The sequence below is a fragment of the Aeromonas sp. 602200 genome, assembly GCF_049173895.1.
GTDB lineage: Bacteria > Pseudomonadota > Gammaproteobacteria > Enterobacterales > Aeromonadaceae > Aeromonas > Aeromonas veronii_A.
In genome coordinates this window covers 1-230,686 of record NZ_JAAKSL010000004.1, presented here as the reverse complement: position 1 = coordinate 230,686, position 230,686 = coordinate 1, and the positions used below count along the sequence as shown (strand labels likewise).

Here is a 230,686-nt window from a genome sequence, read left to right as displayed (position 1 = left end):
CCGCGCCCTTTGACATGGGGCCATGAAAAAAACGGGCGAGCGCCCGTTTTTATATTTGATACAGCGCCTTATAGTTAACTTGTCAGTGGGAGCATCCTTGTCAGAACACTATAAGGCGCCAGCATATGGCCAGACCCAATACAGCGTTGTTGCTCACCGGTGGCGGTGCTCGCGCCGCCTATCAGGTCGGCGCCCTCAAGGCGATTGCGGAGCTCTACCCGCGCAATCTCGGCATCCCTTTTCCCATCCTGTGCGGCACCTCGGCGGGGGCCATCAATGTCACTGCACTGGCCTGCTACGCCTCCTGCTTCCATCTGGGGGTGCGCAAGCTGGAGTGGGTCTGGCGCCGCTTCGAGACTCACCACATCTTCGATTTTCACCCCGGGCACCTGCTGTGGCGGTTGATGTACGAGGGGTCGGCGGGGCTGATCAATCCCCACACCAACCACGCCTTTCACCTCTTTGACAACGCGCCGCTGCACCGCCTGCTGGATCAGCTCATCGACTATCACCGCATCGATGACAACATCCTCTACGGCAGTCTGGAGGCGCTGGCCATCACGGCATCGGATTACGATGACGGTCTCTCCACCACCTTCTTTCAGGGGCGGGCCGACCACCATCCGTGGGAGCGGGCCAGACGGCGCGGGGTACGCACCGTGCTTACATCTGAGCATCTGCTCGCCTCCTCGGCGCTCCCCTTTGTCTTTCCAGCCACTCGGATCGGCGAGAAGTTCTACGGCGACGGTTCCATCCACCAGCTGAGCCCGCTCAGCCCCGCCATCCATCTGGGTGCAGAGCGGATCCTGCTGATCACCCTGGATCCGCCAGCCCACTCGGCACCGACCCATCATCACGGCCATCTCACCAGCTCCAATATTGCCAGCCATCTGCTCGATACGGTCTTTACCGACACCCTCAACTCCGATCTGGAGCGGCTGTGGCGCATCAACCAGACTCTGGATCTTATCCCGGAGCGGGAACGCAATCGCCTCAAGCTGAAACGGGTGGAGACCTGCGTGCTAAAACCGAGTCAGGATCTCGACACCATCGCACTGGCCTACCTGCGCAAACTGCCGCTAAAGTTGCGCCGGCTGTTGCGGGTGCTGGGTGTGAAGGGGGATGAGACCAGCAGTCTGGCGAGCTTTTTGATGTTCTATCCGGGTTATTGTCAGCAGCTGATCAAGCTGGGCTATCAGGACACCCTGAGGGAGCGGGAGCGGGTCGTCGCCTTCCTCGATATCGAAGGGCTACCAAAAGAGCAGGAGTAAAGGGGGCAGCCGATGAGTGCGAGGGGGCTCAGCGCCCCTCCAGCAAACGCTGCTCCGCCTGCTCCATCGCCACCACGGTACCAAACAGGATCAGCCGATCCCCAGCCGCCAGCACCAGCTCGGGTCTGGGCTCCAGACTCTGATCGCCGCGCTGCACCTCCTTGATCCGCACCTCATCAAGCGGCAGCTCGCGCACTTCATGGCCCACCGCCCACGCCTGATCGTGCAGCAACAGCGGATGGAGGCGTTCAAGCAGCTGATCTGCCTCCAGATTACTGGCACTCTGATCCCCCCAGTAGAAGCCGTGCAGGAAGCGATACTGACTGCTGCGCTCCAGCTCCATCCGGCGGATCACCCGACCGATGGGGATATCGCAATTGAGCAGCAGGTGGGAGACCAGCATCAGGGCCCCCTCCTGGGATTCGGGGATCACCTCAAACGCCCCCGCCTGCTTGTACTGCTCCAGAAAACTGTCATCCCGGGTACGCACCAGCACTTTGAGATCCCCCGCCAATTCGCGGATCAGTGCCAGCATCGCCTCCACCCGCTTGCGATCATCGAAGGTGATGATCACCAGCCGCGCCCGCAACAACCCAGCGGCCAGCAGAATATCGCGGCGGCTGGCATCGCCGAAGGCCACCTGCTCCCCCGCCAGCTTGGCCTCGCTCACCCGCTCCGGGTCAAGATCGAGGGCCAGAAAGGGGATCTCCTCGATCTTGAGAAAGCGGGCACAGGTCTGCCCGGCCCGGCCAAACCCGGCGATGATGACATGCTGGTTTTTGCTCAGGCCCGACTGGGCGACTTCGGAGCGGGTCAGCAGCGCCGGATCGGTCAGGCTGCGGGCCAGCGAATGGGCCTGGGTCACCAGCCAGGGGGTCATGGCGATGGAGATGATGCCGATGCCAATAAGCAGGGAGACCAGCTGCTGATCCAGCAGGCCGTGGTGGAGCGCCAGTGCCAGCAGCACGAAGCCGAACTCCCCCACCTGACTGAGCATGATGCCAGCGGCCATGCTGTCGCGCTTGCGCTCCCCCATCAGCCGCCCGGCCAGCAGCACCAGCAGGGATTTGCACAGCACCAGCAGCACCACGCAGATCAGTACCTGCCACCATGCCCGCGCTACCAGCTCCCACTCCATGGCCATGCCGATGGTGATAAAGAAGAGCCCCATCAGCACGTCGCGAAAGGGCTTGATGTCCACCTCCAGCTGATGACGGTAGTGAGACTCCCCCAGCATCATCCCAGCCAGAAATGCCCCCAGCGCCATCGACAACCCGAGTGAATGGGTCATGTAGGCAGCCAGCAGTGCCACCATCAGGGCACTCAGCACGAACAACTCGTCGGAGCGGGCTCGCGCCACCTCGTGAAACAGCAGCGGCAGCAACCACTTGCCCACCGCCAGCAGAGTGAAGAGAGCAAACAGCCCCTTGAGGGTGGCCCAGGCGATCTCGGCGGCCAGGGCGCTCCCCTGCACTTCCGGCTGGGCGAGAATCGGGATCATCACCAGTAGGGGCACCACCGCCAGATCCTGAAACAGCAGCACGCTCACCCCCAGCTGGGCACGGCGGGTATGGAGCTGCTTCTGCTCGCCAAGCTGCTTGATCACCACCGCCGTCGACGACAGAGCAAGCGTCCCCGCCACCACCAGCGACTGGGCCAGACCCAACCCCCACCACCAGCCGATGGCGAAAAAGAGCAGTGACGTGAGCAGCACCTGCAACATCCCGACCCCCAGCACCAACCGGCGCATCGCCAGCAGTTTCGGCAGGGAGAACTCCAGCCCCAGCGAGAACATCAAAAAGACGATCCCCAGCTCGGCAATGGTCTGCATGATCGACTGGCCGGTGATCACCGCCAGCCCGTGGGGGCCGAGCAAGACGCCGGCAATCAGGTAGGCAAGGATCACCGGCAAGCCGAGGCGCCGGAAAGTTGCCACCAGCAGGACGGCGGCGAACAGCAGGATCAACAGGTCGGTGTACAAATTTTCCTCTCCTTTTATCGACTTAAGCTTAGTCAGCCGATCTGGCGGGCAGGAAAGATATATTGGGCATGCCAATTGCAGGGAGGAGACAGTAGTCAGGTGTTACAGGTGGAAGACCATGGAAAATACGTCGTCACTTAATGGCTTTAGCCATGGCATCGAGCAGTGGGTTCGCCAGATGGAGCGGCTCACGCCGTTGCCCAGCGTTGAACGCAACCAGTTGCTCGAGCAGTTGTTGGGGCAGAGCGATCTCGGCGGTCTGCTGACAACTTTTGCCGATCGTGCGGCAAGAATTGTCAGGATCCACAGTCTCTACCTCGATTGTGGCCAGCCCCATGTGCTGATCCAGCACCCGCCGCTGGCCACCCTCAACCTGCACAACTATCCGTTCGAGCTACGCGGTCAGCATGGCCAGCTGCTCGGCCAGCTCCACTACGAGCTGGAACATCCGCTGAGCGGCAGCCAGCAACGGGTACTGATGCAATACCATCAGCTGCTCTGCCTGCTGCTGCCCCTCTATCTGCGGCTGGAAAAACTGGATCAGCTGGTCCGGCTCGATCACCTGACCGGCCTTGGCAACCGCTCATACTTTGACGAAGCCATCGGTCGCGCCATCGAGCAGCATAGCCGCGAGCCTCACGGTCTGGTGCTGGTGCTGCTGGATCTCGATCGCTTCAAGCAGATCAATGACACCTGGGGCCATCCGGTGGGGGATCTGGTGCTGAGCCGCTTCGCCCAGCTGCTCAAGGGGTGCATCCGCAGCACGGATCAAGCCTTCCGGCTCGGGGGGGATGAATTTGCCCTGCTGCTGCAACCGGCCGAACCCGAGGCGTGGCGCCCGGTCTGGCTGCGACTGCAGCATATGTTGATGACCAACAAGGAGCTCAGCACCTTCTCGGTCGGATGCAGTCTTGGCGCCGCCAGCTGGCAATCCGGGGTCGATGTGCCGAGCCTCTACGAGGCGGCCGACAGCCACCTCTACGCCCGCAAAAAAGCAGGCAAGGCCAGCCCTAACGAATAATCCCGAACTCTTCTTTGCTCCGGCACATGCGCGCCATGTGACCGGAGCTTCTTTTTTGGGGTTACGCCGAGATCACCTCAGGCAAGATCCTGCTCGGGCATGATGGGGGCGGCACCGCTCCCCTGCCAGTGGCAGACCAGACCTGTTCCCTCAGCCATAAAGCCGTCGCAGACAAAGAGCCCCACCACCGCCGCCACCTGCTCGCCATAGTAGAGGATGGGGATGCGCCCCCGCTGCCACGAAGGCACTCCATACTCCTGCAAAAGCTTCTTCATCCGCCGACTTCCACTTCGCCCCACCGGTTTGAGGGGGCTCCCGGGCGCCACCTGAAAGCGCACCGAGAGGGGCTCGTCCGCTCGGGGGGAACGCAGCAGCCCCTCGCCTTGCTCCGCCATGCGTACCACCAGCTCGCCCAACCCGTCCGGCAGGGTCAGCGGCTCACCCACAATCATCGGCAACACCTGATGACAAGGTTGCAAGTCAGGGCTCACCAGATAGAGTCGCTCCTGAAAACGGCGGCAGCTCTGGCGCCCCCAGTTGAGCTGAGGATTGGCATCGCCGCGCGCCAACGCCACCTCCTGCCAGAGCCGGGCAAGCTGCTCGCGGGATGGCATCTCCCCCCCCTGACGGCGGATCCAGTAGCGCAGCAGGTTGTTGCGCCGGGTGGGTGAAAGGGCGTGCAGCGGGCCGATATGGAGCGCCTCCCCCTCGCCCGCCAGCTGCCAGTCGCTCTCGGCCAGCTCATCCAGCAGCGCTTCCTGCTCGGCGCACAGGGCCATGCTGCGCGCCGCGGTCTGGGCCATGGCGGGCCAGCGCGCCTTGAGCTGGGGGATAAGCGTCTGGCGCAAAAAGTTGCGGTCATAGCTCACGTCCAGATTGCTCTCATCCTCCACCCAGCCAAAGGGGAGGCTCGCTGCCGCCTCGGCCAGCTCGGCGCGACTCATATCGAGCAGCGGCCGCAGCAACAGGCCGCCGGCAAAGGGCTGGCTTGGCAGGATCCCCGCCAGCCCGCGCAGACCGGCGCCGCGCTTGAGGGCCAGCAGCAGGGTCTCCAGCTGATCGTCCTGATGGTGGGCGGTGAGCAGCCACTCCCCCTCCCGCATCCGGGCGGTCAGCCGCTGGTAACGGGCGGTGCGCGCCTGCGCCTCCAGACTCTCGCCATTGCCACGGGCCAGAGTCACCCGCTCGACCAGCAGTTCCACCGCCAATTGCTGACACACGGCTTCACAATGAGCGACCCACTCATCGGCATGGGGACTGAGGCCGTGGTGCACGTGCAGGGCGCGAAGCGGCAGGCTGTGCTCGCGGGCATACTGCGCCGCCAGCACCAGCAGCAGGGTGGAGTCGAGGCCGCCACTGAAGGCCACCAGCAGACCGGTGGAACCTTCCGGCGCTGGCATAGTCAGACAAAAGCGAGAATAAAGATGAGAAATCATAGGCTTCCCCAAAACGGACCGGCCGATCTTAGCAGAGTCGGGCTTATCAAGCTGCAACCCTGCTGCTAGAGTGAGGCTCGCCCGCCCTCTCCACCAGGCTGGCCGCAAGGCGGTCGCACAACCGGTTGGAACAAGGAAGATGGGCAGGGAAGCAAACAACCCGAATTGGAATCAAACAAGATGAACAATAAGAAAAGCTTACTGGCCGGCCTGATTGGACTTGCCCTGCTGGCTGGCTGCAGTCAGGCACCGCAAGAATCCCCCAAACACTCCGGGCTGGCGCTGGCCAATATGGACACTCAGGTCAAACCCGGCGATGACTTCTTCCGCTACGTCAATGGCAAGTGGCTCGCCACCGCCAAGATCCCCGACGATCGCCCCGCCGATGGCGCCTTCTACATGCTGCGGGACAAATCCCTCGCCGATGTGCGGGTGCTGGTCGAGGGGCTGGCCAAGCAGGAGGCCGCCACCGGCACGCCGACCCAGCAGATCCGCGATCTCTACGCCAGCTATCTGGATCAGGCTAGCCGTGACGCCAAGGGGCTCACCCCGCTGGCACCGGCGCTGGCCGATATCGACCGGATCGGTGATCAGGCCGCGCTGGCCCGCGCCTTTGCCCAAAGTGGCCGCATGGGCGGCGGCGCGCCGTTTGGCATCTGGATCGACGCCGATGCCAAGTCTCCCGACCGCTATGCGGTCTACCTCTATCAGGGGGGATTGGGGCTGCCGGATCGGGACTACTACCTCAAGCAGGATCCCGACAGTCAGGCCCTGCGCCAGAAGTACCAGCAGCATATCGCCGCCATGCTGAGCCGCCTCGGGGAATCTGACCCGAGCGGCAAGGCCAAACGGATTCTGGCCCTCGAAACCCGGCTCGCCACCATCCAGTGGGACAACGTCGCCCTGCGGGATCGGGAGAAGAACTACAACAAGCGCCCCGCCAGCGAACTGGCACGGCTCGCCCCCCACCTCGACTGGCAGGCCTATCTGAACGCCGCGGGCATTGCTTCCCAGCCGGAGCTCATCATCGGTCAGCCGACCTATCTTAGCGCGCTGGATCAGGTGATGGCCCAGACCCCCATCGCCGACTGGCAGGCCTACCTCAAGTGGCAACTGTTGACCGACTACGCCCCCTATCTCGACAGCGAGACCGACCGCGCCAACTTTGCCTTCTACGGCACCACATTGAGCGGCACGCCCAAGCAGCGCGCCAGCTGGGAGCGGGCGCTCGGGGTGCTGAACGATCATCTGGGTGAAGCGGTCGGCCAGCTCTATGTGGCCCGCTACTTCCCGCCTGCGGCCAAGGAGCGAATGGAGCAGCTGGTGGAGAACCTGCGCACCGCCTACGGCCAGAGCATCAAGGAGCTCGACTGGATGTCGCCCGAGACCAAGGCGCAGGCCCTCGAGAAGCTGGCCAAGTTCCGCCCCAAGATCGGCTACCCCGACAAGTGGAAGGATTACAGCGCCATCGCCATCAAACCGGATGATCTGGTGGGCAACCTGCAACGCTCGCAAGCCTTTGAATACGCAGACAGTCTGGCGCGCCTCGGCAAACCGGTCGACCGGGACGAGTGGCACATGTCGCCGCAAACGGTGAACGCCTACTACAACCCGAGCAACAACGAGATCGTCTTCCCGGCGGCCATTTTGCAGCCCCCCTTCTTCGACATGACGGCGGATGATGCGGTCAACTACGGCGCCATCGGCGGGGTGATCGGCCACGAGATGGGCCACGGTTTTGATGATCAGGGGGCCAAATCCGACGGCGACGGCATGATGCGCGACTGGTGGACACCGCAGGATCTCAAGGAGTTCCGCTTCCGCACCAGCCGTCTGGTGGCCCAGTACAACCGCTTCGAGCCGATCAACGGTCAGTTCGTCAACGGCCAGTTCACCCTGGGGGAGAACATCGGCGATCTGGGCGGCCTCACCATCGCCCACAAGGCCTACGAGCTGTCACTGGATGGCAAGGAGGCGCCAGTGCTGGATGGCTTCACCGGCGAGCAGCGCTTCTTCCTCGGCTGGGCGCAGGTGTGGAAGGGGATGTATCGCCCCGAGCTGATGCAGATGCTGCTGCGCTCCGACCCCCACTCGCCCCCCGAGTACCGGGTCAACGGCGTGGTGCCGAACATTCCCGCCTTCTACGAGGCATTCAACATCCAGCCGGGGGACAAACTCTATCTGCCGCCCCAGAAGCGGGTGAAGATCTGGTAACAGCATCACGGCGGGCTCCCCGAGAGCCCGCACTCAAGAGACAGCAAGAGGTTGCAAGATGAACAGAGCATTGATCATGGCAGGGCTGCTGGCCCTGCCGCTGGCGGCGCAAGCACAAGCCGAAGAGGGATTTAGCAAGCAACTGACCCTCCCCTCCGGGCAGGTGATCCGGGTGGCGCAGGGGGCCGGTGAGCCCGCCTCCATCGGCAGCTATGACGTGCGGCTCTATTCGGGCCAGAACGCCCAATTTCCACTGGATGAGTTTCAGGATGGCAAGGTGATGGCTCGCAACGGCTTTATCCGGGAGCTGAAACTGGTCGACTTGAATGGCGACAAGCAGCCCGAGCTGGTGGTCATCATCGAGAGCGCCGGTAGCGGCAGCTATCAGGATGCCGATGCCTACACCGTCAGCCCGCAGGGGGAGCTGGAGATCTTCAACCAGGTCAAGGAGCTGGAGCCCAAAGAGGATGTGGTCAAGGCGCTCAAAAGCCCGCAAGACTAAGCCCTCTCCCCGAATCTGAAATATAAAAAGCCCTGATGATCAGGGCTTTGTTGTTTCTGCTGTTGGTACAAACAGCTCAGAGGCGGGTCGCCCGGATGGAGACCTGCGGCAGCGCCATCTCATGCTGGGCCGCCACCAGTTGCAGCTCGTAAGCTCCCGCCAGCCAGGTGCGGGCCAGCACCGCATCCACGCTGGCGTTGGTAAGTTCGAACGCCGCTACCGGGGTACAACCGGCCAGCAGATTGGCCAGCATGGTGGCGCTCAGCAGATCCCCCACCCCGATGGGGTGGCGAGCAAAAGGGTAGAGCGGGCGGGAGAGGTGAAAGGTCCCCTCATCGCACACCAGCAGCATCTCGAAGCGGTCCATGGCAAAGCCGGCCTTGCCCAGATGCTTGACCATCACCAGCTTGACCCCTTGCGCGCGCAGCTGCTGGCACGCCTCGATGGCCTCCGGCACATTGCGGATATCGCGGCCGGTGAGCTGTTCCAGCTCCAGCAGATTGGGGGCCAGCATATCGGCGCAGGCCAGTGCCCTGGTTTTCAGAAAATCGGCGACGCCGGGTGCCACTATGCACCCCTTGTCGGGGTGACCCATCACGGGATCACAAAAATAGAGGGCGGCCGGATTGAGCGCCTTGAGCCGGGCCACCGCCGCCAGGATCTCCTCCCCCTGTTCGGCCGAGCCGAGGTAGCCGCTCAGCAGCGCATCGCACTCGGCCAGCACACCGATCTCTGCCAGGCCGTTTACCAGCTGACGGATATGGCCGCCGGGCATCACCATCCCCTGCCAGCCTTCGCGGTATTGGGTGTGGTTGGAGAACTGCACAGTGTTCATCGGCCACACCTCGATCCCGAGGCGACGCATGGGAAAAACGGCGGCGCTGTTGCCGGCACAGCCAAAGACTACGTGGGATTGAATGGAGAGCACTCGCTTCATGGTTGGCGACTCACGCAATAAGAACAGGAATTCCGGAGGGAAAAACGGGCCTTGCGGCCCGTTGTTGTCACTTTCGACTGTTGTCACTGTCGATTAACGCAGCACCTTGACGGTGTAGCTGCCATCGGCCTGACGATAGAGGCCGTGGATGTCGGTCTCGAAACCCGGGTAGTGGGCACCGATCTCGCACAGCATCTCGAGGAACTCGAGCACCGGCAGAGAATCCTGGGTCACCATCTCGCCCGGCAGAACCAGCGGTACTCCCGGCGGGTACGGCAGGATCATGTTGGCGCTGATGCGGTCAACCATGTCACGCAACGGCACCTCTTCCAGATTGCCCGCCAGCTCTTGCTGCCATGCAGCATGCGGGGTCATCTTCATCTCCGGCAGTACGTCGAACGCCTTGAACATCAGCTCCGGCAAACGGTACTTGCAGGTCAGATCATGGATGCTCTGGGCCAGCTCCTGAATGCGCATCCCTTCGTAGAAGCTCGGGTCTTCACGATAGAGGCTCGGCAGTATGTTCTTGATGGTCAGGTTCAGGTCATAACCACGCTTGAACTCGGTCAGGGCGCGCAGCAGCTGCATCGCCTTGGACTGATCGATACCGATGGAGAAGAGGAACAGCATGTTGTAAGGGCCGGTCTTCTCGACCACGATGCCGCGCTCGTCCAGGAACTTGGAGACCAGAGAGGCAGGGATGCCCTTCTCCAGCAGCTGGCCGTCACGACCCATACCCGGGGTCAGCAGGGTGACCTTGATCGGATCCAGGTACATGTGGTTGTCATCGATGTCCTTGAAGCCGTGCCAGTCATCTTTCGGATCCAGCTTCCAGCACTCGACGGTGTCGATGTTGTCCGGCTGCCATACGTCGAAGAACCAGCCTTCGCTCTGATCACGCAGACGCTTGATCTCTTTGCGGAAGGAGATGGCGCGATCGATGGAGTCCTTGATCAGACGCTTGCCGGTGTTGCCACGCATCATGGCAGCGGAGATCTCGGTCGATGCCACGATGCCGTACTGCGGCGAGGTGGAGGTGTGCATCATGAAGGCTTCGTTGAAGGTCTCTTCCTCCACGTCCCCCTTGATGTGGATCATCGAGGCCTGAGAGAAGGCCGCCAGCAGCTTGTGGGTGGACTGGGTTTCGTAGAACACCTTGCCCGGCATGGCTTCGCCGCTCATGCCGCACTTGCCTTCATAGATCGGGCTGAAGTTGGTGTAAGGCACCCAGGCACTGTCGAAGTGGATGTAAGGAGTATCCAGCGCTTCCTTGATGAAGCCGGTGTTGTAGAGCAGGCCATCATAGGTGGAGTTGGTGACGACGGCGTAACGGGGAGCCTGGGCACCCGGTGTCGCGGCAACCTTGGCAGCGATGGTGTCGCGGCTGAATTCGCTCTGCGGGATACCACCCAGAATGCCGTAGGCGTTGCGGGTCGGACGGAAGTAGATCGGCGTCACGTCGTTCATCATCATCAGGTGAGTGAGCGACTTGTGGCAGTTACGGTCAACCAGCACTGTGCTGCCGGCCGGCGCGGAGTACATGCCGACGATCTTGTTGGCAGTGGAGGTACCGTTGGTAACGATGTAGGAGCGATCGGCGTTGAAGGTACGGGCGATGTACTCTTCGGCTTCCTTGTGCGGACCTGAGTGATCCAGCAGGGAGCCCAGCTCCGGCATGGAGATGGAGACGTCGGCCTTGAACGCGTTCGGGCCATAGAAGTCATAGAAGATGCTGCCGGCCGGGCTCATCTGGAAGGCGGTACCGCCCATGTGACCCGGAGTACAGAAGGTGTATTTACCCTCTTCCACGTACTTGAACAACGCCTTGGTGAACGGCGGCAGGATAGCGTCCTGATACTCCTGAGTGGCCTGACCCATCTTGAGGGCGATGTCGTCAGCCATGCCGAGACGGTACTCGAAGAAGTGCACGTTCAGACGCAGGTCGGTCAGGTGAATATCGAGGGTGGACTGGTCGTTGGCGAAGGCGAAGATCGGCAGCTTCTCGTTGCGATCATGGATCTCCTTGCACAGGCCCAGAGAGTATTTGTCCCAGTCGAAGATGGCGCCGCAAACGCGGGGGTTCTTCTCGATCAGTTTCAGCAGGTCGGCCACATCGACCGGATAAACAACCTCGAAACCCTTGCGCTCGAGGGAGGCTTGCAGCTGGCGAATGGGTTCTTCTTTAAAGAAAACGCCCAGGTGGTTGAGGATGGCAATGATATTCATCGTAATGCTCCACACGTAATGGGGCGCTCTCCATCAGGGATGGTGAGTGAAGAGCGCTCGGAAGATAAAAGGGGGAATCAGTTGCTGGGTTGTTCGTTCAGCAGGGCGTCGTGCTGACGCAGACCCTGTTTTTTGGCGTAGAACATCAGGATGATGAGCGACACCACGAAGGTAGCTGTGAGGTTGGAACCCTTGGCACCCATCAGGGCTACCAGACAGAAGACGCAGGCCACACCGGAGAAGATCATGGCGCCGATGCTGCGGGAGGTCATGCCCTCGAAGCGAATGAGGTTAATGCTGGAGTAGAAGTAGGGCAGCATGGTCAGCAGCACCGCATCTGTGGTCAGCACGTTGAAGAGATCGGCAGCGTGAGCGGATTGGGATGTGAAGGCGGTCAGGCCAACCATCAGGGCAGTCATCTTGAGGGAGCCCAGGATCAGACCCTTCTTGGCTACGCCGTTCTTGTCCACTTCGCCATAGATTTTCGGGAAGTTGCCGTCGTTGGCGGCACGCTTGCCCGCCTCGCCTACCAGCATCATCCAGGAACCGAGCGAGGTGAAGCAGGCCAAAGCGGTGAAGGCAGAGACAAACGGCGCAGACCAGCTACCGAAGATGGCGGAAGAGGCCATGGCAAACGGGGCGCCGGAAGCTGCCACTTCACCAGCCGGGAACATGCCGCTGATAACCTGGGTAGAGAGGATGTAGATAACACCCGCGATACCGGTACCCAGCATGGTAGCGAGCGGTACGGTGCGCTTGGGGTTCTTCACCATGCCGGAAGAGACGGCGGCAGATTCAACACCGACGAAGGACCAGAGGCAGATCAGCACGGCGCTGATGACCGCATGCAGGTCGCTGCCGCTGGTGGTATTCCAGTTCTGGCTGTAGACAGTGGCATCAAAATGACCCCAACCCATCACCGCTGTACCGACCACCGGCAGCAGGATCAGCACCAGACCCAGGGTACAGAGTCGGCTCACCCAGCTACCGCCAAGCAGGTTGACGAAAGTGAAGATCCAGACGGCAGCGATGGTGGCTGCGGCGGCCGGGATCGGGCTGTTGAGAATGGGGAAGAAGACCGAGAGGTAGGAGACGCCGGTAATGGCGATGGCCAGGTTACCGATCCAGTTGGCGTGGTAATAAAGCACACCAGTCTGGAAACCGAACACCGGAGAGATCTCGCCAGCGTAAGCAATGGGGCCACCCTCTTGCGGGTTCTTGGTAGCCAGGCGGGCGAAGACAAAGGCGAGGCCCATGGCGCCTACCAGACAGATTGCCCAGCTAAAGACAGAGATGGAGCCGATGGTGGCCAGTGCCGAAGGCAGCAGCGCGATGCCACTCCCCATCATGTTGCCGGCCACTACACCTGTACAGGCGATAAGGCCAATCTTCTTGCTCGTATCTAGGGACATAAGATCTCCGGTTCTATAAAAGGTCGGGTCGTCACATACACATTTGGCGGAACGCCCCGCCAAAGAATGGGCACAGACTAGGCCTCTCATCCCCGGAAAACATAAAGACCAGCTAACGGATAAAAATATGAGGCAACTTTTTTCGCCGCCTCATTGTTTTTGATAAAAATCATTCAAAAACAGTAGATTGGCATCAGGGTGCACCGCCATCTTGATAAAACCTTGATATCCTTCCGCCCCATTTTTGCCCCTTGATAACCCCCTTATCTCGCCGTCTTGATATTTTTGGTCAGATAAACCCGGGATAAAGCAGCGCCCATTGCGCCCCTCCCCTTGTAACCATCCGAACGCCCAGCTGACCATCACCCTGAGTGGCCACTCACCTCCTGCTTTCCCCTTCGCTCGGCTCATCACAATCCAAACTCAGAGCTAAAGCGCAACGGCGATAACCGATCAGCAATGAGAAATGGGTCGAGACAGACAGCTTATCCCGCCGCCAACAATGAGCAGATGTCACAAGCTGCGTGCGCGGCGTGAAGCCGAACAAACGCGAGTGCCGCGAATGCCGCGGGCAAGACAAAGGCAGATGTAGATAGTGGGGAACTGCGGGGGGATAAATCGGGCCGCACCAGAGCGCGACTATCCCCGGTGGCAAAGAAGCAGGATTGAAACAAGCAGGATTGAAACAAGCAGAAACCGCACAGGCCGCCCGAAGGCAGCCTGTGGATGGGGTCGACAACCGCGCCGACTGGGGGAAAACCAAAACTGCGGCGCTAGAAGAGCTTCACCTTGCTCTGACCCAACGCATTGAACAGAGCCGGGGTGAGGCTCTCCATATTGCTGTAGAAACCGAGCTGCTGGCAGAGCAGATAGGTCTGCTCGGTCGCCTCCATCAGGAAGGCCTGACTGTAGGCATCCCCCGCCGCCTCGGGGCGACCGTCCAGCTCCGCCAGCTTGCCCTGCAGTATGTAGTAGAGCACCGAGCGGCCGCGACTCGCCGCCTTCTCCAGCAGATAGTTGGCCTGCTGTTGCTGGCCGTTGAGGATCGCCTGCAGGGTCAACGCCTCCCACACCCGAGCAGGGAGAGCGCCGCTGTTTTGCACCACGCTGGCGAGATGGGTGCCAATCCCCTGCAGCCGCTCGCTCTCGGATTTGCCCGCCAGGGTGGCCAGCGCCTCGCCCGCCAGATAGCGCTCCGCCAGCAGCAGCGGCTGATCCGGATGGGCAATCAGCGCCTGCTCCAGCAGATCGATACCCCGCTTGAGGGCGACCGGATCCCGGCTGTTGATGTAGTACTGCGCCTCCATCATCGCCATCAGGGAGGCATCATCGGTGGGCCAGCCCATCCCCGGCTCGGCATCGGGTTGGTCGAGGGCGCGCAGCAGATCCTGGCTGCTCGCCTGCAACACGCCGTGCACACTGTGGCGACTGAGCTGGTATTGATGGCTGAACAGCACCCGGTTGGTATTGATATTGCGATACTCCAGATCGAGATAGGTGCCACGGGGCTGGCGGGTGACCCGCACACTCAGCTCCTTGCCGGGCATGATGCCCCCCATCAGAGTGGTGGCACCGTACTGCACCCGCAGCGGCGTGGCCACCGCCACCTCCCCCATCAGGGCGCGGGTAATGCCATCGGCGAGGCGCACGTTCTCGTTGTTGTCATCCATGCCGGAGTGGAAGCGGAACACCAGCAGATTGGGATCCAGCATGGCGTGCACCTGGGGGCTGGTGTGCTGGTAGCTGAGCATGCTGACAATGGCGATCAGCACGATGGCCACGAAGATATCGAAACTCACCATCTTCCAGCGGCTGCGGGCATCCTTGGCATGGGTGGAGATGGCGCGGGTCAGTGGCCCGGCGGGAAAAGGGGCGACATTGGGCTGTGCATCATCATCCTGCTCAGCCACGGGCGGGCTCAGATCGGAGAGCGTCGGGTTATCGGAGAGAGAGGTATTGACCGCGGGCGCGGGCTGCTCGTCCGCCATCACCACGGAAACCACCTGCAGCGGCCGCACCGGTGCCACCAGCTTGTAGCCGCGCTTGGGTACGGTGACGATATAGTCGGTCGCATCGGTGCGACCATCTTTGAGGATCTTGCGCAGTTCGAAGATGGACTGGGTCACTACCTGATCGGTCACCTCGGCGCCATCCCACACCTCGTTGATCAGGGCATCGCGGCCAAACACGGTGCCGGCATTATGGGCCAGAAACCGCAACAGGTTGACCAGCCTGGGTTCGAGGTAGACCTCGCGGTCGGGGCGGCACAACATGTTGTCGTCAACGCTCAGGGTCCAGTCGTGGATCTCAAAAACCGATTCGCTCATGATTCACTCGCTGCAGATGGTGACAATGCACGATGAGAGAGACGCAAAACCCGGGCTGACTGAACGGAACAAGGCGCTATCACCACAGGTGACAGATAAAAAGAGAACCGAAGCAATCACATCTCTGAGAGTCAGTCTGGCCAGGCCATCCTGTTTACGTCTGAAGGGCATCCTTGCGGGCATTCCGACCACTGGGATCGGAAGGGATCACTTTAAGCAAAACGGGAGCTGGATCCCACTTTTTTTGGCTATAAATCGCCGTTGAGTTGATCCGACACCGCACTTTTCGGCAAATAGCGTGCCAACTAGTATTCATATGAACATCCCATATGCCGGAATCAAAAAGCCCTGAACATCAGGGCTTTCTCATTTCTTCGACCATCGGGGAGACGTTACTTCGCCAGCGGGAGCGCATCCTGCTGACGACTGCGGCGCAGATGACGCCGCCACAACGAGAAGCTGCCGTAGCCAAGACTCAGCACCACCGCATAGAGCACCTGAGTGGCGAGTGCCACCAGCACCAGGGCGCAGAGTAGCACGCTTATCCCCGCCAGCCCCTTGCCCACCCCGCCGAGCAGACGCCAGCCCGCCGCCATGCAGAGCAGGTAGACCAGCACGAAATTGCCGTTGGCGTAGCGGATCAGCTCATCGAGCGGCAGTCGCAGCCAGATGATGAGGGTGATGCAGAGCAGACAGATGGCGAGCACCAGAGTGAGAGCCCGCAGCGGCGCACCGCGCGCGGTGAGCACGGCCAGCGAGGGGGGCAACTTGCCTTCCCGCGCCATGCTCCAGATCAGCCGGGCAAAGCCCTGAATGTAGATATTGATGCTGGCAAAGCAGGAGAGGTAGCCGAGCACCGCCACCAGCCACTTGGCGGTGGGGCCGAACAGCAGCGCCAGCAGGGAGGGGATGGCGGTGGCGTTTTTCGCCTCATCGCCGTAGAGGCCATATTTGAGCACCACCAGCGAGTGTACCCAGTAGATAAGCCCCGCCAGCAGTACCCCGCCGAGCAGGGCAATGGGGTAGTCCCGCTCCGGCCGCTTGAACTCCTCCCCCATATGGGCGAAGGCTTCCAGCCCGACGAAACACCAGAACATCACCGCCAGCGCGGTGGCCATAGGGGGCCACTCATCCGCGCTCGGCAGCGGCCGGGCCGCATCGCGCCAGCTCACCTCCCCCTTGAACCAGATAAGCAGGGTCAGCCCCAAAATGGCGAGCGCAATCAGCAGTTGCAGGTTGCCGGAGGAGCGCGCCCCGCGTAGCCCCAGCAGGAATACCCCGAGCAGGGTCAGCAGCTGGATGGCCCAGAGGGTCCACTCCCCCATCTCGAACAGGGCGTGCCAGAAACCGGCGGCAATCATCAGGGCGGCTGGCAGCCCCACCGGCAGCACAGCCAGAAACAGGAAGGCGGAGAAGCGCTCGGCGCCGTTGCCAAAGGCGAGGCCAATCAGGTGCGGCGCGCCGCCCGCATGGGGATAGCGACGGCCGAGGCGAGCGAAGGTAAAGGCGATGGGCAGCACCAGCGCAATCAGCAGCAACCAGGCCCAGAGCGAGGCCCCGCCCGCCAGCGAGGCGGCAGTCGCCGGTACCACGAAGATCCCGGTGCCGAGCAGCGAGGTGGCGAGCAGCCCCATCCCCTGCCAGAGCCCGAGATCCTTTTTCAACCCAGACATATCCTTTTGTCCCGACTAAAAAAAACATCCCGCCATGTTAGGCCTGCCCCGCCCCTTTGTTAAGTACGATGGTTAAGCCGGTGGCGAAAATATGCAGCCTTTTATTCGGGCTCGGGCCCAGCTTGCAGGGATTCGGCCAGAAAATCCCCCAGCAGGGTGATCTTGAGCACCTGCCGCCGCGCCGCCGGATAGATGAAGTAGAGGGTCTTGGCCGGGCTCTGATAGCGACCAAGCAGCGGCAGCAGACGCCCCGCAGCGATATGGTCACGCACCTGTTCGGCGGGCTGCAAGGTGATGCCAGCCCCCGAGAGCGCAGCCGTCAACAAGGCTGGCCAGTGATTGATGCGCAGGCGCGAGGCAACCCGCACCTCCTCGCTCTGGCCATCCTCACCGACAAATTGCCAGCGCTCGTGCTCGCCCCAGTTGCCGTGCAGGCACTGGTGGCGAACTAGATCGGCCGGATGACGGGGTACGCCGTGGCGATTGAGGTAGTCGGGGGCCGCGCAGAGGCGGTAGTGCTGGGTCAGCAGCGGACGGGCGATCAGCGCCTCATCCTGCGGGCGCAGGGTGCGGATGGCGGCGTCGAACCCCTCCTCCACCAGATCGACCCAGCGCGGGGTGAGCTGCAGATCCAGATCCAGCTTGGGGTAGCGGTCGAGAAAAGCGGGCAGCAGCGGCACCAGCCGATGGTGGCCAAAACTGAGGGGGGCGGCGATGCGCAGCCGGCCGGCCGGCTCGGCCAACAGATTCTGGGTGAGCGATTCGGTCAATGCCAGCTCCTCCAGTACCCGCTGGCAGCGAGCCAAAAACAGCTGGCCCAGTTCGGTGAGAGTCTGCTGGCGGGTGGTCTTGTGAAACAGCTTGCCCCCCAGCCACTGCTCCAGTCCCAGCACATGCTTGCCCACCATCTGGGCGCTGATCCCCTCTTCGCTCGCCACCGCGCTGTAGGAGCCGAGATCCACCACCCGGGTGAAGATACGCATGCTGGTCAATCGGTCCACAACCCCTCCTTTTTGCCCATTTCAAGGCCGTTTGGCCCGCGACAAGGGCCCTAATTCACAACCAAAAGTTTAGTAAGAAATAGATCTTAGCCAATTTATTCAACTTTTAGTTACCAATACAGTGATGCCACCCCTCCCCCACAGGATAAATTCCCATGAAAAGCACCTATCTGGCCGCATTACTGGTCGGTCTGCTGGCTACCGGTGTCAGTCAGGCCGCCGAGAGCAGCTTTATCAGCAACCACGACCATGCCCCAGCCTCAGCAACTCAAGCCCGGCCCGATATCTTTCGGGTCAGCCTGCTCGGCACCGGCACTCCGGTGCCCCAGATCAGCAGGGGCGGCTACAGCACTCTGGTCGAAGCGGGCAACCAGAAGCTGGTGTTCGATTTTGGCCGCAACTCCGCCACTCGCCTGTGGCAGCTGCATATCCCCATCGGCCGGGTCAACGCCTTCTTCCTCACCCACTTTCACTCAGACCACACCAACGGGCTGGCGGATCTCTGGTTGACCGGCTGGCTGCAACCGGCCTATGGCCAGCGCCACGCGCCGATGGAACTCTACGGCCCCAAAGGCACCACAGCTCTCGCCCGTGGCTTGCAGCAGGCCTACGCCACCGACATCGCCACCCGGGTCAAGGATGAGGGAACGCCGCTGGACGGGGTGGAGATCAACAGCCACGAGGTCACCGCCGGGGTGGTCTACAACCATGACGGGGTCAAGGTAACCGCCTTTGACAACGACCACGGGGTCAACATCAAGCCGTCATTCGGCTATCGCATCGACTATCACGGCCACAGCGTGGTGCTCTCCGGCGATACCCGCTACAGCCCCGAAGTGGTGAAGCAGGCCAAAGGGGCCGATCTGCTGGTGCACTGCGTCTCCATGACCTCTGCCGAGCAGATGAAGGCCAACCCCGGCTACAAGGCGATCGCCGGTCACCTCGCCTCCCCCGAGCAGGCGGCCCGGGTAATGAACGAAGCCAAACCGGCGCTGACCGTGTTCAGCCATATCGGCCTCAACGGCAAGATCAGGGTCAAAGATCTGGCGCAGGATCTTCGTGCCCGCTACACGGGCCCCTTCGTCATCGGCAACGACCTGATGCAGATTGATCTGCCCACCACTGCCTCTGGCAAGGGCTATGCCCTCTGGCAGTCGGAGAATATCGACAACAAATAGCTGGCACGGATGCCAGTCAGCCATGGCCGGCATCCGCAATCGACACCGGGGGCTATCTTTAAGGGGGGTTTGACCACAAGGAGTTATCTCTATGAGCCTGAAATGGAAGCACCTCGCCCTGGCCACTCTTCCCTTGTTCGGCATGTCGGCCGCTCAGGCGGCAGTGTTGACCAGCCTTGAATGGCCCCCTTACACCAGCGCCAGCCTCCCTGAACAGGGCAAGAGCAGTCAGGTGGTGACCGCAGCCTTTGCCCTGGCTGGCGACCCGCTGACCATCAAGTTCTATCCCTGGCAACGGGCCGTGGACGAGGCAACCAACAACCCCGAGGTACTGGGTTATTTCCCCGAGTATCTCGACCCCAAGAGCAGCTGCCTCTTCTCCGACCCCATAGGTAACGGCCCCCTCGGCTTTGCCCAGCGATCCGATCAGCCGGTCACCTGGCAGAGCCTTGATGACCTCAAGGGCAAGAAAATTGGTGTCGTCACCGGCTATGTGAATACCACCGAGTTCGACGAAAAAGTGGCCAGCAAGGCACTCTCGGCCGACGCCACCAGCTCGGACAGCCAGAACCTGCTCAAGCTCGGCAACGGTCGACTCGATCTGGCGGTCATCGACCAGAATGTGATGACCTATCTGCTGGAGAGCGATCCCCAACTCAAGGACGTTGCCGCCAACCTCGGCTTCAACGGCAAGATCCTCGAGGACAAGTCCCTCCACGTCTGCTTTACCAACTCTGCCAAGGGGAAAGAGGCGCGGGACAAATTCAACAAGGCGCTGGCCAGCGACGAGGTGAAGAAGCTGATGAAGTAGCGATACCGCATCCGCTCGCCGCCCCAAATAGCCATAAAAAAAGCCGCCTCTTGCGAGGCGGCTTCTTCATTCAACTTGGTAACCGGAGTTATCAGGCAATCAGCTTGTAGATGATACCGGACATGGCGATCAGGCCGATGATGGTCACGAAGCCGTTGCTGATGTTGCCAGCGTATTTGCGCATGGCCGGAACCTTGGTGATGGCGTACATCGGCATCAGGAACAGCAACATTGCGATGATCGGGCCGCCCAGGTCTTCAATCATGCCGAGGATGCTCGGGTTGATGGTGGCGATGGCCCAGGTGGTCAGGATCATGAACACGGCAGTGACTTTGTTCAGTTGCTTGGTGTCAACGTTCTTGCCCTTCTCGCGCAGCGCCTTGGCCATCAGGCCGTTCATGCCTTCTTGCGCCCCCAGGTAGTGACCCAGGAAGGATTTGCTGATGGCAACCATGGCGATCAGCGGAGCCACAGTACCGATAACCGGGTTATCGAAGTGGTTGGCCAGGTAGGACAGGATGGAGATGTTCTGTTCTTTGGCAGCAGCCAGGTCAGCCGGGGAGAGGCTCAGTACGCAGCTGAATACGAAGAACATAACGGTCATCACCATCATGACGTGGGCGCCCAGCAGGATGTTGCTGCACTTCTTCTCGGCTCCTTCACCGTAACGACCTTTGTTGTCCACCGCGAAGGAGGAGATGATCGGGGAGTGGTTGAAGGAGAACACCATTACCGGGATAGCCAGCCACAGGGTCTTGATGAAGTCACCGTTGAAGGCGTCGGACAGGGCCGGAGCTTCAGTGATGATGGCACCGTTCCAGTGCGGGATCAGGTAGAACGCCAGACCCATCAGGGTGAGCACGAACGGGAATACCAGCACGCTCATCGCTTTGACGATAACCTGGCCGCCCAGACGAACAACCGCCATCAGACCGAGGATCAGAGCCAGTGACAGAACGGCACGGGGAGGTGCAGACATGCCCAGCTGGTGAACAATCACGCTCTCGACGGTGTTGGTGATAGCGACTGAATACATCAGCACGATCGGGTAGATGGCAAAGAAGTAGAGCAGGGTGATGAATTTGCCTGCGGTCTTGCCGAAGTGCTCTTCTACTACTTCAGTGATGTCGCCATCACGGGTAGAGCCGGACAGCACGAAGCGGGTCAGACCACGGTGAGCAAAGAAAGTCAGCGGCAGCGCCAGGATCAACATGGCAACCAGCGGCCACAGGCCACCTACACCGGCGTTGATTGGCAGGAAGAGCACACCGGCACCGATCGCGGTACCGTACAGACCCAGCATCCAGACCACATCGGCCTTGTTGACGCCGCGGGAGGTGTTGCTGGCTAAACGACCATCAGCTGCAATATTCATGTCAGACATACGTTGTTCCTGTCATCTAGGAAAATGGGATTCTTGTTTGGTCGGGCCTTGGCCCGGTTCCATCTCCCTGGAACGCCTGCTGTCCGTCCTTGATATTAACCTCTCGCCCCCCGGCAACCTGGCCATCACTCCTTGTGACTACAGGATTGCAACAAACAACAGTGCGAGATTTTGACCCTGAGGGTCGGCGCCCGTCTCACTTAACAACCTATTAACGTGCGCCACTCTTGATGGGCTGACTTTAATTAAATGCCCTTATTAATCACAGCGTTTTTTTGAATTAATCAACCAAAGTTTGATTTTGGTCGCCTTTCGGACGACCAAGATCACACTCAAAGCGCCTTATTGTGAGTTTTTTTTAACAATTCAACTTAGTTTCACTGGAATCAATGACCTGCGAGCAGCTACATATTTGCAACAAGCCACCCGTTTAGCGCGGATTGTGTGCAGCACGGCCTTGACGTACCCTTGTGACTCACGCCTTTTTGTTGATTGATGATGACCATTACCCGTACCGATCTCGCCGAACTGGCGGTATTTGCCGCCGTCGCCCGTCACCGTAGTTTCAGCAAGGCCGCCCTCGAACTCGGGGTCTCCGCCTCCGCCCTCAGCCACAGCCTGAAGGGGTTGGAAGCAAGGCTGGGGGTGCGGCTGCTCAACCGCAGCACCCGCGCCGTGGTACCGACCGAAGCGGGCCAGCGGCTGCTCAAGCAGCTGCTCCCCACCCTCAATACTCTTGAAGAGGCGCTTTGCGAGCTGGCCCGCAACAGCGATGAACCGGTGGGGCGACTCAAACTCTGCGCCCCCCGCGGCGCCATCGACAGCCTGCTGGCACCTGTGCTGATCGACTATCTGGCCCGTTATCCGCGGATGCAGGTGGAGGTAGTGGAGCAGGAGCTGATGCCCCGGCTGATTGAAGATGGTTACGATGCCGCGCTCTTTTATGGCGATCTGCTGCCCAAGGAGATGATCGGCATCCCCCTCGGCCCGCCCCAGCGTTATCTGGTGGTGGGCTCCCCGGCCTATCTGGCGGAGCACGGCACGCCGGAACACCCGAGCGAGCTGAGCCGCCACGCCTGCATCGGATATCGCCTCACCCCGCACCACCACTATCGCTGGGCCTTTGCCGCCGACGGCACCATGCTGGAGATCGAAGTGACCGGGCCGCTGACCACCAGCACCCCTGCCCTCTATCTGGGCGCCGCCGAGGCGGGGCTGGGGCTCGCCTACTGTTTGGAAGAGGAGGTAAGCCAGAAGGTCGCGGAGGGGAAACTGCTCACCGTGCTGGAGCCCTGGTGCCCCACCTTTGCCGGCTTCTACCTCTTCTATCCCAGTCGGCATCAACTGGGCAGCGGCCTGCGCATCCTGATCGACATGCTCAAGGCCCACTACCAAAACCCCGGATTAGTGAGTAATACTCAGCAATTCATCAAGTGAAACCCTGATTATCACCAAATAAGTATTAATCTAGACTAGCTGTTCGATAATCGAACTCCCCGAGAGAACAGATATGTCTGCCTATTTAACACTGCGGCAACGGGCCATGACCCGTCGCTTCTGGGCTTACGCCCTCCCCTCCATTCTTGCCATGCTGGTCTCGGGGGCCTACTACCTCATCGACGGCATCTTCGTCGGCCACTATGTCGGCGCCGCTGGCCTCGCCGGGATAAACCTGGTCTATCCGGTCATCATGGTGCTGATCGGTCTGGCCGCCATGATCAGCATGGGGGCGGCCACCGCCATCTCCTTCCAGCAAGGGGCGAAAAACGACACGCTGGCCCGTCAGGCGCTGGTCAACGCCCTCTGGCTGCTGGCCGGACTCGGGGGCGTTGCGCCGGTGCTGCTCTATTACACCCACACCGATATCCTGCTGGGGCTGGGGATTGAACAGGGCACCGAGACCTGGAAACAGGCGAGCGACTACCTCACCTGGATTGGCGGCGGTACCCTGCTGCTGGCCAGCAATCTGGCGGTGCCCTATCTGCTGCGCAACGATGGTCGCCCGAAACTGGCCATGGTGCTGGTGAGCAGCGGCGCAGTGCTCAATATCATCCTCAACTACATCATGGTGGGTCGGCTGGGGCTGGGATTGATCGGTACCGCGCAAGCCACCCTGATGGCAGAGGGTGCGGTGAGCCTGATCGGCCTTGGCTACTTCTTTACCCCCTGGGCGCGGCTGCGCCTCAGCTGGCGGGATCTGGTGCCCAACCTCCCCGCCATGCCGCACCTGCTATTTACCGGCCTGCCAAGCCTGATTGCCCAGTTCAACCTCGGCCTGCTGCTGATGCTGCACAACAGCCAGCTGATGGTGTATGGCAATGTGAAGGATCTGGCGGGTTTTACCGTGGCCGGTTACACCGAAGCGGTCTTTATCGTCATCCTGCAGGGGCTGGCGTTCGGCATTCAGCCGCTCATCAGCAAGGCGGCAGGGGCCAAGCGCCACCGCAACCTCAAGTACCTGATGGAGATGGGGCTCAAGTTCACCTTTATCTACGGCATGCTGGTGTGGCTCACCATCCAGCTGCTGCCGGGACAGGTCGCCATGCTCTATACCGGCGACAAGGATCCCGAACTGCTGGCCGCCGCCATCAGCAGCCTGACCCTCAACCTCGGCGCCATTCCGCTGGAGGGGATCATCATGTTCGGCATAGTGCTGCTGCAATCCATGGCGCGTACCCGTCAGGCGCTGGTCATCTCCATCGCCAAAACCGTGTTGCTGCTGCCGCTCATCTTCCTGCTGCCGCAACTGTGGGGTCGTGATGGCGTGCTGATGGCCCAGCCCGCGACCGTGCTGCTGCTCACCCTGCCGCTCTGCTGGCTGCTGTGGCGCGAGTGGCTGCGCCTGAAGATGGCCTGCGCGCCAAAAAACAAGCATCGCCCACAACCGGCCCGCGCACGCCCCGCCGTCCAGCTGGCCCGTTAAGGCCACCCATCCCGCGTAGCAATAAAAAACCGGCATCACCTGATGCCGGTTTTTGCTATATGGATGGGTCTGCCTGCTCTTACACAGGGATTCAGGCCAGACTGCTGCCCACACTTATGCCAATACTTCTGGCCTGAGCTGGGCCATCAGCCCCGGGTTGTCGGAGTAATCCACCGGGATCGCCACCACCGCAGGCCCCTCCACCGCCAGTGCGGCCCGCAGGGTGGCGCGCAGCTCGTCGGCCGAGCGCACCGCGAAACCGGCCGCCCCGAACGATTCGGCATAGCGTTTGAAGTCGATGGGGCCAAAAGAGACGCCGGAGGTGCGGCAATATTTCTGCTGCTCCTGCATCGCGACCATGTTGTAGCCGTTATCGACCCAGATGATGTGGACGATATTGCTCTTGAGCCGCACCGCCGTCTCCAGCTCCATGCTCGACTGCATAAAGCTGCCATCCCCCGATACCGAGATCACCTTCTCACCCGGCCGCACCAGCGCCGCACCGATGGCCCACGGCAGTGCCACCCCCATGGTCTGCTGACCGTTGGAGATAAGCACCTGACGAGCGCGGAAGCTGTAGAGGTAGCGGGCAATCCAGATATGGAAGCTGCCCATGTCGACGCAAAGGGTCATGTCGTCGCGCACCAGATCCTGCAGCTCGCGCACGATACGCAAGGGGTGAACCGGATTGCCGTGCAGATCGTCGGCCCGCATCGCCAGTCGCAGTCGCTGCTGGCGAACCCCTTGCAGCAACCGATCCACCTCGGGGGGACGGATTTTCGGATTGCCCATGATGCGGGTCAGCTGCAACAGGTTGGCACGGATCGACCCCACCAGCTCGGCGGTCGGGCAGTAGCTGCTGTCGATATCGGCAGGCAGCACGTCGATATGGAGGATGCGCCGCTCCCGATCGCCATTCCACAGCACGGGGTCGTACTCGATGGGGCTGTAGCCGATGCAGATCACCAGATCGGCCCCCGCCAGCAGCTGATCCCCCGGCTGGTTGTTAAAGAGCCCGACCCGTCCGGCAAAGTCATCGAAGTGGCAGCTGTCCACCACCCCGGCAGCCTGATAGGTACCGGTCACCGGCAGCCGCGCCTTGTCGAGGAAAGCGCGCACTGCCTCCGCATTCTCCGGCCGACTGGCCATCAGGCCGAGCAGCACCACCGGATTCTCGGCGTTGCGCAGCAGGGTCAATGCCTGCTCCATATTCTGCTCATCGGCGCAGCCCGGCTCCGGCACCTCGCGGGGCACCAGCACATTGCCCTGCACCGGCTTGTTGATGATGTCCATCGGCAGGCTGACAAACGCCGCCCCCGGCCGCCCCAGCTCGGCGGCGCGAAAGGCGTTGGCCATCACTTCCGAGATTGCCGCCCCGCTGTTGACCTGGGCACTGAACTTGGTGACCGGACGACAGAGGTTGACCGTATCCATGCTCTGATGAGTGAGTTTGAGGCCATCGGCACGGCGCACCGCACCGCCCAGCGCCACCATGGGGTCCCCTTCCGAGGTGGCGGTCGCCAACCCGGTAATAAGGTTGGAGCAACCGGGGCCCGAGGTGACCAGCGCCACCCCCGCCTTGCCGGTGAGACGCCCCACGGCGGCCGCCATAAAGGCGGCGTTCGCCTCGTGGCGCACCACTATGGTCTCGATGGGGGAGTCCTCCAGCGCATCGAACACCCGATCAATCTTGGCACCCGGGATCCCGAACACCTGCTTGACCCCTTGCGCCTCCAGATGACGAACCACCAACTCGGCACCGCACTTCCACTGTCTGTTTTCCATGATATTGCTCCTTGTCTATCAGCCTTCGGCGGCCTGAATGGCGCGATCGAGATCGGCAGGGTTGAGGTCGGCCTGCCGGAAAGCGGGATCCGATGGCAGGGCCAGATTGAGGTGACGCACCACAGAAAGTCGCAGGGTGCCGTGGGCCATGGTGTAGTCGAGCAGATGACCGCCCCCCTTGCGATCGGCGGTGATCATGTGCTCGTGAAAGCCCGCTACATTAACTCCCTGCACGAACGGCGGGCAGCGAAAGCCCACCAGAGTTCCCGCCACCGCGGCAAAGCGGAACAGCGGCTGCTGTTCGATGGCTTCCAGCATGGGACGATAAGGGGGCTCCTGACGCGGCACGGTTCGTACCTTGGCCGTCTCAAACTGGCCGTCGAGGCGCAGGGCGACGAAGACGTTGTCGGATCCCACCAGCCGATCCACCCACTGGTGGATCTCGTCACGGCTGAGGGGGTGATCGAAGCGACGCTCCAGACAGGGGCGAAAATGGGTCATCACCGCAAAGGGGGTCTTCTGATCGGCGCGGGCGGGCCGGGCCGAGCCATCGGAGCGCAACTGGTGGATCTGCCGCTCGAAGGCGATCAGCTCACCATCGAGGTGGTTGAAGGTGCCGAGACCAAAGTCGCCGTGGCGCAGCAGCTCGCTCATGGTGGTCTCCCCTTCGTAGACCCCCGCCAGCAGGGCGCTCATCAGGGAACTCTGGTAGATCTCGCCACCGTCATGCTGCCTGCGCCAGCGGGAAAACTGCTGGCTCACTTCGAGGGCACAGCTGCACCCGGCACTGTCAGATGTTGCAATATGTTCCATTCGGGTTTCACCTCCACCGTGAATCCTGTTAGCGTTCGGATCCAATGGTGACTTGGTTCACATTTCAACACCAATACGCTGATCCCATGACTTTGAGACTCAATCGATATGGAACTTCGTACGCTCCGCTACTTCATGGCCGTTGTTGAAAAGCAGAATTTCACCCGCGCAGCCGAATCACTCAACATGGCCCAGCCGCCCCTGAGCCAGCAGATCCGCAAGCTGGAGGAGACCCTGGGCACCCCGCTGCTGCGCCGTTTGACCCGCAGTGTCGAACTGACCGAGGCGGGCGAGAGCCTCTATCGGGATGCGGCGCAGATCCTGGCGCTGGCCGATGCGGCAAAACTGAAGGTAAAGCGGATTGCCCGGGGCGAGCAGGGAGCGCTGAGGATCGGCTTTGCCGGTTCCACCGTGCTCCACCCCGCGGTGCTGACCCTGCTGCACGACTATCGGGAGCGCTACCCCGAGGTAGCCCTCAGCCCGCAGGAGGGCACCATGCCGGCACTGGTGGAGGCGCTGCGCAACGATCGGCTGGACGCCGCCATCTTGCGGCTCCCCTGCCGGGGTAGCGAGGGCTTTGCCCATCACCTTATCGAGCAGGAGCCGCTGCTGATCGCCCTGCCCACCAGCCACCCCAAAGCCAAGCCGGGCCCCTTGCCACTGGCCAGCCTGAAGGACGAGAGTTTTATTCTGTTTCCCCACGCCATCGGGCCCGGGCTCTATGATGGCATCGTGGGTCTCTGTCGGGAGGCGGGGTTCGAGCCTATATTGGGGCCCGAATGCCCGCAGGTGATCTCCACCGTCGGCATGGTGCAGGCGGGCTTTGGCGTGACCCTGGTGCCAAGCTCGGTGGCGGCGCTGCGCCCGCTCGGGGTCAGTTATCACCCCATTGAGGGCAACGGCATGATGACCAGTATCAGTCTGGCGACACGGCCACACCCAAGCAGTGCCGTGCTGCGGCACTTTATCGCCCAGATCCGTGCCGCCCAGATACGACAAGGCCTCCCGAAGGAGGCCCTGTTGAACAAGCTTGAACCGGCCTGATGGCCAGCTTGCCTGATGCGACTGCTTATTTGACGGTACTGCTTATTTGACAGTCACCCGGGCAAACTTGCGCTTGCCGACCTGATAGACGGCGGTACCGGCACCGATGAGTGCCTTGCCATCTTCCAGCTTCTCGCCATCCACCTTGACCGCGCCCTGCTTGATCATCCGCAGCGCTTCGGAGGTGGTGGCCACCAGATCGGCCTCTTTCAGCAGGTTGGCAATGGCCAGACCTTCACCTTCCAGTGCCAGCTCGATTTCCGGCATCTCGTCCGGAATGGCGTTCTTGGAGAAACGCTGGGTGAAATCTTCGTGGGCCGCTTCGGCCGCCGCTTCGTCGTGATAACGGGCGATGATCTCTTTGGCCAGCCAGATCTTCACATCGCGCGGGTTGAGGGTACCGGCAGCGATGCCTGCCTTGAACTCTTCGATTTCGGCCAGCGGACGGAAGGAGAGCAGCTCGTAGTAGTTCCACATCAGATCGTCGGTGATGGACATGATCTTGCCGAACATCTCGCCCGGAGCGTCGTGGACGCCGATGTAGTTGCCTGCGGACTTGGACATCTTCTTGACGCCATCCAGACCCACCAGCAGCGGCATCATCAGCACGCACTGGGTCGCCATGCCGGCATCTTTTTGCAGCTCGCGGCCCATCAGCAGGTTGAACTTCTGGTCGGTACCACCCAGCTCGACGTCCGCCTTCAGCGCGACCGAGTCATAGCCTTGCAGCAGCGGATAGAGGAATTCGTGAATCGCGATGGATTGGCCGCCGGTGTAGCGCTTTTTGAAGTCGTCACGCTCCATCATGCGGGCCACGGTCTGCTTGGCCGCCAGCTTGATCATGCCGGTCGCACCCAGCTCGCTCAGCCAGGTCGAGTTGTACTCGATGCGGGTCTTGGCGGGGTCGAGGATCTTGAACGCCTGCTCGGCATAGGTGAGGGCGTTGTGCTTGATAGCCTCTTCGGAGAGCGGCGGACGGGTAGCGTTCTTGCCGGAGGGGTCACCCACCATGGCAGTGAAGTCACCGATCAGCAGGATCACTTCATGGCCCAGATCCTGGAAGGTCTTCAGCTTGTTGAGGATCACGGTATGACCCAGGTGAATGTCGGGGGCCGTCGGGTCCATGCCCAACTTGATGCGCAGCGGGCGCCCTTCCTTCAACTTGGCGACAAGTTCTTCTTCAACCAGAATTTCTTCCGCTCCGCGCTTGATCTCGGCTAGCGCCACCTCGAGCTGGGACATTTTTTGACTCTCCATCACGATTCCACAGGGCCAAACATATTACTGGAATGGCGGGCCAATTGGAAAGGCTGTAAAATCCGTCCATTCTGCCCGACTTCATCTGCTTCTCATGGTTATTTGGCACGCCTTCAACGCACTCCCCCACTGGCACCGCAAGATGGTGCTGATCTTGAGCATCATGATCATGATGCTGGCTGCCTGGCCAAGCGAACAGGCAGTAGCAACACGGGTCGATGAAAACGGCAACGAAATTGCCCTGCGGGAACCGGCCAACGACAACACTCTGAACGACGAGCTGACCGCCGAGGCCGCCCCGTCTGTCACCCCGCCCAAACCGCGCTACATCACCAAGCAGGTGAAGGTACGCCGTGGCGACAACATGGGAGTCATCTTCCAGCGCATTGGCCTGAGCACCACGGATCTGCACCTGATCGATCAGCTCGAGGGCAGCGATCCCTTGCGGATGCTGCAACCGGGGCAGGAGCTCACCTTCAAGCTCACCGAGAACGGCGAGCTACACAGCCTCTATTACCCCCACAGTCTGGAGCAGGCGCTCAAGGTGAGCCGCAAGGAGGAGACCTTTGTCGCCCGCAACGTCAAAATCGCCCTCGACACCCGCGAACAGGTGAGCAAGGGCGAGATCCGCTCCAGCTTCTGGGGCGCCGCAGTGGATGCGGGGATGACCGAAGATCAGATCATGGACTTGGCCGCCATCTTCGGCTGGGACATCGACTTTGCCCAGGACTTGCAGCCGGGGGACAGCTTCCGGGTGGTCTATGAAGACAAGTTCCGCGACGACGAGCGGGTCGCCTCCGGCGATATTCTGGCGGCGGAGTTCGTCAACCAGGGCACCGCCTACCGCGCCGTGCTCAATGAAGATGGCAACTACTACACCCCGGAAGGGAAGGCGATGCGCAAGAGCTTCCTGCGTGCACCGGTCAACTTCAAATACATCAGCTCCAACTTCAACCCGCGCCGCCTCCATCCGGTGACCGGCAAGATCCGCCCCCATAACGGCATCGACTATGTAGCGCCGGTGGGTACCCCCATCATGGCGGCGGGCTCCGGCAGCGTGGTGGCCGCCGGTTACAACCAGTTCAACGGCAACTACGTCTTTATCAAGCATGCTGGCAACTATGTAACCAAGTACCTGCACCTCTCCAAGCGCACCGTCAACAAGGGACAGCGGGTGAAGCAGGGCCAGACCATCGGCACTCTGGGTGGCACCGGCCGCGTCACCGGCCCGCACCTGCACTACGAGTTCGTGGTGGGCGGCATTCACAAGAACCCGCGCACCCTCACCCTGCCGCAGGCAGAGACCCTGAGCGGACGCGAGCTGGCCAACTTCAAAAAGCTGGCGATGCCGCAACTGGCCAAGCTCGACAGCCCCGAGCTGCAGCTGGCCCAGAACAAGCGGGATAGCCGCGGCAACTAAGCCATCAGGGCTGGCGGGGTAGCAGCCCCGCCAGCCCTTTTTATTTTGCCTGCGCATGGCTCGGCGCCATGCTGCATCGGTGTCGGGAAGCGGACTATCCCGACCAGCGAGTGAGGAGAGCCAATGGCTGAACGCTATATCGGATTGATGTCAGGCACCAGCATGGACGGTATTGACGCCGTGCTGGTGGTGATCGACGGGGATCAACTGCGGGTCGAGGCGGCCCTCAGCCACCCCTGGCCCACCGCCCACGAGCTGCATGAGCTCTGTACCCCTAGCGACAACGAGATCGATCGCATGGGGGTGGCCGACAATCTGGTGGCGCGCGAATTTGCCGCCGCCACCCACGCCCTGCTGGCCAAGACGGGCCTCACGCCCGCCGATATTCGCGCCATCGGCAGCCACGGCCAGACCATCCGCCACCGCCCCCAGCTTGGCTTCACCCTGCAGATCGGCAACGCGGCCCTGCTGGCGGCGCTGACCGGCATCGATGTCATCGCCGACTTTCGCACCATGGACATGGCCCTCGGCGGTCAGGGGGCCCCGCTGGTGCCCGCCTTCCATCAGGCCTTCTTTGCCCGCCCCGGTGCATTGCGGGTGGTGCTGAACCTCGGCGGCATCGCCAATATCTCGGTGCTGCCGGGCCATGCCAACGGGGTCTATGGCTTCGATACCGGCCCGGCCAACACCCTGCTCGACGGCTGGTATCGCCGCCATCACCCCAAGGGGACCGGTTACGATGCCGGCGGCCAGTGGGCGGCCAGCGGCAAGCCAATCCCGGCCCTGCTGGAGAAGCTGCTGGCTCACCCCTATTTCGCCGCCCCCGCCCCCAAGAGCACCGGGCGGGAGATGTTCACCCTGGCGTGGCTCGATGGCGAGCTGGCTGGCCACCCCTATGCCCCGGCGGATGTGCAGCGCACTCTGCAGGCGCTCACCTGCCACAGCATCGCCCGCCAGCTGCCTGCCCCGAATGAGGCGCAAACCCGTCCCGAGCTGTTTGTCTGCGGCGGCGGCGCCCATAACGCCCCGCTGCTGAGCGAATTGGCCGGCCTGCTGCCCGGCTGGCGCATCGCCAGCACTGCCGAACTGGGGATTGCGCCCGACTGGATGGAAGGCGCAGCCTTTGCCTGGCTGGCGGAGCGCTTTATCAAGCACAAACCCGGCAACCTGCCCGCCGTCACCGGCGCCAGCCGTCCGGCTGTGCTGGGTGCTCTCTACCCCGCACCCTAGATATCCCCCAGATATGCAAATGACGACAGCCCCGATATGGGGCTGTCGTCATGTCACATCATGAACAGTGGCACTTTGGCCAACACCCGTTGTTACATGGCATTGGTGGACTCAAAAATTTTGTCGGCGGACGCTTCGACAAAGCCCGGATAGAGTACGCCGTCGGCCTGCGGATAGCGCAGAGCAAACTCGTAGAAGCAGCTCGGGATGGTACGCACCCCATCGCTGAACGGCACCTCTGCTTTGTCGGCCATGGTGGAGGATTGCTCCAGCATCACCTGCGGGTCCCCTTTCACCTCGCCACCCACGCTGTTGAGCACAAAACCCGCCGCCTTCAGTGCCGCATTGACCTGATGGATGGTGTCGAAATCCTTCAACTTGTTGATATTGACCGTGAAGTGGTTGGCACGATAGCCCCATGCTGCCATCCATGCCGCGTACTCGCTCTCCGCCAGCAGGGTCTGATAATCGGCATAGGAGACCTGCCAGGGGGCACCGGTGTAGAGAAATGCCGGTGTATCGGTCAGATGATCGGGCACCTGATCGGCCAGCTTGTGGATGATGGCCTGCGCCGCTGGGGAGAGTTCTTCCACCTTCAGCTCGCTGATAAACACCTTGGGAGCGTCCGGATCCTGATGCTCGAAGTGCTTGGCGTAGAGCTTCTTGGCCTTGAAAACGTACTCGCCCTTCTGCTCGTAACCGAGCGCCAGGAAGTGGGCGGCCAGCTTCTCCAGCCCCAGCTTGGGCAGGTTGTAGGTACGAAACGCCACGTGATCGTTGACGATGGGCTCGCCGCCACCCAGCAGGGTGTGCACCTTGAGGGCGCTCGGGGTCACCTTGATGTAGTTGTCCCACAGATGGCTGAACAGGGTGTCGATATCCTTTTGCATCTCTCTTTCCTTTGATTGCGGGTACAGATGGGGGCACCGCTTGATGCCCCGTGTCATTATCAGAAGCGCAGGCCGGGCGACAGTTGATCCGGCATCGCGGCTTTGCTGTCTTCGACAGAGGCAACCGGATACGCACAGTAGTCAGCAGCGTAGTAGGCGCTTGCCCTGTGGTTGCCGGAGGCGCCGATGCCACCAAACGGCGCGGCACTGGAGGCGCCGGTGATGGGCTTGTTCCAGTTGACGATACCGGCGCGGATCCGCTTGAAGAAGTGGTGCCAGTCCGCCTCCTTGTCCCCCAGCAGACCGGCCGAGAGACCGTAGCGGGTGGCGTTGCCCTGATCGATGGCGGCATCGAAATCATCATAACGAATGAGTTGCAGCAGCGGGCCGAAGTACTCTTCGTCAGGCAGCTCGCTGACTGAGGTCACGTCGATAATACCCGGGGAGACAAAGCCTGTGCCCGCTTCCAGGTGCTTGAGGGTAAGCAGGCTCTCGCCACCGAGGCGCTGCAGGTTGGCTTGCGCCTCGACCATGCCCTGTGCTGCCTTCTCGCTTATCATCGAGCCCATGAACGGCTGCTCGGCGGCGTCATAGAGGCCGACCTTGATCTGGCTGACCACCTCGATCAGTCGATTGACCAGGGCATCGCCCCGCTCACCGCGCTCGACAAACAGACGGCGGGAACAGGTGCAACGTTGACCCGAGGTGATAAATGCCGACTGGACGATGGCATGGACGGCGCCGTCGATGTCGCTCACATCTTTCACGATCAGCGGGTTGTTACCGCCCATCTCCAGCGCCAGAATTTTGCCCGGCTGGCCGGCAAACTGTTGATGGAGGAAATGGCCGGTGCGGGAGGAGCCGGTAAAGAAGAGGCCGTCGATATCGGGATTGCCCGCCAGCGCCTTGCCGGTCTCGACCTCCCCTTGCACCAGATTGAGCACCCCCTTGGGCAATCCGGCCTGCTGCCACACCTTGACCATGGCCTCGGCCACCATGGGGGTCAGCTCGGAGGGTTTGAACACCACGGCGTTACCCGCGATCAGGGCCGGGACTATATGGCCGTTGGGCAGATGGCCCGGGAAGTTGTAGGGGCCGAACACCGCCACCACGCCGTGGGGCTTGTGACGGACAAACGCTTTGGCGCCCGGCATGGCATTTTCAACGGTGCCGGTGCGCTCGTCGTGGGCACGAATGGAGATGGCAATCTTGCCCTGCATGGCGGCCACTTCGGTGCGGGTCTCCCACAGCGGTTTGCCGGTTTCGCGGGCGATGGTCAGGGCCAGCGCCTCTTTCTGCTCGCCGAGCAGGTCGGCATAACGACGCATTATGGCCAGGCGATCCTCAAGGCTCATGTCCGCCCAGTGGTAGAAGGCGGCACGGGCGGCCTTGACGGCGGCATCCACTTGCGCCGTGCTGGCGGCAGCCCCCTGCCAGATCACCTCGTTCTTGGCCGGATCGGTTGACTCGAACGGCTTGCCTTCACCGGCAAGCCACTGACCGTCGATAAATTGCACTAACTGGCTCATCCATTCACTCCCTGTCGCTGGCAGGCAGCCTCGGCTGCCTGTCTGATAATCGGTTTGCTTGTCCTGTTTGTCTCAGTCGAGGTCGACCACCCGCACCATGTCGCCATCCTGCACCTTGAGTGCCGCCGCCATCTTGGGCGGAATGATGGCTTCATGCTTGTCGAGATCGACCCGGATATTGCCGTAGCAGGCGCGGTAATGTTCGAAGCGGCTGTTGCAGATAAGGTGGGTCTTGCCACCGATAGGCTCGCCCACCAGCACCCGCAGCTTCTTGCTGCGGCGCACGCTGCGAATATTCTTCACGTCGCACTCGACGGTGGGGCCCGCATCGAAAATATCGACGTAACCACGGTTCACGAAGCCCTCGTCCTGCAGCATCTTGATGGCCGGGCGGGTCTTCTCGTGGGTCTGGCCGATAACGGCGCGCGCCTCTTTGCTCAGCAAATTGACGTAGATGGGGTACTTGGGCATCAACTCGGCGATAAAGCGCTTCTTGCCGATGCCGGTCAGATAGTCGACGGTGGGAAAATCCATCGAGAAGAAGTGGGTTTGCAGCCACTCGTAAAAGGGACTGTGGCCGTTGGCATCGGAGACGCCACGCATCTCGGCGAAGACGGTCTCGTCAAACAGCTCGGGGTGCTCGGCCATAAACAGGAAGCGGTGCTTGGAGAGCAGGCGGCCGTTGAGCCCCTCGCGGGCACATTCGCGCAAGAACAGGGTACAGAGCTCGGAGTTGCCGGTGTAGTCGTTGGAGAGAGTCAGGGTTTCAACGACGTTGTAGATGCCGAGCTTGGGTGATGAGTGCACCACCTTGCCGATGTGGTAGTTGTAAAACGGCTGGGAGAGGCCAACCGCGGCATCGATGGCACAGGTGCCGACCATCTCGCCGGTCTCGAGATCCTCAGCCACGAAGAAGTAGAGGCAGTCCCCCTTGCCGGCGGGCTTGTCGGAAAAAGTCTGGGTAGAAGCATCGATCTTGCGCTGCAGCAACTCATCGTTGACGGGCAACGAGGTCATGCCGGTGCCGGACTCGATGGCGCAGGTCTTGAGCCCGGCAAAATCTTTTTGCTCGATGGGACGGATAACCAACATAAATGACAACTCCCTTTCATTGACGACAGGTGGGGGCCCGGCTCCTGCCGGGAGAGCTCCCCACCTCAATTTGGAATCAGGCGTTGACCACCTGGGCAACCGCCTTCTCGAAGCGGGCCAACCCTTCCTTGATGTCAGCTTCCGGGATCACCAGTGAAGGGGCAAAACGAACCACGTTGGTACCGGCAACCAGTGCCATCAGCCCCTGATCGATAGAGGCCAGCAGGAAGTCGCGGGAACGCCCCTTGAAGTCCTCGCTCAGAGCGGCGCCCAGCAGCAGCCCCTTGCCGCGGATTTCGCTAAAGCAGTGGTATTTGGCGTTGATCGCCTCGAGCCCCTCGCGGAACAGCTGTTCGCGCCGCTTGACCCCGTCCAGTACCTCGGGAGTATTAATCACGTCGATCACCGCCTCGGCGACCGCACAGGCCAGCGGGTTACCGCCGTAGGTAGAGCCGTGAGTGCCCACTTTCAGGTAAGAGGCGATTCCGTTGGTTGTCAGCATGGCGCCGATGGGGAAACCGCCCCCCAGAGCCTTGGCGCTGGTGAGGATGTCCGGCGTGACGCCCAGACCCATATAGGCATAGAGATCACCGGTCCGGCCAACGCCGGACTGCACTTCGTCATACACCAGCAGGGCATTGTGTTTGTCGCACAGCTCGCGCACCCCTTTGGCAAACTCGTCGGTAGGACGAATGATGCCCCCCTCCCCCTGCAGCGGCTCCATCACCACGGCGCAGGTGTTGTCGGAGATCACCTCGGCCAGCGCCGCCAGATCGTTGTAGGGAACATGGGTAATGTCACCGGGCTTGGGGCCGAAGCCATCGGAGTAGGCTGCCTGGCCACCGACGCTGACGGTAAAGAAGGTACGGCCGTGGAAGCCCTGATTGAAGGCGATGATCTGGGTCTTCTGCTCGCCAAACTTCTCGATGGCGTAGCGGCGAGCCAGCTTGAGAGCGGCTTCGTTCGCTTCGGCGCCGGAGTTGCAAAAGTAGACCTTGTCGGCAAAGGTGGCCGCGACCAGCTTCTTGGCCAGACGCAGGGCCGGTTCGTTGGTCATTACGTTGGAGAGGTGCCACAGCTTCTCGCCCTGGGTTTTCAGAGCCTCGACCAGCTTGGGATGACAGTGACCCAGGCCATTGACGGCGATACCACCGGCGAAGTCGACATACTCGCGCCCCTCCTGATCCCAGACACGTGACCCTTCACCACGCACCGGGATGATCTTGGCTGGCGCATAGTTGGGAACCATCACTTCATCAAACACTTCACGTGTCACTGCCAACAACTCTGACATATAGCTCTCCTTCAGATTCGGCGACAGAATAATCCACCGCCTAAAAGTTAAATCCGTGTAAACGTGACGGGATTATCACAGAAATAAAGTAAAAAGTCTGTAACAAGACGACCTATGAGGAACAATGTTCGATTGACCTTGAGATTTTAGGCAACCGCATTGCATAACGACTCAGGGGGGCTTGGCAAGAGATAATTTGGGCTGGAAGGGGGCTGAATAAAGTGTCAGAGAAATATTTTTTACCTTCTTTCAAACTTGAGAAGATGATCACAAATTTTTATGAACAGGACAGAAAATTGGCCAGCAGCAAATGGCCCTGTTCGCTCAAAATACTCTCCGGATGGAACTGAACACCCTCGACAGGAAGTGTCTTATGGCGTAATCCCATGATTTCGTCAAACGAGCCATCGGCATGCTCGCTCCAGGCGGTGACCTCGAAGCAGTCGGGCAGCGTGTCGCGCTCCACCACCAGTGAGTGATAACGGGTCACCCGCAAGGGATCCTTTAGACCGCAGAATACCCCTTCGCCGCGATGGCGAATCAGGGAGGTCTTGCCATGCATCACCTGACGCGCGCGAACCACGCGGGCACCAAACGCCTGCGCCAGCGACTGGTGGCCAAGGCAGACGCCAAGAATGGGTAGCTTGCCGGCGAAGTGGCTGATGGCATCGAGAGAGATCCCCGCCTCATTGGGTGTACAAGGACCGGGAGAGATCACCAGAAAACGGGGGGAGAGCTGCGCTATGGCATCAAGCGTCAGTTCATCATTGCGCTTGACCACAACCTCTTGTCCCAGGGCGCCGAAATATTGCACCAGATTCCAGGTAAAAGAGTCGTAGTTATCGATCAACAACAGCATGAGATAACCAACAGTGGAGAATTAACGATCGAGATAACGACCCTGTTCCATTTCCCGTTCACGCTGACACTCGGCCAGATAGATGGCGGCAGCAACGGCAGGGGTTTTATGGTGCTTGTCGATGGCATTGGAGACCATCAACTGCAGGGTATTGAGGTTTTTCGCCTTGCGAAATTTACGTAGCCAGTGACCTTTGTCACTCAGCTCTTCAGCAGAAATAGTTGGTTGAACAGGCATGCTTTCTCTTGGGGATATTACCCAGGTTGAAATAAAGAAATTAAACAAAATAGCCGGGCAGAAAATAAAGAAAGCCAGGCAAATACCCAGCTCTCTTCTACTACACCTTCCCAGTATGTCAGGCTCGAGGAACGAAGCCGACTACATCATATACGCTGGTCAGGGTTTTTTCAGCTCTTTCGCGCGCCTTTTGTGCGCCTTCTGCCAGAATCGCGATCAGATGGGCCTCATCCTGACGCAACTCGTGGAAACGGGCCTGGATTGGTTCCAGCAGCGCAACCACGGCTTCGGCGGTTTCGGTCTTGAGGTGACCGTACATCTTGCCTTCGAAGTGCTGCTCCAGCTCGGGGATGGAGCGGCCTGTCACGCCGGACATCAGGGTCAGCAGGTTGGAGACACCCGGTTTGTTTTCCGGGTCGAAACGCACCACCGCCGGCTCGTCGGAGTCGGTCACCGCACGCTTGATCTTCTTGACGATCTGCTTGGGATCTTCCAGCAGGCCGATGAAGTTGGCTTCGTTGTCATCCGACTTGGACATCTTCTTGGTCGGATCCTGCAGGCTCATCACCCGTGCCCCTTCAGTCGGAATGAAGGGCTCCGGCATGGTGAACACCTCACCATAGAGGTTGTTGAAACGGGTGCAGATGTCGCGGGTCAGCTCCAGATGCTGCTTCTGGTCGTTGCCGACCGGCACCTGATTGGCCTGATAGAGCAGAATATCAGCGGCCATCAGCACCGGATAACCGAACAGGCCGACGTTGACGTTGTTCTCGAAACGGGCGGACTTGTCCTTGAACTGGGTCATGCGCGACAGCTCACCCATCTGGGTGTAGCAGTTGAGGATCCAGCCCAGCTCGGCGTGCTGCGGCACGTGAGACTGGATGAAGACGGTGCTCTTCTTGGGATCGATACCGACCGCCAGATAGAGGGCGGCCGCGTCCAGACAAGCCTTGCGCAGGGCAGCCGGGTCTTGGCGAGTGGTGATGGCGTGCAGATCGACGATGCAGTAGAGGCAGTCGAACTCATCCTGCATGTTGACCCACTGACGCAGGGCCCCCATGTAGTTGCCGATGGTCAGTTGACCGGAGGGTTGCGCTCCGCTCAATACGATTGGTTTAGTCATGAGAGTGTTAATCCTTGTTATTCAGCCAGCCCAGCTGCGCTATTAGACCAAAAGTGCATCGAGCTGGGCAAACTGCTCGAATACCCAGTCTGGATGGGAGTCGGCGATGGGGCGGCCATAGTTGTAGCCGTATGTAAGACCCACCACCTTCATGCCAGCCGCCTTGGCCGCCAGCACGTCATTTTCGGAGTCGCCCACCATCAGGGTGCGAGCCGGGCTCACCCCCAACTCCTGGCAGGCGTGCAGCAAGGGCTCCGGGCTCGGCTTCTTGACCGGCACGCAGTTGCCGCCAAGCCAGAGTTCGAAGCAATCGCTGATGCCAAGGGCATCGAGGATGGGTGCCACGAAATCGCTCGGCTTGTTGGTGACGATCGCCTGCTTGTAGCCCAGGCTTTGCAAGCGACGCAGACTCTGAGCCACCCCGTCATACATCTCCAACCCTTGCAGCAGGCAGGCGTTGTAGTGCTGGAAAAAGATCGGTCTGGCCTTGGCAAACAGCTCGGGATCGGCCTCGCGATAGGCGAGCGCACGCTGGATCAGCTTGTCGGCACCGTTGCCGACCCAGGTACGGATAACCGCTTCATCAGCTTGTTCCAGACCCAGATCAGCCAGAGTCAGATTGACCGCCAGCGCCAGCTGGGCGGCGCTGTCAATCAGGGTGCCGTCCAGATCGAACAGCACCAAATCAAATGCGCGCTCAGCGTGTGACATGAGCCAGCTCCGCACGCATCTTGTCGATCACCGCCTTGTAGTCAGGCTGGCTGAAAATGGCCGAGCCGGCGACAAACATGTCGGCGCCCGCTTCGGCGATCTCGCGAATGTTGTCGACCTTCACCCCGCCATCGATCTCGAGGCGGATATCGCGGCCGCTCTCGTCGATCAGACGACGCACCTGACGCAGCTTGTCGAGGGTACCGGGGATAAAGCTCTGACCACCGAAGCCCGGGTTGACCGACATCAGCAGGATCACATCCAGCTTGTCCATCACATACTCGAGGCAGGAGAGCGAGGTAGCAGGATTCAGCACCAGACCGGCCTGGCAGCCCATCTCCTTGATGAGGCCCAGAGAACGGTCTACGTGGTCGGACGCTTCCGGGTGGAAGGTGATGAGGGAAGCACCGGCCTTGGCAAAATCAGGAATGATGCGATCCACCGGCTTGACCATCAGGTGCACGTCGATGGGGGCCTCGATACCGTAGTCACGCAGCGCCTGACAGACCATGGGGCCAATGGTCAGGTTGGGGACATAGTGGTTGTCCATCACGTCGAAGTGAACCACGTCGGCACCAGCAGCCAGTACCTTGGCTACATCGTCACCCAGACGGGCAAAATCGGCAGAGAGGATCGAGGGGGCAATCAGAAAGTCTTTCATCAGCATCATCCATTGGCAGCCAGGGAGAAAAAGCGGCGCAATTTTAACGTAAAAGGCGGGCGAAAACGACTCGAATGCGGGGTAAATGGGGCAATCGCCTCCCCTCCCACAACCACCCGGGTTTTGGGGCATCGGCACAGGCCCAGGCGCGCCCATAAAAAACGGCCCCCTTGGGCGCCGCATGGTCTGTTACGTCAGTGGCAGCAGTTCGCTGTCGCTGGGATAGTAGCCCTGCTCGGGTTCGATTCCGGGCGGATAGAGCGCCAACAACTCGGCCACCTTGTTGCGGGTGCCGCCGTTGCGGCTGATGGTGCGCTTGACCAGGATCTCGTCGAGGCGGGCACCGCGATAAAGCTCACGAGTCAGCTCGATATCGTGGTTGCTGATCAGCACTGGCACCCCTTTGTGAGCGGCTGTGTGACGGGCCAGTCGCGCCAGGATCGCCTGATCATCCAGGGTAAACCCACCGGAGGCATAGGTGGTGAAGCTCGCCGTAGTGGAGAGCGGCGCATAGGGTGGATCACAATAGATAACCCAATCCTCTTCGGCACGCTTGATGGCATCGGCGTAGCTCTCGCAGATAAAGGTCGCCTTCTGCGCCTTTTCGGCAAAGGCCCACAGCTCTTTTTCCGGGAAATAGGGTTTCTTGTAGGAGCCGAACGGCACGTTGAAGCCGCCCTTCTTGTTGTAGCGGCACAGTCCGTTGAAACCGTGACGGTTGAGAAACAGGAACAAGAGCGCCCGCTCGAAGGTGGTCTCGGTCTGATTGAACTGGGTACGCAGCCGGTAATAGGCCGCCTTGTGGTTGTGCTCTGCCACAAACAGCTTGCGCGCCTCGGCAATGAAACTGTCCGGCGTCAGCTTGAGGTGGTTGTACAGGCAGATCAGATCCGGATTGATGTCGTTGAGCACATACGCGTCGTAGTCGGTGTTGAGAAACACAGACCCGGCCCCGACGAAGGGCTCCAGCAACACACGCCCGGCCGGCAGGCGCTCGGCAATCTCTTCAACCAGGGAGTATTTTCCCCCGGCCCATTTTAAAAAAGCGCGTGTTTTTTTCATGGAAATCCGGTGTGTAAGAAGGCAAGACCCAAAAAGGGGGACGATTCTACCCCCTTATCCGGTATCAAGGCTATTGCTTCAGCTCTTTTTGTACCTGTGCAAACGACTTGGGCCAGGGCTGGCCTTTCAGCAAGGCTGGCGGAAGCTTGCGAATGGCACTCTTGGCCTGGGTCAGACCGGCATAATCCCCTTGCAGCACCACATACCAAGGGCTGCCACGGAATTTGGTCTGATAGACCCATACCTTGCCCGCCAGACCATGCTCGGCGACAAATTGATCCACCGCCTTGGTGTTGCTCGCCCCCATCAGCTGAACGCTGTAGTGGTTGCGCGGCTTCTTGTTCAAGGTGGCGACCGGTGTCAGGGCCACCTTGGGTGCTGGCGCGGCAACCGGCTCGTTGCTGGCGGTTTTGGTGGTGGCCGCAGGCGTTGCGGTTGTCGCCGGATTCATTACTTTGGAGGTACTGGCTGGCACCGTGGTTGCGATTGCACCACTGGGGGCTGTGCCACTCGGGTTCTTGCCGGTCAGCTCGTCCACCACGTCAGTAGGCAGAGCGCCGCTCACCTTGGGTTCGGTCATCAGCTTTTGCACGACCTCGTCAGAGATCACCACCCGACGCCCTTCGTAATTGGTTGATTCGGTGGTCACAGTTTCGCTCTCCACCGATTTGGGCAGCACTTTCGCCTCCGGCTGCCAATCCTTCACTACCCCGTTGGGATTGCTGGCTGCATCGCTGTTTTGCGCGCCTTGTGCAGCGGCATCGGTATTCGAACCGCCAGCGGTGAGGGGATCGCCTCCCGCTACCGGGATCGGCAATGCCGTGTTCTGCACCGGATCCTGCAGCGCCGGTTTGCTTTCATTGTCAAACAGCGCAGGCAGCAGGTAGCTCAACGCCAGCAGGCCGCCAGCAACCAGCGCGATAGCGGTGGCAATCTTCTTGACAGGCAACTCCGCCTGACGCTTCTTGGGCCTTCTGTCGGTCATGATATCCTCCAGTAACTGCATGATGGTGGACGGATGTCCGTTCGCCGTTTTCAGGATCTCCTCCACTTGCGGCTTGGGCAAGAGGGTCGCCGGGATCTTGAGCTCTTTGGCTTTTTCATACAAGAAGATGCGCTGCTCGGGCGGGCTCAGTGGCGGCACTTCCAGCTCAAGGGCTGGCATGGCACGCCCCTTGAGCTGCGGTCGTTGGGTACGACACCAGACGTCACTGCCCGAGACAATAATGGCCAGCTGATGGGGCGCCGCCAGGGTATCGTTATGACGTATGATCGCCCACAACTCTCCCAGCAATTCAGCTGGCAACTGGTCGGCCCGCTCTATCAGCAGCAACAGGGTGGCTGGCTTGCTCCCCTCCAGCATGCGAAAGAAGCTCTCCGCCAGCGCATCCTGTGGATTGAACAGCGGGCGCGCCACCACCTGTGGCAGCAACAGCTGGCGCACATCCACCATCTTCATGGCAGGCGTACCAATCAGGCTTACCACCCGCACTTTTTCCGGCAACACGCCGAGCAGGGATTCGCACAGGGTACCGCGACCACAACCGGGTTTACCGGAGAGAAAAATGAAAGGGTGATTGAATTCAATCAGATGCAGCAGCCGGTCAACCAGCTGCCGCTGGGAAGGAAGTTTTAGCAGTTTATTCGTCACGACCAGACTCGATCACCGCCAGCAACTCGGCATCGGACACATCCCCCACCACCTGCGCATGGCCGATGCCAACCGGCAACACCAGACGCAGCTTGCCTTCCAGCACCTTCTTGTCACGGCGCATATGGCGAATAAAGGCGGCGAAATCCATCTCGGCAGGCGCATGAATGGGCAAATTGGCGGCCAGCAGCAGAGCGCGCACTCGCGCAACGTCCGCTTCGCTCATATCGCCACGGGCCTGCGCAGTCCAGGCTGCCAGCATGGTGCCAGCGGATACCGCTTCACCATGCAGCCAGTTGCCATACCCCTGCTCAGCCTCGATGGCATGACCAAAGGTGTGGCCCAGATTGAGCAGTGCACGGACGCCGTGCTCGGTCTCATCCTGACCGACCACATCGGCTTTGATCTCGCAGCAACGTTTGATGGCGTAGGCCAGCGCGGCAGGTTCCAGCTGTTGCAGACGCACCATGTTCTGCTCCAGCCAACTGAAGAAATCAGCATCCCAAATGATGCCGTACTTGATCACCTCGGCCATCCCTGCGGCAAATTCGCGGGCTGGCAAGGTACTCAGACATTCGGTATCGATAACAACTTGTTTGGGCTGATAAAAAGCCCCAATCATGTTCTTGCCGAGGGGGTGGTTGACCGCGGTTTTACCGCCAACAGAGGAGTCAACCTGGGAGAGCAGAGTGGTCGGGATCTGGATAAAAGGAATGCCACGTTGATAGCTTGCTGCCGCAAAGCCCACCACATCCCCGATCACGCCGCCCCCCAGAGCGATCAGCGTCGTATCGCGCCCATGGTTGGTTTCAAGCAGAGCAGACATGATCTGCTCAAAAGTCGCTAGGTTCTTGTACGCCTCGCCGTCAGGCAGGATCAGGTGTTCAACCTGAAAACCCGACAGCAGAGCGGTTACCCGTTCAAGATAAAGCGGAGCAACGACCGTGTTGGTCACTATCATCACCCGCTTGCCCTTGATGGTCGATACCAGCGCCTCGGGGCGCTGCAACAACCCTGCAGCTATCTCGATGGGATAGCTGCGTTCACCCAGTTCGACCTTCAACCGTTCCATGGACGTCCTCTAGATTACATACCGATCAGCTTTACAATTTGATTGGCAACGATTTTTGCGCTCTGGTCATCGGTGTGCACAACAAAGTCGGCAACCTCTTCATACAGGGCATTGCGCTCTTGTGCCAGACGTTCCAGCACTTCGCGTGCCGGTTCTTCGGTCTGTAGCAGAGGGCGGCGTTTGTCTCGCTGTGTGCGCGCCAGCTGCTTTTCGATAGTGGTTTCGAGGTAGACCACGATGCCACGAGCAGACAACTTGTTGCGGGTTTCCCGGCTCTTGATGGCTCCACCACCAGTTGCCAGCACGATACCCTGCTGCTCAGACAATTCGCTGATCACCTTCTCTTCGCGAATACGGAAACCCTCTTCGCCTTCAACATCAAACACCCAGCCGATATCAGCACCACTGCGGCGCTCAATCTCATGATCTGAGTCGAAAAACTCCATATGCAGTTGTTCTGCCAGATGTCTACCTATGGTGCTCTTGCCCGCACCCATGGGACCTATCAGGAAAATATTGCGTTTCTCAGCCATGTTTTTTCGTTAGTAATTACAAACTGTACGACCCCGATAAATACTGGATCGGGGTACCTATGAACCTTATCTTGCGATGGATCAGGAGGGGGATTATCTCAATAGATATCGGGACTGGCAACCGCAGCCCTTACGCCCCAGCCTCATTGGGGCGTAAGGTTATATGTGTTTTACCCTCACATGTAAAGCATTCAGAAGGCGTCGGTGACTATCTTGGGGGTCACGAAAATAAGCAGTTCACGCTTTTTGTTCTCGCTGGTGGTCTTGCGGAACAGGGCGCCCAATCCGGGGATATCACCCAGCAAGGGCACCTTGGTCACATCGCTTTTGATAGTCTGCTGATAGATGCCGCCCAGCACCAGTGTCTCGCCATTGTTAACCAGTACCTGCGTCGTGATGGACTGGGCGTTGATGGAGACTGCATCACCGGTACCGGTCGGTACGGTTTCGCCCTTGGTATCCTGGGTCACGGTCAGGTCGAGGATCACCCGGTTGTCAGGGGTGATCTGCGGCGTGACTTTCAAGCTCAGTACCGCCTTCTTGAAGGTGACCGAGGTTGCACCACTGGAAGAGGACTCCACATAGGGGATCTCGGTACCCTGTTCGATCAACGCCGGTTTCTGGTTCGCAGTGGTCACCCGCGGACTGGCGATAATCTCGGCCTTGCTCTCTTTTTCCAGCGCAGACAATTCAAGGTCAAGCAGGGTTCCATCGGCCAGACGGGCAACCTGGAATGCCAAGGTACCGGCAGCATTGGTCACCGGCAGATTGACGTTCATCCGATTATCGACCGAGGGTCTGGTAATCGTTGAACTACCGTCGTTATTACCGGACGAATCATTCCCTTCAATAGAGCCTGAAGTGCTGTTGCCGTGACCATCGTTCTTGGTCACTCCCCAACGAACCCCGAGCGCTTCATCGAAACCGTCATCGATGGTCACCATACGCGCTTCGATCACCACCTGCTTGACCGGGATATCCAGAATATCCAGCATCCGCTTGATACTGCTGATAACCTCAGCCGTATCCTTCACAACCAGCACGTTGGTCCGTTCATCCACACTCACCGCGCCACGTGGCGATAGCAACTTGGTACTCTCGGATGAGAGCAGAGCAGCCACTTCGGATGCTTTTGCATAGTTGATCTGCATATATTCGGTATATAACTGGGCCAAATCAGCCACCTGATTCCGGCTCTCCAGCTGCTGTTTCTCCCGTGCCGCAATCTCTTCAGCCGGAGCAACCAGCAGGATGTTGTTATCAAGCCGCTTATCCAGACCGCGCACTTTTAAAATGATGTCGAGCGCCTGCTCCCAGGGCACGCCATCCAGACGTAGTGTCAGATTGCCTGCCACAGAATCGGTAGTAACCAGATTGAGGTTGTTGAAGTCAGCGATAAGCTGCAACACGGTTCTAACCGGGATATCCTGGAAGTTCAATGAGATGGGCTTGCCCTGATACTGCTTTGAAAACGCAGATGCCGCCGTGCGTTTTTTCACTTCGATAATGAACAGTTTATCAGCCTGATCGTAACGGTAATCAAACTGGCCATTAACCGACAGCTCAAACAGGGTATCGTTGCCCTGCCGGGACACCTCAACCTGAGAGACCGGTGTCGCAAAATCCTGCACATTGATCAGATTAAGCAAACCATCAGGCACGCGAGTACCATGAAACTTGGCCAGCACAGTTTGACCGCGGCTGCTCACATCGACGGCAGCCGAGCTGTTGTCAAGTGTGACCAGAAACTCCCCCTGACCATCCTTGCCACGACGAAAATCCACCCCGGTCACCGAGTTGAAATAGGCTCCACTGCCACTGTTTTGATAGCTGCCGAGCAGTGGTTTGCTGGCAGCAGGCGTCGCAACAGGAGGGGTTACCGGTGCAACAGGCATTGACTTGGCAACAACCTGAGAATTGAGCAGTGCCGAAGGAGCTGGAGTGGCCACCATGGCTGAGGAAGCCGTTGCGGCTGGTGCAATCAGGGCGCTTTCGCCATTAATCAGAGCTGATGAGGTCCCTTCACCAAGGGAAACCAGCAATTTGTTACCCTGTTGCTGCACCTGATAGGGAGCCAGCTGATCGAGAGCAATCTTGATATCAAGGCCAGCTCCCTTCCCTTCCACCTTGATGTTGTCTACTCCCTGACGCTGAATAGGCAGCGGGTTCACCTTGAGTACGCCCACAGCACCGGGGACATGCAACAGGAGCTGGTTAGGTTGATAGGAGAGACGATCGGTAAAGCCACTCACAGGCTCGCTGAAGCTGAGCTCCAGTTGCAACTGGTCTGCCAGCAATGGATTAACTTTTATCTCTTGCAAGGTTGCCACTGCCCACGCCTGACCAAAGGCACTGGCGCAAAACAGCAAAGCCACTTTTGTTACACTGTCTATGGTTGTTCTCATTGCTGTTCGTCCCTGATTATTGTTTTTCTTGCATATTGGCCATCGCCAACTGGGTTTCTCTTGTTACCCAGCACCCCTTCCCGTCCGGAATGGTTTCCAGTAAATCCACTGCCGTAGGAGTAATCTTGATGACTCTACCCTGATCGAGCCCCATATACTGGTTGAGCCCGACCCGTATTGATTTTCCATCAGGTGTGCTGATCAGGGCCCACAACTGCCCGGCCTTTCCCAAGGAGCCGTGCATTGACAAGCTGGCGAGAGAGTAGTTTTCCAATACCTCTTTTTCTCTGTCCATCATAACCTGTGCGCAATCAGGCTTCACCTGGGCACTATTCGCGCGCCCGACACTTGCTTCTGGTTGCGGCATCATGAAGGGGCTACGCAGATCGCGTTGTTGATAGTGCATGGGGGAAAACGGCTTCAACTGGGGTAAGGGTTCAATAGGTACAGGGGGTCTTGCCTTGGTTTCGGCAATATAGGAATCCATCTCCTCCTGACCACCACAGGCCGTCAGCAAGAGGGCAGGTAACAACCAGCAGATGCGTCTCATTGTTTCTGCTCCACTGTTTTACCGTTGTACTTGTAGGTTTTGGCCAGCATCGACATAGCAATCAGGTCTCCCTCATCCTTGCTCTGACTCAAGGTAAAGGAGTCGAGTATGACGATACGAGGCAGGGCTGCCATATCTGCCGTAAACTTGCCGATCTGATGATAATTACCTACCACCTCGATCCGCATGGGCAATTCGGTAGAAAACTCGTGCTTGACCTCCGGTTCCCAGTTGATGCGATTGAGCTTCAAGCCATTATCGGTGGCAATAAAACTGATATCGTCCAGCAAACCGGCGACCTCATGGGTATTGGGCAGCTGCTTGAGCTGGGTATCGACCAGTTGCTCGAGCTGGATCATTTGTGCCTTGTAGGCGCCCAAATTGGCTGCCAGCATCGCCTTGCTTTCAAACTGGCCTTTCAGCTCCGTCTCTCTGGCGCTCTCTTTGGCCAGATTGCCTAAGGAATTGGCAATCACGTAGTAATAAATAGCGCCACCAGTCAACACACAGCACAGCAGGATAAAGACAGCTTTCGCCCATTTTGGCCAGCTCGCGATGTCATTCAGATCAAGCTCGTTGAGTTGCTGAAGGTTCATTTGCTCTCCTTGGCCATATCCCCGGCAGCAGCGGTATTATTGGCAATCAGGAACATCATCGAGAATTGACTCAACGATACCGGCGCGACCTCCGCTGCAAAAATGGTGCTTATTTTCGACTGTCCCAGCCAGCCGGAACCATCAATTCGACGCATCATGCTGGCAACTCGACCATAAGCTTCTGTCTTGCCGTTGACATCGATAATATTGTTCTGCAACGAGAGGGTATTGAGGTAAACCCCATTGGGTACCAGAGAGGGCAACTGGTTGAAAAGACGAACGGGCACATTTCGACGCATTTGGAGATGTTCGATGAGTTGCATCCGATCGATCAGCTCCTTGCGACGTTCTTTAAGCAGGCGTATTTCTCCCAGTTGTGCATCCAGGATGGTCATCTCCTGAACCAGACGCTGATTACGCTGCTGCTGGGCGGCAATCTGACGCTCGACCAGCCAGTTGGCAAAGAGGCTCAGTGCGACAGTGACCAACACGAAAAGCCCTAGCAGGGCACCAAACTGTTTCTTTTGCCGCTGAGCACGAGCCTCGCGCCAGGGGAGAAGGTTTATATTTGACATGGTGTAAAACTCCTCAGAGCCAACCCGAATGCCGTCATATATTTAGCGCCATGTACCAGCTCGGCCTCTCCTTTCGGTTTACCAAACAGGGCGAACAGATCCGGGTGCAACACCTCGCAATTGACCTCTTCTTTTACCTGTACCAACAAACCGGGTAGCAGACTGCCTCCCCCCGTCAGCACCAGTTTTGCGATGTCGCGATAACCGGATGAACTGCAAAACAGCTGGATATTGCGCCGCACTTGCTGCAGCAGCGAGTTGATGTGGGGCATCAGCACATCCAGCTCATGGTCAACAGGCAAGGTACCTTTGGTTTTAGCCTGCTCAGCCTCATCCAGCGTCATGCCATAAAAGGAGGAGAGCGCCTGGCTGTACTGATCGCCGCCGAAGTTTTGCAAGCGGGAGTAGATCACCTCTCCCTTGACCAGCGCCGCGAAGGTCATGGCACTGGCACCGATGTCGATCACCCCGATCGGTCGCTCACTCTCCTGCAACTCGGGCAAACAGGCCACAACGGCCCGCCCCAAGGCATGGGCTCCCACATCCACTACCTTGACGGCAATGCCAGCCTCAGCGAGAGCGCTGACCCGGCCATTGACGCTCTCAGTACGGGCTGCGCTCAACAGGACATCCTGACGATCTTCACTGGCGCTGGTGTCCAGCACCTCAAAATCGAGGCTGACTTCATCGAGGGGAAAGGGAATTATCTGTTCGGCCTCCAGCTGCACCTGACTCTCCAGCTCCTTGTCACCAAGGCGAGCATCAATCTGGATGACCTTGGTGATCACATTGGAACCAGTCACCGCTGTCGCGGCATAATCGCTGTGGCCAGAGATAAGGCGCTTGAGGGTTTTCAAAGATGGGCTGACCCGCTCGATATCCTGTAGCTGGTAATCAACCAGCGTACCTTTCGGGGTGGCGACCTCGGCAACAGATTCAATATGCAGCTTGCCGGGACGACCAGTGAGGGTAACGGCCTTGATGGTCTGGCTACCGAAATCAATGCCCACCAGGGGGAGGAGGGATCCCTTATTAAATAGCCCAAACATATACACATCCATGCGTTATTGGGTTTTATACCTGAATTGAGTGTAGGACACTCTAATCAGATGAGAGCTTGATCCATCCTAAATGCTCTAACTATCAATGTCATAAAGTTTATACCGAAAAGTGACCCACCTCGCTTTCTTGAGATAAAGGGAGGCACCTTGGTTATTGCTCACTGTAGTGCTAACCTCTCGCATCCTGTCGATGGGTGACTTGCCACAGGAAAACCTCGAATTCCAGATGGCAAAAGGGCTATACTCTGCGCCCGTTGGCTAAATTTAAGACGATTGGTAGTTCTTCCATGCTGAAATGGCTCGTTCGCCTGTTTATTGTCATGATGCTGGGTGCTGTGCTGGGTGTTGCCAGCCTCATCGGTATCTACTTCTATATCAAACCCCAACTGCCCGATGTCACCGCACTGCGTGATGTCAAACTGGCAACCCCGATGAGGGTCTACAGCCGAGATGGGGAATTGATCGCCCAATATGGTGAAATCCGTCGCATTCCGTTGCGCTTGGATGAAATCCCCCAACCAATGATCGATGCCGTACTGGCAACCGAAGATGCCCGCTTCTACGAGCACCCCGGCATTGACCCCATCGGCATCATTCGCGCCGCCTCCGTCTGGGCCGTATCAGGTCATGCCCGTCAGGGTGCCAGCACCATTACCCAGCAGGTTGCACGCAACTTCTTCCTGAGCAATGAGAAAACCATCATCCGCAAGATAAAGGAGGTCTTCCTGGCCTGGCGGATCGAGCAGAATCTCTCAAAAGACGAGATCCTCGAACTGTACCTCAACAAGATCCCTCTCGGTTATCGCTCCTTCGGGATCGGTGCTGCGGCTCAGGTTTATTTTGGTAAAGAGGTCAAGGATCTGGGGCTGGACGAGATCGCCATCATTGCAGGTCTGCCCAAAGCCCCCTCCATGCTCAACCCCATCCGATCCCCCGAGCGCGCCTTTGCGCGCCGCAACGTTGTGCTTGGTCGGATGCTGGAGACCGGCAAGATCACCCAGGCCCAGTTTGACGAAGCGTCCAAAATGCCGATCAAGGCCCGTTTTCACGGCGCCGAAGTGACCCTGCACGCTCCCTATCTGGGTGAAATGGTACGCCAGAAGATGGTAGAGCAGTTTGGTGAAGATGCCTACACCATGGGCCTGCACGTCTACACTACCGTCTCTGCCGAACGCCAAAGGGCCGCCAGACAGGCTCTGCTGGATGGCGTCTTTGCCTACGATATGCGTCACGGCTATCGTGGCCCGACGGCCCAGTTGTGGAAGGCAGGCGAAACAGCTTGGGATTACGAGCAGATCGTGGCCCACCTTGGCAAGCAACCCACTTATGATCCGCTGATGGCGGCCGTAGTTACCAAGCTCGGTGACCGTAGCGCCACACTGGTACTTAAAAATGGCAAGGAAGCAGAGCTGGGCTGGAACGGCATTAAATGGGCTCGCTCCTTTATTACCGACGACCGCCAAAGCTATGCCCCGAAATCGGCACGCGATGTACTGAAAGTCGGCGCCCAGATCTGGGTGCGGGAAGAGGGCGAAGAGTTGCTGCTGGCCCAAATCCCGGACGTCAACGCCGCGCTGGTTGCCATGAACCCGAAAAATGGCGCGCTGGAAGCAGTAGTTGGCGGCTTCAGCTTCGAACTATCCAAATTCAACCGGGTCGATCAGGCGCGTCGCCAGATCGGTTCAAATATCAAGCCTTTCCTCTATGCGACCGCGCTGGAGCACGGCTATACCCTGGCGTCGCTCATCAACGATGCGCCAATCAACCAGTGGGATCCGTCAAAAGGGCCCATGTGGCAGCCCAAGAACTCCCCGGCCGTTTATGATGGCCCCACCCCGCTGCGTCTGGGTTTGGCCAAGTCCAAGAACGTGATGTCGGTTCGACTGATGCGCGCCATCGGTCTGGATACCTATATCGACGGTCTGACACGCTTTGGCTTCCCCCGCGACTTCATCTCGCCCCATGAGTCACTGGCGCTGGGCGCAGCCGAATTTACCCCCCTCGAGGTGGTGCGTGGTTACTCGGTACTGGCCAACGGTGGCTTCCTGGTGACCCCATACTTCATCGACAAAGTCACCGACAGCCTGGAGAACACCCTCTATCAGGCCAATCCCGCCATCGCCTGCAGCAATTGCGAACAGCAGACGGCGTCCGAACAGAGCACACAGTCACAGCCAACTGTTGATGGCACAGCACAAGATGGCTCTCAGACTCCTCTCGCACCGCTCATAGCCCCGCATACCATAAGTGCCCAGAGCGCATTCCTGATCACCGACACCCTGAGCACAGCCATCTGGGGTGGCAACGGCTGGCGTGGTACCGGCTGGCGTGCAGCCCGCGACCTGAAGCGTCACGACATCTCCGGTAAAACCGGTACCACCAACGAATCGCGGGATGCCTGGTTCTCCGGCTACACCCCGGACATAGTCGCTACTTCCTGGATCGGTTTTGACAACCACCAACGTGGCCTTGGTCGTGCCGAATTTGGTGGTGGCGCCGCACAGCCTATCTGGATCGACTTCATGAAAGTCGCTCTCAAAAAGCTACCGGAGCACAAGATGCCGGTTCCCGAGGGGATCATGACGGTGAAGATTGACAGCGAAACAGGCCTGCTGGCGACCAGTGGTGGCACCGACGAATACTTCAAGGAAGGTACTGAGCCGACCCGTTACGCTGCGCCCAGCTCGGACGGCAATCAGGTCTACGGCGGCGACAACCCCGATGTGGAAGGGCCTGTCTCTACCGACGATATCTTCTAAGCTGCTCTCGCGGCAGCAACAAAACCGGCAGCCTTGGCTGCCGGTTTTTTTATTGGGCCAACTGCTTGCGCATCAATGTAGCGATCGTGGCCGCCAACTCGTTGAAACAAGGGCGACGCACCGAGTAGTGGCGATAGAGCAGCGAGATAGTCCGCCCTGGCACCGGGTCGACCACGGGTCGATAACTGACTCCTCCCTCATCATGATCGGCAGGTACGGCCAGCTTTGGTACCAGAGTCATGCCGCTACCGGCAGCTACCATGTTGCGCAGGGTCTCGAGACTGGTACCCTTGAAGCGCTGATCTTCACCTATCCCACCAGCAAAACAGAATCCCATCGCCTGATCCCGCAAACAGTGGCCATCGGCCAGCATCAGCAATTTCTTGCCCTTGAGATTGCCGAGCGGCACCTGTCTGGCCTGTGCTTCGGGGTGATGGCAAGGCACCGCCAACCACATCGGCTCGTGGTAGAGCTGGATTGAACCAAACCCCTCCATCCCCGGCATCTCGGCCAGAATGATGCAATCCAGCTCCCCCTCTTCCAGCCGCTTGAGCAGGGTCTGGGTTTGCTCCTCATAGAGGTAGAACTCCAGCTGGGGGAAACGCTCACGCAGGGCCTGGATAATGCGGGGCAACAGATAAGGGCCCACAGTCGGAATAAAGCCGATATGGATCTCCCCGGACATCGGCTCGGAAAAATGCTGGCCGATGCTCTTGAGCTCACGCACCTCCTTGAGCACCCGACGCGCCTGATGAGCCATGGCATCGCCAGCCGGGGTAAACAGCACCTTGCGCGAGGTACGTTCGATCAGAATGACACCGAGTTCATCCTCCAGCTTGCGCAGCTGACCGCTCAGGGTAGGTTGACTGACAAAGCAGCGTTCGGCGGCTTTGCGAAAATGTTTTTCCTCATCCAGCACCACCAGATATTCGAGATCGCGAAGATTCATACAGCAAGAGTCCTGCCTGGAAAATGGGCCATCAGCATGCACAATATCACCCGGCGGAACAAGTCATCGGCTCGCTCTGGCCCTCGGAAATAACAAAGCCCGATCACCTCGCGGCAATCGGGCTGTTTGACTCGACAAGGGATTACACCCTAAAACGGCGCACCATATCCTGCAACTGGCTGGCCAAATGGTTCAACTCGTTGCAAGCTTGAGCCATCTGGGTGGCACCGGCCGCCACCTCTTCGGAGGCGTGGCTGATATTGACCACGTTGCGGTTGAGCTCCTCACTCACCGCCCCCTGCTCTTCGGTGGCTGTCGCAATCTGGATATTCATGTGGGAGATGCTGCTGACCGAGCCACTGATCTGGGAAATGGACTCTCCCGCCTCCCGAGCGGTAGCTACAGTGGTGTTCATCAGCTCCTGACTCTGTTGCATGGTACTGCCCGCCTGTTCGGCACGCTGCTGCAACTCGGCAATGATGGTATTGATCTGGGAGGTGGAGTCCTGAGTGCGCTTGGCCAGCGTACGCACCTCATCAGCCACCACCGCAAACCCCCGTCCCTGCTCACCGGCACGGGCCGCTTCAATGGCCGCGTTCAATGCCAGCAGGTTGGTCTGTTCGGCAATGCCGCGGATCACCTCCAGCACCATGCCGATATTGCGGCTATCATCGCCCAGTTGCCGGATCACCACTGCAGTGCTCTCGATGGCCCCTGCCACCCGCTCGATGCGCAAAATAGAGTCATTAACAGTCTTGGCCCCAATCTCTGCGGTTTCGCTGGCCGAGGTGGCGGCACTGGCGGCATCGCTGGTGTTGCGAGAAACCTCCTGCACCGTGGCCTGCATCTCGTTCATCGCGGTTGCCAGCTGATTAAGTTCATGCTGCTGGGCACTCATGTTGGCCGCTGACTGCCTTGCTACCGAGCTCATCTCTTCGGTGGCCGAACTCAGTTGCACCACTGAGCCCGACACTTCACTCACCAGGGTGCGCAGATTGGTCTGCATCTCGCCAAACCCTTTGGCAAGAGTCCCCAGTTCATCATTGTTGAACTGTTGCATATCGATGCGGGAGGTAAGATCACCGGAGGAGACACGGCGGGTCTGCTCCAGCAGGGCCATCACCGGATTGCGGATCTGGGCGGTCAACAGCCAGGCAATCACCACCACAAAAGCCAGCGTCACCAGGCTGACAATAATGCTCATGGTTCTGGCATTGCTATACATGGCCGCAATGTCTTTCACCATCTCATCGGCAATCTCGTTATTGATCTCCCGCAAACGATAAGACTTGGCACCAACCTCTTCCAATGCGGCACGAGTCTCGTTTTTGCGCAGACTTCTGACTTTATCCAGATCGCCAGCAGCAAAGGCATTTAACAGCTGGTCATGTACCGAAAAATACTTGGCCCCCGCCGCAACCACCTGCTCATAAACCTGCTTCTCTTCACCAGTAGTGAAAGGTAAAGCACCATATTTTTGGGCTGCTTGCTCAAATTCCTGCTTGGCCTTATTGAAGGTCAGGGTGCGATCGCTTACCTCTTGCTCATCCTTGTTCAGGCCACCGATGACCTGGGCCAACTCTGAACGACGCGCATCCAGCACGGCAACATGCATCTGGCTCGCCAGACGAGTAGAAGGCAGTAAATTACCCGTGATGGTTTCGGTATCACCATAGAGCTTTGCCAGCTGGCTGATTGAAAACCAGGCCAAGCCCAGTACCAACAAGGCCAGGATGGCAAATCCGGCACTCAGTTTCTGGCCGATGGACATGTTTTTGAACATATAAGGGCTTCCTTGAAATGAGTCTTCACTCCCGCAACATCCACCGGGAATGGTCATATAGAGCATAGCCTGCACCCGGAAAACAGAAGGATTTCATACCGTTTCTGTGATTGTTTGCCTATCGGCCCTGGACACCTTTCCTGAAGCGGTCTCGTGTTCAAATAACAGCCATCATGTCATTAGAGCCAGCAGATGCGTGCTCAGAGCATCCGGCTCCCCCAGAAAATCGGCAACCCGTACAGGCGTGACCCGCCCCTTGTGCATCAGCCCAAGGGTGGGATAACCCTGACCACCCAGCCGTTTCATCCAGCCCTGGCTATCTGCCAGATGTTGCAGCAATGGGGCCTGCAGATAGGCTTGCTGGAACGCGTCTTCACTGACCCCCTGCTCTGCCGCCAGCGTGGCGAGAAATGCCGGCTCACCAATCCAGATCCCGTCCCGATAGTGGGATTGCTGGATCCGGTGCAACATAGCCAACCCATCCCCCCCCAAGGCCGTGACGGCCAAAACCGCACGGATCGGCGGCTCGGAGTCCAGCAGACACCCTTCGCGCAGCAGCAGTTCGTTAAAGTAGCGCTCGCCAAAATGCTGGCCGGTCAGCGCCTCGATCCGCTGATCATGGGGGCGCACATAATCACGCAATGCCTCGCCCATAGGCTGACGGCGACTACCCAGCCAGAGACCGCCCGCATGCAGCTCGATCTTGAGCCCAGCAATGGTGGCTGCCGCCTGCAACAGGGGGGCGGCACCGTAGCACCAGCCACAGAGCGGGTCATAGACATAATGGAGGGTGGTTTGTTGTTCGCTCATCTTCATTCTCACTTCAATCTCGGATAAAAAACCGGGCCCTTAGGCCCGGTAAAAACACAGGGAAAGCAGGCTCAGTGGCTTACCACTTCATCTCGCCGGTATTGACCTTGGCACCGATGGCCAGACCATCGTCAACCGGCAGTGCCGGATAGGCTTTCTTCAGAGCCTCAATCAGCTCACCGGAGTTTTTCGCCTTGGCCAGCTCCTGTTCGAAACGCTCTACATAGTCACGGGTAAAGGTCACAGCAGCAGTGCCTTTGGGAGCAGTGCCCAGGAAGTGGCCCGGTACCACACGCTCGGGTTTCAGGGCCAGCAGGTTATCCAGCGCCTTGACCCAGTTGCTGCGAGCCGCTTTGGTCTGGCTGTCGGCCATCCAGACATGCACCCCGTGGTAGACCGGCACACCACCAAAAGCAGTCTTGATGGAAGGGGCCCAGAGGTAGGCATTCGGGGTATTCATCTCTTTGATTTCAATCTTCTCGCCATCCAGCGTCAGGTGGCTGGCGGTCATCACTTGCGGCACGGTCAGGCTCTTCGGTGCACCCTTGCCGAGGATCGGGCTCCAGTAGCTCAGCTTGGCATCCTTGGTCTTGTTGATATGGTCAACCACATGCTGGTCGGCCAGCACTTTGACATCCGGGAACGCCGCCATGACCGGCTCCAGACCGAAGTAGAAGTCGGGGTCACCGGCACTGATATAGACAGTGGTCAGCTTCTTGCCGCTCTTCTTGATCATGTCGACCAGCGCCTGACCATTTTGCACGTCGAACTGGGCATCGATCAGGATGGCCTCTTTGTCACCGGTCACCAGTGAGGAGGAGACCGGGAAGATCGCCTTCTCGCCAGGGTTGTAGACGGTCACGCTCAGGGGGGCGGCCAGTGCGGCGCCACTCAACAGGGTGGTCGCCAGAGTCAAGTTGCGGATCAGGGTGTTGTTCATCATCTATTCCTCATTAAGTATTCGGGGGTTCATTTGATGGACACAGTGTATTGGATCACTTAAGGTGCAAATACAGCATAAAAAGCGCATCACTGTTGCACATATCGAACATATAGAGAGCCATACATGGATCGACTGACCGCCTTGCAGGTCTTTGTCAGCGTAGTCGAACAGGGGAGCCTGAGCGGCGCCGGAGAGAAACTGGATATGTCGCGCGCCATGGTGTCGCGCTATCTGGCCGAGCTGGAGAGCTGGATGGGCGCCCGCCTGCTGCACCGCACCACCCGTCGTCTGAGTCTGACCGGACCGGGAGAGGAAGCGCTGAACCGGGCCCGCGCCATGCTGGCGCTCGGCGAAGAGATGGAGCAGATCGCCGTGAAGGGGGATGACGCCCCCAAGGGACAACTGCGGATCACCAGCAGCTACTCCCTGTCGGAAGCCTTGCTGGTCGGGGCTGCTAACGACTATCTGGCGCAATACCCGGGGACGGCCATCGACATTCTGCTGCTCGACAGAACCGTCAATCTGGTGGAGGAGCGGATCGATCTGGCGGTGCGCATCACCAACGACCTCGACCCCAATCTGGTGGCGCGTCGTCTCGGCACCTGCCACTCGGTAGTCTGTGCCAGCCCGGCCTATCTGGCCCGTCATCCAATGCCACACAAGGTGCAGGATTTGGCGCTGCACAACTGCCTCACCTACACCTACTTTGGCAAGAGCCTGTGGGAGTTCAATGGACCGGACGGTCCCGAGTCAGTGCCGGTCAGCGGTAACCTGAGCGCCAATATCTCCAACCTGCTGCTGGAAGCAACGCTTGAAGGTGCCGGGATCAGCCTGCAACCCCGCTACTCGGCACAACCCTATCTGGATCGCGGGGAACTGGTGCCCCTGCTGACCGACTGGCAGCCCAAGCGCCTCGGCGTCTACGGGGTGTATGCCACCCGCAAGCAGATGTCGCCACTGCTGCGCAGCTTCCTCGATTTTCTGCTGGCCCGCATGGCGGCGGATCCCATCTGGCAGGAGTAAGCACTCCGCACACCCAAACATAACGAAGGGGCCGCTGTGGGCCCCTTCTTCATCTTCATCAGTTGATCAGGCTTCAAATCCGAATGGTTCTGAGTGCGGCGCTTCCGGCTGCGCACTCTCGTCCAGGAAAATATCCCGATAAGCCACATAGATGGAGTAGTTGAGCGCCGGGATCACCACCAGCAGACCTACCAGTAACAGCACAGCGCCAAACAGCAACAACATGGCTGAGAGCAGTCCCCACCAGAAGAAGGGCCACATATTGCGCCAGCAGCCGAAGAAGCTCAGACGCACCGCCTGGATGATGCCGATATCGTGGTGGTAGATCAGCGCAGGAGCAAAGGTGCCCCCCATCAGCACGGGAATGATGAGCAGCATCCCCACCAGCAACACCAGCAGCAGTTGTTGCAACTGGCTGGCAGAGACCACCATGCTCTCGGGATCCTGCGTCAACAGCGGGAGCAGCCCCCACACGGAGAGCAGACCGAGACAGACGAGGCCAACCAGGCTGAACAGCAGCAACACCAGCAGACCGCCGAGCATCAGCGGGGTCAACTTGTGGCGAAAACCGGCGAAGAGATCGGCAAACTGCAGCGGCTCCCCCCGATAACCCCGAGCGGCGACCGCCACCCAACCCGCGCCCCACACCATGTAGAGCAGCTGGGAGATAAGGCCCCCCGCCGGCAGTTGCTCCAGCAGCATGCCCACCATAAACCAGACCAGCACCATGGCTACGCTGATCCCCATCCCCTTGTTGAAGATATCGAACCCGCTGCGAACCCAGAGCCAGCCACGACCTGTCGTGTATCGGGCCGGTGTGGTGCGCAAAGGGGGTAATCCGTTCATATCGTCTCCTCGGAGTGTCGGTGGCATCAGTGCCGGAAGCCGATTCTAGAGCCAGGGCGGGGGCGACTCAATGGCGAAGCAACCCGAGCACGACATAAAACCTGACGCAACTATGCACAAAAGGGGCATCAGCCACGCCCCGCCACTGGCTGCCCCGACCATAACGAGGCACAATCTGCCCCCTCCTCCAGCCGCGCCTGTCGTGGCCAGCATGTCGTGATCACCCTTTAGTGATCGACGAATGCCGGACAAGGGGTTGTCATCCCGCTATCCCGGGCGTTTTAACATCGAGTGGTATCGTCATGAGAGTTGTGTGTTGTCTGTTGTTGTTACTGGCCAGCCAGTCAGCCCTGGCCGAGGGTTTTATCAGTCGCCTGCTCAACCATCCGGTGCCGGGTGGCGTTGCGGTGATCCCTCTTGGCGCCTCTGCCACTGCCCCCACGGCCCGCTATCATGACAAACCCGTGCTGGTGGTGCGCGAAGACAACCAGTGGATCGCCATCGTCGGCATCTCTCTCAAAAACCCGCCCGGTGCCCAGCAACTGAGCACAGGTGATGGCCGTACTCTCGGCTTCACCGTGACCCCCAAGCACTACCGCGAGCAGCACATCAAGCTCAAGAACAGCCGTCAGGTCAATCCGCTCGCCGAGGATATGACCCGTATCAACCGCGAGCTGGCGGAGCAGAGCCGGGCTTACCAGACCTTCAGCCCCAACCAGCCGAGCAACCTGCTGTTCGACAAGCCGGTCAACGGCCCCCTCTCCAGCCCGTTTGGCCTGCGTCGTTTCTTCAATGGCGAGGAGCGCAACCCCCACTCCGGCCTCGACTTCGCCGTGGGCGCCGGCACCCCGATCAAGTCCCCCGCCGCAGGCAAGGTGATCCTGATCGGCAACTACTTCTTCAATGGCAATACCGTCTTTGTCGACCACGGTCAGGGGCTCATCAGCATGTTCTGCCACATGTCGAAGATCGATGTGAAGCTCGGCCAGAGCCTGCCGCGTGGCGGCATCGTCGGGCGAGTCGGTTCGACCGGCCGCGCTACCGGCCCCCATATGCACTGGAACGTCAGCCTCAACGACACCCGGGTCGATCCCGCCATCTTTATCGGCGCCTTCAAGCCCTGAATCGGCAGAGCCCGTTAACAAAACATCCTCTAACAAAACAGGCAGCCCATGGCTGCCTCTCTACTATCTGCACGTCGTACCTGACTGCCTATCCGGCCTGCGTGTGAGCACCGGATTCCCGATGCATCGCTCGCCACATGACCAGCACCAGCAACAAGCTGCAGCTAGGCAACGCCAGCCATACCCCGGGCACGCCCCACAGGGTCGAGAATCCCCACAAGAAACCGCCGATCAGCACCAGCTTGCCACCGGTGAGCAGGGAGGCGATGCGGGCCCGATTGATGGCCTGGAAATAGGTGGCCCCCACCAGCAACAAGCCCTCCATCGGCAGCCCCCAGAAGTAGAGCCAGATCCCGAGGCTCGCCACCGGCAAGAGAGCCGCGTTGTCGCCGGCAAACAGATAAACAGCCGCCTCCGGCCAAAAGTAGAGCGGTACCATACCGCACAGCGCGATGGCCACCGTCACGGTCAGTGCCAGATTGCGTACCCGCAACACCCGCTGCCAGTTGCCTGCTCCCGCATTGAAGCTGGCGATGGGCTGAATGCCCATGGCGATCCCCTCGAAGATGAGATAGAAGAACGCCTCGGTATAACTGATCACCCCGTAGGCAGCGACATGCAGGGAGGTGCCTACGGCCAGCAGCGCCTTGTTGTGCAGTGCCAGCACCACCGAGAGGTACAGGTACATCAGAAAGCTCGACACTCCGAGACGCAGCATCTCCCCCATCAGCCGCCAGTTTGGCATCAGGGTATCCCAACCAATCCGCAGCTTGCTGCGCGGGGTAAAGAAGTGCCACAGGCAGAGCCCGCCGGTCACCGCCTGGGAGAGCATGGTGGCAATGGCGGCACCTGCCAGTCCCCACGGAATTACAGCCATCAGCAGATAGTCAAGCAGCACATTGAGCAGGCCGCCACCGACCAGGATCCAGGTAGTGAGCCCCGGGCGCCCGTCATTGCGCAGCAGGGCGGTAAAGGCCATGGAGAGAATGGCAAAACCGCCGAGCCAGGCATACCAGTGCAGATAGGCCAGACCGGCGCTGAAAATCTCTCCTTCGGCCCCCATCCAGGCCAGCATGGTGTCGCCATGACGGATCCCGACGTAGGCAAGCAGCACCGCAGCCAGCAGCACCATCACCAGTGAATTGCCGACAATATGGCGGGCCTTCTGCTGCTCGCCGCGTCCCAGATGAAAGGAGACCAGGGCCGATGCGCCCATGCCTATCAGGGCGCCGACCGCATAGAGCACGGCACAAATCGGGTAAGCGAGCATCAGACCGGCAAGCCCGTCCTGACCCAGAATATGACCGACGAAGATGCCGTCTATGGTGACATAGATACCGGTGACCAGCATGGCGGCCACGGTCGGCGTAACGTAACGCCAGAAAAGGCGAGATAGCGGGGCAGTGCCCAGATCAACGGCTGACATATTTGGCCCAGTGCAGAAAAAGCGCTAGGGATAATAGCGAAACGGCAGCATGACTTCCTGTTATTTGTGTTACGAATCATTAATATAGACTGCTTTACCCAGCGCCAGGCCCTGCTTTAGGCTAGGACCACCCTTTCTGAACGGAAACGAGCCTCATGTTGCAACGCCTGCTCACCCTCTTGCTGCTCTCCCTTCTCTTGTTGCCGCCAGCCGTGCGCGCCGACGATGCCATTGCCCAGGCCGAATCCCTGTTGCAGAGCGTGCCCAAAAGCGACACCCCGGAAAACCAGAAGCTGCGGGAGAGCTACCAGCAGGCGCTGCAATATGCCAGAGAAGCACTACGTTACCGGGAACAGAGCAAAGCCTATCAGCAGATCCTTATCGACTACCCCAAGGAGTCGGCACGGCTCAAGGAGAGCCTGCATAACTATCAGCCCCTCTCCCGCTCACCGCTTGCCACGCTCAAGGAGGAGGCGCTGCGCCAGGCCATTGGCCTGAGCAGCAACCGTCAACTCAATCTGCGCAAGGAGCGCCAGGGGGTGATGGACAGTCTCAATCAGCTGGAGAGCACAGGTCAGGAGTATCACCTGCGGGTGGATGATCTGCGCAAACAGCTGCAACTGACCCGCAGCCAGCTGGAGCGACTGAGCTTTAGCAGCGAATCGGATCGGTTGCAGGAGTCCCAGCAACTGGTGACCAGAATGAAGGAGCAGAGCCTCTCAGACCGGATCCAGATGCTGGAGCTGGAGCAGCTTTCCGCCCAGCAGCGCAACGATCTTGGCAAGCTGAAACTGCAACAGCTCAATCTGGCCATCGCCGATGAGGATGAGTGGCAAGCCAGCCTGCTGGCCCAGCAGAACCAGCTAAGGCGGGAAAAGACCGAGCTGGCACTCAAAGAGAGCGAGCGGTTACGCAAACAACTCACCACCGACATGCCGCTGCTGCTGGAGCAGCAGCAAAAAAACCAGGCGATCTCGATCCAGCTCGGCACGCTGGAGGATCAGATTGAGCGGGTGCAGGACGAACAGCGCACCATCGACAAGAATCTGTTTGAGCTAAACGATCTGGTCAACTCGGTACGCGAACAGCTGGAGTGGCTGCAGATCAGTACGGCTTATGGTGAAAACCTTCGCAGCAAACTTTCCGACCTGCCAGCCTATTTCCCCCTCGACAAACTGGAGTCGGAGATCGTCAATGCCCGCATGGCCAAGTACCAGTACGAGAGCGAGCAGGATGGACTGAAGGACACCAACCTGTTGCGCGAGAAGTTGCTGTCTGGAGAGGAGGTGACTCTGGATCGCCCACAATTGTCGGTGCTCGACAACCTGCTCAAGGCCCGTCGTCAACTGCTGACCCGACTAAACGATGCATCAGACACCCTGATCCAGGAACAGACCAGGCTCAAACTGCTCTATAGTCGCCAAAACAGCAAGATCGACGAAATCCGCGAACTCAGCGCCAGCCACCTGTTCTGGCTGCCAGATGTGCGCCCCTTTACGCCGCAGGTGATGCTCGGTATTCCTGCCGCGCTGGCCCTGGCCTTTAACCCGAACAACTGGCTGCAGCTGCCCTATGCCATCGCCGAGAACAGTCCTATCACACTCACCCTGGCAGGCCTTGGTCTACTGGTGCTGACCTGGAGCTGGATCAAACTGGCCCGCCATTTGAGCCAGTTCTGCGACTACATAGCACCACGTATCGGCAAGGTGACCCAGGATAAATTCAGTCTCACCAGCCGATTGCTGCTGCGCTCCCTGATTGCATCTTTGCCGCTGCCCGCCATGGTATTGATGGTGCGCGGCCTGCTCGAAGGGGCCTGGCAATACCCGTTCGCCGTCGCGATCGGGCGTGGACTTGGTGAAATATGGTTTCTGCTGCTGGCACTGGTGATGGCCCGTCACCTGACGCTCGAGCGGGGGATCCTGATCCTTCACTTCCGCTGGCCAAAAGAACGAGTCCAGCAGGTATGGAACCAGTTTCGAACCCTGCTGCTGGTGCTGATCCCTAGCTTCTTCGTGCAGGGGATGGCCAACAGCTATCAGGAGCACGCCTTCTACGACTCCCTCGGCCGGATGGCCTTCATGATCGGCGCGCTCTGGCTGCTGCTTTTCTTTGCCCGCCTCAACCGGGAGCGACTACCGCTCACCTGGGGCCAGAGTGACATGACCAAGCCCCACCTGCTGCATCATTTCATCTGGAACAGCCTGATGCTGGCACCATTGCTGGCGGTGATTGGCTCCCTGTTTGGCTACTTCTATACCTCGCGTACCCTGCTGCGCCAGCTGGAGCTGAGCCTGCTGATGGGGCTGGGCTGCCTGCTCATCTACTATCTGGCCAGACGCTGGATGCTGATCCAGCGCCGCCGCCTTGCCTTCGAGCGTGCCAAGAGCAAGCGCGCCGAGATCCTGGCCCAGCGCGGCCGTGACGACAATCAGGAGGAGCTAAGTTCGGAGATCCCCGATGTGGTGGAAGAGACTGAGCTGGACCTCGACACCATCAGCGCCCAGTCGCTGGGGCTGGTGCGCACCCTGCTGATGCTCGGCTTCACCATGCTGGTGGTAGTGCAATGGTCGGATCTCAACTCGGCGTTCAGCTTCCTCAGCAATATCGAGGTATGGCAGGTGAGCAGCAAGATTGGTGGCATCGAGCAGCTCTCCGCCATCACCCTGCAGGATCTGATGCTGACCGCCTTCGTCTTCATCCTGACCGTAGTGACCGCCCGCAACCTGCCGGGGCTGATGGAGCTGACCCTGCTTCAGCACCTCAGCCTCTCTCCCGGAACCGGCTTTGCACTCACCACGATCAGCAAGTATCTGGTGATCCTCGTTGGCGCCCTCACCGGTTTCTCCATGCTCGGTATCGACTGGTCGAAGACCCAGTGGCTGGTGGCCGCCCTCTCGGTAGGGCTGGGTTTCGGCCTGCAGGAGATCTTCGCCAACTTTGTTTCCGGCCTCATCATCCTGTTCGAGAAACCAATCCGGCTCGGTGACACTGTGACCATTCGCGATCTCACCGGCACCGTAACCAAGATCAAAACCCGGGCGACCACCATAGTGGATTGGGATCGCAAGGAGATCATCGTGCCCAACAAGGCCTTTATCACCGAGCAGTTCATCAACTGGTCGCTCTCCGATGCGATAACCCGGGTCAAACTGCGGATCCGGATCGGTCTGACCCGTGATCCGAAACTGGTGCAACGTATTCTTGAGGAGGCGATCCATGCCTCTACTCTGGTACTGGAGACCCCCAGTCCGGAAGTATTCCTGATCGAATTCACCGACTCGGCGCTGATCTACGAGATCCGCCTCTACGTCAACAACATGGATCACCGGATGCCCATCACTCACGAGGTTCACTCGCTGGTGCTGGAGAAGATGCAGCAGCAGGGACTTCCCCTGCCCCATCAACAGATCGACATTCACCTGAGCCGCGGCTGATCCCCGAGGTACAAGGAGCAGAACATGCAAATTATTGCCCACCGTGGTGCCAGCGGTCTGGCACCGGAAAACACCCTCAAGGCGATGGCAAAAGCACTGACGCTGGGAGTCAGTGCCATCGAACTGGATGTACAGGCAGCAGATGACGAGTTATGGGTATTTCACGATCGGAGGCTGGAGCGTTGTACCAACGGCAAGGGGGTGCTGACTGAACAATCACGAGCCTATCTGGAGCAACTCGATGCCGGTGAGGGAGAGGTGATCCCGACCCTGTGGCAAGTGATGGAGATTATCGCCGGACACTGCGAGCTGCATATCGAGCTCAAGGGTGCCGATACCGCTGACGCGGTGGCATCCCTGACCCGAAGGGCAGAGGCCGAGCTTGGTTTTACCCCAGAGCAGTGGGTGGTTTCGTCCTTCCATCACCCGGAGCTGGCCCGATTTGCCGCCTTGCGGCCCGATATCCGCCTCGGCGCCCTGACCGCCAATCTGCCACTCAACCTGGCGCTGTTTGCTGATGAGCTGGGGGCCTGGTCACTTAACTGCGACGTGGATTTTGTCGACCGGATACTGGTGGAAGATGCACATCAACGCGGATTAAGGGTTCTAGTTTATACCGTTGATTATCATGAAGATTATGAAAAACTAGCCAGCATGGGGGTCGATGGAATCTTCACCAATCGTCCAGATCGTTTCCTGTAGCCACCTGACAAGGATACACATATGGATAAGCTCTGATTTAGGCACTAACTTTAAATAGCTGATCGGGATACAAAGAGTTCAACTTCAGCCGATAAGAACAGGCACATAACAATAACCAGTTTCCACACACTCAGACTGACGCTCACAAGGATGTAACTATGAACTTATCGATTAAAAACAAGCTGGTCCTGGCTATCGGGGTCATCATTCTGGTGATCACCGGGATACAGGTCTGGTACAACACCTCGCAACTGCGCAGCGAAACCCAGCGGCTGGTCTGGAATATCATCGACGAAAGCTCCATGGCCAACGTCAAGGGGATCTCCCGCTGGGTTGACTCCCGTATCGCCATCGTCAGCACCACCAAGGAGGCTTTCACCAAAGAGGATGAACCCATCAGCCATCTGGCCCAATCCATGAATGCAGGTGGATTCGACCTGGTCTATGCCGGTACTGCCGATGGCAAGATGATCCAGAGCAAGCCCACCAACCTCCCTGCCGGTTATGACCCCCGTCAACGCCCCTGGTACAAGGATGCGATGGCAGCTGGCAAACTGGTCATTACTGCCCCTTATGCGGATATCTCTACCGGACAACTGATTGTCACCATTGCCGAGCCGTTCCAGCGCGGCAACACTCAGGGCGTCATCGCCGGTGACGTATCCATCAGCGCCCTTATCTCGGATATTCTGGCAGTCACTACCGAGGGCACCTACGCCATTCTGGTAGACAGTAATGGCACCATCATCGCCCACCCGGATGCCTCGTTGAGTCTCAAGTCTGCCACCGCACTGGCCCCTGAATTGACCGCTTCTTACATCAACCAGATCGCCCATGACGGCATGATCAACGAGCTGGTGATCAGTGGCAAGAAAGAGGTCTTTGACTTCAACGCAATCCCCAATACCAACTGGTATTACGGCATGATGGTGGATGAGGAGACCGCCTATCAGTCGGTGCGCAGCATGGTCACCTCCTCCCTCATCCAGGGGCTTATCACCATACTGATCGTGGCTGGCTTCTCCTATGTCGCCATCAATGGTTCACTGGCACCCCTGAAAACCCTGGGCGAAGCGATTGCCGATCTCTCACGCGGCAACGGTGATCTGACCCGCCGCATCAAGATCGAGCGGGAAGACGAGGTGGGCGCGGTTGCCAAGCACGTCAACACCTTCATCGACCGGATCCATGTGATGGTGCAGGATATCTCCAACTCCTCGACCCAGCTTAATCAGCAGGCCAAATCCTCCCACAGCATGGCGGAGAAGGCGAATCAGGGGCTGGCACGTCAGCAAAACGAAATCTCCCAGATCGCTACTGCAGTACACGAGATGTCGGCCACAGCCGTTGAAGTGGCAAGCAACGCCGAACAGACCGCCGAAGCAGCCCGCTCTTCTAGCAGCAGTTGCGAACATGGCAAGCAGGTGATCGCCCGCAACCAGCGCTCCATCACCGATCTGGCCACCCAGGTGGAACAGGCCTCCAACATCATTCAGGAACTGGAGAAAAACGCTCAGGAGATCAACACCATCCTCTCCACCATTCAGGGCATCGCCGAACAGACCAACCTGCTGGCACTCAACGCAGCTATCGAAGCAGCCCGTGCAGGCGAACAGGGCCGGGGTTTCGCTGTGGTGGCAGACGAAGTGCGGGTGCTGTCACAGCGTACCCATAGCTCCACCGTCGAGATCCGCAGCATGATCGAGACCCTGCAGCGCAATACCCAGGGGGCAGTCAGCACCATGCATGAAGGACAGCTGCTGGCCCAGAACAGCGTGGATGATGCCAACAACGCCACCCAGGCGCTGGAACAGATCACCTCCTCCATCAATCAGATCTCCGACATGGCGACCCAGATATCCAGCGCGGCGGAAGAGCAACGAGCGGTGACCGACGAGGTCAGCCGCAACATTCAGGCGGTGAAAGATGTCTCGGACGAACTGGCAGTGGATGCAGACAGCTCACGCCATCTCTCTGAACAACTTAAAAATATTTCGGGTGAACTGAGCAATCAGGTCGGCATGTTCCGCATTTGAGTATGAGCAAAAGGGGCCGTACAGGCCCCTTTTATTTTTCTAAATAGCGCTTAATTTTCAGTGAGTAATCTCACATTACCCGCCAAATACCCCGCCTTGAAATCCTTGTGATTCGTCTGGGATTATCAGATCACCGCCGTGGTCACCGCAGCATTTCGGATTAACTATTTCTATCCGAACAAGTAAATGCCAATAATTCTCATTAAAAAATTACAATAAAAAACTTAAAATTTTTTTCGCGAGTACCTAAAAAGAGAGGTGATTCGCATTTTATTGAAAGAAAACTACGTACAATCCAGAAGTTAAAGTACTCGTAGCTAGGTGTTCAACTGCTCAGTAACACCAAAAAATGACGATAATAACGACATTTTCATCCAGGGATTTGGGTGTTTTATAGAAAAATAACCAATAAAAAGGGAATAAAACCTAGCAGTTTGACTTGCATCAAGCCTGAATTTTTTTCATAGAGCAAAATCGTGCCCAGCAAATCTATCCCTAAGGAGGCAGATGTGGATATTATCAAGACCGATGTGGCCATCATCGGTGCTGGCGGTACCGGCTTACGCGCCGCTATCGCTATAGCCGAATCACAGCCAGACCTGGACATCGCCCTGATTTCCAAGGTTTACCCGATGCGCAGCCACACAGTTGCTGCCGAAGGCGGCGCCGCCGGTGTCGTCCGTGATGACGACTCCCTCGAAAACCACTTCAACGACACCGTCTCCGGTGGTGACTGGCTGTGCGAGCAGGACGTAGTGGAATACTTCGTCAACAACGCGACCAAAGAGATGATCCAGCTGGAACACTGGGGTTGCCCCTGGAGCCGCAAGCCGGATGGCAAAGCCAACGTGCGTCCGTTTGGTGGCATGAAGGTTCCCCGTACCTGGTTCGCCGCAGACAAGTCCGGTTTCCATATTCTGCACACCCTGTTCCAGACCTCCGTCAAATACCCGAGCATCAAGCGCTTCGACGAGCATTTCTGTCTTGATCTGATCGTGGACGACGGCCGCGTTCAGGGCGTACTGACCTTCGACATCCAGAACGGTATCACCCGCTTCATCCAGGCCAAATCCGTGATCGTGGCAACCGGCGGCGCTGGCCGTGTCTATCGCTACAACACCAACGGTGGCATCGTCACCGGCGACGGCATGGCACTGGCCTACCGTCACGGCGTACCGCTGCGTGATATGGAGTTCGTCCAATATCACCCGACCGGTCTGCCGGGCACCGGCATCCTGATGACCGAAGGTTGTCGTGGTGAGGGTGGCGTCCTGCTGAACAAGGATGGCTACCGCTACTTGCAAGACTACGGCTTGGGCCCGGAAACCCCGATCGGCCAGCCGAAGAGCAAATACATGGAGCTGGGTCCGCGCGACCGTGTTTCCCAGGCATTCTGGCAAGAGCAGCAGAAAGGCCGCGTCATTCAGGGCCCGATGGGCGATGTGGTTCACCTCGACCTGCGTCACCTTGGCGAGAAGTACCTGAAAGAGCGTCTGCCGTTCATCTGCGAACTGGCCAAAGCCTACGTCAACGTGGATCCGGCCAAAGAGCCTATCCCGGTACGTCCGACTGCCCACTACACCATGGGTGGTATCGAGACTGACAACAAGTGTGCCACCCGTCTGCCCGGCCTCTACGCCGCGGGCGAATGTGCCTCCGTCGGTCTGCACGGTGCCAACCGTCTGGGTTCCAACTCCCTGTCCGAGATCGTGGTATTCGGCAAGCTGGCCGGTGAGCAGGCAGGTGAATTTGCCAAGACTCAGAAGCATGGCAATACCGAAGCGCTGGCCGCCAAGGCCGAGGCGCTCATCAAGCAGCACCTCTCCCTGATGGACATAGACGGTACCGAAAACCCGGCCGATATCCGCAACGAGCTGGGCATGTCAATGGAAGCCGGTGTCGGTATCTACCGTACCGAAGAGCTGATGCAGGGCACCATCGACAAAATCAACGAGCTGAAAGCCCGTTACAAGAAGGTCAAGATCAACGACAAGTCCTCTGTCTTCAACACCGATCTGCTGTACGCCATCGAACTGGGTTACATGCTGGACGTGGCTGAAGCCATGGCGCACTCCGCCATCAATCGTAAAGAGTCCCGCGGTTCCCACCAGCGTCTGGATGGTTACGAAGAGCGCGATGACGTGAACTTCCTCAAGCACACGCTCTCGTTCTACAAAAATGGCGAAACGCCCTCCATCGATTACTCCGATGTGAAGATCACTAAGTCCCAGCCGGCAAAACGCGTGTACGGCTCCGAGGGTGAGAAACAAGACGAGGCTAAGAAGAATGGCTGAGATGATTGAAATTGAGATCCTGCGCTACCGTCCGGAACAGGATAACGAGCCCTGGATGCAAACCTTCCAGGTGCCATACCAGAGAGAGATGTCTCTGCTGGACGCCCTGCAGTACATCAAGGATCACCTGGACTCTACCCTGAGCTTCCGCTGGTCTTGCCGAATGGCGATCTGCGGCTCTTGCGGCATGATGGTCAACGGTGTGCCCAAGCTGGGTTGCAAGGCCTTCCTGCGCGACTACCTGCCGGGCAAGATGACCGTCGAGCCGCTCAACAACTTCCCGATCGAGCGCGATCTGGTGGTCGACATGTCCGACTTCATCGAGAAGCTGGAGAGCATCAAGCCCTACATCATCCCGAGCGAGCCGCGCAGCCTGTGTGATGGCGAGTACATCCAGACTCCGGCCCAGATGGCGCAGTACAAGCAGTTCTCCCAGTGCATCAACTGTGGTCTCTGCTACGCGGCTTGCCCGCAGTACGGCATCAACAAGAAGTTCACCGGTCCGGCGGCACTGGCTCTGGCCTATCGCTACAACGTCGATAACCGTGATGCTGGTGCCAAAGAGCGTATGCGCATCATCAGCCAGGACGAAGGCGTCTGGGGTTGTACCTTCGTGGGCTACTGCTCCGAAGTGTGCCCGAAGGGCGTCGATCCGGCAGCGGCCATCCAGCTTGGCAAGGTCGAAAGCGCCAAGGACTACATGATCGCCATGTTCAAGCCAGATTGAGAGCAGGATTGAGACCATGAACAACACTGATAGCAAACGTAAACCTTACGTCCGCGAAATGAAGAAAGACTGGTGGCTGAAGAACGCCTTCTACACCGGTTACATGATCCGTGAAGGCACCAGTATCTTCGTCTCCATCTACGCCGTTGTGCTGATGTGGGGTCTGATGCGCCTGGTTCAGGGTCAGGAAGCGTTCAACGGCTGGCTGGAATCCCTGCAAAGCCCGATCGCTATCCTGTTCCATGTCGTCGCTCTGGCGGCGTGCCTGTTCCATGCCAAAACCTGGTTCGCCCTGGCGCCGAAAGCCATGCGTATCTTCCGTGGTGAAGACCTGGTACCGGAGAAGCCGATCGTTCTCGCCCAGTATGTGGCGCTGGCGGTGGTGTCCCTGCTTGTCCTGATCATCGTGGCCTGAGGAGAAAACAATGAGACGTTCTGACGAACCAATTTACTGGGGTCTGTTTGGTGCGGGTGGCATGGTCGTTGCCATGCTGCTGCCGGTCATTGTCCTCATCACCGGTCTGCTGGTGCCCATGGGCATCATGGACGTGGAAACCATGAGCTATGACCGTGTGCACGCGTTCGCCAGCTCCTGGTGGGGTGCCTGCATCCTGCTGGTGATCATCGCCCTGCCAGTCTGGCACGGTATGCACCGTATCTACCACGGTCTGCACGATCTGGGGATCCACACCACCAAGCTGCACCACTATGTGTTCTATGGCTTTGCCTTCCTGGTATCTGCCATTACCGTCGGCCTGCTGATGGTGCTGGTACTCCAGTAATCACATCTGACTGATTGACCAAACCGGGCCTAGTGCCCGGTTTTTTTTGCCCCGCTATCCCGCCCCTGCTTTTTATTCACTCAAACAATTCGAGAAAAACCAGATTATCGTCCAATCATATGGCGATCACAGTCACATAACACCAATACATTCGTCATTTGTAGCAAACCATTTTGACCACCATCAATTTAGTGACATCCATATCAATTATAATTATTCAGATTAAATGATTATTCATATGGAGCTAGCTAATGACAGACAAAACACGCTCGGTGAGCATAGGCAGTTACCTGGCACTGGCCTTCGCCGTGGTCTTCTTCTCCGGACTGTTGCAATCCGGCGAGTGGTACGGGGTATTCGATTTCACCACGCTAAACGGTTCGTTCGGTACCATGGTCCAGAGCGTCAGCGAGAATGGTGACGGCATCAAGACCGCCATGACCGACATGCGCGGCAAGGGAGGCAACGGCGCTCGCGATGGCTTTTTGTTTGCCCTGACCCTGATCCCCACCGTGATGTTTGCCCTCGGTATGATCAATGTGCTGGAACACTACGGCGCGTTGGAAGCGGCCCGCAAGTTGCTGACCCCGCTGCTGCGTCCGCTGATGGGGATCCCCGGTAATACCGGTCTGGCACTGATCGCCTCCCTGCAGAGCACAGATGCCGGTGCCGCCATGACTCGTCAGCTCAAGGATGAAGGGCTCATCACCAAGCGTGAAACCGACGTGTTCACCATGTTCCAGTTCTCCGCTGGTGCCACCATCGTCAACTTCTTCTCCTCCGGCGCCGTGCTGTTCACCCTGACCCTGGCCGATGGCAGCCCGGCGGTCAGCTCCTCCATCGGTCTGGCTGTCATCGTGATGTTCGCCTTCAAATTTTTCGGGGCCAACCTGTTCCGGGTCTACCTCAATATGAGCGAAGGCAAGCAGACCGATAACAACACCCAGCAGACTCTCAACACTCAGGAGCAAGCCAAATGAGCCAGGCCAACATCAAGAAACCCATCGTCACCGATATCTTCGTCGAAGGGGCCAAGAAGGGCTGGGTCATCGCCACCACCTCCACCGTACCCAACGTACTGATGGCCTTCGTCATCATCAAGGCGCTGCAGATCACCGGCGCGCTGGATGCCATGGGCGCCATCTTCTCCCCTGTCATGGCCATCTTCGGGTTGCCCGGTGAGGCGGCAGCCGTGCTGATCGGCGCCTGGATGTCGATGGGCGGCGCGGTCGGTGTGGTCATCACCCTGTTCGATCAGGGCATCCTCAACGGCACTCACATCGCCATTCTGGCGCCAGCCATCTACCTGATGGGCTCCCAGGTGCAGTACATGGGCCGCATCCTCGGCTGCATCGGCACCGAAGGGCGTTACATCCCCATCATGGTCGCCATCTCAGTGCTCAACGCCTTCGGCGCCATGCTAGTGATGAACATCCTTCTCTGACCCTTTTCGTACAACCACACAAGTGGAGCAACCGATGACTTTTTCTCTGGATCAATACCTGACCGAACTGGCCCCGCTGATCAATCTGGATTGCGGATCCCTGCACCAACCGGGCATTGCGGCAGTGGCCGACCTGATGGCGGCCAAATATGAGGCGATGGGCGGCTGGCAGATCAAGCGGGTCGACTGTGGCGCAGCCGGTGTGGGACTGGAGATCCGCAACCAGCCTGATGCGGCGCAGATCGATGTAATGCTGATCGGCCATATGGATACCGTCTTCCCCCTCGGCACCGCCGCCGCCCGCCCGATGAGCGTCGATGGCAAGCGCGCTTACGGCCCCGGTGTCTCCGACATGAAATCCGGCCTGCTCAACATCGTCTATGCCCTGCGTGAACTGCCCCGCGAGGTGCGCGATCGCCTGAGCATCTGCGTCTGCATGAACCCGGACGAGGAGATCGGCTCCCTCCACTCCAGTGACTGGCTGGCAGCGGTGGCCAAACAGGCGAAACAGGTGCTGGTGGCCGAAGCGGCCCGCGCCGATGGCTCGCTGGTCAAGGCACGCAAGGGGATGGCCCGTTATCGCATCGACTTCACCGGCAAGGCGGCTCACGCGGGCAACGAACCGCAGAAGGGGCGCAGCGCCATCACCGAGCTGGGCCACTGGATCCTGGCCATCAACGCCCTGACCAACATCGAGAGCGGCACCACCCTCAACATCGGCATTGTCGAGGGGGGCAATGGCGCCAACATAGTGCCGGCACATGCCAGCGCCGTGGTGGACGTCCGCTTCTGGGACAATCAGGAGTACCACCAGATCGACGATCATCTGCTGACCCTGGCCGAGCGGCCGCATCTGGATGGTGTCACCATCCAGCTGACCCGCGAGGCCCACAAACCGGCCATGGTGCCGTCAGAGGGCACCCAGGCACTGATGCAACTGGTGGAGGAGTGTGGCGCCGAACTGGGGCTGCCGATCAGCTGGCAAGAGGTGGGGGGCGGCTCCGATGCCAACCTGACCGCCGCCCTCGGTATCCCCACTCTGGATGGTCTGGGCCCCATTGGTGCCGGTTTCCACAGTGACGAGGAGTATCTCGATCTGGCCAGCATTGGCCCGCGCATCGAGCTGCTGGTGAAGGTACTGACCCGTCTGGCGGCCTGACAGCCTCTCGCGTAGAAAAGGGCCAGCCGGTTTGCACCAGCTGGCCCTCTGTCCATCTGCTCCTCCTGAATGACAGCCCCCCTTCGCTATTACTCCATCGGCGGCAAGAAGCGGCGCATCACCTCATCCGTATGCCCCCCTTCCTGAAATGCCACCAGCGACTGATTGAGGATGTTCACCAGCTGGTGGCCGCGGGGGGAGCCCTTGCTCACCAGCAGATAGAAGCCCTTGCGGCTGGGCAGGGCGAGATTGAGCAACCCGCTCTCGCTGCGGTAGATGCCAAGGCTGATGCCTGCCACCAGAGGTTCGATTTCGCTTGGCAGAAAGTCGCAGCGATCCCGCTCCAGCATGTCGAGCGCCTGCTGCAACTGTTTGACCCGGCGTGGCTCCTGCGCAAGCCCGTAGGGGGTGTAGTTGTAGCCAATCACCCCGCACACCCGGGATCGATTGACCGTCTGCAGATCCGGCGGTTCGGGGTAGCGGCGCTTGAGATAGAAGAAACCGAGGTGGGTGTAGTAGAGGGGAACGCTGTAGAAGGCAAACTCGGCCCGCTCCGGCTTGTAGCTGGCATCCCAGGTCAGCTCGCACAGACCATTCTGGCGATAATCCGCCAGCTCCTGCTGCACCCGTGCCCAGGGCAGATAGCGGATCTGGTGCGAGAGCCCGCTCTGTTGCAGGGCATCGAGCACCAGCGTCGTCGCAGAACCGGTCAGGCGGCTGGTATCGGGCACCCCGTCCTTGCGCTCCCAGTAGGTAAAGGGGGCCCACTCGTTGCCCTCCCCCAGGCAAATCTTCACTGGCGGCTCTTGCCCCCATAACGCAGGGGACAAAATGGCCATCGCCAATCCCGCCCACCATGTTCCTGCTCGTTTCATCTCCCGCTCCCGAACTGTTTATCCCTCTTGCAGCTTAGCCCAGAAGGGATAGATCTCACTTTGCGGGGGCGCTTTCATGCCACAACGCCAGCAAATTGGCCGGAATGGCACCATAACGGAGCTGCGGTGTCTGGTGCCAGTCAGCCAGCTTTTGCAGGGCTTTCGCCAGATCCTGTGCAAGCGTGCGGGTCACTCTCACCCCGGCTTCCAGATAGAGGCTCTTGATCTCGAAGATCCCCTGCTGGCGATGAGCCTTGGCATCCATTCTGCCCACCAGCTTGCCACGATGCAACAAGGGCAACACGAAGTAGCCGTATTGGCGCTTGGGGGCAGGGGTGTAGCACTCGATGCGATAGTCGAAGTTGAACAGATCCTTGGCCCGCTTGCGATCCCACACCAGCGGGTCGAACGGCGACAAGGCGGTGGTATGGGTTGCCTTGAGGGTGCCCGCCTGCGCCCTTGCCAGCTCATCGGCCAGCGAGGCGTGCACAAAAGCGCCGTGCTGCCACCCGTCTACCCGTACCGGCAGCAGTTCCCCCTCGTCCGCCAGCTGATGGAGCAGGGCGTCATATTTGCCGCGCCGCAGCCGGTAGTAGTCCGCAACCCAGCCGGTTTTGACCAGCCCCAGCGCCCGGCAGCTGGCGCGCACCATATCCCGTTGGGCCTGCTCGACGCTCGGCAGATCCCGCTGGTCGCTCCACTCGGGGAGCACCCGTTCGGCGAGATCATAGACCCGCTGAAAGTTGCGCCGCTCCCGTACCATCAGCTGACCAGTGGTAAAGAGCACCTCCAGATGGCGCTTCTCCGGCTTCCAGTCCCACCAGCCATTGCCCTTCCCCTCTTTGCGCTCAAAATCAGCCGCCCGTACCGGGCCGTGCTGGCGAATGCGCTCGATAAGCTGGCCAATCTCCTGCTGATGGGTGGCGAGCCAGTTGGCCGAAAACTTCCAGCCCATGGTGGCGGGGTCGAGCATCCGGTGGCGCAGCAGCCGGTAATCCTCGCGGGGCACAAAGCAGGCCTCGTGGGCCCAATATTCGAAGATCTCGCCGTCAGCCAACAGCTGCTCCAGCCAACGCGGTTCATACTGGCCAAGGCGGCTAAAAAGCACCAGATAGGGGCTGCGGGCCACCACCGAAATAGTATCGATCTGCAGCAGCGCCATGCGGCGAATGGTGGCCAGCAGATCGGCCGTGGTCGCCTTGCTGCGACGGGGGGCAAGCAGCCCCTGCGCCGCCAGTTGCAGATGACGGGCATCTTGCAGTGACAAATGGGTAATCGACATCAACAACCGCTCCCTGGAATCTGACCATCGCACGCCCGGCGGATGGCCAACAACACCGGGGGAGGCCCCACGCTGGCATGCCTCCCCACCCTTTTTTTGCCTGCGCCGCTATGAGTGGGCCGGGGGCAAGACCAGCTGATTAACCACCAGCATGATCTCTTGATAAGTGGCCTCGACCGTCTCGGGTGTCGGCTCCAGAATAAGGTCATCAGCATAGCCGTTGATGAGGGAGGTGATCTGACGCGCCAGTCGCCGGGCATCGCCCGCCACAAACTCGCCGCTGTCGATCCCCTTTTGCAGGATCTGCTCCAGCACCTCGCGCCACGCCAGAATGATTTTGCGGTAGCTCTCGGCAAATACCGGGTCGCGCAGTGACTCGTTCCAGGCATCCAGATAGATGGCCCAGGAGGCATCCTGACTGGTCGGCAGGTTGTCCCGCACAAAGAGCGGCAACGCTTCGCGGGCTGGCAGCGGCAACAGCCACTCCCGCTGCTCGGCTATCTCCTGACTGGTGAAACGCTCCACGGCGCAGAGGCAGAGCTCCTTCCAATCCTTGAAGTAGTGGTAGACGTGGCTGCGCGCCAGACCGGTGCGCTCGGCAATATCACGGGTTGACGATGCCGCCATCCCCTTCTCTCGAAACAGGGCCAGTACGGCCTCGATGATCATCTCTTTGCGCTGTTCTGCTGATGGGCGTGCCATCTGACCTCCTGCAATATCAATCGATCTGCTTGACTTTGAGCAGTCGCTCAAACAAACTTTGAGCGCTCGCTCAAACTTAGCGTTTCCGACATCTTAGGAGATAACCCATGACAACACCAACCACTTCGGCAGCCAGTTGCGACGAGCAGGCCACGCCGTTGCCACACTCGGCCGGTCGTTCGCTGGGGGCGATTGCGCGGGCCAATCCCCTCAAGCTAGCGGGCACCTTCTCGCTGGTGGCCCTCGAAAACATCCTGCTGGTGGTCTATCCCCTATTCGCCGGCTTTGCCATCGACGCCATCGTCAAAGGCCAGTGGTGGCAGGCTTCAAGCTACGCCCTGATCGTGCTGCTGTTCTGGCTCATCGGCGCCCTGCGCCGGGCGGTCGATACCCGCACCTTTACCCATATCTATGCGGCACTGGCGGTGCCGGTGATCCTGACCCAGCGCCAGCAGCAGGAGGGGCAATCCACCATAGTGGCGCGGGTCACCCTGGCGCGGGAGTTTGTCGACTTCTTCGAGAAACATATCCCGATCCTGGCCACCAGCCTGATCTCCATCGTCGGGGCGGCCGTGATGCTGATGGTGATCGAGTTCTGGGTCGGCATCGCTTGCATGGGGGTATTGCTGCTGTTCGGCCTGCTGCTGCCCGGCTTTTCGCGCAAGAACCAGCTGCTGCACGAGCGGCTCAACGATCGGCTGGAACACGAGGTCAAACTGGTCACCCATGCCCAATCAGCCAGCCTCGCCCGCCACTACCGCGCGCTGGCCTGGATCCGCATCCGGATTTCGGATCGGGAGGCACTCGCCTTTCTGGCGGTCGGCATCAGCGCCTCCCTGCTGTTCCTGCTGGCCATCACCATGCTGATGGCCCAGCCCCAGGTCTCGGCAGGCCATGTCTATGCTGTGATGACCTACCTCTGGAACTTTGTCACCAGCCTGGATGAGGGGCCCGGCCTTGCCGATCAGCTGGCCCGGCTGAGAGACATAGGTCGCCGGGTCAACACCGCCCAACCCGATGAAATGATTTGATATTTTGTATCTGCAACCGGAGTAGAAGATGAATCCGACCACCCTTTGCCAACGAGCGTTGACCATGTGCATCAGCTGTTTCTTCCTCGCCGCCTGCGGCCCCAAGATGAGCGACTTTGAGCCCAACACCAGCTACTGGTTCAAGGAGAAACCGGCAGAGGAGAGTGCCCCGCTGGCGCAAGACCTGAAGGTCGATATCGCCATCATAGGTGGCGGCTACAGCGGCCTCTCCAGCGCCTGGCATCTGGCCAAGGCCAACCCGTCGCTCAAGATCGCCATCTTCGAGGCCAAGCAGGTGGGCAGTGGTGCCTCGGGCCGCAACGGCGGCATGGTATTGCCGGGCTCCGAGGTGATGGATCTCTACGAGGAGGGGGAGGCGAGCAAGCGCCACTACGATCTCACCGTCGCCAGCATGCGCAAGCTGCAGGCGCTGGTCGCCTCAACCGGCGTCGAGGCCGACCTCAAGCTCGATGGCTATGTGGAGGCAATCCTCGATGAGGAGGATATCGCCGAGTACCGCGACTATGTGAAAACCGCCAATCGCCTCGGCATCCCGCTCCAGTACTGGAACGCCGATACCACCGAAGAGAAGCTCGGCACCGACCGCTACGCGGGGGCGGTCTACGACCCCAATGGCGGTCAGGTACACGCCATGAAGCTGGTCAATGCCCTGCGCAAGGCGGTGGAGCAGGCGGGCGTCACCATCTACGAGCAGAGCCCGGTAATGGGGATCAAGGAGGGCAAGCAGATCGAGCTCAATGTAGCCGACAAGTACAAGGTGACCGCCGACAGCATAGTGCTGGCGACCAACGGCTATACCTCAAAACTTGGCTACTTCAGCGGCCGGGTCTTTCCGGTGCACGCCCAGAGCGCCGTCACCGAGCCGCTTACCAAAAAACAGCTGGCCGCCATCCAATGGCAGAGTCGGGTGCCCTACTACGACACCCGCAACATCCTGTTCCATCTGGTGTTGACCCCGGATAACCGCATCGTCATCGGTGGCGGCAATGCCGAGTACGTCTTCAACGACGGCCTCAACTACAAGGGCGATCTTAACCGGGTCAGCGAAATGATGATGACCGAGCTGGTGACCCTCTATCCGGCCCTCAAGGGGATCAAATTTGAACAGGTGTGGGACGGGGTTCTCGGCATGACCGGCGACAACACCGAAGCGGTGGGGGTAATGGGGGATCACAACAACATCTACTACGCCCTCGGCTACAACGGCCACGGCATCAATCTCTCCTTCCTGTTTGGCGACATCGTGGCCAGCCTCTATCAAGGCAAGGAGCACCCCTGGTTCAACCACGCGGAGCAGAGTCTGCCGATGTGGCTGCCGCCAGAGCCGTTCAAGTCAATTGGCGTCAAATCTGCCCTGATGTACTACCAGTGGCAGGACAAGGGCTACAAGGAGTAGCGCCGGGCGAACCCGACGAGTAACAGACGAAGGGACGCCTCAGGGCGTGCCTTTCTGCAATACCGCCACATCGGCGTGGGGGAAGCTGAGCTCGGCCTGCCAGCGAGCGGCCAGCACCTGAAACGATGCCTCGGCAAAGAAGACGATGTGGGTCGGGTCGTGGCGATAGCGCCAGTTTTTAAACCGCTCGTCACCGAGCACCCGCTGGGTCTGCAGCACCAGCAGGCCGCCGGGCTTGAGGCAATCCCACAACTGCGCCAGCACCGTGCGCGGCTCAGCAATATGCTCGATCACCTCGGTACTGGTGATGAAGTCATACTGACGCGTCAGCAACTCGGGAAAGTCGGCATAGAACTTGTCATATCCAACCATGTCGTAACCCGCCTCACGCCCCATCGCCACCAGCGCAGGGCCGGGACCGCAGCCAAAATCGAGACCACTGGCAGGTAGCGGCACTCGCGCTAGTACCTCACCAAATGCCCGCATCAGAAAAGTGCGATAACGGGGATCATCCACCCGATTGTCGTGACCGTCATAAACCGCCTTCTCCGCCGCCTCATCCAGATGATCCGCCTCATCCAGCCAGACCAGCTCGCACGCGAGGCAGCGATGATAGCGCTTGCCCGCCACCGGCAGGGGATAACTGCGATGGCTGGCACACAGGGGGCAGCTGACGGTGGATGACATGGCGGTTCCTCTTGGGGGCTTCCTGTTGGATAACAGCGGCGCAGATTGCCTGCCCGCTGCCTCGCTGACAACTTTTTTTGCTCCTTAAGGGTTTCTTAAGTTTGCCCTTTTACTCTCAAACCATCGCAAGAGAAGGAGTCCCCCATGACCATCGAGATCCAGGCCCCCTACCGATTGCTGCTAGCCAAGTCCCCGCAGCAGGTCATGGCGCTGCAAACCTATATCCAGGCCGCCTACACCCTCGAGTTCAACGCCCGCATCCCCCATTTCCTCCCCTGTCTGCTGGGGCTCTATCGGGCGGACGGGACGCTGGTCGGTGCCTGTGGTCTCAATCATGCCAGTGAGGGGCCTCTCTATCTGGAACAGTATCTGGAGCAACCCATCGAGGCCGCCATCAACACCCGCCTCGGGGTCTATCCGGCACGCAACCGCATTATCGAAGTGGGGAATCTGGCCTGCAGCGAACCGGGCAATGCCCGCCTGATGTTCGCGGCCCTCTGTCGTCTGCTATGTGAAAACGCCCTCGACTACGTGGTCTTTACCGGCACAGCCAAGCTGCGCAACAGCTTTGCCCGCCTGCAACTCAATCCGGTGGAGCTGGCCCCCGCACAGGCCTATCAGGTGGGAGCCGACGCCGATGCCTGGGGTGAGTACTACCGTTGCCAACCCAAGGTGATGGTGGGTGACATCAATCAGGGGCGCGAGGTGCTGGCCCAGAGCAGCCTGCTGCTCAATCTGCTGGCCCCCATGCCGACCCTGTTTGAGGATGCCAGCAAGAGCAGTGATAACCAGCCCCATCAAAAAAGGTGCGCCCAATGAGCCTGTTCGACGCCATCGCCAAACATGCCCGCGAGAATCCGCAATCCCCTGCGCTGCTGAGCAGCCAGCAGCGTCTCGATTACCAGACCCTGTGGCAACAGATCCAGCATCTGGCCAGCCAGCTGCAACAGCTCGACATCAGCCGTCTGGCGCTGCAACTGGACAACGGCCTGCCCTGGGCGCTGCTGGATCTCGCCTGCACCCGCGCCGGTATCGTGGTGATCCCGGTGCCACACTTCTTCAGTCAGGCCCAGCAGGCCTGGTTGCTGGAGAGCAGCGGCGCCGATGCGCTGGTGGGGCCATATCATCAGGGGTGGCACGCCGCCGAGCCGATCTCGCTGATCACCGGCCCTCATGTTGAACAAACAGTGCCGCTCTGGCGCCATACCCCGGCCAATCGACCGGCGCTGCCCAAGGGCACCGCCAAGATCACCTACACCTCCGGTACCACGGGCCAGCCCAAGGGCGTCTGCCTGTCACTGACCCAGATGATGGCGGTGAGCCATGCGCTGGCCGAGCGGGTCGCGCCAGCCAAGGTGGAAAAACACCTCACCCTGCTACCGCTGGCCACCCTGCTTGAGAACATCACCGGCCTCTATGTGCCACTGCTGACCGGCGCCTGCAGCCGCATTCCGTCCCTCGGGGAGCTCGGTTTCACCGGATCCAGTTCGCTCAATCCAGCCATGCTGGAGGAGGCGCTGCTGCGCTGGCCGACCCACAGTCTGGTGCTGGTGCCCGAACTGCTGCGCCTGCTGCTGGCGCTCTGCACCAGCACACCGACGCTGGCCCAGCAGCTCAAGAGCCTGCGCTTTATTGCCGTCGGTGGCGGCAAGGTAGCCCCAGACCTGATCAAACATGCCCGCCAGCTCGGCCTGCCGGTGTATGAGGGATATGGCCTCTCGGAGTGCGGCTCCGTGGTGGCGCTCAACAGCCCGGATGCTGACAAGCCCGGCAGCGTCGGCCGCCCCCTGCCCCACTGTCAGGTCACCATCGCCAGCGACGGCGAAATTATGGTGAGCGGCAGTGCCATGCTGGGCTATCTCGGCAGCAACGCACCGACTCCCGAACAGATCGCCACCGGCGAACCTTCTGCCATGCAGATCGCCACAGGCGATCTGGGTCATCTCGATGATGAGGGCTACCTCCATATCACCGGGCGCAAGAAGAATGTCCAGATCACCGCCTTTGGCCGCAACTTCTCGCCAGAGTGGGTGGAAGCCGAGGCCCAGCTCTGCCCTGCCATCGCACGCATCGTGGTCTTTGGCGATGGTCAACCCGCCAACGTGGCGCTGATCCAGCCCCTGCCGGGGAAAGAGGCGGATCTGCCACGCCAGATCGCAGGCCTGAACCAGCGGCTGCCCGATTATGCCCGGCTGCACCACTGGTTGCCGGTGGCGCTGGATCAACATCCCGGCCTGCTGACCGCCAACGGGCGCCCCCGTCGCAACGAGATTTACCAACACTTTTCCCGGCAAATCAGCCAATGCCTTACAGGAGAATCGTCATGAGCTTCTATCAGACTCTGCAACAAGCCACTGCCAGTGAGCGTGAGCATCTGTTCAACGCCCCCATCATCGAAGCCTGTCGCCATGGCGATATCAGCCGTGACACCTATCTCGCCTTTCTGGCGCAGGCTTACTACCACGTGCGCCACACAGTTCCACTGCTGATGGCCACCGGCGGCAAGCTGGGTCAGGAGTACGAGTGGGTGCGCGGCGCCATTGCCGAGTACATCGACGAGGAGTATGGCCATCAGGAGTGGATCCTCAACGATATCCGCGCCTGTGGCGGCGATGCCGAGGCGGTGCGCCACGGCCAGCCGGGGCTACCCATCGAGCTGATGGTCGCCTTCCTCTACGACCAGATCCAGCGCGGCAACCCCATGGGTTTCTTCGGCATGGTGCAGGTACTGGAAGGCACCAGCGTGGCCATCGCCCTCACCGTCGCTGATCAGCTGAAAAAGGGTCTCGGCCTGCCACCCCAGGCGATGAGCTACCTGAGTTCCCACGGCGCCCTGGATCAGGAGCACCTCAAGTTCTTTGAATCCTTGATGGATCGGGTCGAGAGTCCGGCGGATCAGGCCGCCATCATCCACGGGGCCAAGGTGGTCTACCGCCTCTATGGCGAGATGCTCTACAACCTCACCGCCACACCGTAAGTCGGCAGCAGACAGCAAAAAGGGAATCCATACCATGAACCTTGAAGGGAAACTCGTGCTGCTCACCGGCGCCAGCGGTGGCATAGGTGAGGAGCTGGCACAGGAGCTGGCCGCCCAGGGGGCCCGCCTGCTGCTGCACGGACGTCGCGGCCCGGCACTGGAGCGGCTGTGCAAGTCACTGCCTCATCCCGAGCGCCATCAGGTGGTGCTCGCCGACCTCGGCTCTGCACAGGAGCGGGCCAAGCTGTTGCAACACCCGGCGCTGGAGCATGGGATCGACATCCTGATCAACAACGCTGGCTGCAACCAGTTTGCCTGGCTGGAAGATCAGAGCTTTGAGCAGGTGGAGCGCCAGCTGCTGCTCAATATCGAGGCGCCCATCCAGCTCACCCGTGCCCTGCTGCCAACCATGCGCAAGCCGGGGATCATCATGAACATGGGCTCGAGCCTGGGCAGCATCGGCTACCCCGGTTACAGCGTCTACTGCGCCAGCAAATTTGCCCTGCGCGGCTTTAGCGAAGCGCTGGGACGGGAGCTGGAGGGGAGCGGCATCAAGGTGCTGCACTTTGCCCCTCGCGCCACCCGCACCAAACTCAACTCCGAGGCTGCCTACGAGATGAATGCGGCGCTCGGCACCCAAACCGACAGCCCGCAGGAGGTGGCCGAAGAGGCGGTCATCGCCCTGTGCAACGAAACCAGCCGCAGCTGGCTCGGCTGGCCGGAAAAGCTGTTCGTGCGGCTCAATGCCCTGCTGCCCGGCATCGTCGACAAGGCGCTGGCCAGACAGCTGCCGATCATCAAACGTTATGCCCGTCATCTTCAGCCAGGGACGACTGATGCCGGCGCAAACAGTGCGCCACAACCAGACTTGTCCCGCCCGATCCCGACCAAGAAGGAGCATTAATATGAACTTTTTCCGTCAATCAGTGACCTCTTGTGCCATCGCCATCCTGCTGGGGTCCTCCTCGGTCATGGCCGCGGGTGATGCCCTCGTCCCCATCCAGCAACAGTGGGCCGTCTGCCAGTATCAACAGAGCGGCAAGGCGAAAGAGAGCTGCCTCGAAACCCTGAGCACCCAGGCCGAAGCGGCCAGCGCCAAGGAGCCCTTTCGCGCCGATCTGCTGATCTGGTCGGCCATCGTCAAGAGCACCTGGGCGGGGGCCAAAGGGGGGCTGGGGGCACTGGGTCTGGTGAAAGAGGCCAAGGCCAAGCTGGAGCTGGCGCTCAAGCAGGATCCCAAGGCGCTGGACGGCTCTGCCTACACCAGTCTGGGCTCCCTCTACTATCAGGTGCCCGGCTGGCCGGTCGGCTTTGGCGATGACGAAAAGGCAGAGCAGCTGCTCAAGCAGGCGCTGGCCATCAATCCCGATGGCATCGATCCCAACTTCTTCTATGGCGACTTCCTGCTGGATCAGGGTCGCAAGGCCGAGGCCAAAACCTATCTCGACAAGGCGCTGGCCGCCCCGGCTCGCCCGGGCCGCGAAGTGGCCGACGAAGGGCGCAGAATGGAGATCCGCGATCGGCTGGCCAAGCTATAAAATCCTGATGGATCAAAGAACTATTTAAACTCTGCCCACCAGCTTGCATACTGGTGGGCAGGGTTGTTTATGCCACGGCACGCCCTGGCGCTGAGCCAGATCGCCACACCCAACAAACAGGGAGAAAAGAATGCGGATCCTGCTGGTGGAAGATGATGTGATGCTGGGGGATGGTATGCAGGATGCACTGCGCCATAGCGGCTACACGGTGGACTGGCTGCAACAGGGGTTGCCCGCTCTGGCAGCCCTCAAGAGCGACGAGTTCGCCGCCCTGATCCTCGATCTCAACCTGCCCGACATCGATGGCCTCAGCCTGCTGCGCAAGTTGCGGCGTGAAGGCCACCAGTTGCCGGTGCTGATCCTCACCGCCCGCGATGCGCTGGACGATCGGGTGGTCGGCCTTGATGCCGGCTCCGACGACTACATGGTCAAGCCCTTCGCCCTGCAGGAGCTCAACGCCCGCCTGCGCGCCCTGGTTCGTCGCAGCAAGGGGCAGGCTCAGGCGGTACTGGAGTATGGCGACATCCTCATCTATCCCGAATCCCAGCAGGTCACCTATCAGGGGGAAGCGGTCAAACTCACCCCCCATGAATACAAGTTGCTGCAGGAGCTGATCAGCCAGAGCGGCCGGGTGCTGAGCAAGGATCAGCTGCAACAGAGCCTCTACGGCTGGGATGAAGGGGCCGAGAGCAACGCGGTAGAGGTGCATATCCACCATCTGCGCAAGAAGTTCTACAGCGACCTCATCCGCAATATTCGCGGGGTCGGCTACATCATTCCCCAGCTCGAACAGCCAAGCCGGACACCCGCACGATGAAACGTCCCCGCTCCATTCGCCGCTTTCTGCTCACCGGTATCCTGACGCTGGTGAGCCTGAGTCTTACCATCAGCGCCTTTATCGGCTACATGGAGGCGAGCCACGAAATGGAGGAGCTGTTTGATGCCCGCCTCGCCCAGTCGGCCCGCATCACCAATCAGCTGCTTGCTCGCTACATGGCCCAGCAGGGGCAACTGCCCGCCAACGGCACCGTCTATCAGGAGTGGGAGGCGCAAAATCCCGATGAGTGGCAAAAAGATCCCGGCCTCAACCTGACCGGCGAAGATCGGGAGATCACCCCCTACGGCCACGAGTTCGAACGCAATCTCTACTTCCAGCTGCTCGATGAAAAGGGCGGCTTGCTGCTGCGCGCCCCCAGCGCCCCGGATCAGCCGCTGGTCACCCTGGCCATCGGCTTCGACACGGTCGAAAAAGATAATCACCAGTGGCGCACCTTCACTCTCTACAACCAGCAGGAGCAGACCTGGCTGGTTGTAGCCGAGCGGGACGACGAGCGCAGCGAACTGGCCAGCAAGATGGCAACCCTCACCATGCTGCCGCTGCTGATCACTCTCCCCTTCCTGCTGGCCCTGCTCTGGTGGCTCATCACCCGCGGGCTGGCCCCCCTGCGCCAGCTGGCCCAGGCCATCAGCGAACGTCACCCCGCCAACCTGAGCCCGCTCAGCCTCAAGATAAGCGCGCAGGAGCTGACCCCCCTCACCAACGAGATCAACCGGCTGATGCAGGCGCTGGCGGAGACCATAGAGCGGGAGAAGCAGTTCACCAACGAGGCGGCCCACGAGCTGCGCACCCCGCTGGCGGTACTGCGGATCCACAGTGAAAATGCCCTGGCTGCCGAAGATGAAGTGAGCCGCCAGCAATCCCTGCACAAGATGCTGCAGGCCCTCGATCGCAGCGATCGGCTGATCCGGCAACTACTGACCCAGGCCCGCATCGACAACCAGCAGGGGCTGGTATTGACCGAACTGGAGGTGGGTCACCTGCTGCAAGGCACCCTCGCGACCCTGGCACCCATCGCGCTCAAGAAGGATCAGCAGCTGTCGCTGGAGTGTGAATTGCCGCAGCTGGTGATGGGGCAGGCCACCCTGCTCGACCTGCTGTTCAGTAATCTCATCGACAATGCGCTGCGCTACACCCAGCCAGAGGGCGAGATCAGGGTGCGGGTACTGCGAGAGGGCAACCGGGTGAGGGTGGATGTGAGCGACAACGGCCCCGGCATTCCCGCCAGCGCCTTGCCCCGGTTGTATGAACGCTTCTTTCGGGTCAATCCCCAGCAGGGGGATGGCGTGGGTCTCGGCATGGCCATCGTCTCACGCATCGCCCAGTTGCACGGCGCCGACCTCGATGTCCACAACCGGCCGAAAGGGGGGCTGGAGGTGAGCGTGCTGCTCCCGCTGCCGCCGGCAAGATAAGCGATAAGTAAAGAGCCCGCGATGCGGGCTCTTTACTTTCAATGACAATCTGGCTGCACGGTAAAGGTTCGACTGGAGTCCACCGGGCCCAGCTCCGCCAGCAGACGTCGGCCCAGCAGCACCGGATAGATCATCTTGCTGCGATCCCGCAGGGTGAACCACTCCTCATACACCTTGTCCCCCAGACAGATGGACATGGTCACCGTTGGCCGCTGCTCCATGCCGCCCGCCCCACGCACCGTCACGCTGCGCTCGACCCGCCGTTCGAACTGCTGCTTGACCAGTTTGCCGCTGTCGGCATCGGTCACCACCAACATGAAGCGCACCCAGGGCTTGCCATCCCGTTTGAATCTGGTGATAGAGCGTGCATCGAGGGAAGAGGTGAGCGCCCCGGTGTCGAGTTTCATCTTCACCGCCACGCCGGTGGGCAAAATAAGTCCCTTCTCGATCCAGCCATAGCTGGTCGGGGTCTCTGCCAGCGCACTGCCACACAGTGCCAGCATCAGGGTGATCCCCACCATCATCTTGCCCATTTTACTGCCCTGCCTTGTCAATCCTGCGCCCAGATCTACCACAGTCCCATTGTGGGTCAATCCGATTTATTTCAGCTACTTGGATAATATCTGGCGGGTCAGGAGAGAGACGACAAAGAGTGGCCGAATGGCGGCCCAAGCGGGCGGGAATATCGTAGGAGAGCAAGGCACCGAACGGTGCTGGATGAAACTGGTGGTTAACCTCAGGTTGTGACGCCAAAGGCTACCACAACAATGAGCGAATTATCAGTCTTGTTCTGAAGGGATTTTTGCCTACACTGTTGTAAACCGGAGGGCCTGAAAACCACCGGTTTTTTTGCGCCTGCCGAAAATTTGCCACTGCAAAAGTGACTTTCAACAAGGCTCAATAAGGAATTTGTAATGCGTATCGAAGAAGACTTGAAGCTCGGTTTCAAGGATGTCCTGTTCCGCCCCAAGCGCTCTACTCTCAAGAGCCGTTCCCAAGTAAGCCTGACCCGTCAGTTCACCTTCAAACACACTCAGACCCAATGGCAAGGCGTACCCGTTATCGCCGCCAACATGGATACCGTCGGCAGCTTTGCCATGGCACGCACGCTGGCCGGTTTCGAGATGATGACCGCGGTACACAAGCACTACAGCCTTGAGCAGTGGCAAGCTTTCGTCAACGAGACCGACCCGGCGCTGCTGGGCCATGTGATGGTCTCCACCGGCACCTCGGCTGAAGATTTCGCCAAGACCCGCCAAATCCTCGCCATGTCCGAAGCGCTGCGTTTCATCTGTGTCGATGTGGCCAATGGCTACTCCGAACACTTCGTCGAGTTCGTGCGCAAGATTCGTGAAGCCTGCCCCAACCACGTCATCCTAGCGGGCAACGTGGTGACCGGCGAGATGGTCGAAGAGCTGATCCTCTCCGGCGCCGACATCGTCAAGGTCGGCATCGGCCCGGGCTCCGTCTGCACCACTCGCGTCAAGACCGGCGTCGGCTATCCGCAGCTCTCCGCCATCATCGAGTGTGCCGATGCGGCACACGGCCTCGGCGGCCAGATCGTCGGTGACGGCGGTTGCACCTGCCCGGGCGACGTCGCCAAAGCGTTCGGCGGCGGTGCCGACTTCGTGATGCTGGGCGGCATGCTGGCAGCCCACGAAGAGTGCGGTGGCGAGATCGTCGATGTAGACGGCGAACCCTTCATGAAGTTCTACGGCATGAGCTCCTCCAGCGCCATGGACAAACATGCCGGCGGCGTCGCAGAATACCGCGCCTCCGAGGGTAAAACCGTGCTGCTGCCATACCGCGGCCCGGTCGAGAACGCCGTGCGCGACATTCTGGGCGGCGTGCGCTCCACCTGTACCTACGTGGGTGCCAGCCAGCTGAAAGAGCTGACCAAGCGCACCACCTTTATCCGGGTACGCGAGCAAGAGAACAACGTCTACGGCAAGGAGTAACCTGCCGCAGCGACCGTCACACGCTGACGGTTAGAAGCCAGTCAACCGGTGTGCTACCCTGCGCACCGGTTTTTTTGTATCTGGGATCCCGCGCCATGACCACTCCCCTGCACCCGTTTGACTGGGACATCTTCTGCTGCGTCGTCGACAACTTCGGCGACATCGGCGTCACCTGGCGACTCGCCCGCCAGCTAAAGCGGGAGGGGAATATAGCGGCACATGGCGATGAGGTTCAGGTGCGGCTCTGGGTTGACGATCTGCCAAGTTTCGCCCGCATCTGCCCCGGGCTCGACCCGGCGCAGGATGGCCAGTGGGTCGAGGGCATCTATATCCAGCACTGGCATGAGACCCTGCCGACCGACATGACCCCGGCCAGAGTGGTGATCGAGGCCTTTGCCTGCGAGCTGCCCGACCTCTTCATAGAGCTGATGGCGAGCCAACCCAGCCCCCCCTGCTGGCTCAATCTGGAATACCTCTCGGCAGAGAGCTGGGTCGAGGATTGCCACGGCCTCGCCTCGCCCCAGCGGGTTGGCAATAAAAGCCTCAACAAATACTTCTTCTTCCCGGGCTTTACCGCTAAAACCGGCGGCCTTTTGTGCGAGCACTACCTCATCGCCGAACGGGAGCTGTGGCAGCAAGATGATGCGGGACTTACCGCCTACTGGGCCAGCCTCGGTTTGCCACCAAAACAAGAGAACGAGCTGCGGGTCAGCCTCTTTACCTACGAGAGCGATGCGCTGAAGAGTCTGGTCGAGAGCTGGTGCCAGAGCACCACGCCCGTCACCCTGCTGTTGCCGCTGGGGCGTTCTCTCAACGATGTGCTCACCGGCGCCGGTCTGGCAGATGCCATCCCTGCAGCCAAAGCGGGGGATCTGCTCCACTCGGGCAACCTCACCATCAAGCTGCTGCCGATGACCGATCAGGCCGGTTACGATCGACTGCTGTGGAGCTGCAATCTCAATCTGGTGCGCGGGGAGGACTCCTTCGTGCGGGCCCAGTGGGCCGCTCGCCCTTTCCTCTGGCATATCTACCAACAGGAGGAGGAGGCCCATCTGGTCAAGCTGGAGCAGTTCCTTGACCACTACTTATCCGATCTACCAGCCGAGTGCGGCCAATGGCTGCGCCGCTTTAATCTGGCTCTCAACCGTGGCGAAGATTGCGGCGAACTTTGGGCCCAATGGCCCCGATATAGCGCCATTTGGCAGCAACATGGGCGAAGCTGGTCACAGAAGTTGCTCCGGGATGGGGATCTCGTCACACGGTTGGTGAAATTTTTAGAAAGCCGTATATAATCTGGCAGTTTTTATCCGTCCGTTTCACGAACAGGAATTTTTTACATGAAAACCGCACAGGAAATCCGCGCTGGTAACGTAGTCATGATCGGCACCGAGCCGATGGTGGTTCAGAAGGCTGAATTCAACAAATCCGGCCGTAACTCCGCCGTGGTCAAAATGAAGCTGAAGGGCCTGCTGAACGGCAGCGCTACCGAGACCGTCTTCAAGGCCGACGACAAGCTGGACGTTGTTCAGCTGGAACGTAAAGAGTGCACCTACTCCTACTTCTCCGATCCCCTGTATGTCTTTATGGACACCGAGTACAACCAGTACGACGTAGAGAAAGACAACCTGGGTGACGTGCTGAACTATCTGGTAGACGGCATGGAAGACATCTGCGAAGTGACTTTCTACAACGAGAAAGCCATCTCCGTAGAACTGCCGACCACCATCGTGCGCGAAGTTGAGTACACCGAGCCGGCTGCCCGTGGCGACACCTCCGGTAAAGTGACCAAGCCTGCCCGTCTGAAAGGCACTACCTACGAGCTGGCTGTTGCCGCTTTCGTAGAGATCGGTGACAAGATCGAAATCGATACCCGCACCGGCGAATTCAAGCGTCGCGTCAACTAATTGACCGCTTTGAATTGATTACAAAAAAGCGAGCCACCGGCTCGCTTTTTTATTGCCTCCGAGTTGCCATCACACCGCCCGCCTTCAGAAAATCCCGCCGCCGCCGCTAACCCAGATAACCGGGGGAGCACACTATGGCCAGATTATCCTTATCACTGCTGTTATTGACCTTGCTGGCTGGCCATGGGGCAGAGGCGAGCGAGGTCGCCCCCCCCGTTGCCGAACCTATGCCCCTCGACCACTGGCAAGCCAGCGACTGGAAAGGGTTGCCCGATGCTACCCAGATCGACAAGCAGACGGTGCTGTTCGCCAAACATGACAGTGAAAACTATCTGGGGCTCGCCATTTTACTGCCCGACTGGCAGCGCAGCGGCCAACTCTGGCAACTGACTCGCGCCCTCAGCCGACTGGGCTTTGATACCCTGCTGCTGCTGCCCTCCCCCCAGCAGACCGAACTGGACCCAGCCGCCGAGAAAAAAGCGAAAAACAGCGATGAGTTTCGCAAGCAGTTTGCCGAGCGGATCAGCAAGCTGGCCGATGCCAAGCTGCAGGAGGGGGGCTTCAAGCTGATCCTGGCGCAAGGTACCGGCGCCGCCTGGACTGCCAATCTCATCGCCAGCGAACAGTTGCCCGCCCCCGACGCGCTGGTGCTGCTCGATGGCTTCTTCCCCAATCAGCAGAGCAACCAGACCCTGGCCAAACAGGTGGCTCAGGCGGCCATCCCCACCCTGGACCTCTATCAGGAGGATGGCGGTCGCTGGCCACTGCTGGCCGCCGAGGCCCGCAAAAGCGAGAGCCGGCGCAGCAACAAGCTCAACTATCGCCCCTACGCCCTGATGGAGCTGGAGGAGACCCCCACCCGCATTCAGGGCTGGCTCAACCATCTGGGCTGGCTCTAAACCAGCCGCCACCGTGGCGCAATAAAGCGCGCGCCAGCTCACATCTGCCGGATAAAGCCCAACCCTACCACGGCGACGATCTGGCCCTGACCGCATCCTCTTTGGCATCATGGCCTCTCGAACCTGAACAATGGCAGGAAGGTCCATGCAGCAGATTGTGTTTCTCGACAGCGATACCCTGGATGCGGGCATCACCCTGCATCACCCCGACTTCCCCCACCACTGGCAGAGCTATCCAAGTACTACCCCGGAACAGGTGGTGGAACGGCTCAAAGATGCCAGCATCGCTATCATCAACAAAGTACGGATCGGCGCCGCCGAACTGGCCCAGTTGCCTGAGCTCAAACTCATCGCCCTGGCCGCAACCGGCAGCGACAACGTGGATCTGGATGCGTGCCGCGCCGCCAACGTCGGGGTGTGCAATATCCGCAACTACTCGGGCCCCTCGGTGCCGGAGCACGCCATGGCGCTGATGCTGGCCCTGTCGCGCAACCTCTTCTGCTGGCGCCAGTCGCTGCTGGAGGGGCGCTGGCAACAGAGCGGCCAATTCTGCTTCTTCGACCACAACATCATGGATCTGCACGGCAAGCAGCTTGGCATCATCGGCAAAGGGACGCTCGGACAGGCGCTCGGCGAGCGGGCCAAAGGGATGGGGATGACAGTGCGTTACGCCCAGAGCCAGATCGGCGCCAGTCACGACGAGGACCGCTTGCCCCTCGACGAGTTGCTGCAAAGTTCGGACGTCATCAGCCTGCACTGCCCGCTCACCCCCTACACCCGCAACCTCATTGGCGAGCGGGAGCTGGATCTGATGAAACCGGGCGCCCTGCTGATCAACGTCGGCCGCGGTGGGTTGGTGGATGAGGAGGCGCTGCTGCAAGCGCTGGCCAACGGTCGCCTCGGTGGTGCCGGTTTCGATGTGGCGAGCGTCGAACCGCCGCCTCCCGACCATCCCTTGATGAAGGCGCTGCAATACCCCCACTTCATTCTGACCCCTCATGTGGCCTGGGCCAGCGAGGAGTCGATGCAGCGACTGGCCGACCAGCTGATCGACAACATCAACGCCTTTGCCGCCGGTCGCCGCCAGCACCGGCTGGTGTAACCGCACGAGCGAGTCACCGCAAAATCGAGTGACCACACCATGCAAAACGGGACCAACAGGCCCCGTTTTGCATCTTCCGCACTCACTGCACACGCATCAATCGTCGTCATGCCATCTGTGCTTCTTATGCTTTTTGTACTTCTTGTGGTGCTTGTGATGGTGATGATCGTCGTCATCATCGTAATAGCGATCCTGGCTCTTGTGGCCATCGCCGGTCTTGGCACCGATGGCCGAACCGCTCGCCCCGCCAACCCCGGCGCCGATCAGCTGACCGGTATCGCCACCGACACTCTTGCCGATAGCGGCACCGCCCAGCGCCCCCACCGCGCCGCCAAGGGCCGCTTCATTCTTGTTGCCCTTGTTGGCCGTCGCCGCACCACCGGCTGCGCCGCCCAATGCAGCCCCCACCAGCGCACCGGTATCTCCCCCCAACTCCTTGCCGATCATGGTGCCCGCCACCCCGCCTGCGCCACCACCGAGAATGGTGTTGAGAGTTTCCGAACCGTGGGCCGCAGTGCTGCCCAGCAATGACGCCCCCAACAGAGCCAGAGCACCGATGCCACGCGTACTCATATCCATGGATACTCCTGTCAAACCTGATTAATAATCAGCAGCACTATACAAAGAGCTATCAGGTTCGCCAGCCAGCAGAAAACAGGGATGCGACAGTCAATGGCAGTACAGTCACAGCCAACACAGGAAGAGTAGAATCAACCTATTGAATTAAAACGTGAAAATTAACATTGAACCAGACAGTCACGACAAAGTGACCGATAACCTGGCAGCCGCGTCCTGTCGAATAGTCAGCGCGCTGGGACAAAAGCTGTCAGTCAAGGGCCCCTGCCACCCCTTCAGCCAGATGCCAGCAGTTCCGGCCAGCCTCCTTGCTGCGGTAGAGGGCAGCATCAGCCCGCTCGAAGATAGGGCCGGCGGCAGGAGAATGGCAGGCGCCGCCGGCACTCAGGGTGATCGGCCCATGGTGTTCACGCCACTGTTGCTGACGCACCAGTTCAAGCAGACAACCGAGTTTCTCCGCCAACTCATCCTGTGGCTGTTGCAGCAGAGCGGCAAATTCATCCCCACCTATCCGGTAAACCGTACTCACCCCCAGCACATCAGCAAGACAGTTGGCCACCCGACACAGCACCTGATCGCCGAAGGCATGGCCCTGGCTGTCGTTGATCCCCTTGAAGTGATCGACATCAAACAGCAGCAGCCAGAAGCACGCCCCCCTCTGCTCCAGTGCCGCCTTGTGCTGCTCGAAGGCTCGTCGGTTCATGATACCGGTCAGGGGATCCCGCAACAGCGCATCCTGCCCCTTGAGAAAACTGGCCCTGACCTGATCGATCTCGTTCAGGCTACGCCGCACGAACCAGGTCTTGGGCTCACTGACAGGCGCTGAACGCTCCAGATCGCGCACGATGCCGGTCAATGAGCCCGACACCAGCTCCTGCTCCTGGCGGAAGATCCGCACCAGCAGACTCAGGCTGCAACACCAGATGGCAAACAGAGAGAGCAGTGGAAAAACCACCATCTGCAACGCATCGTAGAGGCTGTCACGAAACAGTACTGGCGGCAGATAGATGTTGAGATCCCAACCAATATCCGCCAGCTCACGCTTGATATAAGTCCCATGCCACAGCACATCCAGGCCGAGCCACTGCTGACTCTGATGCTGCTTGATGGTGTTGGTCGCCAGCAGATCCATATTGCTGCCCACTACCAGCTGATCAGTGTCACGCAAGGTCAGATAGAGTGCCGCCTGATTACTACCGACCGTGCGCTGCAGCGCCTGCTGCAGCGAGTCGAATGACATGTCAACCATCAGCAGACCCAGCAACTGCCCCTGCTCGTCCCTCACCCGTTTGATCAGGCTGAGAATCAGCTCCTGAGTATTGTATTCAGGGTAGGGGCCAAACCAGACGGGCTCGTCGCCCGGCATGGCGGTCACCTGATACCAGGGGCGCAGCGCTGCCTTATAACCTGGGGGCGCGAGCCACTCCGGGTAACTGTCGATGCGATCCGCTTTCAGGTTGTAAAAGTAGATATAGTGGTTGCCGGGCTTGATCTGATGGGCAATAGCCCAGATGGGAGAGTCGGCCGGCTCGCCGCGGGCTATCTTCTCCTTGTCTAGGGAGCCCTCCAGCACTGCCAGTTGCCGCTCATTGACCTTCACCATCTCGTGGATCAAGGACGCCTCAACGGAGGAAGCCATGTGACCGAAGCCGGATACCGTCATGTCGATATCCCGCAGATAGCTGGCAATGGCCATGATGATAGTCACGATCAGGATCAACAAGCCAAGCAGTGCGGAGAGGGGGGCCAGCACATAGTAACGCTTGTTGAGATACGAGCGGCTCACATGACATCCGAACAGGGGAAAACATAGCGGGATTGTGCGAGAGAAAGGAGAGTGAATCATTGATTAATATCACTTCAACGCCCCTTTAATGACATTTCCAATACTAACAAAACATCAAGGTTCGCAAACGAATATCAACTGACAGGAAAAACGCTAGTTACCCCGGGTTAACCCCGCTCTGCATTGCGGGTGTTATAGTCTATACCTGACGCGGCCGGCGCTGGACAAACCGTCCATCACCGGCTGCAACGCCAAGCAGAACAAGGAGATGTTATGAGCAGTCCGTTTATCGAACAGATCAAAGCACGTCGTACCATCTATGCCCTGGGCAGCCAGGTGTCCCATACACCGGAACAACTGACGGCCCTGATCCAGGATGCCATCAGGCACAGCCCCTCCTCCTTCAATTCCCAGAGCTCCCGCGCCGTCATCCTGTTTGGCGCCCAGCACCATAAGCTGTGGGATATCGTCAAAGCCGAGCTGAAAAAGATCGTGCCGCCGGAGGCCTACGCCCAGAGTGAGGCCAAGGTGGATGGCAGCTTCCGCGCAGGTTTCGGCACTGTGCTGTTCTTCGAAGACACCGACGTCATCAAGGATCTGCAGCAAAAGTTTGCCCTCTATGCAGACAACTTCCCCATCTGGTCGGAACATGCCACCGGCATCGCCCAGTTTGCGGTCTGGACCACCCTGGCCCAGGAGAAGATCGGCGCCTCCCTGCAACACTACAACCCCCTCATCGACGAGGCGGTACGCAAGGAGTGGAACCTGCCAGCCAGCTGGCTGCTGCGTGCCCAGATGCCCTTTGGCAGCATCCAGCAACCGGCCGGCGACAAGACCTTCATCGACGATGCCACCCGTTTCCGCGTTTTCAAATAACGGCCAGATAGCAAAACGCCCCCGCATCTCGGGGGCGTTTTTATTGCGACATCAAGAGTTCGGATAGCGATGGTTCATACCGCAATCTGCGGTCGTCACGCACTCGCACCACAGCTCAGGCGGGCAGCGTCACCAGCAGGGATGTCTCTCCAGGTTCCACCTTCACCTCGTGCCAGCCTCAGCCGTGCTGACTACTTAGCTGTTCGATAATGGTGGCGCGCAGCAGGGCTCGCCCTTCGTCGATGCGAGTTGATCGGGAGAGTCCTTTCGCCCACATCAGCGCCAGGGTTCGACTCAGCACTGGCTCGTGCAGCGCCACGACTTTCAGCTGGGGATCGCACTGGTTCGCGGCATAGAGTCCGGGCAGGATAGCAACTGCCAACCCTGAGCGCACCAAGCCGTAAAGCGTCTCGACATAATCTGTGGTGTATCTGGGCTTGAGCCCGGGCAACTGGCTCTGGGCCAGTCCGTTGACCTGCCGGCTGACGTTGCCTCTGGCAAAAAGGGCGATGTCGCGGCGGGTCAGCTCATGCCAGCTGATGGCCTCTTCCCCTGCCAGCGGATCCTGCCGGTTGATCACCGCCACCAGCGCATCGTCCAGCAGCGGCGTCACCTCCAGCGAGTCGGGCAACTCGCCATCCAGCACGCCAATCCCCGCATCCAGAGACCCCTCGGCCAGCGCCTGCAACAGACCGTCGTTGGTGTGATCCTGAAACTCGACCAGCAAGCCCGGAAACTGCTGCTGCAGACGGGCGGCCGCCAGCGGAAACATCAGGGTGCAGGCCGACGGGATCAGACCGATGCGCAGGGTGCCATCGCCCCCTTCGACCATCACCTGCTGCATATCGGCAAAAGCGGCGTGGGCCACATTGAGCAGCCCCTTGGCGTGGGGCAGGATCGCCTCCCCCTGTTCGGTCAGGGTGACCGCCTGCGCGGTGCGGTGAAACAGTTTGCCGCCTAGTACAGATTCAATCTGGCGCAGGGCACTGCTCAGGGCGGGCTGGCTGATGGCCATCTGATTGGCCGTTTCGGTGAAGTGGCGCAGCTGGGCCAGCGTGACAAAATACTGGATCTGCTTCAGAGAGAGCGCAGGCAGACGGCGCCAAGGTTCGGACATGAAATCGACAACCGGAGAAAAACGTTTGCAGCAGCATAACCCTTTCTTATCCAGTTATAAATTCTTTGCGCTATGCACGGACCAATCCCCTCCCTAAAGTGGGCCCATTATTCCCCTTGTCAGGCCATCTCCTTCATGTGTGAACAAGATGCATCCCTCAACTTGCGCCGCCGCGTCGTGCAGGCTGCCCTCGGCGAAGCCCCCTTCGATCTGCTGCTGACCAACGCCAACCTGATCGACATGGTGACCGGCGAGATCCGCCCCGTCGACGTGGGGCTGGTCGGCCCGCTGATCGCCAGCGTCCATCCGGTCGGCTCCTTCCAGCAGGCACGCGAGACCCACGATCTGGCCGGCGCCTATCTCTCGCCCGGTCTTATCGACAGCCATGTCCATGTGGAGAGCTCCCACCTGACGCCGGAGCGCTACGCCGATGTGGTGGTCGCACAGGGCACCACCACCATCTTCTGGGATCCCCACGAACTGGCCAATGTACTCGGGCTGGCGGGGGTGCGCTACGCCATCGACGCCAGCCGCAATCTGCCGCTGCGGGTCATCTGCGCCGCCCCCTCCAGCGTTCCCTCGACGCCGGGTCTCGAGATGTCGGGCGCCGACTTCCACGGCCCCGAGATGGCCACCATGCTGGAGTGGCCGGAGGTGGCGGGAATCGCCGAGGTGATGGACATGCAGGGGGTGCTGGGCGGCAGCGAGCGGATGACCGGCATTCTGCACGCCGGTTTGCAACGCAATGCCCTGATTGAGGGACACGCCCGGGGCCTCACTGGTCACCGGCTGCAAGCCTATCTGGCTGCCGGGGTCAGCTCGGATCACGAACTCACCTCGGCTGCCGATGCGCTGGAAAAATTGCGGGCCGGGCTCACCCTGCAGCTGCGCGGCTCCCACCCCTACCTGCTGCCGGAGATCGTCGCGGCGCTGAAACAGCTGCCCCACCTCTCCTCCCAAATCACCCTCTGTACCGACGATGTGCCGCCCGACATGCTGCTGGAGAAAGGGGGCATGATTGCGCTGGTCAAGCTGCTGGCTGAACTCGGGCTGGCGGTGCCCGATGTGCTGCGAATGGCCACCCTCAATGCCGCCATCCGGCTGCAGCGCAACGATCTGGGGCTGGTTGCCGCCGGCCGCTGCGCCGATCTGGTGGTGTTCGACAACCTCACTGATCTCAACCCGATCTGGGTCTACAGCGGTGGTCAGCGGGTCGCCCGCCATGGCGCCATTCTCAAACCCTCCGAGCATGTCGCCGGTTGTCAGGCGCCGCGCGATACCATGCAGATCCCCCTGCGCACGCAGGAGGAGTTCATCATCCGGGTACCCGGGCTGACTGCGGGTCGGGCCCGCTTCAAGACCATCAAGGGGGCTCGCTTCACCCAGTGGAGTGAAACCGAGGTTGAGGTTCGGGATGGTCAGGTCATCGTGCCTGCGGGATTTAGCCTCATCTCGGTGCAACACCGCCATGGCCGCCATCAGGCGGGCACCCGGCTGGCGCTGCTGGAGGGGTGGGGCGAGCTGCAAGGGGCCATCGCCACCAGCTACTCCCACGACTCCCACAATCTGGTGGTGCTGGGGCGCGACCCGCAAGAGATGATGCTGGCCGCCAACACTCTGATCACCAGCGGGGGCGGCATGGCGGTCGTCCAGCAGGGTGAGGTGCTGGCCCACGTTGCCATGCCCATCGCCGGCATGCTCTCCGACCTGCCGGCCAGCGAGCTGGCCGCCAGCTTCCACGCTCTGCGCGAAGTGAGCGGCAAGGTGGTGGAGTGGGAGCCCCCCTACCGTGTCTTCAAGGCCATCGAGGGAACCTGCCTTGCCTGCAATGCGGGGCCCCATCTGACCGATCTCGGCCTCACCGATGGCCTGACCCGCGAGATTGTCGACCCCTTTATCTGCTGCTGGCCCCACGATGCCAGCCAAGCCGATTAACCTCGAGGAGAACAGCGTGAACCCTGTCGCCATTATTCTGGATACCGACCCCGGCATCGACGATGCCGTTGCCATCGCCGCCGCCCTGTTTCACCCCGGGATCGAGCTGGCGCTCATCACCACGGTCGCCGGCAACGTCGATGTCAGCAAGACCACCCGCAACGCCCTGCGCCTGCTGCACTTTTTCGGCCAAGAAGTGCCGGTGGCACAGGGGGCCAGCCAGCCCCTCGTGCACCCCCTCGACAATGCCAGCCATATCCACGGCCACTCCGGCCTCGATGGTTACGAGTTTGCCGAACCCGGGCAACAGCCGATACCGGAGCATGCCGTCGAAGCCATGAAGGCCACCCTGCTCGCCAGCGAACAATCCATGACGCTGGTGCCCATCGGGCCGCTGACCAATATCGCCCTGCTGTTCACCCTGCACCCCGAGTGTCGGGAGAAGATCGCGCGGATCGTGTTGATGGGCGGCTCGGCCGGTCGGGGCAACCACACCCCCAATGCCGAGTTCAATATCTACGTGGATCCGGAGGCGGCTCACATCGTCTTCAGCAGCGGTCTGCCCATCGTGATGTGCGGACTCGATATCACCAGCCGGGCCACCCTGACCGGCGAGATGATTGCGGCGCTGCCCGCCCTCAACCGCACCGGCGCCATGCTCCACGCCCTGTTCGGCCACTATCGCGGCGGCAGTATGCAGACCGGGCTCAAGATGCACGATCTCTGCGCCATTGCCTATCTGGTGCGCCCCGATCTCTTTATCACCCGGGCCTGCCATGTGGCCATCGAGACCCGGGGTGAGCACACCCTCGGCACCACCTCGGTGGATATCAACAACCGGCTCAAACGCCCGCCCAACGCCGAGGTGTGTCTCGATATCGACGTGCCCGGATTCAGGGCCTGGTGCATGGAGACCCTTGCCCGCGCCATCTGATCCCGAACCGCCAGCCCGCTGGCCCATTCACATCAAGAAGAGAGTGTTGGAAACATGCTGGAAATAATTGTCAGCACCCTGATCCTGGTCATCTGCGGCTATCTCATCGCCAAAAACTACGATGCCAAGATAGTGCTGTTTGGCGCCGGGCTGCTGCTGATGTTTGCCGCCGTCGGACTGGGTCACCCCCTGCTGCCTGCGGCGCAGAGCAGCGGCCTCAGCTGGCTTGATCCCTTCGTCCAGATCAAGCAGATCTTCATCAGCCAGATGGGCAATGTCGGTCTCACCATCATGGTGCTGTTCGGCTTCTCCAGCTACATGAGCCACATCGGCGCCAACGACGTCACCGTCATGCTGCTGACCCGCCCCTTGAGCCGTATCCGCTCCCCCTACCTGCTGGTGCCGGTGATTTTCCTGCTGGGCAACCTGCTCTCGTTGGTTGTACCGAGCGCTGCCAGTCTGGCGGTGTTGCTGATGGCGACCCTCTATCCGGTGCTCAAGGCGTCGAACATGTCCTCCCTTACCGCGGGGGCCGTCATTGCCACCACTGCCACCATCATGCCCAGCCCGCTGGGGGCCGATAATGTGCTTGCAGCCCAGAAACTGGGGATCCCGCTGGTGGAGTACATCGTCTCCTACCACGCCCCCATCTCGCTGCCAACGCTGGCGTTGATGGCAGTAGTGCACTACTTCTGGCAAAAGGCGATGGACAAGCGCCAGCAGGCGCGCGGCGGACTGGAGGAAAAAGAGGAGTCGCTCGCCGTTCCGACCGGCTTGCCGCCCGCCTACTACGGCCTCTTTCCGGTGCTGCCACTGGTGCTGGTACTGCTGTTCGGTATCTGCTTCACCCATATCTCCCTCGGGCTGGTGGAGATCACCTTCGTCTGCCTGCTGCTCACCATAGGGGTGGAGCTGCTGCGCAAAGGCAATATCAAGGAGACCAGCAAGGAGTTCGCCATCTTCTTTACCGGCATGGGCACAGGTCTGGCTCAGGTGGTCTCGCTCATAGTAGCGGCCAGCATGCTGGTGGAGGGGCTCAAAGCCATCGGCATCATAGATACCCTGGTCGATAGCGTGAAGCACATCGACGGCGTCGGCTCCATCCTGATGTTCTTCTTCTCCGGCACGGCGGCGCTGATCGGCTTTATCAGCGGCAGCGGTCTGGCGGTCTTCTACTCCTTTATCAACATCATTCCCGAAATCACCGAGAAGGTCGGGGTCAACAGCGTGGCGGTGGCCCTGCCGATGCAGCTCACCGCCAACCTGATCCGCTCCATGTCGCCGGTCGCCGCGGTAATCATCGTCATCGCCTCGATCACCGGCAGCAACCCCATCGAGATTATCAAGCGCACCTCGGTGCCCATCATCTCGGGCATCATCTGCTGCATGACCCTCTCCTACCTGCTGTTCAGCTAAACCAGCTCCATCTGCAGGCGATCAATCCGGTCGCCTGCAGACGGTTTTTTACCCCCGGTTGAAAGTGAACCCACTGCATGTAAACGCCCGGAAGATAATCGGTGGGGATCGTCTATAACTTTTGCGACCAAGAGCCACATACGCCTGAGTAACTGACCGCCAGCCATCAGGCTCAGCCCCCTAATTCAACTCCCAGAGCTCTCGTGCCGTCATTCTTGGTTGGCGCCCTGCATAGACAGCATCACCAGCAAGGACTCGCCTTTCCCTGACACCACTCTCACCTCGCGCCAGTCGCGGATCACCGCCACCACCGCAGGGTTGAGCGGTGCATCGCCCCCCACCTGTACCACGGCGCAGCCTGCACGCAGGGCACTCTCAATACCGGCCGGGGCATCCTCAAATACCAGACAGCGAGCGGGTGGCACGCCAAGCCGTACAGCGCCCAGCAGATAGGGCTCGGGATCGGGTTTGCCATTGACCACCGCTTCGGCTCCCACCAACACGTTAGGCAGCGGCAAACCGGCACAATTCAGGCGATGGCGGGCAACCCGCTCACCAGCGGAGGTCACGATGGCCCAATGCTGTGGCGGCAGGTGGCGCAGCAACTCGCCAGCTCCTGCGATGGCGTCGCCGCCGGTATGCAGCATCTCCAACTCATCAAGCCGCGCGACCTCTCGCTCCACATCCAGTTGCGGAGCCAGCGACCGGATCACCTCGCGCGAACGCATACCGTGACACATCGCCAACACCGGCTCGGGATCGCGCAGATGTTCACGACACCAGAGCCGCCATACCTGCTCCACATCGCCGGTCGAGCAGACCAGGGTGCCATCCATATCGAACAGCAGGGCGGATACCGACAGGGTGATCGTGTTCATGCCAGCACTCATACAGACACTCATACAGGCACCTCGGCCAGCTCGGGCAGAGAGCCAGAGAGCGCATCGGCAAAGGCCTGCTGCTGGGCGGCACGCTCATAACAGGCGAGCGCCTGCTCGGTACTGCCAGCCCACACTTGCAAGGGGCCGACCACAAACCCCTGTTGCAACAGGCTGGCGAGCAGCTCCCCAGTCTCCGGGGCCGCCAACGGCTGAGCCAGCACCAGCTTGCCCTTGATCAAAAACAGATAACGTTGGGTAGACATGATATGGCTCCTTATTCCGGTTCAGAGGAGGGCGATTCCCCCCTTGCCGAGCCATTAGAACAAGGCGATTAGATAATTTATAATCAATAAATCGCCACTTTGGATAACCAATTGGAATGAAATTCGACTTGAGGCAACTGCAGGCGTTTGTGACGCTGGCCGAGACCGCCAACTACCGGGAAGCGGCCAATCGCCTCTTCATTACCCAACCGGCCCTCACCAAGCAGATCCAGGGGCTGGAGCAGACGCTGGGCTGCACCCTGTTCAAGCGGGGCCGCCATGGTGCCGAGCTGACGGCGCTCGGCGCCCAGCTGCTCACTCAGGCAAGCGCACTGGTCAAATACGGCAGGGAGTTTGAACGTCACGCGCTGGCAGTGGCGAGTGGCGTGGCCGGTCGGCTCAAGATTGGGTTTGGCCTGTCGAGTTTCGCGCTGGCCCCTGCGCTGGTGGCCCGCTTCAAACAGCAGGTCACGGACGTGATGGTCCATCTGCAGGATATGCCCTCCGCGATCCAGCAGGAGCAGCTGCTCTCCGGCCAGTTGCAACTTGGTTTTATGCGTCGGCCAGAGACTCCGCTGTTGCAGGAGCATCGGCTGCTGACCGACCGGCTGGTACTGGCGGTGCCAACCCGGATGACCCAGCCAGATCCGTCATCGTTTGACGTCCAGCAGGCACTGACTAGTCAACCCCTGTTGCAGATGGTGGGCTACCGTTGTCCCGGCCTAACCCGGCAGATCGCCGGGTTTCTCGGCGCCAACCGGCTGACCGGCATGGTTCAAGAGGCAGAGGATATTCAGACTCTGGTGGCATTGGTTGCGGCAGGCATAGGTAATGCCATCCTGCCGCACAGCGTCAGCTTTATCGCGGGCCCGGACGTCACCCTCTATCCCCTCTTTGGCCCCTGTTCCGAGTGGGAGATAAGTCTGGTGTGGAACCCCGCCTTTGCCGACCCGATCCGCGATCGCTTCGTGCAGCTGGTCCTCGATCCCCATCCCGCACCGCACCCAGCCACAATCGATCGCTGACCCAGCCAAAAACTCCCGCAGACGGAACCAGGAGAAGATAGCGCTCAGCAATCGAGATGAATTAATCGGGCCTTTGTGAATCAAAGCATTTCAATTAACACACCACTGATCTTCACAGGGGATGCCATCTCCTTCCCCATCCATCTTGGTACCAGGGCAGTTTTGTAAAAACCAGGTTGCCTCCTCACAGGAGGTCATCTGGGAGCAATGCTGCCGACCATCACACTGGCGAGTAAAGGTCGCTGCCTGTGGCGTACTGAAGATGGAACTAACCTCCTCTTGAGTAACTGGCGATGCGGGCGGCAAATTGGCAAAGAAGCGGGAATAGATGGAAAAGAGGCCGACGAGCAGCAACAGGGGGAGCAATTTACCACTCCAGCTGCTCTTGCGACGTCGATAGGGGTTACTTCTCTCTCTGGTCGAGGTGGGTCTTGGCGGCTGACTTGCCGCCCGAAATGCAGGCGCCACCGATGATGCGGCTGATCTTGCTGCTGATGGTGCGACCGACGGCACAACACCCGCCAACGTGAGCGGGCGATCGGGGAAAAAGACCTGCAACGCCCTTGGCTTGCCATCCTGACCACTGCCGATCAGATAGGTGACACGCTCCCCCGGCTCGGGCACCCGGCCATCTGATTGCAGCGCCGTAACATGCACAAACAGCCCTGCACCGCGTGATCCATTGATTGTCTGCTCGGCGCCATTTTGCTCCGGCGTAATAAATCCAAAGCCGCGCGCCTCGTTCCAGCTCGCGATCCGTCCCTGATAACGCATCTGTCCATCCTTGTTGTTATCCATGTGAGCACTATATTGCCCGACAATCATGTTGCCCAAAAGCGCTGCGGCCCGACAGGGAGCCGCAGAGTCAATCTCAACACGGTGATCGGGTGCAGCCTGCGTTAAGGATCAAGCCAGCTGGGACACCTTGATGATCTCGGCGATGCGACTCAGCATCCGCAGCGAGGTGTGATGCTCGGTGGCATCTGCGGCGGCGCAGGCATCCTCCAGAATGGTGATGGCGTAGTCGCGATCGTGACCATCCCGCGCTGCCGCCTGAATGGCCCAGCTGGTGCTCACCCCGCACAGATAGAGGTGGTCGATGTGGTTGGCCCGCAGCGCAGGCTCCAGCGCCGTGCCATAGAAGGGGCTGACCCTGGGCTTGGCCAGCACCAGATCACCGGGTTGCACATCCAGATCAGGATGAAAGTCGGTGCCGCTGTCAGCCAAAGAGAGCGCCCCCAACTGGTGAGCGCGACCAAACATGGGAGACCCCTTGGGTTGCAGCTGATAGCCGCCGTCAAAGCCCACCTTGATCAGCACCACCAGCCAGCGGTGGGCGCGGGCATGGGCCAGCGCCTGATTGGCATGCGCAATGGCATCCTGCTCCAGCACATGGGCTGCGGAGGCGGCAATGCGCCCGTCGGGATGGGCAATATCGTTGATAAAATCGATCACCAGCAGTGCCTTGTTCATCACCTTTGCTCCTTCGCGAATTCAGCCCGTGTTACCTGGTTTCTACCTGTCAAACCAGCCCCAGTGCATAGCGCAGCGCCATCTCCTTGAGCGGGCCCGCCTTGTCCGCCAGATTGAGAGCAAGATTGCGGGCCAGCTTGAGGGGGCCAATCTCGTTGCTGAATACCCCGTAGAAGAGATCCATTCCCGACTGCATCAGCAGGTTGTCGGGGCGACGGCGTCGCTCGTAACGCTCGGCCAACGCCAGCTGATGCCAGTCGGCGCCAGCTCCTTGCAGCAGATCAGCCCAGCAGGCCACATCCTTGAAGCCGAGGTTGACCCCCTGCCCCGCCAGTGGGTTGATGGTGTGGGCAGCATCGCCAAGCAGCACCACCCGACCGACGTGATAGTCGTTGGCGTGGCGACGCACCAGCGGGAAGCTCCCCTTGCCGGTGACGGTAAATCCGCCGAGGCGGCTTGGGAAGTGGCGGCGCACTTCGGCGGCAAGCCCTTCGTTGCTCATGGCCGCCAGCGCGCGGATACGGGCCGGGTTGTCATACCACACCAGGGAGCCGTGCTGACCGGGCAGCGGCAGGAAGGCGCGCGGGCCGCTCGGGGTGAACTGCTGCCAGGTGATATCTTCCTGCGCAAAGTCGGTGTCGATATTGATCAGCATGCAGTGCTGGCGGTACTCGAAGCGCGATACGCCGATACCGGCCAGCTTGCGGGTGTGGGATTCGGCACCGTCGCAGGCCAGCACCCAGCGGGCCGCCAGCTCGGTGCCGTCGTCCAGAGTCAGCACAGCTTCATCTGCTCTCTGGCGCAGGCTGGTCACCGCCGCCGGGGTGTGGGTCTGGATGGTGGGAAAATCCTCCATCCGTTTGAGCAGGGCGAGCTGCACCAGCCGGTTTTCGATGATGTAGCCGAGCTGGGGCAGACCGAGATCGGCGGAATTGAAGCGGGTGGCAAAACCGTCCAGCTCCCAGGTCTCCAGTCGGCGGTAGGGGCAGAGCCGCATCTGCTGCAGATGGTGCCAGGCACCGGTCTGCTCCAGCAGCGCCACCGAGGCCTGACTGATGGCGGAGACCCGCAGATCCAGCGGCTGCTCCGGCGCGTAATGCTCCGGCAGTTGGGTCTCGATGACCCGCACCGAGAGGCCCTGAGCCGCCAGCAGACAGGCGGTGGCGGCGCCCACCATGCCGGCGCCGACGATGGCGATATCACACTGTTCCATGCATTTATTCCTGAAAGGGTGCGTCCGGCGACAGCGCCCGGACGTGAACCGAATGGCAGCATGATAGCGCAAGGGCGGCTGATAAACAGTGAGACAAACGGGGAATTGCTGCGTCAAATCAAGGAGAAAGCTTATTGAGCTTGCTGGCAACAGGTATCGGGTGAGCACCATTGCCAGCTGGATATTAGCTAGGCAGTATCCAGATTGCGGAGTAAAATGCGCGGTCCTTTGACCATGCCGATTTCAAAACAAGTCAAGAGAAGCAATGAGCAAGAAACTTCACATTAAAACCTGGGGTTGCCAGATGAACGAGTATGACTCGTCCAAAATGGCCGACCTGTTGGATGCCAGCAATGGCTACACCCTTACCGAAGAGCCCGAAGAGGCAGATGTCTTGCTGCTCAATACCTGCTCCATCCGCGAAAAAGCGCAGGAGAAGGTGTTCCACCAGCTGGGACGCTGGAAAAAGCTCAAGGCCAAAAAGCCCGGTCTGGTGATCGGCGTGGGTGGCTGCGTTGCCTCTCAGGAGGGCGATGCGATTCGCCAACGCGCTCCCTATGTGGATATCGTGTTCGGCCCGCAGACCCTGCATCGCCTGCCCGCCATGATCAAGGAAGTGCAAGAGGGCCATGGTGCCCAGGTTGATATCGCCTTCCCCGAGATCGAAAAATTCGACAGCCTGCCCGAACCGCGCGCCGAAGGGGCCACCGCGTTCGTCTCCATCATGGAAGGCTGCTCCAAATACTGTACTTACTGCGTGGTGCCCTACACCCGCGGTGAAGAGGTGAGCCGTCCGCTGGACGACGTGCTCTACGAAATCGCCCAGCTCGCCCAGCAGGGCGTGCGCGAAGTGAACCTGCTCGGCCAGAACGTCAACGCCTACCGCGGCCCGACCTTTGATGGCGGCATCTGCACCTTCGCCGAGCTGCTGCGTCTGGTGGCCGCCATCGACGGTATCGATCGCATTCGCTACACCACCAGCCACCCGATCGAGTTCACCGACGACATCATCGAAGTCTACAAAGACACCCCTGAAGTGGTCAGCTTCCTGCACCTGCCGGTGCAGAGCGGCTCCGACCGTATTCTGACCATGATGAAGCGCCCGCACACCATCCTGGAGTACAAATCCAAGATCCGTCGCCTGCGTGCCGCCCGTCCCGACATCACCATCAGCTCCGACTTCATCGTTGGCTTCCCGAATGAGACGGACGAAGACTTTGAAGCGACCATGAAGCTGATCGAGGATGTGGGTTTCGACATGAGCTTCAGCTTCATCTTCAGCCCGCGCCCGGGCACCCCGGCCGCCGACATGCCCGACGATGTCGACATGGAAGTGAAGAAAGCCCGTCTGGCCCGCCTGCAGCACGTCATCAACAACCAGGCGATGCAGATTGGCCGTGCCATGCTGGGCACCACCCAGCGCATCCTGGTGGAAGGGCCCTCCAAGCTCGACCCGATGCAGCTGTGTGGCCGCACCGAGAACAACCGGGTGGTCAACTTCGAAGGCCTGCACACCCTGATCGGCGGCTTTGCCGACGTGGAGATCACCGAGGTGCGTCCCAACTCCCTGCGCGGCAAGTTCATCCGCGGCGAGAGCGAGATGAACCTGCGGATCGCCACCGCCCCGAGCGAAATCCTGGCCCGTCGCCCGGATAACGTACCGGACGAGCTGGGCGTGGCCGCCTTCACACCCCATTAATCCCCTCCTCCCCATTCGCCCGGCGGATGGGGAGCGCCTTGAGACGAGGATATTTTGAGCCGACACATCTCGACCCTGAATCTGCATCTGGAGCCCGCCGACAACCAGCGCCTTGCCAGCCTGTGCGGCCCCTTCGATGACAATATCAAGCAGCTGGAGCGCCGCCTCGGCGTCGAGATCAGCTACCGTGACAGCCACTTCCAACTGGTGGGCAAACCGGCCCAGCTGGATGCCGCCGCCGTCATCCTCAAGCACCTCTATGTGGAAACCCAGCCCCTCAAGGGTGGCAAGGTGACCGACATCACTCCCGATATGGTCCATCTAGCCATTCAGGAGTCGCGAGTGCTGGAGCAGGATGACGAACCGGCGCCGAGCATCCCCTATGGCAAGGAGGTGACGGTCAAGACCAAGCGCGGTCTCATCAAGCCACGCAGCCCAAATCAGGCCCAGTACATTGCCAATATCGTGCGCCACGACATCTGCTTCGGCATAGGCCCGGCCGGTACCGGCAAGACCTATCTGGCGGTCGCGGCGGCGGTGGATGCGCTGGAGCGTCAGGAAATTCGCCGCATTCTGCTGACCCGTCCGGCGGTGGAAGCGGGGGAGAAGCTGGGCTTCCTGCCCGGGGATCTCTCCCAGAAGGTCGATCCCTACCTGCGCCCGCTCTACGACGCCCTGTTCGAGATGCTGGGCTTTGAGCGGGTCGAGAAGCTGATGGAGCGCAATATCATCGAGGTGGCGCCGCTCGCCTATATGCGCGGAAGAACCCTCAATGACGCCTTTATCATTCTCGATGAGGCCCAGAACACCACCACCGAGCAGATGAAGATGTTCCTCACCCGCATCGGCTTCAACTCTAAGGCCGTGGTCACCGGCGACATCACCCAGGTAGACCTGCCGCGCAACGCCAAATCCGGCCTGCGCCACGCGCTGGAAGTGCTGCCAGGGGTCGATGGTCTGTCGTTCAACTTCTTCGAGTCCAAAGACGTGGTGCGCCACCCGGTGGTGGCCCGTATCGTGCAGGCTTACGAGGCATTCGATGCCAAACAGGCAACCGAGAAGGTGGCCGGCCAAACAAACGCCAGCAAAGAGAGTGAGCAATGAGCGTAACCCTGGATCTGCAACTGGCCAGTGCCAGCACTGACGGCCTGCCCACCGAAGCCCAGCTGCAAGGCTGGCTCGACGGCACCATTCTCGGCTTCCAGCAGGAGGCTGAAGTGACGGTGCGCATCGTCGACGAGGCGGAGAGCAACGAACTCAACCTCACCTATCGCGGCAAGGACAAGCCCACCAACGTGCTCTCCTTCCCGTTCGAGGCGCCGCCCGGTCTGGAGCTGCCGCTGCTCGGCGATCTGGTGATCTGCCGTCAGGTGGTAGAGCGCGAGGCCGAGGAGCAGGGCAAGCCCCTGATGGCCCACTGGGCCCACATGGTTGTGCACGGCAGTCTGCATCTGCTAGGTTATGACCATATCGAGGATGAGGAAGCCGAAGAGATGGAAGCGCTTGAGCGCGACATCATGCAGGAGCTAGGTTTTGCCGATCCTTATCTGAACGACGAAGAGTAAAGAACCGGATGGTCATCGTCTTGAAACAGCAGATGACCATCCTTATATAACCCGAACTATTTCAAGTGTGTTCATACGAGTAACCAAGAGAGAAAATGACCGACGATCACCCTAGTACCGGCTCGCCGAAGAAAACCTGGCTCGACAAACTCAGCCAACTCTTCCAGGGCGAGCCAAAAGACCGCAATGATTTGGTAGACGTGATAGCCGATGCCGAAGAGCGCGACCTCATCGATCAGGACACCAAGGACATGATCGAGGGGGTGCTGGAGATCGCCGATCTTCGCGTGCGAGATATCATGATCCCCCGCTCCCAGATGGTGACCATCGAGAAGTCCCAACCGGTGGATGCAATCCTGCCGGTGATCATCGAGTCCGGTCACTCCCGCTTCCCGGTGATCAACGAGGACAAGGATCATGTGGAGGGCATACTGCTCGCCAAGGATCTGCTCCCCTTCGGGTTTGGCGGCCATCACGCCAGCGAGCCGCTGCAGCTCGAGAAAATCTTGCGCCCCACGGTGATCGTCCCCGAAAGCAAACGGGTTGACCGTCTGCTCAAGGAGTTCCGTGAAGAGCGCTACCACATGGCCATCGTGGTCGACGAATTTGGTGGCGTCTCCGGTCTGGTGACCATCGAAGACATACTGGAACTGATCGTTGGCGAGATCGACGACGAGTTTGACGACATCGAGGATGAACCGGACGAAATCCGCCGCATCAGCAAACGGGTCTTCTCGGTTAGTGCCCTTACCGAGATCGAGGATTTCAACGACTTCTTCGGCACCCAGTTCAGCGATGAAGAGGTGGATACGGTAGGCGGTCTGGTGATGCACGCCTTCAGTCATCTGCCCAAGAAGGGCGAGGAGATCGAGCTGGACGGCTACCTGTTCAAGGTGATGCATGCCGACCGGCGTCGTCTGCAGCAGTTGCAGGTGAAGATCCCCGAGCACCACGCGGCGGCGCAATCCGAGCCGCAATAAGCAGATCCGCTCGATGTGTGAAACAACGCCCCGACCTCGGGGCGTTGTGCTCTCTGCCACCGGCATCGAGGCTCGCCGTTGCCCCGCTTACAGGTTAAGATACCGGCCATTCGACCCCAGTTGCACACCAAGACGAGCACCATCGCCCGTGAGATTATCCCCTGTTACTTCCAAAATTCTGTTAAGCCTCAGTGCATTGGCCTCTGGTGCCATCGCCGTGCTGGCCTTCTCCCCCTTCGGCTACTGGCCGCTGGTGATCCCCTCCCTGCTTGGCCTCTACGCCCTGCTGGACAAAGCAACGCCGAAACAGGCCGCCTGGCGCGGTTTTGGCTACGCCATGGGACTCTTTTTACCGGGGCTGTGGTGGATCCATGTCAGCATGACCGAGTTTGGCGGCATCCCGCTGCCGGTCGCCTTCGTCCTGTTGGCCGGGCTCTCCGCCTATCTGGCCCTCTACCCGACACTCGCCTGCTGGATCTTTGCCCGCTTCTTTGGCAGCCGTCACTGGAGCCGCTGGCTGCTCGCCTTCCCGGCCCTCTGGTTGGTGGCTGACTGGCTGCGCGGCTGGGTGATGACCGGCTTCCCCTGGCTCTGGTTTGGTTACAGCCAGATCGACGGCCCCCTCAAGGGCTTTGCCCCCATTCTCGGGGTGCAGGGCATCACCCTAGCACTGCTATTCTCCGCCTCCGCCATCTGGCTGGTGTGGAAGTCCCGCTCGCCACTGTGGCTGGCGGTGCCCGCCCTGCTGGCTGCCGGCGCTCATGGCCTGATGCAGCTCAACTGGGTGACCCGTGGCGAGCCGGTCAAGGTGGCACTGGTGCAGGGCAATATCGCCCAGTCCCTCAAGTGGGATCCGGAGGCGCTGGCCCCCACAGTGCGCACCTATCAGGACTTGAGCCGCGAGAATCAGGATGCCGACATCATCGTCTGGCCGGAATCGGCGATCCCGGCCATCGAGAAGGCGATGGGCCCCTATCTGGAGAATCTGGACAAGGCGATGAAGGTGAACGATACCGGCCTGCTGGCGGGGATCATTCACTACGACGAGCAGCAACAGCGTTTCTACAATACCGTGCTCGGCATGGGGGTGCAGGATGCGGATGGCAAGGAGTCCTACTTCTACAACCACTCCAACCGCTACAACAAGTACCACCTGCTGCCCATCGGCGAATTCGTGCCGTTTGAAGATCTGCTACGCCCCATCGCCCCCTTCTTCAACCTGCCGATGTCCTCCTTCAGCCGGGGTGACGAAGTGCAGCCAAACCTGATCGCCAAGGGGCTCAAGTTTGCCGCCGCCATCTGCTACGAGATCATCTTCCCGGAGGAGGTGCGCCGCAACGTCAATGCCGATACCGACTTCCTGCTGACCGTCTCCAACGACGCCTGGTTCGGCACCAGCATCGGCCCCTGGCAACATATGGAGATCGCCCGGATGCGCGCGCTGGAGCTGGCTCGTCCGCTGCTGCGGGACACCAACACCGGCATCACTATCGTCACCGAGATCGACGGCAGCATCATCGGCCAGATCCCGCAGTTTGAAGCGGGCGTGCTGCGCAGTGAGGTGCGTCCCGCCCACGGCGAGACCCCCTACATGCGCTTTGGTAGCTGGCCCCTCTACGGCCTGACCGTGCTGCTGCTGGGTCTGGCGCTGCGCCCCAAGGCTCACCCCTGGGCCCGCGAGCTGTAATGGCCATCCGCAATCCCTGATAAACAACGAGGCGCCCGCTGGCGCCTCGTTTTTTTCATCTCCAATCAAAGCGATATGCCTGAGAAGGACATAAAGCCGAGGGACATCAGCCCCGCCACGATAAAGGTGATGCCGATGCCCCGCAGCCCCTCGGGTACATCAGCGTACTTCAGTTTCTGGCGCAAACCGGCCATGGCGACAATGGCCAGCAGCCAGCCAAGCCCCGAGCCTGCGCTGTAGACCAGCGACTCGATAAAATCGTAATCCCGCTGCGCCATAAACATCACACCGCCAAAGATGGCGCAATGCACCGTCAACAGCGGCAGATAGATGCCGAGCGCCTGATAGAGCGCCGGAGCGTACTTGTCGAGCACTATCTCCATCACCTGCACCAGCGCCGCCAACACCCCGATGTAGATGATGTAATCGAGAAATCCCAGATCGAATTCCCCGAAAAAGGTGCTGCCTGCCCGCAAGATATGGCGGTAAATCAAGTTGTTGAGGGGAATGGCGATCACCATCACCACCAGGATCGTCATACCAAGGCCAAAGGCGGTGTTGATGTTCTTCGAGACGGCCAGAAAGGTACACATCCCCAGAAAGAAGGCCAGGGCGAGGTTCTCGACAAAGATTGAGTGAATAAACAGGTTGAGGTAGTAGTCCATAGGTGTGCTCACCAGGTGTTTGCGCAAAGAGAAAGTCTGCCTCTGGCCGATGGCCAGCAGCATGGACGAAACAATAGAAAGCGCGGACGCAGCACCGGACGATAGAGCGAAGGCTGCAGGTGTCAGCCTGCCCCGTCAGTCAATCGGGAGCGTTAAAAGCAGTGTGAAAACGTGGATGAGCGTCCGCCAGCCGGGTGAGCTAGTCGCCGTGACAGAAGCGAAATTGCAGATGGTGGCCGCAGAGTTGCCGTTTATGCAGATAGCCAACGTGGCCACAAGCTTGTCTGACATAGATCAGCGGCACAAAGAACAGCAGGCCACAGAGCAGGCCGAGGATATCGTGCTGGAACCAGGCCAGCAGCATCTGGTAGAGATGGCCGTCCCGCTCTTTCGCCAACCGCCGCCCCTGCTCGACCCCGTGGCGCCACTGGTTGCTCGGCAGCAAGCCGACCGTGTCGACCAGACGCTGGTTGATCGGGTCTTGCAGTGCCATCCCCGCCATCGCCCCGGCAGATGGCCCCTGCGACACGGCGCTCAGCCCAGCTGCGGCAAAAGCAGCGAGCCACAGAATGCAGGCGATGGCAAAGGCCATTGCACCGTGCTGTATGCGGCTTGGGGGTAAGCGACTGGCAAGAGGCAAGGTTCGAGCTCCTTCAGGGATGACAGGAATGCGTGGATAAATATATCACAAGCCATCGCTTTATTGGATTTTGATATTCACCTAATCATGCAAATCAGCACTAAACACTCAATTATCACTGAACTGAGCATTTAAAACCCAAACAAATGGGGGAGCATCTGCCCCCCCTCCGGTCACTGGCTCACCCTCAATGGCAATAGCCACCCTCTTCACATCGCTTGCAGGCAGCAGATCACATAGCCGTAACTGCCCAGATATTGGCGGTGGATGGCCACTTCCCGGCTCAAGTCCTGCCAGGCGGCACTCTCCCCCAGCTCGTCTCGATAGCGCACCAGATTGACCTCGATAGGGTCCAGATAGTTGTTCCAAGCGCTCATCGGCAAGAGTGTGTGTGACAGGCAGCGGTAGCCTGCCGCATGTACCGTCTCAAGCAGGCCCGCCAGCGTCTGCATGGCGGGATAATCCTGCTGCCAGAATGCCAACGCCTCCTCGGGCGGGTTATCGGTCAGCCAGACCGCATCACTCAGCACGATGCAAGCCTGCGGGCTCGCGAGCAGCGGACGCCACGCCTTCAGCGCATTGGCAACCCCCATCACGTAAGCGCTCCCCTCTGCCCAGATGAGGTCGGCCGGGGCCAGATCGTCCGGCAGTGCCGCCATGTTGGCGCAGAGGGTGGAGACATGCTCAAAGCCCGCTGCACGGGCGGAGTGCGCCACGGCGGCCAGTGCATCCTCTTCCAGATCGATGGCCACAATGTCGGCATCGGTCACCTGAGCCAGCGCCATGGTCGAGGCACCGCGCCCGCAGCCCATGTCGAGGATCCGGCGCGGCCGGATGGGCAAGGCGGCAAACTGCTGCTGGGTGAAGGCGCGATCCCCCGGCCCCCAGTAACTCATGCCATCCAGCAGCTGGATAAAGTCTTTGATGTAACGCTCATGTTCATTCATGTCTTTGCTCAACCATTGCAAGTGGTAGCGCTCTTTCTCGCTAAAACCCTGTTTCATCACCCACGCGAAGTAGGCCTCCGGTGCCTCGCGCTGCAGTTGCAGCTGCCAGGCCTTGAATTCCTCACCGGAGCGCGGGCGCAGCCCTGCCAGATCCGCCAACAGATCCCGGGCACGCTGCATCCGCACCAGCTCCTCATCCAGCTCCCTGACCCGGGCCTGCAATGCCGCTTGATCTATCTCGCCAGCCAGACAGGCGAGGCACTGCTTGAGGCTGAGACCACCCGCCTGCAGGGCCTGAACCATCTGCAGTCGCTACAGATCCCCCTCGTCATAGTGGCGATAGCCGTTGGCGGCCCGGGTACCGGCAATCACCCCCAGCTTCTCGTAATAGAGCAGGGTGGAGCGGGCGAGACCGCAGCGGCGGGCCAGTTCGGATATTTTCATGGCAATCACTCACGGTGCAGGCCATCAGGTGACCCGATAGAGACGAGCTTAAACTGTGAAGCTATAGACAGGTCAACGCCCTTTTCCAGAGATCCGCCAACAAAAACGGCCACCCTCGGGTGGCCGTTGTCAGCGCTATCTGTGATAAAGCGGCGATAGAGCAGCGATGCTACCGGCTCAAAGACCGGCCGCCTCCAGATGCTCCACCAGCAGCTGCACGCTGCGGTTGCCGCGCCACTCGTTGACGTCAAGCCGGTAGACAAGCCGCACCCGCTTGACCGAGGCATCGGGCCAGCGCTTGAGATCGACGCCAAAGGCGATGGCATCCACCGCATGACCGGAATCGGTTGTCAGCATCATCTTGAGGTGCTTCTCCCCCACCAGCCGCTGCTGCACCAGCACGAATTCGCCGTCAAACAGTGGCTCGGGGAAGGCCTGACCCCAGGGGCCGGAGGCGCGAATCAGCTCCGCCAGCTCGAGGTTGAGCTCATCCGGCAACAACTCGCCATCGGTGAGCAGCACCCCGGTCAAGAGCTCCGGCGTCACCAGCTCGCTGATGACAGCCTCAAAGGCGCGGCTGAAGGCCTCGATGTTGGCCTTGGGCAGGGTCAACCCCGCCGCCATGGCATGGCCACCAAACTTGCCCATCAGGCCCGGGTGGCGGGTATCGAGCAGTTCCAGCGCATCGCGCAGGTGCACGCCGGGGATGGAGCGGCCGGAGCCCTTGAGCTCGGTCTCGCTGCTCTCGGCAAACGCGATGACCGGGCGGTAGTACTTCTCCTTCACCTTGGAGGCCACCAGCCCCACCACCCCCTGATGCCACTCGTTGCGGTGCAGCACTATGCCAGAGGGCACCTCGCCATCGCGAAACCGGATCTGCTCCAGAGTGGCGAGGGCCTCCTGCTGCATCCCCTGCTCAATCTCCTTGCGCTCCTGATTGAGGCTGTCCATCTCGGCCGCAAGCTGGCGCGCCAGATTGAGGTCATCGCAGAGCAGACAGGCGACCCCAAGGGACATGTCATCGAGGCGTCCCACCGCGTTGAGGCGCGGCCCCAGCGCAAAACCAAGGTCGGCGGCGGTAAGACGGCGACCATCGCGGCCCGACACATCCACCAGCGCCTGAATGCCGGGGCGACAGCGCCCAGCCCGGATCCGCTGCAAGCCCTGATGGACCAGGATGCGGTTGTTGCCATCGAGCGCCACCACGTCGGCGACCGTGCCGAGGGCCACCAGATCGAGGTAATCCGCCACATTGGGGGGGCGCAACCCTTGCCGTTCGTACCAGCCGAGCTGACGCAGATGGGTATTGAGGGCCGCCATCAGGTAGAAGGCCACCCCCACCCCGGCCAGCGACTTGGAGGGAAAATCGCAACCGCGCTGGTTAGGGTTGACGATGGCATCGGCATCAGGCAGCTCCTGACCCGGCAAATGGTGATCGGTAACCAGTACCTGCATACCAGCCGCCTTGGCAGCCGCCACCCCGGCGATGCTGGAGATGCCGTTATCCACCGTGATCAGGAACTCGGCGCCGCGGGCCACCGCCAGCTCGACAATCTCGGGGGTGAGGCCGTAGCCAAACTCGAAGCGGTTGGGCACCAGAAAATCGATGTGGCGACCGCCCATGGCGCGCAGGGCCAGCACACACAGGGCCGAACTGGTGGCACCATCGCAATCGAAGTCGCCGACGATAAGGATCCGTTTCTGGGCGGTCAGGGCATCCGCCAGCAGCGGCACCGCCTGCTCCATGCCATAGAGGCGCTGGGGCGGCAACAGCTGGCTGGCGCTGCGCTCCAGCAGGGCGGGATCCTCTACGCCACGGCTGGCGAAGATTTGGCGAAGCAGGGGATGCAGGGTGGCAGGCAGATGGGAATCATCAACTCGCGGACGACGACGGATTTGCAGGGACATCAATATGATCCAGTATCTTGAGCAGCTGTTCGGGGCTCTGATACCCGCGCACCAGATCCCCGTCGGAGGAGACCCAGGCCGGCAGTACCTTGACCCCCAACCATTGGCTCAGGCCAATATTTTGGATAAGGGTCTCACTACATGCCGTTTGAGGCAAATAGGCTTTTAACGGATCATTTTGCAGCAGGGGATCGCTGCACCAGTCGGCGGCCCGTTCGGCGTGATCAATCACCGGATAGAGTGCCACGCTCACCCCGGATGCCTGCAGGTGTTGCAAGGTGCCGGGGAGCTGACGACGTTTGGCGTCCTGCTCGCCGAGAAACAGCGCGACCCGGTGACGCTCATCACGAGCCTTGAGCACGATGGGGGCATGAGCCACCTGCGCCAGCCCAAGTCGGCGCTGCTCGCGCATACCCGAGATGGTCAGGTTCTTCATGTCGCGGGTCATATCCAGCATGACCCCCTGCACCACATAATCCCCTTTGGCATCGCTGTAGAGCACCCCCTGTGAGGTGCCCAGCATATACAACCCCGCGATCGGGGTCGGTTCAACCAGATAGACGGGGACCCCCAGCCGGGCAGTGATGGTCTGTTTCAAGGCTTGGGTATCCATCCCCGCTCTGGCAGCAAATGTGCACAAAAGCATCATTCCCAGTAGTAAATACTTCACTTGTTTACTCACGTGGTATGAATGAATCGACCCAGCAAACTACAGCAGCACAGCTCATCATTCAACCAGCTACTTACCAAAAAATTAATATCACTTTGTACCAAAAAAATGGTTCCCCCCGATTGCCAAGGACTCATAACGCCCGCAAGCTAGTCAGGACGACAGGAACAACGCGGCTTAGCCTCTGTTTTTCCTGACAAGAGTTCGCCCTTTGGCAAGGGTAATCAACGCGCTATCTTGTTTAATTTCGGAGGAAATAATGAGTCTGATTCAAGAGTTCAAAGCCTTTGCCGCACGCGGCAACGTTATCGATATGGCGGTCGGTATCATCATTGGTGCCGCCTTCGGCAAAATTGTCTCCTCTTTTGTCGGTGACGTGATCATGCCGCCCATCGGCCTGATCCTGGGCGGCGTGGACTTCAGCGACCTGGCGGTCACCCTGAAGGCCGCAGAAGGGACAACACCCGCCGTGGTCATCGCCTATGGCAAGTTCATCCAGACCATCATCGACTTTCTGATCATCTCTTTTGCCATCTTCATGGGACTGAAGGCCATCAACACCCTCAAGAAAAAACAGGAAGAGGAAGCCGCCGCCCCGGCAGGCCCGACCAAGGATCAGGAGCTGCTGACCGAGATCCGTGATCTGCTGAAATCCCAGCAAGGGAAATAAGCGCCATCTCCTGTCGTGTAGAGATAAAAAAACCGCCTGCTGGCGGTTTTTTGTTTTTGGGAGGCCAGCCACTCAAGCTCTGGGGTGGTGCTCACCGTGCAGCGCCTTGAGTCGCTCGTTGGCCACATGGGTGTAGATCTGGGTGGTGGAAAGATCCGCGTGACCCAGCAGCATCTGCACAACCCGCAGGTCAGCGCCATGATTGAGCAGATGGGTGGCAAAGGCGTGGCGCAAGGTATGGGGGGATAGCTCGCCGTTAATCCCGGCCCGCTGCGCGTAAAGCTTGATGCGGTGCCAGAAGGTCTGGCGGGTCATCATACGGGCCTGCTTGGAGGGAAACACCACGTCCGAGCTGGTACCACCGAGCAGCAGGGTGCGCCCCTCCCGATAGTAACGCTCGAGCCAGTGCATCGCCTCCTCGCCCATCGGTACCAGTCGCTCCTTGTTGCCCTTGCCCACCACCCGCACCAAGCCCTGACGCAAACTGACATGCTCGGCAGTGAGTCCCACCAGCTCGGAAACCCGCAAGCCGGTGGCGTAGAGCAGCTCCAGCATTGCCTTGTCCCGCAACTCCAGCGGGTCATCCACCAGCGGCGCACTCAAGAGTGCCTCCACCTCCGTTTCGCTTAAATCGGAGGGGAGTTTTTTCGGCAGCTTGGGCCCCTCCAGCAGCACGGTCGGATCGTCGCGGCGCAGCTTCTCGCGGTTGAGATACTGGTAAAAGCGGCGCAGGGCCGACAGGAAGCGGGCCGTACTGCTAGCCGCAAACTGATGATCGACCCGCCAGGCGAGGTAGTGCTGGATCTCGTCCATCCCCGCCAGCAGCAGCGAGCTCCCCTGCTCGTCGAGCCAGAGGGAGAACTTCTCCAGATCGCTGCGATAGGAGCTGACCGTGTTGTCAGACAATCCCCGCTCCAGCCAGAGGGCGTCGAGGAAGGGTTCAATCAGGGGATGTGGGTCAGGCTTGCTCATGGTGCGCTGCAATCAGGGGATCGATGGCCCATTGTAACGCGCCAACTCCTTGGAAAGACAAGGCACTTTCATTGGAAATATAAGGCACTTTTGCCACCCCCCTTGCCGGGCGGTGAAGGTCGAATGGCAATCTGCTAGACTGGCGCCCTCCCCTTACGTTACCCATCGTGTTGCCAACATGGCGCAGCCCACACGAGCATGCGAGAACGCGCCAAAAGCAAGCGAGAAAGCGCCAACAGAGAGAAGAGCGATGAAGATTGGTCTGTTTTACGGTTCCACCACCTGCTACACCGAGATGGCAGCCGAGAAGATCCGCGCCCTCATCGGCCCCGAGCTGGTGGATATTCACAATATCAAGGATGTCTCCCTGCGCCGGATGGAGGATTACGAGATCCTGATCCTCGGCATCTCCACCTGGGATTTTGGCGAACTGCAGGAGGACTGGGAGTCCCGCTGGGAAGATATCTCCGATCTCCACCTGGAGGGACGCATCGTTGCCCTGTTTGGCCTCGGCGATCAGCTCGGTTATGGCGAATGGTTCCAGGACGCCCTCGGCATGCTGCACGATCAGCTGGTGCCAAAAGGGGTCAAGCTGGTGGGCTACTGGCCCAACGAAGGGTACGAATTCGATGCCTCCAAAGCACTGATCGACGATGGCCGTCACTTCGTCGGGCTGGCCCTCGATGATGCCAACCAATATGACCAGACCGATCCGCGCATCGAGCAGTGGGTCGAGCAGATCCTGAGCGAAATCCACGCCCTGCTCTGATCTTTCCCACGTTTTGGCAAAACGACCCTGAGCGCCTGGCCCTGGCCCTGGCCGCCGGGCGCAGTTATCGCACCGATTTTCTCAATTGGTATCATCGCGTGACGCTATAGCGACTTTTTTGTGCTGGTCTGCAACAATGGACTCGACATCCCATAACAATCAGAGCCGGATGTCGGAAGCAAACGGACAGACCAGAAAAGGATATTCTATGACCCCATTCTCCCTGTTGGCCCCTACCATCGCCCGTGACGTGCTCGATCACGCGCTGGCGCTGGGTGCCGATTTCGCCGAGCTGTTTGTCGAGCGCAAGCGCCGCAGCCAGCTCAGCCTGCTCTCCAGCCAGATAGAGAACATCAGCGGCGGCCTCGATTTCGGCATCGGCGTGCGCCTCTGTTACGGCCACAAGGTGCTCTACGGCTACACCAATCTGGCCAACCGCGACGAACTGCTGCGCATCGTCACCCTGCTGGCGGCCAAAGACCGCCGCGACCCCGTGGTGACCGCCACCGCCTTCGATTTCACCCGCCTGACCGACCGCAACCCGGTGGCCCTGCCCTTGTCGGCAGACAAGCTGCTGGAGCAGAAGATCGCCTATCTGCACGCCATGGATGCGGCGGCCCGCGCCGAGAGCGACAAGGTGAGCCAGTTCTCCGGCAACGTGCTGGGCTGGGAGCAGGAGGTGGAGATCTTCAACAGTGAAGGGTTGCAAGTGGCCGATCGCCGCCACTACAACCGCATCATGGCCCAGACCATCGCCATGGAAGGGAGCGAGCAGAGCGTCGGTTACGAGGCCCCCGGCGCCCTGATGGGGTGGGAGCATGCCGATCGCATCGATCCGCGCGAGCTGGCCCTCACCGCCACCCGTCAGGCACTGGTGAAACTTGGCGCGGCTCCCTGCCCAAGCGGCACCCTGCCGGTCATCATGGAGAACGGCTTTGGCGGCGTCATCTTCCACGAAGCGTGCGGCCACCTGCTGGAGACCACCTCGGTAGCCAAAAAGGCGTCTGTGTTCCACGACAAGATGGGCCAGCTCATCGCCAATCCGGTGGTCAATGCGGTGGATGAAGGCTTGCAGAGCAACGCCTGGGGCTCCATCAACGTCGATGACGAGGGGATGGCGACCCAGCATACCCAGCTCATCAAGGACGGCGTGCTGACCGGTTTTCTGGTGGACAGAATGGGGGCCCTCAAGACGGGCTACGCCCGCACCGGCTCCGGGCGGCGCGAATCCTACAAGTATGCCCCCACCTCGCGCATGCGCAACACCTATATCGAACCGGGCAACCATAGCCTCGACGATATGCTGGCCACGGTAGAGCACGGCATCTATGCCAAGAAGATGGGGGGCGGCTCGGTACAGCCCGGCACCGGTGAATTCAACTTCAATGTGCAGGAGGCCTACCTCATCGAGCACGGCAAAATCACCAGACCGCTCAAATCAGCCACCCTGATCGGTACCGGCCCGCAGGTGCTGAAAGAGATCTCCATGGTGGGCCGCAATCTGGCGCTGGCCGCCGGTATGTGCGGCTCAGTCTCGGGCTCGGTCCCCACTTCGGTGGGCCAGCCGGCGCTGAAAGTGGACAATATTCTGGTGGGAGGGAACGCCTGATGAGCCAACTCGACATGAACCAACTGCTCACCCGCCTGCTGGATAAAGTGGCCGACCTCAGTGCCGAGGCAGACATCATCGCTAATCAGGAGAAGGCCTTCTCCCTCAAGGCAGACAAGGGCGAGCTGGGTGAATACAAGGTCACCAGCAGCCAGCAGCTCGGTATTCGCCTGCTCAAAGAGGGCCGAGTCGGCATCGCCTACTCGGAATCCCTCGATGAGCTGGCGCTGGATGCCATGCTGCAAGATGCGCTCGATGCCAGCCGCTTTGCCAAGGTGGATGCGGATCAGCGCATCTCGGTGGCCAATAGCCGGATCACCACAGATTGCGCCGAGATCAACCAGCCCGATACCACGCCGGTTGAGGAGAAGATCGCCCTGGCCCTGCGCCTCGAATCAGACATGCTGGCCATGCCCGATGTGAGCGGCGCCCCCTACAACAGCTTCTTCGAAGGTGAGAGCCAGCTCTGGCTCGCCAACAGTCAGGGCACCCTCTGCCAGCACGGCGAGTTCAGCGTCGGCTGCTACACCTCGGCGCTGGTGGTACGGGATGGCCGCCAGTCGATGCACTCGCAGGGGCAGTATGGCCGTCGCTTCGACGAGCTGGATAGCCAGGCCCTGATCGAGCAGATCTACGCCATCGCCGATGGCCTGCTGCCCGGTGAAGCGGTGCCGAGCGGCCGCTACAGCGTCATCTTCAGCACCAACTGCTTCGCCAGCCTATTTGGCTGCTTTCAGGGCGTGCTGTCGGGCAAGTGGGCCCAACAAGGGATCAACCCCTGGCGCAGCAAGGTCGGCCAGAGCATAGCGTCACGCTGGCTTACTCTGGAAAGCCGGGTCTATATGCCGGGCGGCATGAACATCAAGGCGTTTGATGGCGAGGGGGCGGCCAGCTCGGATCTGCTGCTGATTGGCGAAGGGGAGCTGAAAACCCTGCTCCACAACAGCACCACCGCCCGCCACTTTGGCGTCGCCAGCAACGGCTCGGCCGCCCGCGGCGCTCGCAGCGCCCTCGATGTGACCGCTCGCCATCTGGTGTTCGGCGCGGGCCCTCACTGTGAAGCGGAGGTGCAGAGCGGTGACTATCTGGAGCTGGTCAAGCTGGACGGCCTGCATTCGGGTGCCGATGCGGTGAGCGGCGACTTCTCCTTTGGCGCGTCAGGGTTCCTCTGTCGCGATGGCGTTCGCCTGCAGCCGGTGCGCGGCATCACAGTAGCAGGCAACTTCTACCGCCTGCTGGGCGAGCTGGAAGCGGTCGGCGATACCCTGCACCACAACGACGGCAAGGGCTTCTACGCCCCGCAGATCCGTTTTGGCGGCCTCTCCGTCGCCGGCAAGTAAACGCCCCGACGAAACCTGCAAGCAAGATAAAGGCGCCTGATGGCGCCTTTTTCTCGTTATCTCGTCCGCCTTGAGGCCTGACTCAGGGCGAGAGCGGCTCGCGATGATACTCGGCGCAGCCGCATTCGGGGCAGGTATCGAGCTGCTGGGGATGCAGCACGGTATGGCGCCAGCCACACTGGTCGCACACCATGACCCCGAGCCCTACCCAGTCACCCGCTTCGTAAACACCCTTGTGCTCCAGCTCGTCGGCCAGCTCGCGCCACTCCACCTGGGCGCGGTCGGTCACATCCGCCAGCCAGGACCAGGCGGTGTCTTTGAGGGCCAGCATAAAGGCAGACTCTTCCACCTGTGCACTATCGTCATGGCGCCCCTCGTCATAGTTGCCCAGATCCCGCTTCACGTACTCGGCAATGAGCGCCAGTTCGTCCTGGGTCAGGTCGCTGGCAGCCTCCAGATAGGCCTGCACCTTGGCAATCATCCGGTTGAGGCGCTCCCCCTGGAACTCTTCAGTCTCTTGCCACTGTTTTTGCAGCTCGGCAATGAAGGCTTCGTACCCTTTTTGACGTTTGTCCATGGCTCTAACTCCTCTACTAAACCCTGATCTGGCCCGGCTTAAGGCCCAAGGGACGCTGGCGGTTGTTGCCGCCGCAGGATATGGGTATTCTATTGCGATTTCCCAGCTGATTTATCTATTCATTTCACAGATCCGGATGTCACCAATGCAAGAGCAATACGTTCCCCAATCAATCGAACCAGCAGTGCAAAAGCACTGGGATGCCAAGAAAACCTTCAAGGCCGTGGAGAAGGTAGACAAGGAGAAGTTCTACTGCCTGTCCATGTTCCCCTATCCGTCTGGTCGACTACACATGGGGCACGTTCGTAACTACACCATAGGTGATGTGATCTCCCGTTATCAACGCCTCAATGGCAAGAACGTGCTGCAACCCATAGGTTGGGATGCATTCGGTCTGCCGGCCGAGAACGCCGCGATCAAAAACAATACCGCGCCGGCGCCCTGGACCTACGAAAACATCGAATACATGAAGAACCAGCTGAAGATGCTGGGTCTGGGTTATGACTGGGATCGTGAAATCGCCACCTGCAAACCGGATTACTACCGTTGGGAGCAGTGGTTCTTCACCAAGCTCTACGAGAAGGGTCTGGTCTACAAGAAGACCTCCTCCGTCAACTGGTGCCCGAACGACATGACCGTACTGGCCAACGAGCAGGTGGTCGACAACTGCTGCTGGCGCTGTGACACCCCGGTGGAGCAGAAAGAGATCCCCCAGTGGTTCATCAAGATCACCGACTACGCCGAAGAGCTGCTCAACGACATCGACAATCTGGAAGGCTGGCCGGAGATGGTCAAGACCATGCAGCGCAACTGGATTGGCCGCTCCGAAGGGGTCAACATCAGCTTCGCCATCGAGGGTCAGGCTGAGCAGCTGGAGGTCTATACCACCCGTCCGGACACCTTCATGGGCGTCACCTATGTCGGTATCGCTGCCGGTCACCCGCTGGCGCTGCAAGCAGCCCAGAACAATCCTGAGCTGGCTGCCTTCATCGAAGAGTGCAAGAACACCAAGGTAGCCGAAGCGGAACTGGCCACCATGGAGAAGAAGGGCATGGCCACCGGCCTCTACGCCATTCACCCGCTGGATGGCCGCAAGGTACCGGTCTGGGTCGCCAACTTCGTGCTGATGAACTATGGCACCGGCGCGGTGATGGCAGTTCCGGCCCACGATCAGCGTGACTTCGAGTTCGCCACCAAATATGGCCTCGACATCAAGGCGGTCATCAAGCCGGTTGATGGCGACGTCGACGTGAGCGAAGCGGCTTACACCGAGAAGGGCGTGCTGTTCAACTCCGGCGAGTTCGACGGTCTCGACTTCCAGGGCGCCTTCGATGCCATCGCCAGCAAGCTGGAAGGGCTCGGCAAGGGCAAGCGCACCGTCAACTACCGTCTGCGTGACTGGGGTGTCTCCCGTCAGCGTTACTGGGGCGCCCCCATCCCGATGCTGACCCTGGCTGACGGTACCGTAGTGCCGACGCCGGAAGAGCAGCTGCCGGTGCTGCTGCCGGAAGATGTGGTGATGGATGGTATCCAGAGCCCGATCAAAGCCGATGCCGAGTGGGCCAAGACCACTTACAACGGTCAGGAAGCGTTCCGCGAGACCGATACCTTCGACACCTTTATGGAGTCCTCTTGGTACTACGCGCGCTACTGCTCCCCGGACTACGACAAGGGCATGCTGGATCCGGCTGCTGCCAACCACTGGCTGCCGGTGGATCAGTACATCGGCGGTATCGAGCACGCCTGTATGCACCTGCTCTACGCCCGCTTCTTCCACAAGCTGCTGCGTGACGCGGGTTTGGTCAACAGCGACGAGCCGTTCAAGCGCCTGCTCTGCCAGGGCATGGTGCTGGCCGACGCCTTCTACTACAAAGACGAGAAGGGTGGCAACGTCTGGGTCAGCCCGACCGACATCAAGGTAGAGCGTGACGAGAAGGGTCGCATCACCAAGGCCATCGACAACGAAGGCCGTGAGGTAATGCACTCCGGCATGACCAAGATGTCCAAGTCCAAGAACAACGGCATCGACCCGCAGCTGATGGTCGAGCGTTACGGCGCCGATACCGTCCGTCTGTTCATGATGTTCGCCTCTCCGGCAGAAATGACGCTGGAGTGGTCCGACTCCGGCGTAGAGGGTGCCCAGCGCTTCCTGCGTCGCCTGTGGCGCGTCACCTTCGAACACGTTTCCGGTGGCGCCGTTGCCGCGCTGGATGTGGCTGCTCTCACCAACGAGCAGAAAGCGGTACGCCGTGAACTGCACAAGACCATCGCCAAGGTGAGCGATGACGTGGGTCGCCGTCAGACCTTCAACACCGCCATCGCCGCCATCATGGAGCTGATGAATAATCTGGCCAAGCTCGGCAACGACGAGCAGGACCGCGCCCTGATGCAGGAAGCGCTGGAAGCCGTGGTAGTCATGCTCTACCCCATCACCCCGCACATCGGCTTCGAGCTGTGGAAGATGCTGGGCAAGGGCAACGACATCGATCACGCAGCCTGGCCGGTGGCCGATGAAGCGGCCATGGTCGAGACCGAGAAGCTGGTGGTGGTACAGATCAACGGCAAGATGCGCGGCAAGCTGACCGTGCCCGCCGAGATCAGCCAGGCCGACGTCGAGAAGCTGGCGATGGCTGATGCCTCGGTACAGAAGTTCACCGACGGTCTGACCGTGCGCAAGGTGATCTATGTACCTGGCAAGCTGCTCAATATTGTCGCTAACTGATCGGTTGCCAACTGATCATTGCCAATCTGTGACAGCAAACGGATGATAACGGCGGGCCCTGCGCCCGCCGCTTTCCCTTAATGCAAAGAGGATTTTCTATGGGCACCATCTTCACCCGCTGGATGGCCATCGTGCTGGCTGGTCTGCTGCTGCAAGGCTGCGGCTTTCACATGCGCGGCAACGGCATCCCGGCCGAGCTGATGACCATGAAGGTCGTGGGCGACAACAAGAGCGACTTCTACCGGATGGTTACCACCCGCCTGAAGGCCTCTGGCGTGACCCTGGCCGACAAGGAGGGCATTCCGGTGCTCACTCTGGGCGGCGTAGGCAGCACCAGTCAGGTCGCCTCGGTCAACGCGCTGGGGACGGACACCGAATATGTGCTGGGCTTTGGTACCCAGTTCACCATCTCGGTACCGGGCAAGCCGACTCAGGTCTTCCCCATCAACTTCAACCGCAGCTTCCTCAACAAGCCGGATGCAGCGCTCGCCTCCTCCCGTGAGCAGGAGCAGCTCAACCGCGAAATGCAGGAGCAGGCGGCCAATCAGGTGATCCGGCAGTTGAGTCAGGTCAGCTTCTGATGCGGATTTACCCGGAACAATTTGGTGACCACCTCAAAGCAGGGCTTCGGCCCTGCTATCTCGTTTTTGGCGACGAGCCCCTGCTGCGACTGGAGGCCATCGACGCCATCCGTCAGATCGCCCGCAAGCAGAGTTTCGATGAGCGCCACACCTTCGTGGTGGAACAGGGGCTGGACTGGAATCAGGTCTACGATGCCTGTCAGGCCATGAGCCTCTTCTCCGCCCGTCAGATCATCGAACTGGAGCTGCCCGCCAAGGTGGACAAGGATCTCGCAGCCCGCATCAGCGAAATCGGCAAACAGCTTCATCCCGACCTGCTGCTGGTGCTGAGTGGCGGTCGCCTCAACCAGACCCAGATGAAGGCGGCCTGGTTCGACAAGCTCTACCAGATTGGCACCTATGTGCCGGTCAACCATCCGGAGCCCAAGTTCTTCCCGCGCTGGATGAGTGCCCGCTTTGCGCGTTTCGGCCTTAAGGCGCTGCCGGATGCCATCAACTTCATGTGCCACTCCTACGAGGGCAACCTGCTGGCCGCCAGTCAGGAGATCGAGAAGCTGACCCTGCTCTCGCCGCCCCAGCCCATCAGCGTCACCTATCTGCAAGAGACCATTATCCGCCACGCCCACTTCACCCCGTTCCAGCTGGTCGATACCCTGCTGGAGGGCAAGGTGAACCGGGCCCAGCGCATTCTGGCAGCTCTGCGGGCCGAAGGCACCGAGCCGGGGATGCTGGCCTGGACCCTCTGCCGCGAGCTGGAGCAGCTGACTGAGCTGTCGCTGGCGATGCGCAACGGCCAGCCGCTGGGTGAACACTTCAGCCGCCTGCGCATCTGGCAGAGCCGCCAGCAGCTCATTCAGCAAGCACTGACCCGCCTGCCATTTGCCAAGTTGCAGCAACTGTGGCAACTGATGGCCCAGCTGGACGATGCCCAACGCCGCTTCGATACCGAACAGGCGTGGCTGATGCTGCAGACCATTGCCCTCGGCTTTCGTGATGGCACCCCGCTGCCGCTGGTGATGGAGAGCAGCCCGTGCTGAAGGCGCCCATTGGCCTGCTGGGAGGCACGTTCGATCCTATCCATATCGGTCATCTTCGCCCGGCCATCGAGGCGCGCGATGCCCTCGGGCTGGCCGAAATGCGGCTGATCCCGAACCATATCCCGCCCCACCGCGCCAATCCGTTCTGCTCCAGCGAACAACGCCTCGCCATGGTCAAACTGGCGGCGGCGGAGAACCACCACTTTGTGGTAGATGAGCGGGAGCTGAGACGGGACAAGCCCTCTTACACCATCGATACCCTGATCGAGCTGCGTCGTGAACTGCCCGATACGCCGCTCTGTTTTCTGATGGGGATGGATTCCCTGCTGAGCCTGCCAAGCTGGTACCGCTGGCAGGAGCTGCTCGACTACGCCCACCTGGTGGTGAGCGTACGGCCGGGCTGGCAACCGGATTATCCGGCCGAGGTCGCGCAGCTGCTGACGCGCCATCACACCACGGATGCCAACGCGCTGCATCTGCGTCTGGCCGGTCATATCTGGCTGGCGGACAACCAGCCCATCGAACTGTCAGCCACCCGACTGCGAACCTTGCTGGATGCGGGACAAGACACCCGCTACCTCTTGCCCGAGTCGGTTGCGCACTATATTGATCAACAGGGGCTCTACCGCGCCAACCGCCGCTAGCCCCTGTCGTAATCCCGCCCCACCCGATGGGAAACGGGAGTGACCATGATATAATCCGCCGCCCTGACGCAAACGCTGCGCGCCGGAATACAGGAGAGACTCATTGCAAGGCCAAGAATTGCATGCCTTTATCATCGACAAGATCGATGACATGAAAGGCCGCGACATCATCACCCTCGATGTACGCGGCAAATCCAGCATTACTGACACCATGATCATCTGTTCCGGCAACTCCAGTCGTCACGTCAGCGCCATTGCCCACCATCTGGCCAGCGAAGCCCGCCACGCGGGTCTCGATCTGCTGAGCGTGGAAGGACAACTGAGCGGTGAATGGGTGCTGGTAGATATGGGCTCGGTGATCGTGCATGTGATGCAGGATGAACATCGTGACTTCTACCAACTGGAAAAGCTGTGGAGCGGTGCCGCTCAAATGAATACGCAATAAGAGCACAAGTGTAACGACCATGAAGATCCAGTTGATTGCGGTGGGCACCAAGATGCCCGCCTGGGTAGAGCATGGCTTCGAAGAGTATCGTCGCCGCTTCCCCAAAGACATGCCGTTTGAACTCGTCGAGATTGGCGCAGGCAAGCGGGGCAAAAATGCCGACATTCCGCGCATCCTGCAGAAGGAAGGGGAAGCCATGCTGGCGGCTGCGGGGCGCTCGCGCATCGTCACCCTCGACATTCCAGGCAAGCCCTGGACCACGGAGCAGCTGGCGACCCAGCTGGAGGCGTGGAAACTCGATGGCCGCGATGTAGCACTGCTGGTAGGCGGGCCGGAAGGCTTGTCCCCCGAGTGCAAGGCTGCTGCCGAACAGAGCTGGTCCCTGTCACCGCTCACCCTGCCCCATCCGCTGGTACGGGTACTGGTGGCCGAGAGCCTCTACCGTGCCTGGAGCATAACGACCAATCACCCTTATCACAGAGAGTGAACCATGCCGCTCCTGCTGTTATTGCCCCCCACAAACCCGAGGTAAAGGCATGCTGAAACAACGCATCGAAATGCGCGATCACAGTGCCGAGGGCAATCTGTTCTTCCGGCGCACCCTGGTAGCCTACATCGGCATCGTCGTGCTGATGCTGGTGCTGCTGGGCAATCTCTATTATCTACAGGTCGAGTCCTACGACACCTACCAGACGCGTTCCAACTCCAACCGCATCCGGGTAGTGCCGGTGGCGCCACCCCGGGGTCTCATCTACGACACCAACGGCGTGCTGCTGGCGGAGAACCGCCCTGTCTACAGTCTGGAAATCGTCCCGGAAGAGACTAGGGATCTTGAAAAAACCGCTGACCAGCTGATCGCCCTGCTGGGGCTGCCGGAAGGCACCAAAGAGAAGTTTCTGACCGAGGTGAAACGCCAACGTCGCTTCAAGCCGGTCCCTCTCTACGAAAAGCTGACCGAATATCAGGTAGCCCTCTTCTCGGTCAATCAGCATAACTACCCGGGCGCCAGCATCGAGGCCTACCTCAAGCGCTACTACCCGTTTGGCGACACCCTGACCCATGCGCTGGGTTATGTGGCCAAGATCAACACCCGCGACGTGGAGCGTCTCGAAAAAGAGGACAAACTCGCCAACTATGCCGCCACCAAGGATATCGGCAAGCAGGGGGTGGAGAAGTATTACGAGGATGAGCTGCACGGGGTGGCGGGTTATCAGGAGGTCGAGGTCAACAACCGCGGCCGGATTGTCCGCACCCTCAAGTTCCAGCCTCCGGTTCCGGGCAAGGATATCTACCTCAATATCGACGTCCGGATGCAGCTCAAGGCCCAGCAACTGCTGGCCGGCCAGCGTGGTGCCATCGTGATGATGAACCCGAAAACCGGTGCCATCCTGGCGCTGGAGTCGAGCCCGAGTTATGACCCCAACCTGTTCGTGACAGGCATATCCAGCGCCAACTACTCGGCACTGCTCAACGATCCGGCGCGGCCACTGGTGAATCGCACCACTCAGGGCATTTATGCCCCTGCCTCCACCGTCAAGCCCATGATGTCCATCATGGGTCTCAACGAGGGGGCCATCACCCCGGGCTACCGCTATTTCGGCGGCCCGAGCTTCTCCATTCCCGGTACCACCAAGAAGTTTCGCGACTGGCGCCGCTGGGGTCATGGCTGGCTCGACGTCTATCGCGCCATCGAGGTCTCGGCAGATACCTACTTCTACGATCTCGCCTATCGAGTCGGCATCGACAAGATCCACAGCTACATGACCAAGTTTGGCTTCGGTCAGTACACCGGGGTCGATCTCTATGAAGAGACCAAGGGTGTCATGCCGTCCCGTGACTGGAAGATGGCCCGTTGGCGCCAGCCCTGGTATCAGGGTGACACCATCTCTGTCGGTATCGGTCAGGGCTACTGGAGCGCCACCCCGCTCCAACTGGCCAAGGCGATCAGCATCCTGACCCAGAATGGTCACGACGTCACCCCGCACCTGCTCAAGAGCACCGCCTCCCAGGCGGGGGTGGTCGATGCCCCCATCAACCCCAATATCGCCCTCAAGCTCAAGAACGACAGCTTCTGGAAAGTGGCGCAGGATGGGATGTGGCGAGTCAACCATGGCAGTGAAGGCAGTGGCCGTCACTCGTTTGCCAAGGCGCCTTACTCCTCAGGCGGCAAATCGGGCACAGCCCAGGTAGTCGGTTTGAAGGAAAATCAGGTTTACAACATCAAGACGGTCAAGGCGGAGCATCGCGATAACGCTTTGTTCGTTGCTTATGCCCCATTCGAGGCACCCAAAGCGGTGGTAGCTCTGGTACTGGAAAACTCCATCGGAGGTGGTGGTGGTCGAGCTGCATCGCCCATTGCACGCCAGATGCTGGATGCCTATCTGCTGCCCCCTGATCCGCAACTGCCACCGGCACCGGAAAAGCCGTCCCAACCCAGTGAGGTCGCCCCCAATGAGTAATTCTGCCCGCCAGCAGAGCATCTGGTACAAGCTGCATATCGACTTGCCCCTGCTGCTCGGTCTGCTGGCCGTGATGACCCTCTCCATGGTGGTGCTCTACTCCGCCTCCGGTCAGGATATGGACTCCATCGTGCGCCAGCTGGTGCGCGGCGGTCTCGCATTTGCCCTGATGATCGGCCTGGCCCAGCTGCCCCCCTCCCTCTACGCCCGCTGGTCGGTGCCGCTATTCGCCGTGGTGGTGCTGATGCTGATTGCGGTAGACGTATTCGGCCACATCGGCAAGGGGGCCCAGCGCTGGCTCGATCTGGGCTTTATGAAGTTCCAGCCCTCCGAGGTGATGAAGCTCTCCATGCCCATCATGGTGGCTGCCTGGCTCAGTCGCCACTCGCTGCCCCCCAAGTTCAGCCATGTGGTGATCGCCCTCATCATGGTGCTGCTGCCCACCCTGCTGATCGCCGCGCAGCCTGACCTTGGCACCTCCATTCTGGTGGCCGCCTCCGGCTTCTTCGTCATCTTCCTGGCGGGGCTCAGCTGGTGGCTGATCGGTTTGGCGGTCCTGCTGATGCTGGCCTTTATGCCGGTGCTCTGGTTCTTCCTGATGCACGACTACCAGCGCCAGCGGGTGCTGATGCTGCTCGACCCGGAGAAAGACCCGCTCGGCCGCGGGTATCACATCATCCAGTCCAAGATTGCCATTGGCTCCGGCGGCGTCTTTGGTAAGGGGTGGTTGCAAGGGACCCAGTCCCAGCTGGAGTTCCTGCCCGAGCGCCATACCGACTTTATTTTCGCTGTATTCAGCGAGGAGTTCGGTCTGGTGGGGGTTGCCCTGCTGCTGGTGCTCTACCTCTACGTCATCAGCCGCTGCCTGTTTATCTCGATGCAGGCCCAGAACAGCTTCGAGCGACTGCTGGGCGGCGCCATCACCCTCACCTTCTTCGTCTATGTGTTCGTCAACATGGGCATGGTGAGCGGCATCTTGCCGGTGGTGGGGGTGCCCCTGCCGCTGGTGAGTTATGGCGGCACCTCCATGGTGACCTTGATGGCCGGATTCGGTATCCTGATGTCCATCCAGACTCATAGAAGACTGCTCGCCTGATGAGACGGGTTGGATTGCTGCTCTCGCTCGCCACCACGATGGCGACCGCCGCCGTGGCGCCGGATCGGTTGGCCCTGCTCGCCGACCAGCAGCAGGTGCCGCTGGCGGAGTTGCAGGCTGCCGTCGCCCGCGCCCAGTTACGGCAGGAGGTGCTCGACACCATCAGCAAGCCGTGGGAAGCCAAACCCTGGCATCGCTACCGGCCGCTGTTCGTTACCCCGGATCGGATCCGTGACGGCCAGCTGTTCTGGCAACAACATGCCGCCACGCTGGCGCGAGCCGAGCAGACCTATCGGGTGCCCGCCTCGCTCATCGTGGCCATCATAGGGGTAGAAACCTTCTATGGTCGCCAGATGGGCCGTCATCCGGTGCTCGATAGCCTCTATACCCTGGGGTTTCACTACCCCGAGCGGGCCGACTTCTTTGCCAAGGAGTTTGCCCAGCTGGTGGTGCTGGCCAAAGAGGAAGGGTGGCAACTCGATGCCCTCAAGGGCTCCTATGCCGGCGCCATGGGGATGGGGCAGTTCATGCCCTCCAGCTACCGCCACTACGCCGTCGACTTTGACGGGGATGGCAAGCGGGATCTGTTTGCCAACCCGGTCGATGCCATCGGCAGCGTGGCCAACTATTTTGCCAGCCACCAGTGGCGCTGGGGCGAATCCGTGGTGGAACCGGCCCAGATCGGGTTGATGGCAGTCGAACCTCTACTCAGGCCTGAGCCCGAGTTAACACAACAGTGGTCAGAACTGGCGGCGGCAGGGATTGAGCTCGCCACGCCGCTGGCCCCACAGACGCCGGTCAAGTTGCTGGCGTTTGCCCAAGCCGATGGACCGGAATACTGGGTCGCACGGCATAACTTTTATGTGATCACCCGTTACAATCGCAGCCCACTCTATGCGATGGCGGTGTATCAACTTAGCCAAGCCATTCAGGAAGCGTATGCATCTTCGTCACAAACTCCTCCCGCTCAGCCTGAGCTTGTTGCTGGCCGCCTGTAGCAGCCAGCCGGAACAGAACGCCCCCGTAGAGCCGCAAGCACCGGTCAGCAAGCCACCCGTTATCGAGATCCCGCAAGCCACCGGCGCCATTCCGCGCCCCGAGCCCCTGAGTGCCAGCGGCAACCGGGACTACTGGATCGGCAAGCAGAAGCACGAGGTGTGGCGCGACATCAAACACTACAGCGAAGAGGGCACCGCCAGCTGGCTGTCGCCGGATCTGGACGGCCAGAAGACCGCCAACGGCGATGTGCTGGACAGCAAGCTGTTCAGTGCCGCCCACCGCAACCTGCCCATCCCGAGCTATGTGAGGGTCACCAATCTGGACAACGGGCTGGAGACCATAGTGCGGGTCAACGATCGCGGTCCATTCAACAGCCCGCGCCTGATCGACCTCTCCTACGCAGCGGCCAAGCAGCTGGAGATGGTCGACAGCGGTGAGGCCCGAGTACGGCTGGAGCTGATCAGCGACACCCCGGATCAGATGGTGATCATGGAGCCGATGAAGCCCATCGAAATGACTCCGACCACTCCGGCTGCGGCCTCCAACACGCTGTCGCAAGATGGCTTCCTGGGTGAACCAACCGCACTGGCGATGGCCACTCCCGCTGCCGAACCCGCTCCCGTCAAGGCGCCCGCGACCACGCCCGCCAAAGCGGCACCTGTCAAGCCAGCTCCCGCCAAGACCGCAGCTCCTGCCAGCAGTGGTGATGGCAAGATGATCCAGGTACTGGCCAGCGGCTCCCGGGATCGGGCCGAGGCGATGGGCAAGGTGATGACCCAGCGTTACGGCGTGCCCTACCGGATCGATGCTCATGGCGCCATTTTCCGGGTGCTGATTGGCCCGGTGGAGGCGGATAAACAAGCCGCACTGCTGGAAAAAGTACGGCAAGGGGGACTGGAACAGGCCTTTATCGTGCCCTGATCCCTCCTCTGACAGCGGCGGTGACCAATCTCCCGGCCCCGCCATCACGTCGCTTTATGGCGTGATGGCAGGGATTGATGGATAAAAAACCAGTCATGATCGCCATGTCGGACTATAACCTGCGGGCGCATCTGGTATAGTTAGGCCCGCATTTTATCCCCATCTGGCTCGCAGGAATTTCAAGATGTCCAAATTTGCCCGTTCAGTTCTTCTGGCCTCACTGATCAGCGTAACCGCTCAGGCCAATACGCCGGTGCCGACACCCACGCCGAACGCCAACCCAGTGGTGGTTCCCGCCGCGCCGGAGATCTCCGCCAAGGCCCATATCCTGATCGACTACTACTCCGGTCAGGTGCTGGCCGAGCAGAACGCCGACGAGCGTCTGCCCCCTGCTAGCCTGACCAAGATGATGACCTCCTACATCGTTGGCGACGAGCTGCACAAGGGGAACATCAAGGGCACCGACATGGTGACCATCAGCCAGAACGCCTGGTCCAAGAACTACTCAGACTCCTCCAAGATGTTTATCGAGGTGGGCAAGCAGGTCTCTGTCGATGACCTGAACAAGGGCATCATCATCCAGTCCGGCAACGATGCCTGCGTCGCCATGGCCGAACATCTGGCCGGCAGTACCGACTCCTTCGCCAGCCTGATGAATGCCTGGGCCGCCAAGCTCGGCATGAAGGACACCCAGTTCAAGAACCCCCACGGTCTGGATGAAGAGGGTCACTACAGTACAGCCCGTGATATGGCCCGCCTGGGTCAGGCACTGATCCATGATCAGCCGGAGGAGTACAAGATCTACTCCCAGAAATCCTTCGTCTTCAACGGTATCACCCAGCACAACCGCAACCGCCTGCTGTGGGATCAATCCCTGCAAGTGGATGGCATCAAGACCGGCCACGTCAGCCAGGTCGGCTATAACCTGGTCTCCTCTGCCACCAACAACGAAGGCATGCGCCTGATCGCCGTGGTACTGGGCGCCAGCAGCGAAGCCTCCCGCGCCGCCGAGAGCAAGAAACTGCTCACCTATGGCTTCCGCTTCTTCCAGAGCCTGACTCCGTACAAGGCAGGCACAGAGCTGGTCACCCAGAAGATCTGGATGGGCGACAAATCTGAAGTGAAACTGGGCGTCGACAAGGATGTCTCCGTGCTGGTCACCCGCGGTCAGGGCAACAACCTGAAGGCTGACTTCCAGCTCGACAGCGAGCTGAAAGCCCCGTTGGCCAAGGGTCAACGCGTTGGTACCGTGTTCCTGAAGCAGGGTGACAAAGAGATCAAGCAGGTACCGCTGGTCGCTCTGGAAGAGGTGCAGGAAGGTGGCTTGATGAGCCGTCTGTGGGACTACCTGGTACTGCTGGTCACCAGCTGGTTCAAGTAATCCGACGCACAATCCTCACCAAACAGCGGCGCCAACAGGCGCCGCTGCTGTCTGCGCCGGACAATGGCAGTGAATAACCCTGTAAACTGCAGGTTCCGCCTTACCCTGATTTGTGGTAAAAAGCAGCACTTCCATCCTTGTCTGACCGCTCCCGGCCTTGATCCCGGAGTGTGCGGCGCCCATATAGGGTTTAGCCGCACCCATACAGACTTGAAATGGCGGCCTCCACGGGCCATCGGCCACTAGCCATCCAAGATGAAGTCATCATGCTGATGACGAAAAAGGTGAGTAAATGAATACCAAGTTTGATGAACTGCTGGAGTTTCCCTGCAAATTCCCGTTCAAGGTACTCGGCATCGCGGATCCTGCGTTGCCGGATATGGTGGTTGAAGTGCTGCAGCAGCATGCTCCGGGCACCTACAGCCCGACCGTCCAGCCCAGCTCCAAGGGCAACTATCACTCGGTTCGCGTGACCGTGACAGCCCAGAGCAAAGAGCACATCGAAGCGATGTACACTGCGCTTGGCAAGATCGAGCTGGTGAAATACGTACTGTAATTTCTCTCTCGCCCCGTTCTGCGGGGCGACTGTTTTTGGCCGCAGCACGCCACGAGGACACCATGTCATCCCAGATCCCCGCTCAGCACAGCCTGATAGTCAGGCAGCTGGGTCGCCGCCCCTACCAGCCGGTATGGGACGCCATGAAAGCCTTCACCGACAACCGCACCAGCGACACCCCGGACGAGTTCTGGGTGGTCGAACATGACCCCGTCTACACCCAGGGCCAGGCCGGCAAGGCCGAACACCTGCTCAATCCGGGCAATATCCCGGTGGTGCAGAGCGATCGCGGCGGTCAGGTGACCTATCACGGCCCGGGCCAGCTGGTACTCTACGTCCTGGTGGATGTCCGCCGCTGCAAATTCTCGGTGCGCGAGCTGGTGACCGCGCTGGAAACAGCCATCATCAACACCCTGGCCAAAAGCAATATCCAGGCCTATGCCAAGGCAGATGCCCCCGGGGTCTATGTGAAAAATGACCTTGGCATGGAGGCCAAACTGGCCTCGCTGGGACTGCGCATCCGCAAGGGTTGCTCGTTCCACGGGCTGGCCCTCAACATCAACATGGACATGACCCCCTTCCTGCACATCAATCCGTGCGGCTATGCGGGCATGGCCATGACCCAGACCAGCGCCCTGGGCGGCCCGCAGAGCGTGGCCGAGGCGCAATCCATTCTGGTGGCCGAACTGGCCAGCCTGATTGGCTATCAGACAATAACAAACACCGAGAGTGAATCATGAGCAAACCCGTTCGTATGGAGCCGGGCGTCAAGCTGCGCGATGGCGACAAGATGGCCCTGATCCCGGTGAAATTCATGCCGGATCCCAACGAAGAAATCCTTCGCAAGCCGGACTGGATGCGGATCAAACTCCCCCCTTCCAGCCAGAAGATCGAACACATCAAGAGCACCTTGCGCAAGAACAAGCTGCACTCGGTCTGTGAAGAGGCTTCCTGCCCCAACCTGGCGGAGTGTTTCAACCACGGCACGGCCACCTTCATGATCATGGGCGCGATCTGCACCCGTCGCTGCCCCTTCTGCGACGTGGCCCACGGCCGCCCGCTGGCACTCGATCCGGAAGAACCGAAGAAGCTGGCGCTCACCATCAAGGAGATGAACCTCAAGTATGTGGTGATCACCTCGGTGGACCGCGACGATCTGCGCGACGGCGGTGCCCAGCACTTCGCCGACTGCATCCGCGAGATCCGCGAGCACAGCCCGCAGACCCGCATCGAGATCCTGACCCCGGACTTCCGTGGCCGGATGGAGCAGGCCCTTGAGGTGTTCCGCGAAACGCCGCCGGACGTCTTCAACCACAACCTGGAAACTGCGCCGCGCATGTATCGCGTCGCTCGCCCGGGTGCCGACTACAAGTGGTCGCTGGAGCTGCTGCGCCGTATCAAGGAGATGCACCCCCATGTACCGACCAAGTCCGGTCTGATGATGGGCCTTGGCGAGACCAACGAAGAGATCGTCGAGGTGCTCAAGGATCTACGCGCTCACGGCGTCAACATGCTGACCCTGGGTCAGTATCTGCAGCCAAGCCGCCACCACCTGCCGGTCAAGCGCTACGTGCCGCCAGCAGAGTTTGACGAGCTGAAAGATGTCGCCATGGAGCTGGGCTTTACCCACGCCGCCTGCGGTCCTTTCGTGCGCTCCTCCTATCACGCGGATCTGCAAGCCAAGGGCGAAGAGGTCAAGTAACCTCGCACGATAGAGCGGCCAGTAACCGCCACCCTCGCAATGAAAAAGAGCGCCTATTGGCGCTCTTTCTGTTGGTGTCACTGACCGTTGCAGCTTGATCTACTCATCAGCCGTGGTCGAAGACCCCCTGCTGATGCCAGCGTTGCAACTGGGCCAGCACCCGGGTCTCTCGCGCCGTCCACTGGGGACAGGGCCCCGCCAGCTGGGTCTTGTTGGTCTGCAGCGCTTCGTCGAGGGCAAACCAGCCGGGCACGAAGCCAAGGCGGATCTCGTAGGGCTGTGGCTGTGGCTCCACCAGTTGATCACCAATCCGGCACAAGTAGTAGAGCGAGCGGATGCAGTAGGCATCGAACCCCAGCTCGCGGGCGGCGCGGTATTCCCGGGTCTCGCCAAGCAGGGTCCCTACTTCCAGCAACTCGGCACCGCACTCCTCCTTCAGCTCGCGGGCCAGCGCCACATGGTGGTTTTCCCCCGCTTCAACGCCGCCGCCAGGAAACATCAGATCACCGTTGACCCGGGAGTGGACCAGCAGCAACTCGTCGCCACGGAGTACTACGGCACGTACCGTAAGGCGTTCCAGGGTATGGCCATCGGTGATCACCTCGCCATGGACAAACGAGAGGGAAAAAGGTGCGGGCCAGCAGCTGGCCGGGGATAGTGCAATCATCAGAGCCTCAGTGCCGATAGCTGCCATGTTTCAGTTGATCGACTATTTCAGCCGCTCGCACGTCGTAGGCATCCTGATCTGTTTTGCTCAGGGTGTGATAAATACCAAAACGCCTGGCAGAGACCTCTGGCGCATCCTGAAAAGACTCACTCACCTTGCCCCACAGATAGGCCAGCCCGTACTGCTTCTGGCCCATATAGAGGGTGCTGAGGGAGGTGAGCAGGCGGCTGTTTATCTTGTCACCTTCCCGATAGAGGGAGAGGCCGTGATGCATGATGGAAATAGCTTTCTCGGGGTCGCTCTTGGCGTAGGCTCCGCCAAGGGCCAGCTGAAGTTCCGGTTCGTCGAGCACCTTGTTACCTTCCAGCGCCATAAACTGCTGACGGGCCAGCTCGTTGGTGTTGTTGGTCCAGTGCCAGAGCAGCAAGTAGGGATCCTGCGAGTTGCGGGTGGCCACATCGAGCTGGGCCAACTGTTCGCCAGCCGCCAGCATCCCCTCCACCCGTGGGCTCTTCTGCTCGCGGGCATTCTTATACTCGATGTTGGTAGAGCGCTCGGCACACTTAAGATAGCGCTCAAGGTTGCGCATCAGCTCGTACTTGCGCCGATCCGTTCCCTCCTCCTTGAGATAGAAGCGGCTGCGGATCACATCGGTACGCTCGTAGCGACACCAGCCATCGTCCACCAGATCCTGACAGAGCTCGGCATGGTTGCTGCAGATATTGTGGATCCGATCGTCATTGCAGCCAGCTACGGCAAGGCCGACTGAAAGCATGATGAAGGTCTGTCGCAGGGGGAAATTGGCCATGATTCACATCTTGTTGGTAACGCGGGTTGGTAACAACTGAAGCCTCTGTCGGCCACCACCGGCTAGCAAACCGGTTACATATCCATTACAATGCGCGCGCCATATAAGGCCGCGATTGCAGAATAATATAACGAAATATAGACCCCTACACTGATCTGCATTCGACGAATTTTCTATTTACACCAACAACGTGAAATAAAGGATCTGGTCAATGACCCACGAGCACTACTTGCAAGCGTGGCAGGAGAGCCAGGAGCTCGCCGAAGCCATGCAGCCCTTGATTGGTCGCCTCTACCGACAACAAGGGGTCGAGATCACCCTCTACGGCCGCCCGCTGCAAAACGCCTCCACCATCGATATCCTCAAGGCCCACCGGGTCGTCCGCCGCCACCAGGGCGCTCCCCTCCCCATCCAGCAAAGCTTCCCCCTGCTTCAGGCCATCGTTGCCCTCAAACCCACCGCCGCCGAGGTAGACCTTGGCAAGCTGGCAGTCGGCTACTGGCAGGATCATCAGGATGAGGCGGGGATCGAGGACTATCTGCAAGCGCGACTGGCACCGGCCCTTGGCCGCAGCCAGATGCCGCAGCCGACCGACGTGGTGCTCTACGGCTTTGGCCGTATCGGCCGCCTGCTGGCCCGCCTGCTGATCGAGCGCACCGGCGCTGCCAATCCGCTGCGCCTGCGCGCCATCGTGGTACGCGGTGGTCGCGACGGGGATCTGGAAAAACGCGCCAGCCTGCTGCGCCGCGACTCGGTGCACGGTCCCTTCAACGGCTCCATCGAGGTGGATGTGGAGCGCAGCGCCATCATCGCCAACGGCACCTTCATTCAGGTGATCTACGCCAATAGCCCGGCTGACATCGACTACACCGCCTACGGCATTCACGATGCGCTGATCGTCGACAACACCGGGGTATGGCGTGACGAGGCAGGCCTCTCCGAACACCTGAAAGCACGCGGTGCCGGCAAGGTGCTGCTGACTGCCCCCGGCAAAGGGGAGATGAAGAACGTGGTGTTCGGGGTCAACCATGAGGTGATAGGCCCGGATGACAGGATCATCTCCGCCGCCTCCTGTACCACCAACGCCATCACCCCGGTGCTCAAGGTAATGCAGGAGCGGTTCGGCATCCGCCACGGCCACGTGGAGACGGTCCACTCCTACACCAACGATCAGAACCTCATCGACAACTACCACAAAGGCGAGCGCCGCGGTCGCAGCGCGGCCCTCAATATGGTGATGACCAGCACCGGCGCCGCCAAGGCGGTGGCCAAGGCGCTGCCCGAGCTCAAGGGCAAGCTGACCGGCAACGCCATCCGGGTACCGACCCCCAACGTCTCGCTGGCGATTATCAATCTGTCGCTGGAGCAGGCCACCGATCGGGAGAGCCTCAACGCCTATCTGCAGCAGATGGCGCTAAGCTCGGCCCTCCATCGCCAGATCGACTTCAGCGCCAGCACCGAGCTGGTCTCCTCCGACATGGTAGGTTCCCGTTATGCGGGCATCGTTGACTCCCAGGCGACCATCGCCGAGGGGGATCACTGCGTGCTCTACGTATGGTATGACAACGAGTTCGGGTACAGTTGTCAGGTAGTGAGGGTGATGGAGCAGATGGCTGGCGTAGTCCGCCAGGATCTACCTGCATAGACCCCGATAGGGTTTACCTGCACAGCCCGCCAGGATCTGCCGGGCTAACCCCGCAGTTTATGGCTCAATAGTTCAAGGAGAGGTCGAATGTCGTTTCAACAGGGTGAGTTTTTGCAAGCAATCAGGCAGATGCCCGCAGAGGTGTACGAGCGGCTCAAGACCGCAGTCGAGCTGGGCAAGTGGCCCGATGGCAAGCCCCTGACCGACGAGCAGAAGGCCACCTCCCTGCAAGCCGTGATGGCCTGGCAGGCGATGCACCTCGACAACCCCGAACATATGAACATCGGCCGTGACGGCGAGATCGTGATGAAGAGCAAGAGCGAGCTCAAGCGTCAGTATCGCGACGAGGAAGAGATAGTCCGGGTCGACCTCCACCACTGAGGCAGGCCACACGTCACTGATCGCGGTAACGAAACGAATGAGGGGAGCCATAATGGCTCCCCTCTTTTTCCACTCTCCCCATGGTGGGGAGGTCAGAAGCTGTTCACGACCTGTAGCGAGAAGACGTCAGCAAGGTGAAGAGCAGCGCAGGAAGCGGAGCGTATAGATATACGTGAGCCTCTGGTTCACAAACACGCGAGCAGCACATGAGCCTTGATCACGGCTTCGCAGTAAGATCGTGGACAGTTTCTCAGGGAGTCAGCTCCCCACGCAGGGACTGCTGCATCAGCTCGCGAATGCGGTGGGATGGCAAGTCTTGGCTCAGCAGGAAGTGCAGCTTGGTGAGTGCAGCTTCAGCGGTCATGTCAAAGCCCGAGATCACCCCAGCCCGCGACAGGGCGTTGCCGGTGGCATAGCCCCCCATATTGACCTTGCCGTGCAGGCACTGGCTCAGGTTGACGATGATGACGCCGCGGGCCGAAGCCTCGGAGAGCAGCGCCAGCATGGCCGGGTTTTGCGGCGCATTGCCGACCCCGAATGACAGCAGGATCAGCGCCTTCACCGGCTGTTGCAGGATGTTGGCGATCACCTCGCTGGAGATCCCCGGATAGAGGGTCACCACGCCGATGGGCTGGGGGGTGATGTCGTGCAGCACCAGCGGCCGCTCGGAGGGCACGCCCAGCTCGCCCGCCTCCAGCGAGATGGCGATCCCGGCATTGAGCAGCGGCGGATAGTTGGGGGAGTCGAAGGCGTGGAAGCCGTCTGCATGCACCTTCTTGCTGCGGTTGCCGCGATAGAGCTGGTTGTTGAAGAACAGCGTCACCTCGTGGATCGGGTAGTTGGCCGCGATATAGAGGGCGTTGAGCAGATTCTGCTGACCGTCGGAGCGCAACTCGGCCAACGGGATCTGGGAGCCGGTGATGATGACCGGCTTGTGCAGATCTTCCAGCATGAAAGAGAGCGCCGAGGCGGTAAACGACATGGTGTCGGTGCCATGCAGGATCACGAAACCATCGTATTTCTCGTAGTTGTCGCGAATATCCTCGGCGATACGCTGCCAATCCGCCGGGGTCATGTCGGAGGAGTCGATGAGGGGCGCATATTCGTGGATATGGTAATCCGGCATCTCGGGGCGGTGGAACTCGGGCATCCGCGCCAGACAGTCTTCCATAAAGCCCGCCATCGGCACGTAGCCGTGATCGGAACGCTGCATCCCAATGGTGCCGCCTGTGTAGGCAATGTAGATAGACTTCTTCACACCCTCTCCTCTTGATGAAGTGAACACCGCCGGAATATGAACCATGTCGGGGTGAACCACAATGTCAACACCCGCCAGCGCCTCTGCGTGCAGCGGAAACCGGCGAATTATAGAGACTGGCGCCCCAAATGACAGCCGTTCCATGCACCCTTTTCGGCTTTTCTGCCCTCTACCTACATAGTGTTAAATGTCACAATAAACCACTAAAACGAGCATTAATACGACAAAGATGGAATTAAACGATGCTTTTTGCTACAATCCGCCGGATTTTACTAAAATCTCATCTGGATGCCTGAGCATTTCAGGCCCGCACAAGCCCCATCTTTCCTGGGGCGGGGAGATGTTTCCCCTTCTTTGCTGGCACATAAGCCACACTGTTTTCATCCCGGCTGAATCTGTAAGTCTTTTGCTATGAAAGACACAGCCAATCAACATGGGAGTACTGAATGTTACAACTTGATTCCTACGCAACGCTGGTCGCTGCCACTCTGGTATTGCTGCTTGGCCGGGTGTTGGTTACCCGAGTCGGGCTGCTGCGTACCTTCAACATCCCCAAACCGGTAGCCGGCGGCCTGGTGGTCGCGCTGGTACTGCTGCTGCTGCGCTCCACCCTGCAGATGGAGCTGCAATTTGATACCAGCCTGCAAACCCCGCTGATGCTGGCCTTCTTCGCCTCCATCGGTCTCTCCGCCGATCTCGCCAGCCTGAAACGCGGCGGCAAGGCGGTGGTTACCTTCCTGATGGTGGTCACCGGCCTGCTGCTGGTACAAAACAGTCTGGGCGTCGGTCTGGCGACCCTGCTCGGTCTGGATCCCCACATGGGGCTGCTGGCCGGCTCCATCACCCTCTCCGGCGGCCACGGCACCGGTGCGGCCTGGAGTGCCACCTTCTCCGAGAAATACGGGGTGCAATCCGCCGCTGAGCTCGCCATCGCCTGTGCCACCTTCGGTCTGGTGCTGGGCGGCCTGATCGGTGGTCCCGTCGCTCGCTATCTGGTGAAGAAAGTGCAGGTGCCCGGTGAGGAGCACAATCAGGATGAGGCCCCCCAGGGCTTCGAAATGCCGGATATGGAGCGCCCCCTCACCACTTTCAGCGTTATCGAAACGCTGGCGCTGATCGCCATCAGCCTCAAGGGCGGCGAGCTGCTCTCCGCCTCGCTCAAAGGGGGCGCCTTCGAGCTGCCGATCTTTGTCTGCGTGCTGTTTGTCGGCGTGCTGCTGCGCAACGTCCTGACCCTGCTGAACTGGCATGAGGTGAGCGATCGAGAAGTCTCCCTGCTGGGCAACGTCAGCCTGTCGCTGTTCCTCGCCATGGCACTGATGAGCCTGAAACTGTGGGATCTGGCCAGCCTGGCGCTGCCCATCTTCATCCTGCTGGCCGCCCAGACCGTGGCGATGGCGCTCTACGCCATCTTCGTCACCTTCCGGGTCATGGGCAAAAATTACGATGCGGCCGTGCTGGCGGCAGGTCACTGCGGCTTTGGCTTGGGGGCCACCCCGACAGCCATCGCCAACATGCAGGCCATTACCCAGCGCTTCGGTCCCTCCCACCTGGCGTTTCTGGTGGTGCCCATGGTGGGCGCCTTCTTTATCGACATCATCAACGCCATGGTGATCAAGCTGTTTATGGCGATGCCATTCCTGTAATTCCCTTTCCGTCAGACGTATATGATCAGAGCCCACCTTTCGGTGGGCTCTTTGTTTGTTCTCTACTCGCCAACTGACGCAGGCAGAGCCGGGGCTCGTATCCGCCATCAAGGTGACCCGCGAGCAACCCGGACTACCCGGAATCCCCACATCCCGCACTCCCCCGAACAACAAAAAGCCCCGCACTCGACAGAGGGCGGGGCTTGTTTATCTCAGCCGGAACAGGCCGTGAGTTGCACCTTACAGGATAAAGGTCGACACCTGCTGGTTAAGGTCAGCAGCACGCCCTTTAAGGCTGTGGGCCTGATCCAGATCGCGCATGGCAGCGGCGGTGATCTCGTCACTCACATCCTTGATGGCGGTGGTGTTCTGGGTGATCTCGCCGGTCACCTGGGTCTGCTCCTCGGCGGCAGTGGCGATCTGGCCCGCCATGTCGGAGATGAGGGAGATGGCACTGGTGATCTCTTCCAGCGCGCGCACCGCCTGATCGGCATCCTGCACGCTGTTGTCCGCCAGCCCCTGACTGGTCTGCATCAGGCTCACCGCACGGGCAGTGGTCTGTTGCAGGGTCTCGATGGTGGACTGGATCTGCTGGGTGGAGTCCTGAGTACGGCGCGACAGCACCCGCACCTCATCAGCCACCACCGCAAAACCACGACCCTGCTCACCGGCGCGGGCCGCTTCAATGGCTGCGTTCAGCGCCAGCAGGTTGGTCTGCTCGGCAATGCCCTGAATGGTGGAGAGGATGCTGGTGATCGCCTGCGCGTGGCGGCTCAGCTCGCCGATCACCTCGGTCGCCTGCCCCACCTCTTCGGCCAGACCATTGATGGACTGGCGGGTCTTGTTGACCAGCATCTTGCCCTGCTCACTGCTCTGGGCAGATTGCTGGGCAGCAGCGGCGGTGTTCTCGGCGTTGCCGGCGATCTCCATGGTGGCGCTCGCCATCTCGGTGACTGCCGTGGCGACCATAGTCACCTCCTGCTGCTGACGCTGCAGTTCGTCCACCGCGGCCTGGTTGGTCACCAGACTGCGCTCGGCATCGGCGTTCAACTCGTTGGCCAGCTGGCGGATATTGCCGATCAGCTGATGCTGGCTGCCGACGAAACGGTTGAAGCTGTTGGCCAGTTGGCCCACTTCGTCGTTGGCGTCGATCTTGATGCGCTGGGTCAGATCGCCGTTACCATCGGCAATGCGGGCCAACGCCTGGGAGACCTTGGTGAGCGGGCCAAGCAGCATGCTGACCAGCCAGGAGATAGCGAGGATACTACCCACCAGCACCAGCAGCGCCATGCCCAGCTGGGTCATCAGCAGGGAGGAGAGCGGCGCTTCCAGCGCGGCCTTGTCCAGCACCAGCACCAGTTCCCAGTCTGTGTCGGGAATATCAGCCGCCCACAGCAGCTTGTCGCGACCTTCGCTGTCGAAGTAGGCCGGAACCAGATCCTTGCTCGACTTGCTCTGCTCAATCAGCGCATTGGTCAGATCGTTGTCGATCTCGCTGGCCGGTTTCATCGCCTTGGCGGCATCCTTGTAGGCGATGATGGTGCCATCCTTGTGCATCATGATGGCGAAACCATCGGCAGGCAGTTGCATCTTGGTCACGTCTTCCACCAGCGAGGCGATGGAGAGGTCACCACCGACGACCCCGCCAGAAACCGGCTGGGCCAGGGTCACCACCATGATGTTGTAAGCCACATCGAGATAGGGTTTGGTGACAATCAGGCCACCTTTGCTCATCGCCTCCTGATACCAGCCGCGGGAGCGCGGGTCGTAGCCATCGCGGTTGATGGAAGGATCGGAGTCATTCATCTTGCCGCTGCTCTCACCGAAATAGGTGAGCTGGAAACGGCCGGAAACTTGTGCCTGTTGCAAGGCATTGAGGGGTTCGGCACCGGCTTTGTTGCCGAGCGCCTGGATCACGTCGCGACGGGCGGCGAGCCAGTCGCTGACACGCTCGGCCTGCTGGGTACCCAGCCGTTGCAACTGCTCCTGGCTGCCTTGCAGCAACAGGGACTTCTGGCTGCTATAGCTCTGCCAGGAGAGCAACAAAATCACCAACGAAAGGGCGATCACCACTGACAACAGTATCTTCTGCTTGAGTGACAGGTTTTTCATCATGTGTTCTTCTTATTGAGGTGAGGAGCGGGTTTTTCCCTAAATTGCACAACACTACACGTAGTCATTAGCGACCCGAATGGCCAAAACTGAACCTGAAAATGGGTCGGCGGGCGATATTTTCTACCGAGGTGGAGAAAAGTGCACCAGAAATTGACGGCATGAGCCGCACAAGCCAAGGCAACCCTGTTTATTCCTTCCACAATTGGCTAGAATATCCCGTTTTTAAATCACATCGACCCTGAGAGTTTTCACGATGTTCGAAGTTAATCCCGTATTAAATAAACTTAAGGAGCTGTCTGAGCGGACCGAGCTTCTTAGGGGGTACCTTTGACTATGACGCCAAGAAAGAGCGTCTAGAAGAGGTCAACGCCGAGCTGGAACAGCCGGACGTATGGAATGAACCCGAGCGCGCACAGGCGCTGGGCAAAGAGCGCGTAGCGCTGGAAAACGTGGTCGGCACCATCGACACCCTGACCCAGGGCGTGGATGACGTCGAGATGCTGGTGAGCCTGGCCGTGGAAGGGGAAGACGAAGAGACCTTCAACGAAGCCATCGCCGAATCCGAACAGCTGGAAGCCAAGCTGGTGGATCTCGAGTTCCGCCGCATGTTCTCCGGTCAGCACGACGGCTCCGACTGCTATATCGACATCCAGTCCGGCTCCGGTGGTACCGAAGCACAGGATTGGGCCAACATGGTACTGCGCATGTACCTGCGCTGGGGCGATGCCCACGGTTACAAGCCCGAGCTGATTGAATGCTCCGAAGGCGACGTGGCCGGTATCAAATCCGCCACCATCAAGTTCACCGGCGAATATGCGTTCGGCTGGCTGCGTACCGAAACCGGCGTACACCGTCTGGTTCGCAAGTCTCCGTTCGATTCCGGTGGCCGCCGTCACACCTCCTTCTGTTCTGTGTTCGTCTACCCCGAGATCGACGACGATATCGATATCGAGATCAACCCGGCGGATCTGCGGATCGACGTCTACCGTGCCTCCGGTGCCGGCGGTCAGCACGTTAACCGAACCGAATCCGCGGTGCGTATTACCCACGTACCGACCGGTGTCGTGGTACAGTGCCAGAACGACCGTTCCCAGCACAAAAACAAAGACCAGTGTATGAAGCAGCTGAAAGCCAAGCTCTACGAGCTGGAAATTCAGAAGCAGAACGCTGAGAAACAAGCCCTGGAAGAGACCAAGTCTGATATCGGTTGGGGCAGCCAGATCCGTTCCTATGTGCTGGATGACTCCCGTATCAAGGATCTGCGCACCGGCGTCGAAACCCGTAATACCCAATCGGTGCTCGACGGTGACTTGGACAAGTTTATCGAAGCCAGCCTGAAATCAGGTCTGTAAACAAGCAGGAATCACCATGTCTGAACAAACCATCACTCCGGAAGTCGACCAAACTCTCGAACTCAACAACGAGATGACCGAGCGTCGTTCCAAGCTGGCCGCCCTGCGCGCCCAGGGTAATCCTTTCCCCAACGACTTCCGTCGCGACAGCCTCTCTGGCGATCTGCACGCAGAGTTCGACGACAAAAGCGCCGAGGAGCTGACGAGCCTGGGTAAACGGGTGAAGATTGCCGGTCGCATCATGACCCGCCGGATCATGGGCAAGGCTTCTTTCGCCACCCTGCAGGACATGGCCGGCAAGATCCAGGTCTACGTCACCCGTGACGACCTGCCGGAAGGTTTCTACAACGAGCAGTTCAAGAAGTGGGATCTGGGCGACATCGTGGGTGTCGAAGGTACCCTGTTCAAGACCCAGACCGGTGAGCTCTCCGTTCACGTTTCCGATATCCGCCTGCTGACCAAGGCACTGCGTCCGCTGCCCGAGAAGCACAAAGGCCTGACCGACCAGGAAGCTCGCTGCCGCCAGCGCTACCTGGATCTGATCGCCAACGAAGAGTCCCGCAAGACCTTCATGATCCGCACCCAGGTGGTTGCCGGTATCCGCAAGTTCTTCAACGAAAAGCGCTTCATGGAAGTGGAAACCCCGATGATGCAAGTCATTCCGGGTGGTGCCTCCGCGCGTCCGTTCGTCACTCACCACAATGCGCTGGACATCGACATGTACCTGCGTATCGCTCCGGAGCTCTATCTGAAGCGTCTGGTAGTCGGTGGCTTCGAGCGTGTCTACGAGATCAACCGCAACTTCCGTAACGAAGGTATCTCGGTTCGTCACAACCCCGAGTTCACCATGATCGAGTTCTACATGGCCTACGCCGACTACATCGATCTGATGGACCTGACCGAAGAGCTGCTGCGCACCCTGGCGCAGGACATCCTGGGCGACACCAAGATCCGTTACGCCAAAGAGGGCGAAGAGGGCCTGACCATCGATTTCGGTCAGCCGTTCCAGCGCCTCACCATGGTCGAGTCCATCCTGAAGTTCAACCCGGATGTGACCCTGGATGATCTGGCTACCCTCGAGAGCGCCAAGGCCGTTGCCAAGCGTCTGCACATCGAGCTGATGAAGGGGTGGGAGCTGGGCCACGTGATCACCGCGATCTTCGAAGAGACCGTGGAGCACATGCTGCTGCAACCAACCTTTATCACCGAGTACCCGGCAGCCGTTTCTCCGCTGGCTCGTCGCAACGACGTGAACCCGGATGTAACCGACCGCTTCGAATTCTTCATCGGTGGCCGCGAGCTGGCCAACGGCTTCTCCGAGCTGAACGATGCAGAAGACCAGGCCAAGCGCTTCCAGGATCAGGTTGATCAGAAAGAAGCTGGCGACGACGAAGCCATGTTCTACGACGCCGACTTCGTCACCGCGCTGGAACACGGCCTGCCGCCGACTGCCGGTCAGGGTATCGGTATCGACCGTCTGGTGATGCTGTTCACCAACAGCCACACCATCCGTGACGTCATTCTGTTCCCGGCCCTGCGTCCGCAGAAGTAAGGTTCATGCCCGCCGGGATCCATCCCGAGCGCGATAGCTTGAAAACGCCCCGCAACAGCGGGGCGTTTTTCTATCTCCTTTACCGCAAAATCACTTTCAAAATTCAATAATGGAATAAAGAAGATATTTTTATTCTTTGTTGTTAGCCAACACGCCCTTTAATCTGGCCAAAAATCAGACCATGGAAGACGCGTGTGATGCAATTGAAGGATTCCCCATTCAACCTCTCCCCCCTCTCTGACGAGCAGCAACGTCAGCTGGGTCAGGTACTCTCGACCCTCAATACCCAGCAACTGGCCTGGGTGAGCGGATATCTCTACGGCCTCTCCCAGACCGGTCAGCAGAGCGTTGTAGCCAGCGCCGCCGTGGCTGCGCCCAGTGGCAGCCTGACCATTCTCTACGGCTCCCAGACCGGCAATGCCAAAGGTGTCGCTACTGCCATCAAGGCGCAGGCCGAAGCCCGTGGTCTACCGGCCACCCTCGCGTCGATGGCCGACTACAAACCCAAGCAGCTCAAGAAAGAGAGCCATCTGCTGGTGGTAGTGAGCACTTACGGGGAGGGTGAACCGCCGGAGAGCGCCGTCGATCTGTTCGAGCAGCTTAAAAAAGGCAAGATTGGCAAACTGGACGGCCTCAAGTTCGCGGTACTGGGGCTGGGTGACAGCTCCTACGAATTTTTCTGCCAGACCGGCAAAGATTTTGACAACTTCCTCGCCACCGCTGGGGCCGAGCGGATTTATGAGCTCGCCAGCCTCGATGTGGATTATCAGGATGCAGCCAAGAGCTGGAGCGAACAGGCACTCAATGCCATTGCAGCGACGCTCTCTATCGGTGCTGCCAGCAGCGTAGCCAGCGCGGTGCAGCAGGCGGTTGGCCACAGCCAATACAGCAAGGAGAATCCCTTCCCTGCCCGCCTGTCGGTCAATCAGAAGATCACCGGCCGAGATTCCACCAAGGATATCCGCCATATCGAGATCAATCTGGCCGACTCCGGCATCACCTATCAGCCGGGTGATGCCCTCGGCGTCTGGTTCGACAACGATGCAGAACTGGTTAATGAAGTGCTGGCCCTGGCCGGTCTCTCCGGCGACGAGGCCGCGGCCCACGGCACCTTGCGCGCCGCACTGACCAGTCACTTCGAACTGACCCGGCTGCACGGCGGTTTTATCACAGGACTCGCTGACATATCGGACAACGCGGCGCTGAAAGATCTGGCCGGTGACAAAGCCCAGGTCAATGCACTGGTCGCTTCTGCCCAGGTGGTAGATGTGCTGAAACGCTTCCCGACCGCCCTCACGGCCGAGCAGCTGGTTGGCCTGCTGCGCCCGCTCACTCCGCGCCTCTATTCCATCGCCTCCGCCCAGAGCGAGGTGGAAGAGGAAGTGCACCTGACCGTCGGCGTGGTGCGCTATCCACAGGAAGATGGCACAGTGCGCTCTGGCGCAGCCTCCTCCTATCTGGCGGATCGGCTGGCCGAAGATGCCGAGGTGCGGGTATTCGTCGAGCACAACGACAACTTCCGCCTGCCGTCAAACCCCGACACCCCCGTCATCATGGTGGGCCCGGGTACCGGCATCGCCCCGTTCCGTGCCTTTATGCAGGAGCGGGAAGCCCAAGGTGCCGAGGGCAAGAACTGGCTGTTCTTCGGCAACCCCCACTTTACCCAGGATTTCCTCTATCAGGTGGAGTGGCAGCGTTATGTGAAATCGGGGCTGCTGTCGAAGATCTCCCTGGCCTTCAGCCGGGATCAGGCCAACAAGATTTATGTGCAGGACCGCCTGCGCGAGGCAGGGCTTGAGCTCTATCAGTGGCTGGAAGCAGGTGCTCACTTCTATGTGTGTGGCGACGCCAACCAGATGGCCAAGGATGTGCAGGAGGCCCTGCTGGAAGTGATTGCCGAACACGGCCACAAGAGCCGTGAGGAAGCAGAAGAGTATTTGAGCGAATTGCGTCGTGCCAAACGTTATCAAAGGGATGTCTATTGATGAGCAAACAACCTCTTTCTCACCCAAAAGCGGGACCGGTCGAAGGGCCGCTGGCCGACAACGAGCGCCTCAAGCGCGAGAGCAACTTCCTGCGCGGCACCATAGAGCAAGATCTGCAGGACCCGCTCACCGGCGGCTTCAACGGCGACAACTTTCAGCTGATCCGCTTTCACGGCATGTACCAGCAGGATGACCGCGACATCCGCCCGGAGCGCGCAGCCCAGAAGCTGGAGCCGCTGCACAACGTCATGCTGCGTGCCCGCCTGCCCGGTGGGATCATCACCCCGGCCCAGTGGCAAATCATCGACAAGTTCGCCGAAGAGCACAGCCTCTACGGCAGCATCCGCCTGACCACCCGTCAGACCTTCCAGTTCCACGGGGTATTGAAGCGCGACATCAAGCTGATGCACCAGACCCTCAACAGCACCGGCATCGATTCCATCGCCACCGCAGGCGATGTAAACCGCAACGTGCTCTGCACCAGCAACCCGGTGGAGTCCGAGCTGCATCAGGAAGCCTACGAGTGGGCCAAGAAGATCTCCGAGCACCTGCTGCCCAAGACCCGCGCCTACGTGGAGATCTGGCTGGACGGCGAGAAGCTGGGGGGTGACGAAGAGCCGATCCTGGGTTCCAACTACCTGCCGCGCAAGTTCAAGACCACTGTGGTGATCCCGCCTCACAACGACGTGGATATCCACGCCAACGATCTCAACTTCGTGGCCATTGCCGAGCATGGCAAGCTGGTTGGCTTCAACGTGCTGGTGGGCGGGGGCCTCGCCATGACCCACGGCGACACCAGCACCTACCCGCGCAAGGCGAGCGACTTTGGCTTTATTCCGCTCTCCCACGTGCTGGAGGTGGCGGCCGCCGTGGTCAGCACCCAGCGCGACTGGGGCAACCGGGTCAACCGCAAGAACGCCAAGACCAAGTACACCCTCGAGCGCGTCGGTGTCGAGGCCTTCAAGGCCGAGGTGGAGAGCCGCGCCGGCATCCAGTTCGGGCCGGTTCGTCCCTATGAGTTCACCAGCCGTGGCGATCGCTTTGGTTGGGTCGAGGGGATCGACGGCAAGCATCACCTCACCCTGTTTATCGAAAATGGCCGCCTACTGGACTTCCCGGGCAAGCCGCTCAAGACCGGCATGCTGGAGATCGCCAAGGTGCATCAGGGGGATTTTCGCCTGACCGCCAACCAGAACCTGATCATCGCCGGGGTGCCTGCCAGCGAGAAGGCCCACATCGAGGGGCTGGCGCGCCAGTACGGCCTGCTGGATGACGGAGTAAGCGAGCAGCGCAAGCAGTCCATGGCTTGTGTGGCACTGCCCACCTGCCCGCTGGCGATGGCTGAAGCGGAGCGCATGCTGCCGGCGTTTGTCACCGACATCGAAGGCTTACTGGCCAAACACGGCCTGGCCGATGACGCAATCATCTTCCGGGTCACCGGCTGCCCCAACGGCTGCGGCCGCGCCATGCTGGCGGAGGTGGGACTGGTGGGCAAGGCGCCGGGACGCTACAACCTGCACCTGGGTGGCAACCTCGAGGGAACCCGCATCCCGCGCCTGCACCTGGAGAACATCACCGAGCCGCAGATCCTGGCCGAACTGGATGCCCTGATCGGCCGCTGGGCCAAGGATCGCAACGCGGGCGAGTGCTTCGGCGACTTCGTCATCCGCGCCGGCATCATAGCTCCGGTCATCGACTCCGCGAGGGACTTCTATGCAGCCTGATCAAACCGATACAGAGCGGCTGGCACGCACCGCCGACGGCCGACTCGACCTCGACGCCCTGCTGGCCTTGAGTCGCGAGGAGCAGGTCGAGGCGCTCTCCCCCCTCAACCGGCAGCTGGATGCCATGGGCGCCCCCGAGCGGGTGCGCTGGGCCCTGGCCAACCTGCCGGGGGAGCATGTGCTGTCATCCAGTTTCGGCATTCAGGCGGCGCTGATGCTCCATCTGGTCAGTCGCGAACGGGCCGATGTGCCGGTGGTGCTGACCGATACCGGTTATCTCTTCCCCGAGACCTACCGCTTTATCGACGAGCTGACCGAGCGGCTCGCCCTCAACCTCAAAATCTACCGGGCCGAGCTCAGTCCGGCCTGGCAGGAGGCCCGCTTCGGCCTTCTGTGGGAACAGGGAGTAGAGGGGATCACCCGCTACAACCAGCTCAACAAGGTAGAGCCGATGGACCGCGCCCTGAACGAGCTGGGTGCCCGCACCTGGTTCTCCGGCCTGCGCCGGGAGCAGTCCGGCAGCCGGGGCAAGCTGCCGGTGCTGGCCATCCAGCGCGGCCGCTTCAAGTTCCTGCCGGTGATCGACTGGAGCAACAAGGACGTCTTCTACTACTTCAAGGAGTTCGACCTGCCCTACCACCCGCTGTGGGAGCAGGGCTACCTGTCGGTGGGCGACGTGCACACCACCACCAAGTGGGAGCCCGGTATGAGCGAGGAGCAGACCCGCTTCTTCGGCCTCAAGCGCGAATGCGGTTTGCACGAGGAAAATGGCGAGAACGACGGCTCAGGCATCTAATTCCGTCTTGAAAACCCAACAGAACAACAAGGGCATCCGAAGATGCCCTTGTTGTTATTTGCCCATTAGCATTCGTCCGTCAGCGGCGCTGCCAGGTCTCAAAGCTATAGGGGCACGGGTTCTTCTCATCGGCAGGGTGGCTATCGCACTCAATCCGTTGCCACTGGCCATCGTCAAAAGCGGGGAAGCGGGTATCCCCCTCCACCGCCAGATCGATGCGGGTCAGGTAGAGACAATCCGCGCTCGGCAACATCTCGGCATAGAGATGACCACCACCGATCACCATCAACTCCTCCACCGAGCTGCCTGCCAACAGCGCCAGCGCCGCCTCGACGGAGCCCACCACCTCAATGCCCTCAGCCTGATAGTCGGGATTGCGGCTGATCACCAGATTGCGCCGTCCGGGCAGCGGTCGTCCGATGGATTCGAAGGTCTTGCGCCCCATCAGCACCGGCTTGCCCAAGGTAACTCGCTTGAAGTGGGCTAGATCCGCAGGCAGATGCCAGGGCATCTGATTGTCCAGACCTATCACCCGATCGTGGGCCATGGCGGCAATCATGGAAATCTTCATGGGGTCAACCTCTCGAACCGTCGGTCAGATAATGGGGCGGTTACGGTACACGACCAGAGAGGGGATCGCCAAACCGAAACTGAGGGCACCGACGATAAAGAGCGCCTTGAGGCCGTTCTCCACTGCGCTCTGGATCAACGCCATGGTCACACCGTTGATGTTGAGCTCCACCACCGCGATCATGGTCTTGAAGGCATAACTGCCTGGGATCATCGGAATGATGGAAGCGACGCTGAACACCGGACGCGGCGCCAGCAGACGTCGCGACCAGTAGACACAGACAAAACCGACCGTAGTTGCCGCCGCCAGCGTCGCCCACTCGATGGGCATACCATAGTGGATCAGCAGGGTACGCAGGCTGTGGGCCAGCGCGCCGCCCATGGCGCAATACTTCAGCATTCGCGGTGGCACGTTGAACAGCATGGCAAACCCCACCGCCGGGATGGAGGACCAGAAGGCATCCTTGGCCAGTAGCCAGAGCAAATCCATCATACTTTCCACCCCCAGATCCCGGTGACCGACATGGCCAAAATGATACCTATGGCGGCACTGATGGTCAGCAGGGTCGCAGTCCCCCAGCGGGCCAAGCCCATGTTGAAGTAGCCCTTCACCATGTCGGAGACCGCATTGATCAGCGGAAAGCCCGGCACCAGCAACAGCACGCTGGCCGCCATGGCGAGATAGGGCTGGTCACCCCAGTTGAAGAAGGTGGCGCTGGAGGAGAGCAAGGTGGCGATAAAGCCGGTTACAGCAAAGTTGATGAGCGGACTGTGATGATGGCGGGCCATCAGCTGGCGCACCCGCATCGCGACGGCAGACGAGAAGCAGGTCACCAGGAAGATGGGCCAATCACCACCAAACAGCAGACTAAAGGCTCCACAGGAGAGCCCTACCATGGGCACCACCAGCCAGGGGTGATAATGGAAGGGGACAATGGCCTCGAGTCGCTGGCGCACTTCCCGTGCGCCGATCAGCTCTTTCTCCGCCATGATGCAGATCCGCTGGATTTCGCACACCACCTGCATGTTGATGCCATGTTCACGCACCCGCCGGGTAGTGGTGACACAGCTGCCCTGATAGAGACTGGTGAGCACAATGGCGCTCGACGAGATAGCCATTTCGACACTCTCCAACCCCAGCGCCATCCCCAGTCGCACCGTGGTCTGTTCGATGATCCGGCTCTCCGCCCCGAACTGGGCCAACAACTGACCCACCTTGACGATAATGCGGGTGATCTCTGTCTGTTGCTCCCGCGACAACACCCGTCTTGGTGTGATACTTCTCATAATCCCTTCGAGTCGTAGCAATAAAAATTTCGGCCATATTAGCCTAACTTTTACCGTTATTCATCCACCTCAATCACAACCTGACTAATAATTTATTACAAGAAGGAGAAAAGAGATTACATCACAAATACATTACGACTAACATTAAAAACCATAACAATCAGGTCGTCAGCAATTCCCTTTATTATGACCTCACCGATTTGGCTGAAATATCAACCAAGGAGTTTCTTGCAGATTATTTACGACGTCGATAGTCCGCCAGACGGATTATTTTACCACTGCCATCGTTTTCAGGCGGAGGCTCTCCCTCTTCTCTGAACTGGATCATTTCGCTGCGCATCAGATAAAAGGATTCCCGCATCATGTTGGCAATCCGGATACAGCTGTCTAGATTGTTTTTAGCCAGCCGACGCTGACCATCAATCTTGAACTGCAATCCGCGCAGACGGCGCTGCTGATCCGGGCTAGCCCGGGCCATCAACTGGTCTATCTGCTGCCTCAGGATCGCATCCAGCCGGGAAGGCTCACTCGCAGCCAACTCCTTCAGGGTGTCAAAATCAGGCAACTCCATATGCCCTCCTTGGCGACTATTGCTGGCTCTACAACTTGAGGAACCAGCCATATAAAACTTTATATACGACCGAGCGGCAAAGAGCTCACCACACCACTCAGGTAATCGTTATTAAAATGGCAACCATGATGAAAATCATCCATTGAAATAACATGCAGAAACAAACTTTTGCTTAAAAAAGAAAGAGCATGCAAAACACTTAGACATTTTAGGCTGCTTTTTTATGTTTTTTATTTCCAATAAAAGTCGGGATAAATTAATTTTGCTTCATTCGACTCTTTATCATCCATAAAATGACCAGTAGCTCCTTCCGACGATTTAACATATCTCACTGATTATGTTATTTTAATTGCCACTTTTATCGGACATTCAAGAGCAGACCATGAGCAAGGCAAAAATCGGTATCGTCACCGTCAGCGATCGCGCCAGCGCGGGCATCTATGAAGACCTCTCCGGCAAGGCCATCATCGACACCCTGAACGCCTATCTGACCTCGGAGTGGGAACCTGTCTATCAGGTGATCCCCGATGAACAGGATCAGATTGAAGCGACCCTGATCCGGCTGGCGGATGAAGAGCAGTGTTGTCTCATCGTCACCACAGGCGGCACCGGCCCGGCCAAGCGGGATGTCACGCCGGAAGCGACCGAAGCGGTGTGTGATCGCATGATGCCGGGCTTTGGCGAGCTGATGCGGGCCGAATCCCTCAAGTTTGTGCCGACCGCCATTCTGTCGCGCCAGACTGCCGGGCTGCGCGACGATACCCTGATCGTCAATCTGCCGGGCAAGCCCAAATCGATCCGCGAGTGTCTGGATGCAGTATTCCCCGCCATCCCCTACTGCATCGATTTGATGGAAGGGCCGTATCTTGAGTGCGATGAAACTGTCATCAAGCCATTTCGGCCGAAAAAATAGCAAAGCCGACCATAAAAAATAATGGCGAGCCACGGCTCGCCATTATTTTTAGCTCATCTGTTCGTGCAGACAAAATGCATCGATTATTTACGGCCGAATACTTTTACGCCCGCTTTGCTGCGCTCTGAATTACCGTACACTTCGATCTTTTTCACACAACGACGCGAACCCAGTGATTTCCACTCGGTCTCTTTATCACTGCTCATCTCCCGATCGAAGCGAATGGTTTTGGTACGATCACCACCATAGGTCACCACCACCCGATCCAGGGTCAAATCACGTTCTGCCTTCACCTTGATATATTTGGTCTGACGGCAAATCACCAAAGGAATTGTCGCACCATGATCACCGGCCCCCAGCAAAATAGTCCGCCCCAGCGTGAACTGATCATCGCCAGCATGGCTGGCTGACGCCACCACCAGCAAGACACCACCCAGCAGGGTGCGCGCGGAAAAACGGGAATTCCAGATAGACATCAGGGACATAACACCTCCAATAAAAAACGGAGTGCAATAATACGGACCGAACCATAACGGAAGCTGTACCCGAACGCGCATTTGCGGCGAAAGAGGGGCGATTGCCTGAGAAAATGGAGGAATTTGCCGGTAAAAATGTGAAGGGCCGCATATTGCGGCCCTGACTGCATATGAGCGCTCAACGCTCCATGATCTGGGTCACATCTTCTTTATTGATCATCACCTCACGCCCTTCATGATCGTAATAGCGATACATACCGGTACTCTCGTCCAGCTTGGGCTTGCTCTCTGTGGTGATCATCTTGCCATCCTTGGTGCTCATGATGTATTGGGAGCTGCATGCTACCAGCCCCAGGGCGCACACCAGGATCATCATCAGTTTTTTCATAGGCGCACTCTTCTCCTTTCACCCTCACCACGAGGGTGTCATATCCAGCCTACTCCAATCCGGCAGGCAGTCGGAAACTTGCACAATAAAGTGAGATCACCATCAAAAATCAGTTACTTGCGACCACCCGGTTTGCCACTGCTACCGGTACCGGAACCACAGCCAAGTGCCAGCCGATCTGCCGCGGCTCTGGCCTGCACCAGACCATAGCCATAGCTGTTGTCCCGTCCGACAGCCCCCAGATCCTGGGCGCTGCTGCGCAGGGTCTGGCGCAGTTGATCATTGCTGCACTCCAGCCGCTGTGACCAGGCCAGGGTGGCGACCCCGACCACATGAGGGGTCGCCATCGAGGTACCGCTGTAGCTGGCGTAACCACTCGGCACGGTCGACAGCACAGCAACACCGGGGGCCGCCAGCTCCACCTGATCGTTGCGTTGCGAGAAATAAGCCAACTGCTTGCTGCCATCGATAGCAGCCACGCTCACCACACTGCTGTAAGAGGCGGGATAGGACTTGCTGGTGTTGCCCGCATTGCCCGCCGCCGCCACACTCAACACATTCTGGCTGTAAGCCTGATTGAACGCCTGCTCTTCCGTCTTGCTGGGCACATTGCCCCCTAGGCTCATGTTGATGACCATGCGAGTAAAGCCACGACTGCTCATCCCCTGCTTGCAGGCATTGAGAGCCCCCACCAGGTTGGAGGTATAGGCCCAGCCGTTGGCGCCAAACACCTTGATGATGTGCAGCGGGACACTCTGATTCGGCAAGACACCGACCACGCCCATGTCGTTCCCCCCAATGGCGGCTATGGTGCCTGCCACGTGGGTGCCGTGACCGTTTTCGTCACTGCTCCAGCTGCCTGTACCTGCGTTGTCACTACCCTGCACCTGCGCCCCATGGGGCAGATCCGGGTGATTGCCGCTATAGCCAGAGTCAATGATGCACACCAGCACCTCTCCGGCCATACCATCGCTCAGTTGTGGCGCCTGTACCATGGGAATGCCATAAGGCAGGGTCTCGGCACTGGCATAACGCTTGGCATCCGGCTCCACCCACAGCACGTTGGGGTTGCGCGCCAGCGCTGTCGCTGCAGCAGCTGGCAACCAGAGCGCCAGCGCATGCTGCTCGGGCAGTTGCAGGGCCAGCTCGCCCCCCATCCCTTTGCTTTGGGCCAGCACAGCGGCCTCCGCCCCCGGCTTGAGTTGCACCAGATAACGAGCCCGTTCGGCAGCCATTACCCCCTGTGCCAGTACGCCTGCCACCAGCAGGCCTGTCCATATCCGTCTCATCAGTCACTCCTTCCATCGACCTGATAGCCACCAGCAAAGTGTAGTGGCAGGCTGGCGCAGGTCCGAGCGGATACAAAAAGGCCGGACATCTGTCCGGCCTCTTCTTTCAAGCGCAAGCGCGCAATCATGACTTGGCGGGCTGGCGCTCACCGGTCACGGTCGGGTTCTTGGGATCGGAACTCCACTCATACCAACCGCCGTCGTAGACGCTGATCCGTTTCCAGTCCATCAGCCAGGCGTAGAAGAAGGCCTCGGAGGCGCGCCAGCCGGTACCGCAGTAGAATGCGGCCTGCTGAGTTGGCTCGATGTTCCACTGGTCCCACATGGCGAGGATCTCGCGGGCCGGCTTCATGGTGCCGTCCGGGTTGTGGAAGTCGCTCATGCTGTTGGCATCCACCCCACCGTGACCCCACTTGGCCCCCGGAATATCGCCCTTCGGCTTGATGTAGCTGTAACCTGAGGTGTTGCCGACAAACTCGTCCCAGGTACGCACGCTGACCAGGGCGCTATCGGGCTTCTTGAGCAGCTCTTTCGCCTGACTTAGCGTGGTGTAGTACTCGGGGTGAGCGGGAATGGCCACGCCAAACTCCTTCACCGGCTCATATTTGTTGGGCAGGCCGGTTTCGGTGCGCAGGTGCTGGATAAACCAGGCATCCAGACCACCGTCCAGCAGGCGCACATCTTCCACCCCCGCATACATCATCAGATGCGCGGCACGGGCAGCCGCCATGGTGTTGCGACCATAGAGGATGACGGTGGTGTCGTGACGGATGCCGTTATCCAGCAGCAGCTTCTTGAGCGCTTCGTCAGAGACCTTGTTCCACAGCGGCTCCTCTTCGAGGCTGTTGGTATCGATATAACCGGCCCCCGGGATGTGGCTGATGAGGTAGGCCTTGGGTGAACCCCAATCCACTTCAAACAGCTTCCAGTCACCCTTGGGCGCCGCGGCAACCGGCTTGCCCTCCTGCAGGTCCGCCAACCAGCGCGGATAGACCAGCTGCTGCCAGCGTGCCAGCGACTCGCGCGGTGCAACTTGCCACCCTTGCAGCTCGAACAGCTGCTTGATCCCCTGCTTGCGCAGCAAACGGGCCACCTCGGCCACTTCGCGGGACGCACCGTAGAGGGCAACCGGACGATCGGCCTTCAGACCCTTGATCTCGAGCGCCTTTGGCCACTCTTCATCGCTGTATTTCCACTCGGCTGAGAGGTTCTCGGCGCCCGCCACATGGCCGCCCTGCTTCTCCCCTTCCATCGGCCACCCCTGATAGAAGTAGCTGGCGCGGGTATCCAGGATGACAGCCTGTTTGGCCTTGGCATCGGCCAGCGAGAGCGGTGGCAACTCCCCTGCCACGGCGGGCAGGGCACACCAGAGCAGTAAGGTCGCCAGCGCGGCCTGCAGGAAGCGAAGATGTCGTTTCATGGTGATTTCTCGATTCATAGTGAACAAGGTTAAAAAATGGAGCGACCCAGCCGCTCGGCCAGCAGCTCCAGCGCCGCCGTGCCCGCCAGCGAGTTGCCGGCTTTGTTGAGCTCGGGCGACCAGACACAGACGCAGAGCTCGCCCGGGATCAGGGCGATGATACCGCCGCCGACCCCCGATTTGCCCGGCATGCCGACCCGATAGGCAAAATCGCCCGCCTCGTCATAGAGGCCGCAGGTGGCGAGCAGGGCGTTGACCTGTTTAGTCGTGCGGGCAGGCAGCAGCGGCACGCTCTCGCCCAGTGGCACACCACGGTTGGCCAGATAGATGAATGCCCGCGCCAGATCGACGCAGCTCATGCGAATGGCACAGGCATTGAAATAGCTTTGCAGCACCTTGTCCACTTCGTTTTCGAAGTTGCCATAGGCCTTCATCAGATAGGCGATGGCGGCGTTGCGGGCAGAGTGCTGATATTCGGAGCGGGCGACCACCTGATCCGCCATGATGGCCGGATTGCCGGAAAGACGGCGCACCAGCTCGAGGGTACGTTGACGCGGCGCAGTGAGGCGGGTCTCAAGCAGATCGCTCACCACCAGCGCCCCGGCATTGATAAAGGGGTTGCGGGGTATCCCCTGCTCGAACTCGAGCTGTACCAGCGAGTTGAAGGGCTGGCCGGAGGGCTCCTTGCCCACCCGGGCCCAGATCTCCTCCTCCTGATAGAGGGTGAGTGCCAAGGTCAAACTCAGGGCCTTGGAGATACTCTGGATGGAGAAGGGTTCAAAAGCGTCACCGGCGGTGAACAGCTCCCCCTCAACGGTACAGACTGCGATACCGAGCCGATCGGCCGGCACCTGAGCCAGTGCCGGAATGTAGTCGGCCACCTTGCCTTGTCCCAGCAACGGGCGCACCTCTTCGAGGATGCTGGCCAGTAATTCGGATGACAACACCATAAGCAATAAGCGATTCCATGACTAAAACAGCGGTGGAGATCCCATCCCCACTGACAAAAATCCCGCCAGCGGCGGGATTTTTCAGTTACCCACAACAAGGCGCCAGATGCGGCAGCCTTGTATCAGGCCGGTTCACCGTACCAGAGGTCGAACAGCTCGGTAACGACCACGGCTTCCATCCCCTTGCCTTCCAGCCAGGATTTGACGGCGGCGCGGTCTTCTTCGGTACATTTGCCCAGTTGCTGGGTGCAGATCATCCCTTCCCAGGCCAGGTGACCGGAGCCGGCAAAAGCCAGTTTACGGGGTTCAACAACCTCATCGATCATCGCATCGACTACCGCATCGATGGTCTCTTCGGCAGTGCCGACCGGGAAGTTGAAACTGATGTCGAAACCCATTTCCTGGAATTCATCGACGCGCAGTTTCTTGCGCAGGCGGCGGCTACGATTGGCCATGATAGCTCCTCAAGTTAGTTGATACGCTAGGTGTGTTGACGTGCCAGCTTAGCTGACACGCTTGAAAATCAGATCCCAAACCCCGTGGCCGAGACGGTGGCCACGTTGCTCAAATTTGGTCAGCGGACGCCAGTCCGGACGAGGCACCCAGTTGCAGGTGGCAGAGGTGTTCTCGTAACCCTCGGCGGCGCTCATCACTTCCAGCATGTGCTCGGCATAGTTTTCCCAGTCGGTCGCCATGTGGAACACGCCACCGATGGCCAGCTTCTGGCGAATATCCTGGGCAAATGCAGGCTGTACGATGCGGCGCTTGTGGTGACGGCTCTTGTGCCAGGGATCCGGGAAGAAGAGCTGCAGGCAGGAGAGTGAGCCGTTCGGGATCATGTGCTCCAGCACCTCGACCGCATCGTGGCAGATCACCTTCAGATTGGTGACGCCCGCTTCCTGAGCGGTGCCCAGACAGGCACCCACGCCCGGGGAGTGCACTTCAATGCCGATGAAGTTCTTCTCGGGGGCATTCTTGGCCATCTCCACCAGAGAGGCGCCCATGCCAAAGCCGATCTCCAGCACCACAGGTGCTTCACGGCCAAACAGTGCGACCAGATCGAGCTGCTTTGGCTCGAAATCGATGCCCATGACCGGCCAGAGCTCTTCCAGGGCCTTCTCCTGCCCTTTGGTCAGGCGGCCTTCGCGACGGACAAAGCTGCGGATCTTGCGCATGAACTTGCCGTCTTCGTTAAATACATCTTGGGTCACAGGCATAATGGTCTCGTTATTTCATCAATCCGGGTAATACATCTTGTGTCCGATCCCGAGCGGGACCGCTCGCGGCTCGGCATTTCATCGACCCGCGAAAACAGGGGAGCGAATTATCCCAAGATAGGCCCAAGGCGCAAGTGTTTCGCGAAACAAATCCCTCATCTCTCTCCATTTCATTGACAACAGTTGACAAATGCCGACCCGTTCACAGAATCGGTCACGCGTCGAGTACATGCTGCCTGCGCAAATAAAACCATACACAACAAAGGATTGCAGTATGAAATACAGAGCATTGGCGTTTGCCATCACCACTTTGCTTGCGGGATGCGACACATCAACAAATGACTCACAAACCCCTGCTGCCGCCGAGCAGGCCTATGAGTATCTGGTGCAGTTGAGCTCAACCGCAGAAGGGATTGGCGCGCGCCCCACGGGGACAGAGGCAGAAACTCGTGCCGCGGCATGGATCCAGGACCATCTGACCGGTTGGGGCTACGATGTGCAACGCCAACCCTTCACCTACACCAAAAGCGGCGCCAGTAAAAACTCCCAAAACCTGATCGCTGAGCTCAAGGGCACAAGTGACAAGGTGATCCTGATCGGCGCCCACTACGACAGTACGGGCGACAAGAAAGGTTCTGAAGGAGCCACCGACAACGGCGCTGGCGTCGCAGCCCTGCTGGCAGTGGCTGAGGCGCTTAAAGGACAAACCTTGCCCTACACGGTTCGCTTTGCATTCTTCGGGGCGGAGGAGAACGGTCTCAACGGCTCCAAAGCCTATGCCGCCAGCCTCGACAGCAGCGCCGTCGCCAAGCTGCTGGCGATGGTGAACTACGACACCATCGCCGGGGGCGACATCGTCTACGTCCACTCAGCCCACTCGGACGTCGCCGAATACAACTGCACAGATCCGAGCCGCTACAGCTTCGATCCCAAGGTGCGGGATCGCCTGCTTACCCTCTCCAAACAGACTGCGACCCCGTTTGCCATTCATCCCAGCTACAGCGGTTATCCGGAAGGGGAGACTGGCAGCTGGTCAGATCACGCTCCCTTTGCCTGCCTGGGGGTGCCGATCGCCTACGTTGAAGCGACCAACTTCACCATCAACGGCGCTGATGGCTATGACGGCTACTCCCAAAGCACCAATCCAGCGCTGTGGGACTGCTATGACGCCACCACCAAGAGCGCCTGCGATCGTGACAGCGAAACCCAGTGGGGAAAAATCTGGCACACCCAGTACGACCGCCTCGACAAGATGGCGGAACTATTCCCTGGCAGAGTAGAAAGCCAACTTGGCGCCAACACCGACCTGATGATCCGCTTCCTCAAGGAACCGGGTTTGTAAGGTCAGTTGCTTGTCCACAAAACAAGATCGCCCTAACTCATTTCAATTCATGGGAGCCACACGGGCAGGTAAAATTCGGGCAGGTGCCAAACCTGCCCTTTTTTGGCGATTTTTGTGACAATCATTGCCTCATTTCTGAAATCTGATACAAACGGATAACCTGGCGGTCGAATGGAGCGACCGCCCATATGCCGAGAGAATTGTCTATGCAGCCGTTTTTTGCCCAGCGCTTCGAGAAGGTTGAACCTTCCTTTATCCGTGAAATCCTCAAAGTTGCCGCCAATCCGGAGATCATCTCCTTCGCCGGTGGCCTGCCCAATCCCCACCTGTTTCCGGTCAAGGCGATCGATCAGGCCTGTCAGGATGTGCTACGCGAGCAAGGGGCTGCCGCCCTGCAATATGCGGCGACCGAAGGCTTCGCCCCGCTGCGCCAATATATTGCCGACCGCTATCTGACCCGCCACGGCATGCAGGTCAATCCGGACAACATCCTCATCACCAGCGGCTCCCAGCAGGCGCTGGATCTGCTGGGCAAGGTGCTGATCGACGAGGGTCAGGATCTCATCATCGAAGAGCCGGGTTACCTTGGCGCCATTCAGGCTTTCTCTGTCTATCAACCCACCTTCAAGCCGATCACCCTTGAAGAAGAGGGTCTGGATCTGGCGGCGCTGGATGCGCTGCTGGCAAGCGGATCCAATGCCAAGCTGCTCTACGGCGTGCCCAACTTCCAGAACCCGAGCGGTGTCTCCTACAACCGTGCCAACCGCGAGGCACTGGCCGAGCGACTGGTGCGCCACGAGCTGTTGATGGTGGAAGATGATCCCTACGGCGAGCTGCGCTTCGAAGGGGAGCATCTGCCCCCCATTGCCAAGCTGGCACCAAACAATACCGTGCTGCTCGGCTCGTTTTCCAAAACCGTGGTGCCCGCCTTCCGTCTGGGCTGGATGCTGGTGCCGGAGTGGCTACGCAAGAAGGTGACCATCGCCAAGCAGGCCACCGATCTGCACAGCAACGCCTTCAGCCAGCAGGTGCTGCACCGCTTCCTGACCGACAACTCCCTCGACGCTCACTTGGAGAAAATCAAAGAGGTCTATGGCCGCCAGCGTGCCGCCATGGAGGCTGCGCTGGCCCGTCACTGCCCGCCCGGCGTCAGCTACACCCGACCGGAAGGGGGCATGTTCCTCTGGCTGACTCTGCCAGCCCACATCAGCGCCATGGCCCTGTTTGATGAGGCGATCAAGGAGAAGGTAGCCTTCGTGCCCGGCGCCCCCTTCTATGTACGCCCCGAAATCAAGAACACCCTGCGCCTGAGCTTCTCCTGCGTCGATGAGGCGACCATCGAGGAGGGGGTCAAGCGGCTGGCACGCGCCCTCCAGCGGATGCTCTGAACGCCCAAGCCAAACCGTATTAACAAAAAACCAGCGAGCGCTCGCTGGTTTTTTTTATGCTCCCCATTCACCCGTTCAGCCAAACAGGGTCTTGCAAAACTGCTTCATCGGAATGGGGCGGCCGTAGCGATATCCTTGCAGATAGTCAACGTGGCGAGCCCGCAGGTAGTCCGCCTGCGACTGCTTCTCGACCCCCTCCGCGATCAGGATCAATTCAAGTCGCTTCGCCAGATCAATCACGTTTTCAACGATATGGCTGGAGAGTGCATCCGTACCGATCATCTCTACAAAGCTCCGGTCAATCTTGATTGCATCGACCTGAAACTGCTGCAGATAGGTCAGACTGGAGTGACCGGTGCCAAAGTCATCGATAGCGATCAACACGCCCAGTTTGCGCAACTCGGCAAACATCCGGGCGGTTGTCTCATCAGCCACCAGCAGCTCCCGCTCCGTCAGCTCCAACCCCAAATCAACGGGATTGTCCTTAAACGCGTCGAGAAAGGCCTTGCAGTCAGCCAACAGGTCGAGATCCTGGAAGTGCTTGGCGCTGATATTGAAGCAAAAATGAAACTTTGCCGGCAGCTTGCGGGCATAAGGGGAGAAGTGGTCACGCACCTCGGCCATCAACAGGCTGGTCATGGGCACGATCAGGCCGCTATCTTCCGCCAGCGGGATAAAGCGATCCGGCGAGATCATCCCCTGCTTGGGATGCTGCCAGCGCATCAGCACCTCACAGCCACGCCACTGCTCATCCTCACCGGAGACCACCGGCTGCAGGTAGGGGATAAACTCCTCCTCGATCAACGCCCGCTTGAGCTCCTCCGCTGGTGAGCTGCTACGCCCCATCAGCCTGAAGGTGCCGAATCCAATCAGCAGCGCCAGCAGTGGAGAGAGGATCAAGGTATCTCTGGAGTAGCGCCATGCGTGGCTCAAGTAATCATGCACCGTGATCCGGGTGACGACCTGATAGGGGAAATCGGCCGAAGCGAGGGCAATATAACCCTCTTCTGCCGGAGAGGGCGCCGCCCCGAACTGACCTGAGCCAAACAGTGCCCTCTGCCCCACCACCAGAGCCATCGGGGAGTTCTTGCTGGAGATCTCCAGGGTATTGCGCAGGTAGTAGCCATCCACACCGATCAGCACACTCCCCTTGTCCGTTTCGTGGCGCAGCACGATCAGGGGGCGATCCGGTGTGACCTCATTGCCTGGCAGCAGTTGCAGCCTGCCATCCACATAACTGTCAGGGTTGAAGGGGCCATCGTAGTCACCATAGAGCGAGGTGCAATAGATACGATTTCCTATAGTCAGATTGGCAGAGCGGACATCAGGCACAGTGGCCACCTGTTCGCGCAGCAGTTGTGCCGCCTCCTTGCAGGGGTGACCAAGCATCCCCTCCACATTGATGGCCGCTTGCCGGGCATGGCCGATGGAGCGATCAAACATCATCCGGGCATGCTGCAAGCGTGAATCGGAATCATGCTCTATCTCGGTCACTGTCTGCCAGATAACGGCAACAACCCCCAGCAGCAGGATCCCGCCCCCCATCAGTAGTGCCACCAGAATCCTCGAGTAAAGCTGGCGAAGTTTCAAACGACGAAATGGCATGGCGGCCTCTTTGATGCTCGGATGGTGGGTGACAGCCCCGGTGGACAGGCGAAAGGGTTGCCATAATAGCGATTGAACAACAAATGTCCACCCGACAAAAATCAATCAATTCAAACTATTGTTCAACAATATGTCGCAAGAAGAGGATAGAGTTAACATCAGTCGAATGAACAAAACGTGTCAAACTCGTCCACTTGTTGAAGGAGGACGACGCCATTAGAGTAGAGCAAACGGCAGCAGGAGCGTGCAACGATGAAGATTCTGATTACCGGAGGAACCGGCTTTATCGGCCGCAAGCTGGTTGCCCATCTCAAGGTCAATCACGAGGTCGTGGTATTGAGCAGGCAGGGGAGCCGCGCCTACTCCCTGCTCGGTCACGATATCAAGGTATTGGATAACCTTGACCGGCTCGATGACCTCAATGACGTGGACGCAGTGATCAATCTGGCGGGTGAACCCATCGCCGCCGGACGCTGGAGCGAGTCGCGCAAACAGCTGCTCTGCGATAGCCGCTGGCTACTGACCGAGCAACTGGTAGATCTCATCAAGCTATCCAGCACGCCGCCCAAGGTGCTGATCAACGCCTCCGCCATAGGCTGGTATGGCAGACAGGGCACCGAAACCCTCGACGAGCAGTGCCGCTCTCCCAACGACGAGTTTACCCACCAGCTCTGCCAGCAGTGGGAAACCCTGGCGCAGGAGGCACAAAGCCGCCAAACCCGGGTCTGTATCGTGCGGATCGGGCTGGTGCTTGGCATGGATGGCGGCGCCCTGCCCAAAATGCTCCCCCCCTACCGACTCGGACTCGGCGGCCCTATGGGGTCAGGCAGCCAGATGATGAGCTGGATCCATGTGCAGGATCTGGTACGCGCCATGCTGTTCCTGCTGGAGCACGAAGAGTGCAGCGGCATCTTCAACGGCACTGCGCCCCATCCGGTCAGCAACCGGGAGTTCAGCCAGACCCTTGCCACCACGCTGCACCGTCCACACCTCTTCTTCGTCCCTGCGCCGCTGTTGCAACTGGTGATGGGGGAGGCGGCAGATCTGCTGCTGACCGGACAAAAGGTGATACCAGCACGGCTGCAACAGGCCGGTTTTCACTTCAGCTATCCCGAGCTGTCGAGCGCCCTCACCAATCTGCTGAGCGAGCCCCGCTAAGTCACACCCGCTCGCTGCATCTACTCGTCAGCACCTCACATAGCAAGCAGCCCGGCCAATGGCCGGGCTGCTTGTTTATTGTGGCTGCGCTATTGCACTCTGTGGCATCGGCTCGCGCCGGCAGGATTACAACAGTCCCTGACCCAGCCCCCGCAGCCGATCGCTCAGGGTGCCAGCCAGCAGCTGGCGCTGCATCCCCTGCCCCGCCAGCGTCACCAGCAGCGCCCCCAACGTTGGCAGGCCAAGCCAGATGGCCCAGTGGAACTGCCACTGCCCCTCGAACCACCACCACTGCAGGCCAAAGGAGCAGAGCTCCACCACCATGGCGGCACAGAGCCCCGCCAGCGCACCACTGGCCACCAGCTCCCAACGCAGCATCTTTTTCAGCAGTTCGCTGCTGGCCCCCAGGGTGCGCATAAGCAGCAGTTCTCGCCGACGCTGGGCCATGCTGGCCTGGGTCTGGGTCAGCAGCACCAGCAGTGCGGCCACTGTCACCAGCCCCAGCATCAGCGCCAGCGCCCGGCTCACCTGCTCCGATACCTGAGTGAGCCGCGCAATCAGGTCATCCACATCGATAAGACTCACCGTGGGGTGGCGGCGGATCAACTCCACCTCGGCAGAGCGCCCCGCCTCGGGCAATCGGTAACTACCAAGCCAGGTACGGGAGAAGGGTGCCAGCAGATCCTCGGAGAAGATCATGTAGAAGTTGGGGCGCATGTTGTCCCACTTGATGCTGCGCAAACTGGTGACCCTGGCGCCAAAGCTGCGCCCCTCGATGGTAAAGGCGAGCATGTCCCCCAGTTTGATATCGAGCCGCTTGGCCAGCTCGTTATCCACCGACACCTCGCCGGGCCCGGCAAGCCATTTCCCGGCCACCAGCTTATTGTCGATTGGCAGGGTCGCCGTGGTAGTGAAGTTAAGCTCCCGATCGACCCCTTCACGACCACTACTCGCTCCCTCGCCCACCGCCTCACCGGCGATATGAGTCAGCCGGCCACGCACCATGGGATAGAAATCGGAAGTGGTGGCCCCGGCTGCCGCCAGTTCGCTCAGGATCCCCTCCCGCTCGTTCTCGGCCACATTGACCAGAAAACGGTTGGGCGCATCGACGGGAAGACGAGCCGAAAACTCATCCAGCAGATCGACCCGGGCCGCCCAGAGCAAGCCAAACAGCATCAGCGCCAGCGCAAAGCCCGCCAGCTGAAACAGGCCGCTGCTGCGCTCGCGCGACAGGTGGGCCAGCGCCAGCCGCAAGGCATGAGGTCCGCTCACTTTCGTCCCCAGCCGCAACATCAGGGCTGCCAGCAGGGCCAACAGCCCCATCAGCAAGCCCATGCCCCCCACCAGCCCCAGCGCCAGCCGCACATCGGCGGTAAAGCCCCAGACCAGCGCAAACAGCCCGAACAGGCCGACCGGCAGGGCCAGCCAGGGGGGAATACCCGCCTCCAGCTCCCGGCGCAATACCCGCAGCGGCGGCACCTTCAGCAGACGCAAGAAGGGCACAAAAGCGAGCAGCAGGGTGATAAAGAGCGCCACCGCCACCCCCAGCGCAAAGGGACGCCAGGATGGGGGCGGCAGATCCGGCGGCAACAGGTCCCCCAGCAGTTGCAAGGTGATCCACTGCATGACGGTGCCCGCTACCAGACCCAGCAGCGCACCGATCAGCGTCAGCGACAGCAGCAGGGTTCCCATCAGTTGCCAGAGCGAGCGACGTGATGCCCCCAGCGTCTTGAGCAGCGCCACCATATTGGTCTGGCGCTCGGCAAAGTGGCGCACCGCAATCCCCATCGCCAACGCCCCCAGCAACACCCCGCTTAGCGAGGCAAGCCGGAAGAAACGCTCGGCATTGGCCAGCGAGCGACCCACTTGGGATTCGCTGTCATCCGGTTTGATCCACTTCTGTCCGGCCTGCAATTGCGGCAACAACCATTGCTCGTAACGGGCCAGCGATTCCCGCGGCCCCTTGAACAGATAGCGCCACTGCTGGCGGCTGCCGGGGAGCAGAGCACCGGTCGCCTCGATATCGGCACTGTGGATCAGCGCACGCGGCGCCAGCAGGAAGGGGCTGAAGCCCTGATCCGGCTCCTCGCCAAGCAGGCCTGCCACCTTGAGCACCGTATTGCCCACCTCCAGCTCATCCCCCGTTTTGGCCTTGAGCAGCTGCATCACCCGGGCGGAGAGCCAGATCTCGCCGGGAGCCGGGGCGCGGGCAGGTTCCAGAGTGAGCTTGCCGTAGAAGGGAAAACCATCGGGCACGGCCCGAATGGAGGCAAGCTGCAGCGCATCACCGTGAAACAGCATGCTGTTGAAGCTGACGGTGGTCTGCACCGCCAAGCCATCCTGCTTCGCTCGGGCCAGCCAGCCATCCGGCAGGGCGGCCGCGGTGCGCAGCACCCGATCAGCCCCGATAAAGTCGCGGCCCGACGCCTTGAGTCCGGCATCGAGCCGATCCGCCACCAATGCCACACTCAAGACACACGCCACGCTCAGGGCCAGCGCCAGCACAAACCAGCGCAGCTCGCCACTGAAACCTTCCCGGCGCAGCAGTCGCCATCCCAATCGCCACTGCATCATCCCTTGCATCTCCCGCCTGACCCGCAGCTCACCCCGTTACACCACATCATGGGCCACCTCGCGCTCCAGTCTGCCCGCCGTCATGACCACTTGCCGCTGGCAGCGTTCGGCCAGCTGATGATCATGGGTTACCACCACTAGCGTGGTGCCGTGCTTGCGATTGAGTTCAAACAGCAGCTCGATCACCTTCTCGCCGGTCTTGCTGTCGAGGTTGCCGGTCGGCTCGTCCGCCAGCAGCAGACTGGGGCGGGTCATAAAGGCACGAGCGATGGCCACCCGCTGCTGCTCACCGCCTGAGAGCCGTGGCGGCAGATGATGCAACCGCTCGCCAAGCCCGACCGCGGCCAGCAGCTCGCGGGCTCTTGGTTCGCAATCCCGCTCGCCGCGCAGCTCGGCGGGCAGCATCACATTCTCCAGCGCCGTCATGGTCGGGAGCAGCAGGAACGACTGGAACACAAAGCCGATCTGCTCGGCGCGCAATCGGGCCCGCCCCTCCTCATCCAGCTCGCCAAGGGATTTGCCGAGGATCTCGATATCTCCCTGACTCGGCAGATCGAGCCCGGCCAGCAGCCCCAGCAGGGTGGACTTGCCGGAGCCGGAGGCACCGACCAGAGCCACCGTCTCGCCACTATTGACTTGCAGATCGATCCCTTCAAGGATGGTGAGGCTTTCCTGGCCGAGGCGAACCGATTTGCCGAGGCCCTTGACGACAATAATGGGGGTTGAACTCATGCTCTGTATCCTTTGTTCCAATCCCTTGATGACAATCCATAGCGGGAGTTGAATTGATGGTGCGTATTCTATTTGCCTTGTTTGTTGGCCTCGGCAGCCTGCTCTCGTCGGCTCAGGCCCAGACCCTGCTGGTGCTGGGTGACAGTCTGAGCGCCGGCTATCAAATGCAGGCTGAGCAGAGCTGGCCTGCCCTGCTCAACCAGAAATGGCAGGAGGAGGGGGGCAAACACACCCTGCTCAATGCCAGCATCAGCGGTGAAACGACCCAGGGGGCGCTGGCCCGTCTGCCCGCTCTGCTGAAGGAGCACAAGCCGGACTGGCTGCTGATCGAACTGGGGGGCAACGATGGCCTGCGCGGCTTCGCACCGACCATTACCCGCCAAAATCTGGCCAGCATGATCGCGCTCGCCAAGGAGCAGCAGACCCGTGTGGTGTTGACCCAAATCCAGCTGCCCCGCAACTACGGTGCCCGCTATCTGCGCCAGTTCGAACAGATCTTTCCCGAGTTGGCCCAGGCTAACGATCTGCCCCTGCTGCCCTTCTTCATGGATGATATTGCGCTGCGCCCTGAACTTATGATGAACGATGGTATTCATCCCACCCCTGCGGCCCAGCCCAAGATCCGCGACAAGGTAGCCGGTTTTATTGAGCCCCTTATGGAGCCATAAGAAACATCTCCCCCTGTTTAACTCAGCAGCAGGCTGTTCATCAGGGCCCGCAGTTTGAGCGGTTTGACCGGTTTGCTGATGTAGCCATACCCCCGCTCGCGGATCTGCGCCTGCAGCTCGCTCTTGCGATCGGCGCTGATGATGATGCCTCCCAGCTCGTCGCCACACACTCGTTGCAGGGCAGCGAGCGCCTCCAACCCGGTCTTGCCGTCGTCGAGGTGGTAGTCAGAGAGCACCAGTCTCGGCACAAACCCTTGTGCCACCAGCTCCTCGGCTTCGGCCAGATCGACGGCGCAGCGCACCTCGCAGCCCCAACGGCCGAGCAGGGTGCTCATGGCGGTCAGAATGTCCCGCTCGTTGTCGATACAGAGCACGGCTACCCCCTCCAGCTGGCTGTCACGCACCACCGGCGCCGCCAGCTGATGGGCCGTGACCGGCCGGGTCGCCAGATTGAGGGTCACCGCAAAGACCGATCCCTTGCCCGGCCAGCTCTGCAATGTGAGCTGATGACCGAGCACCTGCGAGATGCCGCGGGCGATGGCAAGCCCCAGACCCAGCCCCTGCTCCTTGGCGGTACGGGAGTGATCGAGACGGGAGAACTCGTCAAAAATAGCCTCCTGCTTGTCCTGCGGGATGCCGGGGCCGTTGTCCCACACCTCGATGCGGATCTTCTCCCCCATCCGGCGACAACCGAGCAGCACCCGGCCCCCCGGGTTGTAGCGAAACGCATTGGTGAGGAAGTTCTGCAGCACCCGACGCAGCAGCCGCACATCGCTGTGTACCGCGTGCTTGCTCTCCACCACCGAGAAGTGGATCCCCCCCGCCTGCGCCAACACGCCAAACTCAGCCTTGAGGTTGTCGAGCAGATCGCGCAGGGCAAAGTCGAGCTTCTTGGCTTTGAACTTGCCCGCTTCGAGCCGCGAGATATCGAGCAGATCGGTGATGAGATCCTCGGTCGCCCCCAGCGCATCGTCAATATGGCGGGCGATGCGCGCCTGCTCGCCAGCATCGGGCAACATCTCCAGCAGGGAGGAGGTAAACAGCTTGGCGGCATTGAGGGGCTGGGTCAGATCGTGGCTGACCGCCGCCAGAAAACGGCTCTTGGATTGATTGGCCCGCTCCACCTGCTGGTTCACCAGCAGCAGTTGGCGGTTGAGTTCGGAGAGCTCACGGGTGCGCTCGGCCACCCGCGCCTCCAGATGTTCGTTCGCTTCGCGCAACACCCGCTCCGCATCGCGAAACGGAGTGATGTCGGTAAAGGTCATGACGAAACCACCGGCGGGCATGGGGTTGCCCTGCATCTCGATCACCCGCCCGTCCGGGCGCTCCCGCGCCGAGATATGGGCGCTGCCGCGTTTCATAAAGGCGACGCGCCGCGCCACGTGATCCTCGATATCGCCGGGGCCACAGAGCCCCTGCTGGGCGTTGTAGCGGATGATCTCCTCGATGGGACGCCCTGCCTGAATAAGCCCCGGCGGATAGTGGAACAGCTCGATGTAACGGCGGTTCCAGGCCACCAGCCGAAGCTCCCTGTCCACCACCGAGATCCCCTGCCCGATATGCTCGATCGCCCCCTGCAGCAGGCCGCGGTTGAAACGAAACACGTCGGAGGCCTCATCGACTATGGTGGCGATCTCCTCGAGCTGCATGTTGCGCCCCTGCAGGGCAGAGGCGAGCACCAGCCGTGCCGACGAGGTGCCAAACACCCCCGCCAGCAGCCGCTCGGTGTGGGCAATCAGCTCGGCCGAGGCCTGCATCTGGGGCGCCAGGGTGCCGCCGCGCTCACCGGCGAAGCGACCAAAGGCGCGTTTGACCCGGCTTGAGCCGACAAAGCGGGCCGCCAGCATCTCCAGCTCCTTGACCGAGACCCGCGCCTGATAGAGGGCGGCGGTATCGCGGCTCGGCTTGCCGACAAAGTTGGCAGCCTGCAGCCGCTCGCTCACCGCAGCGCGCGATAGCAAGGAACCGGCCACATAGCCGAGCAGGTTGAAGAGCAGGCTCAGGAAGATGCACCAAGCCCCGAGACTCAGCTCGCGAAACGCGGGCCAGTCCGGCGGCGCCAGCAGCTCGGCCAAGGGCGAGCCCGCCAGCAGCCCGCTCTCCACCAGCAGGGTGACGAACCAGAGGCTCACCCCGAGACTCAACCCAAGATAGACCCCCTTGCGATTGCCATGACGCCAGTAGAGGCCGAGCAGCAGGGCCGGCGCAAACTGGGCCACCGCGCCAAAGGAGAGATAGCCGATGCGCGACAAGCTGGTGAGATCGCCGAGCCAGAGGTAGAGCCCCCAGGCCGCCAGCAAGATCAGCAGGATGGCGCCACGGCGCACCTGCAACAGCAGCCGTACCAGCCGCTCATCGCGCCCCTGCCGCCAGAAGCGGCGCAGCAGCACCGGCAGCACCAGATCATTGCTCACCATGATCGCCAGTGCGATGGTGCAGACGATCACCATACCGGTGGCCGCCGAGGTGCCGCCGAGAAACGCCAGCATCGCCATGCCATCGAACCCGAGGGCCATCGGCAAACTGATCACATAGGTGTCGGAGGCCATGTCGGCCCCCACCCACTGCTTGCCCGCCAGCGCCAGCGGCCAGATAAAGAGCCCCATCACAAACAGGTAGAGCGGGAAGATCCAGCGCGCCCAGTGCAGATCCTGCCCCTGATTGTTCTCCACCACAGTCACATGAAACTGGCGCGGCAGGCAGATGACGGCGCACATCGCCAGCACCGTATAGATGGCAAGCTCCAGCAGGTTGCCGGGGCTCACCGCCACCACCTGCGCAAAGAAGTCGCGGGTCACCTGCTCGTGAGCCTCGCCCGGTTTGCTCAGGATCAGCCAGAGGGCGAAGCCCCCCACCGCGATAAAGGCCAGCAATTTGACGACTGACTCGAAAGCGATGGCCACCACCATCCCCCTGTGGTGCTCGGTGGCATCGAGATGGCGGGTACCGAACAGGATGCTGAACAGCGCCAGCAGCAGAGTGACCCCGAGCGCCAGCTCGCTGGTATTGCTGGTCGGGCTGATGCCGCCGCTGTTGACCATCAGCAGATCCAGCCCGGTGACGATGGCTTTGAGCTGCAACACCAGATAGGGGAGGATCCCCATGATGGCGATGAGGGCGATCACCATGGCGAGCCGCTGGGATTTGCCGTAACGGGCGGCAATAAAGTCGGCGATGGAGGTGATGTGCTCGCGCTTGGCCACCAGAATAAGGCGAGCCAGCAGCCGCCAGCCAAACAGAAAGACCAGCATGGGGCCGAGGTAGATGGGCACTGGCGACCAGGGGGATTCACTCGCCTGACCCACGGTGCCGAAGAAGGTCCAGGAGGTGCAGTAGACTGCCAGCGACAGGCTGTAGAGCAGCGGTTGTCCCTTGAGACGGTGCCGTTTGTGCTTGTCTGCCACGAAGGCGATCAGAAACAGCAGCCCCAGATAGGTGAGCGACAATCCGATCAGCAGCCATCCCTGGTGCATCGATAACTCCTTGTCCATGTTGAGTTTTTGTATACAGCCTCGCCAGTCTAGAGAGGCTGCAGCCAAAAGTCATCCCCTTCGGACAGATTGAAATTATCGTTTTTCAATAAGTTTAGCCTTGACTCTATATCGCAAAACGATAAACACTAGCATCTGTTTATTGATAAACAATAATTTCATGCGCGCACGCTCCATCTTTTTTTTTCTCTTTCAAGCAAGAGGTGAAACGATGAAACACCATACGCTCGGACACATCAGCGACCTGATCGAATGGTGCCTGCTGCTGACCCTGCTGACAGCACCGTTCATGGCCCTAATCTTTCTGTCACATTCCATCTGGAGATAAACGATGAAACACAACAAGCTCGAACGAATGAGCAGCCTGATCGAGTGGGTTCTGCTATTTGCACTGGTGGCCACCCCACTTATGACCGTCATGGGAGCCTGGTCACACCTGTTGGGTGGCAACGACTATCTGCATCAGGAGCTGGTCGATGCCCTGGCAGTGAATGACGGTTCCACACTCAGTAATGTCCCACTGAACATGCCCTCACCAGTAGTGACCACTACGGCCCCCTCGATTGCCGACTACCCCCTCAATGTGGGTACCCGCCTTCTGGCGACCTTGGTCATGCTGCTGCCTGATGTAGTTTTCATGCTCATCCTGTGGCAACTGCTCCAGCTGTTTCGTGGCTATCGATGCGCCATGCTGTTCACCTTCGACCAGATCCGTCGTTACAAAATGATCGGACTGCTGCTGTGTGCCAGTTTCATCGCCGAGATCATCACCACGCCACTGCTGGATATAGCGCTCACTCTGCAAGGCCCTGAACTGCACGGCACCATCAATATCAGCTCCTCAAACTTTCAGTTGCTGCTGGCCGGATTGATCGTCTCGGCGCTGGCACTGGTCATGCGCGAGGCCAAACTGCTGGCCGATGAACAGCAACTGACGGTGTGAGGAACATATGCCCATTATCATCCGCCTCGATGCCCTGCTGGCCGAGCGCAAAATGACCGCCCGCGAGCTGGCCCAGCGCATCGACATCACCGAGGCCAATCTCTCGATCCTCAAGAATGGCCACGCCAAGGCGGTGCGCTTCTCCACTCTGGAGGCCATCTGCCGTGAACTCAATTGCCAGCCCGGCGATCTGCTGGGCTACGAGCAGGAGCACTAACCCCTTATGAGTCGTCATATCACCCTGTTTGCCCTGTGGCTGCTGCCGCTGTGGGCCTGCGCTGGCAATGACGCGAGCGGCCCCCGCTATCTTATCGAGCGGGGCGCCAGCGCCAATGTGCTGCAAGTGCGCCTCACCATGCAGGGCAAGCCCCCTTTTACCCTGCTCCCCGCTCGTCAGTTGCCGGGCAGTGCCACGCCGGTTTCCCCCGCGCTGGTCTGCCTTGCAGACAACCAGCCGGTTGCCCTCAACCAGCCCTTCTCCTGCAAAGAGGTTGGCTGGCAGATCACGCTCACACCGGCTCCGACAGTGGGTGCGGATGCCTCGGCCCAACAGTCGCTTCTGTTCGCTCCCAACCAGTGGCTATTGACCGAATGGGGTAACTTTGTGCGCCAGCAGGGGAGTCGCCAAGGGAAGGTGTGTCTGCCGGATGGCAGCTGCCAACCGTTGCCGGATGTCAACCAGCCACCGCTGATCCTGCCATTTGGTCTGCAAACTGTGCCCGTCACCAAGCCGGATCCGCGGCTGGTGCTGAGCCATGACGAGACCGCCAACCAGCTCGATCTGCCGGCCTTGCAGCAACAACTGAATGAGATCATCGACTATCTGGCCTTTCAGCTCGACGTGGCCCCGCCCACTCACCCGTGGCAACTGGTGTGGCTGGGGCGAGATGTGGCGACCCGCTCCCTTGGCGGCGCAGCCGGGGTTCAGGTGTTTGTCGCCAACTACCCCACCGAGGCTGGCAAACCGACGCCACAGGCCCCCTTGCGCCTGCTGCGCACCTCGGCCCACGAGGCGGTACATATCCTCAGCGCTCGCCGCGCAACTCCACAGCCCACCTGGATCAACGAGAGCCTCGCCGAATACCTTGCCATCAAAGCGCTGCGCCGCTTTCGGCTGCATCAAGTCACGGCGGTCAACGAGCTGGCCGAGCGGGGCAAACTGCTACCCCATAGCGAGAGCGGCCTCTATCGGGCAGCTCGCGAGGTGCTGGCGGGCGATCGCTCCTACTACCCGCTCTTTTACGTCAAGGGGAGCGCCTTCTGGGAAGCGCTGGAGCGGGAGTTGCAGCACAATGACGTGACGCTGGCGCAACTGCTGCCCCAACTGGGCTGGCTGCCGGATGGCCGCTTTGATGCTGCATCCAATGAGCTGCTTGCCGGCACCATCGGCTCGGATACCTGGCGCCGTCTCAGCCGCCTCTATCTTGGCGAGCAGCAGTAGCGCCACAAACCGCACTAACGAAAAAGGGAGAGCCGTGGCTCTCCCTTTTGTTAGGTGAAATAGACAAATATCAGGCTGGAGCACTCTCCTGCGCAGACGGCGCAAAGGGGCGCAGCCGCAGGAAGAAGACCGGCAAGACCACCAGCACCATCAGGAAGAAGATGCCACCGCCGAGAGGCTCGAACAGCACGCCGCAGAGCGCCATCAGGGCCGCCACCGTCATGCCGAGGCCAAGGGCCGCATAGAGCGCCTGAGTCGGGATCAACTGCTCGGCGGGCAGCTGGCGAGTCATGAAACGCACAGCCCCGAGATGACTCATGCCAAAGGTGACCGAGTGGAGCAGTTGCCCCAGCACCAGTACCCACAACTCGGTCGAGGCCCCCAGCAATACCCAACGCACCACACAACCGATGGCACCGGCGATAAAGAGACTCTGGGCGCCAAAGCGTTGCAGGAAACGCTTGTCGGCGGCGAACATGCAGATCTCCGCCACTACCCCGAGCGCCCAGAGATAGCCGATGATGGTGCCGCTATACCCTTGTGCCTTCCAGTAGATGGCGCTGAAACCGTAATAGGCGGCGTGGCTCCCCTGCAGCAGAGCGGTCAGCAGCAGGAAGCGACGCACCGGTGCGCTGCGCAGGGTTGCCAGCAAGGACGCCTTGGCGCGCTCGCCCTGACTATCCTGTGGCGCCGGATAGAGCGGCAGCCAGCTGAGCAGCAGCATCAGCACCAGCCCCGCCACCATGGTGTGCAAAATCCAGTCACTACCGAAGTTGCCCACCAGCGCCCCCACCAGAGTAGAGGCGACGATAAAGGCAAAGGACCCGCATAGCCGCACCTTGCCGTAATCGAGGTGAGCCTGCACCACCATGCGGGTCGCCAGCGCCTCACCCACCGGCATCAGGGTCGGATAGATAAAGTTCGCCAGCAGAGTCAAGCCCACCAGCCACCAGAGGTTATGACTGAGGTAGAAGCCGAGAAACGCCAGTAGACTGAGCAGGGAGAGCAAGCGGGTAACTGGCAGCAGATGCCCTGCCCCCTTGATCTGCCCCATCACCATCAGGTTGCCGGCAAAACGGATCGCCATCCCCGCCCCCAGCAGGAGACCGATCATCTCGGCGCTGACGCCCACCCCCTCCAGCCAGAGCGACCAGAACGGCAAGTAAGCACCGTAGACAAAATAGAAGGCGCCGAAAAAGAGCGCTAACCAGGAAAACGCGGGCATAGATCCTCTGCAACCGGATGACGGGAGCAGAATGATAACCCATCCTCCCCCGCAGATCCCGATGGAAACTCTGCGCAGAAAACGAAAAAAATTCAATAAAATTGAACTATTACCGAAGAGGTGGGGTCTACCTGGTAACACCTCCTCCTGGTTAGTGTTGCAATCCTTCCACCCGCCCACGGCGGGTTTCTTTTTTAGGCAAACATTTGCTCTGCTCCATCGTCACAACATGGCGGCGACAAAAAAGGGGCCGAAGCCCCTTTGATCATCTGCGTCTGTTGTTTGCTCTTTAGAATACGTATTTGACCCGTGCACTCAGGTTGCGGCCCGGTTCAGTCATCATGCTGTTATCGGAGCCCTCGGCACGACCGGCGATGCGCTCGTAGCTGGTGTACTCCTTGTCAAACAGGTTGAAGACCCCGACGTTGAGCTGCAGGTCGGTCATCGGGTTGAACTGGGCGTACATATCCACCACACCCCAACCGGCGCTCTTCACGTAATCCTTGCCTTTGCTGTCTTTACGGACTTTGTCCATGTCGTCAGCAAAGCGCAGCGCGGTGTTGAAGTTCCATTGGGCCTGTTCCAGACGCACACCGACCGAGCCGTTGAGCGGGCTCAGGCTGTTGATGTAGTTGCCATCCCCATCCTTGCCTTCGATGTAGGCGAGGTTGCCCCAGACATTGACGATGTCGTTGAGCCAGTAATCCGCCTTGGCTTCGACCCCTTTGGTGGTCGCCTTGCTCAGGTTCTGGTACTGATAGACAGCGGTGCGCCCCTCTTTGCCCACTTCCACCATCTCGATGAAGTCTTCAAACTTGTTGTAGAAGCTGGCTACTTCATAGCTGAAGCCGTTGCTGCTGCCACGTACACCAAGATCGATGCCGTCGCTGCTCTCCGGATTGAGGTTCGGGTTGGGCTCGATGCGATAGCCGTAAGCCTGATGGTTCAGGGTGGAGAAGGCGCTGTCATACATGGGGGCCTTGAAACCGTGGCTGTACTGGGCGAACAGGTTGGCCGCCTCGTGGGCCTTGAACACCAGACCCAGCTTGGGTGACAACTCCCCTTCGGAGAACTTGTGCAGCTTGTCGCCTGTGTAGGCCGGATCGTTGTCCGGGGTCATCCGGTAGTAGTCATAACGGGCACCCGGGGTCAGCACCCAGCGCTCGCCAAACTTGATCTCGTCAAAGGCCCACAGGGCACTGCGCTCGCTGGTGGTAGCCGGGAAACTCAGCTCGTTGTAGCCGACAAAATCACCGGGAGTCGTCGGCCCCTTGTAACGGGTACGTTCGTTGTCGGTGTGCTCGTATTCAGCCCCCCAGGCCAGTCGGTGGTTGGCGACCGCCTTGTGGAACTGCAGCTGGGCGCCGATGTTCTTCTGATCGAACACGTTGTGATCCAGCGAGTTTTTGGTCACATAGGGGTTGCCGGGGCTGACCGGATACTTGGATGAGGCGTACTGATCCAGCGTCTGCTTGGTGCGGGCGAAGTAAACCTTGCTATCCATCCGATCAGCCCAGCCTTGATTCAGCGCGATGCCGTGATCCAGCACCACAGAGAGGTTGTCGGTCTGCTTGTCGGTGATGGGCTGATCAAAGACACGGGCAGTACCGGTACCGACCTTGTTGAGCTTGACCGCATCCGGCTCCTCGCCATCGGTCAGGTAGTCAACGGTCAGCTTGAGGAACTGCTCATCGGAGAGGTTCCACTTGCTCTTGAGCAGCAGGGCGTGGGTACCGATATCGAAGTCGTTCTTGCTGGAGTCGAAATTCTGGGTCACACCGCCATCGCGCCAGGTGTAGCGCAGCAGGTTCTCCACTTCACCAGTGCGCAAGGCGCCGGTAAAGCCCGCCATCTTCTGGTGGCTGCTGGAGGCGTAACCGCTGGTCACATCCAGATAACTATCCTTGCCCTTGAGGAAGTCGCTGGCATCCTTGGTGGTGATGGCAATCACGCCACCCAGCGCATCGGAGCCGTAGGCGGCAGACGCCGGCCCTTTGGCCACTTCCACCTGCTTGATCATGTCGGTATCAAAGTAGCTCTGACCGACACCGCCCTTGCTGTAGGCATCGTTCTGGCGCACACCGTCGCGCACCACCTTGACCCGGTTTTCACCCATGCCGCGGATGATAAAGGTCTGCGCATCCCCCTGACCGCCGAGCACGGTCACACCGGGTTCGTAGCGGAACAGGTCGGCGACGTTGGTGACGACCTGCTCTTCAATCTGCTTGGCGGTGATCACCGAGATGGGGCCGGAGACATCTTCCAGTTTTTGCTCCATCCGTGAGCCGCTGACGACCACGACTTCATCCGCCTTCTGGGTGGCAGCAAAGACCTGGGAGGAGAGACCAGCCGCCACGGCGAGGGCAACCAGAGAGAGTGCGTTATGATGGGTCACAGCGAATCCTTATTGAGAACTGTTATCAAACAGGCCGCATATTACCCGGCTCTCGACAAAGATCAACAAGAAACGAAATCATTCTCATTTGTTTTGAACCAAATTGGTTTTACACTGTCGCCCTGTGTTGCCCTTATTCTCTATTAGCCCCCGAGATGCACCGGCATCCGGGCATATCAGCCGTGAGATCCCATGATTAGACGACTTCCCCTGCTCGCCCTGCCGCTGCTACTGGCAGCCTGTGCCACCCCAACCCAGCCGACCCAGTCATCACAGTTGCAGACGCTCTATGACTACCGGCTAAGTAGCGAGGGAGACGCAGACCTGACGCTGGAGCAGGCGATCGCGCGCACTGCCGACGCCGACATCATTCTGGTGGGTGAGCTGCACAGCCATCCCGCCGTGCATCTGCTGCAATCGCGCCTGCTGAGCGGGCTCTACACCGCTGGCCAGCAGCACGGGCGGCCATTGGCCCTCTCCATGGAGCAGTTCAGCCGCGCCGATCAGAAGACGCTGGATGCCTATCTGGCGAACCAGATTGGTGAAGCGGCCTTGATCCACGAAGGCAACGCCTGGCCCAACTACCCAAGCGACTACCGCCCATTGGTAGAGTTTGCCAAAGCGCACCAGATGCCGGTGATCGCCGCCAATGCCCCCAAGCCGCTGGTGAGCTGTGTCGGTCAGGAGGGGGCTGAGTGGCTCGACAAACTGCCAGCCGCACGTCGCAGCCAGCTGGCCCGCCAGCTGACGCTGGGGGATGACCCCTATCGCCAGAAATTTATGGCCTCCATGCACCATGGCGATGCCGACAGCAACACCCGCCGCTTCGCCGCCCAGACCAGCTGGGATGACACCATGGCCGAGAGCATGGTGGATTATCTCGCCAAGCACCCGGGTCAGCAGATCATGCATATCGCCGGCAATTTCCACGTCGAGGGGGGGCTTGGACTCGCCAGTCGCATCGCCAGCCGCAATCCTGCCCTCAAGGTGGCGCTGGTCGTGCCCCGCACAGATGAGACCTCTGTTGCAGATCCCGCAGCCGATGTGCAGGTAACCATCATGCCGCTGCCTAAGCGCTGGCAAAACAGTGACGAGATGAAGCAAGATATGGGCGCGCTGCATCAATCCCGCAGTCGTGACTGCAGCCAGTGGCTGCAACCCTAATCTTCCAGGAAACGGCGGGTAAAATATGGATGTGTTACTGATCATCGATGTGCAGCAAGGCTTGTTCAACGAGCCCCGTTACCGCCAGGAGCAGGTGCTGGCCAATATCAACCGGGCTGCGGCACATGTCAGGCAGCAACAGGGACGGGTCATCTATATCCAGCATGACTCGCCCCCCGGTACCGAACTGGAACCGGGCACCCCGGGTTGGCAGTTGCACAGTGCGCTGCAACCGGCCAAGGGGGAGAGCCGGGTGCGCAAAACGGCCTGTGACAGCTTTCTCGATACCGAGCTTGCCTTCCTGCTGGCCGAGCAGCCGGTCGATCGACTCATTCTCTGTGGCTGCGCCACCGATTTTTGCGTCGATACCACGGTGCGCAGTGCCGCCTCCCATGGGTACGAGGTGCTGGTGTTGAGCGATGGTCACACCACCGCCGATCGCCCCCACCTGAGCGCGGCCCAGATCACCGAGCACCATCACTGGATGTGGCGCCACCTCAGCCTGCCGGAGGGGCGCAGTGTCACCCTGCTCACCACCGACGAGCTGCTGGCAGTAACACCCGCCCTGCAGCCGTGCTAATCTGCGAGCCTCGCCTCGTTTCTCACTGGAGTCTGTCGTGCGCCTGTTGTCTGCCACCCTGTTGTTGATTGTTCCCCTGCTGTCGGCCTGCTCCAGCTTGCCCGGCCAGAAGTATGACGGGCCGGAACCCCTGTTTCTGACCCACATCAACGAGGAGGGGAGCAAGCGGTTCACCTTTGAGGCCGCGCCTAACGACACCTTGCCGCGCGGCCTCTCGGCGGCCCAGAGCCAGCGGTTGCTGGAGCAGCGGGAGGCGTTGCAGGAGAACCTGCTGACCGAGACCCTGGCGACCAAGCAGTATTGCCGCCAGGGCTACATCGTACTGAGCCAGACCTCCTGGAAGGTGCGAGGAGAATGCAACGAAACGGCCACCGACGCCGATCGTCGCGCTTTTCCCAACAAGGCCTCCTGGCAGGATTGAACAGGCCGGATGAGATAACGCAATAAAAACGGGCAGCCCAGTGGCTGCCCGTTTTGTTATGACGGCTGTCGTGGTCGACAGGGATCCTCAGACCGGCGCATCGGCCGGGCTGGTGAGCTCGGCACCGTTGTCGATGCGCTTGTGCCCCTCCACCAGATGGACGAAATCCACCAGCTCGTCACCGGAGACCGCGAACGCCTGACCGAAGCCCTTGACGAACAGCCCCTGCTCCGGCTTGAGGCGGAACAGTTTGAAATCCTTGAGGTTGGAGAGACCCTTGATGATCTCGCCAAAACGCCCCTCCAGTGCCGCCACCGCCTTGCTCCAGCGAGCGTCGTCACGGGCCACCACTTCAGCCACCGCATCGAAGGTCAAGCGCTTGCGGGCAAACAGCTCGCGGGCACCGCTCTCATCCTCGATCAGCATCAGGGATACTCGCGGCACCTGTTGCAGGTTGCGGGCGTGGCGGGCGATCTCGGAGATCAGCACATAGTAGCCATCTTCCTGCAGCACGAACGGGGCATAGCTGGCGTTGGGATTGCCTTCGCCATCAACGGTGGCGAGCTGCAGGGTGCGGCAGCTGTCGCGAAACTCGCGGATCTCCGGTTGCAGGCGGTTCTGCAGACGCTCCTGACGTTCACTCATGCTTTGACTTCCTCTTGAGAGTTGTGGCGCAGCGCCATAAAACGGGTGACCTGATCGGCCAGCAACTGGCGTTTCTCGTCGCGACCCAGATAGACCTTGAAAATGCAGCGGCCGGAGTGGCCGAAGAACTGGAAGGAGTGCCCCTCCTTGCCCATGAACAGCTTGCTGACCAGCGCAATCCCCGCCACGTTGTCGAGCTTGAGATGACCATGCAGCTCACCGTCGCGGCCCATCAGGTTGTAGTAACCGCGTGCGTCCTTGCCTTTCGGGAAGGGGGCTTTTACCTCGAAGATGGAACCTTCTGATTCGACGATGGTGGTCACCGGGCCCCAGTCGGCCAGATCTTCCAGCAGACCTTGTGCGCGATCGGCGGGTAGCAGGGTCACCAGCTCGGCGGGCAGATGGCGAACCACCTCCCACTCGCTGATGGCAAGCTGGGCCGCCAGGGTGGACGGATGAGCGCCGGGATCCTGCTCCAGCAGCGCGTGAATGCGTTGTGCAATGCTCATGTTTTCTCCCTTTGCGGGACCATGTTGTCCCGCTGTTTATCATGGCGGCTACTCTAATAAAGCACCGAAACCAATGCAATTGATAATTGCTATCATTATCAGTGCATTTTTTCCAAAGCCTTGATATTCTCGGCGGCACACCCGTTTCATTCACCCCTTCGGAGGTTAGCATGGGCCGTCGTCTTGCCCTCGCCATCACCCTGCTCTGCAGTTCACTCTCTCCCTTCTCTGCCGTTGCCGCCGACGGACAGAAAGAGCGTATCGTCAGTATCGGCCCGGCCACCACAGAACTCATTCTGGCCCTTGGCGGTGAATCGAGCCTGATCGCCACCGATGTCAGCAGCCCCTTGCCAAAAGGGTTGCCCAAGGTGGGTTATCACCGGGCGCTGGCCGCCGAAGGGATCCTGAGCCTCTCCCCCACCCGACTGGTGGGCAGCGACGAGATGGGCCCGGCCCCGACCCTGGATCAGCTGCGCCGTGCCGGGGTCAAGGTGGAGGTGCTGGATACCGCGCCGACCCTCGCCAACCTCAACCAGCGTATCGACACCCTCGCCAACCTGCTGGGCGACAAAGCCGCTGGCGATCGCCTGAAGGCAGAGATCCAGGCTCAGACCGATCAGCTGGCGGCGCAAGCCAAACAGAACAAACCGCTCAAGGTCGCCTTCCTGCTGCTGCACAAGGGGCAACCCACCAGCATCGCCGGAGGGGATACAACCGCCAGCGCGCTGATTTCGCTGGCCGGCGGCATCAATCCGGTCGCCGAGTTGCGCAACTACAAGCCGGTATCCGCCGAATCCCTCATCGAGATGCAGCCCGATCTGGTACTGGTCAGCGGTCGTGACTGGCAGCAATATGCCGACCCGGCCAAGGTGCTGGCAGAAGTGCCCGCCCTGGCCGCCACCCCGGCTGGCAAGCGTAACGCCATTCACGCCATCGACGGCCACGCCCTGCAAGGGGGCCTGAGCCTCAACTCCCTGCAGCAGGCGAACCAGATCGCCCAGTGGATCAAGCAGGGGTCATGATGCGGTTACCCCTCTCCTGGCTGCTGGCCTTTACCACGGCCGCACTGGCACTGTTGCTGCTCGGTTCGCTGGCAACCGGCCCCATGACCCTCACCCTGGGCGAGAGTCTGCGGGCGCTGTTTGCCGGGCAGGAGAGCGGGATAGAGTCGCACAAGCTGCTGATCGTGCAGGAAATTCGCCTGCCTCGTACCCTGCTCTGCATCGCAGTGGGGGGGATTCTCGGGCTCTGTGGCGCCGTGATGCAGGGGCTGTTTCGCAACCCCCTGGCTGACCCCGGCATCATAGGTGTCTCCGGCGGTGCGGCGCTTGGGGCTGCACTCGCCATCGTGCTGCTGGCCCCCCTCGGCCAGCAGCTGCAAGCCACCATAGGGGTTGGTCTGCTGCCGCTGCTCGCCTTTCTCGGCGGCGCGCTCACCACCACCCTGGTCTATCTGCTCGGCACCCGTGAGGGGGGCACCTCGGTCACCGTCATGCTACTGGCCGGGGTCGCCATCACGGCGCTCTCCGGTGCGGTGATCGGCCTGCTCACCTATCTGGCGGACGATCAGATGCTGCGCAACCTGAGCCTGTGGCAGATGGGAACGCTGGCGGCAGGCAAACCGGCCGATGTGGCGCTGGCCCTGCTCACCCTGGCGGCCCTGCTGTGGCTCTTTATGCGCGATGCCAATCCCCTCAATGCCCTGCTGCTGGGTGAAGGGGAGGCTCGTCATCTGGGGGTCAATGTGCAATCCCTCAAACGTCGTCTGATTCTGCTCACCGCCGCAGGCGTCGGGGTGGCGGTGGCGGTATCGGGGATGATCGGCTTCGTCGGGCTGGTAGTGCCCCATCTGGTGCGCCTGCTGGCAGGCCCCAACCATGTCAGGTTGCTGCCGCTCTCGGCCCTGCTTGGCGCCGCCCTGCTGCTGGCGGCCGACATGCTGGCTCGCACCCTGCTGGCCCCGGCCGAGCTGCCGGTGGGCATCATCACCGCCCTGCTCGGCGCTCCATTCTTCATCTGGCTGCTGGTAAAAGGCCGCCGCGCCCTGTGATACGGACTGTTATGCAATCACTCTCATCCTCACACTCCTCCCCCCTGTTGAGCTGCACACGACTCAGCCTGCGCCGTGGCCAGCGCCAGATCCTGGATGGGCTCGATCTTAGTCTCGAGAGCGGCACCCTCACCGCCCTGCTCGGCCCCAACGGGGCGGGCAAGAGCTCGCTGCTCAAGTGCCTGACCGGCGAGCTGGAATATGAGGGTTCCATCACCCTGTTTGGCGCAGATCGCCAGCAGTGGGACAGCAGCCAGCTGGCCCACCGGCTCGGGGTATTGCCGCAAAGCTCCTCCCTCAACTTCCCCTTTCTCTGCGAAGAAGTGGTCGCCATGGGGCGCTTGCCCCACAGTGAACCGGCGGCGCGGCGTGACGAGATAGTAGCGGCGGCCATGACCCATGCCGGGGTCGAGCATCTGGCCAAGCGGCTCTATCCCGGGCTCTCTGGCGGCGAGCGGCAGCGGGTGCAGTTTGCCCGGGTGCTGGCGCAGATCTGGCAGGCCCCCTCTCCGACCGGGCAGGCCGAGCAACCCCGCTTGCTGCTGCTCGACGAGCCCACCTCGGCGCTGGATCTGAAATACCAGCATCAGCTGCTCACCATGGCGCGCGCCCTCGCCAGCCGCAATACTGCGGTGCTGGTGGTGCTGCACGACCTCAATCTGGCGGCGCGCTATGCCGATAGGCTGGTGATGCTGGAGCGGGGAAAACTGATGGCCGATGGCACACCTGCCGAGGTGCTGACCCCCGAGCTGATTGCCCGTCTCTATGACTATCCGGCACAGGTGATCCACCACCCCGAGAGCGGCCTGCCGATGGTGGTGTGACAAATTCAGAGCGCGGTAACGGCAGGAAGTGCGCCATTCATCCCGGAAACTGCAGCGTATACACCGGTTTTTCACACCCCATATCGCCCTGCTAACATTCATCATCGCCAGATATGTGGTGTGAATATCCTCACACTTTGCTCAGGCAAAATCCCCGCAGCATCGCCGTCTACTTATAATGGCGCCGCCTCACAGAAGGCATAACTCATTGATGCTACGGAACAATTACAATGAAAAATATCAACAAGACCCTGCTGGCCTCCGCCATCTCCCTCGGGATGCTGGCAGGCTGCAACAGCGACAACGACTCAAAGGCAGCTGATCCCATGGTTCGTTTTGCCACCTTCAACCTCTCTTTTGACCGCACTGCCGCCGGTATGCTGACCGGTGAGCTGGCGCTGACTCGCACCGAGCAGGATGCCCTGCTGGCCCGCCTCGCCGAAGGGAGCCTGAGCGGCGCCACTGAAACCAAAGCCAAGAACGTGCAGCAGATCCGCAACGTGGCGGAGATCATCCAGCGCACCCGCCCGGATGTGTTCCTGCTCAACGAGTTCGACAACGACGGCAAAGGCGAGAGCACCGCCGATCTGAAAGCCTTCAACGACAACTATCTGGCCCACGCCCAGCACGCCGAAGTGACGGCTATCAGCTATCCGGTGATGCAGAACTTCGCCACCAACACCGGCTTGATGAGTGGTTATGACCTCAATCTGGATGGCAAGGTCAACAGCGGCCCCGACGATGCCTGGGGCTTTGGCAACTACCACGGCCAGTACGCCTTTGCGGTGATGTCCAAATACCCCATCGACACCAAGCAGATCCGCACCTTCCAGAACTTCAAGTGGAAGGATATGCCGGGCGAGCAGAACCCCATCATCGATGACTGCAACAATCCCAAGGTCAAGATCCCGGCCAGCCGCCAGTGTGGTGATGCTTGGTATTCAGACGCAGCCTGGCAGCAGTACCCGCTCTCCTCCAAGAACCACGCCGATGTGCCGGTACGGATCAAGACCGAGAAGGGTGAAGAGGTGATCCACTTCCTGATCTCCCACCCGACCCCGCCAATCTTTGCCAACGCGGCGCGCCACACCGTCAAACACAACCGCGCCGAGATCGCCTTCTGGAACGACTACGTCAAGGGTCTCAACTACATGAGCGATGACAAGGGCACCAAGGGTGGACTGGCCAAAAACGCCAAGTTTGTTATCGCGGGTGATCTCAACGCCGATCCGCTCACCGGTGACGGTGACCTGACCGCCATTCAGGATCTGCTAAACAACCCGCTGATGAATCAAGCCATCACCAATGGCCCCTTGATCCCGGTCAGCGAAGGGGGCCCGGAGTGTGTCAGCAAGGGGACCGACTGCAAACGCAACCTCAATCGTCCCAACCCGGAGCGGATCACCAATAGCAGCGTACTGCAGCTGGATCACGTCATCCCCTCCGCCAACCTCAACGCGGTCAAGAGCGGCGTCTTCTGGCCTGCCAGCTTCGAGGCCGGCTATCACCTGGTCTATGATGCGAAACTCGGCATCGCCAAGGGAGTCAGTTCGGATCACCGCATGGTGTGGGTCGATCTCAAACTCGACTAACTCTGCCATGACCCCGCTGCGGCGGGGTCTTTTATTGGCGATGGGCAGCGAGCGGAGCGCTGCTTATTAATCCACCACTTGGCAGTGAGTTATCCATCCATAGCTCCTCAATGGCCGTTGAATGGGCCTCGCGATCACAGAACCGCCACGCCAATGGTGGTAGCATGCCCGCTCTTGCCATCCGGCCGCACGGCGGTTCCGGTGGCCCTCCCTCCTCCGCTTTCACTTTTTGAGGACGTATCTGATGGAACTGCTTCTGCTTAGTAACGGTAAAGCCAACGAATTTCCGGGTCTGCTCGGCTGGGCCCGAGATCGGGTTCAAAGCCTGCTGGCTCGCAAACAGGTCAAACGCATCCTGCTCATCCCCTACGCGGTGATCCGCAGCGACTGGGATGCCCGTGCCAACGAACTTACCGAGAGCCTCGGGATCGAGACCATCAGCATCCACCACTTCGATGATCCGGTCGAGGCCGTCAATCAGGCCGACGCCATCTTTATCAGCGGCGGCAACACCTGGCGCCTCAACCAGATGTTGCATGAAAACGGCCTGATCGTGCCGATCCAGCGCGCCGTGCGTGAGCGGGGCGTCCCCTATGTGGGCTGGAGCGCAGGTTGCAATGTGGCGACCCCGAGCATCCGCACCACCAACGACATGCCGGTCTGCAACGCCGCCGTGCTGCCCGCGCTGGGCCTGTTCCCGCTGCAGATCAACCCGCACTATCTGGATGCCAGCATCAGCGGCCACATGGGCGAGACCCGCGACGAGCGTCTGGCGGAGTTCTGCGCCATCAACCCGAGCGAATACGTGGTGGCCCTGCGCGAAGCGAGTCTGCTGCAAATCACCGGAGAAAACGGCAGCGAACGTCTGGAGTACTGGAGCGCCCGCGAGCAGGACTTCAAGATCTTCAAACAGGGTCAGGAGCCGCAAGCCTTTATGGACGCCGCCCCGCTGGCCGAGCTGACCCCCTTCAAGGTCGGCTGAGCCACGCAGAGCGCTTCACCACTGGCAGGTGGATGACTAACAAAACCGTAGAAACGACAGAGGGATGGCTCGGTGCCATCCCTCTTTTTTATCTTCATCTTTCAGCTGGTTACAGCCTGATTACTCACCCTGCAGGGTCACCAATACCTTGCGGGCACCGCCATCGATGCGATGCTCGCCAAGCCAGATCCCCTGCCAGGTGCCGAGCGCCAACTGACCATCGCGGATCGGCAGTTGCAGGCTCACCCCGAGCAGGGAGGATTTGATGTGGGCGGGCATGTCATCCGGCCCCTCATAGGTGTGGCGATAGTAAGGGGCATCCTCCGGCGCCAGCCGGTGCAGATGGGCCTCCATATCGCTGCGCACGCTGGGGTCACAATTCTCGTTGAGAGTAAGCGAGGCGGAAGTATGTTGCAGCAGCAGGTGCGCCATGCCAATCCGGTAATCCGCCAGCATCGGCAGCTTGGCCACCAGCTCGTCGGTCACCAGATGAAAGCCCCGCGAACGGGGCTTCAACGTCAGCAGGCAGTGCTGCCACATCAGACGTACTCCATAAAGACGCGGGAGGTGAGTTTGGTGATGAGTTCGTAGGGGATGGTGCCAATCTCATCGGCCACCCTCTCCACCGGCAACCCCTCGCCCCACAGTACCGCCTCGTCGCCGGGCTTGTCGGTCGCGCCCGGGCCCAGATCGACGGTGCTCATATCCATGGAGACACGCCCCACCAGCGGCACGATGCGGCCGTTGACCAGCACGGATGTGCCGTTGGGCGCCATGCGCGGATAACCGTCACCGTAGCCGATGGCGATCACGCCAAGGCGAGTGTCACGATCCGCCACCCAGTTGGCGCCGTAGCCCACCGGCTCGCCCGCCTTGTGATCCCGCACCGCAATCAGCTGGGTCTTCAAGGTCATCACCGGCTGTAGGTCATAATCGGCCGCCACCGTGTTGGGGAACGGGGAGACGCCATAGAGGATGACACCGGGGCGAACCCAGTCGCAGTGGGAGTCTGGCCAGGCCAGAATGCCCGCCGAGTTGGCCATGGCCCGTTCGCCCAGGAGCGGCGCGGTCAACTTGCTGAACAAATCGATCTGTTCGCGGGTAGTGGGCTGCTCCAGCTCATCGGAGCGGCTGAAGTGGGTCATGATGTTGAACGGCTGCACCACGTTCTTGCACTTGCCGAGGCGCTCGATAAAGGCGGGCATCTCGTCGGCACGCACCCCGAGGCGGTGCATGCCGGTGTCGAGCTTGAGCCAGGCCACCACGGGCGCTGGCAGCTCGACCTGCTCCAGCGCTTCGAGCTGCTCCCAGGTGTGAACCGCCGTCTGCAGATTGTTGGCCGCCAGCACCGGCAGATCGTCGGCAGAGAAGAAGCCCTCCAGCAGCACGATGGGTTTGACCACGGCGCAGGAGCGCAGCATCAGCGCCTCTTCGATACGGGCCACCGCATAGGCATCCGCATCCACCAGGGTGCGGGCGACCGGCAGCAGTCCGTGGCCATAGGCGTTGGCCTTGACCACAGCGATGATCTTGCAAGCAGGGGCGTGGCGCTTGACCACGGCGAGGTTGTGGCGCAAGGCCGCAGTATTGATTTGGGCAGTAGCCGCTTTCATGGTTTTCCCTTACGAGGGCACAAATGGTCTCCCCCTCATCGGGCCGAAGACCGCCACTCACTTATCGTCGTCGAAGGCCGGACCGGCATAATTGTCGAACCGGGAAAACAGGCCCTGAGCGGCAGCCAATGACTGGCTATCGATCAGGGCAGTCGTGGTAATGGCAAAACCGCCATCACCTTGGGTTTACATCAATAATCGTCGTCAAACGCCGGACCGGCGTAGTTGTCGAACCGGGAGAACTGACCCTGGAAGGTGAGGCGCACACGGCCGATAGGGCCGTTACGCTGCTTGCCGATGATAATCTCGGCAATCCCCTTGTCCGGGCTGTCATCGTGATAAACCTCATCACGATAGATAAACATGATCAAATCCGCATCCTGCTCGATGGAGCCCGATTCACGAAGGTCCGAGTTGACCGGGCGCTTGTCGGCCCGCTGTTCCAGGCTTCGGTTCAGCTGGGAGAGCGCCACCACCGGGCACTGCAGCTCTTTCGCCAAGGCCTTGAGGGAGCGGGAGATCTCGCCGATCTCCAGGGTCCGGTTATCGGAGAGCGCCGGCACCCGCATCAGCTGCAGGTAGTCCACCATGATCATGGATAGGCCGCCATGCTCGCGCGCCACCCGACGGGCACGGGAGCGCACATCGGTCGGGGTGAGGCCTGAGGCATCATCGATATACATCTTGCCCTTCTCCAGCAGCAATCCCATGGTGGAGGAGAGGCGCGCCCAATCCTCGTCATCGAGCTGACCGGTACGCACCTTGGTCTGGTCGATGCGACCGACCGAGGCGAGCATACGCATGATGATCTGCTCGGAGGGCATCTCCAGCGAGAAGATAAGCACCGGCTTGTCGGCGGTGAGGGCCGCGTGCTCGCAGAGGTTCATGGCAAAGGTGGTCTTGCCCATGGAGGGACGGGCCGCCACGATGATCAAGTCCGAACGCTGCAAACCGGCGGTCATCTTGTCCAGATCGTTGTAACCGCTCGATACCCCGGTCACCCCGTTGTGGGGGGTCTTGAACAACTCTTCAATCTTGTCGACGGTCTGCTCGAGGATGAGCTTCAGGGGCTGGGGCCCCTCGTTGGCGCTGGTGCGCTGCTCGGCAATCTTGAATACCTTGCTCTCGGCAAGATCCAGCAGATCGCCGGAGGTACGGCCCTGTGGCTCGTAGCCTGCTTCGACTATCTCGTTGGCGACCGAGATCATCTCCCGTACGACCGCCCGCTCACGCACGATTTCGGCGTAGGCGTTGATGTTGGCAGCACTCGGGGTGTTCTTGGCGATCTCCACCAGATAGGCGAAGCCGCCCGCCTCTTCCAGCTGTTCGGAGCGCTCCAGCTCCTCCTGCAGGGTGATGAGGTCGATGGGGTTGCCCGCGTTGGAGAGGCGGGTCATGGCCTGGAAGATCAACCGGTGCGGACGGCTGTAGAAATCCTGATCGATCACCCGTTCGGCAACCCGATCCCAGGCATCATTATCCAGCATCAGGCCACCCAGTACGGACTGTTCGGCCTCAAAAGAGTGGGGAGGAACTTTCAGCTGTTGTGTCTTGGCGTCTTTTTTCGCCGTCACTTGCTCTGCCATACACATAAAAACCGCAGCGGGAAGGGGACGGGAATTTTACAAAAGAAAGCCAACTACGGCGAGCCCTATCTGGCGGCTCATACCATCATAAAGGGCCAAACCAGAGTCAGCTCTACCTTGACCATTTTGATTTTGCTTCGCATTTTGCGCTCCTTGCGACTCAATCTTCTGCTTTTCATCCGGTTTACTCCTCTTGTTTGACGCCGCATCGCGGCTACCTCGTTCATGAATAATTCATGCCAGAGGTGATATTGATGAATACAAGCTGCGACACAATTAGGGACAGGCAGCCTGCCATGCGCCTTGCTGAGCTTGCCAAAGCGGAGCATGCCCCACCCACAGACGAGAGTGAAAAGAGTCAAAATGAAAAAGATGCTGACCCTGTTTGCCGTGATCCTGGCCATTGGCCTGGGGGCACCTCACGCCGAAGCCAAGAAATTTGGCGGCGGCAAATCCTTTGGTAAAAGTTACAAAACTGCGCCGGCCCAGCCTGCGGCCAAACCGGTCGACAACAAGAATCCGACACTGAATGCCCAGACTCCGCCGAAAAAGAGCGGCATGATGGGTGGCCTGCTGGGCGGCCTGCTGGCTGGCGGCCTGTTTGCCTACCTGCTGGGCAGCGGTGCCTTTGAAGGTCTGCAAGGAATGGACTTCCTGCTGATCGCCCTGCTGGCGCTGGGTGCCGTCTTCCTGATCCGTACCCTGCGCAAGGGCAAGGTCGCGACGCCACAGCCACAACAGGCGGCCTATGCGGGCTATCAGCCACCGCAATCCGCGGCCCCGCAGCAGTTTGAGCAGTGCAACAGCGCACCGCAAGCCACCGGCTTTGCCGACAGCGACGTGCCGTTCCGCCTGCCGCCGGGCTTTGACATGAACAGCTTCCTGGCCGGTGCCCGCGATCACTATCGCACCCTGCAAGAGGCGTGGAACAAGAACGATCTGGAAAAGGTGCGCGAGTACGTCAGCCCCGAGCTGTTTGAGCAGCTCAAAGCCGAGCGCGCCGAACTGACTGGCGACCAGCACACAGAAGTGATGTACGTCGATACCCAGCTGGTACGTGCTGACTATGGCAGCGACTGGGCCCAGGTGAGCGTGCGCTTCAGCGGCCGCTACATGGACCGTCAGGAGCAGGTCGAAGAAGACATCAAAGAGGTGTGGCACCTCGAACGCGATCTGGCCAAGAACAATGCCCCTTGGCATATCGTTGGTATCGAGCAGCTGTAAGGTTTAGATTGTCACTACGCAAGAGGCGGCCCATAGGCCGCCTCTTTTCATTTCATCCCCTCACCTGACCTCCTACAGGCGATGGCTATCGTCATTGATAATTGAAGAGTTGTGACCAATCCCAAGATGACATGTCACCACGCACATAACGACAAAGGGCAGCCACCGGCTGCCCTTTGGGATCACATCTGGGGGTATGCGCCCCGCAGACGAATCAGTTGCACCCTTCGGCAGATGTTGAGTTCAGATAGGTCACCTCATTGGACGGTTGATAATCGGCCACGTTGATCACCTTCTTGATCTCGATGTACTCCTTCAGCACGGCTGCATCCACCAAGCCGGCGTTGATGGTATCGATCTTCGGATAGCCGTCACCACCGGAGGCGCTGAAGCTCGGGATCGCGAAGCTGTAGGTTGCGGCCGGATCAAACGCCTTGCCACCGATGCTGGTGATATTGACGCTCTTGGCCTGGCAATCCACCGCCATATCGATACCGCCAAACTGGGCATAACCACCGGTATTGCGGGTCTTGCTTGCCACCTGACCCAGATAGGTCGCCAGATCGCTTCCCTTCATGGCCGCCTTGTTGACCGTGTTGCCAAACGGGTGCACCAGCAGCACGCTGCGGTAGGTGATATCACCGGCCGGGATGCTGTCACGCACACCACCTGAATTGACGATACCAAAGTCGACCCCCAGCTTGATGCTGGTCGCCGTGGTGATGAGACGACCCAGGTTGGTCTGCTTGTTGCGAACCGAGTTGCGATCACCAACCAGCAAGCCATCTGCCGAGCCAATGACGACATTCAGCTCTTGCTGACCTTTCTCCTGATAACCCAGCAGGGTGTTATACAGCTCGGGATCCTTGGTGATCTCGTCCTGTACGAACTGCATCTTGGTCGGGTCCTTGGTTACGACGCCGTTAGCATCGATCGCCTCGCCCTTGGCGTTGCGCTTGATCAGGTTGACCGGGATCAGCTCATAGCTGGTCAGGGTCAACTTGCCATTCTGATACTCAAACTGAGCACGGCCCACATACTTGCCCCACTCGTGAGCCTGCATGATCCAGGTGCCGTTTTGCTGGTCCGGTTGGCAGTTATCACCCGGTTTGAAATTGGCGTACTTGTTGGTGGTGCCCGGTTCCATACAGACCGGATTCTGGGAGTGGCCACCAATGATGGCATCCAGAGTCCCTGCCGGCAGTGCACGAGCCATCTCTACATCGCCCGGCGCATTGCTGCCGTGCTGACCATTCTCGTAATGGCCCATGTGGGTGATGGCGAAGACCAGATTGGCCTCCTTGTTGCTGCGGATCTGCTGGCCCAGTTTGGCCGCTTCCGTAGTCGGATCGCGGAACTCCAGAGTCTGCACGTTGTTGGGGTCAACCAGCTGGGCGGTATCCTCGGTGGTCAGGCCCAGTACGGCGACCTTGAGACCGCTCTCTAGCTTGAACACCTTGTAGGGGTCAAAGTAGTGTTTGCCACTGGCCTTGTCATAGATGTTGGCCGAGAGCATGGGGAACTGGGCCCACTTGCGCTGCTTCTCCAGCACGCTGAGAGGGTTGTCGAATTCATGGTTGCCCACTGCCATGGCATCGTAGCGAATGTTGTTCATCGCCATGAAGTCAGGCTCGGCATCCTGCAGATCTGACTCCGGCACGCCGGTATTCACATCACCACCGGAGAGAACCAGTACGTCACTGCCAGCAGCCTTGGCATCGGCACGCAGCTGCTCGACCAGAGTCTTCTGGGCAGCCATACCGTACTCATTTTCAGCATTGTGCCAGAAACGGCCGTGGGTATCGTTGGTGTGCAGGATAGTCAGTTTGCAGACATTTTCGGTGCAGGGTGCAACGGTGTCATTAGTCGAGGTATTACAGCCAGTCAGTGCAGCAAGCACGGCCAGTGCCACGCCGCCTTTGATAAAGTTATTATTCATTTCCATATCACCTTGATTGTTTTGTTATTTATCAACCCTGTCCAGCGGGTCGGGCGCCAATATAACAAACAACAGATGACCGTTTTTCATCGATGACTCACAAATTCTGCTAATTGTGATCTTCGGCCCAACATCCGGCTTCCTGCTGATTTGTCAGGTTTTTTGTTGAGCAGTCACTCACTTGCTCCCCTCCCGCACCAAGGAGGCGCCACCCGGACGCGCCTTTATGGCATACTCCCCAGCCAGCCATGCCCGAGGAGATGATTTGATGGCCAAGTACGACAAGATTTCCCCCGAGACCCAGCAGGAGGCGATGAAAATTGCCCGTGCCAACCAGAAGCCGGGGCAGACCAAGGAGCAGACCCAGCTTATCGCGCAAGGGATCCAGAAAGGCATCGACGAATACAAGAAACAGATGAAGGCACGGGCCCGCGAAGCGAGCCGCCAGAAAAAATTGCAGGCCAAAGCCAGGCAGCCACAGGGCGCGCCACAAACCGAAGAGCAAGACGCTCAGCTGGAGCTGGTTGAAGTAAGCCATCAGCATCCCCTGCCCTGGATCTTGCTGGTGCTGAGCTGGCTGGGATTTGCAGCAGCCTGGTTCTGGTTGCACTAAGACGCGCTAGCAAACCTTTATCCGGGATCCTCTTCACAGCCCGGGCCCGGGCTGCTGGTGATTACCTGCGAAGAGTGATTAAATCCCGCGCCTCTTGCACCGGACTCCCTGTTTTTTGACGCTCAGTTTCAGGAAAGATGTTATGAACCCCGCTCCGCTCTATCTGCTGGCCCCTTTTGTACTGTTCCTTGTGACCATGCTGCTCTATCGCATTTCGCCGCTGCGGGCGGTTGCCGCCGGTGGGGTACGCTGGTTTATCCTCCCCGCCTTCACCCTGTTTATTTTACTGATCATCATCAACGGTGCCGCCGATCCCGCCCTGCGCGATCCGGCATTCCACTGGTTGATGCCGGGCCTTGGCTTTGCCCTGAGCCTGTTTCCGGCCCTGCCCAAGGCGCTGGTGCCACGGCTCGCCATCAAAGAGGGGGCCTTTGCCGCCCTCGGCCTGATGCTGATGAGCCTGGCCATGGTTTACTGATCGGCTGGCACAACCGTTAGCATGGCTCAAGGGGCGCTCTGTGACGGGCGCCCCTTGTACAAACAATGGCCTGCAGGCATCTTGGTGACAGGATAACCAGCAAGGAGGCCAAATGGACAATCCGCCCGATTTCATGGCGCTGTGGGATTATCAGGATCCCGCCGCCAGTGCCCTTCGTTTTCACACCCTTCTTCCCGAAGCGCGCGCCGCCGCCGACCTGCAACTCGAACTGGAGTTGCTGACCCAAATTGCCCGTACCCACTCGCTGCAGCGCCAGTTTGCCGAAGCCCACCAGCTGCTCGACGAGATAGAGCCTCGCCTCACAGATACAACCCCCAGAGCCCGGATCAGGGCCCTGCTGGAACGAGGCCGCACCTTTAACTCGGCGGGCGACAAAGCCAGTGCCAAACCGCTGTTTGAACAAGCCTGGCAGTGGGGACTCAAGGAGAAGGAGACCTATCTCGCCATCGACGCCGCTCACATGATCGCCATCGCCGCACCGCTGGAAGAGCAGAGCCGCTGGCATCAACTGGCGATGGAGCTGGCTGAGCGCAGCAGCGATGAGAAGGTGCACGGCTGGCTAGGCCCCCTTTACAACAATCAGGGCTGGGCCCTGTTCGAACTGGGCCGCTTTGAGGAGGCGAAAATCCAGCAGCAGAAGTGTCTGGCCTGGCATCTGCAACATAACCAGCCGGCCAAGGCGTTTATCGCTCGCTGGAGTCTGGCTCGCCTGACCCGGGCCCAGGGTCAGCACCAGCAGGCGCTGGCAGAGCTGCACCAGCTCAAGGCCGATATGGCCGAGGCAGGCGAACCTGAGGATGGTTATCTGTTCGAGGAGCTGGGGGAAAATGCCTTGGTGCTGGACGATCCGCTGGCCGCGGAATACTTCTCCCGTGCCTGGTTTCTGCTGTCGCAGGACCGCTGGTTCAGCGCCAACGAGGGGGAGCGACTGGCCCGCCTCAAGCGCCTCGCCAAACTCTGATCCTCAAAATAGAAAGGGCGGCACGCTAACCGCCCTTTCTGCTGGCAAGATGGTTCAGGCCCGATTGGACTCTTCCCACCCCTGCTTTTTACGGTAAATGGTGGAGGGGCTGATCTCGAGCAGGGCCGCCGCTTTAGGAATGTTACCGTCACAGCTGGCGATGGCCTGTTCGATCACCTCTTTTTCCACCAGCCAGAGCGGGCGGATAGGCCCGTTGGCCACGCCAGTGGCGGCCGGAGCCGATGCCACCGCTGCCGCAATCGCAGCCGGCAGTTGGGGGCGAACCCCATTGAGAGGTGGCGGCAGAATATCCGGGCTCACCAGCTCCTTGTCATTGAGCACCACGATATTGCGCACCACGTTTTGCAGCTCGCGTACGTTGCCAGGCCAGGGGTAGTCGAGCAGCACTCGCGCCGCCTCGACATCGAAATCCTTGAAGCGTTTGTTCTCCTCCTTGGCGTAGCTCTGCAGCAGGGTGCGCGCCAACAGCAGGATATCCTCGCCCCGCTCCCGCAGGGGCGGCAGGGTGAGGGGAATGACGTGGAGCCGATAGTAGAGATCCTCACGAAAACGGCCCGCTTTCACCTCGACCAGCGGATCCCGGTTGGTGGCGCAGATAAAGCGCACATCCACCGTCTCGAGCTTGCCGCTGCCGACCCGCTGCACTGTGCCGGTCTGGATAAAGCGCAGCAACTTGCTCTGCAGATCCAGGTCCATCTCGCAGATCTCGTCGAGAAACAGGGTACCGCCATCAGCCAGACTGGCCGCCCCCTTGCGATCCCCCTGGGCACCGGTAAAGGACCCTTTCACATGACCGAAGATCTCGCTCTCCATCAAATCGTGGGGAATGGCGGCGCAGTTGAGGGCAATAAAGGGCTGCTCGCTACGGGGACTGCACTGGTGAATCGCCTCGGCACACACCTCTTTGCCGGTGCCGCTCTCGCCAGTGATAAAGACGGTCGCCTTGCTGGGCGCCGCGCTCTCGATGATGCGATAGACCGCCTGCATCGCCATGGAGGCACCGATAAAACCGAAGAAGGAGCTGCGCTCGAAGTTCTCCCGATAGTGGGCAACCAGCGAGCTCAACTGCTGGTGTTTCAAGGCATTGCGAACGGTGGCGCAGAGCCGCTTGCTGTCAAACGGCTTGGTCAGAAAATCGAAGGCACCGAGGCGCATCGCCTCCACCGCCACATCTACCGAGCCGTGGGCGGTGATCACCACCACAGAGCAAGGCAACTGCTGTTCGGTGATCATCTGCAGAATATCCATACCGGACATATCCGGCAGCTCCAGATCCAGCAGCACCACGGGGGGAGGACTTGCCAGCAACTGCGCCAACGCTTGCTGACCACAGTCGGCCAGCACCACCTCATACCCCTCCTGGCGCAGGTACTGTTCATAGACCACCGCCAGACTACGGGTATCTTCCACCAGCAGGACACGCGATTTATTTTCAGCCACTGGACTCATCCTTGTATTTGATTCTGCGATCTATTTTGCCTTATTTTCGCGCGCAAACCCAACGCCAAGACAGCTCTGTTATCCCGCGATTGCAGGGAATACACAAGTAAAAACGGCTCCTTAAGGAGCCGTTTTTAACTACAAGAAGGGATTACTTCTTGGCGTCGTCTGCAGTCGGCTTCTCGATAGCCAGCAGCTCAACGTCAAACACCAGCACGGCGTTCGCCGGGATGGAGCCTGCACCGTGCTCGCCATAGGCCAGCTTGGACGGCAGGAAGAACTTGAACTTGGAGCCAACCGGCATCAGCTGAACACCTTCGGTCCAACCCGGGATAACCTGGTTGAGCGGGAAGGTAGCCGGCTCGCCGCGATCGACGGAGCTGTCGAACTTGGTGCCGTCGGTCAGGGTACCGGTGTAGTGAACCTTGACGATGTCGGTAGATTTCGGCTTGGCGCCAGTGCCCATCTTCTCGACCACGTATTGCAGGCCGGATTCAGTGCTCTTCACACCCTCTTTCTTGGCGTTGGCAGCCAGGAACTCTTCGCCCTTCTTCAGATTCTCAACGGCGTCTTTCTCGGCCTTGGCCTTGGTCAGCTCGTTGATCTTGGCGTCGTAATCCTGCAGTACCTTCTGGATCTCTTCATCAGTCATCTTGGCTTCTTTGCCCAGACCGTCAGTCACCCCTTTCAGGATCACGGCGTTGTCCAGTTTGATGCCCAGTTCCTGCTGACGCTCCAGGGTATTGGCGATGTAACGACCCATGGAGAGGCCAATTGCGTAGCCAGATTGCTCTTCAAAGCTCTTGGCTTCGGCCTTGGTCGCCTCTGCCGGCTTGCTGGCTTCTGCCTTCACTTCGGCGGTATTGGCCGCAGCAGGCTTCTCGTCTTTTTGGCAAGCAGTCAGACCGACGGCAACGGCCGCCGCCAACAGGGACACCTTCAGAAATTTGTTCATCAGTTTCTCCAAACTCCAAATACCGCTCTCGGTTCCATCGTGAAATGAGAGGTTTATCGTGATAAGCGCCTTATACTAACGCCGTGATCGCAGGTAACAAAAGCGTGAGACCGCAAAAATGATAAAAAGTGCCATTTATCTGGTGAGCCTCTGTTTAATGCTCACCGGTTGCGAGCAGAGCTCCCAACCCAACCAGCAAATGACCCTCGCCAGCACGGGTCTGCTGACCGCAGATCTCTCCAGTGATGGCAAGCAGGCCATCGTCTCCAGCATCAGCCAGGGCATCATCGTCTGGGATCTGGAACAGAACCGTCAACGCTGGCGCTGGAAGCAATCCGACTCTACGGATGATCTGGTATTCATTACCCGTTTTTCCGAAGGCAACAGCCATGCCGTCACCGCCACCCCCGATACCTTTGCTACCTGGCGGCTGAACGACGGGCAATCACAAGGCTACTACTCACTTCCTGAATCCAGGCTGAGGGACATCGCGCTCTCTGCCGACGGTCGTTATGTGCTGATCGGGCGGGAAGATGGCAAGGCCGAGTGGCTCGACACCCGAAGCGGCCGTCGCCTGCAGTTTCTGGGGCACACCGAACAGGTCAATACGGTGGATCTCTCCGCCAACGGTCGCTACGCCCTGACCGGCGGCAACGACTACAGCGCCTATCTGTGGGATACCCGTAGCGGGCAGGTGAGCTGGCGCTTCAACCATGGTGGCCGGGTGATCATGGCCAGACTGGAGCCGAGCGGCCGCTACGCCTTCACCGCCGACAGCAGCCGGGCCAGCATCTGGGATCTGAAAACCGGCAAGGAGGTGAGTCAGCTGCAATATGATCACCGCTTCGAGGTCTACACCAGCGCCCGCTTTGCCAACGATGGCAAGTGGCTCATCACCGGCGCCCCTTCCCGTCAACTCTCCCTATGGCAAGTGAGCGATGGTGCCCTGCTGCAGAGCTGGCGCGTCTCGCCGCAACCCAAGGTGAAACCGCCCAGCGCAGTGGTCTACGGCGTCGCTTTGCGCGACAATAGCCATCTTGTCAGTGCCAGCTCCAGTGGTCTGGCCGAAATCTGGACAATCAAGTAAGGACCCGAAGGCCCATGAGTCAGCATTTAAACGAACGCATCGAAACCCTGGAAACCCGTCTCGCCTACGCGGAGTACACCATAGAGCAGCTCAATGACGAGGTGACCACCCAGGGCCGTGAACTCGATCGACTCAAATACCAGATCCAGCTGCTGATCGATAAACTGCAAAGCGTACAACCCAGCCAGATTGCCAGCATGGCCGAAGAGACCCCTCCGCCGCACTACTGAACCGGCGCCATCTCAGCTCAGGCAATATGGCTTGGCATAGCTGTCAGCCAATAAAAAACCCGCGATTATCGCGGGTTTTTTATCATCGGCCTGGCCGTGATCAGTGGTGATGACCCTTGCCACCACAACCGCCACCACCGCAGCAGCCGCCGTGACCATGGTCGTCGCCGTGATCGTGGCCATGATCGTGACCGTGGCCAGCACCACCGCAGCAACCGCCGTGGCCGTGATCCTCATCGTGGTCGTGACCATGACCGCCACAGCAACCGCCGTGATCGTGGTCATGACCGTGATCGTGACCGCAACCACCGGCACCGTGAACATGGCCGTGAGCCAGCTCTTCGGCAGTGGCAGCACGCACATCCTTGATCTCGACCTTGAAGCCCAGAGTCACGCCAGCCAGCGGATGGTTGCCATCCACCTTGACGAACTCTTCGGACACTTCAACCACGGTCACCGGACGGTGGCCATCGTCGGTTTCAGCCACAAAAGTATCCCCTTCGGAGACTTCCATGCCGTCGAACAGCTCGCCCGGTACTTCTTGTACCAGTGTCTCGTCGTATTCGCCGTAGGCCTGGCTCGGTGCCAGAGTCACTTCGAAGGCTTCACCTACCGCGCGACCTTCCAGCTCGGCTTCCAGGCCAGAGACCAGGTAACGGGTGCCGTGCAGATAGACCAGCGGCTCTTTGCCGACAGTGCTGTCGATGACTTCACCGTGCTCGTCGGTGACTGTGTATTCCAGCGTAACCACGCTCAGAGGAGCTACTTTCATGTCAGGATCCTGCGGATAGAAAAAAACGGGCTCAGAATACCCTAAAAAGCGGGCCGCGCATATGCCGTGCGGCGCCACGGAGTGACGAAAAAAACGGCAACAGCGTCAGCGAGGAGACCCGCACTCCACCCGCCGTTGCCACATCAGGGGCGAAACACCCCGATCACCTCTTCCGCCTCGCGAGTCTGCTTGTCGACCTCGGCAGGCGTTTGTACCTGGGTATCGCCACAGGCGACGCAGGTCACCTTCTCGACTCCATGCTCCAGATACAGCATCATGTTGTCCAACTTGCCGCACGCCGGGCAAACCGCACCGGCAATGAAGCGTTTTTTACGTCTGGTTTCCATATTTGTTACCTCCAGGCAGCATCATATCAGGGTTTTTACATGCATCACGCCATCGAATACCACCATTTTTCCTGTGAGGGATTGCACGCCGGCAACCGCAAACGGACCCCGGTCGGGCAGCTGTTGCGGATCACCCGGGGCGCCGCGCTGCTGAGACTGGGCCAACATGAGCTGTTGCTGCCGGCAGGCAGCAGCTTCTGGCTCTGCGCCGATGCCCTCGCGGCCTTCAGCCCCCTCAGCGGTTGCGAGTACGATCAGCTGAGCGTCTCTTTGCGCGTGGCTCAGCCGCAGCAGGCAGGCTGGCTACAAGCCACTCCGCTGCTCGATGCCCTGCTCGACTCTCTGGCCCGGTGGCAACGTCCGAAAGAGTGGCAAGGGGCCTACGGTCAGCGACTGCAGGTGATCCTGGATGAGCTGCAACAGTGCGCCATCAGCCAGCAGGATAACGAAGCGCTACAGCAATGCTGGCAGGCTTTGGCCCGCGGCGAAGCACAAGCCCTGGTACAGTGGCAGCAACTTGATGACGTACCGCTGGCAGGGGAAGAACTGCAACAGCAGTGGCAACTGCTGCAGGCGCTCAGATTGCTCAAGGGCGGCAGCAAACCCGCGCAGGTGGCCAGCAAGCTGGGTTATGCCGATGAGGCCGCATTGCAAGCGACCTGCCAGCTGTGGGGTGTTGGCGAAGATGGAGCTCAATAACCGGACACAGGTATGAATGCGCCAACTAAATTGGCTGAACGAGTCCAGTTTTTTGCCAGATGGTCGTTAACAAGGAAGGGCCATCCCCCCCGTAATCCTTTATGCTAAAGGCCTGAAGTGACTGCCAACCTTTCGACCAACAGGACATCTGCCATGACGAGCAAAGCCAATCAATCCCAGGGCATGTTGCTGTTTCACCTTTCAGCCCAGCAATCCTTTGCCATAGGCACCCTCAAGGTAAAGGAGATAGTCCCTTACACCCAGCTGACCGCCATGCCGCACTCGCATCCGACCGTGCTGGGGGCCGCCAATATGCGCGGCGCCACCATTCCGGTGATCGACATGGCGATGGCGGTGGGTTATCGCCCCATCAGCAAGGAGGAGATGCCCCACTGCTTTATCATCATCACCGATTGCCGCCGCACCCTGGTGGGCTTTCTGGTGCGAGGCATCGACAAGATCACCGAGTGCAACTGGCGCGATATCGAGTCACCTCCCGCCGCCCTCGGCCACAATGTGTTTGTGACTGGTGTCACCCGGGTCAATGACCAGCTGATCCAGCTGCTGGATGTGGAGCTGATCCTCTCCCGGGTCTATCCGGACGATCCGAGCCACCTCTATCCGGTGCTGACCGATGTGCAGCGGGAGCGGATCAAGCCGATGCGGATCCTGCTGGTTGATGACTCCTCGGTCGCCCGTCGCCAGCTGATGGCAGCCCTCGATTACATCAATATCCCTTATGAGGTCTGTACCAATGGCAAGGACGCACTGACCCTGATGCAACAACGTGCCAGCCAGCAGACCCCCATCGATATTCTGGTGAGCGATATCGAGATGCCTGGGCTCGATGGCTACGAGCTGGCCTTCGAGGTACAGAGCGACAGCAAACTGGCGGGGGCCTACATCATCCTGCACACCTCCCTCTCCAGCGAGATCAGTGTGGAGCGGGCCCATCAGGTGGGCGCCCATGAGGCGCTGACCAAGTTCGAGGCCAACGAGCTGATCCAGGCCATGTTGCGCGGTGCCGAACATCACGATCGCCTGCTGAAATAAGCCAATGACTGGCGGGAGCTGAACACCTCTCGCCCCTCTATCTTCGACCCAGACCGACGACGCCATGCTGACCGAAAGCCACTTCCACGCCCCCTGGTGGGCCCGCAATCCTCATCTGCAGACCATATTGCCCAAATGGCTGCGCCGGACTCCGGCCCGATTTGTGGCCGAGCGCTTCGAACTGACTGACGGGGATTTTGTCGATCTCGCCTGGAGCGGCGAGATCACGACAGATTCGCGACCACTGGTGGTGGTCTTTCACGGGCTGGAGGGGAGCATTCACTCCCACTATGCCAAGGGATTATTCACCCATCTGCAGCAAGAGGGCAGAGAGGCCGTGCTGATGCACTTTCGTGGCTGCAGCGGCGAGCCCAATCGCCACCTGCATGCCTATCACTCCGGCACCATCGGTGATGCGCAGGAGCTGATTGCCGAGCTGAGCCAACGCTTCCCGGGCAAACCGCTGATCGCCATCGGCTTTTCACTGGGTGGCAATATGCTGGTCAACTTGCTGGCACGGGCCTGTCCTGCGGCATTGAAAGCGGCAGTGGTAGTCTCGGCCCCGCTGCAACTGGCCAGCTGTGCCGAACGGGTCAATCAGGGTTTCTCAAAGGTCTATCAGAACTATCTGCTGCGTACCATGCGCCGCAATTTGCTCAGCAAGATCAGCCAACAGCAGAAAGCGAGTGAACGCTGGCAGCCCCGGCAAGTGGAGCAGATTGCCACCCTGCGCGATTTTGACGAACTGGTCACCGCTCCGCTGCACGGCTTTCACAGTGCCAGCCACTACTACCAGAGCTGCTCGGGACTACCGCTGCTGGCTCAAATCCCCATCCCGACCCTTATCCTGCACGCCGCCGACGATCCCTTTATGTCACACGCGGTCATTCCCCGGCCGGATCAACTCTCGCCCACGGTGCGCTATGAGCTGAGCCAGCGCGGCGGCCATGTCGGTTTTCTGCACGGCACCCCCTGGCGGCCACGGTTTTGGTTGGATGAGCGGATCAGTCACTGGATTGCCGAACAGACTCAGGGTGCGGTGCAGAACTGATTGCGACCCCCAGCCTTGGCCATGTAGAGGGCCTGGTCGGCCCGCGCCAGTAGCTGCTCACCACTCTCCCCGCCTTCCAGTGTCGCGATCCCCTGACTGATGGTCACCCGACTGGCAACATCGGATACCAGATGCTCAAGCTGCAATTCGGCCAGCCCATCCTGCAGCCGCCGCGCTACCGCAGCGGCGCTCTGACTGTCGGCATCGGGCAGTAGCAACACAAACTCCTCGCCGCCATAACGGGCGGCCAGATCCGCCTCACTGCGCACCGAACGCATCATCAACTGCGCCACCTCCCGCAGGCAGACATCCCCCGCCTGATGGCCATAGTGATCGTTAAAGCGTTTGAAGTAGTCCACATCGATGAGGATAAGGGCAAGCGGGGCGCCGCTCGACTGACTATGGGCTTTGCAGCGTTCGAGCTCCTGACTGAAGTGGCGCCGATTGGCAAGACCAGTCAGTGGATCCTGCTTGGCCAGTGCATCGAGGCGCCGCAACAGGGCCAGATTGTCATGCTCACGCATCACGGCCAATTCAAACCAGCGATGCAGCATCCGGCGACCAACCTCCAGCGCCATTATGGTACATACCACCTCAAGCAGATAAAGCTGCGGAAAATCCACCTCCAGCCACCACAAACGCGCAACGCCAAATAGCAACGGTACACTGAGATAGGCATACAACACGCGTCGGTCGGGATAAAACGCGATCAGCGCAGCCAGTAAATTGAGGCGCATGATCCCGTTGGCATAACTTGCCCCTCCTCGCAGCTCAACTTCACCAATGGTGAAGATATGCAGCGTCCAGACGCCCCCCCAGACCAGCATTACGACCAATGCGCACCATAGCCAGACTCGATCCTGCAGATGATTGCAGAGCAGGGCTGCAACCGGCAGCAGCAGCAGCACGACCATGACAAAGCCCAGCTCACTCTGAAAGCGCCATGGCAGAGTACCGTCACTGGCCAGGCCTGCCTGGCTGTAGACCTGGTAGCGTATCGCCAGAAACAGCACAACCAGCCAGTTCAGCAACCAGAACCAGACCATGCCGCGACTGATGGCCTGGCGACGAGCAAGATCCATGTGAGCCGATATCGTTGAGGGGGCCCGGCGTTGCTCTTCAGACAACATGTCTCACACTCCACGAAACGCGTAAAAAGAGGTTGCACTCATTTTATTGCGCACAACAATAGCTGACGGTTATACCCTTTTGCATCGAGATCCCTTCATGATAATCCCCTGGCAAGCGTTGGATGCCGATACCCTGACCAACCTGATCGAACAGTTTGTGCTGCAAGAAGGCACCGAATATGGCGAACATGATGTTTCGCTTGAAGCCAAAGTCGCTATGGTAAGGACTCAATTACAGCAAGGCATCGCCGTGATCGTCTATAGCGAGTTGCATGAATCGGTCAATATTGTGCCACGCAATCGTTTCAACGAGCCGTCTTGACCATCTCGGGTTCACGCCCGTATAACGAAACTCCCAAGGAAGAGAGCATTCTATGTCGGCCAAGCATCCCATTATCGCCGTCACCGGGTCGTCCGGTGCCGGTACCTCTACCTCCACCATCGCCTTTCGATCCATGTTCCACCAATTGGGTTATCAGGCAGCCGTGGTGGAAGGTGACAGTTTTCACCGCTACACCCGCCCCGAGATGGATGTGGCAATCCGCAAGGCGCGTGAACAAGGACGCCACATCAGCTATTTTGGCCCCGAGGCCAATGACTTCGGCTTGCTGGAGAGCTTTTTTCAGGGCTATGGCCAGGATGGCACCGGCCAGTATCGCCGCTATCTGCACAGCTTTGACGAGGCGGTCCCCTTCAACCAGATGCCCGGCACCTTCACCCCCTGGCAGCATCTGCCGAGCGACACTGACCTGCTGTTTTATGAAGGGCTGCACGGTGGTGTGGTCACTGAGGATCACAACGTAGCCCGCCACGTGGACTTTCTCATCGGCGTGGTGCCCATCGTCAACCTGGAGTGGATCCAGAAGCTGATCCGCGATACCTCGGAGCGCGGCCACTCCCGTGAGGCCGTAACCGACTCCATAGTCCGCTCCATGGATGATTACATCAACTTCATCACCCCGCAGTTCTCGCGCACCCATATCAACTTCCAACGGGTGCCGACAGTGGACACCTCCAATCCCTTCAGTGCCAAGGTGATCCCGAGTCTGGACGAGAGTATGCTGGTGATCCGGTTTCGCGGCATAAAACAGGTCGATTTTCCCTATCTGTTGTCGATGATCGACGGCTCATTCATGTCACGAATGAATACCATCGTCGTGCCGGGTGGCAAGATGGGGTTTGCCATGGAGTTGATCCTTAAGCCACTCATCCAGCAACTACTTGAAACCGGCAAGATCACTTAAGCCAAGGAGTTCACAATGCGGTTAGCGTTTATCTCTGTGGTATTGGCCGCCCTGCTTGGCGGCTGCAGCAGCGGGCCGACGGCCCCCACGCTGGAGTCCGGCACCATGCTGGTTCGTCCGATTGGCAACTGGACCTATGGCGCAACCCCGCGCTACGCCCTGGCCGAGCAGTATCAATTCGCCGGTGAGCTGGCGGAAGGGTGGCTGGAGCCGATGCAGCAGGCGGTGAGCCGGGAGCTCAATGGCAAGGGGTGGCAGAGTGCGCCGCTCGACGAGGCGGATCTGTGGGTCGCCATAGGCGTCGCGGGCGGCAAGGATATGAGCGATGGCGAGATTTTCGCCCGCCTCGGCATGACGCCCGGGGTCTATGCCTCGGCCAACCAGCGCAAAGGCTCGCTGGCCATAGTGCTGCTCGATCGCAAAACCCAGAAAGCAGTCTGGAGCAGCATCATCCAGCTGACCAGCGATGTAAGCATTGCTGATAGCCAACGTCAGGCGCTCAGCCAGCAGCTCGCTGCCGAACTGCTTCATAGCGTCCCGACCAATTAACAGTTAATGCTGGCTTATTGAAAAGGGATGGATAGAAAAACGGCTTGCCTCACGGCAAGCCGTTTTTTGTGGTCTCACAGTTGTCTCACAGTTTTGTCCCAGTCTGGTCTTGGCCAGACTGGGACACGAAGCTGCACGCCTTCAGATATCTGTGGACACTTATTTGAGCGTACAGGTCAGCAGCGTAACCCCTTTCTGGGTGAGGAGCGCCTGTTTCTCCTGATTCCAGAAGGTGGTCAGGCCGTCAGAATATTTGGCGCCAGACTCTGACTCCACACGCGCCAGTTTGTGGTAAACCCCGGCATAGGGGAACTGCACCATGTCAGCCTGGGCATCATAGGTAATGGCCAGCATCTCTTCGCCACACTGGTATTGGCTGTATTGATACTGGGTAGGTTGCGGGCTGCTGCACGCCGCCAGACCCAACAGGGGAAGCAGAGCGATCAATTTTTTCATTGCACTTTCCTTATGTGATGGCCTTATGTAATGGCCTTGTGCAGAGGCCTCATGTGACGGCCTTATGCCAGGGTACCAACGAAACAATCGTCAGTTATCAAGCTTCAACAATTTGATAACTATGGGTAATTTGTACCGCTTTTTCCAACATCAGGGAAACAGAACAGTATTTTTCCATCGACAGATCGACCGCTCTGGCCACCTGTTTCTCTGCCAATCCCTTGCCTGTCACCACGAAGTGCAGATTAATCTTCTCGAAAACCCGGGGCACGCTATCAACCCGTTCGCCACTGACCTCGACATGACAAGCGGTCACCGACTGGCGCGCTTTTTCTAGGATGGAGACCACATCAATAGAGCTGCAGCCACCGACCGCCAGCAGGATCATCTCCATCGGGCTGGCCCCCTCACCGGGGTTGGCTCCATCCAGGATCACCTTGTGACCGGATTCACTCTCACCCACAAACTTCATCCCTTCCACCCAGCTGACCTTGGCTTTCATCTCGCACTCTCTCCTGTTAATCGTGATGATGGATCCCTAGCATAACCCAGTCGCTTATCTCTGCCGAACAGGGGGAGTTGGGATGGAAATAGATCAAAATCAACATCTCCGACCTCTATCTTCCCTAGAATGGCCGAAGCAGCGCAGCAGGCATTACCCAAAGGGCTCTTGCAAAAGGGCGCAAAGCCTTGTCAGCACAGACAAAGGCTCTTATCCTACTGCGACTAATACAAGGAATGGCAAGATTGGCAGCTTGCCCGGACGCACAAGTCCATAAAAAGACACTACAGAGGAATTCTCATGGTTATTGGCAAACCGCAAAGCGATCCCACCCTGGAATGGTTCTTGTCGCACTGCCACATTCATAAGTATCCCGCGAAGAGCACCCTGATCCATGCGGGTGAAAAAGCGGAGACCCTCTACTACATCGTCAAGGGCACTGTGGCCGTCTTGATCAAGGACGATGAGGGCAAAGAGATGATCCTCTCCTATCTGAACCAGGGTGACTTCCTGGGCGAGATGGGGATGTTCGAGGAGAACGAGAATCCCGAGCGTTCCGCCTGGGTTCGCGCCAAAGGCTCTTGCGAAGTGGCCGAGATCTCTTACAAGAAGTTCCGCCAGCTGATCCAGGTCAACCCGGACATTCTGATGCGTCTCTCTGGCCAGATGGCCAAGCGCCTGCAGCACACCAGCCAGAAAGTGGGTAACCTCGCCTTCCTGGATGTGACCGGCCGGATCGCCCAGACTCTGCTCAACCTGGCCAAGCAGCCAGATGCCATGACCCACCCGGATGGGATGCAGATCAAGATAACCCGTCAGGAGATCGGCCAGATCGTCGGCTGTTCCCGTGAAACCGTGGGCCGCATCCTCAAGATGCTGGAAGAGCAGGAGCTCATCTCTGCTCACGGCAAGACCATTGTGGTATTTGGCACTCGCTGATGACCCGTCCGCAGGGCTGACTGAGGCCTTGGGATAAAAAAGGCTGCTACGGCAGCCTTTTTTGATCCTCTCCCCTATAATCCCGAACGCCCTTCACTGTTCCGGCATTCGCCCAGAGAGTTACTATGCACCTTCAATGTCCCCGTTGCCGCAGTCCGCTCCATCTTCATGAAGCCTCCCAGGGGCGCTATTGCGACAACAAGCATCACTTCGATCCGGCACCGGAAGGTTATCTGGATCTCATCCCCGGCAAGAAAAACCCCAAAGACAGCGACAGCCGTGCCCTGATGCGCGCCAAGCACCATTTCCTGGAAGCCGGCCACCAACTGCCGCTGGTCGAGGCCATGGCCTCCCTGCTCGCTCCCCTTGCCCCACAAGAGCTGGTTCATCTGGGATGTGGTGAAGGCTACTACTGCCGCGCGCTGGCAGAGCGCCTGCCCGGCTGGCAGTTTGCCGGGGTTGATATCGCCAAGAACACCATCTTTGCCGCCAAAAAAGCGCAGCCGGACGGCCAGTTTGTCATTGCCGATCCCGCTCGCGCGCCGTTGCAACCGGGCTCTGCTCAGGTGCTGCTGGTCAACGATCTCAAGGTCAAGACGGAACAGCTGGTCAGCTGGCTGGCCCCCGGTGGCTATCTGCTCTATCTGCAGCCGGGCCCGCGTCATCAGTGGCAACTGCGGGTCAGCCTCAATCCGGTGAGTATGGAACACCCTTTAAGCTGGCCCTCGCTTGCCGGTCTCCGGCTGGTAAGCCAGGAGCGCTGCCAGTTCCCTATCTCTATGGATCAGACCATGCGCGCCTTTATTCTGGAGACAAGCCGTCTCGGCTGGCGCGCCAACGGCGAACAGCGCCATGCCTTTATCCAGCAAGGTCCGGCACAGCTGGAACAGGATTTGCTGATGACACTGTGGCAAAAAGCAAGCTGACCGCCTGACAGGAGCACGGCAAGTGCTCCTGTCCCATTTTCCTCCCGCCACTCTTCTCCCCCTTCGTGATTCGCCTCACAACTTGAGTCATCGACCTTATTGGTCAGGCCAGCTTTAATGTCAAAACAGCCAATAGAGAATAATTCATTGAATTTAATCTCTTTTTAACCTGTCAAAAAACGTCATATCCAGTATCAACAGCGCCCTTCAGCACCAAATTAAACGACGACAGATTCAGGCCCAGTCAAGGTTCAAGCGCCTACCGTGTGGCTATCGGACCCTTTCCGATTTCCATAGAACCGACCACAGGTTCGGAAGTGTTTACATCAGAGGAAATAAGGATATGAAAAAGTCTGCACTGACTATGGCCATCTCCAGCTTGCTGCTGGCCAGTGGCGCCCACGCTGCTACCGTTTACAACCAGAACGACACCAAGCTGGATATCGGTGGCCGTGCCCAGGGTGCCTACTACGGCACTGACAACAACAGCGCCGAAGGAGATCAGAGCTACTTCCGTCTGCACGTTGCTGGCGAGACCAAGATCGCTCCCGAGATGAAGGCATTCGGCTTTGCCGAATACAACCTGCCGACCTCCGGTTCTGACAACGATGAACTGCGTTACGCCTATGCCGGCATCCAGCACGATCGCTTCGGTGCCTTCAGTTATGGCCGTCAGGATGGTCTGTTCACCAAGGCCGTAAACAACTATACCGACGTACTGCCCGAATGGGGTGGTGATGGCCTGGGCAAAGATACCGAAGTATTCGGTACCGGCCGTACCAACGGTCTGGCTCAGTACATCTTCAACTACGAAGGTCTGACTCTGGGTGCCCAGTTCACTGGTAACAATACCCCGCAAAATGCTGGCCGCAGCGCCATTGCCGAGTCCTTCAACGGTAACCTCTACAACGGTGAGAGCTGGAACAGCACTGGTTCCAAAGAGGGCTTTGCCTTCTCTGCCAACTATGACTTCGATATGGGTCTGAGCCTGGGCGCTGCATACAACCAGGCTGGCAAAACTGCCGAACAGGCCCGCTACGCAGCCTTCGGCGGCGAGAAAGATGCCAAGCTGATGGGCTTCGGTGCCAAATATGCTGCAGGCGACCTCTATCTGGCGGCAACCTATTCCCACGGTGAAAACCACCTGTTCGTCAACAACGGCTACGCCGAGAAGATGGATGGTTACGAAGCCGTTGCCCAGTACACCATCGGCAAGTTCAAGCCTTCTCTGGCTTACCTGCGCACTGACGTCAAAGATACTGCCCACGGCATTGACGACACCTACACCGAGTACGTATCCATCGGTGCCTGGTACAACTTTACCGAGAACTTCAACGCCTACGTTGACTACAAGCTGAACCTGCTTGACTCTGTTGATGGCAAGTCCACCAACTCTCTGGGCAAGAACACCGACGACGTTGTTGCTGTCGCCCTGCAGTACAACTTCTAAAAGGTTGACTGTCGGTTATACCCTGTGAAACCAATGTCTACTGTTTGAATTTCTTCCGGCCGCTCTGCGGCCGGTTTTTTATTGCGCGTTTTCAGCACCTTGCATATAACTATCGAGCGGATAGCTGTAATTTCAGCCCGTTGGACAAGCAAGGATGCGCAAAGAGGGGAGCAGGGATGACAGAGTTACTCGGAAAACGATGGGGGCCACTGTGGCCAGTGTTACTGTTGCTGGTAAGCATCGGCTGGAGCGGGAATAGCGCCGCCAGTAGTGAGCGCAACCTCTACCAGCAGCTTGGGCTGGCCAGCAAACTCGACAGACAAACCTTTCAAAAAGCCCTTGTCAGCTATCAAAGCGTACGCAGCAAGCAAAAATCCATCCTGACCATAATTGATTACAGCAAGCCTTCGACTCAGCGCAGGCTGTTCGTCATCGACATGAAACGTCACAAACTGCTTTATCACACCTGGGTAAGCCATGGCCGCAACTCAGGTGAACTAGCCGCAGAGCGCTTTTCCAACCAGCTCAACTCCCGACAAAGCTCCCTCGGCGTCTATCGTACCGCAGAAACCTACTTGGGCAAGCATGGCTACTCCCTGCGGCTGGATGGGCTCAGCCCCGGCAAAAACTGCAATGCCCGCAAACGTGCCATCGTGGTGCATGGCGCCGCCTATGCCAGCCCAAACCATCTGCGCAAATATGACAAACTGGGCCGCAGCTGGGGCTGTCCCGCCCTGCCAAAGGAACAAGCCAGGGCCATCATAGATACCATAAAAGGGGGCAGTGTCATCTACGCCCACGGCTAGCAACGACACCATAAAATACAAGGCCAGCAATCGCTGGCCTTGTTTGTCACGCTCTCACACTAAACGGGACGAGTTATTGGCGCACCACCAGGACCGGGCACGGAGCATGACGCACCACGGATTCGGCAACGCTGCCTACCAGCAGATGGCTGATGCCGGAGCGGCCATGACTCCCCATAACGATCAGTTCAACCTCGTCTTCCTTGGCCTGGATAATGATTTCATCCGCCGCCCTGCCAAAGCGAATATCAAACGTCGCCGGGATAGGCAGGGTTGCAATCAGCTCTTTGAGTTGGGCTCTGGCCTGACGCTCCATTTCGTGAGTGATCTCAACGGCTGTCATATGAAGAATTTTGTAACTGTCAAAGCCGTGCAGTTGGTCTACGACATGGATCAGCTTGAGCTGGGCCTCATGGCTCTGCGCCATGAAGACGGCATAGTCGAGTACCGCACGGGACATTTGGGAAAAATCGACAGGACAAAGCAGAGTTTTGATCGATGGCATAATGCAGTCTCCTCTACTGATTGGGGTACTATTGAATCTTGAGATCATCATAACCATCAGATTGAAAATAACTCTCGACCCTGTCGCAAAATGAACATCAGGGATTTTTTCTGTACGCCGTCGCCATCAATGCCATGGTATAAAGTAGGGTATCAGTGTTTTTCCCTCTGCCCCAACGAGGCCAGCTCTGACCATGCTACGCATCTGTCTGTTGCTCTGTTGTCTGTTCACTGCGGCGAATTGCCGGGCAGAGTCTATTGACGTTTATTGCGATGATTGGCCCGGTTTTTGTCAAAAGGATGGCAAAGGCCTCTATCTGGATCTGGTGCGAGCCATCTACCAGCCTCACGGCTATCAGGTAACCCCCCATATTGTGCCCTATAAGCGCGCTCTCGCTGTCATTGCAAAAAAAGGGGGAGATATCGCCATGGGGGTATATCGCGATGAAGTCTCCGGCGTCCAGCAATCTCGCTATCCGGCATCAGCGGATGACCTGACCGTGTTCATGCTCAAGAAATGGCAACCCCAGTGGCAAGGGGAGAAAAGTCTGGAAGGGCAAACCGTGATATGGCGGCGGGGCTGGGCATTCGACAAGTACATTGCGGTCACCATGCAGTGGCATGAAATTGACAGCGATGAGCTGGCCCTGCAACTGCTTGGTAAAGAGCGATATCGCTATTACCTCACTGCCGGCGTGCTCTATGTGGATGAGGCTATCCCTCCCGAGCTGCATCGCGTCTTCCTGCGCTGGATCCCGACCTATCCCATTTTTGCCGATACCCAGCAAGGCAACCGGATGTTACAGCTCTGGGATAAGGGAATGATTGAGTTGATCCGCAGCGGGGGTCTGGCAGAGATCTATAAGCACTATCAGCTCTATGACTACTATCAGGGTTTTATCGAAGAACTGGAACAGAAAGTGGCTGCCAGTCCTGCAGACTGAATGATAACGTTGCGCTAATTACTCTCCCCTCATTCCCTTGGCCAAGCGGTCGTAGAGGATCACATTGACCGAGGCCGCCAGATTCATACAGCCACTGGTCGGTACATAGACCACATCTTTCACCGCGCCATAGAGCTTGGGATCCAGGGTGCCATCCTCCGGTCCGAAGATATAGAAGGCACGCTCCGGATGAACATAGTCTGGGAGTGGCGTAGCGCCGTCGATCAGATCGACCACCACGGGCACGCATCCCTGCGGGATAAACGCCATCAGATCATCCACCCCGAGCAGCGGGATCTTCTCCACCATCTGCTTGGTATCAGTGGCAAAGCGGCGCGCCAGCTCGAAACGGTTGCCGGTGTAGTAGACCTCGTCTACCCCGTAACAACCCGCAGCCCGCATCACAGAGCCGACATTTTCCGGAGACTTGGGATTGACCAGCCCCACACAGCAGAATGTACTCTTTTCCATCATCTCTCCTCATCTTGCGGCGGCCATTATAAGCCGCTGCGGAGTCATCGACCCGTTAAAAGTACCTCGCCAGGCTCAACGATTCGTCGCCCCATCACGGATGTCGATTTTTTGTGCGCAAGCCGACAAATTTTGTACAAGCCGATAGCCAGCAAACGTTTCCCAGCAATAATGGACAAACGTTTGTAAATGGATGTTTGTCTATGACTGAGCGTGAACAAGAGATCCTAGCCCTGCTGCGTCAGGATCCCATGATTGCCCAGCAGGAGCTGGCCGATCGCCTCGGCATCAGCCGCTCTGCGCTGGCCAGCCACATCTCAAGCCTGATCCGGCAGGGGTATGTGCAAGGCAGAGGCTATGTGTTGCGAGAGGGTCCCTACGTAGTGGTGATCGGCGGTGCCAATATGGATATTTGCGGCACCAGCCACGACAACCTGCTGCTCGGCGACTCCAACCCGGGCAAGGTGCGCACCTCGGCCGGTGGTGTCGGCCGCAATATCGCCGAGAATCTGGCGCGGCTCGGCAGTGATACCCGGCTGCTGACTGCAGTCGGCAACGACCAGTATGGTCATCATCTGCTGGAGGTAAGCCAGCGGGCCGGCGTCGATGTGCGCCAGACTCTGGTGCTCGATGGCCACACCACCTCCTGTTATCTCAGCCTGCATGATGGCAGCGGCGAAATGAGCTGCGCCATCAACGACATGGCCATCATAGAGCAGCTCACTCCTGCCCGCCTGACCCCACTCGGTGGCTTTCTCGGCGGTGCCCGGCTCTGGGTGCTCGACACCAATCTGGCCATCCACACCCTCGACTGGCTGTTTGAACGGCAAGGTGATCACGCCATCTTTGTCGATACCGTTTCGGTGGCCAAGGTGGAGAAGATCCGCCCCTGGCTCGGCAAGATCCACACCCTCAAACCCAATCGCAGCGAAGCCGAGCAGCTGTGCGGCATGACCATCGCCGGGCCCGAAACCTGGCCCATGGTGGCCGCCTGGTTCCACCGCGCCGGGGTCAAGCGGCTGTTCCTCAGTCTGGGTGAACAGGGGATCTTCTACAGCGATGGCGAGCAGCAGGGCCACCTGCCGGTGCTGGGCAGTCCGGTACTCAACGTCACCGGCGGCGGGGACGCCTTTATGGCTGGCCTCGCCCACGCCTGGCTGCAAGAGCTCGACATTGCCCAGACCACCCGCTTTGCCCTGGGCTGCGCCGCCCTCACCGTCAATTGTTCCGATACCGTTTTTTCCGGTCTGAGCAAGACCGCCGTTGACCGCATACTGGAGGAGTACTCATGCTGAACGCTTACCTCGATATCCAACCGGAAGTCGCTGCCGCGCTGGCTGCCGGCAAACCGGTGGTCGCCCTCGAATCCACCATCATCTCCCATGGCATGCCCTATCCGCAGAACGTGGAGACGGCCCGTCAGGTGGAGCAGGTGGTGCGCGATAACGGCGCCATTCCGGCGACCATCGCCATTCTCGACGGCCGCCTCAAGGTGGGTCTGGATGCAGGTGCGCTGGAAGCGCTCGGCCGGGCAGGCCACAGCGTGACCAAGTGCAGCCGCCGCGACATTCCGTTCGTACTGGCGCGCAAGGGTATGGGGGCCACCACGGTCGCCTCGACCATGATCATCGCCGCCATGGCGGGGATCCGGGTCTTTGCCACCGGCGGCATTGGCGGGGTACATCGCGGGGCGCAGGAGACCTTCGATATCTCCGCCGATCTGCAGGAGTTGGCACAAACGCCGGTGGCCGTAGTCTGTGCAGGGGCCAAATCAATTCTCGATATCGGCCTGACGCTGGAGTATCTGGAGACCCAGGGGGTGCCGGTGATCGGCTATCAAACCGAAGAGTTGCCCGCCTTCTACACCCGCGAGAGCGGCTTCAAGGTCGATTATCGCCTCGATACCCCGGCGGCCATCGCCGAGGCGCTGCGCCTCAAGTGGGAGCTGGGGCTGGCGGGCGGCGCCGTGGTGGCCAACCCCATCCCGACCGCACACGCCATGCCGAAAGCTGATATCGACGCAGCCATTGCCCAAGCGCTGCGTGAAGCGGATGAGCAGGGGATCAAGGGCAAAGCGTCAACCCCCTTCCTGCTGGCCCGCGTCTGCGAGCTGACCGGCGGCAACTCACTGGCGGCCAACATTCAGCTGGTACTGAACAACGCGGCCCTCGGCGCCCGCATCGCCGCCGCGCTGTAATTGCACACCGATACCTCGCCATGTAAAAGAGGGCCTCGCGGCCCTCTTTGTTGTTTTTGCTATCTGCAGCGCTATTGCAACGCTGTGTTATTGCAGTACCACGCGCCCATTGAGGGGCTGCACCGGCCGGTTGTTGGGGTGGTGCATCACCGCCTTGAAGGCGTCGATCTGGGCCTGACTGACCTCGACCGGCTGCTTCATCACCAGCCAGCGCACTCCTTCCGAGCAGGGAGGCGTAGTAAGGGAACCGCTGAAGCGGTAGTAGTCACGACTCTCGGGCAGCAGTTGCTCAGCAGAGAGTGGCGCTTTGAGGGGGTGGATCTCGCCCACCTTGGCCGGTAGTTCACCCCAGGCTGCCGCCAGTGCAGGATTGGCCTTGCCAGCCTCGAACATCACCGCCACCACGGCGATCTCTCCCTTGTCACTGGCGTGCACCAGATGCCCTTCCAGCGGATAGGATTTGCCCTCGATGAGGTTTTCACTCGGGGCGTGGAAGTGGAACTGCTTGAGTTCAAACCTGGTGCCATCGAGTTGCAAGGTGCTACCCGGAGCATAACCGACCTGCACGGTATGACCGTTGTTGACCACTGTGTTGCCACCCGCCAGATAGTGGAGTACCAGCGGGGCCAGTTTGGCCTCGACCAATCCGTTCAGGTTAACCGGTGATTGATTGCTGCCCGCACACTGACCAAACTCCGGGGTCAGCTTGGCCCAGTGGGCAGGCCCAGCCTCACCGCTATATTCCCAATGGGGGGTGGCAGCAAACACGACAGGGCACAGCAACAGGGAGCTGACCAACAGAGACTTTCTCATCATACATCCTTATCTTGATTGAAAAGCACAACCCTCCCCTCCCCCTGATAGTAGGGCATGCAGAGATGGCATATCTGATACGCGGGATACAGAGCGGTAGAGCGACTTTCTAATGGTAATGAGCACGGGCTGGTCAATCGATTTGACAGCCACTCAATACAGAGTCGTTTGGCAAGTATATGGTGAGGGATCGGCAGAAACAGTGAAAGAGGGGGAAATTAATCAGCCGGCTATCCACTCATCGTCTGGCAGGCGCGGGGCAAGGTTCAGGGTGTCACGCTTTCATAACAACCATCGCGAGAATCCGGGCTCCCGCGATGGTTGACGATAACGGCAATTAACGGTCGCGATTCAAGGCGATCAGACGATCAAGAATCGCTTCACCATCGGCGCGCAAACCGTTGTGCTCATACTCATTGGTGATCCAGGCGCGACTGTTGCCAAGGCCACGGAGGGTTTCGCGGCTGTAGTCAAACTCCACATACATATCCTCGGCATAGACGGCGCAGGCTACCGGCACCTTGTTGCGGGCCAGCTGGGCCGGATTATAGAGCGCCCCCCAGTCCGCCTTGTTGGCCAGCAGATGGGCCGCCTCTTTCAGGGGCAGCAACTCGCGGAACTGCTCGAACATCCAGGGGTAAACCATCTCGCCGGTGAAGGCGAAATCCTTGCCAGGCGCCCAGTTCACCGCAGGAAACTCCCCTCTGACCCGATCCGCCGCCCAGCGAGTCGCCTCCCCTTCGGCGTAGATAGCCTCGTGCAGGATGGCAAACAGCGGGTTGGTATTGAATGGCTGCATGCTCTGCACCTGATAGAGAAAGGCCGGGCTCAGCTTGTCGCCGATAAAGGCCTCTTCCAGCAGGTAATAAAGCTCCTCGAAAGCACCCGTAGCACCGAGATCCAGCCCTTGCTGCTGGAACTGCTCCACCGTCAGGCGCTGGCCGTTGGGCAGCCGCACATCGTGCTGGTGCAGATGGTTAGCCAACCGGTTGGCAATCCCCTGAGCGTGGGGGAAGCGGGCGAAGAAGGCTCGGTTCTTGTCAGCCACCCGCTGATAGGTGGCGCGGTAAACCTCCTCGGCGCTGCGGCCAATCGGCGCGATGCCGCCGGTGATATAAACCTCCCGCAGGCTATCGGGGAAGAGCGAGAGATAGGTCAAGCAGCAAAAACCACCAAAGCTTTGCCCCAGCAGGCTCCAGCGATGCTTGGGACTGAGCTCCTGCCGGATGAACTCGGCATCTTGCACTATGCTGTCGGCGCGAAAATGGCCGAGATACTCCGCCTGCTCGGTCGGGGTCATTTTGGCCAGACTATGCCCGTGGATGGGGCTCGACATCCCGGTACCACGCTGATCCAGCAGCAGCACTCTGAACTCCTGCAACGCCCGCTTGAGCCAGCCACTGTTGGCCGTCGGACGCGGCGCGCCGAAACCGGGACCACCCTGCAAAAAGAGCAGCCAGGGGAGCTTGTCATCGAGTTTGTCTTTGCGGCAGAGGGTGCGGGCAAACAGGGTAATGCTGTCACCATCCGGCTCATCATGATCGAGGGGAACGGTAAAAAAGTGCGGCTCGCAATGAATGCCGTCCAGTACATAGCTCAAGGGGCTGTTCATCTGGGGTCTCTCCGTCAGGATGGGAACATCATTGACCCCATCATAGCCCCGCCCAGCCACAGGGTCACTCCGGTTTTCCAAAATGTTAACAATGGCTTAAAGGTCGAAACATCACCAGACAAGCCGCTCTTCAACGGTGCTGAATTAATTGTTTTGCGGGGGAGATTGACGCCATGGCGCCATTCAACAAAGATGGCTCGCCTGCACAGGAGTGCAGCCATTCAGGCCGACAAAATAGATAAGGGAATGTGATGAAACCGAAGTGGATCAGGGCCAGAAAAAGAGAGAAGAAGCCATGCCCTGGCAGCATGCTGCAGACCGGAATGCTGCTGTTCAGTGCCACCTGTGGCGCAACGCTCTTTTTGGCAGCATGCAACAGCAACTAGAAATGAAAAAGCCCGCTCGATTGAGCGGGCTTTTCGAATTTGGCTCCTCCTACTGGACTTGAACCAGTGACATACGGATTAACAGTCCGCCGTTCTACCGACTGAACTAAGGAGGAATTGTGGTGCCCAGAGACGGAATCGAACCGCCGACACGGGGATTTTCAATCCCCTGCTCTACCGACTGAGCTATCTGGGCAACGGCGCGCATTAAACCCTTTCCAGCGCAGGGTGTCAACCATGATGGCACGATAAAAAGCACGTTCGCTCAACAACTGAACGCAATGAACGGTTATTAGCCGTTTCGGAGCAGAAATCTGCCTAACCGTGACCCGCCTCATATATGAATGATCACCAAACCGCGGGAAATCACGGCCTCTATAGCTTTGCCACATTGAGCCGAATCCACTCTGCGAGTATGCTTTGCCGCAATGATACCGCCTGGAGGCAACATGAGTCTGAATATGCAAGAGTGGCGTGAAGAGACCACCGAGATCGTCAACGAACTGCTGGCCGATGGCAGCAATCCCGATGCGGATTACGACATCGAGCACCACTTCGCCTGCCAGGATTTCGACCGTCTGGAAAAAGCAGCGGTTGACCTGTTCAAGGCCGGTTTTGAAGTGACCGATGCCGAAGAGATGGAACTGGATGACGGCGCCACCATCTTCTGCTTCGATGCCACCATCGAGTGCAAGCTGGATGTCGAAGCCATCGTTGCCGATATCGCCAAGATGCTGCCCATCCTGGAAAAATATGGGGTGGACTACGATGGCTGGGGCACCTACTTCCAGGATTGATCCTGCCCCCATCGTAAAACAACAAGGCCACCTTGCGGTGGCCTTGTTGTTTCTGGCGATCTCTCACGCCAGATAGCTGGCAGCGAACTCCGCCGGCGGCAGGGGGCGACTGAACAGATAGCCCTGGAGCCGATCACACCCCGCCTCGGTCAGCCACAACTGCTGCTCGGGTGTCTCTACCCCTTCGGCAGTGATCCGGATCCCCAGCTCATGGCCCAACCCGATAACTGACCGCACGATAGCTGTGGTCGCGCTATTGCTGGCGAGTCCCTGAGTGAAGCTGCGATCCAGCTTGAGGGTCGCCACCTGCAAACGCGGCAGATAGGCCAGCGAGCAGTAACCGGTACCAAAGTCGTCGATGGCCAACTGAAAACCGGCGGCGATCAGGTTGTCGAGGTTGGTCTCAATCTCGTCGGCATTCTCCATCAGTACCCCTTCGGTGATCTCCAGCTCCAGCTGACTAGCCTTGAGACCATGGCGAGCGATGCAGGCAGAGACCCGTTCACAGAGCGCCGGATCACGGAACTGCAGCGGCGAGAGGTTGATGGAGAGCACCATATCCGGCTGCGCAGTTTGCCACTGCGCCAGCTGGGCACACCCCTGCTCCAGCATTAACTGGCCAAGCTGACCGATGATCCCCATCTCTTCCGCCAACGGAATAAACTCGTCGGGGGAGATCATCCCAAGCTCAGGATGGGGCCAGCGACAGAGCAGCTCGGCGCCATGCAGCCGGTGAGTGCGGGTACAGATGATGGGCTGATAGACGGCAACCAGCTGGGCGGACTTGATGGCGAGCGGCAACTGGGCGGCGATCAACTGACGCCGCTTGAGCCGGGCATGCAGCTCGGGATCAAACAGGGTGCAGTACTGCTGCTGCCGTTTGCCCTGCGCCAGCGCAGCCTCGGCATGACTGAGCAACCGCTCGGCATCGCTTGCCCGCCCCTGGGCCAGCCCCAGAAACACCGGGATCTGGATGCGGTGATCTTCCACCTGATAGTGCTCCATCAACTGCTGCTGCAGATGCTGGCTCCACCCCTGCAATGGCTCGTTGAAGTCCGGCAGCAGCAGGCTAAAGTCATCGGCAGCGACCCGACAGAGCAGGGAACGCGGCGGTACCAGCTGCTGCAACCGCTTGGCCACCTGGCTCAGCAGGCGATCGGCAATCCGGATCCCGAAGCGATCGTTGATTTCACGAAAATGGTGCAGATCGACCAGCACCAATGTGGCACTGCGTCCCCCAAGATGGCGGCTGGTCTGCAAGAACCGGGAGAGTTTGAGCAACCCGGTCAGACTGTCGTAGTGCTGCTCCTGCTGCAACTGCGCCTGAGTGGTGCGCAGGCCGGTGATGTCACGCCCCAGCGTCAGGATCCCGAGGGAGTGGCCGTCACCATCGGGGACATCGACCCGGGTGATCTCCATGTGTCGCCCCTGCCCGCTGGCATCCAGCAGACAGCACTCGCCATGCCCCATCCCCTGCGGCGCCGCCAACCGGAACGGCAGCTGCTGACCCAGCACCTCATCCGCCCCTTGGCCGATAAAGTCGAGAAACGCCTGATTGCACTCCAGCAACACCCCGTTGTGATCATCAAAACGGATCAGGTCCGGAATGGCATCGAGCAGAAAACGCTGCAACAACTGCTGCTGTTTGACCGTTTGTTCCAGGCTCTTGCGCTGGGCAATCTCATTAACCACCCCGAATACTGCGCACGCTTCCCCCTGCGGGGTGTAAAGAGGCACCTTGTGCACCTCCATCCAGCAGGTATCTCCACCCCGGTTGCAATGGAGCTGCTGATACAGCATCGGCACGCCTCCGGCAAGCAGCTGCTCATCCTCACTGCGAAAGAGATCGCCCCAGGGCATATCTGCATCTGTCTTGCCGACAACCTCGGCAGGCGACTCCAGCTTGGCTTCACGGGCGAACTCACGATTGGCGAACAGGTAACGCCCATGACTATCCCGACAGAAGATACTCATTGGCAATTGGTCGATGATCTGCTGCAGCAGATCCGGGGTGAGCATGTTGGTCACAGGGGTGCTTATGGAGGAATTTCGAGCAAATCTATGATAGCAAACCAATTTTGTAAAGCACCCCGATCACCCCCCCATAACATCGAACGCTGGATGGTTGCTGACAGAGATTGTCGCTCCGGCGATAATAGGCGCCGGTTGGCCAATGGCCTGGTGATATGGATGAGAGAAACAAGATGAAAAAGATGATGGGGAGCGCATTGGCGCTGCTGCTGGTTGGTTGTGCTGGTGACAATAACGGCGGTGAGGAGTATCGCTACAACCCGCCAATTGCCAAGGCAACCAACAACACTCAGGAGATGGCGATCCCGGTGGATCTGGTGTGGGCTCGCGCCGAGAAGTGGTTCACCGATCACGGCCTCACCATCGAAAACAGCCAGCGTGGCTCCGGCCTGATGACCGCCAACGTCAACCAGTCAACCGACGGGCTGGAGTGGCTGGACTGCGGCACCATGGGTTCCAAAGTTGCACTGGGCAACCCGAACCTGCAGATCAACCTGATCATCACCCAGAGCGGCAACAGCAGCGTGGCAACCGTCAACGTCAAGGGCAACACCGAACTGTTCTTCGTTGAATCCTCAGGCGAACGCGTACCGGCCCCGTCCATCAAGCCGGTCTGCGTTTCCCGCGGCACCCTTGAGCAGAGCCTGTTTGCCACACTCGGCAACTAATTTCGCCTCCCTGCCAAGATAAAAAAAGCGGCAGATTGCTCTGCCGCTTTTTTACTGTCCCGAGTTGGGCTTACTTGTCGATATCGAGCATGTTGTTGGTCAACATGTAATCGATCACTTGGTTGGCAGTAGTACCTGCCCCCCCCGTCAGACTATCGAAAGTATGGTTCATCAGCACTATTTCCTGAGTCACCGACGCAGTACTGCTCTCCTTGAACTGTAGATGTACCCCTTCATTGTCCTGGAACACCGACAGCAGGCTCTTCAGATCGTTCTGGTTACGAGAACCGTCGTGATCCAACAGGTCGCTCAGATCCAGCTTGTCACCTTCCGCCTTGGAGAAGTCGACCACGTAATCCTTGGCAACGCTGCCTGCGGCGGTATCGCCCTGCAGCCAGGTGAAGGTATCGGCACCGCTATCCCCCTTGAGAATGTCATTGCCAAGCCCGCCAACCAGGATGTCATTGCCCAGACCACCGATCAGGTTATCGTCGCCAATACCACCAAACAGGGTATCGTTGCCGCTGCCACCGTACAGGGTATCGTTGCCGCTCTCGCCATACAGGGTGTCGTTGCCGGCACCACCGAACAGGATGTCGTTGCCGGCACCACCGAACAGGAAGTCATCGCCACCCTGACCGAACAGGATGTCGTTGCCATCCCCGCCAATCAGCACGTCCGCCTTGTCATTGCTGGAGGACTGATCGAACTCGCTGGCATGGTCCGTGATGTAGTCATGGACCTGGGCATCGGTCACCGAGCCTGCGCCCAGCTTGCCGGCCACATACTGCTTGATGGCCGCGTAGCCTTCACCGTTGATACCGGCGAAGTGGATGGCATCCCCGAACAGGATGTCGTCGCCAGCACCGCCGTCGATCCGGTCACTGCCCGGCAGGTTATTCACCGAGGTGCCCAAGATGGCGTTGGCTAGATCGTTGGCTGACACGTTGGACTGCACAATCTGATCACTGTCGAACAGCTTCAGGGTATCGATGGAGACGTTGCTGCCGATGCCGATCGCTTCCAGCGTCACGTTATTGGCCAACAGAAGTGGCAGAACAGCCAGAGCGTTTTGCAATGCCCAGTAGTTGCTGTCATAGGAGGTGGAGATCTCGAAGGTACCATCCCCCTGTGCCTTCAAGGTCCCGATGGTGGTCGAGCTCCACTTGTTATTGCTGTTTTGCGACCACTGTTGAACCCTGCCACTAGCATCGATCAGCACCCTGTTGGTACCACCTATGTTGGCGTAGAAGGCCTCCCCTGCCACATAGTTGTTGACGTTGACAAACGAATCGAGACGTTCGTTGGTCTTCGTATTCACGATAGGGTTGGTCTGTTCATAGTCGTAATAGGTGTTTGGTGCCCCATCGGTAATGAAGTACGCCAAGTTCTTCGCGTTGGTGTTGTTCTTGGCGGTGCCGCTGTTGAACCAGTTGGAGGTAGTCTTGAGCGCATCCTCGTAGTTGGTCGCCCCACCGTTCCAGTTACTGCCGTCCATGCTGTCGAGCACGGCCTGCAACTTGGTCAGTACATTGGGGTCCTTAAAGTCCACGCTGATGGACTTGTTGGCCTGACTGTCGAAGTCCACCAGGAAGATATTGACCTTGCCTGCCCCCTCAGTACCGGCACTGGTCTTGAGGGTTGCAAACACCTGTGCCAACTGGCTCTTGATGGTGTTCATGGCGCTGGTGCCGATACTGCCCGAGCTGTCGACCATAAAGGCGATGTTGTAGTTCTGGCCCGGCAGTACCACGCTGCCATCCAGATCCCCGACCACGATATTGTGCTCGTTGCCATAGGTGCGGTTCTGATCGCCCGGCTCCCCTTCGGTGGAAAGGAAGTAGCTCATGCGGATCGAATCCTGATCCGATGCACTGCTGGTCTGATCGGTCGCCACTTCCTTGGCAATGGCTTCTACCTTGAGGTCGAACTGGCCGGCACTGCTGCCCGGCACCCGCAGGGTCAGACCGGTCAGTTTGACGTCCAACGCGCTCTGGTTCCACAGACCGGTCAGCGTCAGCGTGCCATCGGCCCCCACGGTGCCGAGCACGGTGGAGCCCTGATAGAGGGTCGACCCCGTCGGCATGCCGGTCAGCACCAGGCTGTCGAACTGCTCGCTACCATCACGGTCGGTCAGGGAAGCAGTGATCTCGAGCGGGTAATCCACCACACTCGGCTGTACCGCCGTCAGGGTGCCGTCGGTCTGGTTGAACTGGTAAATGCCGTCATCAAACTGCACCAACTCGATGTCGTAGAGCGACTTGCTGATGGTGACGCCGTTCTCCTTCACCAGGAAGTTGAAACCGCCGTCACTTCTGCGCTCGATGACATAGTTGGCACGCGAGCCCATCAGTACGGCCAGGTCGGTACCGGCGCCGCCAAACAGGGTGTCGCCACCCAATCCGGCCACCAGGATATCGTTGCCGGTACCGCCGTCGAGGGTGTCACCTGAGGTGGAGTTGCCACCGACCAGCACGTCATTGCCAGCACCGCCGACGAAGTAATCGCCGCCGCCCTTCACGCTGACGATATAGTCATTGCCGTTGCCGCCCACCACTTGATCCTGACTGGTGGTGCTGTCGGTCAGACTATTGGTGATGCCAAAGTTGCCCTTGTTGAAGTTGCTGCTCTGGAACGCCCCGGTGGAGATGCCGGACGACGGGTACTGGGTATAAAGCGGGACGCCGTTGCCGGTCAGGCTGATGTCGACCACCGGCTTGTCCGCGACCGCCGTGATATCGATCACCAGCTTGCCTGAGTTACTCAGGTTGGCACCATCGCTGATCTGGTAACCCAGAGTGGCGTAGTCCCCTTGCTGGTTGCCCGTCGTCGTACCGCCACCATTGAGGGCATTGCTGCTGGATTCATTGAGACTAGGCACAAAGCGCAGATGGCCGCTGTCGATATCGGCGTAGGAGACAAGATCCCCCACCTTCACTGCAATCCACTGGCCAGCAGCGTTCAGGTATTCCAGCTTGCCGCTCAGCGGCAGGGTGTTGATCTGCACGCTCAGGTCAGAAACGGCCTGATCATCGCTGGCACCAAACTGGGCCCACTTCAGCACCAGTGGCGCGTCCTCCTTGCCGGCACTGTAGCCACCCGTGGTCACCGGCGCCCGATCGTTGTCCACTATGGTGCCGGTCCCGCTCTGCCCACCGATGGTCACCGAGAGGGTCTCGTTCGTTTCGACCAAGCGATCGTTCACCGTCGGGATGGTCACAGTAAAGTCCGACACGCCGGCTGGTACCGTGATCTTGCCGGTAGTGCTGTTATAGGTCACACCATTGCTGAACTGGGCATTGCCCCAATCCTGGTTGGAGGCGGGGTTGTTGCCCGAACCACGAATGGCGAAATCGTATTCAGTCGCTTCCTGGGTTGCATCTGACAGGGTGACTTTGTGCAGCAGATTGCCCCCTTCGGTTACGCTCTCGCTGGAGACTCCCTGAACCAGCGGCGTGAAGAGAGGCTTGGTTGCAAAGGAGCCAATGCTGGCGTCGCCGTCACCATCCACCACCCGGACCTGGAAGTCGATGTCGCCATCACCCAGAGGTTTGGACATGCGCTGATACTGGAAGAACTCCCACTTGCCTGTGGCCGGCGTAAACTCCAGCTTGAAGATGAGGTTGCCGTCCGCATCCTTCCCGACCAAGGTATTGGCGCCGCTGGCGGTGATGGCGATGGCAGAACCGGAAGCCGTTCGCAGACCATTTTCGAAGGTTGCCGGGTCCATTACCAGCCCGATGGAGCCCTTGCCATCCGCCCCCCACTGCGGGGTCACGGTGCCAGAACCATAGGCGATTGCCTGCGCCGTGTTGGAACCGAGGAACTCGATGCTCTGTACGGTGAAGTCGCTGTTGTCGGAGGTATTGGTGCTGCCGTTGTTGGTCGCCTTGATCACCATGGTATCAAAGCCACCCTGCTGCACCTGGAAGTTCTGGTTGAACTCCCCACCCGATGCGTTGGAGTTGAATACCAGGGTACTGATCAGTACACCACCGCGATAGAACTCCACGACCCCGCTCTCCAGCTCGCCGCCAAACATCTTGCTGAACTTGATGTTGGCGCCGTAGGCAACCTTGCCCGCATCCAGCCTGACGATCAGCTGCTCGGAGGCGGACGATCCGTCGGCAAAGTGACGGAAGTCAATCTCGTTGGCGAGGTTGTGGTAAGGCGCAGCTCCGCTGGCCACCCCCAGCCCCGAGCTGGAACCGTTGACCACCGCCGTTACCAGTGAGGAGTCTGTTGCCGACTTGAAGCCCAGGGCGCTGATAGTAAAGCCCGCCATGTTCAGAGTGCTCTGGTTGCCACTGTACTTGGTCAGGTCAAAGAGCCCGGTCAGCACGTTCGGAATATCGGTCTTCACCACGGAAACGGCATCGCTGTTGTCGGCAATGGGGGAGTCGTCCTCAACGCTGACATCCAGCTTGTCCTTGGTGACGCCGCTGCCATCGGAGACCTCCACATCCAGCTGGAACGACAACTTGTCTTCCGAGGTCGTATCCCCGTGGTCGAGGGGACCTTTGAGGGTCACGTCATAGGTCCACTCACCCTTTCCACTGGCATTGGGTGCCGTCAGCTTGACCTCGACCACAGCCTTGTAATCGGCGCCGCCAATCACCCCTGTGTAGCCAACCAGCGTCTTGCTGCCCCCATCCCAGCTCCACTGGACCTTTGCCCCACCGGACGTCAGCCCGGCCGGTCCATTCAGGGAAATGTTGAGTGTGCTGCTGTCGATGTCGCCCACCGAGAGGGTACCGGACGCCTTGATGGCATTGGTGGTATCCGGATTGCCGACCGTGTCGGCAATGCCGTTTGCCAACCCCTCTTCAGAGACGACAACCCCGTTGGAGATGGTCAGCGTCGGCAGATCGTTGACCGCATCCACCTTGATGGTCACGGTTGCGGGACTCGCATCCACGGCGCCGTCGTTGTCTACCGCCGCATAGTTGAAGCTGGTGTTGCCGTTCCAGTTCGTATTCGGTGTGAAGGTGAGGTTGCCGGCGTCCGCCACCGCAATGCTCTGATCCACTGTCACCGCAACCCCGTTCAGATAGAGGATGCCGTTGGCAGGCAGGCTCTTGATGGTGAAACTCACCACGTTGCCATCAATGTCGCTGCCACTGAGGGTCGGAATGGCGATGCTGGCTGCATCTTCCTGGCCGTTTGCCTGCTTGTTCGCCGTCTCCGGCGCTTCATTCAGGATCTGCGCGTTGTCGCTGCCCGGCAGTGAGACGTTGCCCGCCTTGTCGGTCTGGGTCGCAGTCACCGTCAGCGACTTGCCGTTGGCCGGGGTCGTTTCCGTCCAGCTGATGGTGCCGTTCTGATAGCCGTAGCTCTTGCCATTGCTTGCCAGCAGGGTGCCATCGGCCTTGAGCGTCAATTGGACAGTGCTGTTCACCCCACCATTGTTGATGGTCAGCGTCACCTTGCCGCCCGCAACCAAGTCAGCATGATTGACCTCTGCCCGAACCTGGATCTGATCATTGCCAATCTCGCCCTTGGTCAGCATTTGGTCATTATTGGTGTCATCAACGATGGTCACGGTCGGTGCTGAGGAAGCTACGCTGTCCAGGATCGCCTCTTCCTTGTCGCTCGCCGGGTTGCCCGCCTGGTCGGTCACGTCCGCCTTCACGGTGAAC

208 protein-coding genes, 2 tRNA genes and 1 pseudogene (1 of these 211 cut by a window edge) are annotated in these 230,686 nt (G+C 59.8%); 112 read left to right on the top strand and 99 right to left on the bottom strand.

Features of this window, described 5'->3' with window-relative positions; all coding sequences use genetic code 11:
• Together G5221_RS07875 and G5221_RS07870 are read left to right on the top strand one after the other, a co-directional pair.
• A protein-coding gene (locus G5221_RS07875; RefSeq protein ID WP_266134296.1) for an alpha/beta hydrolase crosses the window boundary here: on the top strand, positions 1-13 show its 3' end. The gene continues 866 nt to the left of window position 1, outside the view; the window shows 13 of its 879 coding nt (coding positions 867-879); its start codon lies off the left edge, out of view; it ends in the stop codon at positions 11-13.
• A gap of 112 nt (positions 14-125) precedes the next feature.
• Positions 126-1,271, top strand: coding sequence for a patatin-like phospholipase family protein (locus tag G5221_RS07870; RefSeq protein ID WP_266134297.1), 1,146 nt, complete (start codon positions 126-128; stop codon positions 1,269-1,271).
• A 28-nt stretch (positions 1,272-1,299) separates the two neighbouring features.
• On the opposite strand, the gene G5221_RS07865 is transcribed toward G5221_RS07870, so the two are convergent.
• Positions 1,300-3,252: a cation:proton antiporter gene (locus tag G5221_RS07865; RefSeq protein ID WP_421263050.1), complete on the bottom strand. Its 1,953-nt coding sequence runs from the start codon at positions 3,250-3,252 to the stop codon at positions 1,300-1,302.
• 118 nt (positions 3,253-3,370) lie between these two features.
• Between G5221_RS07865 and G5221_RS07860 the strand changes: the two genes are divergently transcribed.
• Positions 3,371-4,273 (top strand): GGDEF domain-containing protein, encoded by a 903-nt coding sequence (locus G5221_RS07860; protein ID WP_064337057.1) that lies wholly within the window; start codon positions 3,371-3,373, stop codon positions 4,271-4,273.
• Positions 4,274-4,350: 77 nt separating this feature from the next.
• Here the strand turns inward: G5221_RS07860 and tilS are convergent, their stop codons facing one another.
• On the bottom strand, positions 4,351-5,709 hold the full coding sequence (gene tilS, locus G5221_RS07855; protein ID WP_421263049.1) for a tRNA lysidine(34) synthetase TilS: 1,359 nt from the start codon (positions 5,707-5,709) through the stop codon (positions 4,351-4,353).
• 180 nt (positions 5,710-5,889) lie between these two features.
• Here tilS and G5221_RS07850 point away from each other — a divergent pair, with 180 nt between their 5' ends.
• Entirely contained in the window at positions 5,890-7,923 is a 2,034-nt protein-coding gene (locus tag G5221_RS07850) for a M13 family metallopeptidase (protein ID WP_376890966.1), read from the top strand.
• A gap of 58 nt (positions 7,924-7,981) precedes the next feature.
• Positions 7,982-8,425, top strand: a complete 444-nt coding sequence (locus G5221_RS07845) for a PliI family lysozyme inhibitor of I-type lysozyme (protein ID WP_164537500.1) — start codon at positions 7,982-7,984, stop codon at positions 8,423-8,425.
• A gap of 76 nt (positions 8,426-8,501) precedes the next feature.
• Here the strand turns inward: G5221_RS07845 and pdxY are convergent, their stop codons facing one another.
• From pdxY to G5221_RS07810, 7 genes are all read right to left on the bottom strand, one after another.
• Positions 8,502-9,362: a pyridoxal kinase PdxY gene (gene pdxY, locus G5221_RS07840; RefSeq protein WP_376888668.1), complete on the bottom strand. Its 861-nt coding sequence runs from the start codon at positions 9,360-9,362 to the stop codon at positions 8,502-8,504.
• Positions 9,363-9,455: 93 nt separating this feature from the next.
• Positions 9,456-11,588: a lysine decarboxylase CadA gene (locus tag G5221_RS07835; RefSeq protein ID WP_236347354.1), complete on the bottom strand. Its 2,133-nt coding sequence runs from the start codon at positions 11,586-11,588 to the stop codon at positions 9,456-9,458.
• Between the two features lie 77 nt (positions 11,589-11,665).
• Positions 11,666-13,000 (bottom strand): cadaverine/lysine antiporter, encoded by a 1,335-nt coding sequence (gene cadB, locus G5221_RS07830; RefSeq protein ID WP_005347861.1) that lies wholly within the window; start codon positions 12,998-13,000, stop codon positions 11,666-11,668.
• Positions 13,001-13,150: 150 nt separating this feature from the next.
• On the bottom strand, positions 13,151-13,411 hold the full coding sequence (locus tag G5221_RS07825) for a hypothetical protein (RefSeq protein ID WP_421263048.1): 261 nt from the start codon (positions 13,409-13,411) through the stop codon (positions 13,151-13,153).
• Positions 13,412-13,773: 362 nt separating this feature from the next.
• Positions 13,774-15,327 carry a lysine decarboxylation/transport transcriptional activator CadC gene (cadC, locus tag G5221_RS07820; protein ID WP_236352908.1) on the bottom strand — a complete coding sequence of 518 codons (1,554 nt, stop codon included), beginning with the start codon at positions 15,325-15,327 and terminating at the stop codon, positions 13,774-13,776.
• Positions 15,328-15,719: 392 nt separating this feature from the next.
• Complete coding sequence (gene yjeH, locus G5221_RS07815; RefSeq protein WP_139429336.1) at positions 15,720-17,000, bottom strand: L-methionine/branched-chain amino acid transporter; 1,281 nt, start codon at positions 16,998-17,000, stop codon at positions 15,720-15,722.
• A gap of 101 nt (positions 17,001-17,101) precedes the next feature.
• A complete protein-coding gene (locus tag G5221_RS07810; RefSeq protein WP_201947411.1) occupies positions 17,102-18,001 on the bottom strand; it encodes a LysR family transcriptional regulator in 900 nt (299 codons plus the stop codon).
• 155 nt (positions 18,002-18,156) lie between these two features.
• On the opposite strand from G5221_RS07810, the gene G5221_RS07805 reads away from it, so the two are divergent.
• Both G5221_RS07805 and G5221_RS07800 read left to right on the top strand, forming a co-directional pair.
• Entirely contained in the window at positions 18,157-19,179 is a 1,023-nt protein-coding gene (locus G5221_RS07805; protein WP_236368035.1) for an MBL fold metallo-hydrolase, read from the top strand.
• Positions 19,180-19,270: 91 nt separating this feature from the next.
• Positions 19,271-19,990 (top strand): substrate-binding periplasmic protein, encoded by a 720-nt coding sequence (locus G5221_RS07800; protein WP_203118245.1) that lies wholly within the window; start codon positions 19,271-19,273, stop codon positions 19,988-19,990.
• A 91-nt stretch (positions 19,991-20,081) separates the two neighbouring features.
• Here G5221_RS07800 and G5221_RS07795 read toward each other — a convergent pair whose 3' ends face one another.
• Complete coding sequence (locus G5221_RS07795) at positions 20,082-21,374, bottom strand: HAAAP family serine/threonine permease (protein ID WP_005338498.1); 1,293 nt, start codon at positions 21,372-21,374, stop codon at positions 20,082-20,084.
• A 498-nt stretch (positions 21,375-21,872) separates the two neighbouring features.
• On the opposite strand from G5221_RS07795, the gene G5221_RS07790 reads away from it, so the two are divergent.
• Together G5221_RS07790 and G5221_RS07785 are read left to right on the top strand one after the other, a co-directional pair.
• The gene (locus tag G5221_RS07790) at positions 21,873-22,811 is read left to right on the top strand and encodes a LysR family transcriptional regulator (protein WP_042055187.1); all 939 of its coding nucleotides are present in this window, start codon (positions 21,873-21,875) and stop codon (positions 22,809-22,811) included.
• Between the two features lie 73 nt (positions 22,812-22,884).
• A complete protein-coding gene (locus G5221_RS07785) occupies positions 22,885-24,297 on the top strand; it encodes an MATE family efflux transporter (RefSeq protein WP_245094774.1) in 1,413 nt (470 codons plus the stop codon).
• A 114-nt stretch (positions 24,298-24,411) separates the two neighbouring features.
• Here G5221_RS07785 and alsS read toward each other — a convergent pair whose 3' ends face one another.
• The gene (alsS, locus tag G5221_RS07780; protein WP_042081073.1) at positions 24,412-26,082 is read right to left on the bottom strand and encodes an acetolactate synthase AlsS; all 1,671 of its coding nucleotides are present in this window, start codon (positions 26,080-26,082) and stop codon (positions 24,412-24,414) included.
• An 18-nt stretch (positions 26,083-26,100) separates the two neighbouring features.
• Positions 26,101-26,895 (bottom strand): acetolactate decarboxylase, encoded by a 795-nt coding sequence (gene budA, locus G5221_RS07775; protein ID WP_005338506.1) that lies wholly within the window; start codon positions 26,893-26,895, stop codon positions 26,101-26,103.
• 108 nt (positions 26,896-27,003) lie between these two features.
• Here budA and G5221_RS07770 point away from each other — a divergent pair, with 108 nt between their 5' ends.
• A complete protein-coding gene (locus G5221_RS07770) occupies positions 27,004-27,939 on the top strand; it encodes a LysR family transcriptional regulator (protein WP_042055179.1) in 936 nt (311 codons plus the stop codon).
• Positions 27,940-27,981: 42 nt separating this feature from the next.
• Here the strand turns inward: G5221_RS07770 and tyrS are convergent, their stop codons facing one another.
• The gene (tyrS, locus tag G5221_RS07765) at positions 27,982-29,181 is read right to left on the bottom strand and encodes a tyrosine--tRNA ligase (protein ID WP_005347884.1); all 1,200 of its coding nucleotides are present in this window, start codon (positions 29,179-29,181) and stop codon (positions 27,982-27,984) included.
• 109 nt (positions 29,182-29,290) lie between these two features.
• Here tyrS and G5221_RS07760 point away from each other — a divergent pair, with 109 nt between their 5' ends.
• Together G5221_RS07760 and G5221_RS07755 are read left to right on the top strand one after the other, a co-directional pair.
• Complete coding sequence (locus G5221_RS07760; RefSeq protein WP_421263047.1) at positions 29,291-30,616, top strand: peptidoglycan DD-metalloendopeptidase family protein; 1,326 nt, start codon at positions 29,291-29,293, stop codon at positions 30,614-30,616.
• 123 nt (positions 30,617-30,739) lie between these two features.
• On the top strand, positions 30,740-31,846 hold the full coding sequence (locus G5221_RS07755) for an anhydro-N-acetylmuramic acid kinase (RefSeq protein ID WP_266134303.1): 1,107 nt from the start codon (positions 30,740-30,742) through the stop codon (positions 31,844-31,846).
• Positions 31,847-31,938: 92 nt separating this feature from the next.
• Here G5221_RS07755 and G5221_RS07750 read toward each other — a convergent pair whose 3' ends face one another.
• The 18 genes from G5221_RS07750 to tapM form a co-directional block, all read right to left on the bottom strand.
• Positions 31,939-32,736, bottom strand: a complete 798-nt coding sequence (locus tag G5221_RS07750) for a DUF1338 domain-containing protein (protein WP_021229798.1) — start codon at positions 32,734-32,736, stop codon at positions 31,939-31,941.
• Positions 32,737-32,795: 59 nt separating this feature from the next.
• On the bottom strand, positions 32,796-34,265 hold the full coding sequence (gene astD / locus G5221_RS07745; RefSeq protein WP_266134304.1) for a succinylglutamate-semialdehyde dehydrogenase: 1,470 nt from the start codon (positions 34,263-34,265) through the stop codon (positions 32,796-32,798).
• A gap of 72 nt (positions 34,266-34,337) precedes the next feature.
• Positions 34,338-35,357, bottom strand: a complete 1,020-nt coding sequence (gene astA, locus G5221_RS07740; RefSeq protein ID WP_005334994.1) for an arginine N-succinyltransferase — start codon at positions 35,355-35,357, stop codon at positions 34,338-34,340.
• Positions 35,358-35,433: 76 nt separating this feature from the next.
• Positions 35,434-36,651 carry an aspartate aminotransferase family protein gene (locus tag G5221_RS07735; protein ID WP_266134305.1) on the bottom strand — a complete coding sequence of 406 codons (1,218 nt, stop codon included), beginning with the start codon at positions 36,649-36,651 and terminating at the stop codon, positions 35,434-35,436.
• Between the two features lie 277 nt (positions 36,652-36,928).
• Positions 36,929-37,510, bottom strand: coding sequence for an aminodeoxychorismate synthase component II (locus G5221_RS07730; protein WP_266134306.1), 582 nt, complete (start codon positions 37,508-37,510; stop codon positions 36,929-36,931).
• A gap of 21 nt (positions 37,511-37,531) precedes the next feature.
• Positions 37,532-37,747 (bottom strand): hypothetical protein, encoded by a 216-nt coding sequence (locus G5221_RS07725; protein WP_005334997.1) that lies wholly within the window; start codon positions 37,745-37,747, stop codon positions 37,532-37,534.
• Positions 37,748-37,865: 118 nt separating this feature from the next.
• Positions 37,866-38,870, bottom strand: coding sequence for a tryptophan--tRNA ligase (gene trpS / locus G5221_RS07720; RefSeq protein WP_005362251.1), 1,005 nt, complete (start codon positions 38,868-38,870; stop codon positions 37,866-37,868).
• A gap of 42 nt (positions 38,871-38,912) precedes the next feature.
• Positions 38,913-39,581, bottom strand: coding sequence for a phosphoglycolate phosphatase (locus G5221_RS07715; protein WP_266134307.1), 669 nt, complete (start codon positions 39,579-39,581; stop codon positions 38,913-38,915).
• Positions 39,568-40,242 (bottom strand): ribulose-phosphate 3-epimerase, encoded by a 675-nt coding sequence (rpe, locus tag G5221_RS07710; RefSeq protein ID WP_005335006.1) that lies wholly within the window; start codon positions 40,240-40,242, stop codon positions 39,568-39,570. The genes G5221_RS07715 and rpe overlap by 14 nt, the downstream gene beginning before the upstream one ends.
• Positions 40,243-40,431: 189 nt before the next feature.
• Positions 40,432-41,304 (bottom strand): Dam family site-specific DNA-(adenine-N6)-methyltransferase, encoded by an 873-nt coding sequence (locus tag G5221_RS07705; RefSeq protein WP_005335008.1) that lies wholly within the window; start codon positions 41,302-41,304, stop codon positions 40,432-40,434.
• A 70-nt stretch (positions 41,305-41,374) separates the two neighbouring features.
• Positions 41,375-42,955: an SPOR domain-containing protein gene (locus G5221_RS07700; RefSeq protein ID WP_421263046.1), complete on the bottom strand. Its 1,581-nt coding sequence runs from the start codon at positions 42,953-42,955 to the stop codon at positions 41,375-41,377.
• On the bottom strand, positions 42,945-44,027 hold the full coding sequence (gene aroB / locus G5221_RS07695) for a 3-dehydroquinate synthase (RefSeq protein WP_021229792.1): 1,083 nt from the start codon (positions 44,025-44,027) through the stop codon (positions 42,945-42,947). Before aroB ends, G5221_RS07700 begins: the two co-directional genes overlap by 11 nt.
• A 14-nt stretch (positions 44,028-44,041) precedes the next feature.
• Positions 44,042-44,560, bottom strand: a complete 519-nt coding sequence (aroK, locus tag G5221_RS07690) for a shikimate kinase AroK (protein ID WP_266134309.1) — start codon at positions 44,558-44,560, stop codon at positions 44,042-44,044.
• A gap of 191 nt (positions 44,561-44,751) precedes the next feature.
• On the bottom strand, positions 44,752-46,965 hold the full coding sequence (locus G5221_RS07685; protein ID WP_421263045.1) for a type IV pilus secretin PilQ: 2,214 nt from the start codon (positions 46,963-46,965) through the stop codon (positions 44,752-44,754).
• Between the two features lie 16 nt (positions 46,966-46,981).
• A complete protein-coding gene (locus G5221_RS07680; protein ID WP_216953060.1) occupies positions 46,982-47,515 on the bottom strand; it encodes a pilus assembly protein PilP in 534 nt (177 codons plus the stop codon).
• On the bottom strand, positions 47,512-48,111 hold the full coding sequence (gene tapO, locus G5221_RS07675) for a PilO family type IV pilus biogenesis protein TapO (protein WP_421263044.1): 600 nt from the start codon (positions 48,109-48,111) through the stop codon (positions 47,512-47,514). The genes G5221_RS07680 and tapO overlap by 4 nt, the downstream gene beginning before the upstream one ends.
• On the bottom strand, positions 48,108-48,686 hold the full coding sequence (tapN, locus tag G5221_RS07670; RefSeq protein ID WP_216953058.1) for a PilN family type IV pilus biogenesis protein TapN: 579 nt from the start codon (positions 48,684-48,686) through the stop codon (positions 48,108-48,110). The genes tapO and tapN overlap by 4 nt, the downstream gene beginning before the upstream one ends.
• On the bottom strand, positions 48,674-49,735 hold the full coding sequence (tapM, locus tag G5221_RS07665) for a PilM family type IVa pilus assembly protein TapM (protein WP_323137627.1): 1,062 nt from the start codon (positions 49,733-49,735) through the stop codon (positions 48,674-48,676). Before tapM ends, tapN begins: the two co-directional genes overlap by 13 nt.
• A 299-nt stretch (positions 49,736-50,034) precedes the next feature.
• On the opposite strand from tapM, the gene G5221_RS07660 reads away from it, so the two are divergent.
• Complete coding sequence (locus G5221_RS07660; RefSeq protein ID WP_266134312.1) at positions 50,035-52,506, top strand: penicillin-binding protein 1A; 2,472 nt, start codon at positions 50,035-50,037, stop codon at positions 52,504-52,506.
• Between the two features lie 49 nt (positions 52,507-52,555).
• Here G5221_RS07660 and oxyR read toward each other — a convergent pair whose 3' ends face one another.
• The 4 genes from oxyR to G5221_RS07640 form a co-directional block, all read right to left on the bottom strand.
• The gene (gene oxyR, locus G5221_RS07655; protein WP_266134313.1) at positions 52,556-53,455 is read right to left on the bottom strand and encodes a DNA-binding transcriptional regulator OxyR; all 900 of its coding nucleotides are present in this window, start codon (positions 53,453-53,455) and stop codon (positions 52,556-52,558) included.
• Positions 53,456-53,597: 142 nt separating this feature from the next.
• The gene (locus G5221_RS07650; protein WP_216978208.1) at positions 53,598-55,238 is read right to left on the bottom strand and encodes a methyl-accepting chemotaxis protein; all 1,641 of its coding nucleotides are present in this window, start codon (positions 55,236-55,238) and stop codon (positions 53,598-53,600) included.
• A gap of 171 nt (positions 55,239-55,409) precedes the next feature.
• Positions 55,410-56,054, bottom strand: a complete 645-nt coding sequence (locus tag G5221_RS07645) for a DsbA family protein (RefSeq protein WP_216953053.1) — start codon at positions 56,052-56,054, stop codon at positions 55,410-55,412.
• 73 nt (positions 56,055-56,127) lie between these two features.
• Positions 56,128-56,988 carry a Vmh family MBL fold metallo-hydrolase gene (locus G5221_RS07640; RefSeq protein WP_026035063.1) on the bottom strand — a complete coding sequence of 287 codons (861 nt, stop codon included), beginning with the start codon at positions 56,986-56,988 and terminating at the stop codon, positions 56,128-56,130.
• Between the two features lie 126 nt (positions 56,989-57,114).
• Here G5221_RS07640 and G5221_RS07635 point away from each other — a divergent pair, with 126 nt between their 5' ends.
• The gene (locus tag G5221_RS07635; protein ID WP_421263043.1) at positions 57,115-58,014 is read left to right on the top strand and encodes a LysR family transcriptional regulator; all 900 of its coding nucleotides are present in this window, start codon (positions 57,115-57,117) and stop codon (positions 58,012-58,014) included.
• A gap of 66 nt (positions 58,015-58,080) precedes the next feature.
• On the opposite strand, the gene G5221_RS07630 is transcribed toward G5221_RS07635, so the two are convergent.
• Positions 58,081-58,860, bottom strand: coding sequence for a BPSS1780 family membrane protein (locus G5221_RS07630; RefSeq protein WP_266134314.1), 780 nt, complete (start codon positions 58,858-58,860; stop codon positions 58,081-58,083).
• 302 nt (positions 58,861-59,162) lie between these two features.
• On the opposite strand from G5221_RS07630, the gene G5221_RS07625 reads away from it, so the two are divergent.
• Positions 59,163-59,984 carry a peptidoglycan DD-metalloendopeptidase family protein gene (locus G5221_RS07625; protein ID WP_266134315.1) on the top strand — a complete coding sequence of 274 codons (822 nt, stop codon included), beginning with the start codon at positions 59,163-59,165 and terminating at the stop codon, positions 59,982-59,984.
• Between the two features lie 88 nt (positions 59,985-60,072).
• On the opposite strand, the gene G5221_RS07620 is transcribed toward G5221_RS07625, so the two are convergent.
• Positions 60,073-61,410 carry an MATE family efflux transporter gene (locus G5221_RS07620; RefSeq protein ID WP_266134316.1) on the bottom strand — a complete coding sequence of 446 codons (1,338 nt, stop codon included), beginning with the start codon at positions 61,408-61,410 and terminating at the stop codon, positions 60,073-60,075.
• Between the two features lie 155 nt (positions 61,411-61,565).
• Between G5221_RS07620 and mscM the strand changes: the two genes are divergently transcribed.
• From mscM to G5221_RS07570, 10 genes are all read left to right on the top strand, one after another.
• Entirely contained in the window at positions 61,566-64,847 is a 3,282-nt protein-coding gene (mscM, locus tag G5221_RS07615; protein ID WP_421263042.1) for a miniconductance mechanosensitive channel MscM, read from the top strand.
• Positions 64,848-64,871: 24 nt separating this feature from the next.
• Positions 64,872-65,549 (top strand): glycerophosphodiester phosphodiesterase, encoded by a 678-nt coding sequence (locus tag G5221_RS07610; RefSeq protein WP_421263041.1) that lies wholly within the window; start codon positions 64,872-64,874, stop codon positions 65,547-65,549.
• A 158-nt stretch (positions 65,550-65,707) separates the two neighbouring features.
• Positions 65,708-67,585: a methyl-accepting chemotaxis protein gene (locus G5221_RS07605; protein WP_266134319.1), complete on the top strand. Its 1,878-nt coding sequence runs from the start codon at positions 65,708-65,710 to the stop codon at positions 67,583-67,585.
• A gap of 509 nt (positions 67,586-68,094) precedes the next feature.
• Positions 68,095-69,879, top strand: a complete 1,785-nt coding sequence (gene frdA / locus G5221_RS07600; RefSeq protein WP_047437968.1) for a fumarate reductase (quinol) flavoprotein subunit — start codon at positions 68,095-68,097, stop codon at positions 69,877-69,879.
• Positions 69,872-70,606, top strand: coding sequence for a succinate dehydrogenase/fumarate reductase iron-sulfur subunit (locus G5221_RS07595; RefSeq protein ID WP_005335057.1), 735 nt, complete (start codon positions 69,872-69,874; stop codon positions 70,604-70,606). The genes frdA and G5221_RS07595 overlap by 8 nt, the downstream gene beginning before the upstream one ends.
• A 16-nt stretch (positions 70,607-70,622) precedes the next feature.
• A complete protein-coding gene (locus tag G5221_RS07590) occupies positions 70,623-71,021 on the top strand; it encodes a hypothetical protein (RefSeq protein ID WP_005335058.1) in 399 nt (132 codons plus the stop codon).
• 10 nt (positions 71,022-71,031) lie between these two features.
• Positions 71,032-71,388: a fumarate reductase subunit FrdD gene (gene frdD, locus G5221_RS07585; RefSeq protein ID WP_040066869.1), complete on the top strand. Its 357-nt coding sequence runs from the start codon at positions 71,032-71,034 to the stop codon at positions 71,386-71,388.
• A gap of 251 nt (positions 71,389-71,639) precedes the next feature.
• A complete protein-coding gene (locus G5221_RS07580; RefSeq protein ID WP_416244634.1) occupies positions 71,640-72,368 on the top strand; it encodes a nucleoside recognition domain-containing protein in 729 nt (242 codons plus the stop codon).
• The gene (locus G5221_RS07575) at positions 72,365-72,832 is read left to right on the top strand and encodes a YjiG family protein (protein WP_005335063.1); all 468 of its coding nucleotides are present in this window, start codon (positions 72,365-72,367) and stop codon (positions 72,830-72,832) included. Before G5221_RS07580 ends, G5221_RS07575 begins: the two co-directional genes overlap by 4 nt.
• A 34-nt stretch (positions 72,833-72,866) precedes the next feature.
• The gene (locus tag G5221_RS07570) at positions 72,867-73,991 is read left to right on the top strand and encodes a M20 family metallopeptidase (protein ID WP_421263040.1); all 1,125 of its coding nucleotides are present in this window, start codon (positions 72,867-72,869) and stop codon (positions 73,989-73,991) included.
• An 89-nt stretch (positions 73,992-74,080) separates the two neighbouring features.
• Here G5221_RS07570 and G5221_RS07565 read toward each other — a convergent pair whose 3' ends face one another.
• From G5221_RS07565 to G5221_RS07555, 3 genes are all read right to left on the bottom strand, one after another.
• Positions 74,081-74,830, bottom strand: a complete 750-nt coding sequence (locus tag G5221_RS07565) for a substrate-binding periplasmic protein (RefSeq protein ID WP_103250772.1) — start codon at positions 74,828-74,830, stop codon at positions 74,081-74,083.
• A gap of 91 nt (positions 74,831-74,921) precedes the next feature.
• On the bottom strand, positions 74,922-76,148 hold the full coding sequence (locus tag G5221_RS07560; protein WP_266134321.1) for a winged helix-turn-helix domain-containing protein: 1,227 nt from the start codon (positions 76,146-76,148) through the stop codon (positions 74,922-74,924).
• Between the two features lie 108 nt (positions 76,149-76,256).
• Complete coding sequence (locus tag G5221_RS07555; RefSeq protein ID WP_151286109.1) at positions 76,257-76,850, bottom strand: TetR/AcrR family transcriptional regulator; 594 nt, start codon at positions 76,848-76,850, stop codon at positions 76,257-76,259.
• A gap of 107 nt (positions 76,851-76,957) precedes the next feature.
• On the opposite strand from G5221_RS07555, the gene G5221_RS07550 reads away from it, so the two are divergent.
• Positions 76,958-77,881, top strand: a complete 924-nt coding sequence (locus G5221_RS07550; protein ID WP_266134322.1) for an ABC transporter six-transmembrane domain-containing protein — start codon at positions 76,958-76,960, stop codon at positions 77,879-77,881.
• Positions 77,882-77,909: 28 nt separating this feature from the next.
• A complete protein-coding gene (locus G5221_RS07545) occupies positions 77,910-79,298 on the top strand; it encodes an NAD(P)/FAD-dependent oxidoreductase (RefSeq protein WP_266134323.1) in 1,389 nt (462 codons plus the stop codon).
• 39 nt (positions 79,299-79,337) lie between these two features.
• On the opposite strand, the gene G5221_RS07540 is transcribed toward G5221_RS07545, so the two are convergent.
• Positions 79,338-79,985: a class I SAM-dependent methyltransferase gene (locus G5221_RS07540; protein ID WP_266134324.1), complete on the bottom strand. Its 648-nt coding sequence runs from the start codon at positions 79,983-79,985 to the stop codon at positions 79,338-79,340.
• A gap of 144 nt (positions 79,986-80,129) precedes the next feature.
• Here G5221_RS07540 and G5221_RS07535 point away from each other — a divergent pair, with 144 nt between their 5' ends.
• The 7 genes from G5221_RS07535 to G5221_RS07505 all read left to right on the top strand — a co-directional run bounded on the left by G5221_RS07535 (position 80,130) and on the right by G5221_RS07505 (position 86,750).
• Positions 80,130-80,804, top strand: coding sequence for a thermostable hemolysin (locus G5221_RS07535; protein ID WP_266134325.1), 675 nt, complete (start codon positions 80,130-80,132; stop codon positions 80,802-80,804).
• Entirely contained in the window at positions 80,801-82,312 is a 1,512-nt protein-coding gene (locus tag G5221_RS07530; protein ID WP_266134326.1) for an AMP-dependent synthetase/ligase, read from the top strand. The genes G5221_RS07535 and G5221_RS07530 overlap by 4 nt, the downstream gene beginning before the upstream one ends.
• Positions 82,309-82,962, top strand: a complete 654-nt coding sequence (locus tag G5221_RS07525; protein WP_266134327.1) for a TenA family transcriptional regulator — start codon at positions 82,309-82,311, stop codon at positions 82,960-82,962. Before G5221_RS07530 ends, G5221_RS07525 begins: the two co-directional genes overlap by 4 nt.
• A gap of 34 nt (positions 82,963-82,996) precedes the next feature.
• Entirely contained in the window at positions 82,997-83,866 is an 870-nt protein-coding gene (locus G5221_RS07520) for an SDR family oxidoreductase (RefSeq protein ID WP_421263039.1), read from the top strand.
• Between the two features lies 1 nt (position 83,867).
• Positions 83,868-84,500: a tetratricopeptide repeat protein gene (locus G5221_RS07515; RefSeq protein ID WP_139473655.1), complete on the top strand. Its 633-nt coding sequence runs from the start codon at positions 83,868-83,870 to the stop codon at positions 84,498-84,500.
• 130 nt (positions 84,501-84,630) lie between these two features.
• Positions 84,631-85,317, top strand: coding sequence for a response regulator (locus G5221_RS07510; RefSeq protein ID WP_005335091.1), 687 nt, complete (start codon positions 84,631-84,633; stop codon positions 85,315-85,317).
• A complete protein-coding gene (locus G5221_RS07505; protein ID WP_421263038.1) occupies positions 85,314-86,750 on the top strand; it encodes an ATP-binding protein in 1,437 nt (478 codons plus the stop codon). Before G5221_RS07510 ends, G5221_RS07505 begins: the two co-directional genes overlap by 4 nt.
• 38 nt (positions 86,751-86,788) lie before the next feature.
• On the opposite strand, the gene G5221_RS07500 is transcribed toward G5221_RS07505, so the two are convergent.
• Positions 86,789-87,283: an ATP-dependent zinc protease gene (locus G5221_RS07500; RefSeq protein ID WP_081990717.1), complete on the bottom strand. Its 495-nt coding sequence runs from the start codon at positions 87,281-87,283 to the stop codon at positions 86,789-86,791.
• Positions 87,284-87,664: 381 nt separating this feature from the next.
• Here G5221_RS07500 and G5221_RS07495 point away from each other — a divergent pair, with 381 nt between their 5' ends.
• The 5 genes from G5221_RS07495 to G5221_RS07475 all read left to right on the top strand — a co-directional run bounded on the left by G5221_RS07495 (position 87,665) and on the right by G5221_RS07475 (position 92,613).
• Entirely contained in the window at positions 87,665-88,708 is a 1,044-nt protein-coding gene (locus tag G5221_RS07495) for a GMP reductase (RefSeq protein WP_005348017.1), read from the top strand.
• A 95-nt stretch (positions 88,709-88,803) separates the two neighbouring features.
• The gene (gene earP, locus G5221_RS07490; RefSeq protein WP_421263037.1) at positions 88,804-90,000 is read left to right on the top strand and encodes an elongation factor P maturation arginine rhamnosyltransferase EarP; all 1,197 of its coding nucleotides are present in this window, start codon (positions 88,804-88,806) and stop codon (positions 89,998-90,000) included.
• Between the two features lie 45 nt (positions 90,001-90,045).
• Entirely contained in the window at positions 90,046-90,612 is a 567-nt protein-coding gene (gene efp / locus G5221_RS07485; RefSeq protein WP_005362323.1) for an elongation factor P, read from the top strand.
• A gap of 134 nt (positions 90,613-90,746) precedes the next feature.
• On the top strand, positions 90,747-91,511 hold the full coding sequence (locus tag G5221_RS07480; RefSeq protein WP_164536241.1) for a DUF3530 family protein: 765 nt from the start codon (positions 90,747-90,749) through the stop codon (positions 91,509-91,511).
• Positions 91,512-91,656: 145 nt separating this feature from the next.
• A complete protein-coding gene (locus G5221_RS07475) occupies positions 91,657-92,613 on the top strand; it encodes a D-2-hydroxyacid dehydrogenase (protein ID WP_421221899.1) in 957 nt (318 codons plus the stop codon).
• Between the two features lie 96 nt (positions 92,614-92,709).
• Here the strand turns inward: G5221_RS07475 and G5221_RS07470 are convergent, their stop codons facing one another.
• Positions 92,710-93,192: a YMGG-like glycine zipper-containing protein gene (locus G5221_RS07470; RefSeq protein ID WP_421221898.1), complete on the bottom strand. Its 483-nt coding sequence runs from the start codon at positions 93,190-93,192 to the stop codon at positions 92,710-92,712.
• 247 nt (positions 93,193-93,439) lie between these two features.
• On the bottom strand, positions 93,440-94,975 hold the full coding sequence (locus tag G5221_RS07465) for a sensor domain-containing diguanylate cyclase (protein WP_164536238.1): 1,536 nt from the start codon (positions 94,973-94,975) through the stop codon (positions 93,440-93,442).
• A gap of 273 nt (positions 94,976-95,248) precedes the next feature.
• On the opposite strand from G5221_RS07465, the gene G5221_RS07460 reads away from it, so the two are divergent.
• Positions 95,249-95,851 carry a nitroreductase family protein gene (locus tag G5221_RS07460; RefSeq protein WP_216953036.1) on the top strand — a complete coding sequence of 201 codons (603 nt, stop codon included), beginning with the start codon at positions 95,249-95,251 and terminating at the stop codon, positions 95,849-95,851.
• Positions 95,852-96,029: 178 nt separating this feature from the next.
• Here the strand turns inward: G5221_RS07460 and G5221_RS07455 are convergent, their stop codons facing one another.
• The gene (locus G5221_RS07455) at positions 96,030-96,968 is read right to left on the bottom strand and encodes a LysR family transcriptional regulator (RefSeq protein ID WP_421263036.1); all 939 of its coding nucleotides are present in this window, start codon (positions 96,966-96,968) and stop codon (positions 96,030-96,032) included.
• 135 nt (positions 96,969-97,103) lie between these two features.
• Between G5221_RS07455 and G5221_RS07450 the strand changes: the two genes are divergently transcribed.
• Genes G5221_RS07450 through dcuC form a run of 3 tightly spaced genes read left to right on the top strand, consistent with a single transcriptional unit; the run spans position 97,104 to position 101,253 of the window.
• Positions 97,104-98,903: an adenine deaminase gene (locus G5221_RS07450; RefSeq protein WP_421263035.1), complete on the top strand. Its 1,800-nt coding sequence runs from the start codon at positions 97,104-97,106 to the stop codon at positions 98,901-98,903.
• A 16-nt stretch (positions 98,904-98,919) separates the two neighbouring features.
• Positions 98,920-99,837 (top strand): ribonucleoside hydrolase RihC, encoded by a 918-nt coding sequence (gene rihC, locus G5221_RS07445; protein ID WP_421263034.1) that lies wholly within the window; start codon positions 98,920-98,922, stop codon positions 99,835-99,837.
• Between the two features lie 54 nt (positions 99,838-99,891).
• Positions 99,892-101,253 carry a C4-dicarboxylate transporter DcuC gene (gene dcuC / locus G5221_RS07440; RefSeq protein WP_042029811.1) on the top strand — a complete coding sequence of 454 codons (1,362 nt, stop codon included), beginning with the start codon at positions 99,892-99,894 and terminating at the stop codon, positions 101,251-101,253.
• 209 nt (positions 101,254-101,462) lie between these two features.
• Here dcuC and G5221_RS07435 read toward each other — a convergent pair whose 3' ends face one another.
• A complete protein-coding gene (locus G5221_RS07435) occupies positions 101,463-102,131 on the bottom strand; it encodes an HAD-IA family hydrolase (RefSeq protein ID WP_266134337.1) in 669 nt (222 codons plus the stop codon).
• A 20-nt stretch (positions 102,132-102,151) separates the two neighbouring features.
• Positions 102,152-102,397: a hypothetical protein gene (locus tag G5221_RS07430; protein ID WP_266134338.1), complete on the bottom strand. Its 246-nt coding sequence runs from the start codon at positions 102,395-102,397 to the stop codon at positions 102,152-102,154.
• Between the two features lie 116 nt (positions 102,398-102,513).
• On the opposite strand from G5221_RS07430, the gene G5221_RS07425 reads away from it, so the two are divergent.
• Positions 102,514-103,422 (top strand): LysR family transcriptional regulator, encoded by a 909-nt coding sequence (locus G5221_RS07425; protein ID WP_421263033.1) that lies wholly within the window; start codon positions 102,514-102,516, stop codon positions 103,420-103,422.
• A gap of 90 nt (positions 103,423-103,512) precedes the next feature.
• Here G5221_RS07425 and G5221_RS07420 read toward each other — a convergent pair whose 3' ends face one another.
• The 3 genes from G5221_RS07420 to G5221_RS07410 all read right to left on the bottom strand — a co-directional run bounded on the left by G5221_RS07420 (position 103,513) and on the right by G5221_RS07410 (position 106,108).
• On the bottom strand, positions 103,513-104,196 hold the full coding sequence (locus G5221_RS07420; protein WP_266134395.1) for a cold shock domain-containing protein: 684 nt from the start codon (positions 104,194-104,196) through the stop codon (positions 103,513-103,515).
• 132 nt (positions 104,197-104,328) lie between these two features.
• The gene (locus G5221_RS07415; RefSeq protein WP_266134339.1) at positions 104,329-104,895 is read right to left on the bottom strand and encodes a cysteine hydrolase family protein; all 567 of its coding nucleotides are present in this window, start codon (positions 104,893-104,895) and stop codon (positions 104,329-104,331) included.
• A 49-nt stretch (positions 104,896-104,944) separates the two neighbouring features.
• A complete protein-coding gene (locus G5221_RS07410; RefSeq protein ID WP_421263032.1) occupies positions 104,945-106,108 on the bottom strand; it encodes an FAD-dependent oxidoreductase in 1,164 nt (387 codons plus the stop codon).
• 265 nt (positions 106,109-106,373) lie between these two features.
• Between G5221_RS07410 and miaB the strand changes: the two genes are divergently transcribed.
• The 5 genes from miaB (at position 106,374) to lnt (ending at position 112,039) form a co-directional block, all read left to right on the top strand.
• On the top strand, positions 106,374-107,807 hold the full coding sequence (gene miaB / locus G5221_RS07405; RefSeq protein ID WP_064340809.1) for a tRNA (N6-isopentenyl adenosine(37)-C2)-methylthiotransferase MiaB: 1,434 nt from the start codon (positions 106,374-106,376) through the stop codon (positions 107,805-107,807).
• A gap of 54 nt (positions 107,808-107,861) precedes the next feature.
• Positions 107,862-108,911, top strand: coding sequence for a PhoH family protein (locus G5221_RS07400; RefSeq protein WP_021229750.1), 1,050 nt, complete (start codon positions 107,862-107,864; stop codon positions 108,909-108,911).
• A complete protein-coding gene (ybeY, locus tag G5221_RS07395) occupies positions 108,908-109,372 on the top strand; it encodes an rRNA maturation RNase YbeY (RefSeq protein WP_005354089.1) in 465 nt (154 codons plus the stop codon). Before G5221_RS07400 ends, ybeY begins: the two co-directional genes overlap by 4 nt.
• 95 nt (positions 109,373-109,467) lie before the next feature.
• Complete coding sequence (gene corC / locus G5221_RS07390; protein WP_203118663.1) at positions 109,468-110,352, top strand: CNNM family magnesium/cobalt transport protein CorC; 885 nt, start codon at positions 109,468-109,470, stop codon at positions 110,350-110,352.
• 148 nt (positions 110,353-110,500) lie between these two features.
• Positions 110,501-112,039 (top strand): apolipoprotein N-acyltransferase, encoded by a 1,539-nt coding sequence (gene lnt / locus G5221_RS07385; RefSeq protein WP_421263031.1) that lies wholly within the window; start codon positions 110,501-110,503, stop codon positions 112,037-112,039.
• A 65-nt stretch (positions 112,040-112,104) separates the two neighbouring features.
• Here lnt and nqrE read toward each other — a convergent pair whose 3' ends face one another.
• The 5 genes and pseudogenes from nqrE to G5221_RS07360 all read right to left on the bottom strand — a co-directional run bounded on the left by nqrE (position 112,105) and on the right by G5221_RS07360 (position 117,256).
• On the bottom strand, positions 112,105-112,704 hold the full coding sequence (nqrE, locus tag G5221_RS07380) for an NADH:ubiquinone reductase (Na(+)-transporting) subunit E (protein WP_266134396.1): 600 nt from the start codon (positions 112,702-112,704) through the stop codon (positions 112,105-112,107).
• Positions 112,705-112,903: 199 nt separating this feature from the next.
• The gene (locus G5221_RS07375) at positions 112,904-113,296 is read right to left on the bottom strand and encodes a hypothetical protein (protein ID WP_266134343.1); all 393 of its coding nucleotides are present in this window, start codon (positions 113,294-113,296) and stop codon (positions 112,904-112,906) included.
• A gap of 257 nt (positions 113,297-113,553) precedes the next feature.
• Positions 113,554-114,735, bottom strand: a pseudogene (locus tag G5221_RS07370) (MerR family transcriptional regulator).
• A gap of 177 nt (positions 114,736-114,912) precedes the next feature.
• Entirely contained in the window at positions 114,913-116,643 is a 1,731-nt protein-coding gene (recJ, locus tag G5221_RS07365) for a single-stranded-DNA-specific exonuclease RecJ (RefSeq protein WP_266134344.1), read from the bottom strand.
• Positions 116,609-117,256, bottom strand: a complete 648-nt coding sequence (locus tag G5221_RS07360) for a disulfide isomerase DsbC N-terminal domain-containing protein (RefSeq protein WP_245147641.1) — start codon at positions 117,254-117,256, stop codon at positions 116,609-116,611. The genes recJ and G5221_RS07360 overlap by 35 nt, the downstream gene beginning before the upstream one ends.
• A gap of 316 nt (positions 117,257-117,572) precedes the next feature.
• Between G5221_RS07360 and mscL the strand changes: the two genes are divergently transcribed.
• On the top strand, positions 117,573-117,983 hold the full coding sequence (gene mscL, locus G5221_RS07355) for a large-conductance mechanosensitive channel protein MscL (RefSeq protein ID WP_042054731.1): 411 nt from the start codon (positions 117,573-117,575) through the stop codon (positions 117,981-117,983).
• A 72-nt stretch (positions 117,984-118,055) separates the two neighbouring features.
• On the opposite strand, the gene xerD is transcribed toward mscL, so the two are convergent.
• Positions 118,056-118,955 carry a site-specific tyrosine recombinase XerD gene (gene xerD, locus G5221_RS07350; RefSeq protein ID WP_266134345.1) on the bottom strand — a complete coding sequence of 300 codons (900 nt, stop codon included), beginning with the start codon at positions 118,953-118,955 and terminating at the stop codon, positions 118,056-118,058.
• A 250-nt stretch (positions 118,956-119,205) separates the two neighbouring features.
• Between xerD and fldB the strand changes: the two genes are divergently transcribed.
• The 3 genes from fldB (at position 119,206) to G5221_RS07335 (ending at position 122,673) form a co-directional block, all read left to right on the top strand.
• Positions 119,206-119,724 carry a flavodoxin FldB gene (gene fldB, locus G5221_RS07345; protein ID WP_139710032.1) on the top strand — a complete coding sequence of 173 codons (519 nt, stop codon included), beginning with the start codon at positions 119,206-119,208 and terminating at the stop codon, positions 119,722-119,724.
• 208 nt (positions 119,725-119,932) lie between these two features.
• Positions 119,933-121,333, top strand: a complete 1,401-nt coding sequence (locus G5221_RS07340) for a TldD/PmbA family protein (protein WP_421263030.1) — start codon at positions 119,933-119,935, stop codon at positions 121,331-121,333.
• Entirely contained in the window at positions 121,333-122,673 is a 1,341-nt protein-coding gene (locus G5221_RS07335; RefSeq protein ID WP_421263029.1) for a TldD/PmbA family protein, read from the top strand. Before G5221_RS07340 ends, G5221_RS07335 begins: the two co-directional genes overlap by 1 nt.
• An 82-nt stretch (positions 122,674-122,755) precedes the next feature.
• Here G5221_RS07335 and G5221_RS07330 read toward each other — a convergent pair whose 3' ends face one another.
• On the bottom strand, positions 122,756-123,250 hold the full coding sequence (locus tag G5221_RS07330; protein WP_005335155.1) for a zinc ribbon-containing protein: 495 nt from the start codon (positions 123,248-123,250) through the stop codon (positions 122,756-122,758).
• A gap of 145 nt (positions 123,251-123,395) precedes the next feature.
• Here G5221_RS07330 and leuS point away from each other — a divergent pair, with 145 nt between their 5' ends.
• The 14 genes from leuS to lipA all read left to right on the top strand — a co-directional run bounded on the left by leuS (position 123,396) and on the right by lipA (position 137,793).
• Positions 123,396-125,972: a leucine--tRNA ligase gene (gene leuS / locus G5221_RS07325; protein WP_421263028.1), complete on the top strand. Its 2,577-nt coding sequence runs from the start codon at positions 123,396-123,398 to the stop codon at positions 125,970-125,972.
• A gap of 98 nt (positions 125,973-126,070) precedes the next feature.
• Positions 126,071-126,553 (top strand): LPS assembly lipoprotein LptE, encoded by a 483-nt coding sequence (lptE, locus tag G5221_RS07320; protein ID WP_421235955.1) that lies wholly within the window; start codon positions 126,071-126,073, stop codon positions 126,551-126,553.
• Positions 126,553-127,590, top strand: a complete 1,038-nt coding sequence (gene holA / locus G5221_RS07315) for a DNA polymerase III subunit delta (protein WP_421263027.1) — start codon at positions 126,553-126,555, stop codon at positions 127,588-127,590. Before lptE ends, holA begins: the two co-directional genes overlap by 1 nt.
• Entirely contained in the window at positions 127,584-128,234 is a 651-nt protein-coding gene (gene nadD, locus G5221_RS07310) for a nicotinate-nucleotide adenylyltransferase (protein ID WP_421263026.1), read from the top strand. Before holA ends, nadD begins: the two co-directional genes overlap by 7 nt.
• A 103-nt stretch (positions 128,235-128,337) precedes the next feature.
• Positions 128,338-128,679, top strand: coding sequence for a ribosome silencing factor (rsfS, locus tag G5221_RS07305; protein ID WP_005335165.1), 342 nt, complete (start codon positions 128,338-128,340; stop codon positions 128,677-128,679).
• Positions 128,680-128,698: 19 nt separating this feature from the next.
• Positions 128,699-129,166, top strand: coding sequence for a 23S rRNA (pseudouridine(1915)-N(3))-methyltransferase RlmH (gene rlmH / locus G5221_RS07300; protein WP_005335166.1), 468 nt, complete (start codon positions 128,699-128,701; stop codon positions 129,164-129,166).
• 49 nt (positions 129,167-129,215) lie between these two features.
• On the top strand, positions 129,216-131,138 hold the full coding sequence (gene mrdA / locus G5221_RS07295) for a penicillin-binding protein 2 (protein WP_266134351.1): 1,923 nt from the start codon (positions 129,216-129,218) through the stop codon (positions 131,136-131,138).
• The gene (rodA, locus tag G5221_RS07290) at positions 131,131-132,234 is read left to right on the top strand and encodes a rod shape-determining protein RodA (protein ID WP_005335170.1); all 1,104 of its coding nucleotides are present in this window, start codon (positions 131,131-131,133) and stop codon (positions 132,232-132,234) included. Before mrdA ends, rodA begins: the two co-directional genes overlap by 8 nt.
• Positions 132,234-133,232: a lytic murein transglycosylase B gene (mltB, locus tag G5221_RS07285; RefSeq protein ID WP_123172493.1), complete on the top strand. Its 999-nt coding sequence runs from the start codon at positions 132,234-132,236 to the stop codon at positions 133,230-133,232. The genes rodA and mltB overlap by 1 nt, the downstream gene beginning before the upstream one ends.
• Positions 133,174-134,154, top strand: a complete 981-nt coding sequence (locus tag G5221_RS07280; RefSeq protein ID WP_266134352.1) for a septal ring lytic transglycosylase RlpA family protein — start codon at positions 133,174-133,176, stop codon at positions 134,152-134,154. Before mltB ends, G5221_RS07280 begins: the two co-directional genes overlap by 59 nt.
• Positions 134,155-134,338: 184 nt before the next feature.
• Complete coding sequence (locus G5221_RS07275; protein ID WP_216953014.1) at positions 134,339-135,535, top strand: D-alanyl-D-alanine carboxypeptidase family protein; 1,197 nt, start codon at positions 134,339-134,341, stop codon at positions 135,533-135,535.
• A 292-nt stretch (positions 135,536-135,827) separates the two neighbouring features.
• A complete protein-coding gene (ybeD, locus tag G5221_RS07270) occupies positions 135,828-136,091 on the top strand; it encodes a DUF493 family protein YbeD (RefSeq protein ID WP_005348100.1) in 264 nt (87 codons plus the stop codon).
• Positions 136,092-136,153: 62 nt separating this feature from the next.
• Entirely contained in the window at positions 136,154-136,831 is a 678-nt protein-coding gene (lipB, locus tag G5221_RS07265) for a lipoyl(octanoyl) transferase LipB (protein ID WP_216953013.1), read from the top strand.
• On the top strand, positions 136,828-137,793 hold the full coding sequence (gene lipA / locus G5221_RS07260; RefSeq protein WP_139740976.1) for a lipoyl synthase: 966 nt from the start codon (positions 136,828-136,830) through the stop codon (positions 137,791-137,793). Before lipB ends, lipA begins: the two co-directional genes overlap by 4 nt.
• A 106-nt stretch (positions 137,794-137,899) precedes the next feature.
• Here the strand turns inward: lipA and G5221_RS07255 are convergent, their stop codons facing one another.
• Positions 137,900-138,460, bottom strand: a complete 561-nt coding sequence (locus G5221_RS07255) for an NUDIX hydrolase (protein ID WP_421263025.1) — start codon at positions 138,458-138,460, stop codon at positions 137,900-137,902.
• A gap of 7 nt (positions 138,461-138,467) precedes the next feature.
• Positions 138,468-139,268 carry a DUF2989 domain-containing protein gene (locus G5221_RS07250; RefSeq protein WP_227342060.1) on the bottom strand — a complete coding sequence of 267 codons (801 nt, stop codon included), beginning with the start codon at positions 139,266-139,268 and terminating at the stop codon, positions 138,468-138,470.
• Positions 139,269-139,479: 211 nt separating this feature from the next.
• Here G5221_RS07250 and G5221_RS07245 point away from each other — a divergent pair, with 211 nt between their 5' ends.
• Together G5221_RS07245 and G5221_RS07240 are read left to right on the top strand one after the other, a co-directional pair.
• Positions 139,480-140,913, top strand: a complete 1,434-nt coding sequence (locus tag G5221_RS07245; RefSeq protein ID WP_021229728.1) for a glyceraldehyde-3-phosphate dehydrogenase — start codon at positions 139,480-139,482, stop codon at positions 140,911-140,913.
• An 87-nt stretch (positions 140,914-141,000) separates the two neighbouring features.
• Positions 141,001-141,294, top strand: coding sequence for a YeaC family protein (locus G5221_RS07240; protein WP_421263024.1), 294 nt, complete (start codon positions 141,001-141,003; stop codon positions 141,292-141,294).
• Positions 141,295-141,544: 250 nt separating this feature from the next.
• Here the strand turns inward: G5221_RS07240 and ansA are convergent, their stop codons facing one another.
• The gene (gene ansA, locus G5221_RS07235; protein WP_005335195.1) at positions 141,545-142,552 is read right to left on the bottom strand and encodes an asparaginase; all 1,008 of its coding nucleotides are present in this window, start codon (positions 142,550-142,552) and stop codon (positions 141,545-141,547) included.
• A gap of 446 nt (positions 142,553-142,998) precedes the next feature.
• On the opposite strand from ansA, the gene gltS reads away from it, so the two are divergent.
• Entirely contained in the window at positions 142,999-144,198 is a 1,200-nt protein-coding gene (gltS, locus tag G5221_RS07230) for a sodium/glutamate symporter (protein WP_005348115.1), read from the top strand.
• A 240-nt stretch (positions 144,199-144,438) separates the two neighbouring features.
• Here the strand turns inward: gltS and G5221_RS07225 are convergent, their stop codons facing one another.
• Complete coding sequence (locus G5221_RS07225; protein ID WP_058057175.1) at positions 144,439-146,310, bottom strand: methyl-accepting chemotaxis protein; 1,872 nt, start codon at positions 146,308-146,310, stop codon at positions 144,439-144,441.
• Between the two features lie 256 nt (positions 146,311-146,566).
• On the opposite strand from G5221_RS07225, the gene prfB reads away from it, so the two are divergent.
• The 5 genes from prfB to G5221_RS07200 all read left to right on the top strand — a co-directional run bounded on the left by prfB (position 146,567) and on the right by G5221_RS07200 (position 153,722).
• Positions 146,567-147,665, top strand: a protein-coding gene (gene prfB, locus G5221_RS07220) for a peptide chain release factor 2 (RefSeq protein WP_100645262.1) whose coding sequence is annotated in 2 segments (ribosomal slippage) — positions 146,567-146,641 and positions 146,643-147,665 — 1,098 coding nt in all. Because the reading frame shifts where the segments join, the coding sequence is not laid out codon by codon here.
• Between the two features lie 16 nt (positions 147,666-147,681).
• Positions 147,682-149,217: a lysine--tRNA ligase gene (gene lysS, locus G5221_RS07215; RefSeq protein WP_005335201.1), complete on the top strand. Its 1,536-nt coding sequence runs from the start codon at positions 147,682-147,684 to the stop codon at positions 149,215-149,217.
• Between the two features lie 197 nt (positions 149,218-149,414).
• Positions 149,415-151,202 carry an assimilatory sulfite reductase (NADPH) flavoprotein subunit gene (locus G5221_RS07210; RefSeq protein ID WP_266134357.1) on the top strand — a complete coding sequence of 596 codons (1,788 nt, stop codon included), beginning with the start codon at positions 149,415-149,417 and terminating at the stop codon, positions 151,200-151,202.
• The gene (gene cysI / locus G5221_RS07205) at positions 151,202-152,926 is read left to right on the top strand and encodes an assimilatory sulfite reductase (NADPH) hemoprotein subunit (RefSeq protein WP_266134358.1); all 1,725 of its coding nucleotides are present in this window, start codon (positions 151,202-151,204) and stop codon (positions 152,924-152,926) included. Before G5221_RS07210 ends, cysI begins: the two co-directional genes overlap by 1 nt.
• A complete protein-coding gene (locus G5221_RS07200; RefSeq protein ID WP_266134359.1) occupies positions 152,916-153,722 on the top strand; it encodes a phosphoadenylyl-sulfate reductase in 807 nt (268 codons plus the stop codon). The genes cysI and G5221_RS07200 overlap by 11 nt, the downstream gene beginning before the upstream one ends.
• A 79-nt stretch (positions 153,723-153,801) precedes the next feature.
• Here the strand turns inward: G5221_RS07200 and folA are convergent, their stop codons facing one another.
• The 4 genes from folA to G5221_RS07180 form a co-directional block, all read right to left on the bottom strand.
• Positions 153,802-154,293 (bottom strand): type 3 dihydrofolate reductase, encoded by a 492-nt coding sequence (gene folA / locus G5221_RS07195; RefSeq protein ID WP_421263023.1) that lies wholly within the window; start codon positions 154,291-154,293, stop codon positions 153,802-153,804.
• 24 nt (positions 154,294-154,317) lie between these two features.
• Positions 154,318-154,785 (bottom strand): threonine/serine exporter family protein, encoded by a 468-nt coding sequence (locus G5221_RS07190; protein ID WP_069555903.1) that lies wholly within the window; start codon positions 154,783-154,785, stop codon positions 154,318-154,320.
• A complete protein-coding gene (locus G5221_RS07185) occupies positions 154,782-155,579 on the bottom strand; it encodes a threonine/serine exporter family protein (RefSeq protein WP_216953003.1) in 798 nt (265 codons plus the stop codon). Before G5221_RS07185 ends, G5221_RS07190 begins: the two co-directional genes overlap by 4 nt.
• A 235-nt stretch (positions 155,580-155,814) precedes the next feature.
• Complete coding sequence (locus G5221_RS07180) at positions 155,815-156,150, bottom strand: DUF3135 domain-containing protein (RefSeq protein ID WP_139410235.1); 336 nt, start codon at positions 156,148-156,150, stop codon at positions 155,815-155,817.
• A gap of 382 nt (positions 156,151-156,532) precedes the next feature.
• Here G5221_RS07180 and mog point away from each other — a divergent pair, with 382 nt between their 5' ends.
• Positions 156,533-157,063 (top strand): molybdopterin adenylyltransferase, encoded by a 531-nt coding sequence (gene mog, locus G5221_RS07175; RefSeq protein WP_005354170.1) that lies wholly within the window; start codon positions 156,533-156,535, stop codon positions 157,061-157,063.
• Positions 157,064-157,146: 83 nt separating this feature from the next.
• On the opposite strand, the gene G5221_RS07170 is transcribed toward mog, so the two are convergent.
• From G5221_RS07170 to trmB, 7 genes are all read right to left on the bottom strand, one after another.
• On the bottom strand, positions 157,147-157,548 hold the full coding sequence (locus G5221_RS07170; RefSeq protein WP_129503427.1) for a DUF2541 family protein: 402 nt from the start codon (positions 157,546-157,548) through the stop codon (positions 157,147-157,149).
• 169 nt (positions 157,549-157,717) lie between these two features.
• Positions 157,718-157,927, bottom strand: coding sequence for a YgdI/YgdR family lipoprotein (locus tag G5221_RS07165; RefSeq protein ID WP_129503426.1), 210 nt, complete (start codon positions 157,925-157,927; stop codon positions 157,718-157,720).
• A 113-nt stretch (positions 157,928-158,040) separates the two neighbouring features.
• Positions 158,041-159,216, bottom strand: coding sequence for a S8 family peptidase (locus G5221_RS07160; protein WP_266134361.1), 1,176 nt, complete (start codon positions 159,214-159,216; stop codon positions 158,041-158,043).
• Positions 159,217-159,340: 124 nt separating this feature from the next.
• Positions 159,341-160,636: a sulfurtransferase gene (locus G5221_RS07155; RefSeq protein ID WP_266134362.1), complete on the bottom strand. Its 1,296-nt coding sequence runs from the start codon at positions 160,634-160,636 to the stop codon at positions 159,341-159,343.
• 29 nt (positions 160,637-160,665) lie between these two features.
• Positions 160,666-161,586, bottom strand: coding sequence for a glutaminase B (glsB, locus tag G5221_RS07150; RefSeq protein WP_005348151.1), 921 nt, complete (start codon positions 161,584-161,586; stop codon positions 160,666-160,668).
• A 122-nt stretch (positions 161,587-161,708) separates the two neighbouring features.
• Positions 161,709-162,041, bottom strand: a complete 333-nt coding sequence (locus tag G5221_RS07145; protein WP_005348158.1) for a YggL family protein — start codon at positions 162,039-162,041, stop codon at positions 161,709-161,711.
• Between the two features lie 48 nt (positions 162,042-162,089).
• Positions 162,090-162,803, bottom strand: a complete 714-nt coding sequence (gene trmB / locus G5221_RS07140; RefSeq protein ID WP_266134363.1) for a tRNA (guanosine(46)-N7)-methyltransferase TrmB — start codon at positions 162,801-162,803, stop codon at positions 162,090-162,092.
• A gap of 274 nt (positions 162,804-163,077) precedes the next feature.
• Here trmB and G5221_RS07135 point away from each other — a divergent pair, with 274 nt between their 5' ends.
• Complete coding sequence (locus G5221_RS07135; protein ID WP_266134364.1) at positions 163,078-164,145, top strand: M28 family metallopeptidase; 1,068 nt, start codon at positions 163,078-163,080, stop codon at positions 164,143-164,145.
• 206 nt (positions 164,146-164,351) lie between these two features.
• Complete coding sequence (locus tag G5221_RS07130; RefSeq protein WP_144714308.1) at positions 164,352-165,533, top strand: PLP-dependent aminotransferase family protein; 1,182 nt, start codon at positions 164,352-164,354, stop codon at positions 165,531-165,533.
• A 75-nt stretch (positions 165,534-165,608) separates the two neighbouring features.
• On the opposite strand, the gene G5221_RS07125 is transcribed toward G5221_RS07130, so the two are convergent.
• A complete protein-coding gene (locus tag G5221_RS07125) occupies positions 165,609-167,138 on the bottom strand; it encodes a cyclic diguanylate phosphodiesterase (protein ID WP_266134365.1) in 1,530 nt (509 codons plus the stop codon).
• Positions 167,139-167,390: 252 nt separating this feature from the next.
• On the opposite strand from G5221_RS07125, the gene G5221_RS07120 reads away from it, so the two are divergent.
• Positions 167,391-168,296 carry a TIGR01777 family oxidoreductase gene (locus G5221_RS07120; protein WP_421263022.1) on the top strand — a complete coding sequence of 302 codons (906 nt, stop codon included), beginning with the start codon at positions 167,391-167,393 and terminating at the stop codon, positions 168,294-168,296.
• A 126-nt stretch (positions 168,297-168,422) separates the two neighbouring features.
• On the opposite strand, the gene G5221_RS07115 is transcribed toward G5221_RS07120, so the two are convergent.
• Together G5221_RS07115 and G5221_RS07110 are read right to left on the bottom strand one after the other, a co-directional pair.
• A complete protein-coding gene (locus G5221_RS07115) occupies positions 168,423-170,870 on the bottom strand; it encodes an ABC transporter permease (protein WP_216975673.1) in 2,448 nt (815 codons plus the stop codon).
• Positions 170,871-170,906: 36 nt separating this feature from the next.
• Positions 170,907-171,602: an ABC transporter ATP-binding protein gene (locus G5221_RS07110; RefSeq protein ID WP_005354178.1), complete on the bottom strand. Its 696-nt coding sequence runs from the start codon at positions 171,600-171,602 to the stop codon at positions 170,907-170,909.
• 56 nt (positions 171,603-171,658) lie between these two features.
• Between G5221_RS07110 and G5221_RS07105 the strand changes: the two genes are divergently transcribed.
• On the top strand, positions 171,659-172,270 hold the full coding sequence (locus G5221_RS07105; protein ID WP_227342045.1) for an arylesterase: 612 nt from the start codon (positions 171,659-171,661) through the stop codon (positions 172,268-172,270).
• 17 nt (positions 172,271-172,287) lie between these two features.
• Here G5221_RS07105 and G5221_RS07100 read toward each other — a convergent pair whose 3' ends face one another.
• On the bottom strand, positions 172,288-175,743 hold the full coding sequence (locus G5221_RS07100) for a PAS domain-containing hybrid sensor histidine kinase/response regulator (protein WP_266134369.1): 3,456 nt from the start codon (positions 175,741-175,743) through the stop codon (positions 172,288-172,290).
• Between the two features lie 349 nt (positions 175,744-176,092).
• Between G5221_RS07100 and G5221_RS07095 the strand changes: the two genes are divergently transcribed.
• From G5221_RS07095 to G5221_RS07085, 3 genes are read left to right on the top strand one after another with little or no spacing between them, the layout of a single operon-like run.
• On the top strand, positions 176,093-176,704 hold the full coding sequence (locus G5221_RS07095) for a DUF2975 domain-containing protein (protein ID WP_266134370.1): 612 nt from the start codon (positions 176,093-176,095) through the stop codon (positions 176,702-176,704).
• Between the two features lie 7 nt (positions 176,705-176,711).
• The gene (locus G5221_RS07090) at positions 176,712-176,921 is read left to right on the top strand and encodes a helix-turn-helix domain-containing protein (RefSeq protein WP_201949611.1); all 210 of its coding nucleotides are present in this window, start codon (positions 176,712-176,714) and stop codon (positions 176,919-176,921) included.
• A 6-nt stretch (positions 176,922-176,927) separates the two neighbouring features.
• Positions 176,928-178,145 carry a hypothetical protein gene (locus G5221_RS07085; RefSeq protein WP_266134371.1) on the top strand — a complete coding sequence of 406 codons (1,218 nt, stop codon included), beginning with the start codon at positions 176,928-176,930 and terminating at the stop codon, positions 178,143-178,145.
• Between the two features lie 70 nt (positions 178,146-178,215).
• On the opposite strand, the gene G5221_RS07080 is transcribed toward G5221_RS07085, so the two are convergent.
• Positions 178,216-179,370, bottom strand: coding sequence for a 3-phenylpropionate MFS transporter (locus G5221_RS07080; protein ID WP_005362507.1), 1,155 nt, complete (start codon positions 179,368-179,370; stop codon positions 178,216-178,218).
• Between the two features lie 289 nt (positions 179,371-179,659).
• Positions 179,660-181,765 (bottom strand): TonB-dependent hemoglobin/transferrin/lactoferrin family receptor, encoded by a 2,106-nt coding sequence (locus G5221_RS07075; RefSeq protein ID WP_266134372.1) that lies wholly within the window; start codon positions 181,763-181,765, stop codon positions 179,660-179,662.
• Positions 181,766-181,957: 192 nt separating this feature from the next.
• Between G5221_RS07075 and G5221_RS07070 the strand changes: the two genes are divergently transcribed.
• The 3 genes from G5221_RS07070 to G5221_RS07060 are packed head-to-tail and all read left to right on the top strand — an operon-like array spanning position 181,958 to position 183,930.
• On the top strand, positions 181,958-182,929 hold the full coding sequence (locus tag G5221_RS07070) for a ChaN family lipoprotein (protein WP_266134373.1): 972 nt from the start codon (positions 181,958-181,960) through the stop codon (positions 182,927-182,929).
• 25 nt (positions 182,930-182,954) lie between these two features.
• On the top strand, positions 182,955-183,509 hold the full coding sequence (locus G5221_RS07065) for a cysteine hydrolase family protein (protein WP_005348211.1): 555 nt from the start codon (positions 182,955-182,957) through the stop codon (positions 183,507-183,509).
• 37 nt (positions 183,510-183,546) lie between these two features.
• Positions 183,547-183,930 carry a hypothetical protein gene (locus G5221_RS07060; protein WP_005335256.1) on the top strand — a complete coding sequence of 128 codons (384 nt, stop codon included), beginning with the start codon at positions 183,547-183,549 and terminating at the stop codon, positions 183,928-183,930.
• An 87-nt stretch (positions 183,931-184,017) separates the two neighbouring features.
• On the opposite strand, the gene hutZ is transcribed toward G5221_RS07060, so the two are convergent.
• Positions 184,018-184,575, bottom strand: coding sequence for a heme utilization protein HutZ (gene hutZ / locus G5221_RS07055; RefSeq protein WP_005335257.1), 558 nt, complete (start codon positions 184,573-184,575; stop codon positions 184,018-184,020).
• Entirely contained in the window at positions 184,572-185,084 is a 513-nt protein-coding gene (gene hutX, locus G5221_RS07050) for a heme utilization cystosolic carrier protein HutX (protein WP_005362516.1), read from the bottom strand. Before hutX ends, hutZ begins: the two co-directional genes overlap by 4 nt.
• A 170-nt stretch (positions 185,085-185,254) precedes the next feature.
• Here hutX and G5221_RS07045 point away from each other — a divergent pair, with 170 nt between their 5' ends.
• The 5 genes from G5221_RS07045 (at position 185,255) to pepE (ending at position 190,532) form a co-directional block, all read left to right on the top strand.
• Positions 185,255-186,106, top strand: a complete 852-nt coding sequence (locus tag G5221_RS07045; protein ID WP_263084524.1) for a heme/hemin ABC transporter substrate-binding protein — start codon at positions 185,255-185,257, stop codon at positions 186,104-186,106.
• A complete protein-coding gene (locus G5221_RS07040; protein WP_005335261.1) occupies positions 186,103-187,134 on the top strand; it encodes a FecCD family ABC transporter permease in 1,032 nt (343 codons plus the stop codon). The genes G5221_RS07045 and G5221_RS07040 overlap by 4 nt, the downstream gene beginning before the upstream one ends.
• Positions 187,135-187,145: 11 nt before the next feature.
• Entirely contained in the window at positions 187,146-187,958 is an 813-nt protein-coding gene (locus G5221_RS07035) for a heme ABC transporter ATP-binding protein (RefSeq protein ID WP_266134374.1), read from the top strand.
• A gap of 230 nt (positions 187,959-188,188) precedes the next feature.
• On the top strand, positions 188,189-189,550 hold the full coding sequence (locus G5221_RS07030) for an endonuclease/exonuclease/phosphatase family protein (protein WP_266134375.1): 1,362 nt from the start codon (positions 188,189-188,191) through the stop codon (positions 189,548-189,550).
• A gap of 244 nt (positions 189,551-189,794) precedes the next feature.
• Complete coding sequence (gene pepE / locus G5221_RS07025; RefSeq protein WP_421263021.1) at positions 189,795-190,532, top strand: dipeptidase PepE; 738 nt, start codon at positions 189,795-189,797, stop codon at positions 190,530-190,532.
• Positions 190,533-190,652: 120 nt separating this feature from the next.
• Here pepE and G5221_RS07020 read toward each other — a convergent pair whose 3' ends face one another.
• The 3 genes from G5221_RS07020 to dnaB all read right to left on the bottom strand — a co-directional run bounded on the left by G5221_RS07020 (position 190,653) and on the right by dnaB (position 193,731).
• Positions 190,653-191,072, bottom strand: a complete 420-nt coding sequence (locus tag G5221_RS07020) for a secondary thiamine-phosphate synthase enzyme YjbQ (RefSeq protein ID WP_421263020.1) — start codon at positions 191,070-191,072, stop codon at positions 190,653-190,655.
• Entirely contained in the window at positions 191,072-192,145 is a 1,074-nt protein-coding gene (gene alr / locus G5221_RS07015; RefSeq protein ID WP_158111346.1) for an alanine racemase, read from the bottom strand. The genes G5221_RS07020 and alr overlap by 1 nt, the downstream gene beginning before the upstream one ends.
• 191 nt (positions 192,146-192,336) lie before the next feature.
• On the bottom strand, positions 192,337-193,731 hold the full coding sequence (dnaB, locus tag G5221_RS07010; protein WP_026035132.1) for a replicative DNA helicase: 1,395 nt from the start codon (positions 193,729-193,731) through the stop codon (positions 192,337-192,339).
• A 363-nt stretch (positions 193,732-194,094) separates the two neighbouring features.
• On the opposite strand from dnaB, the gene G5221_RS07005 reads away from it, so the two are divergent.
• Positions 194,095-194,955 carry a Tim44 domain-containing protein gene (locus G5221_RS07005; RefSeq protein WP_266134379.1) on the top strand — a complete coding sequence of 287 codons (861 nt, stop codon included), beginning with the start codon at positions 194,095-194,097 and terminating at the stop codon, positions 194,953-194,955.
• Between the two features lie 214 nt (positions 194,956-195,169).
• Here the strand turns inward: G5221_RS07005 and ushA are convergent, their stop codons facing one another.
• A complete protein-coding gene (gene ushA, locus G5221_RS07000; RefSeq protein WP_266134380.1) occupies positions 195,170-196,894 on the bottom strand; it encodes a bifunctional UDP-sugar hydrolase/5'-nucleotidase UshA in 1,725 nt (574 codons plus the stop codon).
• Positions 196,895-197,162: 268 nt separating this feature from the next.
• Here ushA and G5221_RS06995 point away from each other — a divergent pair, with 268 nt between their 5' ends.
• From G5221_RS06995 to G5221_RS06985, 3 genes are all read left to right on the top strand, one after another.
• On the top strand, positions 197,163-197,507 hold the full coding sequence (locus G5221_RS06995) for a DUF2956 domain-containing protein (protein ID WP_064338659.1): 345 nt from the start codon (positions 197,163-197,165) through the stop codon (positions 197,505-197,507).
• Positions 197,508-197,649: 142 nt separating this feature from the next.
• Positions 197,650-197,985 carry a hypothetical protein gene (locus tag G5221_RS06990; RefSeq protein ID WP_005358483.1) on the top strand — a complete coding sequence of 112 codons (336 nt, stop codon included), beginning with the start codon at positions 197,650-197,652 and terminating at the stop codon, positions 197,983-197,985.
• 112 nt (positions 197,986-198,097) lie between these two features.
• Entirely contained in the window at positions 198,098-198,967 is an 870-nt protein-coding gene (locus G5221_RS06985) for a hypothetical protein (RefSeq protein WP_266134381.1), read from the top strand.
• Between the two features lie 54 nt (positions 198,968-199,021).
• Here the strand turns inward: G5221_RS06985 and G5221_RS06980 are convergent, their stop codons facing one another.
• Positions 199,022-200,428, bottom strand: coding sequence for a sigma-54-dependent transcriptional regulator (locus tag G5221_RS06980; protein WP_076494970.1), 1,407 nt, complete (start codon positions 200,426-200,428; stop codon positions 199,022-199,024).
• Between the two features lie 151 nt (positions 200,429-200,579).
• Positions 200,580-201,383, bottom strand: a complete 804-nt coding sequence (gene fkpA / locus G5221_RS06975; protein ID WP_005335283.1) for an FKBP-type peptidyl-prolyl cis-trans isomerase — start codon at positions 201,381-201,383, stop codon at positions 200,580-200,582.
• Positions 201,384-201,501: 118 nt separating this feature from the next.
• Here fkpA and G5221_RS06970 point away from each other — a divergent pair, with 118 nt between their 5' ends.
• A complete protein-coding gene (locus tag G5221_RS06970) occupies positions 201,502-202,470 on the top strand; it encodes a hypothetical protein (RefSeq protein ID WP_266134382.1) in 969 nt (322 codons plus the stop codon).
• A gap of 14 nt (positions 202,471-202,484) precedes the next feature.
• Positions 202,485-202,700, top strand: coding sequence for a SlyX family protein (locus tag G5221_RS06965; protein WP_158111350.1), 216 nt, complete (start codon positions 202,485-202,487; stop codon positions 202,698-202,700).
• Positions 202,701-202,800: 100 nt separating this feature from the next.
• Here G5221_RS06965 and slyD read toward each other — a convergent pair whose 3' ends face one another.
• Both slyD and G5221_RS06955 read right to left on the bottom strand, forming a co-directional pair.
• Positions 202,801-203,472: a peptidylprolyl isomerase gene (slyD, locus tag G5221_RS06960; RefSeq protein ID WP_100645229.1), complete on the bottom strand. Its 672-nt coding sequence runs from the start codon at positions 203,470-203,472 to the stop codon at positions 202,801-202,803.
• 143 nt (positions 203,473-203,615) lie between these two features.
• Entirely contained in the window at positions 203,616-203,819 is a 204-nt protein-coding gene (locus tag G5221_RS06955; protein WP_005335287.1) for a YheV family putative zinc ribbon protein, read from the bottom strand.
• A 39-nt stretch (positions 203,820-203,858) separates the two neighbouring features.
• Here G5221_RS06955 and G5221_RS06950 point away from each other — a divergent pair, with 39 nt between their 5' ends.
• From G5221_RS06950 to G5221_RS06940, 3 genes are all read left to right on the top strand, one after another.
• Positions 203,859-204,518, top strand: coding sequence for a hypothetical protein (locus G5221_RS06950; protein ID WP_266134383.1), 660 nt, complete (start codon positions 203,859-203,861; stop codon positions 204,516-204,518).
• A gap of 153 nt (positions 204,519-204,671) precedes the next feature.
• Positions 204,672-205,571, top strand: a complete 900-nt coding sequence (locus G5221_RS06945; RefSeq protein WP_227342036.1) for a chemotaxis protein — start codon at positions 204,672-204,674, stop codon at positions 205,569-205,571.
• Positions 205,572-205,635: 64 nt separating this feature from the next.
• On the top strand, positions 205,636-206,622 hold the full coding sequence (locus G5221_RS06940; protein WP_266134384.1) for a hydrolase: 987 nt from the start codon (positions 205,636-205,638) through the stop codon (positions 206,620-206,622).
• On the opposite strand, the gene G5221_RS06935 is transcribed toward G5221_RS06940, so the two are convergent.
• Positions 206,601-207,704: a GGDEF domain-containing protein gene (locus G5221_RS06935; protein ID WP_266134385.1), complete on the bottom strand. Its 1,104-nt coding sequence runs from the start codon at positions 207,702-207,704 to the stop codon at positions 206,601-206,603. The two genes, G5221_RS06940 and G5221_RS06935, sit on opposite strands and share 22 nt — an antisense overlap.
• A 145-nt stretch (positions 207,705-207,849) precedes the next feature.
• On the opposite strand from G5221_RS06935, the gene G5221_RS06930 reads away from it, so the two are divergent.
• The 3 genes from G5221_RS06930 to G5221_RS06920 are packed head-to-tail and all read left to right on the top strand — an operon-like array spanning position 207,850 to position 209,545.
• Positions 207,850-208,074 carry a YheU family protein gene (locus G5221_RS06930; RefSeq protein ID WP_421259260.1) on the top strand — a complete coding sequence of 75 codons (225 nt, stop codon included), beginning with the start codon at positions 207,850-207,852 and terminating at the stop codon, positions 208,072-208,074.
• A 52-nt stretch (positions 208,075-208,126) separates the two neighbouring features.
• Entirely contained in the window at positions 208,127-208,996 is an 870-nt protein-coding gene (locus G5221_RS06925) for a phosphoribulokinase (protein WP_157162054.1), read from the top strand.
• Between the two features lie 15 nt (positions 208,997-209,011).
• A complete protein-coding gene (locus G5221_RS06920; RefSeq protein WP_216952979.1) occupies positions 209,012-209,545 on the top strand; it encodes a DUF4136 domain-containing protein in 534 nt (177 codons plus the stop codon).
• Between the two features lie 159 nt (positions 209,546-209,704).
• Here the strand turns inward: G5221_RS06920 and G5221_RS06915 are convergent, their stop codons facing one another.
• The gene (locus G5221_RS06915; protein ID WP_216952978.1) at positions 209,705-210,001 is read right to left on the bottom strand and encodes an MliC family protein; all 297 of its coding nucleotides are present in this window, start codon (positions 209,999-210,001) and stop codon (positions 209,705-209,707) included.
• Positions 210,002-210,098: 97 nt separating this feature from the next.
• Positions 210,099-210,503, bottom strand: coding sequence for an OsmC family protein (locus tag G5221_RS06910; protein WP_216952977.1), 405 nt, complete (start codon positions 210,501-210,503; stop codon positions 210,099-210,101).
• A 300-nt stretch (positions 210,504-210,803) separates the two neighbouring features.
• Between G5221_RS06910 and crp the strand changes: the two genes are divergently transcribed.
• From crp to G5221_RS06890, 4 genes are all read left to right on the top strand, one after another.
• Entirely contained in the window at positions 210,804-211,442 is a 639-nt protein-coding gene (gene crp, locus G5221_RS06905) for a cAMP-activated global transcriptional regulator CRP (protein WP_005335304.1), read from the top strand.
• A gap of 125 nt (positions 211,443-211,567) precedes the next feature.
• Positions 211,568-212,368 (top strand): putative RNA methyltransferase, encoded by an 801-nt coding sequence (locus tag G5221_RS06900; RefSeq protein ID WP_216952976.1) that lies wholly within the window; start codon positions 211,568-211,570, stop codon positions 212,366-212,368.
• Between the two features lie 343 nt (positions 212,369-212,711).
• Positions 212,712-213,818, top strand: coding sequence for a porin (locus G5221_RS06895; protein ID WP_227342031.1), 1,107 nt, complete (start codon positions 212,712-212,714; stop codon positions 213,816-213,818).
• A 176-nt stretch (positions 213,819-213,994) separates the two neighbouring features.
• Positions 213,995-214,624 carry a murein L,D-transpeptidase catalytic domain family protein gene (locus G5221_RS06890; RefSeq protein WP_421263019.1) on the top strand — a complete coding sequence of 210 codons (630 nt, stop codon included), beginning with the start codon at positions 213,995-213,997 and terminating at the stop codon, positions 214,622-214,624.
• Between the two features lie 73 nt (positions 214,625-214,697).
• Here G5221_RS06890 and G5221_RS06885 read toward each other — a convergent pair whose 3' ends face one another.
• Entirely contained in the window at positions 214,698-215,129 is a 432-nt protein-coding gene (locus G5221_RS06885) for a universal stress protein (protein WP_216952973.1), read from the bottom strand.
• A gap of 193 nt (positions 215,130-215,322) precedes the next feature.
• Here G5221_RS06885 and G5221_RS06880 point away from each other — a divergent pair, with 193 nt between their 5' ends.
• Positions 215,323-216,072: a substrate-binding periplasmic protein gene (locus tag G5221_RS06880; RefSeq protein ID WP_421263018.1), complete on the top strand. Its 750-nt coding sequence runs from the start codon at positions 215,323-215,325 to the stop codon at positions 216,070-216,072.
• Between the two features lie 18 nt (positions 216,073-216,090).
• On the opposite strand, the gene G5221_RS06875 is transcribed toward G5221_RS06880, so the two are convergent.
• Positions 216,091-216,543 (bottom strand): RNA methyltransferase, encoded by a 453-nt coding sequence (locus G5221_RS06875; protein WP_421263017.1) that lies wholly within the window; start codon positions 216,541-216,543, stop codon positions 216,091-216,093.
• Between the two features lie 203 nt (positions 216,544-216,746).
• On the opposite strand from G5221_RS06875, the gene G5221_RS06870 reads away from it, so the two are divergent.
• A complete protein-coding gene (locus tag G5221_RS06870) occupies positions 216,747-217,838 on the top strand; it encodes a PfkB family carbohydrate kinase (RefSeq protein WP_197929013.1) in 1,092 nt (363 codons plus the stop codon).
• Entirely contained in the window at positions 217,832-218,740 is a 909-nt protein-coding gene (locus G5221_RS06865; RefSeq protein ID WP_279499429.1) for a pseudouridine-5'-phosphate glycosidase, read from the top strand. Before G5221_RS06870 ends, G5221_RS06865 begins: the two co-directional genes overlap by 7 nt.
• 87 nt (positions 218,741-218,827) lie before the next feature.
• Here G5221_RS06865 and G5221_RS06860 read toward each other — a convergent pair whose 3' ends face one another.
• From G5221_RS06860 to G5221_RS06845, 4 genes are all read right to left on the bottom strand, one after another.
• Positions 218,828-219,553: a carbonic anhydrase gene (locus tag G5221_RS06860; protein WP_421263016.1), complete on the bottom strand. Its 726-nt coding sequence runs from the start codon at positions 219,551-219,553 to the stop codon at positions 218,828-218,830.
• Between the two features lie 337 nt (positions 219,554-219,890).
• Positions 219,891-221,165 (bottom strand): alpha/beta fold hydrolase, encoded by a 1,275-nt coding sequence (locus G5221_RS06855; protein WP_266134388.1) that lies wholly within the window; start codon positions 221,163-221,165, stop codon positions 219,891-219,893.
• 426 nt (positions 221,166-221,591) lie between these two features.
• Positions 221,592-221,667 (bottom strand) — tRNA-Asn (locus G5221_RS06850).
• 4 nt (positions 221,668-221,671) lie between these two features.
• Positions 221,672-221,747: transfer RNA gene (locus tag G5221_RS06845), tRNA-Phe, on the bottom strand.
• A gap of 265 nt (positions 221,748-222,012) precedes the next feature.
• Between G5221_RS06845 and rraB the strand changes: the two genes are divergently transcribed.
• Positions 222,013-222,348 (top strand): ribonuclease E inhibitor RraB, encoded by a 336-nt coding sequence (rraB, locus tag G5221_RS06840; protein ID WP_266134397.1) that lies wholly within the window; start codon positions 222,013-222,015, stop codon positions 222,346-222,348.
• Positions 222,349-222,411: 63 nt separating this feature from the next.
• Here rraB and G5221_RS06835 read toward each other — a convergent pair whose 3' ends face one another.
• Positions 222,412-224,367 (bottom strand): sensor domain-containing protein, encoded by a 1,956-nt coding sequence (locus G5221_RS06835; RefSeq protein ID WP_204484184.1) that lies wholly within the window; start codon positions 224,365-224,367, stop codon positions 222,412-222,414.
• A 185-nt stretch (positions 224,368-224,552) separates the two neighbouring features.
• Here G5221_RS06835 and G5221_RS06830 point away from each other — a divergent pair, with 185 nt between their 5' ends.
• Complete coding sequence (locus tag G5221_RS06830; protein WP_266134389.1) at positions 224,553-225,047, top strand: hypothetical protein; 495 nt, start codon at positions 224,553-224,555, stop codon at positions 225,045-225,047.
• A gap of 70 nt (positions 225,048-225,117) precedes the next feature.
• Here the strand turns inward: G5221_RS06830 and G5221_RS06825 are convergent.
• The coding region (locus G5221_RS06825; protein ID WP_421263015.1) for a type I secretion C-terminal target domain-containing protein at positions 225,118-230,686 on the bottom strand (5,569 nt) is incomplete at its 5' end.

Bases quoted from the DNA above. Each gene is read 5' to 3' on its own strand.
- G5221_RS07870 (WP_266134297.1), top strand. From the start codon at position 126: ATGGCCAGACCCAATACAGCGTTGTTGCTCACCGGTGGCGGTGCTCGC.
- G5221_RS07860 (WP_064337057.1), top strand. From the start codon at position 3,371: ATGGAAAATACGTCGTCACTTAATGGCTTTAGCCATGGCATCGAGCAG.
- tilS (WP_421263049.1), bottom strand. From the start codon at position 5,709: ATGATTTCTCATCTTTATTCTCGCTTTTGTCTGACTATGCCAGCGCCG.
- G5221_RS07850 (WP_376890966.1), top strand. From the start codon at position 5,890: ATGAACAATAAGAAAAGCTTACTGGCCGGCCTGATTGGACTTGCCCTG.
- G5221_RS07845 (WP_164537500.1), top strand. From the start codon at position 7,982: ATGAACAGAGCATTGATCATGGCAGGGCTGCTGGCCCTGCCGCTGGCG.
- pdxY (WP_376888668.1), bottom strand. From the start codon at position 9,362: ATGAAGCGAGTGCTCTCCATTCAATCCCACGTAGTCTTTGGCTGTGCC.
- G5221_RS07835 (WP_236347354.1), bottom strand. From the start codon at position 11,588: ATGAATATCATTGCCATCCTCAACCACCTGGGCGTTTTCTTTAAAGAA.
- cadB (WP_005347861.1), bottom strand. From the start codon at position 13,000: ATGTCCCTAGATACGAGCAAGAAGATTGGCCTTATCGCCTGTACAGGT.
- G5221_RS07825 (WP_421263048.1), bottom strand. From the start codon at position 13,411: ATGAGCCGAGCGAAGGGGAAAGCAGGAGGTGAGTGGCCACTCAGGGTG.
- cadC (WP_236352908.1), bottom strand. From the start codon at position 15,327: ATGAGCGAATCGGTTTTTGAGATCCACGACTGGACCCTGAGCGTTGAC.
- yjeH (WP_139429336.1), bottom strand. From the start codon at position 17,000: ATGTCTGGGTTGAAAAAGGATCTCGGGCTCTGGCAGGGGATGGGGCTG.
- G5221_RS07805 (WP_236368035.1), top strand. From the start codon at position 18,157: ATGAAAAGCACCTATCTGGCCGCATTACTGGTCGGTCTGCTGGCTACC.
- G5221_RS07800 (WP_203118245.1), top strand. From the start codon at position 19,271: ATGAGCCTGAAATGGAAGCACCTCGCCCTGGCCACTCTTCCCTTGTTC.
- G5221_RS07795 (WP_005338498.1), bottom strand. From the start codon at position 21,374: ATGTCTGACATGAATATTGCAGCTGATGGTCGTTTAGCCAGCAACACC.
- G5221_RS07790 (WP_042055187.1), top strand. From the start codon at position 21,873: ATGACCATTACCCGTACCGATCTCGCCGAACTGGCGGTATTTGCCGCC.
- G5221_RS07785 (WP_245094774.1), top strand. From the start codon at position 22,885: ATGTCTGCCTATTTAACACTGCGGCAACGGGCCATGACCCGTCGCTTC.
- alsS (WP_042081073.1), bottom strand. From the start codon at position 26,082: ATGGAAAACAGACAGTGGAAGTGCGGTGCCGAGTTGGTGGTTCGTCAT.
- budA (WP_005338506.1), bottom strand. From the start codon at position 26,895: ATGGAACATATTGCAACATCTGACAGTGCCGGGTGCAGCTGTGCCCTC.
- G5221_RS07770 (WP_042055179.1), top strand. From the start codon at position 27,004: ATGGAACTTCGTACGCTCCGCTACTTCATGGCCGTTGTTGAAAAGCAG.
- tyrS (WP_005347884.1), bottom strand. From the start codon at position 29,181: ATGTCCCAGCTCGAGGTGGCGCTAGCCGAGATCAAGCGCGGAGCGGAA.
- G5221_RS07760 (WP_421263047.1), top strand. From the start codon at position 29,291: ATGGTTATTTGGCACGCCTTCAACGCACTCCCCCACTGGCACCGCAAG.
- G5221_RS07755 (WP_266134303.1), top strand. From the start codon at position 30,740: ATGGCTGAACGCTATATCGGATTGATGTCAGGCACCAGCATGGACGGT.
- G5221_RS07750 (WP_021229798.1), bottom strand. From the start codon at position 32,736: ATGCAAAAGGATATCGACACCCTGTTCAGCCATCTGTGGGACAACTAC.
- astD (WP_266134304.1), bottom strand. From the start codon at position 34,265: ATGAGCCAGTTAGTGCAATTTATCGACGGTCAGTGGCTTGCCGGTGAA.
- astA (WP_005334994.1), bottom strand. From the start codon at position 35,357: ATGTTGGTTATCCGTCCCATCGAGCAAAAAGATTTTGCCGGGCTCAAG.
- G5221_RS07735 (WP_266134305.1), bottom strand. From the start codon at position 36,651: ATGTCAGAGTTGTTGGCAGTGACACGTGAAGTGTTTGATGAAGTGATG.
- G5221_RS07730 (WP_266134306.1), bottom strand. From the start codon at position 37,510: ATGCTGTTGTTGATCGATAACTACGACTCTTTTACCTGGAATCTGGTG.
- G5221_RS07725 (WP_005334997.1), bottom strand. From the start codon at position 37,747: ATGCCTGTTCAACCAACTATTTCTGCTGAAGAGCTGAGTGACAAAGGT.
- trpS (WP_005362251.1), bottom strand. From the start codon at position 38,870: ATGACTAAACCAATCGTATTGAGCGGAGCGCAACCCTCCGGTCAACTG.
- G5221_RS07715 (WP_266134307.1), bottom strand. From the start codon at position 39,581: ATGTCACACGCTGAGCGCGCATTTGATTTGGTGCTGTTCGATCTGGAC.
- rpe (WP_005335006.1), bottom strand. From the start codon at position 40,242: ATGAAAGACTTTCTGATTGCCCCCTCGATCCTCTCTGCCGATTTTGCC.
- G5221_RS07705 (WP_005335008.1), bottom strand. From the start codon at position 41,304: ATGAAAAAAACACGCGCTTTTTTAAAATGGGCCGGGGGAAAATACTCC.
- aroB (WP_021229792.1), bottom strand. From the start codon at position 44,027: ATGGAACGGTTGAAGGTCGAACTGGGTGAACGCAGCTATCCCATCGAG.
- aroK (WP_266134309.1), bottom strand. From the start codon at position 44,560: ATGGCTGAGAAACGCAATATTTTCCTGATAGGTCCCATGGGTGCGGGC.
- G5221_RS07685 (WP_421263045.1), bottom strand. From the start codon at position 46,965: ATGAGAACAACCATAGACAGTGTAACAAAAGTGGCTTTGCTGTTTTGC.
- G5221_RS07680 (WP_216953060.1), bottom strand. From the start codon at position 47,515: ATGAGACGCATCTGCTGGTTGTTACCTGCCCTCTTGCTGACGGCCTGT.
- tapO (WP_421263044.1), bottom strand. From the start codon at position 48,111: ATGAACCTTCAGCAACTCAACGAGCTTGATCTGAATGACATCGCGAGC.
- tapN (WP_216953058.1), bottom strand. From the start codon at position 48,686: ATGTCAAATATAAACCTTCTCCCCTGGCGCGAGGCTCGTGCTCAGCGG.
- tapM (WP_323137627.1), bottom strand. From the start codon at position 49,735: ATGTTTGGGCTATTTAATAAGGGATCCCTCCTCCCCCTGGTGGGCATT.
- G5221_RS07660 (WP_266134312.1), top strand. From the start codon at position 50,035: ATGCTGAAATGGCTCGTTCGCCTGTTTATTGTCATGATGCTGGGTGCT.
- oxyR (WP_266134313.1), bottom strand. From the start codon at position 53,455: ATGAATCTTCGCGATCTCGAATATCTGGTGGTGCTGGATGAGGAAAAA.
- G5221_RS07650 (WP_216978208.1), bottom strand. From the start codon at position 55,238: ATGTTCAAAAACATGTCCATCGGCCAGAAACTGAGTGCCGGATTTGCC.
- G5221_RS07645 (WP_216953053.1), bottom strand. From the start codon at position 56,054: ATGAAGATGAGCGAACAACAAACCACCCTCCATTATGTCTATGACCCG.
- G5221_RS07640 (WP_026035063.1), bottom strand. From the start codon at position 56,988: ATGAACAACACCCTGATCCGCAACTTGACTCTGGCGACCACCCTGTTG.
- G5221_RS07635 (WP_421263043.1), top strand. From the start codon at position 57,115: ATGGATCGACTGACCGCCTTGCAGGTCTTTGTCAGCGTAGTCGAACAG.
- G5221_RS07630 (WP_266134314.1), bottom strand. From the start codon at position 58,860: ATGAACGGATTACCCCCTTTGCGCACCACACCGGCCCGATACACGACA.
- G5221_RS07625 (WP_266134315.1), top strand. From the start codon at position 59,163: ATGAGAGTTGTGTGTTGTCTGTTGTTGTTACTGGCCAGCCAGTCAGCC.
- G5221_RS07620 (WP_266134316.1), bottom strand. From the start codon at position 61,410: ATGTCAGCCGTTGATCTGGGCACTGCCCCGCTATCTCGCCTTTTCTGG.
- mscM (WP_421263042.1), top strand. From the start codon at position 61,566: ATGTTGCAACGCCTGCTCACCCTCTTGCTGCTCTCCCTTCTCTTGTTG.
- G5221_RS07610 (WP_421263041.1), top strand. From the start codon at position 64,872: ATGCAAATTATTGCCCACCGTGGTGCCAGCGGTCTGGCACCGGAAAAC.
- G5221_RS07605 (WP_266134319.1), top strand. From the start codon at position 65,708: ATGAACTTATCGATTAAAAACAAGCTGGTCCTGGCTATCGGGGTCATC.
- G5221_RS07595 (WP_005335057.1), top strand. From the start codon at position 69,872: ATGGCTGAGATGATTGAAATTGAGATCCTGCGCTACCGTCCGGAACAG.
- G5221_RS07590 (WP_005335058.1), top strand. From the start codon at position 70,623: ATGAACAACACTGATAGCAAACGTAAACCTTACGTCCGCGAAATGAAG.
- frdD (WP_040066869.1), top strand. From the start codon at position 71,032: ATGAGACGTTCTGACGAACCAATTTACTGGGGTCTGTTTGGTGCGGGT.
- G5221_RS07580 (WP_416244634.1), top strand. From the start codon at position 71,640: ATGACAGACAAAACACGCTCGGTGAGCATAGGCAGTTACCTGGCACTG.
- G5221_RS07575 (WP_005335063.1), top strand. From the start codon at position 72,365: ATGAGCCAGGCCAACATCAAGAAACCCATCGTCACCGATATCTTCGTC.
- G5221_RS07570 (WP_421263040.1), top strand. From the start codon at position 72,867: ATGACTTTTTCTCTGGATCAATACCTGACCGAACTGGCCCCGCTGATC.
- G5221_RS07565 (WP_103250772.1), bottom strand. From the start codon at position 74,830: ATGGCCATTTTGTCCCCTGCGTTATGGGGGCAAGAGCCGCCAGTGAAG.
- G5221_RS07560 (WP_266134321.1), bottom strand. From the start codon at position 76,148: ATGTCGATTACCCATTTGTCACTGCAAGATGCCCGTCATCTGCAACTG.
- G5221_RS07555 (WP_151286109.1), bottom strand. From the start codon at position 76,850: ATGGCACGCCCATCAGCAGAACAGCGCAAAGAGATGATCATCGAGGCC.
- G5221_RS07550 (WP_266134322.1), top strand. From the start codon at position 76,958: ATGACAACACCAACCACTTCGGCAGCCAGTTGCGACGAGCAGGCCACG.
- G5221_RS07545 (WP_266134323.1), top strand. From the start codon at position 77,910: ATGAATCCGACCACCCTTTGCCAACGAGCGTTGACCATGTGCATCAGC.
- G5221_RS07540 (WP_266134324.1), bottom strand. From the start codon at position 79,985: ATGTCATCCACCGTCAGCTGCCCCCTGTGTGCCAGCCATCGCAGTTAT.
- G5221_RS07535 (WP_266134325.1), top strand. From the start codon at position 80,130: ATGACCATCGAGATCCAGGCCCCCTACCGATTGCTGCTAGCCAAGTCC.
- G5221_RS07530 (WP_266134326.1), top strand. From the start codon at position 80,801: ATGAGCCTGTTCGACGCCATCGCCAAACATGCCCGCGAGAATCCGCAA.
- G5221_RS07525 (WP_266134327.1), top strand. From the start codon at position 82,309: ATGAGCTTCTATCAGACTCTGCAACAAGCCACTGCCAGTGAGCGTGAG.
- G5221_RS07520 (WP_421263039.1), top strand. From the start codon at position 82,997: ATGAACCTTGAAGGGAAACTCGTGCTGCTCACCGGCGCCAGCGGTGGC.
- G5221_RS07515 (WP_139473655.1), top strand. From the start codon at position 83,868: ATGAACTTTTTCCGTCAATCAGTGACCTCTTGTGCCATCGCCATCCTG.
- G5221_RS07510 (WP_005335091.1), top strand. From the start codon at position 84,631: ATGCGGATCCTGCTGGTGGAAGATGATGTGATGCTGGGGGATGGTATG.
- G5221_RS07505 (WP_421263038.1), top strand. From the start codon at position 85,314: ATGAAACGTCCCCGCTCCATTCGCCGCTTTCTGCTCACCGGTATCCTG.
- G5221_RS07500 (WP_081990717.1), bottom strand. From the start codon at position 87,283: ATGGGCAAGATGATGGTGGGGATCACCCTGATGCTGGCACTGTGTGGC.
- G5221_RS07495 (WP_005348017.1), top strand. From the start codon at position 87,665: ATGCGTATCGAAGAAGACTTGAAGCTCGGTTTCAAGGATGTCCTGTTC.
- earP (WP_421263037.1), top strand. From the start codon at position 88,804: ATGACCACTCCCCTGCACCCGTTTGACTGGGACATCTTCTGCTGCGTC.
- efp (WP_005362323.1), top strand. From the start codon at position 90,046: ATGAAAACCGCACAGGAAATCCGCGCTGGTAACGTAGTCATGATCGGC.
- G5221_RS07480 (WP_164536241.1), top strand. From the start codon at position 90,747: ATGGCCAGATTATCCTTATCACTGCTGTTATTGACCTTGCTGGCTGGC.
- G5221_RS07475 (WP_421221899.1), top strand. From the start codon at position 91,657: ATGCAGCAGATTGTGTTTCTCGACAGCGATACCCTGGATGCGGGCATC.
- G5221_RS07470 (WP_421221898.1), bottom strand. From the start codon at position 93,192: ATGGATATGAGTACGCGTGGCATCGGTGCTCTGGCTCTGTTGGGGGCG.
- G5221_RS07460 (WP_216953036.1), top strand. From the start codon at position 95,249: ATGAGCAGTCCGTTTATCGAACAGATCAAAGCACGTCGTACCATCTAT.
- G5221_RS07455 (WP_421263036.1), bottom strand. From the start codon at position 96,968: ATGTCCGAACCTTGGCGCCGTCTGCCTGCGCTCTCTCTGAAGCAGATC.
- G5221_RS07450 (WP_421263035.1), top strand. From the start codon at position 97,104: ATGTGTGAACAAGATGCATCCCTCAACTTGCGCCGCCGCGTCGTGCAG.
- dcuC (WP_042029811.1), top strand. From the start codon at position 99,892: ATGCTGGAAATAATTGTCAGCACCCTGATCCTGGTCATCTGCGGCTAT.
- G5221_RS07435 (WP_266134337.1), bottom strand. From the start codon at position 102,131: ATGAACACGATCACCCTGTCGGTATCCGCCCTGCTGTTCGATATGGAT.
- G5221_RS07430 (WP_266134338.1), bottom strand. From the start codon at position 102,397: ATGTCTACCCAACGTTATCTGTTTTTGATCAAGGGCAAGCTGGTGCTG.
- G5221_RS07425 (WP_421263033.1), top strand. From the start codon at position 102,514: ATGAAATTCGACTTGAGGCAACTGCAGGCGTTTGTGACGCTGGCCGAG.
- G5221_RS07420 (WP_266134395.1), bottom strand. From the start codon at position 104,196: ATGCGTTATCAGGGACGGATCGCGAGCTGGAACGAGGCGCGCGGCTTT.
- G5221_RS07415 (WP_266134339.1), bottom strand. From the start codon at position 104,895: ATGAACAAGGCACTGCTGGTGATCGATTTTATCAACGATATTGCCCAT.
- G5221_RS07410 (WP_421263032.1), bottom strand. From the start codon at position 106,108: ATGGAACAGTGTGATATCGCCATCGTCGGCGCCGGCATGGTGGGCGCC.
- miaB (WP_064340809.1), top strand. From the start codon at position 106,374: ATGAGCAAGAAACTTCACATTAAAACCTGGGGTTGCCAGATGAACGAG.
- ybeY (WP_005354089.1), top strand. From the start codon at position 108,908: ATGAGCGTAACCCTGGATCTGCAACTGGCCAGTGCCAGCACTGACGGC.
- corC (WP_203118663.1), top strand. From the start codon at position 109,468: ATGACCGACGATCACCCTAGTACCGGCTCGCCGAAGAAAACCTGGCTC.
- nqrE (WP_266134396.1), bottom strand. From the start codon at position 112,704: ATGGACTACTACCTCAACCTGTTTATTCACTCAATCTTTGTCGAGAAC.
- G5221_RS07375 (WP_266134343.1), bottom strand. From the start codon at position 113,296: ATGGCCTTTGCCATCGCCTGCATTCTGTGGCTCGCTGCTTTTGCCGCA.
- recJ (WP_266134344.1), bottom strand. From the start codon at position 116,643: ATGTCCCTGCAAATCCGTCGTCGTCCGCGAGTTGATGATTCCCATCTG.
- G5221_RS07360 (WP_245147641.1), bottom strand. From the start codon at position 117,256: ATGGATACCCAAGCCTTGAAACAGACCATCACTGCCCGGCTGGGGGTC.
- mscL (WP_042054731.1), top strand. From the start codon at position 117,573: ATGAGTCTGATTCAAGAGTTCAAAGCCTTTGCCGCACGCGGCAACGTT.
- xerD (WP_266134345.1), bottom strand. From the start codon at position 118,955: ATGAGCAAGCCTGACCCACATCCCCTGATTGAACCCTTCCTCGACGCC.
- fldB (WP_139710032.1), top strand. From the start codon at position 119,206: ATGAAGATTGGTCTGTTTTACGGTTCCACCACCTGCTACACCGAGATG.
- G5221_RS07340 (WP_421263030.1), top strand. From the start codon at position 119,933: ATGACCCCATTCTCCCTGTTGGCCCCTACCATCGCCCGTGACGTGCTC.
- G5221_RS07335 (WP_421263029.1), top strand. From the start codon at position 121,333: ATGAGCCAACTCGACATGAACCAACTGCTCACCCGCCTGCTGGATAAA.
- G5221_RS07330 (WP_005335155.1), bottom strand. From the start codon at position 123,250: ATGGACAAACGTCAAAAAGGGTACGAAGCCTTCATTGCCGAGCTGCAA.
- leuS (WP_421263028.1), top strand. From the start codon at position 123,396: ATGCAAGAGCAATACGTTCCCCAATCAATCGAACCAGCAGTGCAAAAG.
- lptE (WP_421235955.1), top strand. From the start codon at position 126,071: ATGGGCACCATCTTCACCCGCTGGATGGCCATCGTGCTGGCTGGTCTG.
- holA (WP_421263027.1), top strand. From the start codon at position 126,553: ATGCGGATTTACCCGGAACAATTTGGTGACCACCTCAAAGCAGGGCTT.
- rlmH (WP_005335166.1), top strand. From the start codon at position 128,699: ATGAAGATCCAGTTGATTGCGGTGGGCACCAAGATGCCCGCCTGGGTA.
- mrdA (WP_266134351.1), top strand. From the start codon at position 129,216: ATGCTGAAACAACGCATCGAAATGCGCGATCACAGTGCCGAGGGCAAT.
- rodA (WP_005335170.1), top strand. From the start codon at position 131,131: ATGAGTAATTCTGCCCGCCAGCAGAGCATCTGGTACAAGCTGCATATC.
- mltB (WP_123172493.1), top strand. From the start codon at position 132,234: ATGAGACGGGTTGGATTGCTGCTCTCGCTCGCCACCACGATGGCGACC.
- G5221_RS07280 (WP_266134352.1), top strand. From the start codon at position 133,174: ATGCATCTTCGTCACAAACTCCTCCCGCTCAGCCTGAGCTTGTTGCTG.
- G5221_RS07275 (WP_216953014.1), top strand. From the start codon at position 134,339: ATGTCCAAATTTGCCCGTTCAGTTCTTCTGGCCTCACTGATCAGCGTA.
- ybeD (WP_005348100.1), top strand. From the start codon at position 135,828: ATGAATACCAAGTTTGATGAACTGCTGGAGTTTCCCTGCAAATTCCCG.
- lipB (WP_216953013.1), top strand. From the start codon at position 136,154: ATGTCATCCCAGATCCCCGCTCAGCACAGCCTGATAGTCAGGCAGCTG.
- lipA (WP_139740976.1), top strand. From the start codon at position 136,828: ATGAGCAAACCCGTTCGTATGGAGCCGGGCGTCAAGCTGCGCGATGGC.
- G5221_RS07255 (WP_421263025.1), bottom strand. From the start codon at position 138,460: ATGATTGCACTATCCCCGGCCAGCTGCTGGCCCGCACCTTTTTCCCTC.
- G5221_RS07250 (WP_227342060.1), bottom strand. From the start codon at position 139,268: ATGGCCAATTTCCCCCTGCGACAGACCTTCATCATGCTTTCAGTCGGC.
- G5221_RS07245 (WP_021229728.1), top strand. From the start codon at position 139,480: ATGACCCACGAGCACTACTTGCAAGCGTGGCAGGAGAGCCAGGAGCTC.
- G5221_RS07240 (WP_421263024.1), top strand. From the start codon at position 141,001: ATGTCGTTTCAACAGGGTGAGTTTTTGCAAGCAATCAGGCAGATGCCC.
- gltS (WP_005348115.1), top strand. From the start codon at position 142,999: ATGTTACAACTTGATTCCTACGCAACGCTGGTCGCTGCCACTCTGGTA.
- G5221_RS07225 (WP_058057175.1), bottom strand. From the start codon at position 146,310: ATGAAAAACCTGTCACTCAAGCAGAAGATACTGTTGTCAGTGGTGATC.
- lysS (WP_005335201.1), top strand. From the start codon at position 147,682: ATGTCTGAACAAACCATCACTCCGGAAGTCGACCAAACTCTCGAACTC.
- G5221_RS07210 (WP_266134357.1), top strand. From the start codon at position 149,415: ATGCAATTGAAGGATTCCCCATTCAACCTCTCCCCCCTCTCTGACGAG.
- cysI (WP_266134358.1), top strand. From the start codon at position 151,202: ATGAGCAAACAACCTCTTTCTCACCCAAAAGCGGGACCGGTCGAAGGG.
- G5221_RS07200 (WP_266134359.1), top strand. From the start codon at position 152,916: ATGCAGCCTGATCAAACCGATACAGAGCGGCTGGCACGCACCGCCGAC.
- folA (WP_421263023.1), bottom strand. From the start codon at position 154,293: ATGAAGATTTCCATGATTGCCGCCATGGCCCACGATCGGGTGATAGGT.
- G5221_RS07190 (WP_069555903.1), bottom strand. From the start codon at position 154,785: ATGATGGATTTGCTCTGGCTACTGGCCAAGGATGCCTTCTGGTCCTCC.
- G5221_RS07185 (WP_216953003.1), bottom strand. From the start codon at position 155,579: ATGAGAAGTATCACACCAAGACGGGTGTTGTCGCGGGAGCAACAGACA.
- G5221_RS07180 (WP_139410235.1), bottom strand. From the start codon at position 156,150: ATGGAGTTGCCTGATTTTGACACCCTGAAGGAGTTGGCTGCGAGTGAG.
- mog (WP_005354170.1), top strand. From the start codon at position 156,533: ATGAGCAAGGCAAAAATCGGTATCGTCACCGTCAGCGATCGCGCCAGC.
- G5221_RS07170 (WP_129503427.1), bottom strand. From the start codon at position 157,548: ATGTCCCTGATGTCTATCTGGAATTCCCGTTTTTCCGCGCGCACCCTG.
- G5221_RS07165 (WP_129503426.1), bottom strand. From the start codon at position 157,927: ATGAAAAAACTGATGATGATCCTGGTGTGCGCCCTGGGGCTGGTAGCA.
- G5221_RS07160 (WP_266134361.1), bottom strand. From the start codon at position 159,216: ATGAGACGGATATGGACAGGCCTGCTGGTGGCAGGCGTACTGGCACAG.
- G5221_RS07155 (WP_266134362.1), bottom strand. From the start codon at position 160,636: ATGAAACGACATCTTCGCTTCCTGCAGGCCGCGCTGGCGACCTTACTG.
- glsB (WP_005348151.1), bottom strand. From the start codon at position 161,586: ATGGTGTTGTCATCCGAATTACTGGCCAGCATCCTCGAAGAGGTGCGC.
- G5221_RS07145 (WP_005348158.1), bottom strand. From the start codon at position 162,041: ATGGCCAATCGTAGCCGCCGCCTGCGCAAGAAACTGCGCGTCGATGAA.
- trmB (WP_266134363.1), bottom strand. From the start codon at position 162,803: ATGCCTGTGACCCAAGATGTATTTAACGAAGACGGCAAGTTCATGCGC.
- G5221_RS07135 (WP_266134364.1), top strand. From the start codon at position 163,078: ATGAAATACAGAGCATTGGCGTTTGCCATCACCACTTTGCTTGCGGGA.
- G5221_RS07130 (WP_144714308.1), top strand. From the start codon at position 164,352: ATGCAGCCGTTTTTTGCCCAGCGCTTCGAGAAGGTTGAACCTTCCTTT.
- G5221_RS07125 (WP_266134365.1), bottom strand. From the start codon at position 167,138: ATGCCATTTCGTCGTTTGAAACTTCGCCAGCTTTACTCGAGGATTCTG.
- G5221_RS07120 (WP_421263022.1), top strand. From the start codon at position 167,391: ATGAAGATTCTGATTACCGGAGGAACCGGCTTTATCGGCCGCAAGCTG.
- G5221_RS07115 (WP_216975673.1), bottom strand. From the start codon at position 170,870: ATGATGCAGTGGCGATTGGGATGGCGACTGCTGCGCCGGGAAGGTTTC.
- G5221_RS07110 (WP_005354178.1), bottom strand. From the start codon at position 171,602: ATGAGTTCAACCCCCATTATTGTCGTCAAGGGCCTCGGCAAATCGGTT.
- G5221_RS07105 (WP_227342045.1), top strand. From the start codon at position 171,659: ATGGTGCGTATTCTATTTGCCTTGTTTGTTGGCCTCGGCAGCCTGCTC.
- G5221_RS07100 (WP_266134369.1), bottom strand. From the start codon at position 175,743: ATGCACCAGGGATGGCTGCTGATCGGATTGTCGCTCACCTATCTGGGG.
- G5221_RS07095 (WP_266134370.1), top strand. From the start codon at position 176,093: ATGAAACACAACAAGCTCGAACGAATGAGCAGCCTGATCGAGTGGGTT.
- G5221_RS07090 (WP_201949611.1), top strand. From the start codon at position 176,712: ATGCCCATTATCATCCGCCTCGATGCCCTGCTGGCCGAGCGCAAAATG.
- G5221_RS07085 (WP_266134371.1), top strand. From the start codon at position 176,928: ATGAGTCGTCATATCACCCTGTTTGCCCTGTGGCTGCTGCCGCTGTGG.
- G5221_RS07080 (WP_005362507.1), bottom strand. From the start codon at position 179,370: ATGCCCGCGTTTTCCTGGTTAGCGCTCTTTTTCGGCGCCTTCTATTTT.
- G5221_RS07070 (WP_266134373.1), top strand. From the start codon at position 181,958: ATGATTAGACGACTTCCCCTGCTCGCCCTGCCGCTGCTACTGGCAGCC.
- G5221_RS07065 (WP_005348211.1), top strand. From the start codon at position 182,955: ATGGATGTGTTACTGATCATCGATGTGCAGCAAGGCTTGTTCAACGAG.
- hutZ (WP_005335257.1), bottom strand. From the start codon at position 184,575: ATGAGTGAACGTCAGGAGCGTCTGCAGAACCGCCTGCAACCGGAGATC.
- hutX (WP_005362516.1), bottom strand. From the start codon at position 185,084: ATGAGCATTGCACAACGCATTCACGCGCTGCTGGAGCAGGATCCCGGC.
- G5221_RS07045 (WP_263084524.1), top strand. From the start codon at position 185,255: ATGGGCCGTCGTCTTGCCCTCGCCATCACCCTGCTCTGCAGTTCACTC.
- G5221_RS07040 (WP_005335261.1), top strand. From the start codon at position 186,103: ATGATGCGGTTACCCCTCTCCTGGCTGCTGGCCTTTACCACGGCCGCA.
- G5221_RS07035 (WP_266134374.1), top strand. From the start codon at position 187,146: ATGCAATCACTCTCATCCTCACACTCCTCCCCCCTGTTGAGCTGCACA.
- G5221_RS07030 (WP_266134375.1), top strand. From the start codon at position 188,189: ATGAAAAATATCAACAAGACCCTGCTGGCCTCCGCCATCTCCCTCGGG.
- pepE (WP_421263021.1), top strand. From the start codon at position 189,795: ATGGAACTGCTTCTGCTTAGTAACGGTAAAGCCAACGAATTTCCGGGT.
- G5221_RS07020 (WP_421263020.1), bottom strand. From the start codon at position 191,072: ATGTGGCAGCACTGCCTGCTGACGTTGAAGCCCCGTTCGCGGGGCTTT.
- alr (WP_158111346.1), bottom strand. From the start codon at position 192,145: ATGAAAGCGGCTACTGCCCAAATCAATACTGCGGCCTTGCGCCACAAC.
- dnaB (WP_026035132.1), bottom strand. From the start codon at position 193,731: ATGGCAGAGCAAGTGACGGCGAAAAAAGACGCCAAGACACAACAGCTG.
- G5221_RS07005 (WP_266134379.1), top strand. From the start codon at position 194,095: ATGAAAAAGATGCTGACCCTGTTTGCCGTGATCCTGGCCATTGGCCTG.
- ushA (WP_266134380.1), bottom strand. From the start codon at position 196,894: ATGAATAATAACTTTATCAAAGGCGGCGTGGCACTGGCCGTGCTTGCT.
- G5221_RS06995 (WP_064338659.1), top strand. From the start codon at position 197,163: ATGGCCAAGTACGACAAGATTTCCCCCGAGACCCAGCAGGAGGCGATG.
- G5221_RS06990 (WP_005358483.1), top strand. From the start codon at position 197,650: ATGAACCCCGCTCCGCTCTATCTGCTGGCCCCTTTTGTACTGTTCCTT.
- G5221_RS06985 (WP_266134381.1), top strand. From the start codon at position 198,098: ATGGACAATCCGCCCGATTTCATGGCGCTGTGGGATTATCAGGATCCC.
- fkpA (WP_005335283.1), bottom strand. From the start codon at position 201,383: ATGAACAAATTTCTGAAGGTGTCCCTGTTGGCGGCGGCCGTTGCCGTC.
- G5221_RS06970 (WP_266134382.1), top strand. From the start codon at position 201,502: ATGATAAAAAGTGCCATTTATCTGGTGAGCCTCTGTTTAATGCTCACC.
- G5221_RS06965 (WP_158111350.1), top strand. From the start codon at position 202,485: ATGAGTCAGCATTTAAACGAACGCATCGAAACCCTGGAAACCCGTCTC.
- slyD (WP_100645229.1), bottom strand. From the start codon at position 203,472: ATGAAAGTAGCTCCTCTGAGCGTGGTTACGCTGGAATACACAGTCACC.
- G5221_RS06955 (WP_005335287.1), bottom strand. From the start codon at position 203,819: ATGGAAACCAGACGTAAAAAACGCTTCATTGCCGGTGCGGTTTGCCCG.
- G5221_RS06950 (WP_266134383.1), top strand. From the start codon at position 203,859: ATGCATCACGCCATCGAATACCACCATTTTTCCTGTGAGGGATTGCAC.
- G5221_RS06945 (WP_227342036.1), top strand. From the start codon at position 204,672: ATGACGAGCAAAGCCAATCAATCCCAGGGCATGTTGCTGTTTCACCTT.
- G5221_RS06940 (WP_266134384.1), top strand. From the start codon at position 205,636: ATGCTGACCGAAAGCCACTTCCACGCCCCCTGGTGGGCCCGCAATCCT.
- G5221_RS06935 (WP_266134385.1), bottom strand. From the start codon at position 207,704: ATGGATCTTGCTCGTCGCCAGGCCATCAGTCGCGGCATGGTCTGGTTC.
- G5221_RS06930 (WP_421259260.1), top strand. From the start codon at position 207,850: ATGATAATCCCCTGGCAAGCGTTGGATGCCGATACCCTGACCAACCTG.
- G5221_RS06925 (WP_157162054.1), top strand. From the start codon at position 208,127: ATGTCGGCCAAGCATCCCATTATCGCCGTCACCGGGTCGTCCGGTGCC.
- G5221_RS06920 (WP_216952979.1), top strand. From the start codon at position 209,012: ATGCGGTTAGCGTTTATCTCTGTGGTATTGGCCGCCCTGCTTGGCGGC.
- G5221_RS06915 (WP_216952978.1), bottom strand. From the start codon at position 210,001: ATGAAAAAATTGATCGCTCTGCTTCCCCTGTTGGGTCTGGCGGCGTGC.
- G5221_RS06910 (WP_216952977.1), bottom strand. From the start codon at position 210,503: ATGAAAGCCAAGGTCAGCTGGGTGGAAGGGATGAAGTTTGTGGGTGAG.
- crp (WP_005335304.1), top strand. From the start codon at position 210,804: ATGGTTATTGGCAAACCGCAAAGCGATCCCACCCTGGAATGGTTCTTG.
- G5221_RS06900 (WP_216952976.1), top strand. From the start codon at position 211,568: ATGCACCTTCAATGTCCCCGTTGCCGCAGTCCGCTCCATCTTCATGAA.
- G5221_RS06895 (WP_227342031.1), top strand. From the start codon at position 212,712: ATGAAAAAGTCTGCACTGACTATGGCCATCTCCAGCTTGCTGCTGGCC.
- G5221_RS06890 (WP_421263019.1), top strand. From the start codon at position 213,995: ATGACAGAGTTACTCGGAAAACGATGGGGGCCACTGTGGCCAGTGTTA.
- G5221_RS06885 (WP_216952973.1), bottom strand. From the start codon at position 215,129: ATGCCATCGATCAAAACTCTGCTTTGTCCTGTCGATTTTTCCCAAATG.
- G5221_RS06880 (WP_421263018.1), top strand. From the start codon at position 215,323: ATGCTACGCATCTGTCTGTTGCTCTGTTGTCTGTTCACTGCGGCGAAT.
- G5221_RS06875 (WP_421263017.1), bottom strand. From the start codon at position 216,543: ATGGAAAAGAGTACATTCTGCTGTGTGGGGCTGGTCAATCCCAAGTCT.
- G5221_RS06870 (WP_197929013.1), top strand. From the start codon at position 216,747: ATGACTGAGCGTGAACAAGAGATCCTAGCCCTGCTGCGTCAGGATCCC.
- G5221_RS06865 (WP_279499429.1), top strand. From the start codon at position 217,832: ATGCTGAACGCTTACCTCGATATCCAACCGGAAGTCGCTGCCGCGCTG.
- G5221_RS06860 (WP_421263016.1), bottom strand. From the start codon at position 219,553: ATGAGAAAGTCTCTGTTGGTCAGCTCCCTGTTGCTGTGCCCTGTCGTG.
- G5221_RS06855 (WP_266134388.1), bottom strand. From the start codon at position 221,165: ATGAACAGCCCCTTGAGCTATGTACTGGACGGCATTCATTGCGAGCCG.
- rraB (WP_266134397.1), top strand. From the start codon at position 222,013: ATGCAAGAGTGGCGTGAAGAGACCACCGAGATCGTCAACGAACTGCTG.
- G5221_RS06835 (WP_204484184.1), bottom strand. From the start codon at position 224,367: ATGCTCACCCCGGATCTGCTGCAGCAGATCATCGACCAATTGCCAATG.
- G5221_RS06830 (WP_266134389.1), top strand. From the start codon at position 224,553: ATGAAAAAGATGATGGGGAGCGCATTGGCGCTGCTGCTGGTTGGTTGT.